The following is a 223533-nucleotide window of genomic DNA, read 5'->3' on the forward strand; positions in this document are numbered from 1 at the left end:
CTCCCTGGTGAAATTAGCGCTGTGGAACCACCCGATCCCATCCCGAACTCGGAAGTGAAACGCAGCTGCGCCGATGGTAGTGTGGCTCAAGCCATGCGAGAGTAGGTCATCGCCAGGGTTTATACCCAAAACCCCGCTGCTCACGCAGCGGGGTTTTTCTTATTAAGTGAAGGCACTGCATTTTCCGGGTCCCTTCCGCCCCAAGGGCAAGATCGCGAAGCTGGCGCTGCAAGCGCTGCTGCAACCGTCTCCCTGGTGAAATTAGCGCTGTGGAACCACCCGATCCCATCCCGAACTCGGAAGTGAAACGCAGCTGCGCCGATGGTAGTGTGGCTCAAGCCATGCGAGAGTAGGTCATCGCCAGGGTTTACACCCAAAACCCCGCTGCTCATGCAGCGGGGTTTTTCTTTGTGCGCAGGAAACCCCGGTAGTGCCGGCCGCTGGCCGGCAATCCGATGGCGTTGCATTGCCCGGTAGATCCACGCCATGCGTAAGTGCTCCGCGAGGAGCATGGCGCCAACCAGGGTTGGCCGCTACCAATCGATTGCCGGCCAGCGGCCGGCACTACCGGCAGATCCACACCAACCGTGGATGAGCCGCCGACGGTACGCAAAAGAAAAGCGGCGCCCCGTGGGGCGCCGCTCTGCTCTCAACAGTGCTCAGTCGAGCATGGCCCGACTTTACTTGGCCGGGACCTTGTCCTTCATCATCGCGTCGCGGGCTGCCTTGAACGGATTGCCTGCATACCAGTTCGGCCAACGATCGCCACCGGCCAGTTCCTTGCCCACGCCGTACATCAGCTGCAGGTCTTCGACGGTGCCGTCCAGCTTCCAGGTGGCGGCGTCGAACTCGTCCTTCGGGCCGTGGTAACGGTTGGCGCCGTAGTCCGCCGCGGCCTTGCGGCCCGCTTCCACGCCACCCTCGCGCAGGTCTTCGCCGCCATCGGCGTACAGGGCCGGCACACCCGCTTTTGCGAAGTTGAAGTGATCGGAGCGGAAGTAGAAGCCGCTCTGTACCGAGGTCTCACCGTGCAGGGTGCGGTCCTGGGCGGCGGCCAGCGGCTTGAGGATGTCCTCCAGCTCCGAGCTGCCGAAGCCGGTGACGGTCACGTCCTTGGCACGGCCGGCCACCGACATCGCATCGATGTTGATCACACCGGCGATCTTGTCCAGCGGGAAGGTCGGGTGGGCGACGTAGTACTTGGAACCCAGCAGGCCGGACTCTTCCAGGGTCACCGCCAGGAACACCACCGAACGCTCCGGCTTCGGCTCCTGGTGGGCCATGGCTTCGGCCACTTCGAGAATGCCAGCCACGCCGGTGGCGTTGTCGACCGCGCCGTTGTAGATGTTGTCGCCGGTCTCACCCTCATGCTTGCCCAGGTGGTCCCAGTGCGCCATGTACAGGACGGCCTCGTCAGCGCGCTTGCTGCCCGGCAGCACGCCGACCACGTTGCGCGACTGCTTCTGTGCGATCTGGCTCTTCAGGTCGACCGCAGCGGTGGCCTTCAGCGGCACTGGCTTGAAACCGCGCTTGCTGGCGTCCTTGTAGGCCTGGGCAAGGTCCAGGCCGGCACCGGCGAACAGTGCCTTGGCCGCGTCGGCGCTCAGCCAGCCCTGTACCGGGATACGCGCTTCCGGGTCATCCTTGGCGGGCAGGTCGTACTGCGGGCCAGCCCAGGAATTCTTCACCACGTCCCAGCCGTAGGACGCGCCGGCGGTGTCGTGCACGATCAGCGCGGCGGCGGCGCCCTTGCGGGCGGCCTCCTCGAACTTGTAGGTCCAGCGGCCGTAGTAGGTCATGCGCTTGCCGTCGAACAGCTTCGCGTCGTCGACGTGGAAGCCCGGGTCGTTGACGAACATCACGACCGTCTTGCCCTTCCAGTCCTGACCGGCGTAGTCGTTCCACTTCTGCTCCGGCGCATCGACGCCATAGCCGACGAACACCAGGTCGCTGGCATCGACCTTCACTTCGGCCTGGCCGGTACGGGTGCCGACCACCATGTCGGTGCCGAACTTCAGTTCGGTGGTCTTGCCGCCCTGGGTGATCTTCAGCACGGTCGATTCGTCGGCCGTGGTCTCGGTCATCGGCACATCCTGGAACCAGCTGTCGCCGTTGCCGGGCTGCAGGCCGATGCGCTGCATCTGGTCGCGGATGTAGTTGACCGTCAGTTCTTCGCCCTTGCTGCCCGGGGCGCGGCCTTCGAACTCATCCGAAGCCAGGGTCTTGACCATCTCGGCGAAGTCGCCGGCGTTGATCTCCTGTGAGAACTGATGGGCGGCCGGCTTCGCGGCAGCGGTATCGGTGGACGGCGTGGCAGCCGGCGTGGATTCGCCTTTGCAGGCACTGAGCGCGGCCGCGGCGGCCAGGCACAGGAGGAGTTTGCGGGGCATCGTCGATTCCTGGAGAACAAAGGGCGGTCGCACCTCACGCGCGACCGGTAAACGCGAGTATCACCGAAGCGGCGGGTGCGACGGGGTTCAGTCGGCCGGCGCGGTTTCGGTATCGAACGGGATCGGCTCGGCCCCGGTGACCGGGCCGATGCGTGCGGTGCGATGCACGTACAGCACCACCTCGCGCTCGAACTGCAGCGGCCCACTGACGACCGCGTTGGGGCCGATGATCACGCGCGGCTTGCGGCTGGCGGTGAGCGAGACACTGAAGTTCGGCTTGCGCACATGCACGCCGCCGTTGACCTGCGAACCGATGCCGACGGTGATGTCACCGTTGACGGTCTCGACGTCTTTGCCGACGCGGCTCTCGACCAGGCCGATGCCGCCGTTCACGGTCTCGACGCCGCCTTCGATCTGGCTGCCGCGATCAGTGAAGATGCTGCCGTTGACGGTGCTGACGCCACCGCTGGCGATCACTTCACGACCCAGGCGGACACCGCCGTTGACGGTCTCGATCTTGCCGGTGCGTGCGCGGTCGGCAACCTTCACCCCGCCGTTGACGGTGTCGATGCTTCCGGTCTCGACGCCTTCGCCGACGCGGATGCCGCCGTTGACGGTGTCCAGCTTGCCGTAGCGTTGGCCGGGTTCGGCGCTGATGCTGCCGTTGACCTTGCTGATGTTCTCCTGGGCGCAGACCGGCCCGGTGACCAGCAGTACGCCCAACAGCAGCGGAATGGATAGAGTTTTCATGGGAACCTCGATGGATGTGCGGCTGGCAGGCCGCGTGCGGAGATGTCACCATTCCCCGGTACCCCCCGCAACTGCCTGAAGTCACTGGAAAGCCCTTGCGCGACAACGCCTTCCCATCACGCCGACATCACATCGCCGCCGTACGCGGCGGGCGCTGGCTGCTGCTGGGGCTGGCTGTGGCGCTGGCCCTGCCCCTGCCGGGTGCTGCGCAGACCACCCGCGAGACCGAGCGCAAGCTGCAGAAGCTGCGTACCGAGCTGAAGGGCGTGGCGCAGGAGCGACGGCAGATCGAAGGGCAGCGTGGCCAGGCATCGCAACAGCTGCGCGAGGCCGACGAGAAGGTGGCACGCACCGGCCGCGCGCTTGCGCAGACCGAAGCGGCGCTGCGTGAGCAGGCCCAGGCCCTGGCCCAGGCCGAGCAGCGCCGCAGCAGCCTGCAAACCAACCTGGCCCAGCAGCACCGCGAACTGGCCGGCCTGCTGCGCGCGGCGTATCAGCTTGGCAATCACGCACCGCTGAAGCTGCTGCTGTCGCAGGACACGGTGGCCGATGCCAATCGCGCCCTGGCCTACCATCGTTACCTGCAGCGCGAACGAGCGCAGCGCATCACCACGCTCACCGCCGACCTGAAGGAACTGGAAGCGCTGCAGGCGCAGATCGCCGAGCGCAAGCAGAAGCTGCAGGGGGCGCAGCAGGACCAGAAGCAGCAGGCAGCGGCGCTGGCGGCCGACCGCCGTGACCGCGCGCAGACCGTGGCCTCGCTCGACGAACGCTTCAAGGACCGGCGCGAGAAGGAACAGGCACTGGGCCAGGATGCCAAGGCGCTGGAAACGCTGCTGGCCAATCTGCGTGCCGCTGCCGCCCGGGCCGAAGCCGAGCGTCGCGCGGCGGCACGTCGAGCTGCTGCCGAAAAGGCCGCTGCCGAGCGGGCCGCACGCCAGGCGGCCGCACAGGGCCGGCCACCGCCGCCGGCAACCAAGGTTCCACCTGCGGTGGCGTCGGCACCGGCACCGAAGGTCGGCGGCCTGGGTTGGCCGTTGTCCGGCAACCTGCTGGCCCGCTATGGCGGCAAGCTGCCCGATGGCCGTACCAGCAGCGGCGTGCTGATCGGCGCGCCGGCCGGCAGCACCGTCACGGCCGTGGCCGACGGCACCGTGGTGTTCTCCGACTGGATGACCGGCTACGGCATGATCCTGATCGTCGACCACGGCAATGGCTACATGAGCCTGTATGCCCACAACGACACCCTGCTGAAGGATGCCGGCGCACGGGTCAGCCGCGGTGATGCGGTGGCCAAGGTCGGCAATTCCGGTGGCCAGGGCGTCACCGCGCTGTACTTTGAGCTGCGCCGTGGCGGGCAGCCGGTCAACCCGGACAGCTGGCTGCAGCGGCGCTGAATCCAGGCCTGCCGGATGCGGGTTGGATTCAACGGGAATTTAGCTGTGCTTCGCGCATAATCGGTGCATGTGCCTTGGGCACGATGCCAACGTCGACAGGAGTGATCCATGCGCGCAGCCCGTACCGCCACCCTCTTGCTGGCCCTGTTGCCAGCGCTGTCCTGGGCGCAGCAGACCGCGCCCGCCCCGAGCCAGGAAACCAGCGGGCAGGCAGCGAACAGCGAGGAGGCGGTGACCTCGAAGGTGCCGCTGGAGGACATCCGCCGTTTCGTGGCCGTGTACAACGCGGTGCGCGCCGCCTATGTCGATCCGGTCGATGACAAGAAGCTGATGCAGTCGGCCGTGCGTGGCCTGCTGCTCGACCTCGATCCGCACAGCACCTACTTCAACAAGGAAGACGCGCAGGCCTTCGACGAGCAGGCCAATGGTGCCTACGAGGGCATCGGCGTGGAGCTGCAGCAGCAGCCGGACAACGCCAGCATGAAGGTGATCGCGCCGATCGACGACACCCCGGCGGCCAAGGCCGGCATCCTCGCTGGTGACCTGATCATCGCCATCGACGGCAAGCCGATCAGTGCGATCGATGCCAGCGAGCCGCTGCGCGGCCCGGCCGGCAGCAAGGTGGTGCTGACCATCGTGCGCGAAGGCAAGCCCAAGCCGTTCGACGTGAGCCTCACCCGCCAGACCATCCGCGTGACCAGCGTGCGCAGCCGCCTGCTGGAACCCGGCTATGGCTACATCCGCCTGAGCACCTTCCAGGCCGATACCGGTTCGGACTTCCAGAAGCACGTGCAGCAGCTGCAGAAGCGGTCCGGTGGCCAGCTCAAGGGCCTGGTGCTGGACCTGCGCAGCAACCCGGGTGGCCTGCTGACCGCTGCCGTGCAGGTGGCCGATGATCTGCTCGACAAGGGCAACATCGTCAGCACCCGTGGCCGCATCAGCATCAGCGATGCACGATTCGACGCGACCCCGGGCGACCTGCTGAAGGGCGCACCGGTGGTCGTGCTGGCCGATGCCGGTTCGGCCAGTGCATCGGAAGTCCTGGCCGGCGCGCTGCGCGACAACAAGCGGGCGCGCGTGGTCGGCAGCCGTACCTTCGGCAAGGGCTCGGTGCAGACCGTGCTGCCGCTGGACAACGGTGATTCGGTGAAGCTGACCACCGCGCGCTATTACACGCCCAGCGGCAAGTCGATCCAGGCCACCGGCATCGTGCCGGACGTCGAACTGAAGCCCGCCGCCACGCCGGCCGAGGATGCACTGCCAGCCAGCCTGAGCGACTACAGCGAAGCGACCCTGCCGGGCCATCTGCGCGGCGATGACGAAGGCACGGAGGGCTACCACGCCGGTGCGGTGCTGCCGGGCGATGGCCCGATCAACGACGCGCTGGCCGAGCTGAAGAACCCAGGCTCGGTGGCCGCACGGTTGAAGGCCGAGGCCGCCAAGGCCGCGAAGGCCGCTGCGGTGAAGCCGGAAGCAAAGACGGATCCGAAGGTCGAATCGAAGGCAGGGGGCAAGCCCGAAGCAAAGCCCGCACCGGCCCCGGCCAAGCCCTGACGGTAGCGCCGGACTGTGCCCGGCGAACAGCCTGCTCATCCGGAAGGCGACGCGGCCGGGGCGTCGCCCGATAGAATCGGCCCATGGACGATTCGAACCTAGCGACTACGATCAGCCAACTGCTTGGTCGTGATCCGCTGCCACCTAACCGGGCCGCCGCCCTGTTGGAATCCCTGGCCTGCCGCCATGGAATCGATCCGCGCTTTGTCTATTGGTGGGCAAGCAAGGCGTCGGCTGATCAGACGATCCAATACGACAGTAGCGATGAAGGCCTTTCCTGCCTGGCTGAACTGCTGGCGGGAGTGAACGGTGAAATGCTTCTGGTAGCGTCAGATGAGTGCGCATTGCCGTGGCCGATCTGGACTCTACAGGCAAGTGAACTGATTCCGTTGCTTGGCGAGTTGCCGTTCTTCGAGTATTTCGTGGTGCTGGATGGCGGCTCTGCGCTGCTGTTCGACACCCACCACAACACCCTGGTGATCAGTCGCGAGTGACCCTTTCGGTGTCATCGCGGACGGAATAGACCCATATCAATGACGGAGTCGGGCACGCTCGACGCAACGAACGAGCGGGTGAGCGTGGAGCCGGCCAGCGGCCGGCACTACCAGGGGTCAGAATCCGTGCCGCTTACGCAGGCGGCGCGCGATCGCGGCGCGCACGTACACGCCATACACCACGCCGAACACGAAGCCGCCGATGTGCGCCCACCAGGCCACCATGCCGAAGCTGGGGCCGATATGGGCGAACACCACCTGCAGCGCGGCCCAGACGCCGATCAGCAGGTAGGCCGGGGCGCGCACGAACTCCAGGAACAGGCCCAGCGGGATCACCACGCCCAGCCGGGCACCGGGGAACAGGGCCAGATAGGCGCCGATCAGCGCCGACACCGCGCCGCTGGCGCCGATGATGATCTGGTCCGGGCTGCCCATGGTGTAGATCGCCACCAGGTTGGACACCGCGCCGCCCACAAGGAACAGCAGCAGCAACCGCCACGGCCCCAGCACCCGCTCGGCGGGGAGGCCGAAGATCAGCAGGAACACCAGGTTGCCCAGCAGGTGCGACCAGTCGGCGTGCAGGAACAGCGCAGTGAACAGGCGCAGCACGCTGCCGTCCTGCAGGGTCGCCCACCAGTCCAGCGGACGGGTCAGGCCGGTGGACAGGGCGCCCCAGTCCAGCCAGAGACTGCCGCGGGCATCGTCCGGGCGCGAGATCGACCACAGGAATGCCAGCCACAATGACGCGAACAGCACGGGCGTGGCCCAACGCAGGGCCGCCTTCTTGCGCGACGGGAGGGAGACGAACATGCCAATAGCCTAGCGTGCGGCCACGTTCGGTGGGGACGGTCCTGTTCAGCTTTTGAGACGAAAAAACCGCCTGCGCTGTTATTGTTTCATTAACAGCTCTGGGTAATACTCGCATACGGCGTCGTATGTCGGGAGGGGAATCCGGCGCGCTCCGATGGGTCCCAGGACCCGGCGGGCGCAGGCGCACTCAGAGCACCATCACCGCTTACCGGAGAGAGAACTACGATGCAAACCGCTTCCACCATTGCCCGACTGACCCTGCTGGCCGTCGGCGTTGCCGGTGCGCTGGCCGCCGCCGATGCCAATGCTGCCGCCTTCCAGCTGAAGGAAAACAGCGCCAAGGGCCTGGGCCGCGCGTTCGCCGGCTCCACCTCGACCGAAGGTGACGCCTCGGTCATCGCTACCAACCCGGCGTCCATGCGCCTGCTCGACGGCACCCTGGTCCAGGGCGACGTCAGCGCCATCAGCTTCGGCGCCAAGTTCCGCGGCCAGGGCAAGTACGCCAACGGCGCGCCGATTTCCGGTGGCAACGGCGGCGACGCCGGCATGATCGCCCCGGTTCCGGCCGCGTACTTCCACGTGCCGTTCGGCGAGAACGACAACATGCACTTCGGTGCTTCGCTGACCGTGCCGTTCGGCTTCAAGACCGAATACGACCGCGACTGGGTCGGCCGCTACAACGGCGTCAAGACCGAGCTGCAGGCCATCGACCTGGGCGTGGCGTTCTCCTATGACGTCAACCCGTACCTGTCGTTCGGTGCGTCGGTGTTCGCCGAGCGCCTGAACGTCGACCTGACCAGTGCTGTCGACACCGGCACCGCGATCAACGCCACTGCCCAGCGCACCGCTGCGGCGCGTGTGTTGGCTGCCGGCGGCACCGCAGCCCAGGCTGCGGCGGCCTCGCAGGCCGCTGCACGCCAGGCCGCCCAGCTCGGCTTCTCGCCGGGCACCGCCGATGGCTACCTGCGCATCAAGGGCGATGAAGTGTCGGTCGGCTACACCCTGGGCATGACGGTCACCCCGGTGGAAGGCACCAACATCGCGTTCAGCTACCGCTCGAAGGTCGAGCACAAGATCACCGACGGCAAGGCCGATTTCACCATCCCGCAGAATGCGGCGGCCTTCCTGGCCACTGCTGCCCCGGGTACCTTCATCGACAGCAACGGTCGCGCGACCATCACCCTGCCGGCCAGCGCCACCGTGGGCTTCACCCACCGTGTGAACGACCAGTGGCAGATCATGGCTGAAGTCACGCGCACCGCGTGGAGCAAGTTCGACCAGGTCGTCGTCGATTACGACTCCAACCAGCCGGACAGCGTGCTGCCGTTCCACTACCGTGACACCACCTTCGCGTCGATCGGTACCGATTTCCGCGTGAACGACAAGCTGACCCTGCGCGGCGGCCTGGCCTATGACCAGACCCCGACCACCGATGCCCACCGCGACGTGCGCGTGCCGGACACCACCCGCAAGTGGCTGTCGCTGGGCATGACCTACGCCGCTTCGGACAAGATGGAATACAGCGTGGGCTACACCCACCTGTTCACCAAGGATCCGAACATCACCTCGACCTCGGCCACCGGCAACACCGTGACCGGCAAGTACAAGGTCAGCGGCGACGTGCTGGCGGCGTCGATGCAGTACAAGTTCTGATTCGGGCGATTGCCTGGAGCAGTACGAAGGAGGCCCCGCGCAAGCGGGGCCTTTCTTTTTGTAGGGACGGGCCGGGGCGTCCACGCAGCGCACGGATCCACGACAATAGCGACATGAACCTGTCCGATCCGAACTTCCAGCTGGAGCTGGCTGCCAACATTGCCGTCGCCGGCTCGATCCTGCTGGCCGGCCGCAACAACGTGCACACCTGGTGGCTGGGCATCGTCGGCTGCGCCTTGTTTGCTGCCGTGTTCGAACGATCGCATCTGTATGCGGACATGGTGCTGCAGTTCTTCTTCATCGCCATCAGCGTGCTGGGCTGGTGGCAGTGGCTGCGTGGTGACCATGGCGCGCCGTTGCCGATCACTTCATTGCGGCCGCGCGCCTGGGCCTGGCTGGCGCCGCTGGCGGTAGTGGCCACGTTCGGCTACGGCTGGATGCTGACCCGCCTGACCAATGCCTATGCGCCGTACATCGATTCGGCGGTGCTGGTGTTGAGTGTGATCGCGCAGATCCTGATGATGCGACGCAAGCTGGAATCGTGGTGGGTATGGCTGCTGGTGAACACCGTTGCGGTGCCGCTCTACTACAGCCGTGGCCTGCACCTGACCTCGATCCTGTATGTGGGCTTCTGGATCAACGCGCTGGTCGCCTTGCGCCATTGGCGGCACCTGATGCGGGACGAGGCCAGGGCGGCCGATGCCGCTGCCTGAGCGCGTTGCACGCGGCCTGGTGGTGGGCAAGTTCTGCCCGCTGCATCGCGGCCATGAACGACTGATCGACTTCGCCGCCACGCGCTGCCAGCAGCTGCTGGTGATCGGCTGGTCGCAGCCGGGCTTTGCCGGCTACAGCGCTGCGCGCCGCGAGCGCTGGCTGCGTGCGCGTTTCCCGCAGGCCACGGTAGCGGTGCTTGACGACGCGCGACTGGCCGCATTGTGCACGCAGCATGGCTTGCCGGTGCGAGCGCTGCCGCAGGACAGTGATGACGAACAGGTGCAACGTGACTTTACCGCCTGGCTGTGCCTGAACCTGTTCGGTGGGCCGGTGCAGGCGGTGTACACCGGTGAGGACTACGGTGACGGCTTCGCGCAGGCGCTGGCCACGCACTTCGGTGCGCCGGTACGCCATGAGCGGCTCGAACGCGCATTGGACGTCGGGCAGGCCTGCGGCACCGAGCTGCGCAGCGATCCGCATGCGCATCGCCATGGGCTCGCACCGCAGGTGTATGCCGACCATGTACAGCGCGTGGCCTTCATCGGTGGCGAGTCCAGCGGCAAGACCACGCTGGCCCGCGTGCTGGCCGAGCGTCTGCAGACTGTCTGGGTGCCGGAGTATGGCCGCACGGTGTGGGAGCAGCGAGGCGGAGAGCTGACGCCGGGCGATCTGCTGCGCATCGCAATGACACAGCCACAGCACGAAGACGAAGCTGTGCGGCGTGCGCATCGCTGGCTGTTCTGCGATACCACGCCGCTGGTGACGCTGGGCTACAGCGGCTGGATGTTTGGCACGGCGCCGCAGCCGCTGCGGCAAGCGGCACGACGACGCTACGACCTGCTGTTCCTGTGCGCGCCGGATATTCCGTTTGACCAGGATGGCACGCGCGTGGGCGAAGCTTTCCGGGCGCAGCAGCATGCGTGGTACCTGGAGCAGCTGCAGGCAGAGGGTGTCGCGCATGTGCTGCTGGAAGGCGATCTGGAGACGCGCATCGCACGCGTGCAGGGCGAGCTGGCGAAGCGGGCGGACAATCGGTTCAGTGTCGCCTTGCCTCTGTAGAGCCGAGCCCACGCTCGGCTGCGCCAGAAAAGCCGAGCATGGGCTCGGCTCTACAGCCAGGAAAGCCGAGCGTGGGCCCGCCTCTACAGGAAGCAAAGCACAAAAAACCCCGCGCTCGCGGGGTTTTTTGTTTACTGCATCAAGCAGGCGATCAGTCGCCCAGGGTCAGCAGCGAGGCGTTGCCGCCGGCGGCGGTGGTGTTCACCGTCACCGTCTTTTCGGTAGCGAAGCGCAGCAGGTAGTGCGGGCCGCCGGCCTTCGGGCCGGTGCCGGACAAGCCCTGGCCGCCGAACGGCTGCACGCCGACCACCGCGCCGATCTGGTTGCGGTTGACGTAGACGTTGCCGACGTGGACGCCGTTGCTGATGCGATCAACGGTCTCGTCGATGCGCGAATGCACGCCCAGGGTCAGGCCGTAGCCGGTGGCATTGATCTGGTCGATCACCGCGTCGAGCTGGTCGCCCTTCCAGCGGATCACGTGCAGGACCGGCCCGAAGATTTCCTTGTGCAGCTGGCCCAGGTCCTTCAGTTCATACGCGCGCGGTGCGAAGAAGGTGCCATTGGCCGCTTCGGCGGACAGCTCGGCGGCCGCGATGAGGCGCGCTTCGCGGTCCATGCGCTCGGCGTGGTCCTGCAGGATCTTCAGCGCGTCGGCGTCGATCACCGGGCCGACGTCGGTGGACAGCAGGCCCGGGTTGCCGACCTTCAGTTCCTTCATCGCGCCGGCCAGCATGGTCATCACCTTGTCGGCGATGTCGTCCTGCACGAACAGCACGCGCGCGGCCGAGCAACGCTGGCCGGCGGAGGTGAAGGCCGAACCGATCGCGTCCTTGACCAGCTGTTCCGGCAGCGCCGAGGAGTCGGCGATGAAGGCATTCTGGCCGCCGGTCTCGGCGATCAGCACACCGATGGCGGCGTCACGCGCGGCCATGGCGCGGTTGATCGCACGTGCGGTGTCGGTGGAGCCGGTGAAGGCCACGCCGGCCACGCGCGGGTCGGCGGTCAGTGCGGCACCGACGGTGGCGCCGTCGCCCGGCAGGTACTGCACCACCTCGGCCGGCACGCCAGCTTCGTGCAGCAGCTTCACCGCGTAGTAGCCGATCAGGTTGGTCTGTTCGGCCGGCTTGGCGATGACGCTGTTGCCGGCGGCCAGTGCAGCGGCGACCTGGCCCAGGAAGATCGCCAGCGGGAAGTTCCACGGGCTGATGCAGACGAACACGCCGCGGCCGTGCAGCTGCAGCTCGTTGGACTCACCGGTCGGGCTGGGCAGCTTCTCGGCGTGGCTGAACTGCTCGCGCGCCTGCTTGGCGTAGTAGCGCAGGAAGTCCACGGCTTCGCGCACTTCGGCGATGCTGTCGGGCAGGCTCTTGCCGGCTTCCTTCACGCACAGCGCCATGAACTCCGGCATGCGCGCTTCCAGCTGGTCGGCGGCGTGCTCGAGGATGGCGGCGCGGCTGGCGGCCGGGGTGCGGTTCCAGGCCGGCTGCGCGGCTACGGCATTCGCCAGCGCCTTCTGCACGGTGGCGGCATCGGCGGCCAGCCACTGGCCGACCACTTCGCGGGTGTCGGCCGGATTGGTCACCGGCAGCGAGGCGCCGGCCGGGTTCGCACCCGGCACCAGCGGGGCGGCCTGCCACGGCTTCACGGCCGCGTTGAGCTGCTCGGCGAGGGCGCGCAGTTCGTTGTCGTTGGCGAGGTTGGCGCCCATGGAGTTCTTCCTGTCGTGGTTCTGGCTGCGCAGCAGGTCTACCGGCAGCGGGATCTTGGGATGCGGAATCGAAGCGAACGAGGCGACCATCTCGACCGGATCGCGGATCAGGTCGGCGATCGGCACGCGCTCATCGGTGATGCGGTTGACGAAGCTGGAGTTGGCGCCGTTTTCCAGCAGGCGGCGCACCAGGTACGGCAGCAGGTCTTCATGCGAACCGACCGGGGCGTACACGCGGCAGGGCAGGCCCAGGCGATCGGCCGGCACCACTTCGGCGTACAGGTCATCGCCCATGCCGTGCAGCTTCTGGTGCTCGTACACGCCACCGTTGGCGATGCTGCGCACCGCAGCGATGGTGTGCGCGTTGTGCGTGGCGAACATCGGGTAGATCGCGTCGGCATGGGTGAACAGGCGCTTGGCGCATGCCAGGTAGGACACGTCGGTGTTCTGCTTGCGGGTGAACACCGGGTAGCCCGGATAGCCTTCGATCTGCGCGCGCTTGATCTCGGCATCCCAATAGGCGCCCTTGACCAGGCGCACCTGCAGGCGGCGACCGGCGCGGCGCGCCATGTCGGCCAGGTGGTCGATCGTGTACGGCGTGCGCTTCTGGTAGGCCTGCACGACCACGCCGAAGCCGTCCCAGCCGGCCAGCGAGGCGTCGGAGAACACCTGCTCGATGATGTCCAGCGACAGTTCCAGGCGGTCGGACTCTTCGGCGTCGACGGTGCAGCCGATGCCGTAGCTCTTGGCCAGCTGCGCCAGCTCCAGCACGCCCGGCACCAGGTCCTTCAGCACGCGCTCGCGCTTGGCGTGCTCGTAGCGCGGGTACAGCGCCGACAGCTTGATCGAGATGCCCGGTGCGTTGTTGACGTCGCCATCCGGGCGGCCGCCGCGGGCCTTGTGATCACCGCCGATGGCGTGGATCGCGCGACGGTAGTCTTCCAGGTAGCGCAGCGCGTCCTTCATGGTCAGCGCGCCTTCGCCCAGCATGTCGAAGGAGTAGCGGTAGTTCGCGTTGTCGCCCTTGTGCGAGCGCGACAGCGCCTCGCTGATGGTGCGGCCCATGACGAACTGGTGGCCCATGATCTTCATCGCCTGGCGCACGGCCAGGCGCACCACCGGCTCACCGACGCGGCCGACCAGGCGCTTGAACGCGCTGGGCGCATCGGCGCGGGTGGCGTCATTCATCTGTACCAGCTTGCCGGTCAGCATCAGGCCCCAGGTGGAGGCGTTGACCAGCACCGAGTCGCTGCCGCCCAGGTGCTTTTCCCAGTCGGCATCGGCCAGCTTGTCGCGGATCAGCTTGTCGGCGGTGTCCTGGTCCGGAATGCGCAGCAGCGCTTCGGCCACGCACATCAGCAGCACGCCTTCTTCGCTGCCCAGGTCGTACTGGCGCATGAAGGCTTCGATCGCGCCCTGGTCCTTGGCACGCACGCGCACGCGGCCGACCAGGTCGGCGGCCAGCGCCTGCACCCTGGCCTGCTCGTCGGCCGGCAGCCGGGCCTGCGCCAGCAGCTCGCGGACGTGGCTGGCCTCGTCCTTCAACCAGGCATCGGTGATGGCCTGGCGGAACGGGTTGGGGGGCGCCGGCAGTTCCGGCGACAGCAGCACGCCGGGACGCTGGGCGTCGCTGGCGGCAGGGGAGGAGGAAGGTGCGTTCATGCCGGTCCGGCCAATGGAAAACTTGGCGATTTTAATCATTTTTGCGGGTTGCGGAAGTGCCCCACAGCCACCTTCGTGAAGGGCTGATAGCCCCTAACGGTGGTGTATTCAGCGTGTTCAGCAAGCCCGGCAATATTTGTGCTGAATTCGGCATTCGCGCCGCCGACCCCATGCTGTGTTGCAGCATGGGAAAAAGTGTGAATGCACCCTTGCTACCGGCGAGAGGGCGGGGCTACCATCGAGACGTTTCCCGCGGCAGGAACGCGGTTGCGACATGATCGAGGTGCTTCCAGCTCCGGATGGGTCAGGTACGCAGCTGCGGCTGCGTCCCCCACGGGCGCTCGATGCCCGGCAGTTCGTCCTGTTGTTCACCGTGTTGTCGGGTGCGATGTGGCTGGTGTCCGCCCTCGGGTGGTTGGCCGGCAATGCATTCGCCCCCCTGTTCGCGCTGCTGTACAGCCTGGTGCTGGCGGCGGCACTGCGTGCCTTGTGGCGCAGCGGTGAACGGCAGGAGGAGATCCGGGTAGTGCCGGCGTACGTGGAGGTCATCCCCGTACCCGGTGGATCGCCGGTGTTCCGGGCCCACCCCCACTGGGTGCGCCTGCTCACCGGCGATGAGAGGGTCCGGCTGGCATCCAGCGGCCGGCAGGTGGAGGTGGGGAGTTTCCTCGCGCCGGCCGAACGTCAGACGCTCGCAGAGACACTTGAAAGCTTGCTCGCCGCCAGCGATGGCGGCAACCGACGACGCTAAGGGTCTAGGCAATGAAGCAAAGCAGCAGGTGGGGCACGAAGTGCGTTGCAGTGGTCACCGCCATGGTGGCCGGGGGACTGATGCCGGCGTTGGCCTGGGCCCAGGCGGCCGATCCCAAGCCGTGGCAGCTGAACATGGGCAAGGGGGTGACCCAGACCTCGCGCCTGGCCTGGGAATCGAACAATCTCTCGTTGATCATCTGCACGGTGATCGGCGTCATCGTGTTCGGCGCGATGGCCTACGCCATCTTCAAGTTCCGCAAATCCAAGGGGGCAGTCGCCGCCACCTTCAGCCACAACACCAAGGCCGAGATCATCTGGACGGTGATCCCGGTGATCATCCTGATCGTGATGGCGTGGCCGGCCACGGCCAACCTGATCAAGATGTACGACACCCGCGATGCCGAGATGACGGTCAAGGTCACCGGCTACCAGTGGATGTGGAAGTACGAATACCTCGGCGAGAACGTCACCTTCACCAGCCGACTGGACCGCGAGTCCGACCGCGTGCGGCAAAGTGGCATCGTGCCGACCCGTGAAAGCCATCCGCACTACCTGCTGGATGTCGACAACCGGCTGGTGCTGCCGGTCGACACCAAGGTGCGCTTCGTCATCACCTCCGACGACGTGATCCACGCCTGGTGGGTGCCGGCGCTGGGCTGGAAGCAGGATGCCATTCCCGGCTTCATCAACGAAGCCTGGACCAGCATCGAGCAGCCTGGCGTGTACCGCGGCCAGTGCGCCGAGCTGTGCGGAAAGGACCACGGCTTCATGCCGATCGTGGTCGAGGCGGTGTCCAAGGAGGAATTCAAACAGTGGCTGGCGCAGCGCAAGCCGGCGCCGGCTGCCGCGCCGGCCACGCCTGCGGCACCTGCCGAACCGGCTGCACCGGCGGGCGAGGCGCCGGCTGCGCCTGCTGCTGCAGAAGCGGCCAGCGCACCTGCCACTGCAGCCAGCGGCGCGTGATGTAAAGCCCGCGGCCGCCCGCGGCCGTGGTGACAACCGATTCTGAGAGGTGTTTTGCAATGGCGCACTCGGCAGTTGGGCACGACGATCACCATCACCAGCAGAGTTTCTTCGAGCGTTGGTTCTTCTCGACCAACCACAAGGACATCGGCACGCTGTACCTGGGTTTCAGCTTCATCATGTTCATCATCGGTGCGGCGATGAGCGTGGTGATCCGCGCCGAGCTGGCACAGCCCGGCCTGCAGTTCGTCAAGCCCGAGTTCTTCAACCAGATGACCACCGTGCATGCGCTGGTGATGATCTTCGGTGGCGTGATGCCGGCCTTCGTCGGCCTCGCCAACTGGATGATCCCGCTGCAGATCGGCGCGCCGGACATGGCGCTGCCGCGCATGAACAACTGGTCGTTCTGGTTGCTGCCGGTGGCCTTCAGCCTGCTGCTGCTGACCCTGTTCCTGCCCGGTGGTGCGCCGGCTGGTGGCTGGACGCTGTATCCGCCGCTGTCGCTGCAGGGCGGCTACAACGTGGCCTTCAGCGTGTTCGCTATCCACGTGGCCGGCATCAGTTCGATCATGGGTGCGATCAACATCATCGCCACCGTGCTGAACATGCGTGCGCCGGGCATCGACCTGCTGAAAATGCCGATCTTCTGCTGGGCCTGGCTGATCACCGCGTTCCTGCTGATCGCGGTGATGCCGGTGCTGGCCGGTGCGGTGACCATGCTGCTGACCGACAAGTTCTTCGGCACCAGCTTCTTCAACGCAGCCGGTGGCGGTGACCCGGTGATGTACCAGCACATCTTCTGGTTCTTCGGGCACCCCGAGGTCTACATCATGATCCTGCCCGCCTTCGGCGTGGTCAGCGAGATCATCCCGACCTTCAGCCGCAAGCCGCTGTTCGGCTACCAGGCGATGGTATACGCCACCGCGGCGATCGCGTTCCTGTCGTTCATCGTCTGGGCCCACCACATGTTCACCGTGGGCATGCCGCTGGGCGGCGAGATCTATTTCATGTTCGCCACCATGCTGATCTCGATCCCGACCGGCGTGAAGGTGTTCAACTGGGTCAGCACCATGTGGCGTGGCTCGCTGACGTTCGAGGCACCGATGCTGTGGTCGGTGGCGTTCGTCATCCTGTTCACCATCGGTGGCTTCTCCGGCCTGATGCTGGCCATCGTGGCGGCCGACTTCCAGTACCACGACACCTACTTCGTGGTCGCGCACTTCCACTACGTGCTGGTGACCGGTGCGGTGTTCGCGCTGATCGCCGCGGTGTACTACTGGTGGCCGAAGTGGACCGGGCGCATGTACAGCGAGAAGTGGGCCAAGGTGCACTTCTGGTGGTCGATCGTGTTCGTCAACCTGCTGTTCTTCCCGCAGCACTTCCTCGGCCTGGCCGGCATGCCGCGCCGCATTCCCGATTACAGCGTGGCGTTTGCCGACTGGAACCTGATCAGCTCGATCGGTGCGTTCGGCATGTTCGTCACCCCGTTCATGATGGCCGCGATCCTGCTGTCCTCGCTGCGCAACGGCGAGAAGGCCGAAGCGCGTTCCTGGGAGGGTGCACGCGGCCTGGAATGGACGCTGCCGTCGCCGGCACCGGCGCACACCTTCACCACCCCGCCGACCATCCGTCCGGGGGATCTGGCGCATGACGACATCACGCATTGAGGTGGGGCATGCATAACGAGAGCCCGCTGCAGACCTGTAGAGCCGAGCCATGCTCGGCGGATGAGAAGCAGCCGACCAGCGGTCGGCTCTACCAGGGCGGAAGCATCGAGCAGCAGCGCCAGCGTGCGAAGCGCACGGCGGTGTGGGTCGGCGCCATCGCTGTGCTGGTCTACGTCGGCTTCATCCTCAGCGGGGTGATCGGCCGATGAGCGAGGCACCGGCCAGCACACCGTCACGCAGTGCCGGGCTGCCGCGCCTGATCGGCGTGGCGGTGGCGGTGTTCCTGCTGACGTTCTCGCTGGTGCCGCTGTACCGCATCGCCTGCGAGAAGGTGTTCGGCGTGCGCCTGGAACGCGGTCCCGGTGGCGAAGCCAGCGCAGGTGCCGCGGCCGGCAAGCGCACCGTGCGGGTGGAGTTCGATGGCGGCGTCAATTCGCGACTGCCGTGGTCGTTCCATCCTGAGCAGCTGACCATGGACGTGGTGCCCGGCGAGCTCAACGAGGCGCTGTACTTCGCCCGCAACGACAGCGCAGCTGCCGTGGTCGGCAGCGCGGTGCCTTCGGTGGCACCGGCGCGTGCGTCGGGCTTCTTCAGCAAGACCGAGTGCTTCTGTTTCACCGCGCAGACGCTGCAGGCCGGCGAGAAGCGCGACATGCCGGTGCGCTTCATCGTCGATCCGGACCTGCCGCCGGAGATCAGGACGATCACCTTGTCCTACACCTTCTACCGCAACGACGCGCTGTCCGATCGGCTGGCCCCGGCCGCCACCTCGGACGGCGCGCACGCCGCACCCTGACCCGGATACCGACATGGCCCAGACACCGACCGACGCCAACGTGTACTTCGTCCCGGCCCAGAGCAAATGGCCGTTCGTGGGTTCCATCGCCATGATGGTGACCATGGTGGGCGTGGCCAGCTGGCTCAACGATGCCAGCTGGGGACGCTGGACGTTCTACATCGGCATCGCGATGCTGGTGCTGACCCTGTTCTGGTGGTTCAGCGACGTGGTGCGCGAATCGCAGGCCGGCAACTACAACCACCAGGTCGACGGATCATTCCGGATGGGGATGATCTGGTTCATCTTCTCCGAGGTGATGTTCTTCGGCGCGTTCTTCGGCGCGCTGTTCTACACCCGCAACCTGGGCCTGTCGTGGCTCAGTGGCGAAGGCCGTGGGGTCATGACCAACGAGCTGCTCTGGCAGGGCTATTCCGCCGGATGGCCGACCAATGGCCCGGCGGCGATCGGTGGCGCGTTCCAGACCATCCCGGCCTGGGGCCTGCCACTGATCAATACGCTGATCCTGTTGACCTCCGGCGTGACCCTGACCATCGCCCACCACGCACTGAAGTCCGGCAACCGCCGCCAGCTGCTGATCTGGCTGGGCCTGACCGTGGTGCTCGGCCTGGGCTTCCTGACCCTGCAGGCAGAGGAGTACATCCATGCCTACAAGGAACTGAACCTGACGCTCGGCTCCGGCATCTACGGGTCGACGTTCTTCATGTTGACCGGCTTCCACGGCGCGCACGTGCTGCTGGGCACGATCATGCTGATCGTGATGTGGCTGCGTTCGGCCAAGGGACACTTCACCCGCGACAACCATTTCGGTTTCGAAGCCGCCGCGTGGTACTGGCACTTCGTCGACGTGGTGTGGCTGATGCTGTTCCTGTTCGTCTACGTGCTTTGATCAGGCGCGCATCGGTGGTCTCAGCCGCCGATGCCGTGTGGTTTGATCCAGCCCATGTAGATGCTCACGATCACCAGCAGGATCAACGCTACCGACACCGCGATGCGGCGCGTCAGTGCATTGACCGTGCGCTTGGTCTGGCCGCGGTCGACCAGCAGGTAGTACAGGCCGGCGCCCAGATTCCAGACGATGACGATCAGAAACGCGATTACCAGCAGGGTCTTCAGCGAATCACTCATGCGCGGCTCGAGGGCAGGGTGGATGTGCCTATCTGACCGCGTTTGCGCGGACTTGTCATGATGCGCCAGCACACGCGCGTGTTCGGATGGTTGCTGGCCGTGCTGGCGATGGCCGGATTCACCGCATTGGGGCTGTGGCAGCTGCAGCGCATGCATGCCAAACAGGCAATGTTGGATGCACAGGGTCCAGCCGTGGCACAGGCGTTGCCGCTGTCGGAGGCCCTGGCGGCGCCCGGCGCGTTGCACGGCGTGGCCGACCACGGTCGCTTCCTGCCCGGCGTGGTACTGCTGGACAACCAGATCCGGCATGGCCGCGCTGGCGTGAAGATCTATCGCCCCTTCCGCAGTGACGACGGCAGCGTGCTGCTGGTCGACCTCGGTTGGCGTGCGCTGCCGCCGGATCGCACGCTTCCGGAGGTGCCGTCGCCGCCTTCGCCGGTGGCCGTGCGCGGGCTGCTCGCGCCGCCACCATCGGCGGGACTGCTACTGGGCCCGGCGTTCTCTGCTACCGGTGAGGCCGGGCGCTGGCTGGCCAGCCGGTTGCCGGACGACGGGCTGGCGCGCGCGCTGGGGCTGCAGGCGCTACCCGACCGCGTGCTGAGGCTGGACCCGGCGCTGCCCTTTGGCGACGAGCGCGATCTGGACCTGCTGCCGAACACGCTGCCGCCTCAGCGCCACCTGGGCTACGCCGTGCAGTGGTTCGGGCTGGCCCTGACCGTGCTGGTGGTGGCCGTGGTGCTGGAGCGGCGGCGGAGGCGCGTGATTACCCGGTAGTGCCGGCCGCTGGCCGGCAACCCCCGCAATCCTGGATGCCGGCCAGCGGCCGGCACTACCGGCATCCCCTACCCAACCATGAGAAAATGCCCCGCATGAACACTGCTACGTCCCCGCAGGCGCGCGGTTCCGGCCGCCGGACCCTGGTGCTGCTGTTTGCCGTGTTCTTCGGGGCGATGGCACTGGCCGCCGTGCTGCGCTTCTCCGGCTGGCAGCCGACCGGGCACCGCAATGCCGGCCAGCTGCTGAAGCCGCCGGTGGACCTGCGCCAGCAGGCGCCGACCCTGGCCAGCGGCCAGTCCTACCCCTGGAACCCCGAGGCCCGTACCTGGCGCCTGCTGGTGGCCCCGGCCGGTGCCTGCGACGCGCAGTGCGTCACTTTGTCGCAGGGACTGGGCAAGGTGTGGCAGCTGTTCGGCCATAACGCCGATAATGTCGAGATCCTGTGGCTGGGTACGCCACCGGCGTCGATCGCCTCGCTGCCCGCGCTGCGGCCGCTGGCTCCGTCGCCAGCCCTGCGCGCGGCGTTGCCGGGCGTCGATGATCCGGCGGGACTGCCGGTCTACGTGATCGATCCGAACGGCTTCGTGATCATGCGCCATGCCCCGGGTTCCGACCTCGGTGGCCTGCGCAAGGACATGGCCACGTTGCTGAAACTGAAGTGAGTCCCGTTTGATGAGCCTTTCCGCGCGTCCGGCGCTGCACCGCAATTTCCACCGCCTGGCGTGGTTCGCCATGATCATGACCGCGAGCACGATCATGTTCGGCGCCTTCGTGCGCCTGTCCGATGCCGGCCTGAGCTGCCCGGACTGGCCGACCTGCTATGGCCAGGCCACCTGGCCGCAGCACGTGGAAGAGACCATCGGCCACCCGGCGGCGGAGATCCGCCCGCTGGAGACCCACAAGGCCTGGCGAGAACAGGTGCATCGCTTCCTGGCCGGCGCGCTGGGCATCGAGATCCTGACCCTGGCGCTGCTGGCCACGCGCAAGCGGCGATTCGGAAGCACGGCGGTGGTGACCGCCTGCGTGCTGGTGGCCGCCGGCATACCGCTGTACATGATGGGCTGGCACGGCACCGCCAGTGCCCTGGCCTTGACCGGCGAGGCGATCCTGCTGATCGCCGCGCTGCGCTGGAGCAACATCGATCTCGCACGTGCGGCGCTGCTGACCTTGGCGGTGGTGATCTTCCAGGCCCTGCTGGGCATGTGGACGGTGACCCTGCTGCTCAAACCCATCGTGGTGATGGGCCATCTGCTGGGCGGCATGCTGATGTTCGGCCTGCTGGTGTGGATGGCCTGGCGCGCGACGCACATGCCGATCACCCTGGCTGAAGCGCCGAAGCTGAAGTGGCTGATGCGCATCGGCGTGGCGGTGCTGGTTACCCAGATCGCGCTGGGTGGTTGGGTCAGCGCCAACTACGCCGCACTCGCCTGCGGCGGTGGCAGCGCCTCGCTGGACAACTTCCCGCGCTGCGCCAACCAGTGGTGGCCGCAGCACAACTTCGTCGAAGGCTTCACCCTGTGGCGCGGCATCGGCGTGGATTACGAAGGCGGTGTGCTGGATGGCGCTTCGCGCATCGCCATCCAGATGGCGCATCGCCTGTTCGCGGTGGTGGTGGCCGTCTACCTGCTGTGGCTTGGCGTGCGCCTGTTCCGGTTGCCGAGCATGCGTGGCTGGGCCAGCGCGCTGATCGCGCTGCTGGTGCTGCAGGTCACGCTCGGCATCCTCAACGTGAAGCTGGCGCTGCCGCTGGAAGTGGCCGTGGCCCACAACGGCGTGGCCGTTGCCCTGTTGTTCGTACTGGTCAGCCTGCTGGCCCGCCTGCGTGCCCCGGACTGATTCCATGTTTTCCAATTACCGCCAGTACTGGGACCTGACCAAGCCCAAGGTCGTCGCCCTGATCGTCTTCACCGCCCTGGTCGGCATGGTCCTGGCCATCCCCGGCGTGCCGAGCTGGGAGCAGGTGCGCGCCGGCCTGCTCGGCTTCCTCGGCATCTGGCTGGCGGCCTCGGCCGCGGCCGCCATCAACCAGCTGCTGGACGCGCACATCGATGCGCAGATGGCGCGCACCTCGTGGCGCCCGCTGGTGGTGGGCAAGGTCAAGCCGTGGCAGGTGCTGGTGTTCGCCGGCGTGCTGATCGTGCTGTCGATGACCCTCCTGGTGCTGTGGGTGAACCTGATCACCGCAGTGCTGACCTTCGCCTCGCTGATCGGCTACGCGGTGATCTACACCGTGTACCTCAAGCGTGCGACCTCGCAGAACATCGTCATCGGTGGCCTGGCCGGCGCGATGCCGCCGATGCTGGGCTGGGCCGCAGTGACCGGCATGCAGGGTTCGTCGGACTGGGCGTACTCGTCGCTGCTGGTGCTGATCATCTTCATCTGGACCCCGCCGCACTTCTGGGCGCTGGCGATCTTCCGCCGCGAGGATTACGCCAAGGCGGAGATCCCGATGCTGCCGGTGACCCACGGCGTGGCGCATACCCGCAAGCAGATCATGGTGTATTCGGTGGTGCTGGCGCTGGTGTGCCTGCTGCCGTACCTGGTGGGCATGAGCGGTGCGTTCTACCTGGGCGGCGCGATCGTGCTCAACGCCGTGTTCCTCTGGTACGCCTGGCGCATGCTGGACCCGCCGGACGAGCTGTTCTCGATGAAGATGTTCTATTACTCCATCGTCTACCTGATGGCGCTGTTTGCCTTCCTGCTGGTGGACCACTGGATCCTGCCCTGGCTGTGACCTCGGGGTCGGATCCCCGAAGGGGCTCTGACCCCACCTGATCGCGCGGACATCCTCGCATGACGTGGATCACCTTGAACCGCCGTCTCGGCGTCGCCATTGCTGTTCCTGACCCCAGGGAAAGGAAGCAGCAGGGATGCATTCGTTCTTCCGTTGGACCACCGCGCTGATGCTGGCGCTGGGCATGGCCGTGACCGCGCATGCCGACGACACTACCGCGCAGATCCGCCAATACGCCGCTGGCCACCGCATGCTGGTGCTGGGCGAATTCCACGGCACACGCGAGACGCCACTGCTCGTGCGGCAGCTGGTGGACGACTACAGCCGCAATGGCGCGCCGGTCCTGCTGGCGCTGGAACTGCCACGCGCCGAGAACCCTGTGCTGCGCGGCTATCTGGAATCCGATGGTGGGGCCGCGGCGCGCCGGCACCTGCGCGGCCGCGCGTTCTGGACCGTGCGCGATGACCAGCATGATGGTCGCCGCAGCCGCGACATGCTGGCGATGATCGAAGGCCTGCGTGTGCTGAAGGCGCAGGGGCGCGTGATCGAAGTGGTTGGCTATGACGTCAATGCCAGCAGTGGCGGCAACCAGGCGCGCGATGACTTCATGGCAGCCGAATTGCGACGGCTCTATCGAGGGTTGCCAGACAATGCACGCATGCTGGTGCTGACTGGCAATGTCCACGCCATGCTGCGGCGGCCGGAAGGTATGCCGCCGGAAATGCAGAGGCGGCCGATGGCCTCCCAGCTGCGGGACCTGGATATCTACAGCGTGCGGTTGGGTGCGCTGCGTGGCCAGGCGTGGGCGTGCGCGGACCGTTGCATGGCGCGGCCACTTCCAGAGCAGGTGGCCCCGCGGCTGCGGGGCGATACCCATGCGGAACGGGCGTACGACCTGTGGGTGTGGATGCCGGAGCTGAGCGTCGGCACGCTCGTGGATCCGTAGCGTCAGGCAACCCATCCACGCATGGCGTGGATCTACTGTGGTTCACGCCATCCGTGGTATGGAGTAGATCCACGCCATGCGTGGATGGTCTACCCGGAACAACCCGCGCGCCCTGTCAGGGCTTGCGCCGCGCATACCGCTGCGCGATCACGCCGCAGACGATCAGCTGGATCTGGTGGTAGATCATCACCGGCAGCACGATGGCGCCCAGGCTGCCGCCGGCGAACAGCACCTTGGCGATCGGCACGCCGGTGGCCAGGCTCTTCTTCGAGCCGCAGAACACGATGGCGATCTCGTCCTCGCGGTTGAAGCGCAGGCGACGGGCGATGAAGGTGATCAGCGGCATGGCGATGCCCAGCAGCACAGCGGCCACGATGGCCACAGCCAGCAGCGACAGCAGCGGGGTCTTGCTCCACAGGCCTTCGGTCACCGCTTCGCCGAACGCCGAGTACACCACCAGCAGGATGGTGGCCTGGTCGGTGTAGCGCAGCAGCGCGCGCTGGCGTTCCACCCAGCCGGCAATCCACGGCCGCAGCAGGTGGCCGGCCACGAACGGCACCAGCAGCTGCAGCATGATGCCGCCGATCGCATGCAGCGGATCATGGATGCCGCCCGAGGTGCCGGCCAGCGCGGTCAGCAGCAGCGGGGTCAGGAACACGCCGAGGATGCTCGACAGCGAAGCGCTGCACACCGCTGCGGGCACGTTGCCATGCGCCATCGAAGTGAACGCGATGGACGACTGCACGGTAGAGGGCAGGGTGCACAGGAACAGCACGCCCAGGTACAGCTCCGGGGTCAGCAGCCAGCCCGACAGCGGCTTGAACATCAGCCCCAGCAGCGGGAACAGGATGAAGGTGCAGGCCAGGATGGTCAGGTGCAGCCGCCAGTGCAGCATGCCGCCGATGATCGACTCGCGCGGCAGGCGCGCGCCATGCAGGAAGAACAGCGCGGCGATGGCGACGGTGGTGACATCGTCGAGGACGATGGCGGCGGCGCCCTTCATCGGCAGCAGCGAGGCCAGGCCGACGGTGCACAGCAGGGCGAGGGTGAAGTTGTCCGGTCGCAGGCGCGACCACCAGCGGGTCATGGTGGGCAGGGTCCTTGGTGCGGAGGGTTCAGGGCGAGGTGACCGGCGTGGCCAGGCGTTGGCGGGTGGCGGCTTCCAGCGACTTCAGGCCAGCACGCTGGCCCAGCTGAAGGGCCTGTTCGGGGCTGGCATGTTCGTACCGTGCATTGACCAGGCCGAGCACGGCGCCGGCGCGGTTGCCGGACGCACAGTGCAGCAGCACCGGCCCCTGGCTCTGCTGCAGGGCCAGGTGCACGGCGCGCACGTTGGCCGTATCCAGGCCATCGGCGCCGGCCACCGGAATGCGCACGTAGCGCAGGCCCAATGATTCGGCGACGCGGGTTTCATCGAAGCCCCGGTCCTCGCCGGGCTGGCGCAGGTCGATCACAGTGCGCACGCCCTGTGCAGCCAAGGCCTGCAGCTGTGCGGCGCTGGGCTGGCCGCCGGCATACAGGCCGGGGCGGACTTCGTTGAGGGGCGCGTCTTCGGCCAGGGCCGTCAGTGACAGGCAGAGCGACAACAACAGCAGGCAGGTCAGGCGCAGCAGCATGGTCTTCTCCGTGAAAACGTTCTGCCGCTACAGGCGCAGTCCGGCGCGCGCCTTCAGCAGCTCGCGCAGTTCGTACTTGTCAGTATCGTCCAGGCCCTGCTGGCGCTGCTTTGCCAACAACTCCTCCAGACGTTGCACCAGCAGCTGTTTCTCCAGCTGTGCCACTGCGTCGTGCAGTTCCTGGGTCCAGCTGGCCTCGGTGCCGGGCAGCGTCTGTGCGGCCAAGGTATGCAGCGAGGCCTGTTCCTCGCGCCCGTCGAAGTGTTCCAGCAGGGCGCCGGTACTGATGTCCGGGCGCTGTTCGACCAGCCCCAGCAGCTCCAGCAGCAGTTCCACGCCGGGCAGGCGCAGGCCCTGGAAGTGGTGCTTGCCGCCCAGCGTCAGCGCCAGCGACGGCTGCTGCAGCAGTACGGCGATCGCGCCGCGCACCAGGCTGCGCTTGGCCACGGGCTGGATCGTCCGCTGCGGCTGGCGTTGCGGCATCGGCGCGCGCGTGGCCTGGGCAGTACCGCCCAGGCCGGTCAGCTGCGCCAGCTGCTGCTTCATCAGGTCGCCAAAGGCGCCGTCGGGAATCTGCGCCAGCATCGGCTTGGCGCGTTCGGCCAGGCGTGCCTTGCCATCGAGCGTGCCCAGGTTGATCTCGCGGGTCAGTTCATCGAAGAAGAACTGCGACAGCGGCGTAGCCTGCTTCAGGCGCTCGTTGAACGCTTCGGCGCCTTCCTTGCGCACGATGGTGTCCGGGTCTTCGCCATCGGGCAGGAACAGGAAGAAGGCCTGGCGGCCATCCTTCATGCGCGGCAGCACCGACTCCAGCGCCTTCCAGCCGGCGCGGCGGCCGGCGGCGTCGCCGTCGAAGCAGAAGAACACGTCCGGTGCGTTGCGGAACAGCAGCTCGGCATGGTCCGGCGTGGTCGCGGTACCCAGCGTTGCCACCGCCTGGGTGACGCCGAACTGGAACAGCGAGACCACGTCCATGTAGCCCTCGACCACGATCAGCCGCTCGATCTTCTGGTTGGCCTGGCGCACCTGCCACAGGCCGTACAGTTCGCGGCCCTTGTGGAACAGCGCGGTCTCGGGCGAGTTGAGGTACTTGGGGCCGTCGTCCTTCTCGAACACGCGGCCGCCGAAGGCGATCACCCGGCCACGGCGGTCGAAGATCGGGAACATCACCCGGTCGCGGAACTTGTCGTAGACGTGGCCGCGGTCGTTCTTGGAGAACAGGCCGGCGCGGTCGAGCAGCTTCATGCGCCGCTCGTCCTTGCCCAGCGCGTCGCGCAGGCCGCTGTAACCATCCGGCGCGTAGCCGATCTGGAAGCGCGCGCGGTTCTCTTCGTCCACGCCACGGCCATCCAGGTAGCTGCGGGCCTTCTCGCTGCCCTCCAGGTTCTTCTGGAAGAACTTGGTCGCCGCGTCCAGCGCCGAGTACAGCTCGCGGCTGTCGTCCTGCTGCTGCGGGCTGCGCGGATTCTCGTTGCGCGGCACTTCCATGCCGGCGCGCTTGGCCAGTTCATCCACCGCGTCGAGGAACTCGAGGCGGTCGTAGTTCATCAGGAAGCTGATCGCGGTGCCGTGCGCGCCACAGCCGAAGCAGTGATAGAACTGCTTGGTGGGCGAGACCGTGAACGACGCCGATCGCTCGTCATGGAACGGGCAGCGCGCGGCGTACTCCTTGCCCTGGCGCTTCAACGGCACGCGGCTGCCCACCACCTCGACGATGTCGGTGCGGGCGAGCAGGTCGTCGATGAAAGCGTCGGGGATACGGGCCATGGGCAACAGGACAGGGCGCGGTGCAGGACCACGCGACGGAACCGGGGGCGGTCGGCCTAGTTTACCCCCTGTCGGGCACCTGGCTGGCGGTTGCCGGATCAATGCCGGCTGCGGCCAGGTGATGACGCGCGCGCAGGCGCTCATCGATCACCGCCGTCATCAGTGCGCCAACGAAGAACACGACGGTGGCGTAGTAGATCCAGACCAGCGAGATCACCAGCGCACCCATCGAGCCGTAGGCACTGCCGGGGGCCACGGTGGCGATGTAGACGCCGATGCCGTAGCGGCCCAGTGCGAACAGTGCCGAGGTGATGACGCCGCCGATGAAGGCCTGCCGCCAGGCCACGCGGCGGTCGGGCAGGTAGTGGTACATGAAGGCGAAGCCGACTGCGTAAAGCAGCAGGCTCGTGACGTACCCCAGCGCGGGCAGGATCGAGGGCAGCTGGGCGAAGGCCACCTGCAGCACCGTGGTGGCCGTCATCGACAGGATCAGCAGGAAGCCCAGGGCCAGCACCACGCCGAACGAGAACACGCGCTTGCGCAGCCAGGCCTTGAGGCCTTCCAGGCGCTCGCCGCTGGTGCGGAAGATCAGGTTCAGTGCGTTCTGCAGCTGGGCGAACACGGCGGTGGCGCCGACGAACAGCAGCAGCGTGCTCCACACACCCGCCAGCGAGCCGACATCCGGCTGGTTGTCGGCGTTCTTCAGAACGGTTTCGGCCACAGTAGCCGCGCTGCTGCCGGCCACCGAGCTGATCTGGTCGATCAGCGCCTGCTGGGCCGGTGGGTACAGCGAGGCGGTCAGCCACAGCAGCAGCACCAGCAACGGTGCCATCGACAGCAGGGCGTAGAAGGAGACGGAAGCTGCCTGGGTCAGCACGTCGACGTCGATGAAGCGCTTGGCCACCGCCATCGGAAAGCTGTCCTGCAGGCGCTTGAGGTACTTGTGCAGGGACACGGGAACGTTGGGCTCGGGTTCAACCATGTGTGCGGTTGTAGCAGGCGACCGACGAAGGCGCGGTGAAGCGGGTGCATCAATGGGGTCAGAGCCCTTCCGCGCTGCGGAAGGGATCCGACCCCAGGTGCTGGATTACGCCAGCAGCTGCTTGACCAGCTTGGAGACCAGGCCCATGTCGGCCTGGCCAGCGAGCTTGGGCTTCAGCGCGCCCATCAGCTTGCCCATGTCGGCCGGGCCGGCGGCACCGGTCTCGGCGATGGCGGCCTGGATGGCGGCCACGATCTCGGCCTCGCCCATCTTGGCCGGCAGGTAGGCTTCGATGACCACGATCTCGGCGCGCTCGATCTCGGCCAGGTCTTCGCGGTTGGCGGCTTCGTACTGGCTGACCGAGTCCTTGCGCTGCTTGACCATCTTGTCGAGCACGGCGATCACGGCGGTGTCGTCCAGCTCGATGCGCTCGTCGACTTCGCGCTGCTTGATGGCAGCGTTGATCAGGCGGATCACGCCCAGCTTGTGCTTCTCGCCCGCCTTCATGGCGGCCTTCATGTCTTCGGTGAGCTGCTGCTTCATGCTCATGAGGAACCTCGTGGTGGTAGGTGGGGCGGGGCGGATGCCCGAACCCGGAAACGCAAAAAGCCGGCGACGCTCGCGCGTGCCGGCTTCGGCTCCATCGCGACAGGCAGGCCCGCCGCAATGAAGATGCGTCCGATCAGTACAGGCGCTGACGCTTGGTGACGTCGCGCGACGAGCGGCGCAGCTGACGCTTCACAGCAGCGGCGGCCTTGCGCTTGCGCTCCTGGGTCGGCTTTTCGTAGAACTCGCGCTTGCGGGTTTCGGCCAGCACACCGGCCTTTTCGCAAGTGCGCTTGAAGCGGCGAAGAGCAAACTCGAAGGGCTCGTTCTCGCGGACTTTGACGCTGGGCATGGAATCTCCGGGACACAGTAGAACCGGGTCACGCCCGGCGAGCCGCACATTATAGCGGCGAAACGACAAACTGCAAGCGGCCAACCCTGAATACGGGCCGGGGGTTCGAAAGCAGTGAGATCTGCACGTCCCCCGAGGGGGCGGCAGGGGCGTCATAATAGCAGGCATGCGAGTCCTTGGCATCGAATCCTCCTGTGATGAGACCGGCGTGGCGGTGTATGACACCGACCTGGCCGGCAGCGCGGCCCTGCGCGCCCATGCGGTCTACAGCCAGATCGCCCTGCACGCCGAATACGGTGGTGTGGTGCCCGAGCTGGCCAGCCGCGACCATGTCCGCAAGCTGCTGCCACTGGTACGCCAGACCCTGGCCGACGCCGGCCTGGGCGTGGGCGATATCGATGGCGTGGCCTACACCGCCGGTCCCGGCCTGGTCGGCGCGCTGCTGGTGGGCGCTGGCGTGGCGCGTTCGCTGGCCTGGGCGCTGGAGGTGCCGGCCGTGGGCGTACACCATATGGAAGGCCATCTGCTGGCCCCGCTGATGGAAGACGACCCGCCGGAAGCGCCGTTCGTGGCGCTGCTGGTGTCCGGTGGCCACACCCAGCTGGTGGCGGTGGATGCGATCGGCCAGTACCGCCTGCTGGGCGAGACCCTGGACGACGCGGCCGGCGAGGCCTTCGACAAGACCGCCAAGCTGATGGGCCTGCCGTACCCGGGCGGCCCGCAGCTGGCCAGGCTGGCCGAGCAGGGCACGCCGGGCGCGTACCGCTTCGCGCGGCCGATGACCGACCGCCCTGGGCTGGATTTCAGCTTCTCCGGCCTGAAGACCCAGGTCCTGATGGCCTGGCGCGACAGTGACCAGAGCGAGCAGACCCGCGCCGACATCGCCCGCGGCTTTGAGGACGCGGTGGTCGAGACCCTGTCGATCAAGTGCGAGCGCGCACTGGAAGCGGCCGGGACCAACGTGATCGTGGTGGCCGGCGGCGTCGGCGCCAACACGCGCCTGCGCGCCCGCCTGCAGCAGATGGCCGAGCGCCTCGGCGGCCGTGCCTGCTTCCCGCGGCCGGCACTGTGCACCGACAACGGCGCGATGATCGCCTTCGCCGGCGCGCTGCGCCTGCAGGCCGGCCAGCACAGCCCGCCGAAGGTGGATGTGACCCCGCGCTGGGACATGGCGACCCTGCCGGCGGTCTGAGCGGTGGCGCCGGGCCATGCCCGGCGGACGCATTACCGATGCACTGCCAACGGCGACGCCGCCAGCACGGTTGTCGCCCGCTCATGGCGCTGCAGCCAGCCCAGCGTGTGTGGGCAGCGGGCATGGATCAGCCGCCCGATCGCGGCCAGGTCGGCGCCGAGGTCACGTTCCAGGACCGGCTCGTGGTGGGCGATGCGGTTGCGCAGGTGGCGGATGCGTCCGATATCCGCATGGATGGCTTTCCTGACGGCACTGGGATGAGCAGAGGGAGCATGCTGCAGAACCCTGCTGAGTGCGGGTATCCAAAGCGTGGAGTCGAAGCGACAGGTAAAGAGCTGCTGCCAGAACACCATCGGCAGGTTGGCGACGATCCCAGGTGTATCGGTTACGCGGCTGGCAAGTTGTTCCAGTACCGTGCGCGGAGAAGTACTGGATGAGGTTGGCAGCCTCCGTCGGAAGGCACCATTCCAGGGCCAACGCGGGCCATGCTGCCTGGCGAGCACAGCTGCAGCGGCGTTGCGGGTGACCACTTCGCACAGATGGACCGGCATCATCAGTGCACTGCACATCCGCATGTTCCACAGGTACAGGGATTCGGCTGTGACGTCGGGGCTGCAGGTCGATGCGATTCTCTCGTAAGTAGACAGACGCTCCGCTGACAACGCGCGCCGCAGTACATCGTATGGAGCCATCGTCATGTGCGGTGGTGAAGGAGGAATCGATGTTCGCGAGAGTGGGCGGCGGCGACCATCAGGGAACGTCCTTGTCCGCGCGGCTGATTTTCTGCGTTTTGCCTCGGACGAATACCTGACCTGTCCTGTCGGATTTGGCCTTGACCGGCGATCTGGTCCTTGCCTAATCTGCGTGCCTGCGCCACCGGGACTCGCGGCTGGATTTCAGCTCCCCCCGGGGACAAACGGTAGTACCAAAGGGCCCCGCTAGCAGGGCCCTTTGTCTTTTCCGGGCCGCCCCACGCCGGTGGCCCACCGCCCGTTCCGGGCAGGCTCACCGCCGTGCCGTTACCATGGCCGCCTGTATTCGTGCCGGTAAGCGCAATGGACAAGGTTTTCATCGAAGGGCTGACGATCGACGCCCTGATCGGTATCTACGATTGGGAACGACGGATCCGCCAGGACCTGGTGTTCGACCTGGAAATGGGTTTCGACAACCGTCGCCCTGCAGCCACCGATGACATCGCCCACACCCTGAACTACAAGGCGGTGAGCAAGCGCCTGGAACAGTTCGTGCGCGAGTCGGAGTTCGGCCTGGTCGAGACCCTGGCCGAGCGCTGCGCGCAGATCGTGCTGGACGAATTCGACGTGAAGTGGCTGCGCCTGAAGTTGAGCAAGCCGGGCGCAGTGCGCGGCGCGCGCGCGGTGGGCGTGATCATCGAACGCACGCGGGACTGACCCGGTCGTGCCGGCCGCTGGCCGACAACTTTGGTAACAACGAAACAGACAGGAGACAACGGATGGTGGACGCGGTGGTGGCGGTACAGTGGCTGGAACGGCTGCAGAACACACTGGAACCCTATCCCGGCGCCTACCTGGCGTTGATGATCTCGGCGCTGCTGATCGCCGCTGGCCTGGCCAACTGGGTGACCAAGCGCATCCTGCTGCGCGGGCTGCGGCGGCTGCTGAGCCGCCTGCCGGGCGCTGATACCGGCCGCGGCAGCCACCTGATGCGGGTGATCTCGCGCCTGTCGAACGTGGTGCCCAGCCAGGTGATCGCCTCGGGCATCCGCATCGTGCCGGACCTGCCGCCGGGCCTGGTCAGCTTCATCATCGGCGCTTGCCAGGCGTGGGCGATCCTGACCGTGGTGCTGGCCATCTCGCATGCGCTGGATGCGGCCAACGATCTGTACGAGCGCCGCCCCGAGGCACGCAACAAGCCGATCAAGGGCTACCTGCAGGTCGCCAAGATCGTCCTCTTCGTGATCGCCGGCCTGTCGATCGTCGCTACCCTGGCGGGCGTCGACCTGCGCTATCTGGTCACCGGCCTGGGCGCGGCCACGGCGGTGCTGATGCTGATCTTCCAGGACACCATCCTGTCGCTGGTGGCCAGCGTGCAGATCAGTGGCGATGGCCGCGTGCGCATCGGCGACTGGATCGAGATGCCCAGCCAGAACGCCGACGGCGACGTCATCGACATCGCACTGCACACCATCACCGTGCAGAACTTCGACAAGACCATCACCACCATCCCGACCAAGAAGCTGGTGACCGAGTCGTTCAAGAACTGGCGCGGCATGCAGGAGGCCGGTGGCCGCCGGATCAAGCGCGCGCTGTACCTGGACCAGCACAGCGTCGGCTTCCTGGACGAGGGCGACCTGGCCTTCCTCGGCGAATTCGCGCTGCTGCGCGACTACCTGCGCGACAAGGAACAGGAACTGGGGCAGTGGAACGGGCGCCTGCGCGAGCAGGGCGTGGCCGAGGTCAACAGCCGCCGCGTGACCAACCTGGGTACGTTCCGGGCCTATGTGGAGCGCTACCTGCGCAGCCACCCGGGCATCCATACCGACATGACCCTGCTGGTACGGCAGCTGCAGCCGACCACCGAGGGCCTGCCGCTGGAGCTCTACTGCTTCACCCGCAGTACTGCCTGGGCCGAGTATGAGGCGGTGCAGTCGGACATCTTCGACCACCTGCTGGCGATCCTGCCGGCCTTCGGCCTGCGGGTATTCCAGGCCTCCAGTGACGCCATGTTGATGGCCGGGCAGCGCCAGTTGGCCGGCTCGGAGTAAGCTGCGGTGCCCCCGGCGGGGCCATACGGACCCCGCTGGTGGCTGAAACTGAATGAAGAAACCTCTCGCCAAACGGCTCGGGATCGCTAGAATGCCGGGCTTGTAAACGTTTTCATCAAGGACTGCCGGTGGCCTCCGATCGCATCGAATCCCTCATTGCCCAGATGACCGTCGAGGAAAAGGTCGGCCAGCTGGGTGTCTTCGCGGACATGGTCCGCCCGTTCGCCCCGGACGTGAACCCGGAAGCCAACGTGCGCAATGCCGACCAGGTGCTGCAGCAGGTGCGCGAGGGCAAGGTCGGCTCGCTGTTCAATGGTGTGGGCGCCGAACTGGGCCGCCGCATCCAGCAGGTCGCCACCGAGGAGAGCCGCCTGGGTATCCCGGTGATCCTGGCGGCCGACGTCATCCACGGCATGCGCACCGTGTTCCCGATTCCGCTGGGCGAGGCCGCCAGCTTCGAGCCGGACCTGGCCGAGCGCACCGCGCGCGCCACTGCGATCGAAGCCACCGCCGCGGGCCTGCACTGGACCTATGCGCCGGCCGTGGACATCGCCCGCGACCAGCGCTGGGGCCGTGGCGCCGAAGGTGCCGGCGAGGATGTGGTGCTGGGCTGTGCGTTCGCCGCCGCCCGCGTGCGTGGCTTCCAGGGCAGCGACCTGCGTGCGGCCGATTCGCTGCTGGCCACGCCCAAGCACTTCGCCGCCTACGGCGCGGTGATGGCCGGCATGGAATACAACATGGTGGACATCTCGCCGCAGACCCTGCGCGACGTGCACCTGCCGCCGTTCAAGGCCGCCTTCGAGGCCGGCGCGATCACCGTGATGTCCTCGTTCAATGACATCAATGGCGTGCCGGCCAGTGCCAATGCCGAACTGCTGACCGACATCCTGCGCGGCGAATGGAAGTTCCCGGGCGTGGTGATCTCCGACTACACCGCCGACATGGAGCTGGTCGCGCACGGCTACGCCGCCGATGACCGCGATGCCACGGCCAAGGCGTTCACCGCCGGCCTGGACCTGAGCATGCAGAGCGGCTTCTATGCCGAGCACCTGCCCGGCCTGGTCGAGAGCGGCGAGGTGCCGATGGCGGTGCTGGATGAAGGCGTGCGCCGCATCCTGTGGCTGAAGGAGACCATCGGCCTGTTCGACGACCCGTACCGTTCGCTGGACCCGGCGCGCGAAGCGGATACCTCGCACATTGCCGCGCATGACGAACTGTCGCGCGATGCCGCGCGGCGTTCGATCGTGCTGCTGAACAACCGTGACAACGTGCTGCCGCTGCAGAAGACCGGGCAGAAGATCGCGCTGATCGGCCCGTTCGTGCAGGACCGCGAGAACATCGAAGGCTGCTGGACGCTGTTCGGCGACAAGCAGCGTTACGTGGACCTGGAAACCGGCGTGCGTGCCGCCATCGGCGACGAAGCGCTGCTGGAAATCGTGCCGGGCTGCGAACTGGAAGCCGCGATTCCGGGCGGCACGGAAGCCGCTGTGGCTGCCGCACTGCGTGCCGACGTGGTGGTGCTGGCGCTGGGCGAACCGCAGCGCTACAGCGGCGAAGCACAGTCGCGCGTGGAGATCACCCTGCCGCCGGCACAGCAGGCGCTGGCCGAGGCCGTGGCGATGACCGGCAAGCCGCTGGTGGTGCTGCTGCGCAATGGCCGCGCGCTGGCATTGCAGGGCGCAGTGCGCAATGCGCAGGCCGTGGCGGTGACCTGGTACCTGGGCACGCAGACCGGCCATGCCGTGGCCGATGTACTGTTCGGCGACTACAGCCCGTCCGGCCGCCTGCCGGTCAGCTTCCCGCAGGTGTCCGGCCAGCAGCCGTACTTCTACAACCACCCGCGCACCGGCCGTCCGGAACTGCCGACCATGTCGGAGTTCAAGGCGCGCTGGCGCGAGATTCCCAATGAACCGCTGTACCCGTTCGGCCATGGCATCGGCTACACCACCTTCGCCTACGGCGTGCCGCAGCTGAGCACGGCACAGCTCGGCTGGGACGACACCCTGACCATCACCACCGTGCTGACCAACACCGGCCGCGTGGCGGGCGAGGAAGTGGTGCAGCTGTACATCCATGATCGCGTGGCCAGCCGCGTGCGTCCGGTGCGTGAACTGAAGGACTTCCGCAAGGTGGCGCTGCAGCCGGGCGAGTCAGCCGAAGTGGTGTTCACCTTGACCCGCGAGCAACTGGCCTTCACCGGCCGCGACGGCGTGCTGCGTGCCGAGCCGGGCCAGTTCGACCTGTGGGTCTGTGCCTCGTCGGCCGCCGGCGAAGCGGTGCAGTTCGAGCTGCTGAAGGCCTGATCGAAAAAAAGGGGACGGAGGGGATTAAGTCGTTTGTGCCAAAACGACTTAATCCCCTCCGTCCCCTTTTTTGTGGTCCTCACTGTGGCGGCGCTACCATCGGGCCTCCTGTTCGATGGAGTGCGCGCATGCGCCGGATGGCCTACCTGATTCCCGCCCTGCTGCTGGCGGCCTGTTCGCAGCCGGCGCCGCCGGCCGAGCCTGCAGCGGATGCGCCGCCGCCGATGGAGGCCAGTGCTGCTTCGACACCTGCGGCTGAACCGGCGGCGCCGGCTGCCGAAGCCGCCGCTGCACCTGCCGCACCGGCAGCCGAGGTGTCCGCCGAGGATGCGCGTGCGCGCATCGAGTCGCTGCTCGGCGATGCCGCGCAGTTCGAAAAGGTCTTCAATGCGTTCAAGGCCGCCGTGGTCGGCGGTGATCGCGCTGCGGTGGTCGAGGAAGTGCGATTCCCCTTGAACATCAGCGGCGGAAAGAAGATCTCCGGCCCCGGAGAGTTCCAGCGCAACTACGAGAAGATCATCACGCCGGAGGTGGTCAAGGCGGTGTCCGAGCAGGACTTCGGCAAGGTGTTCGTCAACCAGCAGGGCGTGATGATCGGCAGCGGCCAGGTGTGGTTGAGCGGCCAGTGCCTGGACCAGGCCTGCACGAAGACCGAGGTGAAGGTCATCACCATCCAATGAATGCAGACGCCCCGCGTGCGGGGCCGTTTGGCAAGGGTAGTGCCGGCCGCTGGCCGGCAACCGCAGGATGCCGGAAGGATCCAGGGTGCCGGCCAGCGGCCGGCACTACCTCAGGTCTTCGGCGTGAGCTTCAGCAGGCGCGCCTTGCTGCCGTCTTCCAGCAGCCACAGCGCGCCGTCCGGGCCCTGTTCCACTTCGCGGATGCGCTCGCCCATGTTGAAGCGCTCGGCTTCGCGCGCGCTGTCGCCATCGAAGGCCACGCGCACCAGCGAGGTGGACGACAGGCCACCGATGAAGCCGCTGCCCTTCCACTGCGGGAACAGGCTGCCGCTGTAGATCACGAAGCCGGCCGGCGAGATCACCGGCGTCCAGGTCACCTTCGGCGCGGCGAATTCCGGGCGCGTATCGTGGTCGGGAATCGGCCGGCCGTCGTAATGGTCACCGTTGGAAACGATCGGGTAGCCGTAGTTGGCGCCACGCACGATCAGGTTCAGTTCGTCGCCGCCGGCCGGGCCCATCTCGTGCGCCCACAGCTTGCCGTTGGCATCGAAGGCCATGCCGAGGATGTTGCGGTGGCCCAGCGACCAGACCTGTGCGGCCACCCCGCCCTGCGACGCGAACGGATTGTCGGCGGGCAGGCTGCCATCGTCGTTGAGGCGGATGATCTTGCCGAGGTTGCTGCCCATGTCCTGGGCCGGATCGAACTTCTGGCGCTCGCTGGAGCTGATCCACAGCTTGCCGTCCGGGCCGAAGGCGAGGCGATGCCCGTAGTGACCCTCACCGCTGACCTTGGGGCTCTGCCGCCAGATCACCTTCAGGTCCTTCAGCTGGCCACCGCCGTTGGCATCCAGTGCCAGCGTGGCCCGGGCTACGGCGGCACCGCGGGTATCCAGCGTGCCTTCCTCGGCATAGCTGACGTAAACGACATGATTCCGGGCGAAATCCGGGTGCAGGATGATGTCGCCGAAACCACCCTGGCCAGCATAGGCGACCTTCGGAACGCCGGTGATCTCGTGCTTCTGGCCGCTGGCCGGGTCCAGGTGCTGGAGCTTGCCGCGCTTTTCGGTGACCAGCAGGCTGCCGCCGGGCAGGAAGGTCATCGCCCAGGGCTGGTCGAAGCGGCTGACTTCGGTGGCGTTGAACGGGCGCTGGTCGGTGGCGGCAGAGGCCGCCGTGGCGGTCTGCGCACCGTTGGCGGCCGGATCGGCGGCATTGCAGGCGGAGGTGGCAAGGATCGGCACAAGGCCGAGGGCGAGCAGCAGGGGCGTGCGGGTCATGGGTATCTCCAGTGCGGGGATGCGGATGGCCGGGCTGTCCCTTGTATACCACCGGCGCCGTGAGCGTCGTGGCCCGAAGGTCCTGCGCCCCCCTGTGCGAGCGCGGCGGGATCGTCTAGGGTGGGCACGCCCGGGCAAAGCGTGCCCGCCTGCCTGCCAAGGACCTGCAATGAACACTGCCATGCCCCACAAGCCGTCCACCGCCTTCATCGCCGCCTCCTGGGTGGCCCTGCTGCTGGGGGCGGCGGCGTACCTGATCGGCCTGTTCAACGCCACGATGGCGCTCAACGAGAAGGGCTACTACCTGACCCTGCTGCTGTTCGGCCTGTTCGCGGCGGTGTCGCTGCAGAAGAGCGTGCGCGACCGCGTCGAAGGCATTCCGGTGAGTGGCCTGTACTACGCGCTGTGCTGGTTCGCGCTGCTGTCGGCGCTGATGCTGCTGCTGGTCGGCCTGTGGAATGCCACGCTGGCGCCGAGTGAGAAGGGCTTCTATGGCATGGCGTATGCGCTGTCGCTGTTCGGCGCGGTGGCGGTGCAGAAGAACACCCGCGACCTGATCGCCGCCGGTGGGGGCGAGAGCAAGCGCAGCGCCATCGTGCCGCCGCTGCCGGAACAGGAGTGATCGATCCGGTGTAGAGCCGGGCCATGCTCGGCTCAGTCGAGCGTGGCTCGACGTTACAGACGAGGTGCGAGAGCCGAGCGTAGGCTCGGCTCTACAGAAGCCTGGCGCTATCGTGCCAGCCGCGGATCCGCCAGCTGTGCCTCCTCCCAGCCACGACGCACCGCATTGCGTGCCTGCGCCCAGTCCAGGCGGCTGCGGCCGCGTTCGTTGGCCCAGCGTGATTCGAGCTCGGCCTCGACCTGTTCATAGGCGCGGATCATGTCCTGTGCACGCGCGCCGTGGCCGATGCGGTAGGCCGGCTCGTAGTCCTCGAAGAACAGCTGGTCGTCGTAGTACGGCTCGGCCGTGTAGCGCTCGCGCCAGTAGTTGCTGACCGCGTCGCGCGGCGTGCTGTCGTCCGGTACGCGGCCGGGGATCTGGTACTCGGTCATGGAAGGCTCCGTTGTGGACGAAGCCCGATCGTGCCTGTGTGGCGGTTAACGGCCCGGTCCGGCAGCGTGATCACCAGATCAATCCGCCGGGCATGGCCCGGCGCTATCGGTCATCCGGCATCGGTATCCTTTCGCGGCAGCGTGTAGATCACCGCGCCGATGGCGAACGCCACCAGCGCAGCAGCGATGTTCTGCCAGCTGGCACTGGCGAACAGCGCCAGGCACAGCAGCAGCGCCAGCACCGGAATCAACGGCCCGCCGGGCAGCTTCAAGGCGCCCGGGCGGTCGGCGTAGCGCTTGGCCAGTACCAGGACTGCTGCGGCAGTGCCGATGTAGGCGAACAGGCGCGTCGTCATCGACAGCAGGGCCAGCTGCACGAACGAACCGGACAGGGCCAGGCCGAGCGCGATCAGGCCCTGGCAGAGGATCGACGCGGCCGGGGTGTGGAAGCGTGGATGCACCTGGGCCAGGATCTTCGGGCCGTAGCCATCGCGGGCCAGTGCGAACAGGAAGCGTGGGCCCATCATCATCGTGTTGCTGTTGGTGCCGAGGATGGAGATGGTGGCACCGACGGTCAGGATCAGCGCCAGTGCTTCGCCACCGAAACCGGCGGCGGCATCGGCCAGCGGGGTGGCCGAACTGGACAGGTCGGCCAGCGTTCCCTGCGCCACCACCTGCACCGCGCCGTAGATGACGGTGACGGTGATGATCATGGTGATCAGGGCGAACGGAATATCGCGGCGCGGATTGCGGTACTCGCCGGCGGCGGCCGGGATGTTCTCGAAGCCCGCGTAGGCGTAAAGCAGCAGCAAGGCGGCTTCGCCCATGCGCTGCAGGTCATGCGGGTCCGGGCGTTGGCCGGAGAAGGCCAGCTGTGGGTCGATGTGGAACGCACCGATGGCCACGAACAGCAGCAGCGGCAGCATCTTGCCGATCACCAGCACCACGCCGGTACGCGCGGCCGAGCGCACGCCGATGATGTTGATGCCGGTGAGGAAGCCCAGCGATACCACGATCACCGCGATGCGGCCCAGGCCGGCATCGGCCCACGGCCAGAAACGCGCAACCGCGTCGGCCAGCGCGTTGCTGAGCGCAGCGGCCGAGCTGATGCGGGTCAGCCAGATCATCCAGCCGATCTCGAAACCGGCGAAGCGCCCGAACGCCTCGCGTGCATACAGGTAGCTGCCGCCGGGTTCATCGAAGTAGCTGGCGGCCTGCGCGTAGCACAGCACCAGCAGCGCGACGACGATGCCAGCGGCGACCACGCCCCACAGGCTGAAGGGGCCGAGCAGGGCGACGGTGGCGGCCGGCAGCAGGTAGATGCCGCTGCCGATCACATCGTTGATCGACAGGCCGACGATCTGCCAGCGGCTGACCGCGCGTTGCAGCTGCGGTTCGTCCTGCGTGCTCAACGGACGTCTCCGGCCAGCGCGGGCAATTGCCACTGCGCCTGCAGGCGCTTGTACTCCGCGCGCGGCAGGAGCACGAAACGCGGCGCGTCCTGCGGCCGCAGCCAGTCCAGCAGTGCCTGCATGCGTTCCTGCGGCATGGCCGTGCAGCCGGCGGTGGCCTCGCCGGGCTGGCGCCACAGATGGGCGAAGATGCAGCTGCCCTTGCCGGGCTGGTTGTCCGGGTTGTGGGCGATGATGAAGCCTTCCCGGTAGCGCACGTCGCCCTTGTTGTGCAGGTCCAGCCGCATCGGCTCGGTGGAGCCCTTGACCGCTGCATTGCCGACCTTCTTTTCATCGACGATGCGGTTGTAGAACGGCGAACCGGGTACGTCCATGCAGTAGCTGCTGTCCAGCATCGGCTGGTAGGGCATGGCAGTGCCGCGGCGGGTGACGGCATAGCCGAACGCACTGCCGAGCGCGAATATGCCGGCCGGGCTGCGGCCATCCCCTTCCTGCTTCTGCGGGCCATCCGCCTGTGCCGGATGCAGGCCCAGGCCCCAGGCGCTGCCGGTTCGGCCGAGCGCGACCGGGAACGCCTGTCCGTGCGTGTGCCAGCCCTGGCCGTCGCGCACATAGGCCTGCAGCTGCCCCTGGGTGCTGTCCCAGCCATCGCTGGTGACCACGATCAGCTGGCGCGCGCCATCCAGCGGCGCCGCGTGAATAGACACCGCCGCAGCAAGCAGCAGTGCGGTGGTGGCAAGGCGGACCAGCGATCTCATCAACGTGCGCTCCGGTCAGGAATCCAGCAGGTGGTCGATCCGCTCCAGGTTCACCGCAAGCTGCTGCTGGCGATCCGGATTGGTGTGGCAGAGCAGCACGAACAGGAAATCGAGCAGGGCGTGCATGGCGCTACGGTACAGCAGCTGCGCGACCTGTGGCGTGCGGTCATGGGCGCAGACCGCCAGTGCCGCATCCGCATGCGCGCGCAGCGGGTTGGCGGTGTGGCGGGTGATGGAAATCACCTTGCCACCCATGTCCTGGAACTGCCGCGACAACTGTGAAAGCTGGGGCAGGTTGCCGAACTCGGAGAACATCAGCAGCGCATCGCCGGGGCGTGCGGCCGAGAGGTTGGCCAGCATCAGGATCGGATCGGTATGCGGCACCACCAGCAGTCCGAGCAGCGACAGCCGCATGGCGAACTCGCGGGCGAACAGGCCGTCGTCACCCAGGCCGTAGACGAACAGCTTTGGTGCGCCGTCGAGCAGCTGCACGATGCGCTCGATCTCCCCGCGTGGATTGGCCTGGCGTGTTTCCTCCTCGGCCTGGGCCTTGCTGCGGCGCAGGGCCTCGCCCAGGCGCTGGTAGTCATCGCCGCTGTCGGGTTCGTCGGGCGCCTGCTGCGGATCGGCACCGGCGCGGGCCACATCTTGGCCGATGGAGTACTTCAGATCCGGGTAGCCCTTGAAGCCAAGCTTCTGGCTGAACTTCACCACGCTGGACTGGCTGATGCCGAGCGCGCTGGCCAGCTGCTGTGAGGAGTAGTCGCGCAGCAGGTGGGCGTTGTCGAGGATGAAGTCGGCGATGCGGCGCTCGATGGCCGACATCTGCCCACGCTCGGTGCGGATCTTCAGCAGGGGCGGCATGCGGGGTGTCCGGGGGTCTGCAAAGGCGTTGCGGTTGGCCGCATAAAGCGAATTATGGGGTGGGTCGGGCGGGTGGGGATTGCGGGGGACGCCGCAAGTACGTCCGTGTAGGCTTGGCCGCCGCATCCATGCGGCGGACACCCCCGCAAGCCCCACCCGCCCGACCCTGGACACATCGCGCGCGTGCCAGCCGCGAAGGGATTACGGGGTAGGGCAAAAACAAGCGCTTCCACGCGTGGCGTGGATCTACTGGGTGCAGCTGTTGCATTGGACGTTGAGTCCGCCTTGTAGCGAGCCGAGCACCGCAGGTCCGGTGAGGGCGAAGAGGCGCGGGTGTCTGAGCGCAGCGAGTTCCCGCGCCGTCCCTCGACGGGCCGAGGAGCGCAGGGAACCGGTGCGTAGCACCGGCTCGCGGCCGGCGGAGCGTTTCTTTTGGTTACTTTTCTTTTCGCGAAAAGAAAAGTAACGCGCGACCCAGCGTCAGTGGCAGGCAACGTCAGCCGCAAGGCAGAGATCAACCCAGCATCTCCAGCCCGCGCACTTCGGTGATGCCCAGCCCCGGCACGTCGCTGATGCTGATCTCCGATTCGTTGAAATGCACGCCGCCGCTGACCGGATCGAACTGGCCCAGCGAGGGGCCGTCCAGATCGACCTTGGTGATCACATCGCTCTTGGCCACGGCCAGGTGCACGGCGGCGGCCACGCTGATGCTCGATTCGATCATGCAGCCGATCATGCACGGCACGCCGTAGATGCCGGCAATGTCGGCGATGCGGATCGCGTTGGACAGGCCGCCGGTCTTCATCAGCTTGATGTTGATGATGTCGGCCGCGCGCTGCTGGATCAGGTCCATCACCTGGCTCGGGCTGAACACGCTTTCGTCGGCCATCACCGGCGTGTTGACGCGGTCGGTGACGTACTTCAGGCCGCTGATGTCGGCCGCTTTCACCGGCTGCTCCAGCAGTTCAAGCACCACGCCGGCGTCTTCCAGGGTACGCATCGCATGCACTGCCTGCTTGGCGGTCCAGCCCTGGTTGGCGTCCAGGCGCAGCAGGGCGCGGCCTTCCACGGCGGCATGGATCGCCTTGACCCGTTCGATGTCCAGGCCGATGTCCTTGCCGACCTTGATCTTCAGCGACTCGAAGCCGCGTTCGATTGCCGACAGCGAGTCGGCCACCATCTTGTCGATGTAGTCCACGCTGATGGTGATGTCGGTGGTGATCACCGGGTCGCCACCACCGAGCATCTGGTACAGCGGGGCGCCGTGCAGCTGCGCCCACAGGTCGTACAGCGCGATCTCCACCGCCGCCTTGGCGCTGGTGTTGCGCTCCATCGCGGTCTGCACCAGCGTGCACAGGTGGTTGAGGTTGACCACGTCCTGGCCGATCAGGCGCGGGGCAATGAAGTGGCGGATCGCTTCGATGATCGAGCCGTGCGTATCGCCGGTGATCACGGCGGTGGCCGGGGCTTCACCATAGCCGGTGTTGCCGGTGTCGGTGCGGATCAGCACCACCACGTCTTCCACGGTTTCCACCGTGCGCAGGGCGGTCTTGAACGGTGTCTTCAACGGCACGCGCAGCATGCCCAGTTCGATGGCGGTGATCTTCATTCAGGAGTCTTGGCCCGCAGGCGCTGGATGTTGGTGATGCGGTCGATGTAGCGGACGGTATCGCTGGCCATCATCGGCTCCAGCGGCGTGACCGAAACACCATTGAGATGGGCCTGCACGCGCGTGCCGTCGGCACCGAACCAGCTGCCGCCCGCCGTATCGTGGATCACCCACGTACGACCGTCGACGTGGCCGATGGCCATCATCACGTGGCCGGGGATGTAGACCAGATCGCCGACCTTCAGGTCGGTGACGGCACGGTCGCGCAGTGCCTTGCCGTCCTTGCCGGTGAACGGCAGGCGATCCAGCGCCGGGCTGACCGCCTGTGCACTGGTATTGCGTGGCAGCAGCACGCCGAAGCTGCGGTAGATCTCGGAGACGAAACCGCTGCAGTCGCGGGTGTCGTAGTCGTGGCCCCAACCGTAGCGCTCGCCGAGGAACTTGAAGGCCTGCTGCAGCAACAGGCGCGGGGTCAGGGCCAGGTAGTCGGCGGCGGTGTCCTGCGAGCGCGGCAGCAGGGCCGGTACCAGTTTCAGGCGACCATCTGCCTCGCGTACCGGCAGCTGCACCACCCACGATGCGTGCGCCTGCTGGCCGTTCACCGGTTCTGACGCGGGCCAGTCGGCCAGCACCGGCAGGCGCACGCCCATGTCCAGCTGCAGGCGCGAGACACGCGGTTCTTCCGGGGTGTAGGCGGTCTGCGCGGTGGCACCGGTGATGATCCGGTAGGGTCCCTTCGCGCCGTAGCCGAGCACCGTGGCCTTGTCGCCGCTGGCGATGGCGTCGGCTTCGATCCACGCGCTGTAGCGCTCGCTGTGCACGAACAGCCAGCGGCCGTCGGCACTGCGGTGGACCACGGCGACCTTGTCGCCGGGGAACAGTGCCGATTCCTGGAAGCGGTCGATGTCGGTGTCACCGACGGTGCTGAAGACGCGCTCGCGGGTGGGGAAGGTGCGCAGTGCGGCACGCTTCACCACCAGCCCGTAGGCCGGTGCCACCTGGGCGGGAATCGCATCAAGGCCGAGGTTGGCTTCGATCGCGCTGCGCAGGGCCGGCGCGATGGGCGTGCCCTTGTCGCTGTAGAGGGTGCGCGTGGGCCAGCTCGACAGCGCGGTGATGCTGGCACGCACCGTCGCCCCATCAAGCTGGGCTGGCAACGCCGCGATGTCCTGGATGTGGCTGTCCTGCGCCCGCATCCGTGCGTTCTGCGCCTCGATCTGCGCGCGATCCAGGATCGGCGCATCGGCGTTGTCCAGACGCGCCGCCCAGTACTGCGGCGTCAGGTAGGCCTCGTGCAGGCCGATCACATAGGGCAGCGGTGCGCCGGGATCGGGCGCCGGGGCGGCCTGTGCAAAGGCCGGTGCGGCCAGCAGGCACAGGGCCAAGGTCAAGCGGCGCGGCCAATGCCGGTGCCGTTCGCGGGAAGCCAGGCTCATGCGGTGCACACCCTCCTCGAATGCCTTGTGGAATATTTATTCCTTTCGGCATCGAAAGCAAGAATAAATTATTGACCGGCATCCCGGTCCGTGTTACACAGCCGTTACCACCCGCGCTGGGGAAGTGTCGCTGTGGATCCTGCCATTCGCAAACCGCGTCTGCCTGCTGCTGCCGGCCTGTGTGCCGCGCTGCTGCTGTGGGTGTCGGTCACGCAGGCGGCAGACGGGCGCAGCAGCCAGCAGCGTGCGCGCCAGGCGCAGGTGATCGACCTGATCGACGGCGGCCGCTTCAGCGACGCCGATGCGTTGCTGGCGACAGGGAGCGATGCTGCCGAAGGCGCGTTCCAGCGTGAGCGCATGCGCCGCATCCGCCTGGATCTTTCCCTCGACGAAACCGCCGCCAAGTCTGCCGTGCGCCGCTGGATTCCCGACCTGACCGACGAGGAATTCGCGCGCTGGGACCAGCTTGGCCTGATCGAGCATCTCGATATCGATGGCGAGCGTTGGTACTTCAAGCGCGCACCGTCGAACCTGTTCCTGCTCAGCGACGAAGCACGCGCACGCCGCCGTGCGGATGCACCGATGCCGCCTCCAGGGCCCAACGAAGTGCTCAACGCGCACCACACGCGCGTGCTTGCCGCGGCCGAACAGAGTGGCCGGGCGTCGGTGCTGCCGCAGCGTATCGAATTCACCCAATCGCTCACGGTGAAGGCCGATGCCGTGCCGGCCGGCGAAACCGTGCGTGCCTGGATTCCGTACCCACGCGAGATCCCCGGCCAGCAGGAGCAGGTGCAGTGGCTGGGCAGCAGCCCAGGCAAGGCGCGGGTGGCACCGGCCAGCACCTTGCAACGCACGGCCTATCTGGAGGCCAAAGCGGTGGCCGGGCAGCCGACCCGCTTCGAGATCCGCTACGCGGTCACGATCTTCGCCCGGCACACCGCGATCGACCCGGCCGTGGTGCAACCGACCCCGGCCGATACGGCGTTGAAGCCGTATCTGGCCGAGCAGCTGCCGCATGTGCGCTTCACCCCTGCGTTGAAGCTGTTCTCCGACCAGGTGCTGCAGGGCGAGACGCGCCCATATGAAGTGGTGCGCAAGCTGTTTGCTGCGGTCGACCGTATTCCTTGGGCCGGTGCGCGCGAATATTCCACGCTCAGCAACATCAGCGATTACGCGCTGCGTTCCGGCCATGCCGATTGCGGGCAGCAGACCCTGCTGCTGATCGCGCTGCTGCGCCTGAATGGCATTCCCGCGCGCTGGCAGTCGGGCATGGTGTTCTCCGACGATGGCAGTGGCTACAACAACCTGCATGACTGGGGACAGGTCTACCTGGCGCCGTATGGCTGGCTGCCGATGGACGTGACCACCGGCGCACTGGCCAGCGATGTGCCGGCCCTGCGCAACTTCTACCTGGGTGGCCTCGATGGCTACCGCATCGCCTTCAACGATGATTTCGGCCAGCCCCTCGTGCCGGCCAAGCAGCACTTCCGCTCGGAAACGGTCGACTCGCAGCGCGGCGAGGCCGAGTGGGCAGGCGGCAACCTGTACTTCGACCAATGGAGCTACGACTTCCAGTGGCGGGTACTGCCAGCCAGGCAACGCTAGCGCGACACATCGCATTCCACACCATTCAATTCTTGCAGGAGAGAGCAGGGGATGAAGGCTTACAGCATCAAGCGGGCGGCGTTGTGCGTCGCTCTCGGGGCGTGTCTGGGCGTGATCGCGCCCAGCGCATTCGCACAGGATGGTTCAGTGGTCGGCCGGCTGGTCAGCGATGCCGGCCAGGTACCGGCCGGTGCCACGGTGACCGTACGCAACCCGGCAACGGGCTTCGTGCGCTCCGTGCAGGCCGAAGCCAACGGCAGCTACCGCATTCCGCTGCTGCCGGTCGGCACCTATGACATGGAGGTGAGCCTGCCGGGTGGAGGCGCCAGCCGTGTCGGCCAGGTGACGGTCAGTCTCGGCAGCGCGACCACGGTGAACGTGCCGCTGGGTGCGGTCAGTACCCTGGGCACGGTCGAAGTGCGGGCGCCGCAGGTGGTGTCGATGGTGGATGTGAAGTCCACCGAGTCGGCCACCAACATCACCCGCGAGGAGCTGTCGCGCCTGCCAGTGGACCGTGACATCACCGCGGTGGCGCTGCTCGCGCCGGGCGCGGTGAAGGGCAAGGGGTCGCTGGGCGGGCAGGGCATTTCCTTCGGCGGTTCGTCGGTGGCCGAGAACACCGTCTACATCAATGGCCTGAACGTCACCGACTTCTACAACCGGGTCGGCTTCTCGTCGGTGCCGTTCTCGTTCTACCAGGAATTCCAGGTCAAGACGGGCGGCTACTCGGTGGAGTTCGGGCGCAGCACCGGCGGCGTCATCAATGCGGTGACCCGCTCGGGCAGCAACGATTTCAAGGCCGGTGCCGAACTGGTGTTCGAGCCGCGCGCGTGGCAGTCGCAGGCACGCGACCGCTACGACGGCAGCGGCAGCCGCTACATCACCGCCAGCCGCGACGACTACAGCCGCAGCGCGCTGAATGTGTTCGCTTCCGGTGCGCTGGTGCAGGACCGCCTGTTCTTCTTCGGCATGTACGAGGCGCGCGACTATCGTCCCACCTCGACCAATGATGCCGGCACGCGCCTGAGCCAGGGCAAGGCCGATGATCCGTTCTGGGGCGGCAAGATCGATTGGCAGATCACCGACAACCAGATGCTGTCGCTGTTCGGCTTCTCGGACAAGAGCAAGACCCTCACCGACGTCTACGCTTACGACTACGCCACGGGGCAGACCGTGGGCGAGCGCAGCAACCAGATCTACAACACGGTGGGTGGCAAGAACTGGTCCGGTACCTACAGCTGGCAGGTCAACAACGACCTGACCATGAAGCTGATGTACGGCGAGAACAAGCGCAACCGTGTGCAGAGCTCGTTGATGGACCAGAACTGCAACCGCGTGTTCGACAACCGCACGGCCGGCCAGGGCGTGCCGCCGTCACTGCAGGGCGACCGCAGCTGCACCAGCAGCTCGCAGCTGGAGTCGGCGCTGGACACGCGCAAGGCCGCGCGCGCGGACTTCGAATGGACGTTGGGCAACCACCTGCTGCGGTTCGGCCTGGATCGGGAAGAGAACACCTCCGATTACAGCCGCGCCTATCCGGGCCCGGGCGGCTTCCGCTACGACATCTACTACCGCACTCCCGGCAGCTCGCTGAACGGTGGCGTGGTGCCGGCCAGCGGCGTGGTCGTGCGCACCCGTCGCTATGAAGTGGACGGGGCCTTCGAGACGATCAACTCGGCCTACTACCTGGAAGACAACTGGCAGGTGACGCCGAATCTGCTGCTGAACATGGGCCTGCGCCTGGAAGCCTTCGACAACAAGGGCGGCGACGGCAGCAGCTACATCAAGATCGACGACATGCTGGCCCCGCGCCTGGGCTTCTCCTGGGACGTGCGCGGCGATGGCACGACCAAGGTGTTCGGCAACCTGGGCCGATACTTCCTGCCGGTGGCCAACGTCATCAACATCAAGCAGGCCGGTGGATTCCTCGACGAGCGCACCTGGTACGAGTTCCTCGGCTACACCGGCGCAGCCAACAACATCCCCAACCTGGGCGCGCAGATCGGCCCAGTGGACAACTCGCAGGGCGACGGCAGCGTGCCGGACCTGCGCGCGGAAGTGAACCGGGACATGGACCCGGTCTACCAGGATGAAGCGATCCTGGGCTTCCAGCAGATGATCAACGAGGCCTGGTCGGTAGGCGCCAGCGTGACCTACCGGCGCCTGCACAATGCCATCGATGACATGAACATCACCGCGACCGGCCAGTGTGGTGCCGTCGACGGCGTGTGGATCATGGGCAACCCGGGGCGCACCAACACCGTGTGGGGTGACACCGACTGCGACGGCCGCAACGATGGCTGGATCAGCATCGACACCTCGAAGGAAGGTTGGGCGCTGTATGACGACAACGGCAATTATGTCGGCCAGCGCGGCTGGGTGAAGCCCAAGCGTGACTACAAGGCGCTGGAACTGCAGGTCGACCGCGCGTGGGACGGCAAGTGGGGCTTCAATGCGTCCTACACGCTGGCCTATGGCCGCGGCAATGCCGAGGGTCCGGTCAACTCCGATACCGACTTCGCCGATGCCGGTCGCACCGAGAACTTCGACAATCCGTGGGTGAACTACGGGGGCTATGGCTACCTGGCCAATGATCGCCGCCACCAGTTCAAGTTCCGTGGCAGCTACGCGCTGACCGAGAACCTCAGTGTGGCGGCTACGCTGGGCGTGCAGTCGGGCAGCCCGATTACCCGCTTCGGTGCCGGCAATCCGTTCGACGACACCGACTTCCACAGCTACTACGTGTGCGTGTCCAACTGCCAGGCGACGGTTCCGTCCCAGCGCGTGTTCGTGCATTCGCCACGCGGTGGCGATGGCCGCACGCCCTGGACCTATGACCTGGACGTGAGCGTCTCGTACAAGGTGCCGATTCCCACCGATCTGCGCCTGAAGCTGGCGGTGTACAACGTGCTCAACCAGCAGCGCGTGGTGACCGTGGACCAGGACTACGAGCCGCAGGACAGCATCGGCACGCCGAACCCGCTGTACCGCTACGGCACCGGCTTCCAGTCACCGCGCTATGCGCAGTTGACCGTGACATGGGCCTACTGAAGCCCGCACGGCAGGCTCGAAACTGTGTCTGCGCGGCGGCGCTGGCGGTGTTCCCGGTTGCGGTGGCACAGACCACCGCGACCGCCTCCCTCGATGCCGATGTCGCTGCCGTCGTCCAGCTCGAGCACCTGCCCGGGCTGGCGATGGCGGTGGTCGACAACGGGCAGGTGGTCTATCGCCACGCCGAGGGCGCGCGTGGCGATGGCGGCCGCATCGACGAGGACACGTTGTTCAAGATCGCCTCCAACAGCAAGGCGATGACTGCTGCACTGCTGGCGCGGCTGGTGCAGCAGGGCAGGCTGCGCTGGGATGATCCGGTACAGCGGCATCTGCCGGGCTTCCGCATGCACGATGCGTGGGTGGGCCAGCAGATGCAGGTGCGCGACCTGCTGATCCACAACAGCGGCCTGGGCCTGGGCGCCGGGGACCTGATGCTGTGGCCGGAGCCGAACGCGTTCACCCGCGCCGACATCATCGCCGGATTGGCGCACCTGAAGCCGGTCAGCAGCTTCCGCAGCCACTATGCCTACGACAACCTGATGTACGTGGTGGCCGGTGAAGTGGCCGCTGCGGCGGGCGGCAAGCCGTATGACCAGCTGATGCGCGAGCAGGTGTTCGAACCACTGGGCATGACGCGCTGCCAGGTGGGGGCGTGGTCGGTGAAACGCGTGGGCAACGTAGCGCAGCCGCATGCCTGGCGTGGCGAACGCAATGAAGTGGTGAACGCCGATGGTGAAACCAGCCCGGACGTGCCGTCGATGGCGGCCGGCGGCATCCGTTGTTCACTGCGCGACATGACGCGCTGGATGCAGGTGCTGCTCGATCCCACCCTGACGTCCGGCTGGCTGGACACGGAGCAGCGCCGCACGCTGTGGACCCTGCACATGCCGATGCCGCTGGGTGAACGCCAGCGGCGCTGGGACAACGCGCACTTCTACGGCTACGGCTATGGCTGGCGCGTGTCCGACATGGACGGCCAGTGGAAAGTGGCGCACACCGGCACGCTGTCAGGCATGTATTCATCGCTGGCGCTGCTGCCTGACCGGAAGGTGGGCGTGGTGATGCTGATCAACGGCGAAGGCGAGGACGCACGCATGGCCCTGATGCAGGCCGCGCTGAAGCGCTTCACCGCAGCGGACGATGCGCGTCCGGCGATGGACTACCTGGCCGAACTGAAGGCTGACCAGGCAACGCGGGCCGCGACCGGCCATTCGCGGCCATCCACCGCGGCGGCGCAGGAGACGAGCCGCACGGACCTGTCCCGCTGGCAGGGCCGCTACCGCGATCCGTGGCTGGGCGCGGCCTCGCTTTGCCCGGGCAAGGACGGCCTGCGTTTCAGCGTGGACAAGTCGCCCCGGCTGCAGGCCACGGTGCTGCAGCTGCAGGGGCGCTGGCTGCTGCGCTGGGATACGCTGGGCGACGAGGCGCAGGCGTGGCTGCAGCCAGGCGAAGGCCCGGCACCGACGCTGGACCTGCGCGCCATCGACCCGGACATCGACTTCAGCTATGACTTCCAGGACCTGCACTTCACTCGTACTGGCGACTGCGCTGGCGGCGACCACCCGCGCCGCTGAGCCACCGCGCGTTTCACCGGCAACCGACGCGGCCAGCGCCGGACTGGTGGAGATCCGCACGTTGTCGCCGCGCATCGACCTGGATATCCGCTACGCCGGTGCCAACAACTTCACCGGGGCGCGCGTGCCCGGCTACGAGGCGCCATCGTGTTATCTGCTGGCGCCGGTGGCGAAGGCGCTGGCACAGGTGGAACAGGACCTGCGCGGCGATGGCTTCGGCCTGCGCCTCTACGACTGCTACCGGCCGGTGCGTTCGGTGCAGGCCTTCATGGCCTGGGTGAACGATCCGCGCGAGCGCTCGCGCAAGGCACAGCAGTACCCGGACCTGGACAAACCACGGTTGCTGGCCGACGGCTACATCGCCGAGCGCTCTGGCCATAGTCGTGGCGCCACGGTTGATCTGGGCCTGCTGGATTGCCGCAGCGGTGCATGCACGCCGCTGGACATGGCCACCGACTTCGATTTCTTCGGTCCACGCGCGCATACGCAGGCAAGCGGATTGAGCGATGCGCAACAGGCCAATCGCCAGCAGCTGGTGCGCGCGATGGCGCGGCGGGGCTTCGTCAACTATCCGCAGGAGTGGTGGCACTACACCCTGCAGCCCGAACCGGATCCTGGCACCGCGTACGACGTCCCGGTACGGTAGGGGCATCGGCAGGGCTGCGCCCCGCCTCTGACAGTTTCCCGCGTGGTCCGTTGTAGAGCCGAGCCCATGCTCGGCTGCTCCTTGTTCAATCGTCGAGATATTCGATTTGGATGGAGATTCATCCACGCATGGCGTGGATCTACTGTGGCTGCCGATTGGGTCCGGCGCAGATCCCTTACACTGGCCGCCTCTTCATCCCTGCCCACCCGATGAACCTTCCCCTGCACTTCGGCCTGCTCGGCACCCTGGAAGCCGGCGCCATCGCCCTGCTGGTCGGGCTGCTGGTGTACTTCGTGTGGTCGCGGCTGTGCCGGCTGCTGCACTGGTCGGTGGGACATGCGATCGGCTGGTCCTGCGTCATCTCGGTGGTGGCCTCCGCTGGCATCGATGCGTGGAAGCTGTTCTACATGGGCATCGTGCGACTGGAGTCGCCGCTGTACGCGCGCCTGTTCCTGGCCACCATCCACGATCCGAACGAGCTCGGCAGCCGTGTCGTGCTGGAAATCGCCGGCGCGCTCGCCGGTGTCGCCTTGGGATGGGTGTTGTTCAGTTCGCGGTCATTGGAAAAAACCGTCGACTGACGCAGGTTTTTCGTTGCCTGCCGGTTAAATGCAGAGGCGCTGAATGCGCATCTTATGAGCTGCTCACTCCTCGCTAACCAGCGCGCTAAAGCATGCGTGGATGCGAGTGGTTAATCGTGCGTGTGGAGGCCGGTCGCGGCCCAAAATCGATTCAGAAACGCGGTGGCAGGGTAGGTGCCGTGCGGAAACAACAGGCCGCGCAACACCACCCAATATGCAGGAGACACCCCTGATGACTATTCGCAACCGCAAGCCCCTGATCGCCCTGATCGTCGCCGCCGGCAGCGTGCTGGCCATTCCGGCGATGGCCCAGTCGGCCAAGCAGCAGGCCGCACATGCGCAGAATGAAGCGGCGCAGGCCCAGCAGGCGGCAGCACAGGCCGGGCAGGCGGCTGACCAGGCGACCGATGCGGCCGCAGCGGCCTCGGCGCAGGCCAACGGTGGTGGCCAGACCTGGGCCAGCATCGATACCGATGGCAACGGCACCATCAGCAAGACCGAGGCGCAGGTGAACGCCGGCCTGGCCCAGGTGTTCGACCAGGCCGATACCAACAAGGACGGCGAGCTGAGCGCCGACGAGTACAAGGCCTACGTGGCCGCGCAGCAGGCCGGTGCGGGTGCCGGCGCGGCGCAGGGCCGCTGATCCAGACCTGATTCGGGAAGACCGGTGCATGGGGACCCGGGCGGCTGCGGCCGCCCGGGTTTTTCTCGTCATCGCCACCCCTGTATCCTTGGCCGATGAACACGTCCACGCCTGCGCCGCCGCGCGCCATCGGCCTGGTCGGTTTTGACGGTGACGACACGCTGTGGAAGAGCGAGGACTACTACCGCAAGGCCGAGCAGGATTACCTTGACCTGCTGTCGCGCTATGTCGACGTGCACGACACCCAGACCGCGCGCCACCTGCTGGAAGTTCAGCAGCGCCACCTGGGCACCTTCGGCTACGGCGTGAAGAGCATGACCCTGTCGATGATCGAAGCGGCCATCGACATCACCGGCCAGCGCATCGAGGCCAAGGACATCCAGCGCATTCTGGATATCGGCCACGATACTCTGCGCCACCCGGTGGAACTGATCGACGGTGTGCGCGAAGCCGTGGCGGCCATCGCCGAGCACTACCCGGTAGTGCTGATCACCAAGGGCGATCTGTTCCACCAAGAGGCGAAGATCAAGGTCGCCAACCTGGCCGAGCTGTTCCCGCGCATCGAGATCGTTTCCGAGAAGGACCCGGAAACCTACGCCCGCGTGCTGGCCGAATTCGAACTGCCGATGCAGCGCTTCGTGATGGTCGGCAACTCGCTGCGCTCGGACATCGAGCCGGTGGTGACCCTGGGTGGCTGGGGCGTGCATACCCCGTACGCGGTGACCTGGGCCCATGAGACCCAGCACGGCGTGGCCGACGACGAACCGCGCATGGTCACCGCCGATACCGCCCACGACTGGCCGGCCGCACTGGCGGCGATCGAGGCCAAGGCCGCTGCGGCGGCCTGACAGGGCCCGGCAGCTGCGGCAGAATCGTGGCATGAACGTTCGACTGCGCGCGCTGTTGTTGTCCCTGCTGCTGGCGCCGGCCACCGTGCTGGCCCAGCAGACCGCCGAGCGTTCGGCTGCGTATGAGGTGGCAACCGGTGACCGCTGGATCGATGCCCAGTTGCAGGACATCAACCATTACGCCGAACGCTACCCCGATGCCTTCCTCGATGAAGTGTCGCGCTACGCCGATGTCCCCCGCGGCTACATCAATGCGCTGTTCACCACCCATGGCTGGCAGGCCGGGGATATCTATTTCGCCTGCTTCTGGGCCAAGGCCAGCGGCCAGACCTGCCGCGACAGCGTGCGCGCCTTCAGCCAGGACCCGGAGGGCGGCTGGGAAGCGGTGGTGAAGCGCATGCCGGCCAAGCCGGACAACCTGCATTACCGCGCTGTGCGGCATGCCATCGTGGCCAGCTACCAGCACTGGGACCGGCCGATCACCCTGGATGCCACCCTGAAGCGGCAGTTGAAGCGGTAGTGCCGGCCGTTGGCCGGCAACTGCACCCTTACAGGCATCAGGAGGTTGCCGGCCAGCGGCCGGCATTACCCGGCCATGTTGCTCTGCGTATCGCCGCCGCCGCGCGCTCCGGCGACAATACGGGTCCGAGCTGTTCCCCGTTCCCGTAATCGAGTGACTGATGAGCGCCTCTTTCGTTTCGCCTGATGTGATCCGCCGCCTGTTCGCGCAGGCCATGTCCCGCATGTACCGCACCGAAGTGCCGCTGTACGGCACGCTGGTGGAACTGGTGGAGCGGATCAACGCGCAGGTGCTTGCCCAGGACCCGGCACTGGCCGCGCAGCTGCAGCGCAACGACGAGCGTGCGCGCCTGGACGAAGAGCGCCATGGCGCGATCCGCGTCGGCACCGCGCAGGAGCTGGCGACGCTGCGCCGCCTGTTCGCGGTGATGGGCATGTACCCGGTCGGCTACTACGACCTGTCGGTAGCCGGCGTGCCGGTACACTCCACCGCGTTCCGCCCGCTGACCGGCGCCGCGCTGGCGCAGAATCCGTTCCGCGTGTTCACCTCGCTGCTGCGCCTGGAGCTGATCGAAGACGAAACCCTGCGTGCCGAGTCGGCGAAGATCCTGGCACGCCGCCGCATCTTCACCGACGGCGCACTGGCGCTGATCGACCAGGCCGAGCGTGACGGTGGCCTGTCGCAGGCCGACGCCGAGCGCTTTGTCGACGAAGCACTGGAAACCTTCCGCTGGCACGGCGATGCCACGGTCGATCTGCCGACCTACCACGCGCTGCACAATGCGCACCGCCTGGTGGCCGACGTAGTCAGTTTCCGTGGCCCGCACATCAACCACCTGACCCCGCGCACGCTGGACATCGACGCGGCGCAGGCGGCAATGATCGAGCACGGCATGGCGGCCAAGGCGGTGATCGAAGGGCCGCCGCGCCGCGCCTGCCCGATCCTGCTGCGCCAGACCAGCTTCAAGGCGCTGGAAGAGGCCGTGCATTTCCCGGATGCGGACGGTGGCGATGCCGGCACCCATACCGCGCGCTTCGGGGAGATCGAACAACGCGGCCTTGCGCTGACCCCGAAGGGCCGCGCGCTGTACGACCAGCTGCTGTCGCAGGCACGCGATGCCGGTGGCGAAGGCAGTACCGGTGGCGACTACGGGCAGCGCCTGCAGGCGGTATTCGCCAGCTTCCCGGATGACCATGACACGCTGCGCCAGGAAGGATTGGGCTACTACCGCTACCAGCTGACCGACGCCGGCCGCGCCGCGCCGGAACGCGTGGCCGATCTGCCTGCCGAAGTGCTGGTGGCCGCCGGCCTGGCCACGGCCGATCCGATCGTCTACGAGGATTTCCTGCCGGTCAGTGCCGCGGGCATCTTCCAGTCGAATCTGGGCGGCGAAGAACAGCGCGCGTATGCCGCGCACGCCAACCGCGAGGCTTTCGAGCAGGCGCTGGGCGTGGCGGTGAATGACGAGTTCGAGATCTACGAGCGGCTGCAGGCCGAATCGCTGGCGGCGCTGCGCACCACGTGAGGTAGAGCCGGGCGCTGGCCGGCTGTAGGGGAAGCCGGCCAGCGGCCGGCTCTACCCGATGTCCGGACCCGGGGTCAGCCCTTCATCGTGCCCGTATCCAGCCAGCGCTGGTGCCACGACAGTGCTTCGGGCAACAGGTGCGGGGTGTGCTTGCCGTAGCTTTCGCGGCTGGCACGGTCGAAGTAATCCTGCAGCTGCGGGCGGAAATCCGGGTGCGCGCAGTTGTCGATCAGCACCTGCGCGCGCTTGCGCGGGGTCAGGCCACGCAGGTCGGCCAGGCCCTGTTCGGTGACGATCACCGACACGTCGTGCTCGGTGTGGTCGACATGGCTGGCCATCGGCACGATCGCCGAGATGGTGCCGTTCTTGGCAGTGGACGGGCTCAGGAACGCCGACAGGAAACCGTTGCGGGCGAAGTCACCCGAACCGCCAATGCCGTTCATGATCCGCGTGCCCATCACGTGCGTCGAGTTGACGTTGCCGTAGATGTCCACCTCGATCATGCCGTTCATGCCGATGCAGCCCAGGCGGCGCACCAGTTCCGGATGGTTGGAGATCTCCTGCGTGCGCATGATGATGCGCTCGCGGTAGAAATCGATGTTCTCCTTGAACGTCTCGTTGGCCTGCGGGCTCAGCGCGAAGCCGGTACACGAGGCGTAGCTCAGCACGCCATCGCGCAGCAGGTCGAGCATGCCGTCCTGGATCACTTCGGTGAACGCGGCCAGGTCGCGGAAACCGCTCCTGGCCAAGCCGGCCAGCACGGCGTTGGGGATGTTGCCCACGCCCGACTGCAGCGGCAGCAGGTTCGGCGGCAGGCGGCCCTTCTTCACCTCGTGCTTGAGGAACTCGATCAGGTGCGAGGCGATCTGTTCGCTGGTCGCATCGATCGGACTGAACGGGCTGTTGCGGTCCGGGCCGTTGGTGCGCACCACGGCCACGATCTTGTCCGGGTCGCAGCGCAGCGCGGTGTCGCCGATGCGGTCGTTGGCGTTCACCAGCGGAATCGGCTTGCGGTGCGGTGGCAGCGCGGTGCCGTAGTAGATGTCGTGCATGCCGTCGACGCCGGCCGGTTGCCATTCGTTGACCTCGACGATCACCTTCTTGGCCAGGTCCAGCCAGGTCTTGTTGTTGCCGACCGAGGTGGAGGGCACCAGCGAGCCATCTTCGCGGATGGCCGAGACTTCGATCACGGCGGTATCGATCTCGCCGTAGAAGCCGAACCACACGTGCTGGGCGACGTGGCTGAGGTGGATGTCGATGTAATCCAGCTTGCCCTCGTTGATGCGGTTGCGCGCATCCGGATCGCTCTGGAATGGCATGCGCATGGCGATGCCATCGGCCTTGGCCAGCGCGCCATCGAGTTCCGGCGCGGTGGAGGCGCCGGTCATCAGCTTGATCTGGAAGGGCTGGCCCTGGGCGTGCACCGCTTCGATGCGGCGGGCCAGTTCCACGGGAACGGCCTTGGGATACCCGGAGCCGGTAAAGCCGCTCATGGCCACGGTTTCACCGGGCTGGATCAGCGCGGCTGCGGCCTCGGCGGAGACCACGCGGTCACGAAGACGCGCGTTGGCGATGCGATCAACAGACATGACGACAGTGTTTCTGGGGGGAAAGCCGATTATCGGCCATCCTCATCCGTACGGGGGGTTCTACCTTCGTGGAATGGCTTTTCCCCACCGGGGTCACCCATACCCACCGGTTTTGTTTTGCAGTGCAGCGTGCAAAGTGCTTTCGCAGCCCGCACGATGGCCCTGCATCCCGACGTGGGGGAGGGAGCAGAGCCCGCTGGCAGTTCGCTGCAAGCGGGCTTTTTTATTGCCTGCCGCCCAGAATGAATGCGTGGCACCCCTTCGGGGTCGGATCCTTTTGCCAAGGGCAAAAGGCTCTGACCCCAGCAGCGGCATCAACCGGCGGCACCTCGGGGTCAGAGCCCTTCGCCGTTGGCAAAGGGATCCGACCCCGCGAGAATCAGCGCATGACCCTCGCCACCGCTGACCTGCCCGCCACCCTGCAGCCCCTTGTCGACCGCGCCCTGGCGCGCCTGGCCCAGGTCCTGCCCGAGCCCGTTCCGGCGGAGCTGCTGCCGCTGCTGACCCGGCTGGCGGTGGCCAGCGACTTCGCGCTGGACACCCTGGTGCGGCAACCGGCGCTGCTGGCGCAGCTGGCCGCGCCCGGCTGCCCGCCGATCCCGGCGCCGGTGCTCGATCCGCTGCAACCCAGCGACTGGCCGGCACAGCTGCGGCGCTGGCGCACCGCGATGTCCACGCGGCTGATCTGGCGTGACCTGGCCGGGCTGGACGACGTGGCGCAGACTCTGGCTGGCGCCACCACCCTGGCCGAGGATTGCCTGCGGCTGGCGCTGGACGCCCTGCAGCAGGAATTCGCACAGCGGCACGGCGTGGTCCGTGATGGCGCAGGCATCCCCCAACAGCTGGTGGTATTCGGCCTGGGCAAGCTCGGCGGTGGCGAGCTCAACTTCAGTTCCGATATCGACCTGGTCTATGCGTACCCGCAGGGCGGCGAATCCGACGGTCCGCGCGCGCTGGCCGCCGAGGAGTATTTCGCCCGCCTCGGCCAGCGCCTGGCCAAGCTGCTGGACGAAACCACGGTCGATGGCTTCAGCCACCGCGTCGACCTGCGCCTGCGCCCGTTCGGCAGCGCCGGTCGCGTCGCGCTGTCGTTCGCGGCGATGGATCAGTACTTCCAGCGCGAAGGCCGCGACTGGGAGCGCTATGCGTGGCTGAAGGCGCGCGCGGTGGCCGGCGACATCGACGCCGGCGAAGCGTGGTTGCAGACCCTGCGCCCGTTCGTATACCGCCGCTACCTGGATTTCACCGCGCTCGACGGCCTGCGTGAGATGAAGGCGGCGATCACCGCCGAAGTCGCGCGCCGCGAGCTGCACGAAGACATCAAGCGCGGCGCCGGTGGCATCCGCGAAATCGAGTTCCTGTGCCAGGCGCTGCAGCTGATCCGCGGTGGCCGTGAGCCGGCGCTGCGCGAGCGCCGCCTGCTGGTGGCACTGGACGCGCTGGTGGCCGCCGGACAGATTGCGCCCGACGATGGCGCTGCGCTGCGCGAGGCCTACCTGTTCCTGCGCCGGTTGGAGAACCGCCTGCAGATGCTGCGCGACGCGCAGACCCACGTGCTGCCCAGCGACGCGCTGGACCGCGCGCGCATTGCCATCGGCCTCGGCTACCCGGATTGGGAGGTGCTGCGCGCGGCACTGGTCGAACAGCAGCAGCGGGTCAGCACCGAATTCGCCGCGCTGCTGGCCCCGCGCAGGGGCCAGGCCGCGCCCGACGCGCTGGCCAACTACTGGCGCAGCCTGCCCGAGGGCAGCAACGCGCCGTTGCTGGCCGAAGCCGGTTTCCTCGATGCCAATGGCGCCGACCAGTCGCTGCGCGATTTCGCCCAGGGCACCGGCGTGAAGTCATTGTCCGATGCGGCGCGTGCGCGGCTGGATCGCGTACTGCCCGCGTTGCTGCATGCGGCCACGCGTTCGCCGCAGCCCGATGCCGCGCTCAAGCGCGTGCTCGGCCTGCTGCAGGCGGTGCTGCGCCGGACCAGCTATCTGGCGCTGTTGGATGAACAACCGAGCGCGTTGGCGCGTCTGGTCGATGTGCTGGCGCGCAGCGCGCTGCTGGCCGAGCGCCTGGTCGCGTATCCGCTGCTGCTGGATGAACTGCTGGATGTGCGCGTGTCCGGACCGATGCCCGATGCGGCCGGCATGCTGGCCGAGTGCCAGCAGGTGCTGGCGGTGGAAGATCCCGAATCGGCACTGCGCTGGCTCAACGAGACGCGGCTGGCGCTCAGTTTCCGCATGGCGATGGCCACGCTGGACGGCCGCCAGGGCGCGGTGGACAGCACGCGGCAACTGGCCGAACTGGCGCAGGCGGTGGTGGTCACCGTGCTGGCGATGGCCGAGGCGGACATGCGCGCCGCGCACGGCGCGATTCCCGGTGGACGTTTCGCGATCATCGGCTACGGCAGCCTCGGCGGGCTTGAACTGGGCTTCGGTTCCGACCTGGACCTGGTATTCCTGCACGACAACCCGGCCGGCGTGGAGGCCAGCGACGGCGCGCGTCCGCTGGAGCCGGGGCGCTGGTATGCGCGGCTGGTGCAGAAGGTGATGGCGCTGCTCGGTGCGGTCACCGCCGCCGGCCGCCTGTACGACATCGACGTGCGCCTGCGCCCGGATGGCGGCAAGGGGTCGCTGGTGTCTTCGCTGGCCAGCTACACCGAATACCAGCGCGAACGTGCGTGGACCTGGGAACACCAGGCGCTGGTGCGCGCGCGTGGCGTGGCCGGCGATGCCAGCCTGCTGGCCGATTTCGAGCAGGTGCGTGCACAGACGCTGGGGCGTGAGCGCGACATGGGTGTGCTGTATGCCGACGTGCTGAAGATGCGCGGCCGCATGCGCACCGAACTGGACCGCAGCGACGCCGCACGGCTGGACCTGAAGCAGGGTGCGGGCGGCGTGGTGGACCTGGAATTCCTGCTGCAGACCGGTGTGCTTGCGCGCAGTGCGCGGCACGTGGCGTTGCTGCAGCCGCGCGATACGCCGTCGTTGATCAATGCGTTGGCGGTTGCGGGCTTCCTGCCCGATGCCACCGCGCAGGCGCTGCATGGCGCGCACGCCACGCTGTTGGACGTGGGCCTGGCCTGCACGCTGGACCGCCGCCCGCGGCTGGCCCCGACCACGCCGGCGATTGAAGAGGCGTGTGCAGCGATTACGGCGGCGTGCAGAGCGGCAGAGCTGCCGTTCGCCTGAGTGCCGGATGGCGGAGGACTGCAGTTGGTAGATGCCAACCTTGGTTGGCATGAATGCCAAGCGCCAACCAAGGTTGGCGACTACCGGCTCAATGGCCCTGCGATGGCCGCTCCTGGTGGGTGCCGACCGTTGGTCGGCACAATCTGTCAGCAGCGATGAGTTCTGCAGGGCGTGTCGACCAACGGTCGGCACCCACCGGATCAATGGCGGTCAGCTGGTGGCGCGCAACGGCGCCATCTTCCACAACAACGCGCGGAACGGGGCCAGCAGGCAGACACCGATCGCCAGCTTCACTGCCAGGTCGCCGGCGGCCCAGCTCACCCACGGCAAGGTGGAACCGGCAAACGCGATCGACCAGAAAAGGGTGGTGTCCACCGTCGCGCTGCAGGTGGTGGCCACCATCGGTGCGCGCCACCAGCTGCCGCGGCGCAGGCGGTCGAACACGGTGATGTCCAGCAGCTGGGCCACGATGAACGCCGAGCACGAGGCAATGGCGATGCGCGGGGTGGCCACCCAGATCGACAGCAGCACCGCCACCGCGAAGCCGATCCACGCCACGCGGCGCGCCGGGCCCGGGCCGAAGCGGCGGTTGATCAGGTTGCTGACCAGGAACGCGACCGGATAGCTGAAGGCGCCCCAGGTCAGCCAGTCGTTGATCGGGTACTGCACCAGCACGTTGGACAGCAGCACCACTGCACCCATGGCCAGTACCGCCAGCACCAGGGCGCGCGGGGTCAGCGGGGCAAACAGAGGGGCAGGACGCACGGACATGGCGAGCCAGGGGGACAAAGGGGATCGCCCATTATCCGCCCGGCCTGCGGCAAAGCCAAAACCGGTCGTTCAGCTTTACAGCGCTTCACTCATCACATCACCGGCGGCATAGGCCGTCGGCACATAGGCCAGGGTCTGGCCCTGCGCGCTCTTCACGTTCCAGCCGGCACCGGCCTCGGTGGGGTCGAAATGCACCCGTTGCCCGACCACGAAGGCTGCAGTCGGGTTCTCGCCCGGCGGCTGCACCGGCCAGCGCAGGGTGGCGGTGTGGTCGGCCTTGTCCGGTACCTGCAACTGCACCTGGCGTTCGCCCGTGGGCGTGGTCTCCACCTTCTTCACTTCCATCGGCGGCAGCGGCACCGCCTTGGTGCGGGTCGCCCTGGCATTGCGTTCGCTGGCCTTGAACGGCGCCTTGGACAGTTCGGACAGGCCCATCGAGGCCGCCATCGGCAGCGACAGCACCACGAACGAGGTCACGATCACGCTGGCCTCGCTGCTGTTCAACTGCGGCGCGGCGCCGGCATGGACGGTGGGCACCAGCAGCGCTGAGAGCAGCAATGCAGTGGTGGGAACGCGCAGGCAACGGAACATGGAGACCTCCTGGTCAGCGTGGGGCGGCGGCTCAGCGCCGGGTATCGAAGATGTCGCGCGGGCCGGTAGCCTCGGGCAGGTATTCCAGCGCACGGCCCTGGTTGTCCTTCAACTGCCAGCCCTGGTCATTGCCCGTCGGCTCGAAGTTCACGGTCTGGCCCACGGTGAACTGCACGGCCGGGTCGCCAACGCCGCGCGGGTACTGCATCGACGCGGTGTTCTGCGGATCGTTGGCATCGCGCAGCAGCACTTCGCGGCGGCCGTCGACGGTAGTGGCAATCGCGCTCACCTCCATCTGCGGCAGCTTGATCTGCTGCGGGCGGGCCAGCGGCTGGCCGGCATCGGCGGCATCCTGGGCTTCCTTCGCCGCGGCGGCGCGGGCCGAGGCCACCATCTGCGTGGACATTTCCAGGCTCGGTCCCTGCGGGCCCGGGTCATGGATGATCACGATGCGGCGTTCGGCATGGGCGGCCGATGACCAGGCCAGCGCGGTGACGATCAGCATCGATACCAGGGAGTTGTGCAGCAGACGCATGTCGTTCTCCTTGCGGGATTCAGGGCGAGGCGGCGGTGGCACCGGCCACCGGCACATGGGGGATCACCAGTTCCTGCTGCAGCTGGCTGCGCTGGTGCAGGAAGTCGAACACCGATTCCACCGTCACCACCGAATAGTTGCCGGAGATGCGTTCGCCGGCCGGATGGTCGGTGGTGGTGGCGTTGGCCACGAACAGGCGCGCACCCACGCGCTTGCCCAGGCCGATATGCAGCACGCTGGGCTGGTACTTCTGCTGGCGCAGCCACTGCTGTGCCTGTTCGCGCTTGACGATGGCCGGCGCGCCTTCGGCCTGCGCCATCGCCGCCGCCAGCACTTCCAGCACCCACTGGTTGGAGTTCTGGTAGTCGGTGGCGAACGGGTAGGCGACCACGTTGTACTTGGTTTCGTGCAGTGCCTTGGGCTGGATCGAGGGCGGCACCAGCATCGCGCGCAGTGCGGCACGCAAGGGGGCCGACGGCACGCCGATGCGCAGGTCGGTATGGCCGCCGCTCTCGCCGACGAAGTTGCCGAGGCCCTCGTGGTACAGCTGCGAGCTGTCGGTCTTGCAGCGGTTGAGCAGGTGCATCGCGCGCCAGCGGCCGTCGTCCTCGCGCAGCAGGAAGGCCAGGTGGCTGTGGCGCAATCCATAGCGGCTCAGGTCCTGGCCACCGCGCGCGGCGACCACCACGTCCACATCGGGCAGCGCGTCCAGGCGTTCGGCGGTGGTCCAGGCCACGTCCAGCATCGCCGCCTGCGATGCCACACTGGGGTAGCGCTCGCGGCAGGCGGTGCTGTTGGCCCAGGCCGGTGCGGTCGCCAGCAGGCTGGCGATCAGCAGCGCGGCGCGGGGCAGGCGGGAAAAACGATCCATGTCGGTACCTTCAACGGCGGGCAGGCCCGCGCGCCGATCATACGCTGCTCAGCGCAGCGGGCGATCCACGCCCTTGCGCTTGAGCTCCTTGTCGCAGGCGTCACTGATGGGAGCCACCGGCAGTGGCGGGCGCTGGCCCTTCGGATCGCGCAGCGCCGGTTGTTCGCGGTACGCGTCCAGCTGCTGCTGGCATTGATACGAGATCGGATCCAGCTCGGTGGGCGCGGTGGAACACGCGGCGAGCAGGGCCAGGGGCAGCAGGAGCAGGGTACGCATGAAGATGTTCAGTCCAACGGGGGGCCTTGGACTGTAACCGTGGTGCCGGATCGAAATGTTCAGAACACGCTGCGCACCCGGCATTACCGCGATGCCAGGCGCCCAGGATTGCCGGCCAGCGGCCGGTACTACCCCAGTGCCAGGCGCTGTTTCACTTCCGCCGCCACCCGCGCGGTTTCGCGCAGCGGCTCGATGCGGTCGTACTGCCAGTCCAGCCAGTGCGCCTGCAACCGCCCGCGTTCGCGCAGCTGCTGCTGGAAGCGCGCCAGGCGGCCCTGCGCTGTGTCGGCCAGCGCCACCATCACCGGCATGCGCGTGGCGCACGCCTCCGAGAGCAGGTTCACCGAATCGGGCGAGACCACCACGCGGTTGGCCCAGCCGAGCAGGCCGCCATAGGGATTGGTACCGTCGCCACCATCGCCCCAGATCACGTGCGGCAGGTCGGCGAACTTCGCGCGCAGGATCTCCGCCAACGCCGGCGGCGTGCGTCGCGAGGTGGTGGCCAGCAGGCTGCCGCCTTCGCTGCGGATCTGGTCGGCCAGCGCCTGGAATACACCGACCATCGCCGTCTCATCCCACGGCGCCAGTGGCGTCGGCCCGCCCACCAGCAGCGCAGTGCGCGGGCCGGGCAGGGTGCTGAAGCCGGCGAACGCGGCGCGGCCCCAGGCCAGCCAGTCATCGTCCACCGGGTTGAGGCTGCCGAGCAGGGTCAGCACGTTGCTGCCGCGCAGGGCGTCGTGTTCGGGCACCACCACCACGTCCCAGTGGCGCGCGCCGATGCGCGGGTCGAGGATCTGCACCACCTGGCTGCCGCGTGCGCGCAGCACGCGCAGGGCGCCAGCGGCCTGGCGGCCACAGCCGATCGCCAACGCCGGGGCGTCGGCAGCCAGCGTCGCGAAGGCCTCGCCGTAGCCGTTCACATCGCCGGGCAGGCGCCGCGGCGCCAGCCAGCGCCAGGGCGCGCGCGGTTGCAGCAGCAGCGGTCGGTGGGTGCCCTGGCGCAATGCCGAGGCCAGCGCGACCGCCTGGCGGACATTGCCCGCGCGGCCGTCAGTGACCGTCCAGGGCGCGCTCGATCGTTTCACCATTGGCATTAATTCGTTTCAGTCCTGCTGGGTGTTGCAACAGTCGCGACACTCTACACTGCGGCTCGTCGATTCGCCCCGCGCCGCCCGCGGGCACTGACTTCCTTTCGCCGCCCTGGAGATCCACCGATGTCCCACGCGCTCGACGCCGCCGCCCTCGATCAGCTGTTCCGCACGGCCCGCACCCAGAACGCCTTCCTCGACAAGCCGGTCCCCGAGAGCCTGCTGAAGGAACTGTACGACCTGGTGAAGTGGGGCCCGACCGCGGCCAACACCACGCCGGCCCGCTTCGTCTTCGTCACCTCGAAGGAAGCCAAGGACAAGCTGGCCCCGGCGCTGTCCGAAGGCAACCTGGCCAAGACCATGGCCGCGCCGGTCACCGTCATCATCGGTTTCGACCTGGACTTCCACGAGAAGCTGCCGTACCTGTTCCCGCACACCGATGCCAAGGCCTGGTTCGACGGCCCGCAGGAAGGCCGCCACGAAGCCGCCATCCGCAACGGCAGCCTGCAGGGCGCCTACCTGATCCTGGCCGCGCGCGCGCTTGGCCTGGATGCCGGCCCGATGTCCGGCTTCGACCCGGCCAAGGTCGACGAAGCCTTCTTCGCCGGCACCTCCATCAAGTCGAATTTCCTGGTCAACCTGGGTTACGGTGACCCGGCGGGCCTGTTCCCGCGCCTGCCGCGCCTGTCGTTCGACGAAGCGGCGCGCATCGCGTAAGTCGCTGTATCGGTTTCGGGCCCGCCGTCGTACGGCAGGCTCTTGCTGCACCGTGTACCCACCCTACGATCCGGAGAGTTCCTCAGATGAGCGCCACCCGTAAACTGCTGCTGCCGCTGGCCCTGACCCTGGCCATCGCCGCCTGCTCCAAGCCGGCCGACACCGCTGCCCCGGCCGCCGATGCCGCCGCCCCGGCCACCACCGAGCAGGCCGCCACCCCGGCCGCCGATGCCGCCGCTGCTGCGCCGGCTGCCGAAGCGATCAAGATCGCCTCGGGCACCTACAAGCTGGACCCGAGCCACACCGACGTGCTGGCGCAGTGGAGCCACTTCGGCTTCTCCAACCCGAGCGCGCACTTCGGCAACGTCGAAGGCACCCTGGTGTACAACGCCGAAGACGTGACCAAGTCCACCGTGGAAGTGAAGCTGCCGCTGAGCGGCCTGAACAGCTTCACCGCCAAGTTCGACGAGCACCTGAAGAGCGCCGACTTCTTCGACGCCGCCAAGTTCGCCGATGCCACCTTCAAGAGCACCAAGGTGGAAGCGGCCGGCACCAACAAGCTGACCGTTACCGGCGACCTGACCATCAAGGGCATCACCAAGCCGGTCACCCTGGACGTCACCGTCAACGGCGGCGGCGAGCACCCGATGGCCAAGGTTCCGGCCGCCGGCTTCGATGCCACCACCACCCTGAAGCGCAGCGATTTCGGCGTCGGCGCGTATGCTCCGAATGTCAGCGATGAAGTGAAGATCCGCATCACCACCGAAGCCACCGGCGAAAAGCCGGCCGCTTGATGCACCCCGCTCACTCGTCGTGAGAAGGTAGAAGGCCCGCTGAAAAGCGGGCCTTCTTTTTGGGTGCGGGGGAACGCGCATTGGTAGATGCCAACCTTGGTTGGCACATGGGCACTCCGCAGGCCAACCAAGGTTGGTCACTACCGGGTATGCGCCCTCAGCGCAACGCGCCCAGCCACGCCCCACATGCTTCGCTCGGGCTCTGCTTGGCCTTCACCGCCAGCCCGCTGGCCCGTGCGAACGTCTGCGCGGCCTGCGCCACCACCTGGCGTGCGATCAGCGCCGCCTGCTTGGTCGCGGCCTGCTGCTTGCGCAGCTGCACGATGTTGATCGAAGGCCGGCCCACCGGCGCGTACTTCTGGTCGCGGCGCAGCACGTCGGCCACCTGGGCCACTTCGAATTCGGCCTGCAGGTAGCGGTGTTGTGCCGCCACCAGCTCGCGCAGCGGCGCGCGCAGCACGGCGGTGTCGGCGAACGCGGCCAGCGCCGCATCGCAGGCGGCGTCATCGGCAAAGCGGGTACGCAGCGCGTCCACGCTGGCCAGGGTCAGTTTGGCCATGTGGGCCTCGTTGCTGCAGGAAAGGAGCGCGATTGTCGCATTGCTTGGCGGCTGATGCGTTGAACCGGGTGTCGGAATCCCTGTAGAGCCGAGCCCACGCTCGGCTCATCGCGCGCAGTGCGAGGGTTTTCCGATGGCGGAACGAAGAGCAGCCGAGCGTGGGCTCGGCTCTACAATGGCCCGCTGTATCACCCACGGAAGGAAGACCCATGCAGGACGCGCAGTACTGGTTGAACGAATTCTGGTCGGGCCTGAGCGTGCTCGATCTGCTGGGCGGCAGCGTGCTCGGTACGCTGCTTGGCCTGGTGCTGGGTATCCTCGGCTGGCGCTGGCCGCACAGCCGGGGTTGGTTGCAGCGGCGCAAGCGCTGGCATCACTGGCTGCTGGCCAGCTACGTGGTGCTGCTGCCGCTGGCCACGGCCTTCTTCGGCCTGCAGCTGGGCTTCACCGCCGGTGCGCACCGCGCGCTGTTCAAGCAGCTCGATCATTTCCAGCCGCACCTGCAGACCCTGGTGGAAGGCTGGAGCGAAGGATTCACCGACTCGCTGGACGACCCGCGCATGCGCGAGGCATTGCGCAGCCAGGGCACGGTGGGCGATGTGGCCGACACCATTGCCTCGGCCTACCTCAGCGAACATCCGTTGCCCGGCCTGGACCGTCTTGGCAATGGCCCGTTGGCACGCGGCACCGGCTGGGTGATCGGCAAAGTGCGCGAAGGCCTGCTGCGCGGCATGGTGGAAGACACGCTGGTGGACAAGGCCGACACGGTCGGGCTGGAACCCAAGGTGGTGCGCGAGGCGCTGACCATGCATGTGGATGAGCTGCTGCACACCCGTGGCGTGCTGCGGCTGGTGAAGGCGCAGATCAACGGCATGATGCCCGGCGTGTACTTCGGGCTGCTGCTGCCGCTGCTGGTCATCGCGCTGCTGGTGGCGCTGGAGATCTGGGCCGCGCAGCGGTTCGGGTGGACGGGGCAGGTGGCCAAGCCGCCGGTCGCGGTCCCTCTAGAGCCGAGCCCATGCTCGGCTCATCGCGCGTAGCGCGATGGGTCCATCGGTGGCCGAGCGGAGAGCAGCCGAGCGTGGGCTCGGCTCTACACAGTCAAAGGCGTGCGGACCAACGGTCCGCACCCACCAGGCAGGTTCTGGTGCATGGGGTCAGATCCCTTTTCCACAGGAAAAGGGATCTGACCCCGAGCCGGTCAATCGCCGTCGGCTTCGTCCGGGTGGGCCTTCCAGTAGCCGGTCGAGCGGATCCAGTCGCGCGGCACGCCCAGGTGGCCTTCGATGAACTTGCGCATCATCCGCGCGCGGCGCGATTCGGTGGCGATCCAGTAGAAGACATCGCCGTCCGGGGCCTCGAAGTCGGTCAGCATGTCTTCCAGCAGCGTGCTGCTGGCCGCCGGGAAGCCGTTGCGCTCCAGCCAGTGGATGCGCACGTTCTCGTACTGCGGCAGGTCCTGGCGTTCGGCCTCGTCGCGCACTTCAATGAAGGCCTGCACCTCGGCAGCGTCCGGCAGCACGTCCAGCCAGCGGGCGATGGCCGGCAGCGCGGTTTCATCGCCGATCAGCACGTAGGCGTCGTAGGTGTCGGCCACCACGAACGAGCCACGTGGGCCGCCGATCACCAGCGTATCGCCCGGCTGCGCGCGCTCGGCCCACGGCCCGGCGACGCCCTGGTCGTGCAGCACGAAGTCGATGGCCAGCTCGCCGGTTTCGTGGTCCCACGCGCGCGGGGTGTAGTCGCGCGACGGCGAGGGCGCCTTGCCGTCCGGGTAGCTGCGGCCTTCGGCGGTCAGCACCGGCAGCACCATCTCGCCGCTGGCATTGGGGAAGAACAGCTTGATGTGGTCGTCGGCGCCGGGCGAATCGAAGCCGGCCAGATCGTCGCCACCCAGCACCACGCGGCGCATGTGCGGGGTGACCTCTTCGGTGCGCAGCACGGTCAGTTCACGGAAGCGCACATCCAGGCGCAGGCGCGTGTTGTTGTGTTCGGTCATGGGGATACCTGTAAAGGTGTCGCGCGGGGGCGCGCGGCATGGGGGAGGACCTGGCTGGATTCAGTCTGGCTGGGTCGTTGAAAACGGTGGGCTCTCGCTACCGGCGGTACCGTTGAGCAGGGCCGAGGCCCTCGTCAGCAGCGCCGCCACTTCTTCCGCCTCGCCCTCGGCCCAGCGGCCGTGGTGATGCACCAGCGCCCGCTTGAACTCGCGCAGGGCGGTGGCCAGCGGCGGCGGCAGCGAGGCCTTGGTGATCTCGCGGGCGCGGTCGAAGGCTCGCCGTTGCGCCAGACGCACCTGGGTGCGCTGCACCTTCAGCTCGAACTCGCCGGCAGCGGTGATGCGGAAGATCCGCTTGCCATCCACTTCCTCGGCCTCGATCCAGCCGGCCTGCTCGAAGCTGGCCAGCAGCGGGTACATGGTGCCGGCGCTGGGCGTATAGGCCTGCATGAACTGGTTGCTGATCAGCTGCATCAGCTCGTAGCCATGGCGCGGCTGCTCGCCGATCAGGGCCAGCACCAGCAGGCGCAGATCGCCGCGGCTCAGCACGCGCGGCTGGCCGTTGCGGCGCGGCACCGCCGAATCGGTGGAACGGGCTCTGGGAGAAGGGGTGCGGCTCATTTCGATATATCGGTAAACGAGTGTGCAAACGATATATCGATATATCGAAGCTGGCAATCACCGATCCGGCCACAAGCAGGTCCGTTTTGGGCCACGGGCGGCCGCGTGCACAGCAAAAGGGGCGCCCCTTGCAGGGCGCCCCGGCGATGCTGTGGAAGGGAGCAGGGCCGCCAGGCCCCTCACTCGCGGCCCACGCTGGACCCGCAGCCGGTACCGATCCAGAGGCAGGTGCGACATGTTGTCGCCGGTTCAGTACCGTTGCCCGAACCGCCCCTACAGCGGTGCCGGAGTTGCCCTACAACCGTCATCGGCAGCGGTAACACTGCGTCCTGCACATGGGCGCAGCGGCCCGCAAGCGACAGCCCGCGCAGCCGCCAAGGCCCGCCGCAGGGCCGTCAGCGGGCGCGGCAAGCCCCTTGCGGACACTGGCCGGTTGCATCCATACGCCTGCGTAGCCAAGTGACGAAAGCCCTTGGTGCGCTACACTTTGCGGTCTAGAAATCTATACAACAGTCGCGCGCGTGCGTGCGGTTATGGGAGCGCTAATGAACTGGTTGAACGAGGTGCTGAACAACGACCCGAATCCTGTGGAAACCCAGGAGTGGATCGAGTCGTTGAAGGCCGTTATTGATGTCGAGGGCTCCGAGCGCGCGCATCAGCTGCTGGAAGGCATGGTGGAACTGACCCGTCGTTCGGGCGCCTACCTGCCGTTCTCTCCCACCACCGAATACGTCAATACCATCGAACCGCAGTTCGAGGCCAAGAGCCCGGGCAACGCCGAGCTGGAATGGCGCATCCGTTCGATCATCCGCTGGAACGCGATGGCCACCGTGGTCCGCGCCAACCGCAAGCCGGGTGACCTGGGCGGCCACATCGCCTCGTTCGCCTCCGGCGCCACCCTGTACGACGTAGGCTTCAACCACTTCTGGCGCGCCCCGAGCGAGAACCACCCGGGCGACCTGCTGTTCATCCAGGGCCACAGCGCCCCGGGCATCTACGCGCGTTCCTTCCTGGAAGGCCGCATCAGCGAAGAGCAGCTGGACAAGTTCCGCATGGAAGTGGACGGCGGTGGCCTGTCCTCGTACCCGCACCCGTGGCTGATGCCGGACTACTGGCAGACCCCGACCGTGTCGATGGGCCTGGGCCCGCTGGCCGCCATCTACCAGGCGCAGTTCATGCGCTACCTGGAAAACCGTGGCCTGATCGAGAAGTCCGACCGCAAGGTGTGGTGCTTCATCGGCGACGGCGAGAGCGACGAGCCGGAAACCCTGGGTGCCATCGCCCTGGCCGGCCGTGAAGGCCTGGACAACCTGATCTTCGTGGTGAACTGCAACCTGCAGCGCCTGGACGGCCCGGTGCGCGGCAACGGCAAGATCATCCAGGAACTGGAAGGCGTGTTCCGTGGCGGCGGCTGGAACGTGATCAAGCTGCTGTGGGGCGGTTACTGGGATGCCCTGCTGGCCAAGGACACCAACGGCGTCCTGAAGAAGCTGATGATGGAAACCGTCGACGGCGAATACCAGAACTGCAAGGCCTTCGGCGGCGCGTATACCCGCGAGCATTTCTTCGGCAAGTACCCGGAAACCGCTGCGATGGTCGCCGGTCTTTCCGACGACGACATCTGGCGCCTGAACCGTGGTGGCCACGACCCGCACAAGGTGTACGCCGCCTACCACCAGGCCGTGAACACCAAGGGCATGCCGACCGTCATCCTGGCCAAGACCGTGAAGGGTTACGGCATGGGCAGCGCCGGTGAGGCACTGAACCCGACCCACCAGACCAAGAAGCTGGACGACGAAGCGGTGCGCCACTTCCGCGACCGCTTCAACATTCCGGTGAGCGACGCGCAGCTGGCCGACGGCCAGGTGCCGTTCTACCACCCGGGCCCGGATTCGCCGGAAGTGCAGTACCTGCAGGAACGCCGTGCCGCGCTGGGCGGTTACCTGCCGCAGCGCCGCCGCAAGGCCGACAAGACCTTCGTGGCACCAAAGCTGGAAGCGTACGAGCGCCTGCTGAAGAGCAGCGGCGAGCGCAGCTACTCCACCACCATGGCCTTCGTGCAGAGCCTGAACATCACCCTGCGCGACAAGGAACTGGGCCCGCACATCGTGCCGATCGTGGCCGACGAAGCCCGTACCTTCGGCATGGAAGGCCTGTTCCGCCAGATCGGCATCTACGCGCCGTTCGGCCAGAAGTACAAGCCGGTCGACGCCGACCAGCTGATGTTCTACCGCGAAGACCAGAGCGGGCAGGTGCTGCAGCAGGGCATCAGCGAGCCGGGTGCGATCAGCTCGTGGATGGCCGCCGGTACCAGCTACTCGGTCAGCAACGTGCCGATGCTGCCGTTCTACATCTACTACTCGATGTTCGGCTTCCAGCGCGTGGGCGACATCGCCTGGCAGGCCGCCGACATGCGTACCCGCGGCTTCCTGCTGGGTGGCACCGCCGGCCGCACCACGCTGAACGGTGAAGGCCTGCAGCACGAAGATGGCTTCAGCCATCTGGTGGCCGGTGGCATTCCGAACGTGCGCAGCTACGACCCGACCTTCGGCTTCGAAGTGACGGTGATCCTGCAGCACGGCACCAAGCGCATGATGGAAGATCAGGTGGACGAGTACTACTACGTCACCCTGATGAACGAGAACTACACCCACCCGGAAATGCCGGAAGGCGCGGCCGAAGGCATCGTCAAGGGCATGTACCTGCTGACCGACGCCGGCAAGCCGAAGAAGGGCGAGCTGCGCGTGCAGCTGCTGGGTTCGGGCACCATCCTGCGCGAAGCCATTGCCGCGGCCGAGCTGCTGGACAAGGACTTCGGCGTGACCGCCGACATCTGGAGCTGCCCGAGCTTCAACGAACTGCGTCGCGATGGTTTCGACGTGGAACGTGCCAACCGCCTGCATCCGGAAGGTGAGCAGCGCAAGGCCTACGTGACCGAGCTGCTGGAAGGCCGCCAGGGCCCGGCGATTGCCGCCACCGACTACGTGCGTGCGTATGCGGACCAGATCCGTGCGTTCGTGCCGATGTCGTACACGGTGCTGGGTACGGATGGCTTTGGTCGTTCGGATACCCGTGCGAACCTGCGTCGGTTCTTTGAGGTTGACCGGTACTACATCGCGCATGCCGCGATTGCGGCGCTGGCGAAGGAAGGGAAGATGACCGCGAAGGACGTGGCCCGGGCGATCAAGCAGTACAAGATTGATCCGGAGAAGGCTAATCCTGTTGGGGTCTAAGGATTTGAGATGATCGTGTGAGAAAAGGGCGGCGCTGCCGCCTTTTTCTTTTCTGGGTATGCGATAAAGGCCATTCTCTTTGTGTAAGCGCTTGAGCCTGGTGAAGATGCGGCTCAAACCGCTATCTTGTCCGCGGTGCGTGAGTAGACAGCGGCGCCATGCGGCTGGCAAGTGTTTGGGTAAATTTGTTCGCGAAGGAGCAGAGTAGATGAAAAGGAAGAATGCATTAACTGAGCAAGAAATGCGTAAGGCTGAAGAATCCTTATCTTCTGTCGCTCGTCAGGTCAAATTTACAGTTGCCGAGTATCCCGTTGCAATGTACGTGCAGCGTTTCAAAAGCGATGCTGACGATCGATACTTCGTGCCCGAATACCAGCGTAATCTTTCATGGAACGATGAGCAAAAATCTCAGTTCATTGAGTCGCTTCTTGTTGGGCTGCCAATTCCATTTATGTTCTTCTATCAGACCGCGGATAGTCGGATGGAAATTGTAGATGGCTCTCAGCGGATGAGGGCGATGCGAGCGTTCCTCAGTAACGAATTGAAGTTGAGAGATCTTGTTCTGATTCCAGAGCTTAATGGATTTAAAGCAAGTGATCTTCTGCCCGAGAGAAAGAGGAGGTTGGAGGATGTGACGATCCGTACCATTATCTTGGATACGGAGACCGATGCATCAACGAGAGCAGAAATGTTTGCTCGAATTAACCGTATGGGAACCACCGCGAACGAGGCCGAGATTAGGCGCGGTTCTCTCCCAGGAGCGGTGACGGCTCTTATAAAAGAACTCGCAGAAGATAATGGTTTCATCAGGCTGACCCCGCTCACTGCGAAGGCGGTCTCGCAGAGAGAGCGCGAAGAGCTCGTGACAAGATTCTTTGCCTATGTGAGCAAGAATGAAACTCCGGATGGGCGATTTCCTGACTACAAAGATCGTCCAAAGAAGTTCCTATACGACTTTCTTAAAGAAGCAAACGAGCAGGCAATTGCGAAGCCGTCGCTCATAGAGGACATGCGCAAAGAGTTCCATGGCATGCTTAAGTTTGTCGAAAAATCCTTTGTGATGGGGTTTAGAAAAACCCCAGAAGCTAACACCGTCCCCAGGGTTAGGTTTGAGGCAATTGCGGTTGGTTCTGCACTAGTTCTCCGAAAAAATGCCGCATTAGAAGTCGATCCTGCGGTTATTTCTAAAAGGATGAGCGATATGGGGTTCGAGCGAATTGTTGTTTCGGATGGGGCAAACGTGAGGTCAAAGCTTGAAGGAAGGATAGATCTTGTCATCAAGGTTCTGGAGGTCTGATGCCTGCCCTATTAGAAGCGCTTGCAGAGCGGAAGGCTGAGTTCGATTCGCATTTGGCTTTTGCAATGGCGGTAGAGGAGCGCCTGGTTGATGGCGATCCTGTTGAGCTAGGGGCATTTAACGTCGGCGTCCGTCATCTGATGACAATAAAGTCCGGTCTTATTATTCATCTATATAACATCGTAGAAGCATTAATGACTAAAGCCATCAGCGGAGTTGCGACCGCAGTTCAGGCATCGCCACCTGGAGAATGGTCGCCCGATACCTTGCGAGAGTGGCTGAGATACAGTGCCTCTATTGATCTTAACGGTAATGAAGATAGTAGGCTGAAGGTGGTTCACGGGGCGGCCCGGAAGCTCTTGCAAGTGGATCCTATTGATAGTCTCAACTTCAAGAAGCCATCAGGAACCTGGTCGGACAAGGTTATAGTTTCATTTTCAAAGAGGCTTAATGTTAATTTTCCTCTTAATAAGGAAATTGCGGCGGTAGTAAAAAAGGAGGAGCGGTACGGCGGCAGAACGCCTCTGGAATTCCTGGCCGACAGAAGAAATGATATTGCGCACGGAGTCAGGACGTTCGAACATGGCGCTCAAGATCTGACGTTGTCTGATATTTCTGAATTGTACGGCTCATCCATTTTATACATGGAGCACGCTATCGCGGCGTTTGAGTTGTTTATTAAAGATAAGAAATACTTGTCGGTGAAAAATTGATGTCTAGCGAGAAGTTGATTTCCGCAGTTGATTTGTTCTGCGGCGTAGGTGGATTGACTTACGGCCTTGAACGTTCAGGAATTGATGTCCGACTGGGCGTTGATATCGATCCGGCATGCGAATTTCCAATTATTAACAACTCAAAAGCCCGTTTTCTTCAGGCGGATGTATCAAGCTTGGATCCTGGTGTTCTGATTAAAGCCCTGGGTACAGGAGTGCGGCTGCTCGCCGGTTGTGCCCCGTGTCAGCCGTTCTCAACTTACTCGCGCTCTGCGAAACAGAAGCATGGTGCGGCCGCGGGCGGGACCAGAAATGAGGATTGGCGGCTTATCGGCCATTTGGGGCGAATGGTTAAGGCGATTTCGCCTGATCTGATCGCGATGGAGAATGTTTCCCCCCTCGCTCAGCAGGGGGTTTTCCAGGATTTTCTTGATGGCCTGGAGGGCTATTGGGTTGACTGGAAAGTTGTTGAATGCAGCCGTATTGGGCTTCCTCAGTCGAGGAAGAGGCTAGTGCTCCTTGCATCTAAGCTAGGCCCGATTAGTGTGCCGGAAGTTGCTGGAAAGCCACAGAATGTGAGGTCGGTTATCGGAAATTTGCCCCGAATACTTGCCGGAGGGCAGGACTCTGTTGACCGACTGCATCGGGCTAGTCGATTGAGTCAACTTAATATGACAAGGATTCAGCACTCCATTCCGGGCGGGAGCTGGCGTGACTGGCCTGAAGAGATCAGAGCTCTTTGCCATATTCGGGACACTGGTGCGACTTATCCGTCAGTGTATGGTCGGATGAGGTGGGACGAGCCTGCTCCGACTATAACTACACAGTGCTTTGGTTATGGGAATGGACGATTTGGCCATCCGGAACAGGATCGCGCTATTAGTTTGAGAGAGGCTGCAATGCTCCAGGGTTTCCCTCAAAAGTATAAATTTATTTCGGACGAAGAGCCTGTTAGTTTCTCCAAGGTGGGGAGGCTCATCGGGAATGCAGTGCCAGTGACGTTGGCAGAGGTTATTGGAGGTGCGCTTATTAGGCACGTGAAAGAGTTTAAGCGGAGATGAAGTTGCTTTGTCTTGGTGTTGCGCGTGGCTGTCTACAGTTCTGAACTGGATTCTGTTTCCTCACATCCACAAGCACTGTGAAGCATGCCACGCGAGCGAGGTCTGATCTGCTTTTTGATCGCCCTTGGTGGGAATTGCAAGAGGTTTGTCGTTGATTTCGCTGTAAGGCGAGTCTTGCAGTGCAGGGCTAAGACAAATTCGTAGAGTTTTCGGGTTAACAGAGATTAGATAAATATCAAAAAGTGTATGTACGTCGGCGCGAAGCAGGAGGCCGTTGCAGGCTACATTGCTCGTTCGGCCACTGTATGGGCGAATATGGGCGGCCTCCAGCGCATCAACTATGTTGCATCCCGTCATAGCACAGCGGCCGCCGTATGCGTCCAGCAGAGCCTTACGGAAGGCGGGCTGCCCGCGCCGCCGAACGATAGCTGCCAGCACACGCTGCCTCTCGTCCGCCTCGTTTGCTGGTGAGAAACTGCCAGATGCCTCCGCCTCTTTGACCTCCTGCTCCAACAGCCCCCTTGTGGGACCAGAGACCGACGTGAGCGTCTCACCAGACAGCCCGAGGAGCTTGGCAAGTTTCGGCTCAACCCTTGCACCCACTTTCGATGCTGGAAGAAGCCCGGGTAGCCAAGGCTTACCCGCCTGATCTAGAACATGGGAGATGTTCTGCATGCGGTATTCCCATGCCTTGGACGTGCGTCCGTGGCGGGCCGCCAGTTCCCGATAGACCCTTGTCTTCTCAAGGGCTGATCCATTGGCAAGACGGGCTTCCATTTGGCGATACGCCTCAACGGCAGCAGCCAATTCGTCTTCAGTCCACTTATTCACAGCCTTCCCCTGTCCGCGACCGCACGTGGCGTCCTGGGGAAGTATGCCGTAAGCGACACAATGAGCTGCTAATGGCTTGGAACGGAAGAGCGTCGCGTGTCAGCGCAAACCGCAGGCTGTTCAGGCCCGTCGGTACGCCTCGTATGCAAAGTCCAGCTGCAAAGCCCTAGTCGGCCGGAAGTAGTCGGCTACTCCAGCGCAGGAGTAGAGGTTGGACGCAAGGCGCCTCAGTGCCTCGGCTTATGAAGCCTAGGATGAGCAACTGTGATGAAGAGTTGTCCACCAGCAGAGCGGGCTCACCTCGGCAAGTGAGCTCGAAGTACCTAGCTTCAAAGCGTCCGGCACCGAGGGCTGCATCTTCAACCGCTAGGCTTAGGGCTTCCTCGCGCATGACAGCAAACTCTGCAGCCGAGACTTTGGGGTAGGTCTTCAGCTCCAAATCGCCTTTTGGCAGGTGGAAGTGGGGGAGCGCTGAACCAATCAGCGCTGCCAAACACAGTGCAGCGGCAGCGTACGTCAGAGACTTCATTGGAAGTCCTGCAGATCAGAGGCGAACGAAGATGAGGCTGCGACGATGGCCCGCAGCCTAGTACTTGAGGCCAAAGCCTTGGGCGTTACTCCCGCACGTGTAGCCGCTCAATAGCCTGCGCAGTCAACGCTACACATGCCATCTTCAGCCCTTCCATCACCCGATCCCCCAGGTACTCCTCGGGCGCGCCGTTCTGCCGAGTCCGCTCCGCGGCCAGCATCAGCTCCGCCACCACGCGTAGCCCCGCCAGCGCGCAATCCGCATCCGCCAGCTGAAGACACCGCCCAGGCAGTTGATGCCGCTCTGGCCAAGGCTGGCCGTCCGCCGCCGCACCAGTACCGATGCGATGCAGCGTGGCGACGAAGGCGTTGGGATCGACGGACGGTTCGCGCTCGGGTTCGGCGTTGTCCGGATCGTACTGCGCGTGCAGGGAACGGAAGTCCGATGTGTTCATGGCAATGCTCCGTACAGGACAGATAGCAGCGCCACCAATAAAGGTGGCGGACGGTGCGGGCTCGAAAACCGGTATATGCCAGACCGGCGGGTCCGAAGACCCCCACGCACCGCCCGCCATGGAACGCGAACGGATTGCCAGCCGACGCCACACAAAGGTGACGTCGGCTGGCAAGCGCATACAGCTGGCATAAACACGGGTTTTCGAGTCCCGCGCCACCCTTTTCCGGTGGCACGCCAAGAGATACCCGCGCAGCTGCCAAATGCCAAGAAACTGCAGAACCGGTGATCGCCAGTCCTGACGCTTTCGGCATTGTCGCACACGGTGTTAAGCCGGCAAGCGATTGCGCTGCAACGGTCTTCAAGGGCTTGGCGCTATTGGCTCCAAGCGCAGTAACGCCCGCAGCCAGGGCAATGGCCTAGGGCCAATCGCGACAGATTGGAGCAGCGGTTCAGCCGGGCGGCGCCTCGGCCGTGGGCACGAAGGTCAGACGGACCCGCACCCGCGCATGCAGCGCGACGCCCTCAACCACGACCGGATCAAAGCGCCACTGGCGCACTGAGGTAAGGCCACACGATCCATCTCCCGCAGTCCGCTGGACCGCGCCACCATCACGTTGTAAACGTGGCCCAGCTCATCCAACTGAGCAACCAGCACCACCTGCATGGGAGCCTGCAGGAAGGTATCGGGCGGCGTGACGAGGGCCGTTGAATACTCAATGGCAGGCGCCTGCTGCAGCTCGAAGGCGGGGTTGTCACCGCGCTCCACGAACACTTCAGTGGAAACCTGCGGGTCTGCCGCCATGGCCATGGCAGGTGTAGCGCCCAGCAGCATCAGAGCGAGGTTCAGTGCCAGGGCGGTGTTGAAGCGGGGCATGCGTGGTTTCCATTCCGGTGCGCTGCAAGCATAGCGGCCATCCTCTGGCATCGCTTGTCTTGAATGCCGGCATGCCGGACGGCTGCAAGGTTCACACAGCCACGCCCGGCCGAGGCCACAGCGCATCGTCGCGCTCCAGGTCGTAGTCGCTGCCGAACGCCAGCGCCGCGTCGTGTGGAGGAAGGTCTGCGTAGCAGCCCAGCAGGTACTCATCCATGCCTGCGTCACCATGATCGATGGCGAACAGGTAGAGAAGCTCCTTGTCGAAAGCTTCCAGCCATGCAGGGTCGATCTTGGTCATTGTCATCCTCCCGAAGCAGGGGAGGATGACCTGGGGAGGTCTCAGGGGCTGCGACCTCCTGCCCCAAGGGAGGCCGCCTCGACCTGGGTGGTCAGCCCATGCGCATGGCGTGGCTCTGCTGTTCCTGCGTACGTGCATCCAGCGCCTGCTGCGCATTCTGGCGGGCGAGCTCGCGCTGATCGCCCACCACAGCCAGTTGCTGCAGCGACTCAGCCACCGGCGTTTGTGCAGCCACGGCAGTGGGCATCCCTGCACGCAGGTGGGCGGGGTCAGATAGGTCGCCTTGTACAACAAAGATGGTGTGACCCGCCGGCTGATTGGCCGTGGCGTTGCTCAGCACCACATGGTCCACCTGTTCCAGACCCTGCTCGCGTGCCTTCACTGTCAGGCTGGCGGCGAGGTTCTCACTGGTCGCGTCGAAGGGGCGGCCGTGCTTCTCGTCCAGTGCAGCGACGCCCTGGCGAATCTGCTGATGGAGCGCGTAGTCCGGGCTGCCCGGCTCTATCGCTGCGATTCGGCGACCTTCCGTAAAGAGAGGCTCGGGTTCCTGCGTAGACACCACGCGTGGGCTCTTGGCGATCTCTCTGTAGGGATCTTCAGGATGAAACTGCTTCGCCTTGACCTCGCGCTCCAGGCGAACCTCGCGGGTCTCGTTCAACGCGGAAATCTCGGCGGGATCGGTCTCTTTGGTTGTTCTATCCAGCGGGGGAACGCCCACTGTGCGGTTCCAGCTGCCGTCCTTGGGGTCGTAGCTGTGATAGTCGAACTTGGTACCAATCACGTTCGGATCGACGGCGTCGCGCTGCAGGAGCGCTGCGCCCTCGAACTTGCTCAGCTCAACGAAGTAGAAATGCCCAGCGGGCTGCGGCATATCCAGGTGCACGCTGACGGCCGTCTTGCCGGCACGGAATGCGCCGGCAGCGCTGTTGTCCAGCATGTTCTGCCAGACCTTTTCGGCTGCCTGCTCGCCGCGTTTGTGCTCCGTGGACACCAGCAGCAAGCGTGGCGTCCAGCAGTTCACATTGAGGTCGTTCTTTTCGAACGAAACATCGTGGGATTTGAGCGTGCTGGTGTAGGGCAGGTTGAGTGCCAGATCGGGCCTGCCGGCCTCCATCCAACTTCTGCGCTCCGCCAGGTCGTTCCTGATCAGATCCTGGCCGAAGGTTTCTTGCTTGCGTTCGGTGAACGCGACGTTCTTCTCGTTGCCGAACAGCTTGGCCTGCTGCTCGGCAACGGCGGTCGCAAAGCTGTTGGCCACCCGGCCGGGGAGGCTGTCGTTGCGCACAACACCCAACGCCAGCAGTCCGTAGCCATCATTTTCGGGAAGCTGCGCGAGATAGTTCCAATACAGCTCGCGATTTCCCTCCTTCGCGTAGGAGGACAGGACACGAATGTCCTTATCGGTAAGTCCGCTCATGATTCATCCTTGAGATGCGGTTTACGGCTGAACGCGATATCGGCTCAGAAGATCACGCATGCTGGTTTCCAGACGCTGCCAGTCGCTCAGCATGACGCGTGCATAGTTCATCTCGATGGCAATGCTGTCGCCCACATCCACGATGGAATGGCGGCACATTGCGATCTGGCCTTCTCCGGCGCGTTCAAGTGTCTTGCCCTGAATCGTGAGCCCGTCAGGAATGCGATCTGCCGGGTCGCAGCTGATGAACGTTGTCAGTTGCCCCTCCGCCGAGCGGGCCACATACCAGTCGGGCTCCATCCCCGGGTTGTGCACGTAAGGCCTGCCCAGCGCAGCCTCCGAGTCCTTTGCATAGGCTGCCATCAACGATGGGTCAATCGCATACGGCGTCAGACCCCAGCGCTCGGGTTGTGCAACGCGCAGCGCTAGGTTCTCTACCGGGTCCCTTCGCTCCAGTGATCCCGGCGCGCTGGTGGCTTCGCTACTGGACCGACGCGCCAGATAGTTCTGGATGGGAACGCGATCAATGTACCTAAGCTCGACCAGCACCTGCCGCCGGCTGTCCTGCGTGCTGCGCACCGGGCGGTCACCGGGGGGCGCTGCATCGAAATCCGGCCAGAACACCGTGAGCATGACGCCCCCATCGGCCAGGGGGCCCGTCTGGTTGTAGTAGAGGTTGGCCGGGAACATGAAGCGGTGCGGGCCAAGCCGAGCTTCCACCGGCTGCGTCGTGTAGGTCTGTCCGCCCACCGTACGTGGGCTGGTTGCGGTTTCGGACATGGGGGTTCCGTTCGGGTCCTTTTCCGTGGATGGGGCCTTCGCGCAGGCGGTGGTGCTGAGCACGGCCACCAGGACGAAGTAGGCAAGCCGGCAAGCCGGTGCTCTGCTCATGGGCGATTCCCTTGCATGATCGAAACGACTATAGAACGGTGGAATGGCAAGCTCCAGTCGTTGCCGGACCTTGCTCACGCCCGGATCCAGTACTGGACGCTGGCTCACATATTCAGCAAGTCGTGATCAACGCTTTCTATCCCTCCACCTGCCCCCCATCCCACCTATGCCATCATCCGCCCAGGACCGCAGTACCCAACAAGGCTGAGCAGGCATGGAGCAGGCAACACGCTACACCGCAACCCTTTATCTGGCCGCCCCCGGCACCCCGCTGAAGAGTGGAGGCGTCTCGCCGCGCGGCCATATGTACCTGCAGGTGGCCGCGGGCGACGAGGCCCACAGTTACGGCTTCGCGCCGCCGCGCCAGGCGCCTGGCGAAACCCGCACCGGCGTGCAGTACGCGCAGGTGCGCCACGACGATGCCGACGAGCATCTGGACCCGTACTACAGCCGCACCTTGGAAATCACCGAGGAGCACTACGGCTGCCTGCGTGATTTCGCCGAGGAGCCGGCCGAGTTCGAATTCGATGTGGATCGCCCGGCCACCATCAACCGTTGCAGCGATTTCGTCTGGGCTGCCCTGCACTACGCCGGCCTGCATCCGCTGCCGGTGCCGCTGGATGGGGGCAGCAACCTGGGCGAGTTCGCGGTGCTGTTCAACCTGCCAGAGATCCAGTGCATTGCCGCGCCGTTCCCGGGCAGTGATCTGAATGCCGAGACCCATCATGCGATGCCCGAGCGCGAGGCCGAGCATCATCGCCAGGGCGACCGCGCCAGCGATGAGCCGCCGCCGACGCCGATTGAAGTGGCCGGCACGCTGCTGGACCCTTCGCACCCAGACCATCGCCTGTTCTCGCAGCTGATCCAGAAAGTGGCCGAACTGGACGCCGCGCACGGCCGCCCGTTCGATGCCGCCAGCCAGCGCATCAGCGCCAGCCTGCTGGTGCTGGCCAAGCAGAACAACCTCTCGCGCGTGGACCACGTGCTGCTCAGCCAACCGACCCAGAACAGCCACGCCGCCGAGAGCATCTTCATCGTGCAGGGCGACCGCAACGACCCAGGGCACCGCCGCGCCAGCATCGCCACCGAAGTGGCGGCCAAGACCGATGTGGCCGATTCGCTGAGGTTAAAGGAGCAATGACGCGGCCGCTGCGGCGGGGGTTGGTGGTACTGGCGGTGCTGGGCGCGCTGGTGGCATGCCGTGCGTCACCAGCGCCTGAGGTTGCGCCGCCCCTGCTGACGCGCGCACAGGCCGAGGCCCGCACAGTTGTGCCGTTCACGCGGGCCGTGCAGTTGCAGAAGGCCGGTCGGATTGCCGAGGTCACGTTTGATTTGCCGGCGGCCCAGAAGCCGGCCATTCCGATCCTGAACATTGGGTTGCGGCTGCAGGATACCGACGCGCGACGGCTGCTGGATGCTTCGGAGAAGATCACTCTCGGACGTTTGCCAGCGCGGCTACGCCTGGAGCGGATTGATGGCAGCGCGGCTCGTCATGTACAGCTCTGGCAGCGTACCCGCGATGGACGCGACTCGCAGAAGATCGGGGATGATGGCGTGGTCACAGACCTGACGACGGGGAGTGTGGACATCAACAGCTTGGCCGAGGCCGGGTTGTACTCTGAAGACGTGCTCTATCGCACGCTGCAGCTGGCGCAGGTCGGAGGCATTGCACCCGGGCGCTACGTTCTGCGGGTCGACCTTGTGGAGGATCGACCCCAGCTGGACGGCCTGAAAGCAGAACTGATCGTTGGCTACCAATCACTAGGAAAGTAGACATGCACAAGGACGATGCCGAACGCTACAGCGTAACCATCCATCTGGCGGCCCCCGGCACGCCGCGCTACGGCCGTGATGCCGAGGGAAACAGGTTTCTGCTGGAGCCTTCGTTCGCGGGGCACATGTTCCTGTCGCTGCGCCGTTCGGGTGAAGCCTTGCCGGAGAGCATTGGTTTCACCCACGCAGGCACCAAGGACGAGCCGAACAGGGGCAAAGTCGATGACATGGACGTGTCGGTCTACGACAAGCCCCGCTTCGAGCGCACGATCGAGATCAGCAAGGCGCAGTATGATCGCATCCTCGAATTCTCGGCCGATCCGAAGAAGCACGGCTTCGACATGAACTACGACTTCTTCTCCAACGCCTGCACCGATTTCGCCTGGGGTGCCCTGAACCACGCAGGCCTGCGCCCGGTTGGGCTGGCCGGGGAGATCACCAACTACGAAGGCGCCACCAGGGTCCTGGACAACATCCGCGCCGTCAACGCCATTCCGCAGCAGGTGAAGGGCAGCGAGCTGGACAGGGTGCAGTGGAACCCGATGCCGAAGCAGACCTTCCGCGAGTGGATGTTCACCGAGAACGGCGAGCAGTGGCGCGGCAACAGCACCCTCGCGGCAAGCGGCACGCCCGCAGACCCGGCGCACGAGGATCATGCCCGCCTCAACCAGATCCACCAGCAGGTGGCCGACCTCGGCGCTTTCGGTGCACGCAACGGCAATGTCAGTGCCAGCCTGCTCGCGCTGTCGAAGGAGCAGCAGTTCTCGCGCGTGGACGAAGTGGTGCTGGGCGAGCAGCGCGGTGATACCGCGCCGAAGCTGTTCATCGTGCAGGGGGACCGCGGTGACCCGGCACACCAGCGCGCCAGCATGCCTGCGGAGCTGGCAGCGCAGGCACCAGTGGAGGCCTCGTTCGAACGGGTGGCGCAGATGCAGCAGAACCCGCCGCAGCGCGATGTGCAGCACCTGCAGGAAGAGCAGCAACTGCAACAGAGCCACGGCCCACGGATGGCATAGCCGGCGGGTAGCGCCAAGGTCGAACGTCTGCCATGCCCGCGCCGGCGCACGCCACGCCCCCCCACCTGCTACCATTCCCCCGCAACCCCAGCCAGCCCACCCGCGCAGACAGATGCAGGTCGGGCCGTCGCAGTACGGCCCAGCGAGCCAGGACACCTTCCCGTGCCCATTCAAGGACGCTCGCATGTTCCGTACTCCTCTCTTCCGCTCGGCCGCCCTGGCCGTTGCCGTTTCGCTCAGCCTCGGCGCGCCTTCTGCATTCGCCGACAATGCGCCCGCCGCCAGCGCCACCGCCGCCGTGCAGCGCCAGGCCGTGGCCAAGGGCCTGTACGAGCTGGCCTACAGCCCGAAACAGAACGCCGTGTTCGTGGCCTCCTCCGGCGGTTTCGGCGATGACGCCGGCCCGGCCCAGGTGCTGCGCCTGAATCCGGCCACGCTGGCCGTGGAAACCCGCATCCCGCTGGAGCGCAAGGCGTTCGGTGTGGTGCTGGATGACGCCCACAACCGCCTGTACGTGGGCAACACCGTGGACCTGTCGGTGACCGTGGTCGACACCGCGCAGAACAAGGCCGTCGGCACCATCCAGTTGATGGAGAAGAAGACCGGCAAGGACGGCAAGGCCGCCTACACCCACGACCTGCGCGAGCTGGTGGTCGACAGCGCCGCCAACCGCCTGTACTTGACCGGCCACAGCAGCCAGCCCGACGTGAGCAGCGTGCTGTTCGTGATCGATACCACCACGCTGAGGGTGATCAACACCATCGATGGCCTGGGCAATGCCAAGGCACCGGGTCTGGCGCTGGATGCGGCCAACAAGCGCGTCTACACCAGCAACCTGTTGGCCGAGCTGGTGGTGGTGGGCACCGATTCGAACAAGGTGGTGGCGCAGCACAGGATCGCTGCCGAGCAGCCGATGAACATCGCGCTGGACCCGGCCGGCAAGCGCCTGTTCGTGACCGACCAGGGCTCGGAATTCCTGCGTGGCTACCAGGCCAAGAGCAGCGGCCTGGTCAGCAAGCATCCGGGCCAGCGCGTGCTGGTGCTGGACCGCAGTACCGGCAGGGAACTGGCCAGCATCCCGACCGATGCCGGCCCGCTGGGCATCCTGCTGGATGCACCGCGCAAGCGCCTGTACGTGACCAACCGCGAAGCCGGTACGGTTACCGCGTACAACAGTGACAGCTACCAGAAGGTGGCGACCTACAAGGTGCCGACCCACCCGAACAGCCTGGCGCTGGATGCGAAGAACAACGTGCTGTTCGTGAGCATCAAGAACGGCGAGAAGGATGACAAGGGCGCTGACGAGAGCGTGGCGCGCATCCAGCTGTAAGGCGCTGACGCAAGGCCCCGCGCCGTCGCGCGTCGCATGAGGAAGGCAGGGCGCAGGCTCTGCCTTCTTCTTTGCCCGGTTGCAGTGCAAGAGGCTGCCCGCTAGGGTTGAAGCCCATGGCAGGGAGCCAAAGGATCTGAATCATGCTGGCTATCCGCCGCTGGCTGCGCGTCGGCCTGGTCTTCACGCTGGTGGGTGCACTCGGCGCCTGCAGCCGCATACCGGATGCACCGGAGCCGCTGGATCTGGTCAAGCCGATCAACGTGACCCAGTCTGGCCAAGCGGTGCGGTTCGAGTTCGAGACGAATGCCCGCAACTTCCACCCGGGTCGCACGTATGCGCTGGAGCTGGAGTTGCAGCGCCAAGAGACGCGAAAGCCCGACGAGCCTGACGTGGGCACAATGCGGATCCCGTTCGAGGTGATCCTGCAGCAATGGCGTGCTGATGCCTGGAAGGATGTTCCCACCTACGACAGCCATCAAGCCGGGGTGCTCAATGCCGGTGAGCAGCTTCCGGAATGGCATGCATCCGGCGAATGGCGGTATACGTCGCCGCACATGGGCAGTGATGACCAGTACACGCTGAGCCTGGTTGCTCTGCCAGTGGAAATTGACTCCCGCTACCGCGTGGACGTGCGCACGGTGCAGAGGACCGAGGCACTGCAGGATTACTCGGCCCGTTTGCGGATCCATGCCGCCCGTCCCGCCGGAAAGTAATCAATCGCCTGGTTGCGGCGCCACTGGTCGCTCGCCAGGATAGGTACTTCATGGCAGGACGCCAAAGGGTCTTCATCATGCTGGGTATCCACCGCTGGCTGCGCGCCGGCCTGATCTTCACGCTGGTGGGTGCACTCGGCGCCTGCAGCCGCATACCGGATGCACCGGAGCCGCTGGATCTGGTCAAGCCGATCAACCTTGCCGAGCCAGGCCAGACGGTGCGGTTCGAGTTCGAGACGAATCCCCGCAGTTTCTATCCGGGTCGACCCTACGTGCTGGATCTTGAGGTGCAGCGACATGGCCCCGGGCCTGACAGTGGGCCTGACATGGACAATGTTCATGTTCCCTTCCAGCTGTCCCTGCAGCGCTGGGTCGCAGGTGCCTGGCAGGACGTTGCAACGTCTGATGTCCATCAGGCAAGGGCGCGCAGTCTGGGTCAGCCGCTACCCGAATGGCATGAGTCGGCAGACTGGCGCTACGCGCATCAGGTATCGATGGACGCCAGCCGATACAGGTTGAGCATCGTCACCCTGCCGATGGAAACCGATGCCCGCTACCGCCTCGATGTGCGCACGGTGCAGCCCACCCTCTTGCTCCAGCATTACCCGGCACAGCTGCGGGTCCACGCGGACCCTCTGTCGGGAAAATGATCAGAGACTTGCGCCGCTCCGCCAACAACGCTGGAGGCGGCTCAGCCCAGACGGTGTGCCGGGTTCTGCTGCTGCTCCTGCTCACGGATCTGCTGTTCGGGCACTAACCCCACAGCCGGCTGCTGCGGGGCCAACCCCAACTTCTGCATCGACTGCTCCACCGGCGTCTGTACCGCCACGGCCGTCGGCATCATCGCGCGCAGGTGCGCCGGATTGGCCGGGTCGCCCTGCACCACGAAGACGTTGTGCCCGGCCGGGTGCTGGGCCGTGGCGTTGCTGACCAGCACGTGGTCGACCTGCTGCAGGCCCTGCTCGCGGGCGAGCACGGTCAGGCTGGCGGTCAGGCGCTCGCTGGTCTGGTCGAACGGACGCCCATGCTGGGCGTCCAGTGCGGCCACGCCCTGACGGATCTGCTGGTTGAGGCCGTAGTCGGGGTGGTTGGGGGTGATCTCTGCCATGGCGATCGAACGGTAGCGGTGGGTCGGGGTCAACCCCGCCAGTATAGATCCGGCCGGTGAAGGGCGCCGGAAAGGTCAGTCCGCCGGCCGGTGGTCATAGCTGATCACCCGTTCGGCCAGCCAGTGCCCGTCCACGCGGCGCCAGACCTGGATGAAACGGGCCTGGCCGACCCAGTGCTCTACGCCGTCCTTGCCGCGCTCGTGGAAGCGGTGGTCGCCGATTTCCAGCGCCCGCTCGTCGTGCAGCGGGAATACCTGCAGCGAGGAGTCCACCAGCTCGCGCCGCAGGCGCCAGCCGTCCTTGCGCGCGTTGTCGCACAGGTTGGCCACGCTGAGGCGGAAATCCTCGCGGTTGCTGGCCGACTTGCCGTCCTTGTCATGGAAGAACTCCATGTCTTCGGTGGTCATCGCGGCGGCCTTGTCGGCGTCGCAGGCCTCGAAGGCGACGGCGAACAACTGGCTGTCGGCCTGGCGGATCTGTTCGCGCAGGTCATCGACGGGCGACGGTGCGGCGGCGAGGCCGGCGGCCAGCAAGGGCAGGGTGAGCAGCAGCATGGCAAGACTCCCGGGGATGGTCTGCGCAGGCTGACATGCCGGTGACCACGGCGGTACGGCGCTGCGACGAAACCGGGAAGGCGGGGTGCGAAGGCCGCGAATGCCGGTGCGGCTTCGCGTTGCGGCATGTGCAGGCGATGTCACGGGCGGGCGTGATTCCCTCACGGCTGCCACAGGACGCGGCCGCTAGCCTGCACTCCTCCCCTTCCACAGGAGCGCCCATGCCTGCTTCCCGCATCCGCCTGCACGTTGAAGATACCGGTGGCGACGGCCGCCCGGTGATCCTGATCCACGGCTGGCCGCTGTCCGCCGATGCCTGGAAACCGCAGGTATCGATCCTGCGCGATGCCCAGCACCGCGTGATCAGCTACGACCGGCGCGGTTTCGGCCGCTCCGACAAACCCGCCGAGGGCTATGACTACGACACCCTCGCGGCGGACCTGGCGGGGGTGATCGAGGAACGTGACCTGCGCGATGTCACCCTGGTCGGTTTCTCGATGGGCGGTGGCGAGGTGGCGCGCTACGTGGCCAACCACGGCCAGGATCGCCTGCACAGTGTGGTGTTCGCTGCGGCGGTGCCGCCGTTCCTGCTGCGCAGTGACGACAACCCGGAGGGGCCGCTGACCCAGGACAAGGCCGATGAAATGCGCAGCGGATTGGAGAAGGACCGCGAAGCCTTCTTCGATGGCTTCACCCGCGACTTCTTCAGCGCCAATGGCCAGCTGATGGTGACCGAAGAGACGCGCCAGGCGGCGATCGCGCTGTGCCATCAATCCGACCAGACGGCGGCACTGGGCTGCATGCACGCGTTTGCCACCACTGATTTCCGGGATGACCTGAAGAAGATCACGGTGCCGACGCTGATCCTGCACGGTGACAGCGATGCCATCGTGCCGTTCGAGGGCTCCGGCCAGCGTACCCACAAGGCCATCAAAGGCAGCGAGGTGGTGATCCTGGAAGGCGCGCCACATGGCTGCAACACCAGCCACGCCGACCGCTTCAATCTGGCCCTGCTGAACTTCCTGAAGCGCTAAGCTGCGGCCATGCGCCAGACCAGAACACCCCCGTGGAAGAAGCCCAACCCCAAGGGGCAGACGTCGCAACCGCTATCGGATGCGCAGAAGGCGGCGGCACGGCAACGTGCCGAGGAGAACGGGCGGCGCTATCCCAACCTGGTCGACAACATGTGGGCGGCGAAGCTGCCGCGTGGGTCGTGATTCAAAGGCTGGCTGTGGGCCTGGTGTAGCGCCGAGCCGATGCTCGGCTGGCGCGCGGGGCGCGTGCCAGCCGGAGAAGGGGCAAAGGGCAGCGGAGCATGGGCTCGGCGCTAAGGGCCGGGCAGTGGCTGCCAGTCCGCCTCCCTCCACGGCGCAACCTCGCGTTGCTGTACGTCAATGGCCTCGATTGGCAACCCGGCCAGCCGTGCCAGTTCCGCACGCAGCACTTCGCTGTCTACCGGCAGCGCGATGGCCACCTGCAGGCGTTCGCCCTGCTGCCGGATCTGCACGGGCACGACCGCATGGGCTTCATGCTCACCGCCGGTGCGACCGATCGGGTAGCGCATCGCCGTGGGCCGCCCCAGCTGTGCGAGCGCGGGTTGCCATGCCAGCAGCACGACGGGCTGTGCGGCCACGGGAACCTGCGCCTCGACGACGGTTCCTGCATAACCGATGAGATTGCCCACCATCACCTGGAAGCGTGCGCCATCGGGGATGACCAGCACGGTGGCGATCAGCGCCATCAGCGAGAGGATGGCCGCAGCGACGTGCCAGCTGCGGGGTGCGGTGGCGGCGCGGGTTGCCGTACGCAGGCCCGGCTTGCGCCGCAGCTTCCGCGCGTAAATGCGTCGATCCTTCCTGCGTGGGCTGCTGCTGCGCTCCGGCAGGTTCAACGGGACGCGTGGCATCCGGGCGACGCGCGCATTGATCAGGCGCGAGAGCAGCCACCATGCGAGCACGAACGCCAGCAGTGGCAGCAGCGTTCGGACCACCAGATACAGCATCACCATCGGGAACATCCTGCTTGGCACACACGGATTCAATCAACCTCGTCATCGTAACGGCGCTGCGCGGTGCGTGTCGCATCCGCCAGCCGACACGTGCGAAGCGCTTGGTTAGGATGGCTCTTTGCTGTCATGGATGAACCGATGAGCGCCGCCACTTCCCGAATCCGCCGCATCTGTGGGCAGGGGCCGATCCTGTTGATGCTCCAGTGGGTCGCGCTGCTGTCTGTGGTGCTGGCTGCCGGCTTCTTCCATTACCGCGTGGAGCTGTTGCTGGAGCCGGTGACGGTGGCCTGTGGGGGGCCGGACGCGCAGGCGCGATTGCAGGTTGCCGAACAGGTGATGGCGCGTGCGGGCGCACTGGATGACTGGCAACCCCTGGGCTGGATTCCATGGGTAGGCCTGGTGCTGGCCTTGCTGGGGGCCATGGCGGTATGCGCAAGCCGTGCGCTGTGGCTGCGCGATCGGCTGCGCACGGCGAACGTGGCGCTTATGGTGCTGCACGGTGGCGCACTGGCTTTGGCCGGATGGGTACTGCACCTGTACGAGGATGCGTGGAGTAATGTGGCGCGGCTGTCACCCACGGCGTGCCTGGTGGAGCTGGTGTCGGAGGGCGATGTACCGCTGGAGCAGGCGCAGCGCGTGGTGTTCCACATCCTGACGCGGGTGAACGCGCCACTGCTGCGTAATCCGGATGATCTGGCGCTGGTGTTGACGGTGCTGTTGTTGGCCGCGATGGCCGGCGGCGTTGCCCTGTGGCATGCGATCGCGCGGGCCCGGGCGGGCTGAGCACGCTCGGCGGCGCGCGGCAATCGCGCTACAGTCGACGCCTCGCCACTCCAGGGAAGACCCGATGCGCTTGTTGCTGCGTGCGTTGCCGTTGTTGCTGCGTGCGTTGCCGTTGTTGCTGTGTTCGCTGGCGGTGCATGCCGCCGAGGTGGACCGCCGTATCGCGGTGACCATCGATGACCTGCCATGGGCACGGCTTGACCAGATCGTGCCGCCGGATCTGCAGGAACGGCATGAGGCGTTAATGGCCCAGCTGCGTCAGGCAGGCGTGCCGGTGGTCGGCTTCGTCAACGAGAACAAGCTTGAGGTGGATGGACAGGTGCAGCCGGCGCGGGTGCAGATGCTGCGCGACTGGCGCGATGCCGGCTATGTGCTGGGCAATCATACCTATTCGCACATGGATCTGAATGCGAGGGGCGTGGCGGCGTTCCAGCAGGATTTCCTGCGCGGCGAGACGGTGCTGCGGCCGCTGCTGGCCGAGAAGGGGCAGGCGCCGCAGTGGATGCGCCACCCTTACCTGCGTGCCGGGCGCACCGCGGATGAGCGGGTGCAGATGGATGCGTTCTTCAAGCAGCATGGCTACCGCGTGGCACCGGTGACGGTGGACAACGGTGAGTGGGTGTGGGCGTTCGCCTATGCCAACGTGATGAACGAGCAGGCGGACTCGCCCGCGCGAGCGGCGACGCTGGCGCAGCTGCGCAAGGGCTACGTGCCGTACATGCTGAACAAGCTGGACTATTACGAGAAACAGTCGCAGGCGCTGCTGGGGTACGCGCTGCCGCAGGTGTGGCTGATGCACGCCAATGAGCTCAACGCGGCCACCTTCGCCGAACTGGTGGCGGCCACGAAGCGCCGCGGCTATCGCTTCATTTCGCTGGACGAGGCGATGCGTGACCCGGCCTATGCGCGGGGTGCCGAGGGCTACAACGGCCGCTATGGCCCGAGCTGGCTGCACCGCTGGGCGATGGCGGAGAACAAGCCGAAGGATTTCTACGCCGGCGAGCCCGAGGTGCCGGCGTGGGTGATGAAGCTGGCCAAGGTCGATTCGGAGTAAGGCTCAGCGCTTGACGGCCAGCACGCCGTCCAGCGCCAGTTCGGCCTTGAAACCAGCCTTTTCCAGGCGCTTGGCCACTTCACGCGGCACGTCGCGGCCGCTGGTCAGCTTGTTCGGCGCACCGGTGTAGTGGAACAGGCGGCCGCCCTTGCGGATCACGCGGGCGAGGTGGTCGTAGAACACCTGTGAGTACAGCTCGCCGGCGATGCCGAAGCGCGGGGGGTCGTGCAGGATTGCGTCGACACTGTTGCTGGCCACCTGTTCGATCTGCTGCGAGACGTCACCGTGGCTGAACTGCAGGCGGCCACCGGCGGCAGCCGAGTCCGGATCCGGCGACCACGGGTTGAGCGTGCGCAGCCACATCACATCGGCGTTCTTCTCGAACGAGCGGATCTGGCCGACACCGGCTTCCAGCGCACAGGCAGCGAAGTAGCCGAGGCCACCGCAGGTATCGAGGATGACCTTGCCGGCCGGGGCGACCAGCTCCACCTTGCGGCGTGCATCCTCGAACGGCGACAGCTTCGAGGTCGGCAGCATCTTGATGCCGTCGATCTCGAAGGTCGGTGCGCCCCATTCGGTCGGCACCAGCTTGATCAGCGAGCCGCTGTAGCGCGAGATCGGCGCGAAGTCCTCGCCATCCCAGTAGTACAGCGTGCGGTCCTTCAGCTTGCCCGGCCAGGGGTAGGGCTGGCCCCGGAAGTGGAAGCCGTCCGCATCCAGCGCCACGCTGTCCTGGCTGCGGCCGAGGTCGAGCGAGCCCTGCCAGTCGGCGGCGCCCTTGTCATGGGCACGGCGCAGGGTGTCGGCGCTGTCGCGGGTCAGCAGGGGGCCGGTGTAATGGGGCACGTCGGGTACCGGGGCGGTTCGGGAGAGGGCATGGTACCGCAGCTGTTGTAGAGCCGAGTCTTCCCATGGCTCCACCATGCCTGCATCCACGCATGGCGTGGATCTACTGCAAACGTAGCCGAGCGTGGGCTCGGCTCTACAGTTCAATCGCACTTCACCGCATACACCGGCCCAGCCCCGATCAGCATCAGCGCCATGTAGTCGCTGTCGCTGGCCTTGCCCTTCAGCGTCGCGCCCTTGTTGAAGTGGAAGATGCCGAAGCCGCCGGACATGCGGATCAGGGCACTGTCGATCTGGTCGGCGTCGTCGCGAAAGTAGCGGCTGATCTCGCTGGACGTGGCCTTGTGCAGGGCGTTCGGTTCGCGCTGCCACTGCTCGCCACGGCTGAAGGAAACGAAGTACTGGCCGCCTTCCTTGTCGATGCGGAAGTCGGCGGGCTTGCGCGCGCCGGTGGCGAAGCAGCCCTGCAATGGGTCGGCGGAGAAGGGAAGCCGCGCATCGTCGCCGCAGGCAGTGAGCAGCAGGAGGGCACCGGGCAGCAGCAGGCGGAGCGTGCGCATGGGATGTCCCTACAGGGCAGGTGCGGCTAGTGTAGGCAGCACGCGGGCGTGGCCCGTACAGAAATTCGGCAAGGACACAGGGGTTTTCGGATGGCGCAGGGCAAGGCACCGTGGTGCGGCGTGGCCAGTTGGCTGGGGATTGCTGTGGGGTGGGGGGCAGGCACCGTGGCGGCGCAGGCGGCAGTCGCTGCCGGTGGCAATGGCATGGCCGCTGGGCTGGGCGTGGGCGTGCTGGGCGCGGCCTTGGTGGGCGGCGGCCTGGCAGTGGCCGCGCGCGTGCGTGGCGAGCGCTGGCCATGGATCGGCATCAGCGGTGCGGTGCTGAGCGCGCTGCCGCTGCTGATGTACCTGCTGCGGATGATGCTGAAGCTCTAGCGGTAGTGCCGGCCGCTGGCCGGCAACTGCAGGTGGCGTGCGGTGTTCATGGGGTTGCCGGCCAGCGGCCGGCACTACCTGGCGTGCATCACTCGCTGCGGTGGATCTCCACCGTTACATGCACCAGTTCTTCGTGGATGGCCAGCGCGTTGCGCACGGTATCGGCATCCAGCGTGGCGTCACTGGTGACCACGCTGGCGCTGACCGCGTACTTGCCGCGACCCACCTGCCAGACGTGCAGGTCGGCCAGGCGTGCCGGCCACGGGCCCTGTTCGATCACCTCGCGTACTTCGGCCACCACCGGCGCGTCCATCTGCGCGTCGAGCAGGATGCGGCCGCTGTCGCGCAGCAGGCCGACCGCCCACACCGTGACCAGTACGGCGCCGACCAGGCCCATCACCGGGTCCAGCCAGGTGAGGCCGAGCAGCTTGCCGCCGAGCAGGGCGACGATGGCCAGCACCGAGGTGGCGGCGTCGGCCAGCACGTGCACGTAGGCCGAGCGCAGGTTGAGGTCGTGACCGTGCGCATGGCCGTGGTCGTGGTGTTCGTGGCCATGCCCGTGGTCATGGCCATGGTGATGATGCGCGTGGCCCGGGCTGTCGTGCAGCCACCAGGCACACAGCAGGTTCACGCCCAGCCCGACCGCCGCGATGGCGATGGCTTCGTTGTAGTGGATCGGTGCTGGTACCCACAGCCGCTCCAGCGACTGCACGGCCATCAGCGCGGCCACGCCGAGCAGGGCGATGGCGCTGGTATAGCCGGCCAGGATCTCGATCTTCCAGGTGCCGAAGGCGAAGCGCGGGTCGTGCGCGTAGCGGCGTGCGCAGCGGTACGCAAACACCGAGAGCCCGAGCGCCAGCGCATGCGAACTCATGTGCCAGCCGTCGGCGAGCACGGCCATGGAGTTGAACCACCAGCCGCCGACGATCTCCACGACCATCATGCTGACGGTGAGCCACAGGGCGCGGCGGGTATTGCGTTCGGCCAGCGGGTTGCCGTCGTCGAAGCGGTGTTCGTGGCGACGGGCGGCGGCAAGGGCGTCCAGGTGCATGGGGGCCAGCGGTGGAGTGGATACCCCCATAGGGTATATGATTCCGGCATGGCTCATGTACACAAGCATCGAAAGCAGTTGCTGACCCGGGTGCGCCGCATCGGCGGACAGGTGGCGGCGTTGGAGCAGGCGCTGGACAGGCCGGAGGGTGAGGCCGGCGACTGTGGGGACGTGCTGGTGCAGGTTGCCGCCGTGCGCGGTGCCGCCCACAGCCTGCTGATGGAGCTGCTGCACGAGCACCTGCAGGAACACGTGGTGGGCGCCGAAGACCCGCAGCAGCGGGCGGCCGAGGCCCAGGTGCTGGTCGAGCTGCTGCGCCGCTACGGCAAATGACCAGGTAGTGCCGGCCGCTGGCCGGCGACTGCAGGTTGTCTTCCCCGTTCATGAGGTTGCCGGCCAGCGGCCGGCACTACCCGTGGCGGTGTCGCGCGTTCCAGATATGCGTGGCGGCCAGCAGCAGGCTGCCGGTGACCGTCATCGGTGTTTCCCAGTCGTGCGAGGGCAGCGCCAACGCGCCGGCCAGCAGCAGGCCGAGCCCGGCGCCGGCGGTGGCCCAGGCCAGCACGGGCAGCGGGTGACGGCGTTCTGCCCGCCACAGCGCGTAGCCGGTCAGCGGCAAGGCGATGGCCACGAACAGCAGATGCACCCATTCCGCTTCGGCCCACGTGCCGAACAGCGGCAGCGCGGCGGCAAGCAGGGGCAGCGCCAGGCAGTGCAGCAGGCACAGGCTGGACAGGGCGACCGCGCCGGCATCAAGCAGGGCGGCAGAAGGCGACTTCATGGGGGGAGGTTCCTTGCGCAGTAATTGTTATACAGTAACATTTCCGTTCCGCAGCCAACCCGCTCCGACATGAACACTGTTTCCCGCGCCGACCGTCGCCTTCCGGTCACCGTGCTGTCCGGCTTCCTCGGGGCCGGCAAGACCACCCTGCTCAACCAGATCCTGCGCAACCGCGAGGGCCTGCGTGTGGCGGTCATCGTCAACGACATGAGCGAGGTCAACATCGATGCGCAGCTGGTACGCGAGGGCGGCGCCGAACTGCGCCGCACCGAAGAGACGCTGGTGGAGTTCAGCAATGGCTGCATCTGCTGCACGCTGCGCGATGACCTGCTGCAGGAAGTGCGGCGCCTGGCCGATGCGGGGCGCTATGACTATCTGCTGATCGAGTCGACGGGCATCGGTGAGCCGATGCCGGTGGCGGCCACCTTCGCGGTACGCGACGAGCAGGGCTTCAGCCTGAGTGACATCGCGCGCCTGGACACGATGGTGACGGTGGTGGATGGCAGCGCGTTCCTCGCCGACTTCGGCTCGACGCTGCGCCTGGCCGAGCGTGGCCAGCAGGCTGGGCCGGATGACGATCGCGGCGTGGTCGACCTGCTGTGCGAACAGGTCGAGTTCGCCGACGTGATCGTGGTCAGCAAGGTCGATCAGACCGATGACGAAGTGCTGCAGGACACGCTGGCCGTGCTGCGTGGCCTGAACCGCGACGCGAAACTGCTGCTGTCCAGCTTCGGTGACGTGCCGCTGGCCGAGCTGCTGGACACCGGTCGCTTCGACTTCGAGCGTGCGCAACGTGCGCCGGGCTGGGTAAAGGAGCTGCGTGGCGAGCACACGCCGGAAACCGAGGAGTACGGCATCGCCAGTTTCGTCTACCGCTCGCGGCGACCGTTCCATCCCGCGCGTTTCGCCCGCGCGTTGCAGTCGGGCATGCCGGGCGTGATCCGCAGCAAGGGCTGGTTCTGGCTGGCCAACCGCATGGACTGGGTGGGCGAGCTGAACACCGTAGGTGCCGCGACGCGGACGCAGGCGGCGGGATTCTGGTACGCCGCACGCGATCGCGTGCGTGCTGGGCTGGAGGACACGCCGCCGTTGCTGCCGCCCACGCCGCTGCCGTACAGCGACCTGGGCTGGGCGCGGCAGCAGGCCGATTGCTGGAGCGCACCGTTGCCGGGGCCGGAAGACTTCCCGGATGCGGCCGCGCACTCGGCGATGCAACGCCTGTGGCACCCGTTGTGGGGGGATCGCCGCCAGGAGCTGGTGGTGATCGGCGTGCACATGGATGAGCGTGCGGTACGTGCGGAACTGGATGCCTGCCTGCTCAACGACCAGGAGCTGCGTGCGGGCCCGCTGCTGTGGCATCAGTTGCCGCAGGCGTTCCCGGTGTGGAAGCGGTGACGGTGCACTGAGGATCGATGGGTTGCCGGCCAGCGGCCGGCACTACCCCTGGTCGATATGCCATGCGTGGATGGATGCATGGCGGAGTCGAGCATGGCTCGACTCTACAATGTGATCCGTCGCGGCCAATCCTGTAGAGCCGAGCCCATGCTCGGCTGCTGCAGTAGATCCAGGCATGGCGTGGATCTACAAGGCGTCACGCCACTGCCAACCCCCGGTGCTCACCTGCAACACCTGCGTCGGTCGCAATGCCTGCAGCAGGTGCCGGTCGTGGCTGACCATCACCAGCGCTCCCGGCCATGCCACCAGCAGTTCTTCAAGTGCCTGCAACGCGCTCAGGTCCAGTGCGTTGCCGGGCTCGTCCAGCAGCAACAGCTGCGGTGCGGGGTCGGCATACAGCACGCTGGCCAGCGCGCCTTTCACCCGTTCGCCATCGCTGAGGTGATGGGCTGCACGCTGGATGCGCTGCGCGTCCAGCCCGAGCAGGGCCAGCCGTGTGCGCAGTTCACCGGTATCGGCCGCCGGGTTGGCAGCCTGCACGGTGTCGAGAATGCTGCGCTCGCCGGAGAGCCCCAGCAGCTGCTGGTCGAGCAGCGCCAGTGGTGCATGCCGTTGTACGTTGCCACTGCGTGCAGGCAACTGGCCGGCCAACACGCGCAACAGCGTGGACTTGCCACTGCCGTTGTCACCAACCACGGCGATGCGCTGGCCGCGGCGGATGTCCAGCTGCAACGGCGCGCGGCAGCCATGCGGGAGCACCAGCGACTCCGCCTGCAGCAGGCGTGCGCTGCCGCGTTCCCCCTCGCCGGCAAACAGTGCGAGCTCCGGTGTGGCGTGAACCGCCGAGGCTGCAGCGCGCAGCTGGTCTGCGCTGGCCTGCAGGCGCCCGGCCTGTACCTGCTGTGCGCGGCCGTGGCTGCCCTCTGCACGTTGTTTCTGTCGGCCGAGCAGGATCGGCGCCTGGTTGGCCTGCTTTGCATCGCGATTGCCACGTGCCTGGCGTTGCTGCTGGCGTTCGTGCTGTTCGCGCGCACTGCGCTGCTGCTGCCGGTGCTGGGCGCGGGCGTGGTCGAGCTGTGCCGCGGCCGCTTCGCGTTCGGCGGCACGCGCGTCGGCGTAGTGCTGCCACGGCCCGCCATAGCGATGCAGCCCGCGCGCGTCGAGCTCGACGATCTGCTGCATGTGCGCCAGCAGTTCGCGATCATGGCTGATCACCAGCAGGCCGCCGCGCCACTGCTGCAACCGTTCGTACAACTGCTGGCGATGGCGGGCATCGAGGTGGTTGCTGGGTTCGTCCAGGATCAGCCAATCAGCGCCGCTGGCCCAGGCGCCGGACAGCGCCACCTGCATGGCCTGGCCACCGCTGAGGCGCGCGGCGGGTTGGGCGGGATCGAGGTCGTCGGGCAGCCGTAGCGCCTGCCATTGCTGCTGCAGGCGCTCGCGCAGGTCCCAACGGTCGCCGACGCAGGCGAAGTCGGCCTCGTCCACGCTGCCGGCTTCGATGCGTTGCAGTGCGGCCAGTTCAGCGCCAACGCCGGCCAGTTCACCGACCGTGCCAGCGGGTGGATAGCCGGGCGTCGGCAACAGGAACACGCGGCCGCTGCCGCGTACCTGCCCGTTCTCTGGCTGCACCCGGCCGGCGAGCAGGCGTGCGAGCACGCTCTTGCCAGCGCCATTGGCACCGACCAGGCCGGTGGCGACCGGATCGAAGGAAAACGTCAGATCGGAAAACAGCGGGCGGCCGTCGGCCAGTCGATACGACACGCGATCGAGCGTGAGGGAATACGGGGTCATGCGACCTCCATGGATGCCGGGTTCTCCCCTGCGCGCAGGGGCGGGAAGAGTCAGGCCGTCTAACGGGAAGACGGCGGCATCAATGGCGCATTGGTCGCGAGCCTCTTGGAGGAATGAGGGGGCAGTATAGCGGCGCTGGCTGAATGGTTGCGTGCAGCGGTAGAGCCGAGCCATGCTCGGCTGACCTTAAGCATCCACGCATGGCGTGGATCTACGGCATGGTACCCAGCCGGGCGCCGACGAAGTCGATGAACACCCGCAGCTTCGGCAGCACGTGGCGGCCCGAGGGCCACAACAAGTGGAAGGTGCCGCAGGAGTGGACATGATCCTCCAGCACGGTGACCAGGCGGCCGTCGGCCAGCGCATCGCGCACCGAGTGCACCGGCACGAAGGCCAGGCCGACATCATGCAGTGCCAGCGCCACCCGTGCTTCGATGGTGTTGGCCACCATGTGCACCGGAAGTTCCTGCGGTGCTTCGTCATCGGGCCAGTGGATCGGCCACGGCTCCAGCTTGCCGGTGCTGGGGAAGCGATAGTGCAGCAGCGTGTGCTGCATCAGTTCCGCCGGCGTGCGCGGAACCCCGCGACGCTGCAGGTAGCCCGGCGAGGCGATTACACGGCGCGGGAACACCCCCAGCCGGCGTGCGTTCATCCGCGAGTCGCTGGGTTCACCGACGCGCAGCACTGCATCGAAGCCTTCCTCGATGACATCGACCAGGCGGTCGCTGAAATCCAGGTCGAGGCGGATGTCCGGATACGCCGCCATGAACTCGGCCATCAACGGCAGGGTGAGATCGCCGACCAGCGGCAGGCTGATGCGCAGCGTGCCGCTGGGCGTGGCGTGCGGTTGTGCCAGCTCGGTGCGCGCGGCATCGCGCTCGTCGAGGATGCGCCGGCAGCGCGCCAGGAACAGCTGGCCCTCGGCGGTGAGCGTGATGCTGCGCGTGCTGCGGTGGAAAAGGCGCACGCCCAGTGCGTGCTCCAGCCGGGCAACGCACTTGCCGGCGGCCGATGCGGAGATGCCCTGCAGGCGCCCGGTCTCGACGAAGCTGCGCGTGTCGGCGGCGTGCACGAAGGTCTGCAGGTTGGCGAGGTTGTCCAGGACTGACATCGGCGTAGGGGCAATGAAAGCGGCAGGGTAGGGGCGTGATCACGGCGGGCGGCGCCGCCACCGCAACACTGTGGTGCGGGACGGGGGCTGGCCCTTGCGCCCTTGCAGTTCCGGGTATGATGCCGATTGCGGACTGCACGGTCCATGATGCCCGGAGCCGCAACCGGCTTTTTGCGCCGCGCCGTGCTGCCTAACGTGGCGGGCCTCTCCCCACGGATCACCGCGATGAATGCCGCTCTTTCCCTCGAACCTGCACCGATGCTGCCTTCGGTGCAGCGGCTGCTGCAGCAGGTCCACCCGACGCGCCTGGTCGGTGCGGTGGTGCTGGTGTGCGAGCACGGCGTGCTGCGCCATGCCAGCGCGACCGGGCAGGCCGATCGCGAGTCGGCCCTGCCGATGCAGCGCGACCAGCTGTTCCGGCTGGCATCGGTCAGCAAGCCGCTGCTGAGCACGGTGATCCTGCGCCTGGTGGCCGAGGGCGTGCTCGACCTCGATGCGCCGGTGCAGCGCTGGCTGCCGGACTTCCGGCCGGCGCTGGCCGATGGCCGCAGGCCGCCGATCAGCCTGCGCCAGCTGCTCAGCCACAGCAGCGGGCTGGGCTACCGTTTCCTGGAAGCCGATGCGCACGGACCGTACGCCCGGGCCGGCGTCAGCGATGGCATGGACGCCAACCCGGAGTCCCTGGCCGAGAACGTGCGCCGTATCGCACAGGCGCCGCTGCTGTTCGAACCGGGCAGCCAATGGCTGTACTCGTTGGGCGTGGACGTGGCCGGTGCAGTGGCCGAAGCGGCGACCGGTGAAACGCTGCAGGTGCTGTTCAAGCGTTTGCTGGCTGCCCCCCTGGGCCTGCGCGATACCGCGTTCGCCACGCGCGCTGCCGCACGGCTGGCCACGCCGTATGTGAGCGACACGCCCCAGCCGCATCGCCTGCAGGAAGGGGAGGTGGTCGCGCCGTTCGAGGGAACGGTGGGCATCGAGTACAGCCTTGCGCGTGCCCTCGATGCCAGCCGTTTCGCTTCGGCCGGCGCCGGCCTGGTGGGTACTGCCGATGACGTGATGTCGGTGCTGGAGGCGCTGCGTGACGTGCAGCGCTCCGGCCTGCTGCCGCCCGCGCTGGCGGCAGAGATGGCCAGCCCGCAGGTGGGCGAGCAGGGGCCGCCGGAACCGGCCGGCTGGGGCTTCGGGCTGGGCTTTGCAGTACTGCGCGAGGCCGCTGCCAGCGGCACGCCGCAGCGCGAAGGCACCTGGCGCTGGGGCGGTGCTTATGGGCACAGCTGGTTTGTTGATCCGGCGCGTGGGCTGAGCGTGGTGGCGCTGACCAACACCCTGTACGAAGGCATGGATGGTGCCTTCGTCGATGACCTGCGCGATGCGGTCTATGCAGACCTGGAGGCTGCGCGATGAGCGGCCACGCCATCGATGCGGCCAGCCCGGCCGGTGAGGGCACACGCTTGCCGTGGGCGGGCCTGCTGGCGCTGGCCGGCGGCGGCTTCATCACCCTGTTGACCGAGACCCTGCCGGCCGGCGTGCTGCGACCGATGGGCGACAGCTTGGGCGTGAGTGATGCGGCGGTGGGCCAGCTGGTGAGCGTGTATGCGCTGGGCTCGGTGATGGCGGCACTGCCGATGACAGCGTTGACCCAGCGCCTGCCGCGGCGTCCGCTGTTGCTGGCGGCCATCGCCGGCTTCGTGGTGGTCAACACGTTGACGGCGCTGAGCAGCAGCTATGCGCTGATCCTTGCTGCGCGTTTCCTGGCCGGCGTGAGCGGTGGCCTGCTGTGGTCACTGGTGGCTGGCTATGCCGCACGCATGGTGGTGCCGTCGCTGCAGGGGCGCGCGATCGCGGTGGCGATGGTGGGGTCGCCGTTGGCGCTGTCACTGGGCGTGCCGGCCGGTACGTTGCTGGGCCAGCAGGTCGGCTGGCGCTGGGCGTTCGCGCTGATGAGCGTGCTGGGCGTGGGCCTGCTGGCGTACGCGCGCTGGGCACTGCCGGCGCTGCCTGCGGCCGGTGCCGGTCAACGTGCGTCGCTGGCCAAGGTCTGGCGCATGCCGGGCGTGCGCAGCGCGCTGCTGGTGATGGTGCTGTACGTGCTGGCGCACAACGTGCTCTACACCTACATCGAACCGTTGGCGGTGGAGGCGGGTGCCGGCCCGTGGCTGGACCGGCTGCTGCTCGCCTTCGGCGTGGCGGCGATTGCCGGCATCGGGATTGCTGGTTGGGGCGTGGATCGCCACCTGCGTGCGCTGGTGTGGGCGGCGGTGATCGGCTTCATCGTACCGGTGCTGGCCTTGCTGGTATGGCCCGGCGTGGCCAGCGCGCTGCTGCTGGCGACGATCCTGTGGGGCGTGGCGTTCGGTGCGGTGCCGACCCTGTTCCAGACCGCCTTGGCACGACGCGCCGGCGCCGCTGCGGACCTGGCGCAGTCGATGCTGGTGACCGGCTGGAACCTGGCCATTGCGGCCGGCGGCGTGGCGGGCGGCGTGCTGCTGCAGGCCAGCGGCCCGAGCCAGCTGGGATGGTTGCCGCTGCTGTTGCTGGCGGTGACCGTCGCGTGGTTGCTGGCACGGCCGAAGGCGTGGGCGTAGGCGGCGCTCAACGATGATGCGGTGCCGGCCAGCGGCCGGCACTACCGTGGGCCGCGCCATCCACGCATGGCGTGGATCTACCGAGTGCAGCGACCCGCGTTTGCTTTCTTCTGTTGATTCCGTGGTAGGGCCGCCGCCAGAACCTGTCAGAGACCGTCCCGGCCAACGCCGGGATAGCTGTACGCGACCCACCACCAGGGGCTCTGCCGTTGGCCGTCCTACTCGATCCCTTCACGCTCGATCGGCACGCTGCGCGGGTTCTGCATGTGCTCGCGTGCAGCGCCGTACTGCTGCTGCCGCTTGTGGTGGAAGGCGACGAACTCATCACGCGGCAGCGGCCGCGAGAACAGCCAGCCCTGGCCGAATTCCACATGCCGGCTGTGCAGGTAGGCCAGCTGCGCTTCGGTTTCCACGCCCTCGGCCACCACCCACAGGCCCAGCTCCTTGGCCATGTCGATGATGTGCGGCGTGACCGGGCTGGTGGCGCTTTCGGTGCCGATCGCATCGATGAACGACTTGTCGATCTTCAGCGCATCCAGTGGCAGCTGCTGCAGGTACTGCAGGCTGGAGAAGCCGACGCCGAAATCGTCGATCGCCACGCTGTGGCCGGCGCGGCGGGCGGCGGCAAGCATGGTGCGCGCGCGGTCCAGGTCGAGGAAGCCACGTTCGGTGGCCTCCATCCAGATCTGCTGCGGCAGGATGCCGCTGCCGGCCATGTGCCGGGAAATCATCTTCAGGGCGCGGCCGCTGCTGATGTCTTCGGCGGCGAGGTTGATCGCGATGTGCGCGCTGCGGTCGGCCACCAGCAGCTCGCGCATGTCGCGCACCACGTTCTCGATCACCAGGTCGGTGACGTCGGCGATCATGCCGGCCTCTTCGGCCAGCGGAATGAACAGGTCCGGCCGCACCTGGGTGCCATCCGGGCGCTGCCAGCGCACCAGCGCCTCGGCGCCGACGCAGATGCCGGTGTCCAGTTCGATGATCGGCTGGTAATGCAGGTACAGCTCGCGGCGGCGGATGGCGGTGGCCAGCTCACCGCGCAGCGACAGGCGGCGCCGCGACAGCCAGATCACCAGGCCGGCCCCGGCGGCGGCCAGCAGCAGGCCGACCGGCACGTACAGCCATGCCTGCTGGCGGAAGGCGGCGGCCAGCGCGGTGCGCGGCGTGGTGGCGATGGCCAGCCATTCCTCGTTGCGCGCGGTGGCGAACAGCGTGGCGTGATCCAGGCCTTCGCCGGGGTCGCGCAGCAGTGCCTGCAGCAGGTCCGGATCCAGGCCGGGCTGTTTGGCCAGCAGGCGTCCATCGGGGCTGGCCAGCGCCAGCCGCACGTTCGGGTCGGCAATGACATCGACGAAGCGGCGCGGGTCCACCAGTGCGTCGTAGGACCCATACAGGACCGCCAGCACCTGGCGGCGGCCGCTGATTTCCGGGCGCACATCCACTGCAATGCCTGCGCCATCGCTGGTGACGTGGTCCGGCGTGGGTTGATCCACATCGGACAGGAACGGACCCCACGAGGTGCAGCGCAGCTTGCCACCTTCGAAGTAGCCCATCTGGTCGATCGATGGGGTGGTCATCACCAGGGTCTGCATGCGCCGGATGTGTTCGGGGCTGCAGGGTACGTAGGCGCCGGCCTCGGCCGATTTCAGTGCCGCCAGCGCTTCCTGGTAGGACAGGTCGGAGCGGCGCAGGGTGCGATCGGCGATGTCGCGCAGGCGCTGCTGTTCGACGCTGATCGCGCGGTCCCAGGTGGCGTAGGCCATGACCGCGATCGGCAGCGCAGCGGCCAGCAGGGCCAGGGCGGTGCCGCCGATGATGACGCGCAGCCGGCTCATGGCCGGGGCTCCAGCGGGGCGGGCGGGGCAGGGCGCATGGTGGGCCGGTCCTTGGGCAGGTGCGGCTATCTGAGCATGGCGCCGGGCCGGGCGGAATGGGATCAATACGGTATTCGGTCACATTGTGGTGAAAGCGGCCCGCTTTGACGCAATGGGTCCGTCTGGCGCTGGCGCTCGGCGCCGCGGAGGACTACCGTCGAATGCTTCGCCCGCCCCTTTTGCCCGCGCCCATGACCGAGCCCGCAACGCCCCCCGAGCACCTGCGCCGCAGCCTGTCCAACCGCCACCTGCAACTGATCGCCATCGGCGGTGCCATCGGCACCGGCCTGTTCATGGGATCGGGCAAGACCATCAGCCTGGCCGGCCCCTCCATCGTCTTCGTCTACCTGATCATCGGCGCGATGCTGTTCTTCGTGATGCGCGCGATGGGCGAACTGCTGCTGTCCAACCTGCAGTACAAATCCTTCATCGATTTCTCCACCGACCTGCTCGGCCCGTGGGCCGGGTTCTTCTGTGGATGGACCTACTGGTTCTGCTGGATCGTCACCGCCATCGCCGATGTGATCGCCATTGCCGCCTACGCGCAGTTCTGGTTCCCCGGGCTTGAAGCCTGGAAACCGGCGCTGGCCTGCGTGATGCTGCTGCTGGCATTGAACCTGGTGACGGTGAAGCTGTTCGGCGAAATGGAATTCTGGTTCGCGCTGATCAAGATCGTGGCGATCTGCGCGCTGATCATCACTGGCGCCGGGCTGGTGGCGTGGGGCTTCACCTCACCCAGCGGCCACACCGCGTCGCTGTCGAACCTGTGGAATGACGGCGGCATGTTCCCGATGGGGCTGGTCGGCTTCTTCGCCGGCTTCCAGATTGCGGTGTTCGCCTTCGTCGGCATCGAGCTGGTCGGCACCACCGCCGCCGAAGCCGCCGACCCCGAGCGCAACCTGCCCAAGGCGATCAACTCGATCCCGGTGCGCATCATCATCTTCTACGTGCTGGCGCTGATCGCGATCATGGCGGTCACCCCGTGGCGCCAGGTGGTGCCGGACAAGAGCCCGTTCGTGCAGCTGTTCGTGCTGGCCGGCATTCCCGCCGCCGCCAGCCTGATCAACTTCGTGGTGCTGACTTCGGCCACGTCCTCGGCCAACAGCGGCATCTTCTCCACCAGCCGCATGCTGTACGGCCTGGCCGAAGAGGGCCACGCCCCGCGCGGGCTGTCGAAACTGTCGCGCGCCGCAGTGCCGGCCCGTGGCCTGCTGTTCTCGTGCCTGTGCCTGCTGGGCGGCACGCTGCTGATCTACCTGATTCCCAACCTGGTGACCGCCTTCACTCTGGTGACGACACTGGCGACGGTGCTGTTCATCTTCGTCTGGTCGCTGATCCTGGTGGCCTACATGGCCTATCGCCGTCGCTATCCGGAGCGCCATGCTGCATCGATCTTCAAGATGCCCGGCGGCGTCGCGATGTGCTGGGCCTGCCTGGTGTTCTTCGCCGCCGTGCTGGTGCTGCTGAGCCTGCAGGGCGACACCCGCCAGGCGCTGATCGCCAGCCCGGCGTGGTTCGTGCTGCTGGGCGTGGGCTATTGGGTGCGTCGGAGGACCGCGAAGTGATCCGAAGTGGGGTCAGATCCCGTTGCTCAGCAACGGGATCTGACCCCGGCAGGTCGCGGGAGGTTGCCGGCCAGCGGCCGGCACTACCACGGGTGCAGGACGCCGCCCTGCCGGCCCCCATTCACCCAACATTAGCGGGCACGGCCGGATCATCCGGCCGCCATGTCCCCTCGCCCCGTCCTGCTCGCGCTGTTGCTGCTGCCCAGCCTGTGGCCCGGGCTGGCCGCCGCGCGCACCGTCTACCGCTGCGTGCAGGGCAACACCGTCAGCCTGGCCACCGCGCCGGAGCCGGGATCGCGGTGCACGCCGAAGGAGATCGACGACAACGCCGTCCAGACCCCGAACCTGTGGGGCAACATGGGCGTGTTCAGCGGCGTGCTGTACGAGCGCGAACAGGACGGGGCGCTGGTCTACTCCACGCGCAACCTGCCCGGCTCGCGGGTGTTCCTGAAGTTCACCGTGGCCACGCCGCCAGGCGAGCCGGCGCACGAAGGCCTGGGCAAGGTCGGCAAGCCGCAGCTGGCGCAGCACGCCCGGCAGTTCAAGGCCGCGTCCAAGGCCACCGGCGTCGATGATGCCTGGCTGCGTGCCATCGCCCACGCCGAAAGCAATTTCGACGCGCTGGCGGTATCCAGCAAGGGCGCACAGGGCGTGATGCAGCTGATGCCCGAAACCGCGCAGGAATACGGGGTGAGCGATCCGTTCTCGCCGCAGCAGTCGATCGAGGGTGGCGCGCGCTACATGCGCGCGCTGCTGCGCCGCTACAACGGCGACCGCCCGTTGGCGGCGGCCGCCTACAACGCGGGCATCGGTGCGGTCACCCGCTACAAGGGCGTGCCGCCCTACGCCGAAACCCTGGCCTACGTGGACAAGGTGATGGCGCTGTACGCACGCTACCGCGAAGCGATGGGCATCCGCACCGAGGTGCCGGCGCGCTAGCGGACGGTGCCGCCTGCACGTGGCGTTGTAGAGCCGAGCCGATGCTCGGCTGCGCCAATTGCAGCCGAGCATCGGCTCGGCTCTACACAAAAGCTGCTCAGCGCGAGGTGGAGCTGCTGACCAGGTCGTAGCGTTCAATGCGGCCGACGCGGGCGACCTCGGCCTGCACGTCGGCACGCTGCTTGAGTGCACGCCACGCGGCATCGATGCGCACATCACCCGGCAATGACGGATACGTGCGCATGTCCTGCAGGCTGGCCAGGGTTTCACCGCGTTCGATGGGCGAGCGCAGCTGTTCGATCAGCACGGCGGCGGCACCGTCCAGGTTGCCTTCCTCCAGCAGCATTTCGCGATGGAACAGGCGGGCATCCTCGCGCTGGGCCAGGATCACCGCGCGTGCCGCTTCGCGCGCTTTGGCATCACCACGCTCGCGGGCGGCGGCGAACTGCAGCAGCGCCTGCGCGGCCTTGCCGTAGCCGGCGAGGCCCGGCATGTCATTCACTGCCTGCGCAGCGTCCTGCATGCGCCCCAGCGAACTGAAGACGAAGCCGACATTCATCTGGTGCTCGACACCATCCGGGCCGAGTGCGCCGATGCGTTGGGCCTGTTGCGCCGTGGCCAGTGCCTCATCGGTGCGGCCCAGCCGGCGCAGTGCGGTGAGCCGGCTGTTGAGCAGCCAGGCCACCCATTCCGCTTCGGCGGCGGCAGGTGATTCGCCGTTGCTCGCGGCACCGGCCATGCCCTCGGTCAACGACAGCACTTCCTCGTTGCGGTCCAGCATGAGCAGGGTGGTGCTGAACTCGGCCATGCGCGCGTCCAGTGCACGGTCGAGCAGGCCGGAGACGCGCAGTTCATCGAGGTGGCGCTGCGCCGCCTGCACCGGATCGAAACGCGCATCGCCGCGATCGACATAACGGTCAAAGCGCTTGTCGCTGCGCAGGCGGATGATCTCGGCCGGGCTGTCGATGCGGGCCAGCGTGGCTGGAATGCCGTCGCCACGGCCATTGTCGGCCTGCAGCGTGGCCAGCGTCAGCCACAGCCCGGTGGGTTCCAGGCCGGCACTTTTCCAGCCGTTGTCAAACAGCGCCTGCAGCAGGTCCATGCGCTTCATCGGCTGGTCACGCAGGCGGTACTGCAGGTAGTTGATGGCGTGGTGATCGACCGGCAGCGGCGCGTCGGCATGCTGCAGTGCCTTCACCAGGAAGGTGGTGGCTGCGGCCGGCTGGTTGTCCGACAGTTCCACCGACACCTGGGTAAGCAGGATCTGTGCATCCTCCGGCAGGGCCTCCTGCGCCCGCTGCAGGTAGCGGCGGGCCAGGGCCGGCTTCTTCTGCATCAGTGCGGTCCAGCCAGCGACCTGCGAGGCGCGGCCACGATGCTCGGCATCGAAGTCGTCCAGCAGGGGATCCTCCATCAGCCGTTCCATGCTGATCAGCGCGCCCAGCGTGTTGCCACTGCGTGACTGCTGGATGGCCTCATCCCAGCGCGTGGCATAGGCCTGGTGCATCGCATCGGCGGTGATTGACGGCTTCTGCGGCGCCACCGTGATCGAAGCAGTGGCGGATGTGCTGGCCAATGCGGCCAGCAGCAGGGCGGTGAGCGGGAGAACGCGGGGCATGGAGAATCTCCATCCGTGGGAACCGCATTGAACCTGCTGCAGCCAGCGAGGACAAGCACGACGAAGCGAATTCTGGCGTTCAGCCGCACAATCGGCCGTGGCGGATCGCACGCGCAGCGTCTATTGTCGGTGCCTCTTCAGACAGCAGGCAGGCAGCGCAGCACGATGGCACGGTGGCAATGGATGGCGGCAGGCGTAGCGTTGGCGACGGTAGTGGCATTGGCTGCGACCTGGTGGGAGACACCGCTGCATACGCTGGCTGAACCGGCGGGTCCGGCTCCGACGCCGTTGGCGTGGACCGCGCAGATTGAACCGCTGGCCGGCGATGGCCACCCGGGTGACCGTGATGGCGCGTCCGCGGAGGCACGCTTCGCCGATCCGTACGCGTTGCTGCGCAGTGCCGATGGCAGCGTCTATTTCACCGATGCCGGCGACAACAACCGGATCCGTCGCCGCCTTCCCGATGGCCGCGTTGAAACGGTGGCCGGGCAGGGCGAGGGACGTGTCGATGGCCCTGCACTGCAGGCCAGTTTCAACACGCCTTCGGGCATTGCCGCCGACGCGCAGGGCAACCTGTATGTGGCCGACACCGGCAACCATGCGATCCGCCGCATCAGCACCGATGGCCAGGTGACCACGCTGGCCGGTGGCGAACAGGGCCACGCCGACGGCCCTGCCGCGCAGGCCCGCTTCGATGCGCCGATGGGCATCGCCGTGGATGCGCAGGGCCAGGTTTACGTGGCCGATACGTTCAACGATCGCATCCGGGTGATCGGTACGGATGGCAGCGTGCGCACCCTGGCCGGTGGTGATCGGCCGGGCCTTGCCGATGGCGTGGGCGCCGCTGCGCGCTTCGATACGCCGGTGGCGCTGGCCTTCGACGCGCAGGGCGCGTTGCTGGTGGCCGACCTGTTCAACAACGCCGTGCGCCGGGTGGGTGCCGATGGTACGGTCAGCACCGCGGTCGCCGCCGGTGGCGTGATCAATGGGCCGCTGTCGTTGGCCACCACCCATGACGGCGTGCTGTACGTGGGTGATCTCGATGGCCGCATCGTGCAGGTGACGCCGCAGGGCCATCAGATCGCGCTGGTCGGCAATGGCCGCCTGCCGCGCCTGGCCCGCCCCAGCGGATTGGCGCTGGATGCCGATGGCAGCGTGCTGGTGGCCGACGCCGCCAGCTACCGCCTGCATCGCCTGCGCCCGCTGCCGGTGGGCGACCTGCCGGCACCGGCACTGGTCGGCCCGGCTGCCGATGCCGCGCTGCCGAAGACCGGGGGCCGTTGGCCGCTGGCACCGCAGGACGGCTGGCACGAAGTGGTCGGCACCTTGGGCGAGGTGCGCGGCAACTTCACCGGTGAGAGCCGCCACCACCTGCATGGCGGCTTCGACGTGCGCGGTGATGTGGGCCAGACCGTGCTGGCGATCGCCGAAGGCAAGATCAGCAGCCCGGTGGCCGCCTGGAACCTGGGTGAGCAGGCCGAGGGCCTGGTCGTGGATCGCCTCAAGTACATCCACATGCGGGTCGGCCGCACCCCGCGCGACGAACCCTACGATGCGCGCTGGCAGGCGCTGTACGACGAGCAGGGCAGGCTGGAGCGGATGCGCGTGCGCCGCGGCATGCGCATCCACGTCGGTGACCGCCTGGGTAGCATCAACAACCAGGCGCACGTGCACCTGGCGGTGGGTACCGGCGGCTTCGAGACCAACGCGGTGGCGCTGGGCTTCCAGGGCTACGCCGACCACTTCGCGCCGCGCATCACCGATGTGGCCCTGCTGGACGACAACGACCAGCCGATGGCCGCCGGCAGCGATGGCGTGGTGATGGTGGCGCGCCAGGGCCGCGGCGTGCAGATCGTGGTCGAGGCCTGGGACCAGGTCGACAACAACCTGCCGCGCCGCCGCCTGGGCATGTACCAGGTGGGCTACCAGATCCTCGACGCCGATGGCCGAGCGCTGCAGGGCTATGAACAGCCACGCTGGAACATTGTGTTCAACCGCATGCCGCCGCAGAAGGAAGCTGTGCGCGTGGCCTACGCACCGGACAGCGGCATCACCGTGCATGGCAGCGCGGTCACCCGTTTCCGCTACCTGGCCACCAACACCGTGCGCGACGGCCTGATGGAAACCGGGCGCTGGCAGCCGGCGGCGCTGCCGCCGGGCGAGTACATCGTGCGCGCCAGCGTGCGCGACTACAGCGGCAACGAAGGCGTCGGCCCGCGCGAGATCAGGGTACGGCTGCTGCCATAGCCGCAGCCGGGGCGCCGCAACGTTCGCGCTCGGCGTCCATGTCTTCCAGCGGCCGCACTTCGATGCTGCCGAAGCGCGCCCACGGGAAGTCGCGGGCGATGCGCATGGCTTCGTCGCGGTCGCGGGCGACGATCAGGTTGAAGCCGGCCAGCAGTTCGCGGGTTTCGGCGAACGGGCCATCGAGAACACGGCTGTTGCCATCACGCACGCGCAGGGTCTGTGCAGTGTCGACCGGCTGCAGTTTCTGCGCGGCCAGCAGCGTGCCTTCGGCCTGCAGCTTGTCGGCGTGGGCCAGGCAGTCGCGCATCAGCGCGTTGAATTCTTCGATGGGCAGGGCCTGCAGCAGGGCAGGCTCGATATAGATCAGAAGCAGGTACTGCTGCATGGCACGGTCCTGGCGGGGGCGGGGTGTCCATGATGGCGCAGGTTTGCCCGCCGGCATGCTGCAGCGCGAAAAGCCGCCTGCGGCGGGCGATCGGCGAACGGCGGAGCCCCTCCGTGGTGGGGTGGGTGGGTCGCTGAAAGCGGGTTTCCTGAGGGTGGGCCGGGCGGGCGGGATTGGCGGGGACGCCGTGAATCCGTCCCTGGAGGCTTAGCCGCGCCATCCACGGCGCGGATACCCCGCCAACCCCACCCGCCCGGCCCCAGACAGATTCCGGCGGCCGATCCACCACGGGAAATCAACAAGCAAGAGCAAAAGCGGGTCGCTTTGCTCGCAAAGCCGAGCCCGCCAGCCAACCGCCTTTGCTTTTGCTGTTGCTTTTGCTTTTGCTGTTGCTTTTGCTGTTGCTTTTGCTGTTGCTGTTGCCTTTTCTCTTGATCTTCCCGTGGTGGGTACCGGAGGCAGGAAACTGTCCAGGGCCGGGTGGGTAGGCGGGGCGGGGGTGTCCGCGGCATGGATGCCGCGGCCAAGCCCCCATGGATGGGTTTACGGCGTCCCCCGACCCGCCTACCCACCCGGCCAAACCCATGAACCCGCGCTTTCAGCGACCAACCCAACCCACCACGGAGGGGCTCCGCCGTTCGCCGACCTCCGCCGAAGGCGCGCTTTCCACGGAAGAAATAATTTTCAGAGGACGTGTCGATTCCCAGCCCCCTGGTTCGTTGTACCCAATGAAGGGCACGCACCACGCGTCCCCACGGGAGACCGCAATGAAAGTGATGGTGATCGTGAAGGCCAACGCCGACTCCGAAGCCGGCCGCATGCCCAGCGAACAGGAACTGTCCGAAATGGGCGCCTTCAACGAACAACTGGTGGCCGCCGGCATCATGCTGGCCGGTGAAGGCCTGCACGCCACCCAGCGCGGCCGTCGCATTCACTTCGGCGGCGGGGCACCCCAGGTCGAGGCCGGTCCGTTCGGTCCTGCCAGTGAACAGATCGCCGGCTTCTGGCTGTGGGAGGTGCGGTCGCTGGACGAAGCGGTTGAATGGGCCAGCCGCGCGCCGTTCGGCAGTGGCGGCACGCTCGAACTGCGTCCCTTGATCTCCGCTGAAGACTTCGGTGAAGCCTTCACCCCCGAATTACAGCAGCAGGAACAGCGTCTGCGTGCACAGCTGGAAGGTTGACCCGATTCATCTCCACGCCGGGCACGACCCGGCGCTACCGCCCTGAACCACATCACGGAGTATTGCCATGAGACTGATTCCCTTCCTCGGCTTCAGCGGCCAGGCCCACGAGGCGATGGCGTTCTACGCCAAGGCACTGGGTGGCCAGGTCACTTCGGAAATGAAATACCGCGACATGCCGCCGTCCGATGGCATGCCCGGCTGCAATGAAATGCCGGCGCAGACGCTGGACCACGTCGCCCACAGCCAGCTGGAGATCGGCAACGCCATCGTGATGGCGGCCGACGGCCCCGGCGGCGGCGAGGGTGGCTCGACCACCATCAATGTTGATGTCGACAGCATCGAAGAAGCCGAACGCGTGTTTGCCGCGCTGGCCGAGGGGGGGCAGGTGCAGATGCCGATCGCCGAAACGTTCTGGGCGCACCGCTGGGGCATGCTGGTCGACCGCTATGGCAAGCCGTGGATGGTCAACTGCATGAAGCAGCCCTGATTCCTCTCTTTCTTTCATCCACAAGGAGCTTCACCGATGGGTGCACCGCAACCGCAGATGATCTTCGTCAACCTGCCCGTGCAGGATCTGAACGCGTCCAAGACCTTTTTCGCAGCGCTGGGCTACAGCTTCAACCCGACCTTCACCAATGACGATGCCGCCTGCATGGTGATCAGCGAGAGCATCTTCGTGATGCTGCTGACCCAGCCGTTCTTCAAGCAGTTCACCACCAAGCCGATCGCCGACGCACGCAGCCAGACCGAGGTGATCACCTGCCTGTCGGCGGACAGCCGCAAGGCGGTGGACGTGATGGTGGACAAGGCTCTGGCGGCCGGCGCCAGTGAACCGCAGCCCGCGCGCGACTACGGTTTCATGTACCAGCGTGGCTTCCAGGACCTGGATGGCCATCTCTGGGAAATCGCACACATGGACGGCGAGCCGGGCTGACGGCCGCCGCAGGGAGAACCCGCATGGCTTACGTGGACGCTTACGTGCTGCCGTGCCCGCAGGACAAGGTGGCGGCCTACCGCCGCCTTGCCCGCAAGGCCGGCGCGGTGTGGAAGGACCATGGCGCGCTGCAGTACATGGAATGCGTGGCCGACGATGTGGAGCCGGGCAAGAGCACCTCGTTCCCGCGCGCGGTCAAGGCGAAACCGGGCGAGACGGTGATCGTCGCCTTCGTGGTGTTCCGCTCGCGCGCGGCACGCGACCGCATCAACGCAAAGGTGATGGCCGACCCGCGGCTGGCGTCGCTGGGCCCGAAGGACATGCCGTTCGATACCCGGCGCATGTTCTGGGGTGGCTTCAAGCCGATTGTTGAAGCGTGAGCTGCGGCGCTTGTGCGGGCCGGGCGTGCGTGCTGTGATCGGCGCATGCTCGAGCCCGCACTGACGCAGCGTCTGGAAACCCTCTGGCGGATGGAGTCGCCAGTGCTGATTGCGCGCCTGGCGCGGCTGCTCGGTGGCGATGTCGGCCGTGCCGAGGAGCTGGCCCAGGACACCTGGCTGGCCGCGCTGGAGCGTTGGCCGGAGCAGGGTATCCCGGACAACCCCGGAGCCTGGCTGATGACCACCGCGCGCAACCGTGCCATCGATGTGCTGCGCCAGCACCAGCGGGTGACGCAGCAGCATGCGCAGTGGGGCGAGGAACTGCATCCGGCGGCACTGCCGGCGCCGGATGACAGCCAGGCACTGGAGGACGACCTGGGCGATGACCTGCTGCGGCTGATGTTCGTGGCCTGCCATCCCGTGCTGCCGGCCGATGCGCGGGTGGCACTGACCCTGCGCCTGCTCGGTGGCCTGAGCACCGTCGAGATTGCACGTGCGTTCCTGCAGCCGGAGCCGACCATCGCCCAGCGCATCGTGCGCGCCAAGCGCACGCTGGCGCAGAAGCAGGTGCCCTATGAAGTGCCACGCGCGGACGCGATGCCGGAGCGCCTGGCCTCGGTGCTGGAAGCGATCTATCTGGTGTTCAACGAAGGCTACGCCGCCAGCGCCGGTGATGACTGGATGCGCCCGGCGCTGTGCGAGGAAGCGCTGCGGCTGGCCCGCATCCTGGCGCATCGGTTGCCGGTGCCGCCGGTACTGGGCCTGCTGGCGCTGATGGAACTGCAGGCTTCGCGCGCAGCGGCACGGGTGGACGCGCAGGGCGCGCCGGTGCTGCTGGACCAGCAGAACCGCGCGCGTTGGGACTGGCTGCAGATCGACCGCGGGCAGCAGGTGCTGGCGCGCGCGTTGGCCATCGGTGGCGACCAGGATCCGTATGTGCTGCAGGCGCGCATCGCGGCCTGCCATGCGGCTGCGCGGCGCGCCGACGCGACCGACTGGCCGCGTATCGCCGCGCTCTATGCACAGCTGCTGCAGGTGCAATCTTCGCCGGTGGTGGCATTGAACCGGGTGGTGGCGATCCTGCGCAGCGAAGGCCCGTTCGCCGCGTGGGCGCAGCTGCAGCCCCTGCTGGTCGACGCGCGCCTGCGCGACTATGCGCCGCTGCAGGTGGTGCGCGGCGAGCTGCTGCAGGCACTGGGGCGTGAGCAGGACGCACGTGACGCTTTTGGCCAGGCCGCTCGGCTCAGCCAGAACCAGGCCGAGCGCGGACTGCTGCGGCAACGGGCGGGCCTGCCCCCCACGGACTGAGCCGACAAAGGCAGCACTTGTCGCCGGCCGCCTGAGCGGCTATGTTTCGCGCCCAGCGGACGCATCAGCGTCCGCGATCCGCGCGTATTGACCGAGGAGCGGTTGGATGTATTCAAGGACGAAGAGCGCATCGCGCGCTTTTGCGCGCCTGCTTGCCTGTGCCCTGTGCCTGGCCGTATGGCCGATGGCCGTGCAGGCTGCGGACAAATCACAGCAGGCCTATTGGGCCGGTTTTGCCTATACCGCTGACGCCGCCGCCGTGCAGGCGACCACCCCGCATGCGCACGCGGTGCTGGAACGGCGTGGGCTGGTCCCGCTGAACCAGACGCTGGCACAGTCGCTCAAGCGCCACGCACCGGCCCACCTGGAGCTGATCGACCAGCCGGTGGCGATGCTCGACGGCACCACCAGTGCCACCGTGCTGGCCGCTGCGCTGGATCGCGAGCTGGTCTCGGTCGAACCGATCGGCGACCAGTACAAGGTGCTGGTGGAAGTGGCGCTGCAGGCGTTGTTCTTCGACTTCCGCGAGCGCCAGGTGATCGCCTCCTATCCGCTCACCCTGCAGCGCATCGACGTGCAGGACTACCGTCCGGACAACGACGATATCGACGCGATCGTCGCCGATCTGCTGTACGGCGGTGCCGATACCAGCCTGTCGCAGGTACTGGCGGCCAGCCTGGCGCAGGCCCGGTTGCCCGATGCCGCCGTGCGTCGCCTGCAGGTGGGCGGGGTGACCCTGTCCGACGCGGCACGCGCCAAGCTGCCCGATCCGAAGTGGGAAGCACCGCTGCGTGCCACGCTTGCGCACGAACTGTCCAAGACGCTGTCGTCCAACACTGGCGTTGGCCTGCTGCCGCCGGCCTCGGGCCAGGCGATCGGCGGTGCGATGGCCGCCCGCTTTGCCGACGGTAAGGTCTACCAGCTGAAGATTCCCGAACCCGACTACGTCATCCAGCTGCAGGTCGATGCACTGAAGAACGGCGTGATCGAGGAAACCCCGGCGATGAAGACGATGCTGTTCGGCGCCTTCTTCACCGCCAAGGTGAGCGAGCCGTTCTCGGGCAAGGTCTATTTCGAACAGCCGCTGCGCAAGGGGGCCACCAAGGTGGTGCCGGTCACGCAGTGGCAGGTCGACCAGTGGTCGGCCAGCTACGAAACCCTGCTGGCCGGCTTCGACGCCTTCGCCGGCGCCGCCGCCAAGCGTGCCGATTCGCGCGCCTGGCTGGACGAACAGAAGCCGGGCGGCCGCCCGTTGCAGCAGCAGACCCAAGCCCTCCAGGAGTTGATCAAGTCATGTCGTTGATGCGTACCATCCTGCTCATCCTCATCGCGCTGGCGGTGGCCTCGCCGGTCGCTGCGCAGACCGCGAGTTCGCGCGGTACCGGCTCGGCCAGCTACGGCCTGCGCCTGAGCGCCGATACCCGTGCCCAGGCCCTGAACAAGGCCAAGGTCAATGCCCTGGAGGCGTACATCGCCGAAACCGGTGCGGCCAAGCTGCGCCTGTTCGAGGCGCGCCGCGCCGAGTTCATCGGCGAGATCGACCGCTACGTGCTCAGCGCCGTACAGCTGTCGGACACCGAAGACAAGAAGGCCAAGACCTACAGCGTCACCGTCCGCGCCGAGATCAACACCACCCTGCTGCAGACCAAGCTGGATGCGGGTTCGGCCGTGGCCGGCGCCACCGCTGCGCAGCGCTCGTTGCTGACCTTCCTGTTCATGGCGCGCTCGCAGGACACCGTGCAGTCGTTCCAGGACAAGGAATACCGCCGCGTCGACGCCAGCAGCAGCTACAGCGAGAACACCCGTGAAGGCGACAGCTTCCGCGGCAACTCGGTCAGCACCAACGGCAGCATCAACCAGAACGGTTCGGTGTCGGTCACCAGCGGCGGCAGCACCGCCGCGCGCGCCGACAACATCACCTGGAAGGTGGCCAACGCCGCCGAAGTCAACACCGCGATGACCGGTGCCTTCAGCGCCGCCGGCTACGAGGTGGTTGAAGCCGAGTACGTGGAAGGCGAGTCGCGCGGCCTGCTCAGCATCGAGCGCATCCGCAAGGACTTCAGCACCGGCAACGACCTGGCCCCGGCCACCCTGCGCGACACCGCCAATGGCATCCGTGCGGCCAACATCCCGTACATCGCCGTCGGCACCCTCGACGTCGGCATGCGTGACCGCGATCCGGCCAGCGGCAACACCCGCGTGTTCGTCACTGTCACCGGCAAGGTGCTGGACGTGACCGGTCGTTTCCCGCGCACCGTGTCGTCGGTCGGCCCGGTGCAGTTCTCCGGTACCGGCCCGAATGAAACCGTGGCCCGTACCAATGCCCTGCAGCTGGCTGCCGAAAAGGCCGCCCAGCAGATGATCAACGAACTGAACGTCAAGGCGGTCCGCTGATCCGCCGCCCCGGTGGGTGCCGAGCTCGCTCGGCATCGCCCCTGGGTTACCGATTCCCCACGTGCCGCACGCGGCCGTTTCTCCCAAAGGACTCTCACATGATCCGCAATACCGCTCTTGCCCTGGCCATCGCGGCCGCCACCCTGTCGATGCCGGCCCATGCCGGCCTGGGCAAGCTGAAGGACCTGGCTGGTGGCTCCACCGGCTCCTCCAGCAGCACCTCCAGCGCCGCTGCCCCGGACGAAGCCGCGCAGGAAGCGCTGGTGCGTCGTTTCGTCAGCTCGCAGTCGCACTCGCTGCAGGCCCAGACCTCGTTCGCCCGTGCCTTCGGCCTGGCCGAGCAGGTGCAGCTGCTGGAAGCCGAGCGCCAGGCGCTGTCGTCGGGTTCGGTCAGCGTCGATGCGATGAAGAAGTCGGTGTCGGTCAGCGAAGCCGCCCAGGCCGCGATCGACGAGCGCCAGGCCGCGCAGCCGGAGCTGAACGCTGAATCCAAGCAGCACTACGCCGAAGGCCTGGTCTCGCTGCTGTCCTCGGCTGCCGAAGCGCAGAAGCTGGGTGGCGAAGCCAGCAACTTCACCGCCGGCATGAAGAACCTGGGCGCCACCCAGATGGCTACCGTCGGCCGCAAGCTGGCCGCTGGTGCATGGGTGGCCAAGGAATCGCCGGGCTTCATCCAGGGCCTGTACGGTTCGACCAAGTCGGCTGTGACCTTCGCCAAGAAGAGCAAGGTCAAGGTGCCGTCCAACGCCGACTCGATGCTGGGCCAGCTGGACAAGATGAACTGATCCGAGGCGAATCCCCATGCGTACGACCTCCCGTTTGATCGGCCTGGGCCTGGCTGCCGCGCTGCTTGCAGCCTGTGGCAAGCAGGACACCCCGGCCGAAGCGCCCGCACCTGCCAAGGACAAGGCAACCAGTGCACTGGCCAGCAATGCGCCAGTGGAAGCAGCGCCCCTGCGTGGCACGCCGGATTTCGGCGGCACCACCCAGGTCGCGCGCGAGGCCGACGGCATCGGCAGCACCCCGGAACTGGCGGTGCTGGCGGCGTTGCAGTCGGCGGTGGCGCAGGTCAACGGCGTACGCGTGGCCAGCCAGATGCAGAGCCTGCGTGCAGGCCTGCATGTGGATGTGGATGACGAACACGTCGGCGATATCCGCGCCGACGCGTTCACCCAGCAGATGATCGCCGGCTCGCAGGGCGCGGTGCTGGGCTATGAAATCCTGTCGCAGGACGAAGTGCGGCAGCTGGATGAAGAAACCATCGCGCGCGTGCGCGCCAGCGACGAAGGCTGGAGCTTCAAGGGTTCGGCCTCTGCCAGCGCGTCCGGCGAGGCCACGGCCAAGGGTGGCGGAGCCTCGGCCAGCGTCAAGGAGAGCTACGACGAGAAGGTCAGCGTCGATGCCAAGCGTGGCGCAAGCTCGTTCGATTCGGATGTGACCCACCGCAGCATGCGCAGCTACTGGAAGGTGCGCGTGCGTGCACAGATTGCCCAGTACCGTGCACCGGACGAGCAGGGCAAGCCGAAGATCGTGGTCGCGCTGCCGCGCACCAAGGCCGGCAGCTATGCCGTGGGCGATGGCCGCGTGAGTGCCGATGAAGTGGCCGACGCGATCCGCGCGCGCCTGTCCGACACGCTGACCCAGACCCAGCGCTTCATCGTGCTGGATCGCGAGTTCGGCGACGAACTGCAGGCCGAGATCGACCATATCAACAGCGGCAACGTACGCCTGCAGGACACCGCACGCGTCGGCCAGCAGCTGGCGACCGACCTGATCCTTATCCCGACCATCGAACGCTTCGAGTACCCGCGCAGCGTGCGCAACCTGCGCATGTCCGACCGCCAGGTGACCTCGTACTCCGGTGGCGGCCGCATCACCCTGCGCCTGATCAACGCCACCACCGGCCAGGTGGTGATGTCCGACAGCTTCGACCACCAGCTGGCCTCGACTGGCCCGAGCACTCTGCCCCGCGTGGTCAACGGCCGCAACATGGCCGCGGCGATGATGGAATCGCTGTCGGGCCAGATCGGTACCACGATCGTCACCACGCTGTTCCCGGTGTCGGTGGTTTCTGTGGACGGTGACCAGGTGGTGTTGAGCCAGGGGGGCGAAACCCTGCAGGCCGGCCAGCGCTGGCAGGCCGTGCGCCTGGGCGAGGAACTGAAGGACCCGCAGACCGGCCGCTCGCTGGGCCGCAGTGAACACCCGTGCTGCACCATCCGCATCGACCGCGTGGCCGCACAGACCTCGTACGGCACCATCGAAGACGGCGTCGACGCGATGCGCGGCGGTTTCCGCCCGGGCCAGATCGAACTGCGCCAGAAGCTGGGCAGCAAGCCGGCTGCCGCCGCAGGTGCGACTGCCTCGGCCGCTCCCGCCGCCGCCGCACGCCCGGCGGCCAAGCCGAAGCCCAAGCCCGCTGCTGCCCCGGCCGAAGACCCGAACTGGTAACAGGCTCAAGCAACACACCGATGGGGTCAGAGCCCTTTTCCGGCGGGAAAAGGATCTGACCCCTTCGTGTTTCCGTGCGTGTCGACCCAGGTCGACACCCACCAACAGCAGTGGGACCCCGCCTACCCTCAGGAAACCAGCTTTTGCTGTTGCTTCGGCTGTTGCCGTTGTTTCGGCAGGTGCAGGGCGCAGCCCTGGCGAATCCCATTACACTCCAGAAGGATTTCCCTGCTGGAGAGAGCAATGAAACGAGTGGTACTGGGCGTGCTGGCCCTGTCGGTGTCGAGCGCACTGATGGCGGCCACCCCGAAATTCGATGGCGCGCGGATCTCCGCCGACGTCAAGGAACTGGCCTCCGACGCCTACGAAGGCCGCTCGCCGGCCACCGCCGGCGAAGAAAAGACCATCGCCTACCTCAGCAAGCAGTTTGCCGACGCCGGCCTGCAGCCGGGCGGCGACCTCAAGGACGGCAAGCGCCTGTGGACCCAGGCCGTGCCGCTGCGCAAGGGCGACATCGTCGGCGCACCGCAGCTGGCGCTGCACCAGGGCGGCAAGACCCTGCCGCTGGAGCAGGGCAAGCAGATCGCCGTGCGCGCCGCCATGAACGGCGCCAGCAGCGTCGACATCAGCAAGGCCCCGCTGGTGTTTCTCGGCTACGGCGTGAAGGCACCGGAGCGCAACTGGGACGACTTCAAGGGCGTGGACCTGAAGGGCAAGATCGCCGTGGTGCTGATCAACGACCCGGACTTCGAAACCGGCCAAGGTGATTTCGACGGCAAGGGCATGACCTATTACGGCCGTTGGACCTACAAGTACGAGGAAGGCGCTCGTCAGGGTGCGCTGGGCGTGCTGATCGTGCACGAGACCGCACCGGCGTCGTATGGCTGGGCCACCGTGGCCGGCTCCAACACCAACACCATGTTCGACGTGGTGCGTGACAACCCGGCAGAAAGCCACCCGCTGCTGGAAGGCTGGATCCAGCGCGACCTTGCCGTGGAGCTGTTCCGCTCGGCCGGGCAGGATTTCGAGGCACTGAAGAAGAAGGCGCAGCAGCGCGACTTCACCCCGGTGCCGCTGACCGGCGCCAGCCTGGACGCGAAGTACGCGGTGAAGTCCGAAGTGATCACCTCTCACAACGTGGCCGCGCGCCTGGAAGGCAGCCGCCATCCGGACGAGACCATCATCTACAGCGCGCACTGGGACCACATCGGCGTGGGCGAGCCGGACGCGCGCGGTGACCGCATCTTCAACGGCGCGCTGGACAACGCCAGCGGCACCGCCTCGCTGGTCGAGCTGGCCCGTGGCTTCGCCAAGGAGAAGCGCCCGCAGCGCTCGCTGCTGTTCCTGGCGGTCACCGCCGAGGAAAAGGGCCTGCTGGGTTCTGAGTACTACGCCACCCATCCGCTGTATCCGCTGGAAAAGACCGTGGCCGTGATCAACATGGACGGCATGGCGCCGTTCGGCCCGTCGCGTGACTTCGGCATCTACGGTGCCGCGCGCTTCGAGCTGCTGGACCAGCTGAAGGACGTGGCCAAGGGCTGGGATATCCGCTACACGCCGGACCCGAAGCCGGAAGCGGGCCTGTTCTTCCGCTCCGACCACTTCCCGTTCGCCAAGCGTGGCGTGCCGGCGCTGTCCTGGTCGGCCGGCCAGGACTGGGTGGACGGTGGCGTGGCCGCAGGCAGGAAGGCCTCCGAGGACTACACCGCCAAGCGCTATCACCAGCAGGGCGACGAGTGGCAGCCGGACTGGGTGTTTGCCGGTGCCGCGCGCGACCTGGAAGTGCTGTACACGCTGGGCAACCAGCTGGCCAATTCCCGCGATTGGCCGAACTGGAGCAAGGACGAGGCGTTCCGCGCCGTGCGTGACGCCAGCGCCGACCAGCGCAAGTAACGGCGTCCGGTAGTGCCGGCCGCTGGCCGGCATTGCCGCCCCCGGAAACGCCGGGCCGTGCCCGGCGTTTCCATAACGGCTTCCATCCCAACTTTCCCGGCCTTCGTCGCAGCCTGCTTGCTTGCCCGGCGGGCCGCCCTATGCTCGGCTCACCCCCTTCCTCAAGGCGCCGCCGTGTTCGCCAGCCTCTCTCTCCTGATCCGCCACCTGCTGGCCTGGGCTGCCGCGCTGGTTGTCGCCGGCATGGTCTGGAGCGGCATCTTCAGCGGCATGAACGATGGCCCGGGCTGGATCTTCGGGCTGCTGGCGATGTTCCTGATCATTTCCGCGCTGGGCAGTGCCATCACCCACATCCGCCGGGTCTGGCTGGTGGCCGGTCGCCTGGATGCCACCACCCTGTCCGGCCGCCAGCGCCGCCAGATCGAACTGCCGATGGACGCCGGCCACGCCTTCTCGGTGGTGGAGGCGGCGATTTCCGAACTACCGCGCGTCGAAGACGTGGAAAGCTCGGCCGGCAGCCTGCAGGTGCGCGCCTATGTGCGCCGGGTCGACCTCTGGAACGGCCGCCAGCCCTCGCGCTGGAACCTGCCGGCGCGGCTGGCCATCAAGCGCAACAGCGTGCTGGCCACGGTCACGCCGGGGCAGGGCACCAGCACCGTCACCCTGCTGTTCGAACCCGATGCCGGCTGGTGGGCCGACCTGCTGGCGCTGGACGAAGGCAGCAACTACGAGAACGCCGAAGCAGTCACCCGTGCGATCAGCCGCCGCGTCGCCGACCAGCGCCGCGACGAACAGGCTGCGGCCGAACAGACCCAGGTGGAAAAGGAACTGTCGGTGGCACGCTTGAACCTGTTGCATGCGCAGGTGGAACCGCACTTCCTCTACAACACGCTGGCCAACGCGCAGGTACTGACCCGCACCGATCCGGCGCGTGCCGAACAGATGCTCGGCCACCTCATTCAATACCTGCGCAGCTCGTTGCCGCAGGTGGACGAATCGGTATCCACGCTGGGCGTGGAGTTGGACCGCACCCGCGCGTACCTGGAAATCCTGCGCATCCGCATGGGCGCACGGCTGGCGGTGGAAATGCAGGTACCGAACGAACTGCACGGCGTGCACCTGCCGGCGATGGCACTGCAGACGCTGGTGGAGAACGCGATCAAGCATGGCCTGGAACCCAAGCCCGGCGGTGGCACGATCTGGATACTGGCGCGCGGCTTCGATGACCACGTGACCGTGACCGTGGCCGACGATGGGCTGGGCTTCGGCCAGGGCACCAGCGGTACCGGCATCGGCCTGAAGAACCTGCGCGAGCGCCTGCGCCTGACCTGCGGCGAGCAGGCCGGCGTGGCGATCGTTGCCAACTTCCCCAGCGGCGTGGCCGCGACCATGACCCTACCGCAGTCGCACAAGGAGCGCAGCCATGCCGCTTGAAGCCCTGATCGCCGAAGACGAAGAACTGCTGCGGCAGTCACTGGTGGAGCAGCTGGGCCGGTTGTGGCCGGAGCTGAAGCTGGTGGCCGAGTGCGAGGACGGTGCCAGTGCACTGGAGCAGCTGGCCGAGACGCAGCCGGATATCGCTTTTCTCGACATCCGCATGCCCGGCATCAGCGGCATCGAGGTCGCGCGCTCGCTGTCCGAGCTGAGCCCGCGCACCCAGGTGGTATTCGTCACCGCCTACGACCAGTACGCCATCGATGCGTTCGAGCAGGGCGCGATGGACTACCTGTTGAAGCCGGTCAGTGATGAGCGCCTGCTGGCCACCCGCGAGCGCATCCTGTCGCGGCTGCCATCGACGCGACAGGACGATGCCGTGCTGGAGCGCCTGCTGCAGCGGCTGGGCCCGTCGCAGGGCGCAGCGGAGCGCCCGCCACTGGCCTGGATCACCGCCAGCAACGGCCGCGAGACGCAGCTGATCATGCTGGAAGATGTGGCCTACTTCCGCGCCGACAACAAGTACACCACCGTGGTCACCGCTGCCGGCGAAAGCCTGCTGCGCACACCGTTACGTGAACTGCTTGAAGTGCTCGACCCGCAGCACTTCCGCCAGATCCACCGCTCCACCATCGTCAACATGAAGGCGGTGGCAGCGGTGAGCCGCGACGACACCGGGCGCGGCGTGCTGCGCCTGCGCGGGCGCACGGAGACGCTGGTGGTCAGCCAACCGTTCATGAGCCTGTTCCGCGGCATGTAGCCGCGCCGCAGCCTCCGTCACCAGGAGCATTGCATGCGTTTTTTCCTGCTTGTCGGCCTCGTCGCATTGGCGCTTGCCGGTTGCCGGAAGTCCACTGAAACCGCGATCACCCGCACCACTGCCAATGGCGTGGACACGCTGTACAGCAAGCGCACGGTAGTGGACGGCGTGGCGCGTTTCGAGTGCATGGCCAGCCGCAGCGGCCAGTGCCATTACCTGGTGCTGGACCCGGCCTGTCGTCCTGATGCCGCCTGTGCGAAAGCGCCGATACGGTCGTTCGCGTTGGCGGCCGGCACGACCCGGGAGTTCAGGGGCCTGCCGAAGGGCTTCGCCCAGTGCGTCAGCGAGGATCGGAAAGAACAATGCCACCGTGAGTGATCACGGTGGCATTGTGGCTCCCCCCGCTTCCCTGAAGGGTCAGTAGGCAGGCTGTAGTGTCAGGTCGTGGTGGTGCTCGTTCTCGCCCACGTGGTTGAGGCGGCCGACCAGTTCGGAGTGCTGCTTCATGCGCCCGATCTCGGTCATGATGCGGATGTCCTCGTGGCGCAGCTCGCGCTTGGCGGTGACCGCCTGCTTGTAATCGAGCACTTCCGGGTAATGCTCGGCCAGGTCCAGTGCCTCGGCCACGTGCTCGACGCTGTCGGCCTTGGAGCTGATGCGTGCGCGGCTGTTGAACGCCTTCATCCAGCGCTCGAAACCGGCCTGCTGATCGAACATGTTGGCCATGAACCAGATCACGAACAGGATCGACACCCACGAGCCGAACACGACTACCACGCGGGTGAACGTGATATGGAAGTCGTCGCGCCAGAGGTAGTTGGCGATCAGGCCAAGAATCAGCAGCGAGGCTGCCTGCCAGCCGACGATCGAGGCGATCAGCCATTGGCACTTGGCCTGGGCCAGCACCGCGACTTCATCGCGGATCTGCTGCTCGCTGAGATTGCGCCAATGCGCGACCTGTTTGTCGAACGGGCTGCTGTAGAGCTCGTTGTCGCGAAGCAGAATTCCCAAACCCTTGAACAAAGCAATCATGGCTGGCTCCTTGTGGAACGTGCGTCGATCAGCATTGGACGGTGTGGCGGTTCCAGTTCTAGCACTTCCAGCGAGCCGTGCAATGGGCGCAATGCCAAGCTGCGCAAGGGCTTTGCCTGAATCGGTGAATGTTGTTGCATCGCAGCATCGAGGGCGCTGCCTGCGACAGGATGTCGCAGGGTGAAATGTGCTGCGGCCGCACATGAAACCGTGGCTGAGTACGAAGACTCGCCGCCGCGGTCGTGATCGCCGAGAATCGGAGCCAACCGCGCAAGATGCGACTGTTCTTCCGTCTTTCTTGGACCTGTGATGCCGGCTCTGCTGCAGCGACTCTCCCGCCCCGTCACCGCGCCGATCCGGCGCTGGGTGCTGGAGGCCTTCCCCCGTGGCCAGAGCGGCATCGATTACGACCAGCCGCTGGGTGACCCGGGTTGGTTTGGACCCGACAGCGTGACCTGGCGCCTGCACGCCGAGTTCCCCTCGATGCTGGCCGGTGGCCTGTGCGCGCTGATGCTGCAGACCCTGCATCCGCGCGCGCTGGCCGGGGTCTACGATCACTCCAATTTCCGCCAGGACCTGGTGGGTCGCCTGCGTCGCACCACCGCGTTCGTTGCCGGTACCAGCTATGCGCCCACCGGCGAGGTGGAGGCGCTGGTGGCCAAGGTGCGCCGCATCCATGCACGGATCCGCGGCCAGACCGCACAGGGCGAACCCTACGCCGCCGATGATCCGCAGCTGCTGACCTGGGTGCATGTGACCGAGGCGTTCGGGTTCCTTCAGGGCTTCCGCCGGTACGGACGGGAGGTGCCGGCACACATCGCCGACCGTTACTACGATGAGTACCGCTGCGTGGCCGAGGCACTGGGTGCGGTGGACGTGCCGCGCAGCGAAGCGGAAGTGGCGGCGTACTTCTGTGCGCGGCAGCCGGAGCTGCGCGTCGACGAGCGCTCGCGCGAGGTGCTGGAGGTGCTGTCCGGCGTGCGCCTGCCGGTACCGGTGCCGGGGCTGTCGCGCGAAGTGTTCCTGGGTGCAGGCGCGGCACTGCTGCCGGACTGGGCCGAAGGCATGCTTGAACGCAGTGGCCGTCAGCGCGCGCAGGCCGCCGCGTCGGCGACACTGGTGCAGGGCATGGCGCCGCTGTTTCGCCGTGCGTTGCCCGATGGCCTGGCCAGCCGCGCCTGTGCGCGCATGGGCGTGCCGGTGTCGGTGCTGCGCGAGTGGCCCAGCGTTCCCCGGTAGGTGCCAACCTTGGTTGGCACGCGTTGCGCGCGGTGCCGCAGGAGCGCCAACCAAGGTTGGCCTCTACCCGAGCGGATGCCGCAGTAGATCCACGCCATGCGTGGATGGGCCTTACCCCGCCGACTTCAACCCGCGCAACAGCATCTCCAGCGCCGCCGTCGCCTGCCGCAGGCGCACGTCGCCATCCTCGCCCTCGGCGATCCAGAACGCGGCCTCGGCCAGGCTGCCATAGATCAGCGACGCCAGCGCCTGCGCATTCACCGGCGCGACCACGCCCTGGGCAACCAGATGTTCGATCAGGTGCTGCATCGAATGCACGCAGTGGCGCTGCGATTCCGGTGAGGCGCCACCGAGCACCGCGCGCGCGTCGCGCAGCACGATGCGCTGGATCTCCGGTTCCAGCGCCATCTCCAGGTACGCGCGGCAACGCTGCACGAAGCCCTCCCAGGCATCGTCGGCGGCATCACTGATCGCCTGCAGGCGCTGGTCGGTCTCGGCATCGAGGTGGGCGACGACAGCCGCCAGCAGACCCTTCTTGTCGCCGAAGTGGTGGTACAGCGCGCCGCGGGTCAGCCCGGCCTGGGCGGTCAGGTCGTCCATCGAGGTGGCGGCATAGCCATGCTCGCTGAACACCCGGCGGGCGGTGGCCAGGAGGGTGGCGCGGGTTTCTTCCATCTCGGCGCGGGTGCGGCGAACCATTCAGAGCTCCTTACATACATAGTGCATGATTATTTACATACGGCTCGTATGAATGTAGCCTCTTATTCATACGCCCTGTATGTATTGTCATGGCGCCCCGTGCGCCAAGCAAGTCGCTGCCTTGGAGAACCTGATGGCCACCCCCTATCGCGACCTGTTCGCGACCCCCGGCACCGCCGGCCTCGCCCTGGCCGGGCTGCTGGCACGCCTGCCGCTGCCGATGACCGGTATCGGCATCATCACCTTGCTGTCCCAGCTGCGCGGCAGCTATGCACTGGCCGGTGCGGTGTCGGCCACCTTCGTGCTGACCTATGCGTTGCTGTCGCCGCAGGTGTCGCGCTGGGTCGACCGGCGCGGGCAGGGCAGGGTACTGCCATGGGCCACTGCGGCCAGTGCGGCCGGTCTGCTGTTGCTGCTCGCGTGCACGCTGCTGGCCGCGCCGGACTGGACGCTGTTCGTTGCGGCGATGCTGGCCGGCTGCATGCCCAGCGTGTCGGCGATGGTGCGAGCGCGCTGGACCGCGACCCATCGCGGACGACCACAGCTGCAGACCGCGTATTCGCTGGAGAGCGTGTTCGACGAGGTGACCTTCATCGCCGGGCCACCGTTGTCCGTCGGATTGTCGGTGGCGGTATGGCCACAGGCTGGCGTACTGGCGGCCGCCCTGCTGCTGGTGGCCGGCGTCGCCGCACTGGTGCTGCAGCGGGGCACCGAGCCGCCGATACAGCACTACGAAGGTGCAACATCCTCGCACTCGCTGCTGCGGCAACCGGAGATCCGCCTGCTGGCGTTGCTGATGCTGGCGATGGGCGTGATCGTCGGCACCGTCGACATCACCAGCGTGGCATTGGCCGAGCTGCGCGGACAGCCACTAGCTGCCAGCTGGGTGCTGTCGGCCTACGCGCTGGGCAGCTGCTCGGCGGGCCTGCTGTTTGGTGCCCTGAAGCTGCCGATGCCGCTGCCGCGCCTGTTGCTGGCCGGAGCAGCGGCCACCGCATTGACCACGTTGCCGCTGCTGTGGGTCGGCACTCTGCCGGCACTGGCCGCTGCGGTACTGCTGGCCGGGGTGTTCTTCGCGCCGACGATGATCGTGGCGATGTCGCTGGTTGAACAACGCGTGCCCGAAGCACGCCTGACCGAAGGCATGACGTGGCTGCTGGCCGGCCTCAACATCGGCGTGGCGCTGGGCGCGGCGCTGTCTGGACAGAGCGTCGATGCGGCGGGCGTGCGCAGCGGTTTTGTGGTTGCGCTGGCGGCAGGCGGTGGCGTGCTGCTGTTCGCCTTGCTCGTGCAACGTGCGCTGCGCCCGTCTGCCGCGTCCACATCTCCTGAAGGAATCATCCCGTGAGCGCTTCATCGCCTGCGCATGCCGCGTCTGTGCCCCGCCATCCGTGGTGGGCGGTCTCCGCCGTCGGCCTCGCCACGTTCTCGGTGGTCACCACCGAAATGCTGCCGGTCGGCCTGCTGACTCCCATCGCCGAAGATCTCGGCGCGTCCACCGGCACCGCCGGCCTGATGATCTCACTGCCCGCCCTGCTGGCGGCAGTGTTCGCCCCGCTTGCGGTGATCGCAGCCGGTGGCATCGATCGTCGCCGCATCCTGTGTGCGCTGTTGGGCCTGCTGCTGGTCGCCAACCTTGCGTCGGCGCTGGCACCTGGCATCGGCTGGCTGTTGGCCGCGCGTGTGCTGGTGGGGTTCTGCATGGGCGGCATCTGGACCATTGCCGGTGGGCTGGCAGCGCGCCTGGTACCTGCGCAGCGCATCGGTCTGGCCACCTCGATCATCTTCGGGGGCGTGGCCGCAGCTTCGGTGCTCGGCGTTCCGTTGGGCGCGCTGATCGGGGATGCATTGGGCTGGCGCAGCGCGTTCGTGGCGATGACGTTGTTCAGTGCGGCGGTGATGCTGCTGCATCTGCGGGTGGTTCCCGCGTTGCCGGTCAGCACATCGGTGCGGCCGCGTCAGTTCGTGCAGCAGCTTGGCCAGCGCAACCTGCGGCGTGGCCTGTGGCTGACCGGGCTGCTGGTGTCCGGGCACTTCATCGCCTTCACGTACGTGCGGCCGCTGCTGACGTCCGTATCGGGCGTGGATGCGTCGTGGATAGGTGCACTGCTGTTTGGGTACGGCCTGGCTGGCATCGCCGGCAACTTCATCGCCGGGCCGCTGGCTGCGCGCCATCCACGGGGCATGCTGCTGGCGATAGCCTCGGGCCTGCTGCTGACGCCTCTGCTGTTCCTGTGGGTGGGAAATACGCCCTCCGCAGGTATTGCGGTGCTGCTGCTGTGGGGTCTGGCCTATGGCGGTGTATCGGTGGGCCTGATGAGCTGGATGATGAAGGCGGTGCCGCAGGCCGTGGAGATCGCCACCGCGTTGTATGTGGCGGTATTCAACATCGGCATCGCAATGGGTGCGTGGGGTGGTGGCCGCCTGCTGGATGGCGTGGGCCTGCATGCGAATCTGTGGGCTGCGGCGGTGTTGGCTGGGAGTGCCCTGCTGATGGCTGCCATCACCCGCAGGTAGATCCACGCCATGCGTGGATTCCTACCCCGTGCCGACCAAGGTCGGCACCCACCAGAGCAAAGTATGTGCCGATCAAGGTCGGCACCCACCAGAGCGGAGTATGTGCCGACGAAGATTGGCCGCTACCCGGAAATGAAACGGGCGCCTTGCGGCGCCCGTTCCGGTTACATCACCACACCTTGACCCGCTTGTCCGGGGCCAGGTACAGCTTCTGGCCTTCCTTCACTTCGAACGCCGGGTACCAGGCGTCGATGTTGCGCACGGTCAATGCGCGGAACTGGCCCGGGGCATGCACATCGGTCAGCAGCGAGTTGCGCAGCGCCTGCTCGCGGCTCTTGCTGCGCCACGCCTGGGCGAAGCCGAGGAAGAAGCGCTGGTCCGGGCTGAAGCCTTCCAGGGTCTGGCCCGGCTTGCCCTGCAGCGACAGCTGGTAGGCATCGTAGGCGGTACCCAGGCCAGCCACGTCGGCGATGTTCTCGCCCAGGGTCAGCTTGCCGTTCACGTGCACGCCGGGGAACGGCTCGTAGCTGCTGAACTGCGCGGCCAGCGCATCACCGGCGGCGTTGAACTGCTTCAGGTCCTCGGCGGTCCACCAGTTGTGCAGCTTGCCGGTCTCATCGAACAGCGCGCCGGCGTTGTCGAAGCCGTGGCTGATCTCGTGGCCGATCACCGCACCGATCGCACCGTAGTTCACCGCGTCATCGGCAGCGCCGTCGAAGAACGGCGGCTGCAGGATCGCGGCCGGGAACACCAGGCGGTTCTCCAGCGGCACGTTCATCGCATTGATGGTCTGCGGCAGCATCGCCCACTCGCTGTGGTCGACCGGCTTGCCCAGCTTGGCGATGTTGCGCTGGTACTCGAACAGCTCGGCGCGCTGTGCATTGCCCAGCGGGTCATCACGGCGGATCTCCAGGCCGGTGTAGTCGCGCCACTTCTCCGGATAGCCCATGCCCACGGTCAGGCCCGTGACCTTGGCCTTGGCATGCGCCTTGGTCTGCGGCGACATCCACGACAGCGCGTCGATGCGCTTGGCAAAAGCGGCGATGATGTTCTTCGCCATCTCGTCCGCACGCTCCTTGGTCCTGGCGTCGAAGTGCTTTTCGACGTAGCGCTTGCCGATCGCTTCGCCGACGGCATGGTTGGCATCGTCCACCGCGCGCTTCCAGCGGTCGCTCTGCTGCGGCGTGCCGCTCAGCGCGGTGCCATGGAAGGCGAAGCGGGCATCGGCGAACTTCTTCGGCAGGTAGGCGGCGGCACGGTCCAGCGCGTGGAACGCCAGGTAGTCCTTCCAGGCGTCCAGCGGCTCGGTGGCGACCAGCCTGGACAGGCCGGCCACGGCCTTGGGCTGCCACACGATGAAGTCCTGCTGGTTGCCCAGCGCGGCCGCATCGAGGAAGGCGTTCCAGTCCAGGCCCGGCGCCTTGGCGTTGAAGTCGGCCTGGGTCCAGGGGTTGGCGCCCTTGGTCACGTCGTTGGTTTCTTCCTGGGTGGCATGCGCCTGCGCGATCTTCGTTTCCAGCGCGAGGATGCGCTGCGCCTTGCCGGCCGGGTCGGCGACGCCGGCCAGCTGCAGCATCTGCGCGATGTAGGCCTGGTACTGCTTGCGCAGTTCGGCCATGCGGCCATCGCCCAGGTAGAAATCGCGGTCGGGCATGCCCAGGCCGCCCTGCACCAGGTACGGCGCGGTGCGATCCGGCTGCAGCATGTCCACCGACACCCACAGGCCGAACAGGCGGTCGGTGTAGAAGTTGGTGGCGTTGAGCAGGTCGACGTCGGCGCGCAGGTCGCCGCCGAGTGCGCGGGCCAGCCCGGCCTTGTCGGCGATCGCATCGATGGCCTTCAGCTGCGGCTGCACCGGCGCCAGACCGTGCTGCTCGATGCCGGCTTCGTCCATGTAGGCGGCGTAGTAGTCGCCGATCAGCTTGTCGTCGCCGCTGGCCTGGGTGTTGCCGGCGGCCCCTTCCAGGATGGCGCGGGTGTCGGCCAGGGTCTTCTCGGCAATGACATTGAAGCTGCCGAAGCGCGAGCGGTCGGCCGGAATCTCGGTGTTCTTCACCCAGGTGCCGTTGGCGAAGCCGAAGAAGTCGTCGCCGGCGGCGATGCTGCGGTCCATGCCGCTGGCATCGAAGCCGAAACTGCCCAGCATCGGCTTGGCCGCAGCGGGGGCGGCATCGGCCGGCGCGGTGGCACCGACGGCCGGGTCGGCCGGGCGGTCACAGGCGGCCAGGGACAGGCTGGCAACAATGGCCAGCGCCAGGGTGGGACGGCGCAGCTTGGACATGGACTTCTCTTGCAGCGGAAAACCCCAAGTCTAATCCGCTCCGGCGCCACTGGCCGCCCCCCTGCGGGGCCCGCCCTGTGCAGGATCTGGCTGAACGTGCGGATGCGATCTTCACGCCGTCACCGGGGTGGTGCATGCTGGACCCTCGAGCCCTGCGCGGACACGGGGAGGTGGCCATGCAGGACGGGGTCAGGCGTCAAGAATGGCGTCCGCCGGCCGTTGAGGTCGGGGACGTGGAGGATTCGTTCGCGCATGAAGCCAGCCGACTGCACAAGGAACATCAACCGATGCCCGCGCTGAAGCGGGCGTTGGCCCGGCCGCTGCGCGCCATCACCTGGGGCGGTGTGCTGCTGGGCGTACTGCTGGTGACCGGTCTGGCCCTGATGCTGGTCAACGACCACCACCGCCGCCTGGAAGCGGCGCAGCGGCAGAGCCGCGCGCTGGCGGTGGGCAGCGAGCGCCTGCTGGCGCTGGAGCTGCGCAACCTGGAGCGGGCCATGACCGGCATCGCCGCCGACGCCGCGGAACTGTTCCGCAGCGTGCCGGCACAGGCGCCGGCCTTGCTGGATGCCTCCATCGGCGGCGTGCTGGGCCGGCACGCCGAACTGCACAGCATCGTGGTGCTCGACAGCTATGGCCGCGCATTGACGGCCGGCAAGGGCGACCTGCAATTGCCGTTGTGGACCGATCCGCAACGGCGCGGCTCGGGCAGCGCGCTGTACATCGGCCCGCCGCAGCGTGCCAGCGACGGGGGCTGGGTGGTCCCGCTGGCGCTGCCGATGGCCGATGGGCGCTGGCTGCTGGCACGGCTGCGCTGTGGCGAACTGCAGCGCATCGTCGGCGGCCTGGATGTCGGTCCCAACGGATTGGTCTCGATCAGCGATGCCCAAGGCTACATGCTGGCCCGCGTACCCGATCCGCATGGCACGGTGGGCCGCCGCTACGACCTGCCGCGCCGGGACCTGCTCGGCACGCAGTCAGTGGTCGAGCTGGGCAGCATGCCCGGCGTCGTCGACGGCGTGCCGCGCATCCTCACCATCAGCACGCTCGAACGCAGCCCGCTGGCGGTGCAGGTCGGCCTGGCCGACGAAGATGTACTCGCACCGTGGTGGCCGTACCTGAAGGCGTCGGTGGCGATCGTACTGGCCTACATCGCGGTGTTGCTGGTACTGCTGTACGCCGTGCGCCGCAGCACCCGCAGCCAGCAGGCGATGGCCGAGGAACTGAAGACGGGCCACGCCGAGCTGCGCCTGGCGCACCAGGTCGGGCGTGTCTGCACCTGGTACGTGGATGAGGACGCCGCGCTGCTGCGCTGGTCGCCGCTGGCCCGCGAGATCTTTGGGGTACAGACCGACGCCTTGCCGGTCGCGGATTTCTTCGCGCGCGTGCATCGCGATGATGCCGCGCGCCTGCAGCAGGCCTTTGACCAGGCCTTCGCCGGCAGCGCTGTGCTCGACCAGGTGTTCCGCCTGGTACTGCCCGGGGGCGAGGTGCGCTGGGTCGGCGCGCGCGGGCAGCGGGTGGAAGTGGCCGACAGCGAGCGGCGCATGATCGGTGCGCTGACCGACCTGAGCGAACGCTATCAGGCGCGCGAGCAGATGAGCGAAGTGGAACGCCGCTTCCGCCTGCTGTTCGACCGCAATCCGGCACCGTTCTGGGTGTTCGACCCGGATACGCTGCGCTTCATCGAGGTCAACGACGCTGCAGTGCGCCAGTATGGCTACAGCCGCGACGAGTTCCTGGCGATGAGCATCCTCGACATCCGCCCGCGCGAAGGCTGGGACGAAGTGCGTGGTGCCATCCAGCGGGCGCAGGTGGGCGATCCCCCCGACGCGACCGTGCGCCTGCACCGGCGCAAGGACGGCAGTGTGTTCGAGGTGCGCGCACACCTGTCCAAGCTCGACTTCGACGGGCAGCCCGCGTGCCTGGTGCTGGCCGAGGATGTCAGCGAGCGGCTGGCCTACGAGCGCGACCTGGCCTACCAGGCACGGCACAACCCGGCCACCGGCCTGCTCAATGTGCGCGCCCTGACCGAACAGCTGGACGAGCAGGAGGAGGGCTACACCATCGCCTTCGTGCAGCTGCGCGGGCTGCAGCTGGTGGCCGATACGCTGGGCCGCGAGATCGGCGATGCGGTGCTGCAGTCGATGGCGACCCGGCTCGGGGGCCTGGGCGCACGCTGTGGCACGCTGGCGTTCCAGCCGGCCGAGGATTTCGTCTTCGCCATCGGTGCCGAGCACGATACCCAGCGCGTGCTGGACGACCTGCTGCAGATCGTGTCGGCGCCGATGCGCGGCAAGGACTCGCTGCACCAGTTCGAGCCGCGCATCGGCGTGGCCGTGCACATCGCTGGTGACGGGCACACGGCCGAGCAGGTGATCGGCATGGCCGCGCAGGCCGCGCATGCGGCGCGCGCCGAGGGCAACGTGGTGGTCTGGTTCGACGCGGCCGTGACCACGCGCCTGGCCGACCGCCTGCGCCTGGCCGGGCGCATCCATGCCGCCATCGACAACGAATTCCAGCTGTATTTCCAGCCGATCCGGCATGCCGGCGATGGCAGCCCGGCAGCGCTGGAGGCACTGCTGCGCTGGCCGCAGGCCGATGGCAGCTTCATCCCGCCCAACGAGTTCATCCAGCTGTGCGAGGACACCGGGTTGATCCTGGCGCTGGGCCGCTGGGTGATCCGCGCGGCGGCGAAGGCGCAGCGCCGTCTGGTCGAGGCCGGGTGGGGTGAGTTGCCGATCGCGGTCAACGTGTCGGCGGTTCAGTTCTTCAACAGCGACCTGGTGGCCGAATTCACCCGTGCCCAGCAGGATTTCGGCCTGGCCCGTGGCGCGCTGCACGTGGAGCTGACCGAGAGCAGCCTGATGCGCAAGCCGGCACAGGCGATGCAGACCATGCAGCGCCTGCACGAGCAGGGCATCCGCGTGTCGCTGGATGATTTCGGCACCGGCTATTCCAGCATGTCCTACCTGCAGCACCTGCCGCTGGACATCCTGAAGATCGACCGCAGCTTCGTCGCCGACGTGGAAACCAATCCACGCAATGCCTCGATCTGCCGCGCGCTGCTGTCGCTGGGCCACAGCATGGGCCTGACCATCATCGCTGAAGGCGTGGAGACGCCGGGGCAGCTGGACTGGCTGGCTGCGCATGGCTGTGACCAGGTGCAGGGCTACCTGTTGGGGCGGCCGGCGCCGCTGGAACAGATCATCGACGCGCTGGATGAGGTCCCCGCCTGATCGGGTTTCGTATGTGCCGGCCGGCGGCCGGCACTACCCGATCGAAGCATGACGGGGTTTCGTATGTGCCGGCCAGCGTCCGACACTACCCGACCGAAGCATGACGGGGGTTCGTATGTGCCGGCCGGCGGCCGGCACACCCGACCGAAGCACGACGGGGCTTCGTATGTGCCGGCCAGCGGCCGGCACTACCCGACCGAAGCATGACGGGGTTTCGTATGTGCCGGCCGGCGGCCGGCACTACCGGCAAGCGCCAGACTCGGCTACACCCCGGCGTCCACCAGATGGTCGATGAAACTGCGCACCTTCGGTGCCAGGTGGCTGCGGCTGGTATAGACCGCGAAGATGCCGATCGGCGAGGCCTCCCATTCCGGCAGTACGCGCACCAGGCGGCCATCGGCCAGCGCGTCTTCCAGCAGGAAGTCGGGCTGCAGGATGACGCCCATGCCGGCGATCGCCGCTTCACGCAGCACGTCGCCGTTGTTGGCGTGCAGCAGGCTGTTCACCGCTACTTTCACTTCGCCGCCCGGCCCCTGCAGCGGCCAGTGGTCACCGGCGGCCCAGTAGCTGTAGCCCAGGCACGCGTGCGCCTGCAGGTCCTGCGGGGTCTGCGGGGCGCCGCGTGCGGCCAGGTAGGCCGGCGCGGCGCACAGGCTCACCCGCGATTCGCCCAGGCGGCGGGCGATCAGGGTGGGGCCCGGCTCGCGGGTGATGCGGATGGCCACGTCGTAGCCTTCCTCGACCATGTCCACCAGGCGGTCGGACAGGGCCAGGTCCAGTTCCACCTGCGGAAAGCGTTCGCGGTAACTGGCCAGCAGTGGACCGAGGCGGGCGATGCCCCAACTGACCGGTGCATTGATGCGCAGCATGCCGGAGGGCTCCAGCGCCTGCGCGCCGATGCTGGCCTCCAGCGCGTCGAACTCGGCCAGCAGGCGCACGCATTGGGCGTAGTAGGCGGCGCCGGTGCTGGTGGGGCTGACCCGCCGCGTGGTGCGATGGAGCAGGCGGGTGGACAGGCGCTTTTCCAGTGCGGCGACCTGGCGGGTAACGCCGGCGGTGGACATGTCCAGGGCCTGGGCGGCGGCGCTGAAGCCGTTGCGCTCGACCACCGCCACGAACACGCGCATCGCCTCAAGGGTGTCCATTGTTGCGCCTTCTGAAATAAATACGGTCAATCGATCGTATTTATCGGCCTGTGAAGGCGCAATAACCTGAGCCCACTCCCTTCAAGGTGCTTTCCGATGCACGCCACGACCGCTCCTGTTTCGCCGCTGGCCCCGTATGGCGCCACCCTGCTGCGCCTGGCACTGGGCGTGCTGTTCCTGGTTCATGCGCTGACCAAGCTGCTGGTATTCACCCCGGCCGGCACGGCAGCATTCTTCGAGTCGCTGGGCCTGCCCGGCGTGCTCGGCTACCTCACCCTCGGCGTCGAGCTGGTGATCACTGTCGCGCTCCTGCTGGGCATCTATGCGCGCTGGGTGGGCCTGGTCGGCGTGCCGCTGCTGCTGGGCACCATCGTCACCGTGCACGGCGCCAACGGCTTCGGTTTCGCCAATGCCGGCGGCGGCTGGGAATACCCGGCGTTCTGGGCGCTGGCGCTGGTGGTGCTGTTCCTGGTCGGCGATGGCAAGTGGACCCTGCGTTCGCGCTGATCGCCGCCTGATCCTGCAACTGGAGAATTCCATGTCCCGCCTGCCTTCGCTGTACATCTCCCATGGTTCGCCGATGACCGCCCTGCATCCGGGCCAGGTCGGTGTGCGCCTGGCCGAGCTGGCGCGCGACCTGCCGCCGCCGCGCGCCATCGTGACGGCCTCGGCGCACTGGCTGGGCCGGCAGCCGCTGGTCGGCGCACATCCGCAGCCGCCGACGATCCACGACTTTGGTGGCTTCCCGCGCGCGCTGTTCGAACTGCAATACCCGGCGCCGGGTGATCCGGCACTGGCCGAAGAAGTGGCCGGCCGCATCGCCGCCGCAGGCCTGACAGTGGCCATCGACCCGCAGCGTGGCCTCGACCACGGCGCGTGGGTACCGCTGCGGCTGTTGTTCCCGCAGGCCGACATCCCGGTGGTGCCGGTGTCGATCCAGCCGCTGCTCGGCCCCGAGCATCAGTTCGCGCTGGGCCGCGCGCTGGCACCACTGCGCGAACAAGGCGTGCTGCTGGTCGGCTCGGGCAGCATCACCCACAACCTGCACGACTGGGGCGACTACCAGGACGGCAAGGAAGCGCCATACGTGCGGCCCTTCATCGAGTGGGTGGAGCAGCGGCTGGCCGCTGATGACCGCCAGGCGCTGTTCGATTACCGCCGGCAGGCCCCGTTCGCCGAGCGTGCGCACCCGACCGACGAGCACCTGCTGCCGCTGTTCTTCGCGATGGGAGCGGCCGGCGAGGGCGGTTTCGGCGCACGCCGCATCGACGCCGGCATCGATGCCGGCTTCCTGGCCATGGATCTGTACCGGTTCGACGGGGCATGAGCCGGGGCTGACGCGCGGCGGCCCCGGCCGTCGCGGTCAGGGCCGCATGTGGTAGTTTTTTCCGGGTTTCCGGCGCTGGCCCTCGTGCCTCCCCACGCGCCGCTTCCTGGAAGAAGCATGCATACCATTGAAGTCGTCCTGGCGATGCTGGTGGCCGTTGTCGCCAGCGGCTACCTGGTTCGCGTCCTCCCGTTCTCGCTGCCGTTGCCGCTGGTGCAGATCGGCCTGGGCGCGGTGATCGCCGGCGTGTTCAACCGCGGCCATGCGCTGGAGCCGGAAGTGTTCTTCCTGCTGTTCCTGCCGCCGCTGCTGTTCCTGGATGGCTGGCGCATTCCCAAGCAGGGCCTGTTCCGCGACAAGGGCGCGATCCTCGAACTGGCGTTCGGCCTGGTGGTGTTCACCGTGATCGGCGCCGGCCTGCTGATCCACTGGATGATTCCGGTGATGCCGCTGGCAGTGTGCTTCGCGCTGGCGGCCATCGTCTCGCCGACCGACCCGGTGGCGGTCGGGGCGATCGCCTCCAAGGCACCGATCCCGAAGCGCCTGATGCACATCCTGGAAGGCGAGTCGCTGCTCAACGATGCGTCCGGCCTGGTCTGCTTCCGTTTCGCGGTGGCCGCGGTGATGACCGGCTCCTTCTCGCTGGCCACGGCCTCGCTGACCTTCCTGTGGGTGGCGGTGGCCGGCCTTGCCGTGGGCGTGGCGGTCACCCTCGGCGTGTCCACCTTCCAGCGCTGGTTGTGGCGCCGCTTCGGCGAAGAGCCGGGTGCGGCGATGCTGGTCAACCTGCTGATTCCGTTCGCGGCCTACCTGCTCGCCGAAGAAATCCATGCCTCGGGCATCCTCGCTGCGGTCGCCGCCGGTATCGCGATGAGCTACGTCGAGCTGACCGGCCGTGTCTCCGGCAGCATGCGCGTGCAGCGCGCGGGCGTCTGGAACATGCTGCAGTTCAGCTTCAACGGCATCATGTTCGTGTTGCTGGGCGAGCAGCTGCCGGGCATCGTCGAGCGCGCCACCACCACCATGAACGAGTCCGGCCACCAGAGTGCATGGTGGCTGCTGGTATACGTGGTGGTGATCAACCTGGCGCTGATCCTGCTGCGCCTGCTGTGGGTATGGCTGTCGCTGCGCTGGAACCTGCTGCGCGCGCGCCGCCGTGGCCTGGAGCGGGGCGAGGCGCCGAACTGGCGCATCGTGGTGGCGACCTCGGTGGCTGGTGTGCGCGGCGCGATCACCCTGGCCGGTGTGTTGACCCTGCCGCTGTTCCTGCCCGATGGCAGTGCGTTCCCGGCGCGCGACCTGGTGATCTTTCTGGCCGCGGCGGTGATCCTGTTCTCGCTGATCGGCGCCAGCGTGGCGCTGCCGCAGCTGCTGAAGGGCCTGCAGCTGCCAGCCGATTCGGGCGAGCGCAAGGAAGAGGACCTGGCACGCAAGCTGTCCTCCAAGGCCGCGCTGGCCGGGGTCGAACGCATGCGCCAGCAGCTGGTGATGAACCAGAACACCGAGAACGTGCAGCTGTACAACGATGCTGCCTCGCGGGTGAGCCTGCTGTACCAGCGGCACTTGGAGAAAGACAACGACGGCCCCGACGTGGACCCGGAGAAGGTGCGGCGCATGGAGCTGGGCTACCGCCAGCTGCGCAGCGCGGGCCTCAATGCCGAGCGCGAGGAACTGTTCCGGTTGACCCGGCGCGGGGTGATCTCCGATGAGATCTCGCGGCGCCTGATCCGCAACCTGGACCTGCTGGAATCGCGCAAGCGCGAATGACGCCTGGGACCGGGCGTTGCTGACGCTGACGCCTATTCCGCCCTGCCATGTAGAGCCGAGCCCGTGCTCGGCTGCGCTTGCTTCAGGCGTCATGAACCCGGAACGAAAAGCAGCCGAGCACGGGCTCGGCTCTACATGCCGGTGCCGGTTATTCCGGCTTCTGGTCCAGGAAATACACCTCGACCTTGCCCTTGACCTTGATGGTCATCGGATTGCCGCGGCGGTCGCGGGCCTTGCCGGCCTGCACGCGGATCCAGCCTTCGCTGACCGAGTATTCCTCGACGTTGTCGCGCTCGACGTCGTTGAAACGCACGCCAACGCCGCGCTCCAGCGCCTGTGCATCATGGAAGGGGCTGGCCGGGTTGATCGCCAGGTGGTCGGGAGGGGTATCGCTCATCGCTTCATTCACAGTGACGGCCACCAAGGCCGGCTTCAGCGGCACAGGATAAACCGTAGAATGCGGGCCTGCCCCAGAGGACGTTCCGCCATGCCCGACAACAGCGACTATTTCGACTTCGAGGAAGACATCCACGACTTCGACGAGGAGGGCTTCGAGGCGCGGGTCTGGAACCTGCTGGTGCTGATCAACCCGGGCGACGAAGAGCTGGCCCTGCAGCAGTTCAACCGCTGGCGCGAGCACCTGTCCGAGGACGGGCAGCCGCTGGAAGCGGACAGCGACTGGCTGCCGGCCCTGTTCACGGCCATCGCCTGGCAGTCCGGTTTCGATGTGGAGCGCGATGACCTGGAATCGCTGCAGTCGGCGGTGAACGAGCTGTCGGCGCGCTTCAACCTGCAACTCGACTGGGGCGGCGACCTGGACGACGAGGACTTCGCCGAGGGCCTGGACGGCGTGCAGCTGATGTCCACCGCCTTCGACCGCCTGCGCGAGCACAACTACACGCTGTGGAGCGTGGATGCCGGCAGCGACGGCTTCACCGGCGTGATGGCGCTGACCCGCGACGACGACGCGATGCTGGCGCTGTGCTCGCTGCTGAACGTGGAAATCCGGCTGGGCAGCGACCCGTTCTGAGCGATGGGCCGATCCGCCGGGCACGACCCGGCGGGGACGATCTGCTGGGCGCGGCCTACGGCCGGTACTGCGCCCTGGCGTTGGCAATCACCGCTTTGACCAGCTCGCGGTCGGTGTGCCGGGAAATCGCCCGCGCACCGAGCGCTATTGCCTGTGCGCGCAGCTCGGCAGTGACGTCGTAGTGAGCACCGCTGGCCTTGTTCTGGAAGGCCCGCGGGGGAATGCCGAGCTGCGCCGCCATCGCGTGCAGCTCGGCCAGGGTGTCGGCCATCAGGTGCGCCCAGCGCTGTCCGCGCCAGGGATGCACCGCGTCATCGACGTAGACCGTCACCGCCGCGGCCGGTTCAGGCCTGCGGCTTGCTGTCGCTGTCAGCGGCCGGGGCGGCCTCGGCAGCGGCTTCTTCGGCCGCGTCGCCTTCGACGGCTTCGCCTTCTTCGCCCTCAGCGGCGTCGACGCCTTCGAATTCGGCAACCAGCTTGTCCAGGTATTCGTCAGCGGTCTGCTCGGATTCGGCAGCCAGGGTGTCCAGCAGCTTCTGCAGCAGTTCGGAGTACTCCAGGTTGACCTTGCGGCCTTCCTTTTCCTGCACGTTGGACAGGTGCTTGAGCATGGCCAGCATCGGCACCGGGTTTTCGGCGTTGCCCATGGTCTGGCCGCCGATGGCCAGCAGCCACTCACGGCCCTGCAGGCCGATGGCCGCTACCACCTGGCCGTCTTCGTTGGTCAGCACGGCATGGTTCTGCACCTGCTGCTGGGCATTCAGGCGGAGGAACGGGCGCTTGGCCTGCTGCTTCTTGCGCTTGTCGCGCTTGGCCTTGGAGTTCTGGGACATGGGGTGGGGTCACCTGGAAACGGAAAGACCGCCATTGTACCGGCCGCACACAGGCGGGGTCAGATCCCTTTCCATGGGAAAGGGATCTGACCCCGGTTCAATGTGCCACGGGCGCGGCCTCACCTTGCGCGGCCTGCACGTCCGGGTCGGCGGTGGGCGCCGACAGTCCCACCTGCGGGCCGGCACCGGCCAGGGCGGCCGCTTCGGCGGCCTGGGTCATCACCACGATGCTGATGCGGCGGTTGATCGGGTTCTGCGGGTCGGCCTTGTCGAACAGCACCGACGAAGACAGGCCGACCACGCGGGTGATCTTGCTGTCCTCCAGGCCACCGTCCACCAGCGCACGCCGTGCGGCGTTGGCACGATCGGCGCTCAGCTCCCAGTTGCCGTAGCCGCGCTCGGCCGAATAGGCGGTGATGTCGGTGTGGCCGGTCAGGCTGATCCGGTTCGGCACGTGGTTCAGGTAGTTGGCCAGCTCGTGCAGGATCTGCTGCGTATACGGCTTCAGCGTAGCGCTGCCGAGGTCGAACATCGGCCGGTTCTGCTTGTCCACGATCTGGATGCGCAGGCCTTCCGGGGTCAGGTCCAGCAGCAGCTGGTCCTTGAACGGCTCCAGTGCCTGGCTCCTGCTGATCGCTTCCTGCAGTTCCTTCATCAACGCTTCCAGCTGCTGCTTGTCGCGCTGCTGCTGGTCCACCGGCTGCGGCACCGCTTCCTTCTGGTTCTGGAAGGGATCGTTGCTGCTGCCGCGCGAGATGTCGGTGGCACCACCCAGCTTGATCATCGAGGTGCTGGCGCCGCCCGGGCCGGCCATGCCGGGCGCCGGCGTGGCGTTCTGCCCGCTCAGCGGGCTGGGGTTGCGGAAGTACTCGGAAATGGCCGCACGGTCGTTCTTGTTGGTGGTGGCCATCAGCCACAGCACCAGGAAGAACGCCATCATCGCGGTCACGAAGTCAGCATAGGCCACCTTCCACGAACCGCCATGATGGGCGGCGTGGCCGGCCTTCTTGACCCGGCGGACGATGACAGTGGGCTTGGTCTCGGCCATGGTTTACTTGACCGTCTTCAGGTGCTGCTCGAAATCGGAGAAGGCCGGGCGCACGTTCGACGGCAGCGTCTTGCGGGCGAATTCCAGCGCGATCTTCGGGTTGTAGCCGCGCAGGCAGGCCAGCAGGGCGGTCTTGACCGATTCATAGATGCGGCTGTCCTGCTCGGCGCGTGCCTCCATTGCTGCCGCCATCGGGCCGACGAAGCCGTAGCCCAGCAGGATGCCGAGGAAGGTACCGACCAGCGCGCCGGCCACGTGGCCACCGACCTCGACGATGTCACCGCCGATCGAGCCCATGGTGATGACGATGCCGAGCACCGCCGCGACGATGCCGAAACCGGGCAGTCCGTCGGCGACCTTGGTCAGCACCTGCGACGGCGCCATGGCCTCGGCGTGGTGCTTTTCCAGTTCCAGCTCCAGCAGCGGCTCCAGCTCGTGCGGCTCGATGTTGCTGCCGATCATCAGGCGCAGGCAGTCGGTGATGAAGTCGATCAGGTGGTGGTCGGCCTGCACCTTGGGGTAGTTGGCGAACAGGGCGCTCTCGGCCGGCCGCTCGACATGGTCTTCCAGGGCCATGAAGCCTTCGCGGCGGGCCTTGTTGAGCAGTTCATAGAGCAGGCTGAGGACATCGATGTAGTCCTGCTGCTTGTAGCGCGGGCCCTTGAACACGCCGACCATGGCCTGCAGGGTCTGCTTGACCGTCTTGGCCGGGGTGCCGACCAGGAACGCACCCAGTGCGGCACCGCCGATGATGACCAGTTCGTAGGGCTGCCAGAGGGCACCCAGGCGGCCGTGGGCACCGAGGTAGCCCCCGATCACGCTGATGATGACGACCAGGAATCCAACGATGATGAGCATGGGGCGACGCAAGGAGAGGGGATATCTCCTTGTCGGCCCGTCACCCGGTTTTCTGAAGAGGGAATTCTGTGAAATCGGTCAGCGGGGTGTTTCAGCCCGCCACACCGCTTTCCGCGCCGCCACGCTGCAACGGGTCGGGCCAGGGCTCGCCATTGCCGGTGAACGAAAGTGAGACGGAGTTCAGGCAGTGGCGCTCGTAGGTGGGCGGCGGACCATCCGGGAATACGTGGCCGAGGTGGCTGCCGCAGCGCGCGCAGGTGATCTCGGTGCGCACCATGCCATGGCTGGTATCGCGGATCTCGCGCACGTGCGCCGGGTCGAACGGGGCGAAGAAGCTGGGCCAGCCGGTGCCGGAATCGAACTTGGTGCTGGAGCGGAACAGCGGCAGCGCGCACAGCCGGCAGCAGTAGACGCCCTCGCGCTTGTTGTCCAGGAACACGCCGCAGAACGGCGCTTCGGTACCGTGCTGCAGCAGCACGCGGCGCTCTTCGCTGCTGAGGCCGGCGATCAGCGCCTCGGTCTGGGTGGCAGTGGGGGGCGTCAGGTCGAAGGCAGTCATGCCGGCTCTCCGTGGGGTCGATGGCCTGGGGATGCCGGAAAACGTGGGGGTGCCGGCGCGCGCTTGCAAGTGTGACGGCCGTTCATGGGCGGCACACAGGTGCAGGCGCAAGGTAAATGCGATCCACGCCGGAGCGTGCCATGAAACCGACCCTTCCCCTGCTGCTGATGGCCCTGTTGCCCACGTTGGCGCTGGCCCAGGTGCCTGCTGCCGACCCGACGGTCACCCGCAGCGCGACCACCGTGGCTCCGGCGCCGGTGGTACCGCCGCCGCAGGCCGCACGCCCCCAGCCGCAGGTGCTGCCGTCGCCGCAGCCGGCGCAGCCGATCAGGTCCACGGGTCCTGCCCGGATTGCGCCCACCCCGGCGCCGAGGCCGGCCGACAAGGTCTATGACCGCAATGGCCGCATCGTGCCTGGCGTGCGCCCGGCTGGCCCGAACCGGGTGTTCGATTCGCGTACCGGCCGCTATTACGACAGCGTGCCGGCCGGCGATGGGCAGCAGATCAAGCGCTGACCTCGGATGCCAGGCAAGGGTGGCAGCTTCCACACACTGCACGGCCTGAACGCACGAAAACAACATCCTGCCGATCACTGCTTTTTCGCCTGCGATTAACCGTGCCGGGACCACCGTGGCCCTGCGCCGGCATTCCGCCGCCGCATGTCCTTTGTCCAATGGATCGCGATCATGAAAAACCAGCAGAACCGTCATCCCGGCAAGGAACCGCAGGGCCGCAACCCGCAGCATCAGCAGCAACAGCAACAGATGGAACCGCAGCAGCCGCACAAGGGTGGCAAGCAGCAGGAACAGCGCTCGCAGAAGCATCCGCAGCAGCGCTGACTGTCGACATGACCGGGGTCAGAGCCCGCTGCGCGGGATCTGACCCCTTGCCTGACCCCGATCGGGGCCGGATCCCGCAACGCGGGCTCTGACCCCAACCTGCGACCGCCTCAATCCGGAATCGGCAGGCTCAGCGTTTCCTTCACTTCTTCCATCACGATGTAGCTTTTGGATTCACGCACATGCGGCAGTGTCAGCAAGGTGCTGCCGAGCAGCTTGCGGTAGGAGGCCATCTCACTGATCCGCGCCTTCAGCAGGTAATCGAAGTCGCCCGAGACCAGATGGCACTCGAGCACATTGGGCAGCTTCAGGGCGGCGCGCCGGAACTCTTCGAAGATGTCACCGGACTTGTAGGCCAGGCTGATCTCCACGAACACCAGCAGGCTGGCCTTCACCGCCGCCGGGTCCAGGTGGGCGTGGTAGCCGGTGATCACCGCTTCGCGCTCGAGCCGGCGCACGCGCTCGGTGCACGGGGTGGTCGACAGGCCGACCCGCTCACCCAGTTCGGTGAAGGAAATACGGCCCTCCGCCTGCAGGATGCGCAGGATCTTGCGGTCGATCTTGTCCAGTTCGCGGGTACGGGTGGCCATGGCCGTCAACCTTGGGGAATGAATTGCAGGAGAACATCCTGCCGGTTGATTTCAAATCAGGCAAATCAACTGGGATTGGCTGTCTATACTTCCCCAATTATGGTCCCGGCACGCTCCAGTGCAGGGAATGATCGGGTTGGAGAAGTCCCATGCGAGTCCTAGTTCTCGGCAGCGGCGTGATCGGCACCACCAGTGCCTGGTACCTGCGACAGGCCGGGTTTGAAGTCACGGTCATCGACCGCCAACCCGGCCCGGCGCTGGAGACCAGCTTCGCCAATGCCGGCCAGCTGTCGTTCGGCTACACCTCGCCGTGGGCCGCCCCGGGCGTGCCGAAGAAGGCCATCGGCTGGCTGTTCGAGAAGCACGCGCCGCTGGCGATCAAGCCGGGCATGGACCTGGCCCAGTACCGCTGGCTGTGGCAGATGCTGCGCAACTGCACCCACGAGCGCTACGCGATCAACAAGGCGCGCATGGTGCGCATGTCCGAGTACAGCCGCGACTGCCTGAACGAGCTGCGCGCGCAGATCGGCATCGAGTTCGAAGGCCGCGACCTGGGCACCACGCAGCTGTTCCGCACCCAGCAGCAGCTGGATGCCTCTGCGCAGGACATCGAGATCCTGGCCCAGTACGGCGTGCCGTACGAGGTGCTGGACCGCGCCGGCATCATCCAGGCCGAACCGGCCCTGGCCCATGTCGACGGCCTGGTCGGCGCGCTGCGCCTGCCGCGTGACCAGACCGGCGACTGCCAGCTGTTCACCCGCCGCCTGGCGCAGATGTGCGTGGACGCCGGCGTCGAGTTCCGCTTCGACCAGGACATCACCGGCCTCGAGTTCGAGGGCGACCGCATCACCGGCGTGCGCATCGACGGCAAGCTGGAAACCGCCGACCGCTTCGTGGTCGCGCTCGGCAGCTATTCGCCGGCGCTGGTCGCACCGCTGGGCATGCGCCTGCCGGTGTACCCGCTGAAGGGCTATTCGCTGACCCTGCCGATCACCGACCCGGCGATGGCGCCGACCTCGACCATCCTCGACGAGAGCTACAAGGTGGCGGTCACCCGCTTCGACGACCGCATCCGCGTCGGTGGCATGGCCGAAGTGGCCGGTTTCGACCTGTCGCTGTCGCAGCGTCGTCGCGAGACCCTGGAGCTGGTGGTCAGCGACCTCTACCCGAAGGGCGGCGACCTGTCGCGCGCACAGTTCTGGACAGGCCTGCGCCCGGCCACGCCGGACGGCACGCCGGTGATCGGCGCCACGCCGTTCCGCAACCTGTACCTCAACACCGGCCACGGCACCCTGGGCTGGACCATGGCCTGCGGCTCGGGCCGTTACCTGGCCGACCTGATGAGCGCGCGCCAGCCGCAGATCAGCACCGAAGGCCTGGATATTTTCCGCTACGGCCAGTACGGTCACGCCCCGCAACATGAGAACCGCACATGCGTCCTGCCCGCGCGCTGATCGATCTGGGCGCCCTGCGCAGCAATTACCGGCTTGCCCGTGAACTGGGCGGTGGCAAGGCCCTGGCGATCATCAAGGCCGATGCCTATGGCCATGGCGCGGTGCGCTGTGCACAGGCGCTGGAAGGCGAGGCTGATGGTTTCGGCGTGGCCACCATCGAAGAGGCGCTGGAACTGCGCCAGGCCGGGATCCGTGCGCCGATCCTGCTGCTGGAAGGCATCTTCGAACCCAGTGACATGGCGCTGGTGGCCGAGCACGATTTCTGGTTCGCGGTGGGCTCGCCGTGGCAGCTGGAAGCGCTGGTCGCATTCGACAGCCCGCGCCCGCTGACCGTGTGGCTGAAGCTGGACAGCGGCATGCATCGCCTCGGCCTGGACGTGGACAGCTTCCGCGCCGCGCATGCACGCCTGTCGGCGCTGCCGCAGGTCGAGCGCATCGTGCTGATGACCCACCTGGCGCGTGCCGACGAGCTGGACAGCGAACGCACCCATGAACAGGCGGCGACCTTCGCGCGCGCCATCGACGGCCTGGACGGCGAGACCAGCGTGTGCAATTCGCCGGCACTGCTGGGCTGGCCGGATGTACGCAGCGACTGGGTGCGCCCGGGCCTGATGCTGTACGGCGCCAATCCGCTGCCGGACAACACCGCGCTGACCGAGCGCCTGCGCCCGGTGATGACGATGCAGTCGAAGGTGATTGCCGAGCGCTGGATCGAGGCCGGTGAGCCGGTGGGCTATGGCGCACGCTTCGTGGCCAAGGCGCGCACCCGCGTGGGCGTGGTCGCGCTTGGCTATGCCGACGGTTATCCGCAGTTCGCCCCCAACGGCACGCCGGTACTGATCGATGGCCAGCCCGGCGTACTGATCGGGCGCGTGTCGATGGACATGCTGACGGTGGACCTGACCGCGCATGCGCAGGCCGGCATCGGCAGTGTGGTGGAACTGTGGGGTTCTGCGCCGACGCTGTCGGAACTGGCGCCGCGCTGCGGCGTGAGTGCCTACCAGCTGCCGTGCGCGGTCAAGCGCGTGGCGAAAGTCTACGTGTAGAGCCGAGCCCGCGCTCGGCTCTGGTAGCAGCCGACCTTGGTCGGTACCGTGCAATGCGTGTCGACCAAGGTCGACACCTGCCGGTGGGTAGAGCTGCCCGGAATCATCGTGCAGCAGTAGCCCGCGTGCTCAGCTCGCGCTTCACCCAGTCGTCGATCAGGCGCTTCTCGTAGCGCAGCGGATCGCTGTCGCTCTTCAGCCCCAGGTTGTGCAGGTAGCCGGTGTCGCTGAGCTTGGCTTCTCCCTCATCGACGATGCGACCACTGGCGTCCTTCAGCGTGTACTGCAGGGTGATCCGCGGCGGATAGATGTCGCGCATGATCCGGATGTCGCTGCCGCGCGGGCCGTGCCAGGGCTCGTAGTCGCCGGCGCGCTTGATGTCGACCAGGGTCACGTCCAGGGTCTGCCCGGGCTGCAGCGGCTTGGCCGCCGTGGTCTGCACGTAGCTGGCCAGCTGCTGCACCCAGTTGCCGCGTTCGGCCTCGAAGCGGTTGGTGCTCTGGCGGATTTCGGTGAATCCGGCTGGATCGTCCCACTTCACGCTGACCGGGCCATTGGCCTGCAGCGCGCGGGGCGCATCCGGATCGGTGACGGCGCGCGGCGCGGCGTTCGCGCTGCCCGCCATGAGGGCGCCTGCCAGCAGCAGGGCAGTGGCCAACGAGCGGTTCATGACGGTCTCCTGCGCCCCATCGACGGGGACGATGCGATTTATAGATCGAGTGTGATCCCGCTTTCCAGCCACCGCAACGGCCGATTGCGACACCGACAAGAGCGGTTGCCGCCAATTCATCGTCGTCAACCATGACTGACGGCGCTTGACGCTGTGAATACGCGCTTTGGAAGATGCTGTGCTTCCAATCCGGCCCGTCCAGACGCCCTTGTCCACACTGCCGCCCCTCGTGGAGCGCCCACCGATGATGGTGCAGGCGCCCGAACCCGACCTGCATCATGGCGTGCTTGAGCGCATCAACGCTGGTTTCTGCGTGATCCAGGTGCTGTTCGAGGGCGATCGTGCGGTCGACTATCGTTTCCTCGAGGTCAACGATGCCTTCGAGCGCCACACCGGGCTGAAGGATGCGCGTGGACAGCGCATGACCGAGCTGGAACCCAACCATGAGCAGGACTGGTTCCGCATCTACGGCGAGGTCGCACGCAGCGGCCGTCCTGCCCAGTTCGAGATGGAAGCGCGTGCGCTGGGTCGTTCGTTCGCGGTCGATGCGGTGCGCGTGGGCCGGCCGGGCGAGGACAAGGTCGGCATCCTGTTCTTCGACATCACTGCACGCAAGCAGATGGAAGTGGAGCTGGGCGAGAGCGAAGCGCGCTTCAGCGCGCTGGCCGACGGCCTGCCGATGCCGGTGTGGGTGCTCGACGAGCGCGGCCATGCCCGTTTCGTCAACAGCGCCTTCAGCGAGTTCTTCGGTGGCGACGAGACGCGTGTGCCGGAAGATGTCTGGCGCGGCCTGGTGCATCCGGACGATGCGTCGGTATTCGAATACGAACTGCAGGAAGCGCTGAAGGCACAGCGTTCGATGCACGCGCTGGTGCGTGCGCGGCGCGCCGATGGCCAGTGGCGTTGGCTGGAGATGAACGCACGCCCGCGTTTCTCGCGGATGGGCCGCTTCATCGGCCTGGCCGGCAGCAGCCCGGACGTGACCGAACGCCGCGAGATCGAACTGGCCCGCGAGGAACTGCTGCAGTCCGAGCGTGCCGCGCGCAGCGCTGCGGAGAACATGGCGCGGCTGAAGGACGAGTTCCTGGCCACGCTGTCGCATGAACTGCGTACGCCGCTGACCACCATCCTCGGGTGGAGTGAGCTGCTGCTGCAGCGCGTGGACAACACCAGCCCTCTGTACAAGGGCCTGAACGTGATCGCCAACAGCGCCGGTGCGCAGAAGCGGCTGATCTCGGACATGCTGGACCTCAGCAGCATGCTGCTGGGCAAGGTGCAGCTGGAGGTGGAAGTGCTGGACCTGCGCACGGTGCTGGGCGAGGCCATCGGCGCGCAGGAACTGGTGGCCGAAGGCAAGGCACTGGACGTGCACCTGCAGCTGCCCGAACAGCCGAGCCTGGTGCTGGGCGATGCCACGCGCCTGCAGCAGGTGTTCTGGAACCTGCTCTCGAACGCGATCAAGTTCACCCCGGCTGAAGGCCGCATCGACCTGCAGCTGCGGGCCGACGGCAACCACTGGGAGATCACCGTGCGCGACACCGGTGATGGCATCGCACCCGAATTCCTCAATCACCTGTTCAGCCGCTTCCGCCAGGCCGATGGCACCACCACCCGGCGCCATGGTGGACTGGGACTGGGCCTGGCGATCGTGCAGCAGCTGGTCGAACTGCATGGCGGCACGGTCGCCGCGGCCAGCGAGGGGCACGGCCATGGCGCTACGTTCACCGTGCGCCTGCCGCAGCACCTTCCCGATGCCGAGCGGCGCCCGCTGCGCGAAGTGATCAGCGGGCCGATCCTGGAACCGGTGATCGTCGAGCCGTATCCGCTGCGCGGCATGCACGTGCTGGCGGTGGAAGACCAGCCGGAAGTGCTGGAGTACCTGCGGCGCATGCTGGAAGAGCAGGGCGCCAGCGTGTCGGCGGCCAGTTCGGCCGGTGAGGCGCTGGCGTTGCTGGCCGACACCGGCCATCTGCAGTACCACGTGATGCTGACCGACATCGGCATGCCGGGCATGGATGGTTATGGCCTGGTGCGCACGCTGCGCGAGGACATGGGCGTGGATGCCACGACCCTGCCCGCGGTCGCCGTCACCGCGCTGGCGCGTGCCGATGACCGCCGCCGTGCGCTGGCGTCGGGTTTCCAGGAACACGTGGCCAAGCCGTACTCGGTGGCGCAGCTGGTGGCTGCGGTACGCAAGGTGCAGGTACCCCGCGCCGACAGCGCGCTGCACTGAGCATTCACGGCCGATCGGCGACCCTGCATGCAGGAGGTCGCCGATGTCCCGCATAGCTCCCCGTATCCATACCGATCCGGCGCAGATCGCGCGCTTGGAAGCCCTGCTGCCGCAGCTGGAAGGCGAAACGCAGGTGGAACTGATTCTGCACGATGGCCGCCGCCTGCTCGGCACGGTGGCCGTGAGGCCAACCGTGCAGCAGTACCGCAACGTCGCTGGTGATGAAGGCAGCAACGGCCAGTTGCGCCTGGATGACTACGACACGCCGGTGCAGCAGCACCATGTGTGGCTGGACGAGATTGCCAGCATCAACCGCCTGCCACCCAAGGCGCCTTGATCCGATGTAGAGCCGAGCCCACGCTCGGCTGCGCCGTCGCCCGAGCGTGGGCTCGGGCGCTACCGGTGTGTCAATGCTCGAACAAGGTCGGCGTCGCTTCGAACCGGCGCGCGTAGGCGCGTTCTTCCGCCACCCGGGCCACCTCGTCATCGGCCAGGTCCGGTGCGCCATATACCGCATAGGCCACGGTGCCATCGGCGCCATGGCCGACCTGGTGCAGCCGGTAGCGCGAGTGCCCGCCGCCGGTGTCCTCGGGGTAGTGCACGGGCGGATGGCTGCCTTCCAGGTCCATTTCACTGTTGTCGACGACGCCACCGACGAACAAGGCTCGCATGCAGGTTCTCCTGGGTTTCCGGGGGAGCCTCTACCCTGAACGTTTCAATGTTTCTGGCAGATCAAGGCCCCGTTCGGGTTTCGCAAAGCGGCCTGCCGGGGCCGGCCCGGCCAAGCCGGTACAATGGACGGCCCTCACGCTTGAAGTACCCGCGCCGATGGCCTCCAGCGACGACGCCCCCCTGCAGACCCTGCTCCTGCCGTTCTCCCAAGGCGCCCTGCGCTGGCCGGAGGGCCCGGTGGCTTTCCTGCGTGCCCGCGATGGCTGGCCGCTGCGCGAAGCGGCCGGCAACCGCGAGCTGCACTGCGAACAGAGCTTTGCCCCGTTCGCGCAGCCGCTGCAGCAGGCCGCCGGCTGGACCGTCAGCGGCCAGCTGGACGATGTGGCCGGCAAGGGCCGTTACCCGCTGGTGCTGGTGCTGCCACCGCGCCAGCGTGAAGAAGCCCGTGCGCTGTTCGCCCGCGCGTTGGCGCTGGTCGCCGAGGGCGGCCGCATCGTTGCCTGCCAGGCCAACAACGAAGGCGCGCGCTCCGGTGAAGGCGACCTCAAGCAGCTGGCCGGTCTCGGCGGCTGCCTGACCAAGAACCACTGCCGCGTGTACTGGACCGCCCCGCTGCAGGGCCAGCACGACGCCGACCTGGCCAAGCGCTGGTCGGCGCTGGATGCGGTGCGCCCGATCATGGGCGGACGCTTCCTCAGCCGCCCGGGCGTGTTCGCCTGGGACCGCATCGATCCGGCATCGGCGCTGCTGGCCGAGCACCTGCCGGCCGACCTGGCCGGCCGCGCCGCCGACCTTGGCGCAGGCTACGGCTATCTCTCGCGCGAGCTGCTGGAACGCTGCCCGAAGATCACCGCGCTGGACCTGTACGAGGCCGAGCAGCGTGCGCTGGCCCTGGCCGAACTGAACCTGGCGCCGCCGCCGCGCGCGCTGCCGCTGCGCTTCCTGTGGCGCGACGTCACCGCCGGCATCGAGCCGGGCTACGACGTCATCATCAGCAACCCGCCGTTCCACACGCCGTCGCGTGCCGACCGCCCGGACATCGGCCAGCGCTTCATCGCCGTGGCCGCGCAGGCGCTGCGCCCGGGCGGGCGCCTGTACGTGGTGGCCAACCGCCATCTGCCGTACGAGCACACCCTCAACGACAGCTTCGGTGCGGTGCGCGTGGTCGCCGAGCGCGACGGTTTCAAGCTGGTTGAAGCAGTGAAGGGGAAGGGCAAGTGAAGCTGGTCAAGCTGATCGCCAACCTGGGCTATGGCAGCCGCAAGCAGGTGCAGTGGATGTTCCGCGAAGGCCGCGTCACCGACGCCGACGGTGAGGTGCTGTACGCCGATGACCAGGTGCCGCACGAGGCGATCCGCGTCGATGGCGAGCCGCTGGACCCGCCGGTGGGGCTGTCGATCGCGCTGCACAAGCCCGCCGGCTACACCTGTTCGACCAAGGACACCGGCCGCCTGATCTACGACCTGCTGCCGCCGCGCTTCCGCGACCGTGATCCGGTGCTGTCCACGGTGGGCCGCCTCGACCGCGAGACCAGTGGCCTGCTGCTGCTGACCGACGATGGCGGCCTGCTGCACCGGATCATCTCGCCGAAGTCGAAGCTGCCGAAGGTCTACGAAGTCGAGTTGAGCGAGGACCTGCGCGGCGACGAAGTGGCGTTGTTCGCCAGCGGCACGCTGATGCTGGAGTCCGAGAAGACGCCCCTGCTGCCGGCTGAACTCGAAGTGCTGGAGGCGCGTCGCGCACGCCTGGTGCTGCATGAAGGCCGCTACCATCAGGTACGCCGCATGTTCGCCGCCACCGGCAACCACGTGCAGGCCCTGCACCGCAGCCGCGTCGGCGGGCTGGACCTGCAGGGGCTGGACGAAGGGCAATGGCGGCAGCTCACTTCCACCGACCTGGATACGTTGTTCGCTCCATGACCCCCTTCGCTGCGCTGCCGTTCCTGCCCGACGCCGTCATCTTCGACATGGACGGTTTGATGATCGACAGCGAGCGGGTCTCGCTGGCCTGCTGGAGCGAGGCCGCCGACGAATTCGGGCTGGGCCTGGAGGAAGCGGTGTTCCTGCGCATGGTCGGCCTCGGCGACCACGATACGCATGCGTTGCTGCGCGCGCAGGGCATCGAGGACAGCCTGATCGACGCGGTGGCGGCACGTTGCCATGAGCTGTACGAAGCACGCACGCAGACCGGGCTGCCGCTGCGGCCGGGCATCCTGGAGCTGCTGGAGCTGCTGAAGGCGCACGCGGTACCGCGTGCGGTGGCGACCACCACGCGGCAGCCGCGCGCCAACCGCAAGTTGGCGGCCGCAGGCCTGCTGCCGTACTTCGATGCCGTGATCACCAGTGGTGATGTGGCGCGGCCGAAGCCGGCGCCGGATATCTACCTGCTGGCCGCGCAGCGGCTGGGCCAGGCGCCCGAACGTTGCCTGGCGCTGGAAGATTCACCGGCCGGCACGCGGGCCGCACTGGCCGCCGGCATGACCGTGATCCAGGTGCCGGACCTGGTGCATCCGGATGAAGAGCTGCGCGCACTGGGCCACCGCATCGTCGGCTCGCTGGTGGACGCGCACGCCCTGCTGCTGCCGCTGCTGCCGAAGTAGCGGTGGCTGCCGACCTTGGTTGGCACTGAGCCGGGCATGGGCTCGGCTTCACATCTTCTGGTGGGTGCCGACCGTTGGTCGGCACACCTGTTCAATCACACCCGCCCGAACACCAGCGCAGCGTTGGTGCCACCGAAGCCGAAGCTGTTGGACATCACCGTGTCCAGCTTCTGCTCGCGGCTTTCGCGCAGGATCGGGAAGCTCTCCACCTTCGGGTCCAGCTCGCCGATGTTGGCCGAACCGGCGACGAAGCCATCGCGCATCATCAGCAGGCAGTAGATCGCCTCGTGCACGCTGGCCGCGCCCAGCGAATGGCCGGACAGCGCCTTGGTCGAGGACAGCGGTGGTACCGCATCGCCGAACACTTCACGGATCGCGTTGAGCTCGGTGACATCGCCCAGCGGGGTCGAGGTGCCGTGGGTGTTGAGGTAGTCCAGCGGGCGATCGACGCCCTGCAGTGCCATCTTCATGCAGCGCACCGCGCCCTCGCCGGACGGCGCGACCATGTCGGCGCCATCGGAGGTCACGCCGTAGCCGATCAGCTCGGCATGGATGTGCGCGCCACGCGCAACGGCGTGGTCGTAGTCCTCCAGCACCAGCATGCCGCCGCCACCGGCGATGACGAAGCCGTCGCGGTCCTTGTCGTACGGACGCGAGGCGCTGGCCGGGGTTTCGTTGAAGCTGGTCGACAGCGCGCCCATCGCATCGAACATCACGCTCATCGACCAGTGCAGGTCTTCACCGCCACCGGCGAACATGATGTCCTGCGCACCGTGGCGGATCATGTCCGCGGCAGCGCCGATGCAGTGCGCCGAGGTCGCGCAGGCGGCCGACAGCGAGTAGCTGACGCCCTTGATCTGGTAGGCCGTGGCCAGGCAGGCCGAGACCGTCGAGCACATTGTGCGCGGCACCATGTACGGGCCGACCTTGCGCACGCCACGTTCGCGCAGCAGGTCGACCGCGCCGATCTGCCATTCGCTGGAGCCGCCGCCGGAACCGGCGATCAGGCCGGTGCGCAGGTTGCTGACCTGCTCGGGGCTGAGCCCGGCATCGGCGATGGCATCGCGCATGGACAGGTAAGCGAAGGCCGCCGCGTCGCTCATGAAGCGCTTCTGCTTGCGGTCGATCAGCGCCTCCAGATCGAGGTCGACGCGACCGCCGACCTGGCTGCGCAGGCCTGCTTCGGCATGGTCGGCCAAGGCGGTGATGCCCGAGCGCCCTTCGCGCAGCGCGGCCGAAACGGTATCCAGATCATTGCCGAGGCAGGACGTGATGCCCATGCCGGTGATGACGACGCGACGCATCAGAAGCTCCCGGTTTCAGTGAACAGGCCGACGCGCAGGTCGCGCGCGCTGTAGATTTCGCGGTCATCCACGTACATGCGGGCGTCCGACTGGGCCATCACCAGCTTGCGGTTGATGACACGGCTGATGTCGATCTCGTAGCGCACGAGCTTGGCGTCCGGCAGTACCTGGCCGGTGAACTTCACCTCGCCGCAGCCGAGTGCGCGGCCCTTGCCGGGGGCACCCAGCCAGGTCAGGAAGAAGCCGGTCAGCTGCCACATGGCGTCCAGGCCCAGGCAGCCGGGCATGACCGGGTCGCCGATGAAGTGGCAGCCGAAGAACCACAGGTCCGGGCGGATATCCAGCTCGGCGCGTACCATGCCCTTGCCGTGCGGTCCGCCGTCCTCGTGGATGTCGGTGATGCGGTCGAACATCAGCATCGGATCGTTGGGCAAACGGCCGGCGGCGGTGCCGAACAGTTCACCGCGTGCGCTGGCCAGCAGCTGTTCGCGGTTGAACGCGTGGAGACGGGTCATGAAGCACAATCCTGGAAGCGGGGAAACAGGGAAACAAGCGTTCGAGGATGCCCGTGGAAACTGCGCCGATCAAACATTTCAACCGTACGCAACCGTAGTGTTTTCAATGGAATACGCGCATCCTGTTGATGTGCAACGACCATACTTCGGCGTGTGGCCCGTTCGACACGCCCCCGCCCTTTCCGCCTGACATGACCCGACTGCGCAAGATCATCCACGTCGACATGGACGCGTTCTACGCGTCGGTGGAGCAGCGCGACGATCCGTCACTGCGCGGCAAGCCGGTGGTTGTGGCATGGCGCGGCGCGCGCTCGGTGGTGTGTGCGGCGTCCTACGAGGCACGCGTGTTCGGCGTGCGTTCGGCGATGCCGGCGCTGCGCGCCGAACGCCTGTGTCCGGACGCGATCTTCGTGCCGCCGGACTTTGCACGTTACAAGGCGGTGTCACGCCAGGTACGCGAGATATTCCTGCGCCACACCGACCTGGTCGAGCCGTTGTCGCTGGACGAGGCCTACCTGGACGTGACCGAGCCGAAGAGCGGCATCGAACTGGCCACCGACATCGCCCGCACCATCCGTGCGCAGATCCGCGAGGAGACGAACCTGACCGCTTCAGCCGGGATCGCGCCGAACAAGTTCCTGGCCAAGATCGCTTCGGACTGGCGCAAGCCCGATGGCCAGTTCGTGATTCCACCGCAGCGGGTGGACGCGTTCCTGCTGCCGCTGCCGGTGAACCGGGTGCCAGGCGTCGGCAAGGTGATGGAAGGCAAACTTGCCGCGCGTGGCATCGTCACCTGCGGCGACCTGCGGCAGTGGTCCCTGGTCGACCTGGAAGAGGCGTTCGGCAGTTTCGGCCGCAGCCTGTACAACCGTGCACGCGGCATCGACGAGCGGCCGGTGGAACCGGACCAGCAGGTACAGTCGATCTCCTCGGAGGACACCTTTGCCGAGGACCTGTTGCTGGAAGACCTGGGCGAGGCGATCGTGCAGCTGGCGGAGAAGACCTGGAATGCCACGCGCAAGACCGAACGCGTCGGCCACACCGTGGTGCTGAAGCTGAAGACCGCGCAGTTCCGCATCCTCACCCGCAGTTTCACCCCGGAGCGCCCGCCGGAATCGATGGAAGAACTGCGCGACATCGCACTGGCCCTGCGCGCCCGCGTCGACCTGCCGGCGGAGACGCGTTACCGCCTGGTCGGCGTCGGGCTGGGTGGGTTCCGCGAAAAGGAGGCCGTGGTGCAGGGGGAATTGTTCGAGCACGGACCGAACGATTCCACATCCCTCTGATCGGCAAAGGCGGGGTCAGAGCCCGTTGCGCAGCAACGGGATCCGACCCCAGCAGATTGCCGAGATCTGTCGAAGGCGAGGTGGGTCCGGTTGCGGGGGCGTGAGCGCCATGGATGGCGCGACCGAGCCTCCATGGACGGATTCACGGCGTCCCCCGCAACCGGACCCACCTCGCCCTCCCACGGATAGCCAGCTGTTGCTTTTGCTGTTGCCTCTGCAGGTGCAGGGCGCAGCCCTGCAAAAGAAAGCGCCCTACCTCATGGCCACTGCATTTCGCCCTTGGCCACCTTCGCGCTCAGCTCCAGCGATGCGACGCCGTCCAGCTTCGGGTAGCGCGCCTGCATCGCTTTTACCAGCGCCGTACTGTCCTTGGCCTTTGCCGTCTCGACATCGAACGCGCGGATGTAGTCCGCAGTGAAGCGCAACGCACTGGCATCCAGCGCCGCACCCGGCGCGTAGTGCCCCGGCACCACCACCTTCGGCTTCAGTGCCTGCAACCGCTGCAGGGTCTGCAGCCAGTCGGTGTGCGACTTCGGCGTCTGCGTGTCGGCCATCCACACGTGCTCGCCGGCGACCACCGGAATGCCACCGACGATCGCGCGCAGCGACGGTACCCACAGCACCGTGCGGTCCGGGGTCGGGCCATCCAGGCCGATCAACGGCAGGCGCTGGCCTTCCAGCTGCAGGGCATCGCCATCCAGCACCTGCGGCAGCACGATGCGCGCGGGCATGTCGGCACCCATCTTCGGTCCCCAGTAGGCCAGCTTGCCGGCCTGGGTCTGCTGGATGTGGGCGACGGTCTGCGCGGTGGCGACGATGCGTGCCTGCGGGAAGGCGTCCTGCAGGGTGGCCAGGCCGAAGTAGTAGTCCGGATCGCCGTGACTGATGTAGATCGTGGTCAGCTGCTTGCCGCTGGCGCGGATCAGCTCGACCAGCTTGCGCGCATCGCTGGCACCAAACTGCGCATTGACCAGGATCGCGTCGTGGCGGCCTTCGATCAGCACCGAGGACACCGAGAACATTGCCTGCGGGCCGGGATGGAAGGTCTGCAGGTGCAGCTGGGATTTCGTCGCCGCCGCCGGCGCCGTGGTGGCCGGTGCGGCCAGCAGCGGCGCACTGGTGAAGCTGGCGGCCAGGGCAAGGGGAAGCAGCAGGGCAGCGGTACGCATGGGAATTCCTTGTGTAGAGCCGGGCCAATGCCCGGCTGCATGTTCGCGTAGAGCCGAGCGCGGGCTTGGCTCTACATGGGACGTGCGTGGATCAATACGCTGCGGTGATGATCTGCTTCGGATACGCGTGCGCTTCCAGTTCGGCGACGAACGCCGCGCCATAGTCGGCGTAGCTGATGCGGCTGTGGCCGCTGGTATCGGCCAGGAACGCCTTGGGCTGCACGCGGTACTGGCCGCGCTCTTCACCCGGGCCGATTTCGGCGGCCGGCGAGAAGAAGGTCCAGTCCAGGTCGTCCACTGCCTGCAGGCGGTTGAACGCCTCGCGGTGGGCCAGCGCGTACGGCTTGTAGGCCTCCGGGAAGGTGGGGGTGTCGACCAGCTGCACGCCGGGTGCGACTTCCAGGCTGCCGGCACCGCCAACCACCACCAGGCGCGGCACGCCGGCCTTGCGCGCGGCAGCCGCCAGCTGCGCGGCGACCTCGCCGACGCGGCCGATGTCATCGCCTGGGCGCGGGCCGTAGGCACTGGCGAGCACGTCGTGGCCGGCGATGGCGGCAACCAGCGCGTCCTGGTCATCCAGCGAGGCGATCACCGGATGGGCACCGGCCAGCTCGGCCGGGAGGTCCTGCGCGCTGCGCACGATGACAGTGAGTTCGTGGCCGCGGGCCAGCGCGTGGCGGGCGATCTGGCGGCCGATGTTGCCGGTGGAACCAACGAGGGCGATCTTCATGGCAGGACTCCGTGGGGCGCTGTGGGGTGGGAATGGCGCCACTCTAGGCCGCTGCAGTCGCTCGAAAAACAGCGTATAACGTGCTTGTTTGTTGCATGGATCGATCATATGGACCGATTGACCGCCATGACCGTGTTCGTCGAGGTGGCCGAGCGCGGCAGCCTGACCGCGGCGGCAGAGGTGCTGGACATGTCGCGGGCGATGGTCAGCCGCTACCTGGCTGAGGTCGAGGGCTGGCTGGGCGCACGCCTGCTGCACCGGACCACGCGCCGGGTCAGTCTGACCGGGCCCGGCGAGGCGGCGCTGGCGCGCTTCCGGCAGATGCTGGCGATCGGCGAGGAACTGCAGGGCGAGCTGGCCAGCGATGATCCCGAGCCGCATGGCACGCTGCGGGTGACTGCCAGCGTGTCGTTCGGGCAGAGCCACCTGGCGCGGGCGGTGGCCGGCTTTGTTGCGCGCCATCCGGCGGCACGCATCGAGCTGCTGCTGGTCGACCGCACGGTCAACCTGGTGGAGGAGCGGGTGGACCTGGCCGTGCGCATCGCGCGCCAGATCGATCCCAGCCTGATCGCGCGGCGGCTGGCCACCTGCCGCTCGGTGCTGTGCGCGACGCCGTCCTACCTGCAGGCACGCGGCACGCCGACTGCTCCCGAGCATCTGGCCGCGCACAACTGCCTGACCCACCACTACGTCGGCAAGAGCCTGTGGCAGCTGCACCGGGACGGCCGTTCGCTGTCGGTGGCGGTGGGCGGCAACATCAGCGCCAACGAGGCCTCGCTGCTGCTGGAGGCGGTGCGGGCCGGTGCCGGTATCGCCATGCTGCCGACCTACCAGGTGGCGCCCCTGCTGCGTACCGGCGAGCTGATCGAACTGCTGCCCGAATTCAGCCTGGACGAACTCGGCATTCATGCCGTGTACGCGTCACGGCGACAGCAGCCCGCTATCATGCGGCGATTCCTGGACTACCTGGCCGAGTGTTTCGCCAGCCCGGCCTTCCAGGACCTGGATTGGCGCCCACCGGGCAAGGAGAACACATGAACCATGGACAGGCCTTGATCGACCACAACCGTGCTGCCTGGGACCGCCAGGCCAGCGAAGTGCGCGAATGGTCGCGCCCGGTGGAAAGTTCAACCATTGCCGCCGCGCGCGAAGGCCGCTGGCAGGTGCATCTGACCCCACGCGCGCTGCCATTGGACTGGCTGGGCGATGTGCGTGGCCGCCGCATCCTGTGCCTGGCCTCGGGCGGGGGCCAGCAGGCACCGGTGCTGGCCGCTGCGGGCGCCGACGTCACCGTGTTCGATCTCTCCGACGGGCAGCTGGAACAGGACCGCAGCGTGGCGGCGCGCGATGGCCTGCAGCTGCGCACGGTGCAGGGCGACATGCGCGACCTGCACGTATTCGCCAACGACAGCTTCGACGTGGTGTTCCATCCGATCTCCAACCTGTACGTACCCGACGTGCGCCCGGTGTGGACCGAATGCCGCCGCGTGCTGGCGCGCGACGGCATGTTGATGGCCAGCTTCTACAACCCGGTGCTGTTCGTCGGCGCGCGCGATCCGCAGCTCGATGCGCAGGGCCTGATCCGGCCGCAGTACGCCATTCCCTATTCGGACCTGGAAGACCTGCCCGCCGCAGAACGTGAGGCGAAACTCGGCCGCGGCGATGCGCTGACCTTTGGCCACAGCCTGACCGAACTGATCGGCGGGCAGCTGGATGCGGGGTTCGTCATCGATCGCTTCATGGAAGACTGGCAGCCGCAGCCGCGCTTCCTGATCGACCGCTACCTGCCCACGTTCCTGGCCACCCGCGCACGCCGGATCGGTTGAGGCGGATCGGCGCAGAAACCAGCGGCGTACAATGGGCGGCCCCACGTCGTGCAGGTGCCGTCCCTTGTCGTATCCCTATCCGCTGGTCGTGTTCGACCTAGATGGCACGCTGGTCGACAGCGCAGCTGATATCGCCGAAGCACTGAACCGCACGCTGGAAGACATCGGCATGGCACGCGTGCCGGAAGCCACGGTTCTGGGCTGGATCGGCGACGGTGTGCGCCGCCTGGTCGAGCAGGCCGTGCATGCCGCGGGTCGCGAGGTCGACCTGGCCGAAGTGATGCCGGTGTTCATGGTGCACTACCGTGAGTGCCTGCTGCGCAGCCCGCGCCTGTTCGATGGCGTGGCCGAAGCGCTGATGCAGCTGCGTGCACGCGCTGTTCCGCTGGCGATCTGCACCAACAAGCCCGAAGCGCTGGTGCCGCCACTGCTGCAGCACCTGGGCATTGGTGATGCGTTCGCGCTGGTACTGGGCGGCGATTCGCTGCCGCAGCGCAAGCCCAGCGGTGAGCCGCTGCGGCACATCGCTGCGCACTTCGGGCTGGCGGTGGATGCCTGCCTGATGGTGGGTGATTCGTTGACCGACTACCGCGCCGCCGAAGAGGCGGGTATGCCGATCGCACTGGTGCGTTACGGTTATCCGCGTGGCCTGGACCTGGCCACCGCACAGGCGGTGGCGGTGATTGACGACCTGCGTGAGTTGCCGGGGTTGGCCGCGGGCGTTCGGGTGTAGAGCCGAGCCCACGCTCGGCTGCTTCATTGCGTGAGCCGAGCATGGGCTCGGCTCTACAGTAGATCGGCGCCGGGCGATGCCCGGCGCGCGCCTTCATTTCGGCTGGTAACGCACGCTCAGCTGGTATTCGCGGCCGGGCTGGTTGAACCACGCCACCGTCTCGTAGCGGCGGTCGAACACGTTGGCGGCACGTGCCAGCAGCGACCACGCCGGCGTCAGCGCGTACTCGGCGCGCAGGTCCAGCGTGCCGTAGCCACCGACCTTCACCGCGTTGGCGGCATCGTCATAGCGCTTGCCCGCACCCTGCACGGTCAGGCCGGCGCGGAAATCGCCGAAGCGGCGGTCGACGTCCAGGCGCGCGGTCTGCTGTGCACGGCGCGGCAGCCAGTTGTCGAACTGGGTGCTGCCATGGGTGCGGTTGCGCGGGTCGGTGTAGCTCAGCTGCGCGTTGAGGTCGAAGCCGGCCAGCAGCACGCCACCGGTCAGTTCGGCGCCACGGATGCGCGCCTTCTCCACCTGCTGCATTTTCATCGTGGACGCATCGTAGGTGATCAGGTCATCGATGCGGGTCTCGTACACGTCCAGGCCCCAATGCCAGCCCTGGCCCTGCTGCGAAACACCGAGGTTGGCGCTCTTGGACTTCTCCGGCTTCAACGTCGGCACGCCGCTCCACGGGTCGTACAGGTCGCTGAAGGTCGGTGCCTTGAAGGCGGTGCCGTAGCTGGCATTGACGCGCAGGCCGTGGTCCAGCTGCATTGCCCAGCCGAGACTGCCGGTGGCGTGGTTGCCGAACTGCTGGTTGTCGTCGTTGCGTGCGCTGGCCTGCAGCTGATGGCGGCCGAAGCGGCCCTGGTACTGCACGAACACGCCGGTGTTGCGACGGCTGTCGACGAGGTAGCCCGCGCTGCTGCCGTCCAGGTTGTCTTCGCTCCAGTCCACGCCGGTGCTCAGCAGCTGGCTTCCGGTCAAGGTGAAGTCACCCTGCAGCGAGGCGCTGTCGCGGTGGGTCTGCGCGCTGCCGCGTGCGCCGAAGTCGCCGAAGTTGTCCGATTCGTTGTCGCTGCGGCCGACGTTGGCGGTGAACGCCAGGCGCCCGGACGGGGTGTAGCGCACCTTGCCGGCCAGCACCTGCTGGCGGGTTTCCGAGTAGTTGTAATAGCCGTCGTAGTGGTTCTTGCCGTCGGCGCGCAGCGCACTGCCTTCCACATTCCACTGGTCGTTGAAGGTGTAGCCGCCACGCAGGCTCTTGGACAGGTTGCGGTAGCCGTCGCGGTCGGGTTCGTCAGCGAAGCAGCCGGTGAACAGCGTCGCCGAGCCACGGCAGGCATCGACGCCATCGGAATGCTGGTAGGCGATGTCGGCGCCGAACCAGCCGCGTTCGGTGCCACCTCCGATGCCGCCGCTGGCTTCGCGCAGGCCGTTGCTGCCACCACCGAGCTGGAAGTGCGGAGCAAAATCGCCCTGGTTGCGGCGGGTGAAGATCTGGATCACGCCACCGATGGCGTCGGCGCCGTACAGGCTGGACTGCGGGCCGCGCACGATTTCCACGCGTTCGATCTGCGCCAGCGGCAGGTCCTGGTACATGGCCAGGCCGAGGTCGGCACTGTTGATGCGCACGCCATCGACCAGCACCACGGTGTGGCCCGAGTTGGTGCCGCGCAGGAACAGCGAGCTCTGCTTGCCGAGCCCGCCGGCATTGGTCAGGTTGATGCCGGCGCGGCCGCGCAGCAGTTCCTGCAACGAGGTGGCCTGGCTGGATTCGATCTGCGCGCGGTCGATCACCTGGGCTGGTGCGATGCTGTCCTGCAGGGCGATCGGGGTGCGGGTGGCGGTGACCAGGATCTGGTCGAGCGCGGTGGTGTCATCGGCGGCCTGGGCCAGCGCGGGCAGGGCGGCCAGCACGGCCAGGGACAGCATTCGGGACTGCAGCTTCATGGGGGACTCCAGGTGCCACGCACGCCCGCGTGGCGAAGGGGAGGAGCCGCGAAGGCAGGCATGCGCCGACGCCGCAGCGCAGGCTGCGGTCATCCAGCGCCATGCCCACCGCACCGCGACCTGAGGCTTCCGGGCCGGTCTCCGGGCTTGCCGCCGGGTGGCGCGAGGCCACCGTCCAGGCGCCTTCCCATGCCTGCGGCACAGTGGCGTTGTTGCCTGGAACTGACGTGCTTACCGTTGCGGGGGCAGCGCCGGCCTGGCGTGGATTCACGCGTCACCGGCTTCCCGTTTCAACCTGCCGGCCGTGGCCGCAGGTCACCTGGAAGTGCGCGCAGTCTACGGCATCGCAGGCGGCCCGTAGCGTCGAGCGTACCCGACTGCCTTTGCTGTGCCCTTAGAATGGTCCCTCGATCCCGTGGTGCCGTTGCCGATGTCCGCCCGTTTTCCGCTGTTCCCGCGTTGCCTGTACAGGACGCACGCATGATCCTCGACCTGGTCCGCCATGCCGGCAACGGTCGCGATGAGTTCCTTGATGGCCGCAGCGATCCACCGCAGCTGGCCCGCCTGCCGCAGGAACTGGTCGACGCCTACGCTGCGCAGCCCTGGGAACGGGTGATCAGTTCGCCGCGGCTGCGCTCGCTGCACACGGCGATGGCCCTGGCCACCCCGCGCGGGCTGGACGTGGAAGCGGAGGAGGAATGGGAAGAGCTGGATTTCGGCGATTGGGACGGGCAGTCGCTGTTCGACCTGCCGGAGGATGCACTGGCGGCCTTCCATGCCGATCCGCATGCAAACCCACCGCCCAACGGTGAGAGCTGGGGCCACTTCGAGCGGCGTATCGCGCGCGCGCTGGATCGACTGCTCGATGATGACGACCCGGTGCCAACGCTGGTGGTCAGCCATGGCGGCCCGCTGCGCATGGTGCTGTCGCAGGTCTGCGGCCTGCCGATGTCGCTGTGCTGGGCACTGCGCATCGACCACGGCACGCGCCTGCGGGTACGGCTGGAACGTGGCGAAGCCGGGCTGGCAGGCGAGCTGCTGGAACTGCAGCAGCCGTAACCCATCGGTAGTGCCGGCCGCTGGCCGGCAGTCTCAGGAATGTTGAAAAGACCACGCAGTTGCCGGCCAGCGGCCGGCACTACCGGTGCGGTCAATCCTCGTCCGCATCCTCGGTCACGCTGTCTTCCGCGTCATCGTCGGCATCGAAGCGCTGCTCATGCACCGGACCCGACGCCGGGCCGGCCGCCTTCAGCGGATGCGCGGCGATGCGTGCTTCGTAATCCTGCACCAGCGCCTCACGCTGCGGCTCGCTCAGTTCCTGCCAGTGGCAGTCCAGCAGCGCGCCTTCCAGCGAGTACAGCAGGTTCAGGCTGGGCTTGAAGCCGGCGCGCTTGACCTTGACGAAGGCGCCGACTGCGCCGGTCGCAACCAGGTCCTCGCGGCTGCGCAGGCCGACCTGGCGCAGCCACGCTGCACTCTTGGGGCCGATGTTGCGCAGCTTCGGTGCGCTCATCCCAGCGCCTCGACGAACACGCGGGCGATGGCTTCCAGGCCGGCCTGGTCATCGGCATCGAAGCGGCCGATCTTCGGGCTGTCGATGTCGAACACGCCGATCAGTTCATCGCCGCGCAGCAGCGGCACCACCAGTTCCGAACGCGAGGCCGAATCGCAGGCGATATGGCCGGGGAAGGCATCGACGTCGTCCACGCGCTGGGTCACGCGCTGGCTGGCGGCGGCACCGCACACGCCCTTGTCCAGCGGGATGCGCACGCAGGCCGGCAGGCCCTGGAACGGGCCGACCACCAGCTCCGTGCCGTCGTACAGGTAGAAACCCACCCAGTTCAGGTCGGGCAGGGCGTGGTAGACCAGTGCGGAGAGGTTGGCCGCGTTGGCGATGCGGTCGGACTCGGCGTAGACCAGGCCACGGGCCTGTTCCAGCAGCTGGGCGTATTGTTCCGGCTTGCTGCCGGTAAGCGAGGCATTGGCGAACATGCCCGCAGTCTAGCAAGCGCGCCGGGCCGGCGATAATGCACGCTCTGTTGCCCTGTTGGAGCCCATTGATGCCGTTGCCCGCTACGCTGCCGCCCGCCCTGTTCATTACCGGCACCGATACGGAGATCGGCAAGACCGCGGCCAGCACCGCGCTGCTGCAGGCGCTGCGCCGGCGCGGCCTGCGCGCGGTGGGCATGAAACCGGTGGCCAGCGGCAGCGAAGACCTGGGGCAGGGCCTGCGCAACGCAGACGCGCTGGCGCTGCAGGCGGCCAGCTGGCCGGTGCCGGACTATGCCGATCTGAACCCGTATGCGCTGCGGCAGCCGCTGGCACCGGAGCTGGCCGCTGCCGAGGACGGCGTGCGGGTGGAACTGGCGCCGATCGTGGCTGCGTTCGCGCGACTGCGCGCACAGGCCGACATCGTGGTGGTGGAAGGCGTCGGTGGGTGGCTGGCGCCGGTCTCGGCCACGCTGGACCAGCTGGACCTGGTGCGAGCACTGCAGTTGCCGGTGCTGCTGGTGGTGGGCATGCGGCTGGGCTGCGTCAACCATGCGCGGCTGACTGCGCAGTCGCTGCAGGCCAGCGGCGTGCAGTGCCTGGGCTGGATCGGCAACCACATCGACCCGGCGATGCAGCGCCAGGATGAGAACATCGCCACGTTGCAGCAGCGCCTGCCGATGCCGTGCTGGGGACGGCTGCCGCATCTGCCGGGTGCGGATGGCGAAGCGCTGAGCGCGCACCTGCTCGAGTGATCCTGGGTAGTGCCGACCGCTGGCCGGCAACCGCATCCACCCGGTGATCCCGATGTTGCCGGCCAGCGGCCGGCACTACCGTGCTGCGGCCGCCAGCTCCCGCGCGATCGTGCCCAGTCGTTCCACCGCGCCAATGAAGCGCGCATCCAGGGTCTGGCAGCACGACAGCCGCAGGCAGTGGCGGTATCGCGCGCCACGTGAATAGACCTGGCCGGGCATGAACACGATGTCCTCCTGCAGCGCTCGCTCGAACAGCTCGCGCGTATCCACGCCCGGCAGTTCCAGCCACAGCAGGAATCCGCCCTGCGGTTCGGTGGCGCGGGTGCCGGCCGGGAAGTGCTCGGCCACCAGCTGGCGCAGCCGTCCCACCTGGTCGCGGTACAGCCGGCGCATGCGATGCAGGTGGTGCTCGTAGCTGCCGGCTTCCAGATACGCCGCGACCGCGTCACCGAGCAGCTGCGGCTCGCCGCCGGTGGACTGGAATTTCAGCAGCGCGATGCGCTCGGCGAAGCGGCCGCCATCCAGCCAGCCGATGCGGTAATCCGGCGCCAGTGTCTTGGAGAAACCTCCGACCACCATCACCCAGCCGTCGCGATCGAAGGCCTTCAGCAGGGGCGCCGGCGGTTCGCAGAACTGCAGCTCGGCGTACACCGCGTCCTCGATCAGCGGCAGCTGCCGTGCGTTGACCAGCTCGGCCAGGCGCTGCTTGGCGGCGGTCGGCATGGTGCAGCCGAGCGGGTTGTGCACGGTCGGCATCACCACCAGTGCGGCCAGCGGTGTGTGCTGCAGCAGCGCGTCCAGCGCATCCACATCCAGTCCGTGCTGCGGATGGGTGGGCAGCTCGATGGCCTGCAGGCCGAGGTTGGCCAGCAACGGATACAGGTTGAAGTAGGACGGTGCCTCGATGCCGACCGCATCACCGGGCTGGGTGACCGCGCGCAGCGCCAGCTGCAGGCCCTCCATCGCACCATGGGTCAGCAGCAGGCGTTCGCTGTGGGTGTGCAGCCCCATGCGCGGGCCACGCCGCACGATCTGCGCCAGCAGCCGTGGCGAGCCGTTGGGGCGCGCGTAGGTCTCCACCGTCTGCTGGCCGTGGCGCAGCACCTGTGCGGTATGCCGGGCCAGCTGCGCGCCCGGATAGAACTGGCGCCCGCGCGGACCGGCAAAGGCCAGGTCGATCACACCGGGGCGGCGCTGTGCTTCCAGCACGCGGGCCATCAGCACCTGCTGCAGTGGTGCGGTGGGTGCGGACGGGGTATCACGCAGCGAACGCTCTGGCACCGACAAGCGCGGCGCCACCTCGAAGCCGGCTTTGGGCCGCGGAATGACCAGGCCGGCGTCCTCCAGCTGGCGATAGGCGGCAATCACCGTGTTCAGGCTGAGCCTGCGCTGCAGGGCCATCTGCCGCAGCGAAGGCAGGCGGCTGCCAACCGGAAGGCGTCCGCCGTGGATGGCCTCGGCCAGCTCGTCGGACAGCCGTTGGTAGCGGGGTGGGATCATCGCGCTCTGGTCATCTGTATCCATCGAATTTCCCACCATCTGGTGCTGTACCCATGATGATGGCGAGCCTAGCATGTCGTTGTCGGCCGGGCCTGATCGGGGCACGGCCGATACTTCCCAAACGCACGGCTGGATGGCCGTGCGTCTTTTTCTGTGTGTAGAGCCGAGCCCATGCTCGGCTGCACTTCCGCCAACAGCAGCCGAGCGTGGGCTCGGCTCTACAGAGAGCACCGCCGAGCGTCGGTCAGCCCAAGGGGGAATGCCGGCTACCGCATCGGCACCAGCACCGCCTCGCGCCGGTACAGCGCCGGGAACTGCTTGCCCAGCGCGGCCAGCTTCGGTGCGTCGTAGTAGCGGATGTAGGCCGCCTGCGGGTAGTTAGTCATGTAGTTCTGGTGGTAGCTCTCGGCCGGGTAGAAGCGCTGGCCGCTGACCAGCTGGGTGACGATCGGCGCGCGGTAGCTGCCGGCCTGGCCGAGCTGGGCGATGTAGGCGCGGCTGGCAGCCTGCTGGCGTGCGTCGTCACTGAAGATCGCCGAGCGGTATTGGCTGCCGTGGTCCGGCCCCTGCCGATTGAGCTGGGTCGGGTCGTGCACCACCGAGAAGAACACCTGCATCAGCTGCCCGTAGCTGACCTGGCGCGGGTCGTAGTCGATCTTCACTGCTTCGGCATGCCCGGTCTGGCCACCGCTGACGCGCTCATAACGCGCATTGGCCGCACTGCCACCGATGTAGCCGGACACGGCATTGCTCACGCCCTTGACGTGCTGGAACACGCCCTGCACGCCCCAGAAGCAACCACCGGCGAACACCACGCTGGCGTGGGGGGCGTCATCGCGGAACGCCGCATCGCCGGTGGGGGCCGGCAGTGCCTGGATCTGCGCGCTGGCTTCGATCGGCGCCGCAATCGCGCTGTGGTCAACCAGCAGCACACCGGCAATCAAGGCCGTGGCCACCAGGCCGGCCACACCGGCGGCGATGCCCTGTTCAAAGGAGATTTTCATCATGTCCTCCCGGTTCAACCGAAGGTGAAGGCATAGGCCTGCACGCCCGCATCGAGGAACTCGATCTCGAAGCGATGCGGACCGACTGCGCCGCGCTGGCGCACCAGCTGGTACAGGCGGTGCTCGTCGACCACGCCACTGCCATCGGCACCAACATCACTGCCGGCATCGGTGGCGGGCAGCGCTTTGCCGTCCAGCCAGACGCGGAAGCGCACCGGCCTGCCGTCCTCGCTCGGTGCCAGCACCAGGTGCAGGTCGCGCGCATGGAACTGGAAGGCGATGCGGCCGCCGGCCTGCTGCAGCTGTGCGGCCTCATCGGTGACGGTCCAGCGCCCGGACAGCCCCCACTGGTTCAACGCCAGGGTGGCCGGCAGCGTGTAGTCGAACGCGGCGTCGCTGCGCTGCCCGCCGGGCGAGGCGAACTGCTCGGCGCGGGCGTGGCCCAGGTAGGTTTCCGGCGAACGCAGGTTGCCCATGTCGGCCTGCACGGCCACGCCCTTCAGGCCGGCGGCAGCGGGATCGGCCGGTGGCGGCAGATTGGTCTGCCCGGCTTCGGTCAGCAGGCGACGGATCATCTGTTCCGAGCGCGCATAGTTGCCCTCGCCGAACTGGTGGCCGCGGATATTGCCCTGCGCGTCGACGAAGTACTGCGCCGGCCAGTAGCGGTTGTTGAAGGCGCGCCAGATCGTGTACTGGTTGTCGAGCGCCACCGGGTACTCGACCTTCAGCTGCTGCACCGCTTTCATCACGTTGCGTGGGTCACGCTCGAAGGCGAATTCCGGCGTGTGCACGCCGACCACCACCAGGCCGTGGTCGCGGTAGCGTCGCTCCCATTCGTGCACGAACGGCATCGCGCGCAGGCAGTTGATGCAGGAATAGGTCCAGAAATCGACCAGAACCACCTTGCCGCGCAGCTGCTGTGCACTCAGCGGCGGGCTGTTGAGCCAGCCAGTGGCACCGTCCAGCGCGGGCAGCGTGCCCTCCACCGGCAGCGCTGCATCGGCACCGGCATTGGCGCCGGCCATCATCATCGGCGGTGCCGCCGGCTGCGCGCCGGGCACTGCATCCAGCAGGCGTTGCTCGATACGCGCGGTGCTGACCGTGGACAAGCGGGTCAGCAGGCCGGTATCCCAGCCGAGGCCGATCGCCACGACGGCCAGCAGCGCGGCCACACCCAGCACCTTGCGAAGTACATCGCCGAGGCCGAGCCGCGCCTGCATCGCGCGGAACACCCGGCCGCCGATCCACACCGCCAGCGCCAATGCGGTGATCGCACCCAGTGCGTAGGCCAGCAGCAGCGCAGTGGTACCGACGCTGGCGCCATGCAGGGCGGCGCCGGTCAGCACCAGACCGAGGATCGGCCCGGCACACGGTGCCCACAGCAGGCCAGTGGCGATGCCGATCAGCAGCGAGGTCCACGCGCCGCCGTGCCCCGCGGCATCCGCCGCATCGGCGCGCGCACTCAGGCGGGCACCCATGCGCTGGAACGGCGCCAGCAGGTGGTCGGCCAGTCGTGGCCAGAGCAGGGCGACCGCGAACAACGCCATCAGCAGCAGGGCGACCCAACGTCCGACCTGGTTGGCCTGCGCCACCCATTGGCTGCCCACCGCGGCCAGGCTGGCGACCACGGTGAAGGTGAGCGCCATGCCCAGCAGCAGCGGCAGCGTGCTGCGCAGGAACGGGCGATCGGCACGCGCGAACACGAACGGCAGCACCGGCAGGATGCAGGGACTGAGCAGGGTCAGCGCGCCCCCCAGATAGGCAAGCAGCAACAGCAGCATCGTCAGGCTCCGGAAGCAGGGGAAGAACCGACCGGCACCCGCCAGCCGTCGGCAGTGCCATCCGTGGCGCCGGGAGCGAACACCATCGCCGCACCGTTCATGCAGTAGCGCAGCCCGGTGGGGCGTGGCCCATCGTTGAACACATGGCCGAGATGGCCGCCGCAGCGGCGGCAATGCACCTCCACCCGCAGCATCCCGAAGGTGACGTCGCGGTCTTCGCCGATGGCGTTGTGCAGCGGCGCCCAGAAGCTGGGCCAGCCGGTACCGCTCTCGAACTTGGTGGACGAGGAGAACAGCGGCAGCGCACAGCCGGCGCAGGCGAAGGTGCCCTGCCGGTGTTCCTTGTTGAGCGGGCTGCTCCAGGGCCGTTCGGTGGCCTGCTGGCGCAGCACCGCGTACTGCGCTGGGGTCAGGCGCTGGCGCCAGTCGGCATCACTGTGCATGACCTCGAACTGTCGCGACGGGCGCGCTTCGGCGGCGGCCGGGGCGGCGCGGCTGCAGGCCCCCAGGCCGAACAGGCCGGCGGCGGTGGCGACACCGCCCAGGCCCAGCAGATGGCGGCGGGAGAGGGACATGGCGGACTCCGGGAAGGGGCGACGGGGCCATGCTGCGCCCGCCCGGGTCAACGAATCCTCACGCAGGATTCAATTTTTCGTGAGGTATCGGCGGCCGTCCCGCGCCACAATGCAGCCAGCCTCCCCACTGGCCCCGAGCTGCCGATGTCGACCAAACGCGTGCTGATCGTTGAAGACGATGCCCACATCGCCGACCTGCTGCGCATGCACCTGGGTGATGAGGGCTACGACGTCGCCCATGCCGCCAGCGGCGATGCCGGCCTGCGCCTGCTCGAGCAGGACGGCCCGTGGGATGCGCTGGTGCTGGACGTGATGCTGCCCGGCGTGGACGGGCTGCAGGTGTGCCAGCGCGCGCGCGCGATGGCGCGGTATGTCCCGATCATCATCATCAGCGCGCGCGGCAGTGAAACGCAGCGCATCGTCGGCCTGGAACTGGGCGCGGACGATTACCTGGCAAAACCCTTTTCGATGCCGGAACTGGTGGCACGGGTACGTGCGCTGCTGCGCCGCGCCGAGGCGATGGCGCAGAGCGCGCGCATCGATGCCGGCGCGATCGAGCTGGGTGGGCTGCAGCTCGATCCGGTCGCGCGCACCGCTTCGGTGGATGGCAACACGCTGGAACTGACCCCGCGCGAGTTCGACCTGCTGCTGTTCTTCGCCCGTCATCCGGACCAGGTGTTCGCACGCATGGAACTGCTCAACCAGGTCTGGGGCTACCAGCACGATGGCTATGAGCACACGGTCAACACCCACATCAACCGCCTGCGCAGCAAGATCGAACCCGACCCGGCCAACCCACGGCGGTTGCTGACGGTGTGGGGCCGCGGCTACAAGCTGGTCGACCCGGCCGGGGCGGCGGCATGATCAAGCCGAACCTGTGGCAGAAGCTGGCGGTGGTGACCGCCGCGCTGATGCTGATGTGCTGCATGGCGCTGCTGGCACTGCAGATGCGTGCCAACACCCGCCACGAGCAGGAAGTCGTGCAGCGGCTGTCGCTGGGCCTGGCCGAACATATCGCCCAGCGCAGCGAGCTGATGGACACCAGCGGCATGCGCGATGCCGCGGTGCGCGCGCTGTTCGGCCAGCTGATGGCGGTCAACCCCAGCGTCGAGGTCTACCTGCTGGACGACCAGGGCCGCATCCTCGGTCACGATGCACCCAGTGGACATCTGGTGCGCAACCGGGTGGATGTGGCGCCGTTGCGTCGCCTGCTGGCCGGTGCACCGTTGCCGATCCTCGGCGATGACCCGCGCAGCGCCGATGGCCGCAAGGTGTTCAGCGCTGCACCATTGATCGTGCAGGGCCGGCCGGCCGGCTATGTGTACGTGGTGCTGGTCGGCGAGCATCGGCAGATGCTCGCCGACGATCTTGCCGCCGGCAGCCAGTGGAACACCACGCTGTGGTCGGTGGTGCTGGTCGGCAGCCTCGGCCTGTTGGCCGGGCTGGTCGCGTTCTACTGGGTGACGCGTCCGTTGCGGCGGCTGACCCGGCGGATCCAGGCCTTTGACATCGATGCGCCGACGCCGCTGCCGCCGCCGGAGCCGCTGCGCGCTGGTGAGCGCGACGAACTGGTGATCCTGGAACATGCGCACGCGCAGATGGCGCAGCGGCTGGGCGAGCAGTGGCAGCAGCTGCGCCAGCAGGATCTGCAGCGCCGTGAACTGGTCGCCAACATCTCGCACGACCTGCGCACGCCGTTGTCGTCGCTGCACGGCTACCTGGAAACGCTGGCGTTGAAGGACGCCACGCTGTCACCGGATGAGCGCCGCCGCTATCTCGGCATTGCGCTGGCACAGAGCGCCAAGGTCGGCCGGCTGGCGCGCGCGCTGTTCGAACTGGCGCGGCTGGAGCACGGCGAAGTGCGGCTGGAGTGGGAAGTGTTTGCGCTGCCGGAGCTGCTGCAGGACGTGCTGCAGAAGTTCGAACTGGCGGCACAGGCGCGTGGCCAGCAGCTGCACGCGGCGTTTCCGCCCGGCCTGCCGCTGGTCCGTGCCGACCTGGGCCTGGTCGAGCGGGTGCTGACCAACCTGCTCGACAACGCGCTGCGCCATGCACCCGAGGGTGGCCAGATCGAGGTGCGCCTGCGCGCGACCGCCGACAGCGTGGAGGTCTGCGTCGCCGATGATGGCCCCGGGGTAGCCCCGGCGCTGCGTACCCAGCTGTTCCAGGCACCGGCCGCGCTCGGCGCGCGGCGTGGCGACAACGGCGGATTGGGCCTGTTGATCGTGCAGCGCATCGTGCAGTTGCATGGCCGCCGCATCGAACTGCGCGACAGCGAACGGGGCGCGCTGTTCGTGTTTGCCTTGCCGCGCGCGGAAACGGCGGTCTAGCAGGCTGCCTCGGCCTCCACGACACCGCCGGTTTCCAGCGGCAGGTGCAGGCGGATGCAGGCGCCGCCCAGCGCCGAGTCGGTCACCTCGACCTGGCCGCCATGCTTGTCGGCCACCACCTGCACCAGCGCCAGCCCGAGGCCGAAGCCGGGGCTGCCCGGGTCCAGCCGCACATAGGGTTGCAGCACCTGGCCGCGCAGTTCCGGTGCGATGCCGGGGCCGTCGTCCTCCACCTGCAGGCACAGCCAGCCGTCATTGACCGTGCTGGCGATGCGGATCTGCCGACGCGCGTAACGCAGCGCATTGCCGAGCAGGTTGCGCAGCGCCAGTTCCAGCATGTGCCGGTTGACGTTGACCAGGCCCACCGGCGACAACGCCTGCTGCACCGGCATCGGCAACGGTGCGAACTGGGCCACCACGCCGCGCACCAGCGCCGCCAGCTGCAGGCGCTGGCGGGTCAGCTGATGGCAGCGGCCCAGTGCGGCGTATTCGACGCCGGCATCGGTGAGGTGCTGCAGCCGATCGACGTCGGTGCGCAGCCCGCCCAGCGCATCGCGCTGCACATCGTCGAGCGCAGTGTCTTCCAGGTCGGCCAGGCCGAAACGCATCCGTGCCAACGGCGTGCGCACCTCGTGCGCGACCGCCTGGGCCAGCACGCGCTGGCTTTCCAGCAGCTGCTGCAGCTGCTCGGCCATGTGGTTGAAGGCGTTGGCCAGCGGCCGCACCAGCGCGGTGCCGGCGCGCGGCGCACGCGTGTCCAGCTGGCCGTCGCGCATGCGGCGGGCCGCCTGGGCCAACTGCGAGACGTCGCGCCACAGCCGGTACACCATCACGTACATCGGCAGTGCCACCGCCACCATCAGGATCAGCAGCAGGATCGCCACACCGGATACTTCGCTGTCCTGCCAGCCTTCGTCCGGCAGCGCCTCGTCCAACGGGCCCAGCATCACGGCGTAGTCGCTGTCGCCGATCCGCTGCAGGCTGCGCATGTGCTCCAGATCGATCTGTACGCGGCCGTTGTTGAACGGCGGGCGCTGGCTGGCCGGCAGCGCCTTCACCGCCTCGGCCAGCGGCACCATGCGCAGCGCGTAGGCGAAATCGGCGTCGAGTTCGCGCGCCAGTGCCGGCCACTGCTCGCGCGGGGTTTCGGCGAAGCGATGCTGCAGCAGCGCGTGCGTGCCGCGCATCTCGGCCTGCAGGCCGGCTTCGGTGCGGTCTTCCAGCAGGGCGTCCCAGGCCCACAGGCCCAGCACGATCAACAACAGGTGGGCGACCAGGAAACCGATGCCGTAGCGCAGGAAATGGAAGGCGTGGCCGCGCATCGCCGACGGTGTGCGTTTCATCCCCATGCCGAGCGGCTGAACAGGTAGCCGCGGCCACGGACGGTCTTGATCCGTTCCGGCTGCTCCGGGTTGTCGCCCAGCTTGCGGCGCAGGCGCGAGATGCGGGCATCGATTGAGCGGTCCAGGCCATCGAAGGCGATGCCACGCAGGCCGCGCAGCAGCGCGTCGCGGTCCAGGATCTGGCCGGCATTGCTGGCCAGCAGGAACAGCAGGTCGAACTCGGCGGTGGTCAGCTCCAGCAGGCTGCCCTGCAGGTGCACGTTGCGGGTGGACGGGTCGATGCTCAGCTCGCCGAAGCGCAGGCTGCCGTCACGCGGTTCGACCCGGCGGTGGCGGCGCAGGTGGGCGCGCAGGCGGGCCAGCAGCACCCGCGGTTCGATGGGTTTGCCGATGTAATCGTCGGCCCCCAGTTCCAGGCCCAGCACCTGGTCGATGTTGTCGGTACGGGCGGTCAGCACGCAGATGATGCCGTCATAGTGGGGCCGGATCTGCCGACACACTTCGAAACCATCCTGGTCGGGCAGGCCCACATCGAGCAGCACCAGGGCCGGCTTCTCCGCCAGGATCCGGGCCACGGCGCGCTCGCCGCTGCGCTCGTGGGCCACCTGGTAGCCATGCCGTTGCAGGTAGTCGCTGACCATCGTTCCCAGGCGGGCATCGTCTTCGACCAGTACGATATCCAGCATTTCCAAGGCCTCCGTGGGCGCAAACGTACCGCCACGGCACGAGCGCGGCGATGCTATCCCAGCCTTCGGGCCGCCCGGGTCCCGGGGGCGGGCGCCATTCAGCCGGGGTTGCTGGCGCGCGGGCCGGGTCTCAGTCCCGGCAACAACTTGGCGGCCAGCATAGCCTGTTGCTGTTACAAAACGTTACCTTCGTGATACGGCTGGTGACGATCGCTGACAGCAAAGCGACTGACGCCGCGCGCCCCCGCGCCGAGCATGGAGTCTCCTCCGCTCCGCGTGCCGTCCCCATGTCGCCCGCCGCCCCCTGCCTGCCGAACCTGTCCCGCCGCTGCCAGTGCGGAGGCTTCCGATGAGCGGCGTGGTCGGGGCCTGGCTGCCGCCCGCCGAGGATGAGCAGCTGCTGCAGCAGCTGGCCCCGATGCTGCGCGCGCTGCAGCAGCGTGGGCGTGGCCGCATCGGCTACTGGACCGACGCCGAGGCCGGCCTCGCGCTGGGCCATTGCCGGGCGCCGACCGATACGCCGTTGCAGCCGCTGAGCTCGGACTGCGGTCGCTACGTGCTGTGCCTGGACGGCCGCCTGTACAACCGCGGCGACCTGCAGGCGCAGCTGCGCGATCTGCCCCGCAGTTGCAGCGATGCGCGGCTGCTGCTGCAGGCGATCGTCGAATGGGGCGTGCAGCGGGCGCTGTCGCGCATCGAAGGCGCCTTCGGTTTCAGCGTCTGGGACCGGGAGTCGCGCGTGCTGTGGCTGGCCCGTGATCCGGTGGGCGAGCGGCCGCTGTATTACGGCTGGTACCAGGGCCAGTTCCTGTTCGCCTCGGAGTTGAAGGCGCTGCAGGCCTTCGCCGGCTTCGCGCCGAGCATCGACCAGGATGCCCTGAGCCTGCTGCTGCGCCACGACTATGTGCCGGCGCCGCACACCATCTACCGTGGCATCCACAAACTGGTGGCGGGCGCGATGCTGCGTATCGATGTCAGCGACCATGCCGCGGGTTGCTCCAGCCAGGCCGCGCAGGGCGGCGCGCGTTACTGGTGCGCACGCGACGCGATGCAGAGTGCACTGCAGGAGCCGCTGCAGCCGGCGCCGAGCCTGGAACAGGCCACCGACCAGCTTGAAGCGGTACTGCAGAAGGCCATCGCCTCACGCATGCACTCGCCCCTGGCGTGCGGCGCGTTCCTGTCCGGCGGTACCGACTCCTCGCTGGTGACGGCGATGATGCAGGCACAATCGACCCTGCCGATCGAAGCGTGGACGGTCGGCTTCGACGATCCGGGGCATGACGAGAGCGACTGGGCGTCGCAGGTCGCGCGCCATCTGGGCGTGCAGCACCACCTGCATCGCATGGACGCGCGCCAGGGCCTGGACCTGCTGCAGCGCCTGCCGCAGGTCTGGTGCGAACCCTTTGCCGACGCTTCACAGCTGCCGACGTTGCTGGCCAGTGAACTGCTGGGGGCGCGCAAGCCGGTGGCACTGACCGGTGACGGTGGCGATGAACTGTTCTTCGGGCATCCCAGCTATGGCCGCGCGCTGCGCAATGCGCGCCTGTGTGGTGGCCTGCCGGACTGGGTACGCGACCTGGCGCGGCGCAGCGGCAACCGCATGAACGTCGAGCGCGGCCGCCTCGGTGGTTGGCGCGCCCTGGTGGCCGAGGTGGCTGCCAATGATGTGGAAGGCCACTACCTGCAGCGCGTGACCCGCTGGCGGCAGCCGGCGCAGGTGGTGCTGGGTGCGCGCGAACCGGTGACGATCTTCCAGCAGCAGGACACGGCGCTGCCGGCCGAGGCGCGCATCCAGCTGCTGGATTTCCGCATGGACCTGGCCGAGGGCATCCTGGCCAAGGTTGATCGCGCGGGCATGGCGGCGGGTGTTGAAACCCGTGCACCGCTGCTGGACATGGAGGTGGTGCGCCTGGCCTGGCGGCTGCCGCAGCACCTGAAGTACCACGATGGCGAGCACAAGCGGATCCTCAAGCACCTGCTGGCGCGCTACCTGCCGGAACCGCTGGTGTATCGCCCCAAGCGCGGCTTCGGCCCGCCGATGGCGCGCTGGCTGGCCGGTCCGTTGCGCGACTGGGCGGAGGCGCTGCTGGATCCGGAGCTGCTGCGCAACCAGGGCTGCTTCGATGTGGCGCGCGTGCGTGGTGTCTGGGAGGCGTTCCTGCGAGGCGAGCGCAAGTGGCACACACACCTGTGGAACGTGCTGATGTTCCAGGCGTGGCACCAGCACTGGCACGGTGGTCGCGGGCGCTGAGCCGTTCCTGCATCGCGTGCGGCGGGTTCAATCTGCGCGGCGCAGGGCGGATGCCCTTGCGTACGAATGTCCTCCGGCGCCGGCCGTTGGCCGTCACCTCCCCCTTTACTTCGTACGCAAGGGCCTCCGCCCGGCGTTCGGAGTTCGCCGGCGCCTCCTTGAAAGGCGGCCGCGAGCGCTGTGATCTCCTCGCCGGAAGCCGAGCCTCGTCGGGGCGGGCAGGGCCCATCGGTTCGCGGCGGATCAGGACGAAGACATGCGTGTGGCGGATGCATTCTGCGCGGCGCAGGGCGGAGACCCTTGCGTACGAATGTCCCCCGGCGCCGGCCGTTGGTCGTCACCTCCTCCTTTACTTCGTACGCAAGGGCCTCCGCCCTGCGTTCGGAGTTTGTCGGCGCTTCCTTGAAAGGCGGCCGCGCGTGCTGCGCTCTCCTCACCGCACGCCGAGCCTCGTCGGGGCCCTTCAGCCTGCAGAGACGTCGCACGAAGACGCGCTTCGGTATCGAAACGACAAGCAAAAAAAGACCCGGCAGAGGGAGGGATCTGCCGGGTCCGGATTGCGTGGGGGGAGGGACCCACGCAATGAGTGTTGCGTCGCGTCAGTGGTTGTTCGCGTCCGCCGTTGATTCGTTGTAGCCCTGCACCAGCTCGGACCAAGCCTTGCTGGCCTGCAGGCCGAGACCGACCACGTCCTGCTGGGCCTGGCCCAGCCGCTGCAGGTTGTCCTGCCACAGCTGCGCGCCCTTGGAGAGCGTCCCGGCCGCATCCTCGCCGCGGGCCAGTTCACCCAGCCAGCCGCCGGTCGCAGTCAGGTTGCGCTCCATCACCTTCAGCTGCACGCCGAACATGCTTTCCGCGTTCTCCAACGCCAACCGGTTCGCGCGCGTTGCCGCGGCGGCGAGCTGGCGGGTGGCATCACTGAAGCGATCGCTGAAGGCGGCGGCCATGGGGGCGTCAGGGAGTGGCTTGATGCATTGCAGCATACGCCCTTGATGCGGCAATGCAACAAAAATAACAAAGGCGCCCAAGGCGCCTTTGAAACACCTTTCAGATCAATGGGTTGATCAGGCAGTGGGGCCGCGGTAACGGCACCCCGACGTGCAGGTTTCGTGCACGGTGATCTCGCTCAGCGCCGGCAGGCCGGGCTTGAGCTCGTTCCAGATCCACACCGCCAAGTTCTCGCTGGTCGGGTTCTCCAGGCCGGGGATGTCGTTGAGGTAGTGATGGTCCAGGCGATCGTAGATCGGCTGGAAGGCCGCCTTCACGTCACCGAAATCCATGATCCAGCCGGTCTGCGCACCCGGCTCGCCCTCGACCTTCAGTTCCACCCGGAACGAGTGGCCGTGCAGGCGCGCGCACTTGTGCCCCGGCGGTACGTTGGGGAGGCGGTGCGCCGCCTCAAGCATGAAGACTTTGAAGATTTCCATGGCGCAATTGTACGCCGCAGGTGGCCGGCCATCCTGAGCGGATGCCGGGCTCTCGTGAAGTAACTCTTTCCATCCGGATGAAGAGATGATAGTTTCTCTTATATCCGTATGAAGAGATGTTATTGGCCGGACCCGGGCCAGGCATGGACTACTGCGGAACTTCATCGCCCTTACCACCTCCCCCACATCGTCATGCCCAAGCACACCCTGCTCGTGGCGGCCCTGGCCGTCGCTCTGGCCGCGCCTTTGTCTGCCGCCGCCGAAACCTCCGCCGACGCCAGTGGCGAAGCCAGCACCCTGGCCGCCGTGCGTGTCACCGGTTCCAACATCAAGCGCACCGATACCGAGGCCTCCAACCCGGTGCAGGTGATCGGCCGCCAGCAGCTGGAACAGACCGGCAAGGCCACCGTGGCAGATGTGCTGCGTTCGATCTCGGCCAACACCGGCAACGCCAGCAACGAAACCACCAACAACGGCTGGGCCTCCGGCTCGGCCGGCATCGGCCTGCGCGGCCTGTCGCAGAAGAACACGCTGGTGCTGCTCAACGGCCGCCGCCTGGCCAACTACGGCTTCCCGGCCGGTGGCCTGTCCGATACGTTCGTTGATCTCAACGCGCTGCCGCTGGTCGCGGTCGAGCGCATCGAAGTGCTCAAGGACGGCGCCTCGGCGGTGTACGGTTCCGACGCCGTGGCCGGCGTGGTCAACATCATCACCCGGCAGAACTTCGAAGGCGCCGAGATCGGCGGCAGCTTCGGCGGTGCCGACCAGGGCGGCCTGCACGAGCAGAACCTGAAGTTCGTCGGCGGCCTTGGTGATCTCGACACCGATGGCTACAACATCCTCTTCAGCCTGCAGGGTTACAACCGCGAACGTCTGGACCAGGACGAACGCAACCTGACCAGGAGCGGCATCTACACCGACAAGCCCGGTGGCCGCTGGAACGGCTGGTCGGCCAAGGGCGCGCGCTACCTGGTCAACGGCGTGTCGGTGCCGATGCTCGACGCCAACGGCAACTGCCCGGTCGGTACCACCCGCGTCGCCAGCGCGCCGATCGACGGCCTGGCCGGCGACACCTGCGGCTTCAACCAGGCCCCGTTCACCACGCTGATCCCCTCGACCAAGCGCTACCAGGCCTATGCCAACGGTACCTTCCGCCTGAACGACAACGTCGAAGCCTTCGGCGAAGTGCTGTACAGCCAGATCAAGAGTGCCGCGTGGTTCGGCAGCAGCCCGTTCTTCACCCTGGAGAGCGGCCGCTTCGCATTGAACGCCAACAGTGGCCTGGCCGAACCGGTGTCGTCGGTGCTGCCGGCCAACAATCCGTACAACCCGTACGGCCGTGCGATCCCGATCGAATACACCTTCTTCGACCTCGGCGGCACGATCAAGACCAACCGTTCCACCGCCTATCGCGGCGTGTTCGGCCTGCGTGGCACCACTGCGAACTGGGACTGGGAAGTGGCTGCATTCGGCGCACGCAGCAGCGAGCGTGAGAGCGTGTCCGGCGGCTTCGCCAATCGCTGGGCGCTGGCCGATGCGCTGGCCACCGGCAGCTACAACCTGCTGAATCCGGCGGCCACGCCGCAGTCGGTACGTGATTCGATCAACATCGCCACGCTGCGCCCGGCCGAGTCCAAGCTGCAGGGCGTCGACGCGAAGATTTCCGGCAGCCTGGGCCACACCTGGGCCGGCGAGATCGGCTTCGCCGCCGGTGCCGAGTGGCGCCGCGAGAAGCTCGATTCCAACAACCCGTGGCAGATCGATGCCGGCCTGCAGGTGCGCCCGGCCATCGCCGAAGTACATGGCCAGCGCCAGGTCAGTGCCGCCTACGCCGAAGTGAACGTGCCGCTGGCCTCGACCCTGGAACTGTCCGCCGCCGCGCGTGCCGATCACTACGATGATTTCGGCGATGCGTTCTCGCCGAAGATCGGCCTGCGCTGGCAGCCGCTCGATTTCCTGCTGGTGCGTGCCTCGGCGTCGAAGGGCTTCCGTGCACCGTCGCTGTCGGAGAACTCCAACAGCACCAGCATCGCCTACGGCAGCGTGGCCGACCCGCGTGATCCGGACGTGCCGGGCTCGCGCCAGAATCCGACCTTCTTCACCGTTGGCAACAACGCACTGAAGCCCGAGCGCACCAAGAGCGTGAACTTCGGCGTGGTGCTGTCGCCATGGGCCAACACCAACCTGAGCGTGGACTACTACCGCATCCAGCTGGACAACCTGGTCGGCACCAACAACACCCAGACCCTGGTCAACGACAACGTGGCCGGCGCCGTGCAGCGCGACGAGCGCGGCAAGCTGCAGGCCGTCTACAACCGCTACCAGAACCTGAGCGAGCTGAAGACCTCGGGCATCGACGTCGAGCTGCGCCAGCGCATCCCGACCGCTGCGCTCGGCGACTTCACCGTGTCCTCCGCCTACACCCACGTGCGCGACTACCGTCGCCCGACCGTGGTCGGCGGCCCGCTGGTCGACTACGCCGGCAGCAACCTCGGCGCGACCCTGCCCAAGGACAAGGCCACCACCACCCTGGACTGGAAATACGGCGACTTCAACGCCGCGGTGACCTGGTACTACACCAGCAGCTACCGCCAGGAGGCCAGCACCGCCGCCAAGGCCGTGCAGCAGCGCGTCGGCAGCTACAGCCAGTACGACCTGTACCTGGCCTACACCGGCATCGACAAGCTGACGGTGTACGCCAAGGTGCAGAACCTGGCCGACAAGACGCCGCCGTACGATGCCTCGTTTCCGGGCATCCGCGCGCCGTACGACTTCAGCCAGTACGACCTGCGCGGCCGCTACTTCACGCTGGGCTTCGACTACCGCTTCTGATCCACCCGCTGCGACCGGTCTCCCCAGGGGACCGGTCGCGCGACCGCCTGCCGTTGTGTTCCAGGGGAGTCACTGTGTCCTTGCATCGTCGTGCCGTTCTTCCGTTGCTGCTTGCCGCCGCCACCGCACTGTTCCAGCCGCAGCCGGTACAGGCACAGAGCACCTACTTCTTTCCGCAGGCTGCCGATGCAGCGGCGTTCGATACCGCCGTGCCCACGCCGGAGCAGTTCCTCGGCTATCCGATCGGCAGCCGTTACACCCGGCACGACCAGCTGGTGGCGTACTTCCAGGAACTGGCCCGGCGCTCGGACAGGATCAGCGTGCGCGAGATCGGCCGCAGCTATGAGGGCCGCCCGCTGTTGATCGCCACTGTCACTGCCGCAGGCAACCACGCGCGGTTGGAACAGATCCGCCAGCAGCACGCGACGCTGGCCGATCCGGCGCAGCCGCGCAGTGCGGCGGGCGACAGCCCGGTGGTGGTGTGGCTGGGATACAGCGTGCATGGCAACGAGACCTCCAGTGCCGAGGCGGCGATGCTGACGGCTTACTACCTGGTGGCCAACCGCAGCGCCGAAACCCAGCAGTGGCTGCAGCAGGCGGTGGTGCTGTTCGACCCGGCGCAGAATCCGGACGGTCGCGATCGTGCCGCCAACTGGCACAACGCGTGGGCCTCCGATCCGGCCTCGGCCGACCCGGCCGACAAGGAGCACGTCGAACCGTTCCCGCAAGGGCGCACCAACCACTACTTCACCGATCTCAACCGCGACTGGCTGGCCCTGACCCAGCAGGACTCGCGGCCGAAGGTGGAGGTGTTCCACCAGTGGTACCCGAACGTGCAGATCGACTTCCACGAAATGGGCAAGGACAGCACCTACTACTTCGAGCCCTCGCCGAAGAGCATGCACAGTCCGCTGATTCCCGCGGCGTCGTACGAATTCAACAAGACCCTGGCCAGGTACCACGCGCAGGCGCTGGATGCGCTGGGCTCGCTGTACTACACCGGCGAGAACTTCGACAACTTCTCGCCGGTATACGGCTCGACCTACCCGGACTTCCATGGTGCCGTCGGCGTGACCGTCGAACAGGCCAGCTCACGCGGCCGCATGCAGGAATCGGTGAATGGCCTGCTGACGTTCCCGTTCACCATCCGCAACCAGGTCGCCACCGGGCTGGGCACCGTGCGCGGCGCAGTGACCGAGCGCAGCGGCCTGTTCGACCTGCAGAAGCAGTTCTTCCAGAGCGCGCTGAAGCAGGCCGCACAGCAGCCGGTGAAGAGCTTCGTGTTCGGTGATGCGCATGATCCGGCACTGACCCGCCGCCTGCTGGAACTGTTGCTGCTGCATCGCATCGACGTGCGCGCGCTGGATCGTGCCGTCACTGTCGATGGCCAGCGCTTCGATGCCGGCAGCGCCTACGTTGTGCCGGTCCAACAGGCGCAGTTCCGCCTGGTGCATTCGATCTTTGCCGAGACGCCGCCGATCAAGGGTGATGTGTTCTACGGCAGCACCAGCTATGCAATCGCACCGGCCTACGGCGTGGCCTTCGCCGGTAGCCGCAGCCGTATCGAAGGCGGTGCACGCGTGACCGCGCTGCCGGCGGCGCAGGGCGCGGTGCTGGGCAGCCAGGCCGGATTCGCCTACGTGATCGACTGGCGCGACTACAACGCCGGGCGCGCGCTGGCCGCACTGCAGGGCAAGGGCGTGAGCGCACGTGCAGCGTTCCAGCCGTTCACCACCGCGACCGCGCAGGGCGAGGTCAGCTTCGCCGCCGGCAGCCTGGTGATTCCGGTGGCCGGGCAATCGCTGCAGGGCGCAGCGCTGCTTGAGGCAGTGACGTCGGCCGCGCGCGAGGCGGGTGTGCAGGTGCACGCATTGCCCAGCGGCCGCAGCCGCGAAGGCATCGACCTCGGCAGTGACGGCGTCAAGGCGCTGCGCAAACCCACGGTCGCGCTGGTGATGGGCGAAGGCGTGGCCGCCACCGAGATCGGTTCGGCGTGGTTCCTGCTCGACCAGCAGCTGCACCTGCCTGCCAGCAAGCTGGACCCGCAGCAGCTGGGCAAGGTGCCGCTGGACCGCTACACCACGATCGTGCTGTCCGGCGGCACCTACACCGGCATCGATGCCACGGCGGTGGCCGCACTGAAGCGCTGGGTGCAGGCCGGAGGTTCACTGGTGACCTACGGCAGCGCCTCGAAGTGGGCGATCGAACAGAAGCTGGCCGACGGCGAGAAGCTCGGCAAGGAAGAAGAGACTGCCGACGAGAGCCGCCGTGCGTTCGGCGACCAGCGCGACATCGCTGCGATCGAGCGGGTCAGCGGCAACATCCTCAGTGCCGACGTGGATACCAGCCATCCGTTGGCGTTCGGCGTGCCGCGCCGGCAACTGGCGATCAACAAGGAAAACACGGTGACGCTGCAGCCGAGTGCGAACCCGTTCTCGACGGTGGTACGCATCGACGCGCCGCCGCGGGTGAACGGTTACTTGTCCGAGCGCAACCGCACGCGGGTGGCGGGCAGCGCGTGGCTGCTGGTGTCGGCGCAGGGGCAGGGTAACGTGGTGCTGTTCGCCGATGATCCGGCGCATCGCAAGTACTGGCATGGCACGGACCGGCTGCTGATCAACGCGATCTTCTTCGGGAATCTGGTGAATCCGGCGAAAGCGCGGGGTTGAGGTGTTTGGCGCCGAGTTTCTGTTGTGCTTGGGAGGCAGGGGGCCTCAGCCAGGACACGCCGTAAACCCATCCATGGGGGCTCGATGGCGCCATCCTTGGCGCCAACGGTCCTGGCTGAGGCCCCCTGCCTCCCATGACAGTTTCCTGCGGGCGCGGACGCATCAGACCCCAAGGCGGGAGCAAGGGCAAATACAAAAGCAAAAGCAAAAGCAAAAGCAAAGCCAGGAATTGCGACTTCGGCTTTTGCCTTTGAATTTGAATTTGAACTTGAATTTGATCTTTCTTCTCCCGGCTACCCGGCGGGAGAAGAAGGCGCAGGCAATGCTTGAAGCGGATGGGCATGGGGGCAGCGCAGAACCGTTGGCGCCATGGATGGCGCCATCGAGCTTACATGGACGTATTTACAGCGTGTTCTGCGCTGCCCCCATGTCCATCCGCCCTCGGTACTGCCACCGCGTGCTTTATCACCCGGTAGCCAGCAACAAAAAAAGGACGGCGCGTCAGCGCCGTCCCTCGATAGCCCCCCGCGCAGCGGGAAGCGCCATCCATGTCAGCTGGGATCAGCCGGCGCGACCGCCGCCGTTGCCACCCTGGCCGCGACCACGGCCGCCACCATTGCCGCCACCGCCACGGCGCTGGCCCTGACCCGCGCCCGCACGCTGCTGGCCGTTGCCGCCGCCCTCGCGACGGCCACCACCGGCCTTCTTCGGGCCGGCATGCGCATGGCGCGGCGCATCGCCGTGCGGACGGCGTGCGTGGCTCTTGCGCGGTGCGCGCTCACCGGTATCGTGCTCGGCCTTGCCCGGCGCGCTGTTGCCCCAGCGGATCGGCGTCTGCAGCTCGAAGCCCGGCACATCGCGGATGTCCATGTCGCGGCCCAGCAGGCGCACGATCGCGCGCAGCAGCTTCACTTCATCCTGCGCCACCAGCGAAATCGCCTGGCCGGTCGCGCCGTTGCGGCCGGTGCGGCCGATGCGGTGCACGTAGTCCTCGGCCACCATCGGCAGGTCGAAGTTGATCACCTTCGGCAGCTCGTTGATGTCGATGCCGCGCGCGGCGATGTCGGTGGCCACCAGCACGGTCACGCGGCCGGCCTTGAAGTCACCCAGCGCACGCAGGCGCTGGCCCTGGCTCTTGTTGCCGTGGATCGCCGCGGTCTTGATGCCCGACTTTTCCAGGAAGGTGGCCAGCTTGTCGCTGCCATGCTTGGTGCGGGCGAACACCAGGGTCTGCTCGCGGCTGTCCTGCGCCAGCAGGTGCAGCAGCAGGTCGCGCTTGCGGCCGGCGTCGACCGGATGCACGCGGTGGGTGATGGTTTCGGCCACGGTGTTCTTCGGCGTTACCTGGATCTGTTCCGGGTTGCGCATGAACTCCAGCGCCAGCTGGCGGATGTTGTCCTCGAAGGTGGCCGAGAACAGCAGGGTCTGGCGGTTCTGCTTCGGCAGCTTGGCCAGGATGCGCTTGATCGACGGCAGGAAGCCCATGTCGAGCATGCGGTCGGCTTCGTCCAGGATCAGCACTTCAATGCCGGACAGGTCGACGCTGCGACGCTCAAGGTGGTCGATCAGGCGGCCCGGGCAGGCCACCAGCAGGTCCACGCCACGGCGCAGGATGTCCAGCTGGTTGCCCATGCCGACGCCGCCGTAGATGCAGGCGCTGGGGATGCGCAGGTACTTGCTGTAGCCACGCAGGCTGTCATGCACCTGGGTGGCCAGCTCGCGGGTCGGGGCCAGGATCAGCGCGCGCGGCTTGCGCGGGCCGGCACGTACCTCCTGCGAGGCGGTGCCCAGGTGCTGCAGCAGCGGCAGGCCGAACGCGGCGGTCTTGCCGGTGCCGGTCTGTGCGCCGGCCAGCAGGTCGCGACCGGCCAGCGCCAGCGGGATCGCCTGCTGCTGGATCGGGGTCGGGTTTTCGTAGCCCTGCTCGGCGAGCGCGCGCAGCAGGAAGGGCGCCAGGCCCAGCGATTCAAAAGACATTGAGTTTGCTCCAAGTACAAGAAACGCCTGTCCGAGCGAACAGACGGGGGCAGATCAAACTGATCGGCTGACTCGGAGCGTTCCCGTGAACCGCGCTGCGAGAATTGGGTGCAGCCGGCACGAAGCGCAGGCTGGAATGCGTGACGAACGGCGTCGGAGTGGGGGCGGGCGAAGAGGGCGGACCCTGGTCGCCGGCGATCCCGGAGGGAAACGGACGGCCGCTGCAGACCCTGCAAGTCTAAACGATGTTCGAGACTTCGCGCAAAAAGGCCTGTTCAGGTAGGGGCGTCTCTGCAGGGCTGCGCCCTGCACCCGCAGAGGCTGAAGCAACGTCAAAGGCCGGTTCCTGTGGGTAGGCGGGGTGGGTCCGGTGGCAGGGGGCGCTGCAAGTACCCCTCCCGGGGCCCGGCCCAGCCGCTGGCGGCTGGGCGTTCGGGCGCTTGCGAAGCGGTGCTTCGCAAGCAAAGCGCCCTCACCCATGCAAGCTCGGTCGCCGCATCTATGCGGCTCACGCCCCTGCCACCGGACCCACCCCGCCTTCGACAGTTTCCTGCGATCTGTCGGAATGGCATGGGGTCAGATCCGTTTTCCGCAGGAAAACGGATCTGACCCCGGAATTTCATTCGATATCTGACAGATTTCATCCACGCATGGCGTGGATCTACTGGCCACCGGCCTACTGTCGAAGGCGAGGTACTGTGGGTTTGCGGGGTGTGAGCGGCATGGATGCCGCGACCAAGCCCCCATGGATGGGTTTACGGCGTCCCCGCAAACCCACAGTGCCTCGCCATCCCACGGAATGTCCGCTGTTGCTGTTGCGTCGGCTGTTGCCTTGGCTTGAAGCAGGTGCAGGGCTGCAAGCCCTGCCGAACCCCCCACTACGGTAGGGTGGGCCGATGCCGCGCTGCAGCTTGGCGTCGCCGCAGATTTGATTACACTTGAAACTTGTTTGCCCACGACTCCGGACACCCACCCATGAAGCTTGGTTCTTTGAAGGAAGGCGGCCGCGACGGCACCCTGATCGTCGTCTCGCGTGACCTGCGCCACGGCGTGCGCGCCACCGGCATTGCCGCCACCCTGCAGCAGGCCCTGGAGGACTGGAGCCACATGGCACCGCGCCTGAACGCCCTGTACGAATCGCTCAATGCCGGCGATGCCGATGGCGTGTTCGACCTCGACCCGCAGGCACTGGCCGCGCCGATGCCGCGCGCCTATGAGTTCGTCGATGGCAGCGCCTACCTGCCGCACGTCGAGCGCGTGCGCCGTGCCCGTGGCGCCGAGGTGCCGGAGAGCTTCTACACCGATCCACTGATGTACCAGGCCACCAGCGCCGGCTTCTACGGCCCGCGCGATGCGGTCAAGGTGGTCAGCGAGGACTACGGCATCGACCTGGAAGCGGAGATCGTGGTGATCACCGACGACGTGCCGATGGCGGTGACCCCGGAACAGGCAGCCGGTCATATCCAGTTGGTCGGCCTGGTCAACGATGTCTCGCTGCGCAACCTGATCCCGGGCGAGCTGGCCAAGGGTTTCGGCTTCCTGCAGTCCAAGCCGCGCTCGGCGCTGTCGCCGGTATTCGTCACCCCTGACGAGCTGGGTGCCGCGTGGCAGGACAGCAAGGTGCACCTGCCGCTGCTGACCCACATCAACGGCCAGTGGTTCGGTGCGCCGGAAGCGGGCGTGGACATGCAGTTCAATTTCGCCCAGCTGGTTTCGCATGCGGCCAAGACCCGTCCGCTGGTCGCCGGCACCATCGTCGGCTCGGGCACCATCGCCAATGAAGACACCAGCAAGGGTGCGTCGTGCTTCGCCGAGCAGCGCGTGGTCGAGACCCTGCGCGATGGCAAGCCGAGCACGCCGTTCATGTCGTTCGGCGACGTGGTCCGCATCGAGATGCTCGATGCCGCCGGTAACAGCATCTTCGGTGCGATCGAGCAGCGCATCGAACAGGCGGCCAGGCCCTGAGCATGGAGGCGGCCATGGAGATCCCGGTCGACGACGGCATCGTGCTGTACACCTACTGGCGATCCAGCGCCGCCTACCGCGTGCGCATCGGTCTGGAGCTGAAGGGCCTGGCCTGGGAGGCCCGGCCGGTGCATCTGGTGCGCGACGGTGGCGAGCAGCACCGGGATGCCTATCGGGCGCTCAACCCGCAGCAGCAGGTGCCGACCCTGCTGCATGAGGGGCATGTGCTGACCCAGTCGCTGGCGATCCTCGAATACCTGGACGAGCGCTTTCCGCAGGTACCGCTGCTGCCGGCCGACGCCGCCGGCCGCGCGCGGGTGCGGGCGCTGGCCCAGCTGGTGGCCTGCGACATCCACCCGATCAACAACCTGCGGGTGATGCAGTACCTGGAGCGCGATCTGCAGGTGCCGGCCGATGCGCGCACGCAGTGGACCCTGCACTGGATCGCCGAGGGCTTCGCGGCGATGGAAGCCCTGCTGGTCAACAGTCGTGACACCGGCGCCTTCTGCCATGGTGACCGTCCCGGCCTGGCCGATATCTGCCTGCTGCCGCAGCTGTACAACGCCCACCGCTTCGGCCTGGACCTGGCACCGTACCCGACCCTGCGCCGCATCGAAGCGGCCTGCCAGGCAGTGGATGCCTTCGACCGCGCACGCCCGGAAAACCAGCCCGACGCCGCCTGAAAAAAAGGGGACGGAGGGGATTAAGTCGTATATGCACTTACGACTTAATCCCCTCCGTCCCCTTTCTGCCGCAAACGGGCCAGGTCATCGCGGAACACCCGGTAGGCTTCCTCGCGGCGCGCATCGTCGGTCTGCCGCAACACCCATGCCGGGTGCACCGTGGCGTAGCCGCGCGTGCCGTCCTCGAGGGTGTGCCAGCGTCCGCGGTCGCGTGCGAGGTCGAAACCACGACCGAATACCGAGGCTGCGGCTGTCGCGCCGAGGCATACGATCACCTGGGGCCGCACGCGTGCGATCTCACCCATCAGCCAGGGGCGGCAGGCCTGGATGTGGCGGCTTTCCGGCCGCTTGTGCAGCCGCACCTTGCCGCGCCGCTCATGGTGGAAGTGCTTCACCGCGTTGGTGAGGTACAGCTGGGCGCGATCGATTCCCAGTTCCGCCAGTGCGCGGTCCAGCACCTGGCCGGCAGGTCCTGCGAACGGCTGCCCGCGCAGATCCTCGGTATCACCGGGCTGCTCGCCGATCACCATCACCCGCGCATCGGCAGGCCCCTGCCCGAACACGGTCTGCGTGGCCTGCTCCCATAGCGGGCACTGGCGGCAGGCAATGGCCTGTCCGCGCAGATTGTCCAGGCTGCTGGCATCGGCTGCCGGCGCCGCAGCGTTCGCACGCGGGGGAATCCTGCGTTGCGGTGCCTGTGCCGGCCGGTCATGCATTTCCTGCACGCGGTCGGCCGCGTCGCGCACCAGGCGTGGCAGCAACTGTGCTTCAGGCAGGTGGCGCCAGTACTTGGCCGGCATCTCCTGCATCATCATCCGTGTGTTGAGTCGCGCCGGATTGAAGATGCTGGCGTAGTAGGTCTGCCACAGCGACTCCCGTGCATCCTCGGCCGGGGCATCTTCGCGCCGTGCACCGGGGCCGAAGGCAAGCGCCTGCCCATCCCAGGCGACGCTGCGCGAAGGGGTCAGGATCGCCCAGCGCATGCCGGTGAAGCGGCGCGCGAAGAACGGCGCGACCCGGTCGACGATGTGGTGTTGCGGCTCGAACCAGGCGATGAACGCATCGGGCTGGCCAGGTACCTCGCGGAAGCGCACGAATGCCTTCATCTTGTGCGTGTCACGGCGGACGGCCTGGGCGAGGGCTGTCGCGCGCAGGACATCGGCGTCGGCGGGGTTGCCCAGCACTGATCGCTCGCCATGGGCGATGCGCCACAGCAGGCGATACAGCAAGGCCAGGCGCTGGGGATCGCGATGGCACAGGCAGGTGGCCGCCAGCTCCAGGAAGTCACGTGGAACGTTGGGTGCACCGGCATCGGCAAGCATCGGCGCCTGCTGCACGGCCGGCGCATCCAGCAGCGAGGTGTCGCTCCCTTCCAGCCAGTCCAGTTGAGGTGGCGCCACGCCGCGCAGCAACGCTTCGCGCGCAGCATCGCGCCAGGCCTGCAGCGACCACGGCGGATCCACCCGCAGCGACCAGCGCTGCGCGTCAGGATGCAGACGTTGCATCGAACAGCGAACCCTGGCGCGGAGGCGGGGCCAGCTGCGCGCGCAGCGCCGCCGGATCATCCAGTGCTTTGCGCGGGTGATGGTCGGCCAGCAGCACGAACGGCAGCAGCTTGCTCATCGGTGCCTTCAGGCGCGCGATGTCGGCCACGCGCAGCCGCCCGTGGCGGCGTGCCATCAGCACGCGCTTGACGTTGCGCACGCCAAGGCCGGGCACGCGCAGCAGCATTTCCTTCGGTGCCCGGTTCAGATCGACCGGAAAGCGCTCGGGATGGCGGATCGCCCAGGCCATCTTGGGGTCGATATCCAGGTCGAGCATGCCGTCCTGGGTGGTATCGGTAATCTCATCCACGCCGTAGCCGTAGAAGCGCAGCAGCCAGTCAGCCTGGTAGAGGCGATGTTCGCGCTGCAGCGGTGGCGGCTGCAGTGGCAGCTGCCGGCTGGCGTCCGGAATCGGGCTGAATGCGGAGTAGTAGACCCGGCGCATGCGGTAGTTGCCGTACAGGCTGTCGGCGCTGGCCAGGATCTGCTGGTCGTTTGCCCCGTCCGCGCCGACGATCATCTGGGTGCTCTGCCCGGCCGGTGCGAAACGGGGAGGGCGCGGGCGAACACTGCGACTGGCCGTCGGCGCCACCACTGCGGGGGCCTTGCGAGCTTCCTTGGCTTCCTCGATGCGCCAGCGCAGTTCGCCCATCGCGCCACGGATCGAATGCACCGTCTTCTCCGGTGCCAAGGCGCTCAGGCCGGCTTCGGTCGGCAGTTCCACGTTGATGGACAGGCGGTCCGCATAGCGCCCGGCACTGGCCAGCAGTTCCGGCGAGGCCTCGGGAATGGTCTTGAGGTGGATGTAGCCGGCGTAGCGGTGTTCTTCGCGCAGCTGCCGGGCCACTTCCACCATCTGCTCCATGGTGTAGTCCGCATTGCGGATGATGCCGCTGGACAGGAACAGGCCCTCGATGTAGTTGCGCTTGTAGAAGTCCAGGGTGAGCGTGACCACCTCGTCCACGCTGAAACGCGCGCGGGCCACGTTGCTGGAGACCCGGTTCACGCAATAGGCGCAGTCGTAAATGCAGAAGTTGGTCAGCAGGATCTTCAGCAATGAAACGCAGCGGCCGTCGGGCGTGTAGCTGTGGCAGATGCCCATGCCCTCGGTACTGCCGATACCGCCACTGGCGCGCGAATCGCGTTTGCCCGAGCCGCTGGAGGCGCAGGACGCGTCGTATTTGGCGGCGTCGGCCAGAATGGCCAGCTTGCGGATGGTTTCCATTGGGGAAACCTACGGATGAGGGGTCTCATTGGATGAGACCGCCCATGAACGCTTCAGAAAAAAGGGGACGGAGGGGATTAAGTCGCAAATGCACTTACGACTTAATCCCCTCCGTCCCCTTTTTCGTGGGGTCAGAAGCCGTGGGTGATGCTGGGTGCGCCGGCCGAGAAATCGGCGTACGGGTCGTGCTCGCCGCTGCTGCCTTCGGACAAACGGAACTTCAGGGCCAGGCCATCGCGCGAGTCGGCCGCGCGCAGCGCTTCCTCCTGCTCGATGATGCCCGCCTTGGCCAGCCGGAACAGGCACTGGTCGAAGCTCTCCATGCCTTCTTCCAGCGAGCCTTCCATCGCCGCCTTGATCTCGTGCACCTGGCCGCGACGCAGCAGGTCGCGGATCATCGGCGTGTTGATCAGCACCTCGGTGGCCGGCAGGCGACGGCCCTCCTTGTTCTTCACCAGGCGCTGGCTGATCACCGCACGCAGGTTCAGCGCCAGGTTCATCAGCACGTTCTTGTGCGCGCTTTCCGGGAAGAAGTTGAGGATGCGCTCGATGGTCTGGTCGGCGTTGTTGGAGTGCAGGGTGGCCAGGCACAGGTGCCCGGTCTCGGCGAAGGCGATCGCCGCCTCCATCGTTTCCGCATCCAGGATTTCGCCGATCAGGATCACGTCCGGCGCTTCACGCATCGCGTTCTTCAGCGCGTTGTGGAAGGCGTGGGTGTCCAGGCCGACCTCGCGCTGGTTGACGATCGACATCTTGTGCTTGTGCAGGTACTCGATCGGATCCTCGATGGTGAGGATGTGACCGGTGGTGGTGCTGTTGCGGTGGTCGATCATCGACGCCAGCGAGGTGGACTTGCCGGAACCGGTGGACCCCACCACCAGCACCAGCCCGCGCGGGGTCATGATGACGTCCTTCAGCACCTGCGGCAGGTTCAGCTCCTCGATGCTCGGGATACGGCTGCGGATGGCGCGGATGACCATGCCGACCTCGCCCCGCTGCTTGAACACGTTGACGCGGAAGCGCCCGGCATCGGGCAGGGCGATGGCCATGTTGAGCTCCAGCTCGCGCTCGAACTGCGGCACCTGGCCTTCGTCCATCAGCGAGTAGGCGATTTTCTTGACCATGCCCGGCGGCAGGCCGGTGTTGCCCAGCGGATAGAGCTTCCCCTCGATCTTGATGTAGACCGGTGCCCCGGTGGTCAGAAACATGTCCGAAGCGTTCTTTTCGGTCATCAGCTTCAGGAAGTAGCCGATATCCATTGCGAATTTTCCCCAACGAAACGGCCGACGCCCGTTGCCAGCACGGTGTCGGCTTGACGACAATGGCCGTGAACCGACAACCGGTACGGCCTCCCCAATGAAACGACTTAGCTTCGCACGAATGCGCCATGGCCTGTATGTGATGGCGTTTGCATTCGCACTGTCTGCCCCCGCCTGGGCGCAGGACGCCGCCCTGGAACTGGCGCAGGCCCGGCAGGCGGTCGACAAGGCCACCCAGGCCGACGCCGACCAGTACGCCCCGGACCTGATCGGTCTGGCCCGGCAGGGGCTGGAGCAGGCCCAGCGCGCCGCCGGCGACCGCCGCGAACGGAAGAACGCCCCGGCGATGGCCCTGCGCGCCGCCGCCGATGCCGACCTGGCACGCGTCCGCAGCGAGGAAGCCACCGTCACCGCGCAGCTGCAGCTGCGCCGCAACGAGGTCAACCAGCTGCAACGCCAGCTGTCGACCGGGGAGGACCGCCGGTGAAGCCGATGACCGCCGCAACCCTGGCCGCGCTGCTGGCGCTGCCGACCCTGGCCGTGGCCGCCGACAACCCGATGGTGGCGCAGCTGAGCCAGCGCCTGATGGCCATCCAGGCCAACCCGGATACCGCTGAGCTGGGCGCCTTCGAGCGCATGCAGGCCCAGCAGGCCATCGCGACCCTGGACAAGGCCAAGCGCCGTGACCAGGAGCTGGCCACCTACCTGGCCGAGCGCCGGGTGGAGATTGCCGAGACGGCCGTGCGCACGGCGATGGCCGCGCGCGAGGTCGACCGCCTGGAGCGCACCCGCAGCGACCTGCTGATCGAGGCCAGCCGCCGCGACGCTGCCCGCGCCCGTCAGGAAGCCGAGCAGCTGCGCATGCAGGCGCAGATGCAGGCCGAGGAAGCCGAACGCCTGCGCCAGGCCGCCGAGGCCGAAACCCTGGCCCGCCAGGACGCCGAAAACGCCCTGACCAGCGTGGCCGGCAAGCAGCAGCAGCGCCTCAGCGCCGCCCAGCAGAACGCCGCCAAGCTGGCCCGCGAGGAGGCCGAGCTGGTGTCGGGCCAGAAGCTGCCGGGTTCGAAGTTCGATGCGCGCGGTGAGGTCTTCACCTTCGGGGGCGACGCGTTCGCTGCAGGTGCGTCCAGCCTGTCTGGCGGCGCCCGCAACCAGGCCAAGGCGCTCGCCGAGTACCTGAACATCGGCAAGAAGGGCCGCCTGCGCATCGAGGCCTACGACAGTGCCAACGGCGTGGGCCAGAAGCGGGCCGAAGCGCTGCGCGACGCCCTGGTCGCGGGTGGTGTCGCCAGCAACCGCATCCAGGTCAGCGGCAAGAAGGCAGCCTCCACCCGGGCCCGTTCGGCCGAGGTCATCATCGCCCCGTAATGCATTGATATTGTTTGTTTTTCGTTGCAATGAGCATTCAGCCTGAACCCCGCCCCGGCGGGGTTCGGTCTTTTTGACGCAGGGGTCTTGTACCCCGCCTTGAGCAGGCGTAGGGTCAATCGTCCGGGACGCAATGCCGCGGACCGGACGATGGGAGGGCCGGGCCGATGCAAGCAGGGCGCGAACCGCAGCAGATCGACGTGCGCAGGCCAGTGCCGCAGGTCGTTGCAGGCGTCCAGGTGGCCATCGGCCGGCGCTCCTCCATGAACAACGCCCCGTGCCTTGTGGCCGGGGCGTTCGTGTATCTGTCGAAGGAGGTCCATCATGTTTGAAGATCAGCCCCAGAGCGAGATCGACGCCCGTCGCGCGCGTGATCCGGAGTTCAGGGCACTCCATGACCAGCACCGCAAATTGAACAAGAAGTGCATGGACGCGGAGTTGGGTGTACTCCCGATCGATGATGTCACCCTGGGTCGCATGAAGCGTGAGAAGCTGCTGGCCAAGCAACGCCTTCTGCGAATGTACGAAACACCGCTCCCAACGACGTCCCCCACGCTTTGACGCACCCCGTCGCGCCCGGAACGGCGTGACCCGGCCATCGATGGCCCCGCCGGGCGACCCCGCCCCGGCATCGCGGCACCGCCGATGAGGCGGCCGCGCCAAGGCACCACAGGCGGTGGTGCCTTGGCCAGCAGGCACAACTCACCGATGCGGGCGGTACCGGTCTCCTCGTCGATCCGGGGCCGCCCGCATCCCTTCATGGGGCAGGCGGGCGGCATGCCTGCACCGACCTGACATTCAGCGCCATCCGTCGGATAATCATCGGTCCGGCCCTGCGTGGCGCGAATCGAAAGTCCTCCGAATGCCCATCCATTCTTCCGTCCTCGAACTCATCGGCCAGACCCCGATCGTCAAGGCCCAGCGCCTGGACACCGGCGTCTGCGAGCTCTACCTGAAGCTGGAGAGCGCCAACCCGGGCGGATCGATCAAGGATCGCATCGGCCTGTCGATGATCGAGGCGGCGGAGCAGCGTGGTGACCTGAAGCCGGGCGCGACCCTGGTTGAAGGTACCGCCGGCAACACCGGCCTGGGCCTGGCGCTGGTGGCACAGCAGAAGGGCTACAAGCTGATCCTCGTCGTTCCCGACAAGATGAGCCGCGAGAAAATCTTCAACCTGAAGGCGATGGGCGCTGAAGTGCGCCTGACCCGTTCAGACGTCGCCAAGGGCCATCCGGAGTACTACCAGGACCTGGCCAAGACCATCGCCGAGCAGACCCCGGGCGCCTACTTCATCAACCAGTTCGGCAACCCGGACAACCCGGCCGCGCATGAGTTCGGCACCGGCCCGGAAATCCTCGAGCAGATGGGCGGTGACCTCGACGCCATCGTGTTCGGCTGCGGCAGCTCCGGCACCATGACCGGCCTGTCGCGCGCGTTCGCCAAGCTGTCGCCGAAGACCGAGCTGGTGCTGGCCGATCCGGTCGGCTCGATCCTGGCCGAATACATCAACGACGGCGTGCTCAACGACAAGTCGGGCAGCTGGCTGGTGGAAGGCATCGGCGAGGACTTCCTGCCCTCGATCTCCGACTTCAGCCGCGTCAAGAAGGCTTATGCGATCAGCGATGCCGAGAGCTTCCACACCGCGCGCGAGCTGCTGGGCAAGGAAGGCATCCTGGGCGGTTCGTCCACCGGCACCCTGCTGGCGGCGGCGCTGAAGTACTGCAAGGAGCAGACCACGCCGAAGAGGGTGCTGGTGCTGGTCTGCGATACCGGCAACAAGTACCTGTCGAAGATGTACAACGACTACTGGATGCTGGACAACGGCTTCCTGCAGCGCCCGCAGCACGGCGACCTGCGCGACCTGATCCTGCGCCCGTACGGCCAGCGCGACACCGTGGTGATCGGCCCGAACGACCTGCTGACCACCGCCTACCAGCGCATGAAGCTGTACGACGTCTCGCAGCTGCCGGTGATGGACGGCGAGAAGCTGGTCGGCATCGTCGACGAAAGCGACGTGCTGCTGCATGTCTATGGCGACGAGGCGCGCTTCCGCGACACCGTGGCCACCGCGATGGTCAGCAAGCTGGACCGGCTGGACGTGAAGTCGCCGATCGAGGCCCTGCTGCCGGTGTTCGACCGCGGCCAGGTGGCGATCGTGATGGACGGCGACGCCTTCCTCGGCCTGATCACCCGCATCGACCTGCTGAATTATCTGCGTCGGCGCGTTCAGTAAGGCGTTTATCGCCGCAGATCGCTGCTGAATCCCGGTTTATCCGCGTCAAAGCTCGTTAAGGCCGCGCTGATAGACTCCCGCTCCTTCGACGGCGCCGGTCATCGGCGCCAATCAGGAAACGACATGTCCAACGCTTCTTCCCCGGACCGCGCGCTGGCCCTGGCCACGCTGGCCATCCACGGCGGCCAGTCGCCCGACCCCAGCACCGGCGCGGTGATGCCACCGATCTACGCCACTTCGACCTATGCCCAGTCCAGCCCGGGCGAGCATCAGGGCTTCGAGTACTCGCGTACCCACAACCCGACCCGCTTCGCCTATGAGCGTTGCGTGGCCTCGCTGGAAGGCGGTACCCGCGGCTTTGCCTTCGCTTCGGGCATGGCGGCCAGCTCGACCGTGATCGAGCTGCTCGACGCTGGCAGCCACGTGGTGGCGATGGACGACATCTACGGCGGCAGCTTCCGCCTGTTCGAGCGCGTGCGTCGCCGCACCGCCGGGCTGGACTTCAGCTTCGTCGACCTCACCGATCTGGCGGCATTCGAAGCCTCCATCACGTCGAAGACGAAGATGGTCTGGATCGAGACCCCGACCAACCCGATGCTGAAGATCGTCGACATCGCCGCGGTCGCCGCCATCGCCAAGCGCCATGGCCTGATCGTAGTGGTCGACAACACCTTCGCCTCGCCGATGCTGCAGCGTCCGCTGGAACTGGGTGCGGACCTGGTCCTGCATTCGGCCACCAAGTATCTCAATGGCCACTCGGACATGGTCGGTGGCATGGTCGTGGTCGGCGACAACGCCGAACTGGCCGAGCAGATGGCCTTCCTGCAGAACTCGGTGGGGGGCGTGCAGGGCCCCTTCGACAGCTTCCTGGCCCTGCGCGGCCTGAAGACCCTGCCGCTGCGCATGAAGGCACACTGCGCCAACGCGCTGGCGCTGGCCCAATGGCTGGAAAAGCACCCGGCGGTGGAGAAGGTGATCTACCCGGGCCTGGCCTCGCACCCGCAGCATGAACTGGCCGGCAAGCAGATGGCCGGCTACGGCGGCATCGTCTCGATCGTGCTCAAGGGCGGGTTCGAGGCGGCCAAGCGCTTCTGCGAGAAGACCGAACTGTTCACCCTGGCCGAGTCGCTGGGCGGTGTTGAAAGCCTGGTCAACCATCCGGCGGTGATGACCCATGCCTCGATTCCGGTCGCGCGCCGCCAACAGCTGGGCATCAGCGATGCGCTGGTGCGGCTGAGCGTGGGCGTGGAGGAGCTGGGGGATCTGCAGGTGGATCTGGAGAGGGCACTTCAGTGACCGTCGGATTGTCCATGGTGTCTGACGCATGAGTGCCTCGAATCTGGCTGGTCTCATCTTCCAGCTCACCCGGCGTGAAGTCAGTGGCCGCTACAAGGGCTCAGTGCTCGGCTTGTTCTGGTCCTTCGTCAATCCGCTTTTGATGCTCAGCGTATACACGTTGTTCTTCTCGGTGATCCTGAAAGTTCGCTGGGGCGATCAGCCACAGCGTCAGGCGGATTTTGCGATCCTGTTGTTCGTCGGCCTGATCCTCCATGGATTCATCGCCGAATGCATCAACCGCGCGCCGGGATTGATCACGGGAAACGTCAACTACGTCAAGAAGGTCGTGTTCCCGATCGGCATTCTGCCGATCGTTTCCTGTTCATCGGCGCTGTTCCATTGGTTCATCAGTCTGAGCGTTCTGGCGCTTGCACTGGTGTTCGTCGGGAACGGTGTTCCGGTCACTTTTCCGTTGATTCTGGTAGTGATGGTCCCCCTGGTGCTGTATGCGCTGGGCATCAGCTGGATACTGGCGTCTGTGGGCGTTTACCTGAGGGACGTCAACCAGGTGGTGGGTGTTTTCTCGCAGATCCTGCTGTTCATTTCGCCAGTGTTCTTCCCGGTCACCAAGATTCCCGAGTACATCCGCCCGCTCTTCCTGGCCAATCCGCTTACGACGATCATCGAGCAGGCCCGTGCCGTCGCGGTGTTCGGTCAGCTGCCGGACTGGTGGCAGCTGGCGGGGCAGTTTGCTGCCGCGTCTGTGGTCTGCCTGCTGGGAATGGTCTGGTTCCGTCGCACCAAGTGTGGATTCGCTGATGTCCTTTAAGAAGGAGCTTGCACGATGAGTCGCCTGAAGCAATGGCTTCTTCGCCAGCGTTTCTTCTATGTGCTTATGGGGCTGAAGTACTACCTCGGCAACAATGTCGTTGCCCGCTTTCCGATCGAATGTGTTCGCCGGTTCTATCTGACCCGCGTGCTCAAGGTGGCGATCGGCAAGGACACGCACGTCAGCATGCGCTGGTTCGTCACCGGTTATCCGGTGCGCGCGCACGTCAGCATCGGTGACAACTGCGTGATCAACCGGGAGGTGTATCTGGATGGCCGGGTAGGCGTGGTTGTTGGAAACAACGTCAATGTTTCCTTCCAGACCTGCATCCTCAGCCTGCACCATGACCACAACGCACCGACCTTTCCCGCGATTGGCGGCGTGGTCACCATCCAGGACCATGCCTGGATCGGTGCCCGCGCCACCTTGTTGCCGGGCGTGACCATCGGCGAAGGTGCCGTGGTTGCGGCGGGTGCGGTCGTGGCACGCGACGTGGCACCGTATGAGGTGGTGGGTGGCGTACCCGCCCGAAAGATCGGTGAACGCAACCGGGATATCCAGTACCTCACCAGGTTCTCACCGTATTTTGATTCGGATATCTTCGATGAAACCGCAGGTTAAGAAACAAGTCCTCGTGTTCATGCTGGCGCCTTCGCTGCCGGCGGTGACGGGGGGCGACATCTATGCGGTGAACGCAGTTCTGCCGTTCGCCGAGGAGATCGACTACCATCTGTTCTGCTACGTCGGCGGCGACGCCGACCGACGCAAAGTCGAGCAGCATCGCGCGCTCTACGACAAAGTGTTCCGGTCGGTCCATCTCGAGCCTCGTCCGAAGATGCCGTTCGAGCTGCCCAAGGTGCAGCGTGCCCTGTCGATGGCGCGGCAGGCACTGCAGGGTCTGCCTTTCATCGATGCCAGCTACTACAGCCGCAGCGCCGTTGCGGCTGCACGTCGCATCGTCCGGGAACAGGGCATCGATGCGATCGAGGTCAACTCGACCCATCTGGCGTTCTTCCGTCGATTCTTGCCACAGGTGCCGGGCATCCTGCTGAGCCACAACATCGAAGCTGACATTTTTCCGTTCTGGATGCCGGCAGGCCTGACCGGATGGAAGCTGCGTTTCATGGAATGGGTTGCCAGCCGAAGCCGGCGAGCCGCGAAGGCTGTCGAGATCGACAATGCCTTCGGGTTCTCGGCGATGACCTTCATCTCTCGCCATGACATGTCGCGGGTTACCGACAAGGTCCCGCGCTACCTCATGCCGCTGCACTTTCCGTTGGGTACCACGCGTTTTGAAGACAAGCCGGATGATGTCTTCCACGTACTGTGGATGGGAGGCTTTGGCTGGTACCCGAATGCGGAGGCGGTGACCTGGTTTGCCGAGAAGATCCATCCGCTGCTGGCAGGCCAGTTGCAGGAGCGGAAGATTGTTCTGCACTTCTGCGGCGGCAATCCTCCGGAGGCGCTGCAGGCATTGCATGACGGCCGCAACGTTCTCGTGCATGGCTTCGTCGACGACCTGCAATCGCTGCTGGACAAAGCGCATCTGCTGATGGTGCCACTGCTGTCCGGCGGCGGCATCCGCGTCAAGATCGTCGAGGCGATGTCTGCCGGCATCCCGGTACTCAGCACCAGCAAGGGGTGCGAGGGCATCGGCGCGACCGACGGCGTGGACATCCTGGTGCGTGATGACGCAGAAGGGTTTGCCCGTACATTGCTGGAATGCGCGCAGGACCGAGCGCGACTGGCAGCTCTGTCGGCGGCAGGGCAGGATCTCATGGCGCGCGAGTATTCACAGCAGGCAAGCCTGGACGCCAAGCGAGCCGCCTATCGGCATGCGGGGGTGATGTGATGCAGGCAGCAGATACGCCGTTGACGGCTGCGCCGGTGGTTTCGGTACGTGGTGTCGGCAAGGTCTTCCGCATTTTCGACCGTCCGGCGCAGCGCCTGTTGCAGCCGGCAGCAAACCGGCTCCGGCGCCTGGTGGGCATGCAGCCGCAGCCGGCGCGCGTGTTCCATGCGTTGGACGACATCAACTTCGACATCGCGCCGGGCGAAACTGTTGGAATCATCGGCCGCAATGGCAGCGGCAAGTCGACGCTGCTGCAGATCCTGGTCGGTACGTTGCAGGCCAATACCGGCAGCGTGACCGTCAACGGGCGGGTATCGGCGCTGCTGGAACTGGGCGCTGGTTTCAACCCGGAATTCAGCGGGCGCGACAACGTCTACCTGGCAGGTGCCATCATCGGCCTGGGTTCGGCGGACATGACCCGCCTCATGCCTGAAATTGAAAAATTCGCCGATATCGGTGAATTCATCGACCAGCCTGTCAAGACCTACTCTTCGGGCATGTTCGTACGGCTCGCGTTCGCCGTGGCGATCCACGTGTCACCCGATATCCTGGTTGTGGATGAAGCGTTGGCAGTGGGCGACACCGCCTTCCAGACCAAGTGCCTTACCCGCATTCGCAAGATGCAGTCTGAAGGCGTCAGCATCATCCTGGTTACCCACTCCACCAATACCCTGCTGGAATACTGCGACCGGGGCATCTACCTGCGTCGCGGACGGGTCGTGCTGGACGGACCGTGCCGCGAGGTTGTCAAGAAGTATGCCGACGACCTGGTGGACGAAGAAGGCGGAGCCGTGATCTATGCGGACGAGGCCCTTGCCAGCTTGCAGGACGATGGCCTGCCTGCAGACGCTGCGGCATTGCCGGCAAGCGAAATCACCGGCGTGGAGATTCTCGACCTGCAGGGGCAGCCAAGGACGACGTTCGGCCATGGCGAACAAGTACTGGTGAAGGTCGCCATCCATGTACGCCGGCGTATCGAGCAGCCCTGCTATGGAATTCAGTTGAAGAGCGTGGATGACATCGCCCTGTGGGCTGGCACCACCCAGAACATGAGCCTTTCGCCGCTGCCGACGGAACCGGGCGATTATGTTTTCGACTGGCAGTTGACGTTGAATGTCACCGGCAACCGCTATGTGCTGGCACTGGGCATCGGTGACCTCGACACGGGCGAGTACCACCGTCACTCACGCGTGCCCTACGCGGGCCATGTGGATGTATTGCCTCAGCCCCATTCCGGTCATGGCTGGCTTGCTCCCGCCCCTCGCTTCACCGCACCAGTGAGAACTGCATGATGACGCACTCCAAGCCAGTATTCAGGGCCCTGGTCGTGGGTTTCTATGGAGCACCCAACGTGGGCGACGAGGTGCTGCTGGACCTGCTGGTCCGTCGCATCCGCGAACTGGGCGGCGAGCCGGTGGTTGCCAGCATCGATCCCTCGTTGACCCGTCGCATGCATGGTGTGGATGCCGTGCAGTTTGCCAATGTCGGGGACATCGCTCGTGCATTGATGCATTGCGACGTACTGGTGATGGGGGGCGGCGGCATCTTCCAGGACCATCATCCCTTCAACCTCGATGCGGTGTACCTCCCTTATGCGAACGACATTTCCGGCTATGCACGGCCGATGCTGCTCGCGCGGCAACTGGGAGTGCCGACAATCGTATGGGGGCAGGGGGTTGGGCCGCTGAGTTCAGAGGGCGCACGCACCCTGGTGCGCGAGTTGTTCCAGCATGCGGCCGCCGTATCCGTGCGGGATGAATCATCCAAGGCACTGCTGCGCCAGATCGGCGTGGATCGGGATATCCTCGTTGCCGCCGATCCGGGATGGTTGTTCCGCCGCTATCACCCATTGCCGGCGCAACAGGCCGCGCACGATGCAGGCCAGCCGCAGAACAAGGTACTGGCGGTGGTGGTGCGTGAATGGGACAAGGGGCAGTGGAAAACGTCCCTGGTGGAGGCGTTGCGCACTGCAGTTCCTGCAGGATGGCGGATCCAATGGGTGGCGTTCCAGGCCCATACCGAAGGCAGTGGTGCGACGTCCGACCTGCCCTTGATCGAATCGCTGCGCCAGCAGCTACCCGGGCGCAGCAATGATGAACTGATCGCACCGGCAACAACGGATGCGACCTGGCAGACAATCGCCAGCGCTGACGCGGTGCTGTCCATGCGCCTGCATGCCAGTATCCTTGCCCTGCTGGCGGGGAAGCCCACCGCAGGCCTTGAGTACGACGACAAGCTGTCGCATGCCCATGCGATGGCTGGAATGCCGTCGATTCTGAGGCTGTCGACCGACGATGGCCCGGAGCGCTTCGTGCAGGCGATCGAATCGCTGGTCACCGAAGCCTGGCGGCCGGATCCGCAGGTGGTGGACAGCCTGGAAGTGTCCGCCAGCGCGCACCTGCAGCTGCTCGACGGCTGCTCCTCCCTGCCGCCGGTGCCCCTTCGCTTCGACGCAACCTCCACAGACTGGTTGTCACTGTGGTTGCAACAGGCACTGGTCGAGCTTGAACAGACCCGGCAGCAGAGCCAACGCGCCCACGATCTACTGCTGTTCCGGGACCATCAGCTTGCCGAGCAGACGACGCAGAACACAAACCTGACGCAGCAACTTGTCGAGAAGCAAAAGAAGATGAATGAAGACATGGTCCGCCTGGATGCGGCTCAAGGCCAGCTGCAGGAGAATGCGCAGGCATTGCAGCAGATCAGGCAGGAAAGTGCGCAGGCACTGGAGCAGATCAAGGAGGAAAGTGCGCAGGCACTGCAGCAGGTCAAGGAGGAAAGTGCGCAGATGCTGCAGCAGATCCAGCAGCAGTTGGCAGGCAAGCAGGCCTATATTGATGACAAGGAGGTCTACATTGCGATCCTGCTGCAGCAAATCGAACAGGTGCAGGCCGAGCTGGCGCGCAGCCGTCAGGAGACCGCAGATGCGCTGAATCTCTGGCGTCGCCTGCGTAGGTTCCTGCAGTTGCTTCGCCGCGATCTGGTGCGCCTGCTGGCCGCCCCCTTCAAGTTGGCTTCGGTCTGGAGGCGGCACGGGTTGAAGGTCGCACTGCAACAGATCCCGCGACGCATGAAGACGCTGGGTGTTCCTCAGACCGCTGCCACGCAACAGATGGCGGAACCGCCACCGCCGATGGTGCGACCGGTTCGCCGCGAACGCCTGCTGGTGATCGCCAACACGTTGACCACCGACGGCTGGCCCAACCGGGCGATGCACTTCGCGAAGGCGGGCGATCGTGCCGGCTTCTTCGTGCGCATCACCGCGGTGGATGGAAGTGCCTGGCCGGACGATGGCAGCGGCCTGCCGGCGCGTCTCGCTGTCGATGCGCACGCCTGGCTGCAGGAAGTGCGTGCCGAGGGTACTCGCGTTCTGCTTGCCGATGCATCGCCGGAGGCGCTGGGCCTGGCCCGGTCGGCACGTGAACGCGGTGCCGAAGTGATCGTCGACCTCGCTGCACTCGGTGCGGATTCTCTCTCCGCGGAACTGCGCGTCCTTACTGATCGCGTTGTCACCGGAACCCCGGAGCAGAAGGTCGATGGCCTGCCGTCGCGCTTCCTGGGCGCGGCTGGAGACAATGAAATCTTCGACTCCTACCGCAGTCATGGGCTGCCGCAGGCATATGAGGACGGGCGACAACATGTCCTGTTCGTTGTCCTCGGCGGAGACGGCGACGCCTGGCTTGATGCCGCGCTGAAGGCGTCCCCCGATCTCGTTTTCCATGTCACGGGAATGAACGTGGATGGCCGCGACAGCCGCCAGGTACGTGCCCTCGATTGGTCGTGGCAGCCGCAGCAGATGGCTCCGCTGATCGCCGGCGCGCATGCGGTTGTCATCGTCGGCGGGGCCGGGGACCGCACGCGCCTTGCCGACCTGTCAATGGCGGCGCTGCTGCTGGAGAAGCCGGTGTTTGTCGATGCGCTGCCGTCATTCGCACCGTCGCCCAACCTGCATCGGGTGGATGCCGTGCAGCTTTCCGCACAGCTGGCCGGCGCCACTGCATCGGAAGACTACGCATTCATCGCCCGCCACGCCTGGCTGGGCCATGTCGAGCAGTTGATGCAACCGGAGTATCCGGTGTCGGTAAGCGTGGTTGTGCTGATCCACAACAACCGCCGCATCATTGAGCGCTGCGTGAGCACGTTGCTGGAGCACGCCGGGGAATGGCTGCAGGAAATCGTGGTTGTCGATAACCAGTCCAGCGATGGCGGCGCCGAACTGGTTGAATCGCTGTACGCAGGGCATGCCAAGGTGAAGCTTGTGCGCAACAGTGAGAATGGATGCTCCTCGGGTCGCAACCTGGGCGTCAAGCATTCCACCGGCCGTTATATTGCGTTCTTCGACTCCGACCAGTGGTTGACCTCTCCGTCCTGCTTCAGTGAAGCCGTGAACATCCTGGCGGCCAACCCCGGTGTCGGCACCATCGGCTGGAATGCAGGATGGTTCGACGCCACGCGTGATGACCTGGGTGGACCCATCTCCGACTACCTTCCCAATCGCGGCATGAACAACGAGGCCCGCATCAAGGGATACCGCGATGACGTGGGTTTCCTGGGGACCAGCTGCATGTTCATTGCCCGTGACCTGTTCGAGCGTCTGGAAGGCTTCGATGTGTTCTACGACCCTACGTGCTTCGAAGACACGGATATCTGCTTCCAGGTGAAGAAGGCTGGTTATTCGGTGGCGTTCCGTGACCTGGCCGGTGTCCGTCACCAGCCGCACCAGACTACCGGCGCCAGCGAGGGCAGCGAGCGCTACAAGCAGCTGTTCAACCGCAACGCAGCCTACTTCCGCGACAAGTGGAAGGGGTATCCGGAGTTCTTCGTGGACCTCAAGTCCTGGCATTGAGCGAGGCAGAGACGGCAATGGGGTGGGGCAAGGTCAAGCGACGGCTGCTGGAAGCCATGCTGATGTTCGGCCCTGGGTTGTACGGTCGCTGGTCGATGTCACGGCCCACAGGAACACCCGTGGAGGTTCCGTCGACGGAACGCCCGCGGGTGCTCCTCGTGGACCATGATTTTCCCGAGATTGACCGTGATGCGGGATCGCGTGCGATCTCATGCTTCGCTGACCTGTTGGTCGATGCCGGCATGGAGGTCGTCTTCTGGTCGGCAACGATTGAGCCCTCCGCAGCTGGGAGAGCTGCCCTTGAAGGGAGAGGCATCACCCCATTGAGTCGACGGGAAACGGGGGCACTGGACGGATGGTTGGCGACGTTCGGAGGGAGTTTCATCGGGTCGGTGTCAAGCCGCCCACTGATCGCGGCTATGTATCTACCGGTCCTGCGCGCGGCGATTGCCGGTACTCATCTCTATTACGGGCACGACATCCACTATCTGCGGTTGCAGTTGATGCGTGCTACGTCCAAGGCCACCCTTGCCGATCATTGGCAGTGTCTGTTGATGAGAGTGGTGGAACAGCGGGCGTGGAGAAATGCCGACGTAGTTCTGTATCCCTCTAAAGATGAGGCTGAAACAGTGAACCGTTACCTTGCTGATCGCGGCTTGGCTGGGAACGGCGAGATGTTCCCGCTGTGGACCGTGGATGCAGGATCCATGCAGCACACGCCCGGCCCGGGCAAAAGATCGGGATTGCTGTTCGTTGGCAGCATGGCGCATGCACCAAACGCAGATGGTCTGGACTGGTTTCTGCACAAGGTGCTGCCCTTGCTTCAGCGGGGGGGACAGGCGCCGGTCCTCACCGTGGTGGGCTCCGGTATGGAGAACTACCGTGTGCCCCAGCATGCCTCTGACACGGTGCGTATTCTCGGTCGCATCGATGATGCTGCATTGGAGCGCTGTTACTCGTCTACGCGCCTGGTCATCGCGCCGTTGCGTTTCGGCGGCGGGGTCAAGGGGAAGGTGATCGAGGCAATAGGGCAGGGTGTTCCAATCATCTTGACCGGTGCGGCCGCGCAGGGCCTGGCTGGAGTCGAGGATATACTGCCGACTACCGATGACCCGTCGAAGTTTGCTGCTGCCATCCAGGCGCTGGATCAAGACGACCAGGCTTGGTCAGCCGCGTCTACCAAGGCGCGCCTGTTCCTGGCGGAACACTATGACCATCGTCAATTCGTGCAAAGGCTCAGGCACCTGCTGCTGCATTCCTGATCGGGAGTGAAGTCCTGTGATGCACGAGACTGTCCATGGGGCAATGTGTCCTATCGCTCGCTGGATCGGCTGCAGGTAGCCGCGCGGGCCTGCCCAACCATGCCGTTGGCTCACAAAGGATTGGCTTGGCCATCATCCAGTCGAGTAGCATTCCGCACGGGATACGACGTCTTCAGGGCAGTCAAAGAGCCGATTGGGCCCGTTCACGGCCATCGGTACCTCGGCCTGGATGATGCTAGGCCGGTCAAATTCAGTTGGGCGAATCTGGAGTTAGGGGAAGATATGGATTGGAGTAACTTGGCTGGGCGGGCGCGGTCGCAGCTGCACTCGATGTGCACTGATGCCCCGAGCCATGGCGGATTCAAGATGGTGGCTGCGCTTCTGTCCATGCTGCTCGTGGCATCCGCTTATAGCCAACTATCGAATCTGCATGTGTTCGGTCACGATGAAGTTCACTACAACCACTATTTCCAGCTGAAGCTGTTGCAGGATGGCCGGTGGCTGAACTACATCTTCAAGGATGTGCTTGTCAGTATTGACGCGTCGGCTTGGTTCGCCGCGTATATCGCCGCACATCTTTTGCTGGTCTATCGCATTGCGCGCCGCGCAGGCCTGTCGGTTGCACTGGCACTGATCATTTCGGCCGTCGTTTCGATCTCTCCGCCAGTCGTGGAACAAAGCATGTGGCCGGCCACTGCGTTCTCGGCAGTTGCAGTCCTGATCCTGGCCGAGGTGGTCACGCGGCGAGTGGCGATAGCACCGGTTGCGGTCTATGCGGCGCTCGGGATCCTTCTGTTCGGGACGATGCAGAGCTACTACTTCCTGGTCCCGCTCCTGTTCATCGGCGAATTTGCGTCCGAACAGCGGAGTGCTCGAGATCGATGGAGGTTGTGGTTGCAACACACGCTCAGCTGGGTGGGAGGGGCGGTACTCGGCGCTTTGGTCATGTCGATGATGCTGCTGCTGCTGGCAGGGCATTTCGGTCCGCAGGTGGATGACTGGCGATCGCCACATCCGGCCAAGGATCTTCCCTCTTTATGGCAGAACGTAAGCTACGTCATTGGATCATTCGGGAAGTGTGTAGCTTCCATTGGCAAGGCCTCGAACCTGGATGGTTGGTTGCTGTTGGCAACCGTGCTGCTGCTCGTTCCATTCGCCGTTCGCCGGAAGGGTTCAGTCCAGATCCTGTTGACGCTCGCAATGGTCGCTGCGGCGTTCCACGCATTCTCGATTCCGTTGGCACCAGTAATTACCACGCGCAGCCTGATCGCGCTGGTACTTGGACTGGCGCTGTTTTTCGGCCTTCTTGGAGGTGGGAATCGTATCTCACGGGCGGTCGTATTCCTCCTCCTGCTGGCGGGCGGTATTGGATTCCAGGCACAGGCCCGTACGTTCCTCCAGACCCAGGTGGAAACGACCTCCTTCCTGTTTGAGAAGATCCACACGCTATTGCCATTGCCGGCAGACCGGTATTCAGTACTGGCGGTTTCCGGCCGCATGCCGGGTGGCAAAGAGCCAGCTGCCACTTTCAACAACGAATACTTGATGAATTCGGTGGTGGTGGCTACCGGGGCCAGGAGTTTTGTTGATTGCCGGACGCACGAGCCAGAAGTGTGCGCGATGGCGGTGGAAGGTGACGCCGTGAATGAAACCGGGCTGGGTGAAGGGCGACTGAGGCTCTTCCAGGATGCAAAGGGTGGCGCGGTCATCGTCTATAGCGATGACTGATCAGGCGCCGCCAGTGCGTCCGGCCCGACGTAGATCGCAGCGGCTCCCGTGCAAGGAGGTCATCGCCATTTCCTTGCTGGGGCAGCATCGTGGTGGTTTGCCGCGCTGATCTCTATCCCGCCTCGCCGGACTTTTCTCCGGCGAGGCCAGTGATACGGAGGCGACCCCATCCAGGTCCCTCCATGCAGATCATTCAGATCTGCTTCCGGTAATGTGCGTACGCTGCAACGAGCATGTCCTCGTCATTGCGTGTGGGATGCCAATCCAGAACTTCCTGCGTAGGTGCAATGTCGACCACGTAGTTGATGTCGGCGATCTGATACTGCTCCCGATGCAGCAGCGGTTTGCCCAGCTTTTCCAGAAGCGACAGGGTCATCTTCAACGGCTTGGCGGGTACCGGCACTACAATCGAGCGCGAGCCGATACGCTTGATCGTATTGCGCAGCAACTGGCGAACTGGTGGTGCATCGCCCGATCCCAAGCTCAGTGCGACGGCGGGGAATCCCTTCTCGACCGCAGCAAGGATTGCGCTGACGACATCCTCCACGGCGATCATCTGGTAGCGGTTCCGACCGCTGCCGATGGTTGGCACGGGAAGGCCAAGGTCCATCAGCCGGAACAGCTTGATCAGGATGCCAAAGCGTCCGGGGCCCACAATCATGCGTGGACGCAGGACGGTAATCAGGTAGCCCTCGGTTCGTGCTTGTTCGCACAGCTGTTCCGACGCCGCTTTGCTGCGTCCATACGGCCCCAACGGGTTGCGTCGGTGCGTTGGAGGTACAGGCAGCGATTCCGGCAGCCCGTACACCATGTCCGTGCTGGTATAGATCAAGCGTGGCTGGCGCAGTTTACGCATCCACTTCAGTACATTGGCTGTACCGGTAACGTTGACCTCGGCGAACCAGGCGTCCTGTTCTTTTGCCGGCACGGCGTTATGGAATTGCCTTGCCGCAAGATGGTGGACGACATCACCTTCATCCAATGGCACGCGCGACAGCGCCGCAGTATCCAGAATATCCAGCTGGTGATGGACGACCCTGCCGGAGAATTCTGCAGGCAGAGGCAGCAGGTCAACGGTCTGAACCTGCTGGCCCTGTGCAAGGAGGGTCCGGACGAGATGCGATCCGGTGAAGCCTGAGCCACCAATGACAATATGCTTGGTCACGGCTCAGCCCCCACGCGCGACGAGAACGACGCCAGCACAGATCAGCGCGATTCCAGCCAGCTTCATTACGCTGACCGGTTCACGGAAGAACAGATATGCAGCACCAACGACAATCACGTATCCCACGCTCAGGAAGGGATAAGCGAAACTCACCTGGACCTTGGAGAGGACGTACATCCAAAGCACGATGCTGATCGCATAGCACGACAGTCCGCTGAAGACCCACGGATTGAGGACAACGCGGATGGCGCCCTGTGCGAGCTCAAGCACGCCCTGGTTGGTCACCAGCGAAACATTCGGCATGCCTTTGCGAAGGAAAAGCTGCGCACTCGCATTGAGGGCTACGGAGAACAGAATGAGTGGGATGAATTTGAGATACATGCGATCAACTTTGGAATGATGAGGAGGCATTACCAGTGGCGTGTCGCCGCCATTACGATGATCAGCCCGGCGAGGCCGACGCCCTGGCTGACGCGGTCGCGCGCTGCGAACACGATGGGGTCATCATGCATGTCGCCCCGGTGGGCGACAAACCAGGCACGGCTGATCCAGTACAGCAGCACAGGACAGAGCAGCCAGAGCACTTGGGGCGTGGCGTACAGTCTGAGGCTGTCAGGGCTGTTGATGTAGAGGGCGAAGACCAGAACGCCGATGTAGCCCGCAGCTGTCCCGAATGACTGCACCAGCGGCAGATCGGCCACGGAGTATCCGCGACCGGAGGCTTTCTGCTTTCCCTGCGTTGCAGCCGCGGTTAGTTCGGTATAGCGCTTGAGAAGGGCAAGGCTGAGGAAAATGAACATCGAGAACGCGAGCAGCCAGAATGACCGTGGCGAATCGATTGCAAAAGCGCCGCCGATGATCCGCACGGTGTAAAGCGCCGCCAACACCACGACATCGATCATCACGATGCGCTTGAGCGTGAACGAATAGGCCAGGGTCGTGATGAAGTAGATCAGCAGGACCAGTGCAAACGCAGGACTTGTCCACAGCGCCAGTGCGAAACCGGCCAGTGTCAACAAGGGGGTGGCGACCAGGCCATGAAACAGGGGCAAGGTCCCGGCCGCGAATGGTCGCTTCCGCTTCCGTGGATGCTGCCGGTCTGGCGCCAGATCCAGCAGGTCGTTCAGCAGGTAAACGCCGGATGCGCACAGGCCGAAGGCAAGGAAGGCGAGCGCCGCGTTTACTACGGCTTCTGGTTCGAACAGACGGTGCGCGGTAAGCAGTGGAACCAGTACCAGAAGGTTCTTCAGCCACTGGTACAGCCGCAGGGCCTTGATCCAGGTGCGGAGCCCTCCGGGCTGTCCAGGCAGGTGGTCGATCAACCGGGTTTGCGCGCGGGCCTGGTTTGCCAGCGATCCGGTGGCGTTGACGACGACAGCACCTGCGGCGTGCTTCCAGACCGGCAGGTCAACGCGGTGGTTGCCGAGATAGTCGAACCCCCGTTCCCCATAGCGCTCGACAAGGGCTTCAGCCTTGGCGTGCCCGGCCAGATTGCGGGCCCCATCGCTGGCGATGACCTCGTCAAAAACGCCGAGATGATCGGCGATCGGCTGGACCAACAGCCGGTCCGAGGCGGTGCACAGGACACGCGGACGCTGCGGTGTCGCGCGCAGCATGGCCACGACACGCTCATCGTATGGCAGGGTTTCAACCTGCAAGGCCACCCGGGAAGCGAGCTGGCGCTTAACATAGGCCTTGCCGCGCAGCAGCCAGAACGGTACCAGCAAAGCAAACAGCGGGTTGCGCGCCAGCAGGGCCAGCAGTGATTCGTACAGCAGGTCGCTACGCAGCAGCGTCCCGTCCAGATCGACGCACAGGGCTGCTCCCGGCGTCAACTCACCGGATCCAGCCGGTACATCATTGTGATGCGACATATGCCGCAGTTCCCCTCATCCAATAGTGCGGGGAGTATACGAGGGGGAGTTACATTGCGACAGATTCAGGTACCAGCGCGGGGGCGTGAAGGCAGCGCATCCCGGGACAGGCTGGAGCAGCCGGTTGAGCCGTCGCAGCCGGGGCCAAGTGCAGACGGTGCAGGGTAATCAGCTCGCAGTCCTCCGTAGCGCAGGTCGTTTGTCCAGGCACCAGCGTCAAGGTGAGCTGCCCGCCGGCGGCGCTGGACAGGCCTGCCAGGTCGATGGGGTATTCACGCGTCCCTGCTTCGATCTGAAGCAAGCCGAGCGGGGCGTCGTTGGCCAGCACCGTGAGCTCGCGAGGTGACTGCGCCGACAGTGAAAGGACTGCCTGCAGCCGGGCGGGCTCGGATGGCAGGCGCAGTCGTAGCGAGGCGGCCGCGCCACGAACGCTGCGCCCTTGGGGAGAGGGACCGTGCCAGCCACAGGAAATGAAACGATTGCTGGCATCGGCGCTGAAATCCACCGACGATCCCACAGGCAGTGCCTCGTAGGCAGGCAGCAGGGTATAGCCATCCAGTCGCACCGCAGCGTCTGGCGATACGCCGACACGGACTTCAGCCAGGGGCAGGTCTTCAGGGAATACATACCTGGCTTCCAGCATCGTCCCGTCACGTCCATCGGCCGTGTCCAGCAGCGCATGGCGGTCGTAGGTCTGTGCCCCGTAACTGGCAACGACATCGGCCCAGGCACCGTTGGCGGGGTGGGCCACGCCCTGCAGGCTGAGGGTGTAGTTGCCTGCGCACAGATCCTGGTAGGCGCCATAGGCCAAGGTCCCTTCCGCACCCTGCGAGAACAGCTTTCCATCCATCGCTTCACCGACGATCGTATGGCTCGCATCGAAGTGGGTGCGGATGATGAAATCGTTGCGCAGCTGGGACGCCGGGGGCGCTTCGCGTGCAGCCTGCAGCAGTTCCGGCACCAACGCGCCGGCCTTGAGCGATTGTTGTGACACCACGCGAGCCGTTCCGTCAGCGCTCCCCCACAGGCACCACTCATCGGCGGGCTGCCGTTCGTCGAACGCAAAGCAACGATCAATGTAGAGGACCTGCTGGGAATCACCGCCGGCCAGAAGGTGGCCAGAGCGGATGCCGTTCGTGCCAAGCTGGGCAATTCGGCCGCGGTCATCGGCAGCGATGGCCAAGGGCGGAGTCAGCGTCTGCTTACCCAACTGGATGACGCCATCCACCAACTGCAGGTGATCGTCGATCCGGCCCAGCTCCCATAGCGTGCTGGAATAGGCCATGAAACCTGGCAGGTGGTCCTCGCTGGCATCTGGTTCCCGACCGGGTCGGACACTCAATGAAGTACCTGCGCCCTTCACGGAAAGCTGTGAGCGGCCAAAGCCGAGTGCCACTCCCCCTTGCAGGGCATCAAGCAGTGAGGCGCCCGTATCGAGGGTGGTCGCGGGTCGATCAACCTGCCTCGCGCGCAGGTCGCTGCCGAACATGAGAAGAAGGTTGCTGCGATCAGCATCTCGCAGCAGGTCGGCAATGTCGTTGGGCAGGGCCAGATGGTCCGATGCAACAACAATGATTGTATTGCGAGCGTAGGGACTGGCGCGGATGCGGCGTACGAAATCAGCAACCAGTCGGTCCGAGCAATGGATTGCGTCGAGCATCGGCCTGCGCTGGCCAAGCCCCTCATAGGCGACATCGAGGCAGGCATGGGGGATGTGTCCGCTTGGATGATGTGTATCCAGAGTCAGGCCGACGAGGGCGAAAGGCGTGGTCTGCTGCGAGAGCGCAGCGAAGCGGTCCCAGAGCGCATCCAACAGGACATCATCGTGGACGCCCCATGGCGAGAAACGGTTGTCGCCCAGCTTCAGGCTCTTGAAATAGGAGCGATCGCGTACCGTGCCGAAGCCGTGGCTGGCGAGGAACTGTCCCTTTCCAGCGAAATCAGAAGCGGCGCCTCCGATGAACTCGACGTCGTATCCGCGCTCGCGCAGGTGATCGGTCAGGCAGTACGCGCCAGGCAGGAAGCGGCCGATGCTTGCATAGCCATTGGCGTCCTGGCTGAGGGAAAGGGGGACGCCGCACAGGGAACTGACCATGCCGGCGATCGTCCACGTGCCGCCTTCGCGCGAGTCCACGTGCCGGAAATCCACGGCCTCGCTGCGCAGCTTGTTCAACTCTGGCGCAAGGCCAGGGAATCGCGACTCATCGAGATAGGTGCGCTCGAAGCTTTCGGCGTAGAGAATCACCACGTTGCGGTGATTCCCGAGCGGGGCGTCGGGACGTACGTACTGGTCCCCTTGTGCCGGTGCAAGACGTGCCTGCCGATCCTGGCGTACCAGTGTCGCGACGTCGTAGACGATCGGATTGAAAACCAGCGTCGCCAGCAGAGAAGCCGCGAACAGGGGACCGGCGGGTGCCCACCTCCGTGCCGAATGCAGGCGGGGCATGAAAGCGAGGGCCAGGCATGCCACCAGTGCTGCCGAAAGCAGGCCGATGGGCAAGCTGAAATCAGCGGCGCCTGCGCCGCGCATGCCTGCGCGCAGATGATAGATCACGGCGTAATCGATGCCGTTGCCACTGAGTGCATCAATGAAAAGCCAGATCGCCAGCAGTGCTCCGCAGAGCGCAGTGACCAGCAGCTTCCATCGCTGTCCATGTGTGCAATGTCGCGCAAGCAACGCGAGCATTCCGATCCATGCCGCAAAAAACAGGCATTTCATCGCCATCTGCATTCTCTCCCTCCGGTTGGAGCGATGGGAGGGGAAATGCTACAGAATCAAGACAGCGCAAAAGGCGTGTTGCAATATGCCGACATGTTTTGACGAGTGGCAGGGTGGGCAATGTCTGCCCACCCTGCGAGTTGCTACGCAGGTTTCGACTACAGCGCCTTTTCCAGCTCCGGCAGGATTGCAAACAGATCGCCCACCAGGCCGATATCGGCAATCTCGAAGATCGGCGAATCCGGATCCTTGTTGATCGCGACGATCGTGCCGGCATCCTTGATACCGGTCAGGTGCTGGATGGCGCCACTGATGCCGACGGCCACGTAAAGTTCCGGGGCGATGATCTTGCCGGTCTGGCCGACCTGCAGGTCGCTGGGCACGTAGCCGGCATCAACCGCAGCACGCGAGGCACCGACGGCGGCACCGAGCTTGTCGGCCAGCTGGAAGATGACCTTGAAGTTCTCTTCCGAACCGACACCACGGCCACCGGAGACCACGCGCTTGGCGCTCTGCAGGTCCGGGCGGTCGCTGGCACCAGCGGCGAGGCCGACGAAGCGGGTGTGGGTCGGCAGGGCAGCATCGACGCTGGCCGCCTCGATGGTCGCGCTGCCGCCCTGGGCGGCTTCCGGCCACGAGGCGGCACGCACGGTGGCGACCACGATCTGGTCGGCCGGGGCTTCCACGGTGATGATCGCGTTGCCGGCGTAGATCGGGCGCTTGAAGGTGTGGCTGCCTTCAACGCTCATCAGGTCGGAAACCTGGTTGACGCCCAGCAGGGCGGCCACGCACGGCATCAGGTCCTTGCCGAAGGTGGTCGACGGGCCGAACACGTGGGTGTAACCCTTGGCCAGCTGCGCGATCTGCGGTGCCAGCACCTGGGCGATGGCCTGCGCGTTGGCAGCGTTGGCCACGGTCAGGACCTTGGCGACGCCAGCGATCTTCGCGGCCTCGGCAGCCACGGCAGCCGGATCGGCGGCCAGCACCAGCACGTCGATGCTGGCGCCGCTGATGGCGGCAGCAGCGCTGACGGTCTTGGCGGTGGCGGCGTTGAGCTTGCCGTCGTGGTGCTCGGCGATGACGAGAATCCTGCTCATTACAGCAACCCCTTCTGCTTGAGTGCGGCAACCAGTTCGGCCGCGTCCTTGACCATCACACCCTTGCTGCGCTTGGACGGCGCGGCGTACTGGGTGGTCTTGAAGGTGTCGGCGGCTTCAACGCCGAGGTCGGCCAGCTGCAGGGTCTCCAGCGGCTTGGCCTTGGCCTTCATGATGTCCGGCAGCTTGATGAAGCGCGGCTCGTTCAGGCGCAGGTCGGTGGTGACCACGGCCGGCAGATCGACTTCCAGCGTTTCCAGGCCGGCGTCGACTTCGCGGGTCACCGTGGCCTTGCCGTCGGCAATGTCCAGCTTGCTGGCGAAGGTCGCCTGCGGGCGCCCCCACAGCGTGGCCAGCATCTGGCCGGTCTGGTTGGCGTCGTCGTCGATCGCCTGCTTGCCCAGGATCACCAGGTCCGGCTGTTCCTTCTCGATCAGCTTGAGCAGGGTGCGCGCGGCGGTCAGCGGCTGGATGGCCTGGTCGGTGACCACATGGACGGCGCGGTTGGCGCCCATGGCCAGGCCGTTGCGCAGGTGCGCCTGGGCATCGGCCGGGGCGATGGTGGCGACCACGACTTCGCTGGCGATGCCCTTGTCGCGCAGGCGCAGGGCCTCTTCCAGGGCGATTTCATCGAAGGGGTTGGGGGACAGCTTGACGCCGTCGGTGACCACGCCGGAACCGTCCGGCTTGACCTGAATGCGGACGTTGTAGTCCACCACGCGCTTGTACGCGACGAGGATTTTCATCTGGTACGGGGTCCTTCAATAACGGAGAGAACGTCCGGTCCTCGCACAGCAACCGGTTCGGGGGTGGGACCCCGATTCTAACTGGCCTTTGTCGACCATGCGAATGCGTATGGTGAAACGGCGTCCTGTATCCACGTCGCCTGAATGGCTACTCTAGCGGCCGGTTCCGCTGCCCCGCCACATGCCTTCATTGACCTCGCCCCCTCCATACCGCCTGCTGCTGGCGATTGCCGTTGCTGGTGTGGCCATGCGCCTGCTGTTCGTGCAATGGATCCCCTTGCAGCCCGTTGCCGATTTCGGCCGCTATCTGGAGGTTGCCAGCAGCGTTGCCAGCGGTGGCGGCTTCCGGATTTCAGGCATTCCCTATGTGTCCCAGCCTCCGTTGTACCCCGGAGTGCTCGGCGCCTGGTTCATGCTCACCGGCGTGAACGTGGGCGCGGGCAAGATTCTCAATGTCCTGCTCTGGGCCGGCACGCTGGTTTCGTGGGTCGGTCTGGGGGTGCGCCTCCAGGTGCGCCCGGCCTGGCAGGTTGCCTCTCTGGCAGTGCTGGCATTCCATCCGGCGCTGGTCGCCTACAGCAATGTACTGGGTACCGAATCGCTGTCACTGTTCCTTGCCGTGTTCGGCATGCTTGTGGCGGTCGTGCGTTTTCCGGGCCGATGGCTGCTGCTGGGAGCCGTGCTGGCACTTACCGCGTTGAACCGGCCACAGATGCTGCCGTTGCCGGGAGCCGTGGCACTGGCGTTGCTCCTGCGTGATGGGATGCGCATCGCCACCTGGCGGCGGATCAGCATGGTGGTGCTGGGTTTTCTGCTGGTACTGGGGCCGTGGACCCTGCGCAACGCAGTTCTTTTCGGCCAGTTTGTGCCCGTCAGTGCAAACAGCGGGTATGTGCTGATGGTCAACAACAACGATGCCAATGCGCATGGCGGGTGGATGCCCTTGAAGGATGTCCCCCTCCAGGCTGACGACAAGGCCCGGTTCGCCGATGCTGGATTTCCCCAAGGGTTCTTCAGCGGAGAAAGCGAGGACTGGAAGCTCCGCCACTGGACGCCTGCGGCCGACGTGATTGGCTCAGCAATTGGCCGCCGTTGGATTTCCGAACACCCCGGCCGCTTCCTGGAGTTGGCGCTGCTGCGCGTGCGCGGATCGTTCGATGTCGGCAGCCTCCTGCATTGGCCGTTCCTGGAGAGAGGCGGTGCTCCGGTGTGGCTGGGTAGGTTGACGCTGGCACTCAACATTGCGTTGACGGCCTGGACGATGGTTGCGCTGCTGCGCATCTGCCTCCACCTGCGCCGCTGGCAGCCCGTTCATTGGCTTGCCGTGGCCACACTTGGCCTGGGAATGGTGTCGATCCTGCTGTTCGAGGGGCAGGGACGCTACCTCCTGCCACTGGTCCCAGGGGCGCTGTTCATCATTGCCGCCGCGGGCAGGCTACGCTTGCCCAGCCGGATCAACGCTTGATATCCCGTGGTCCTCCGAACCCTTCGCTGCAGACACGTCCCAACCCGTACCAATCAGGAGAACAGGTAGTGCCCACATGGCTCGTCACCGGCGGTGCCGGATTCATTGGCGGTAACTTCGTTCTCGAGGCCGTCGCACGCGGCGTCAAGGTCATCAACCTCGATGCACTGACTTACGCCGGCAACCTGAAGACCCTGGCCAGCCTGGACGGCAACCCGCAGCATGTGTTCGTGCAGGGCGATATCGGCGACAGCGCGCTGGTCGCCCGCCTGCTGACCGAGCACCAGCCCGATGCAGTGCTGAACTTCGCCGCCGAAAGCCACGTGGACCGTTCCATCGACGGCCCAGGCGCCTTCATCCAGACCAATGTGGTGGGCACCCTGGGTTTGCTTGAAGCGGTACGCGACTACTGGAAGGCGCTGCCGGCCGAACAAGGGGCGGCCTTCCGCTTCCTGCATGTGTCCACCGATGAGGTGTATGGCACCCTGGGCGAGACCGGCAGGTTCAGCGAAACCACCCCGTACGCCCCGAATTCGCCGTACTCGGCGTCGAAGGCCGCTTCGGACCACCTGGTGCGTGCGTTCCACCACACCTACGGGCTGCCGGTGCTGACCACCAACTGCTCCAACAACTACGGCCCGTATCACTTCCCCGAGAAGCTGATCCCGCTGGTGATCGCCAAGGCGCTGGCTGGCGAACCGCTGCCGGTGTACGGCGATGGCAAGCAGGTGCGCGACTGGCTGTTCGTGTCCGACCACTGCGAAGCGATCCGCACCGTGCTGGCCAAGGGCCAGGTCGGCGAGACCTACAACGTCGGCGGCAACTCGGAAAGGCAGAACATCGAAGTGGTGCAGGCGATCTGCGCACTGCTGGACCAGCGCCGTCCGCGCGAGGACGGCAAGCCGCGCAGCAGCCAGATCACCTATGTCACCGACCGTCCTGGCCATGACCGCCGCTATGCGATCGATGCTTCCAAGCTGAAGAACGAGCTGGGCTGGGAACCGGCCTACACCTTCGAGCAGGGCATCACCTTCACCGTCGACTGGTACCTGGACAACCAGGACTGGGTCAACGGCGTGCTCGACGGCAGCTACCGCCTGCAGCGCATCGGCACCACGGACTGAACCCAGGAGACACCATGACCCAGCGCAAGGGCATCATCCTCGCCGGTGGCTCCGGCACCCGCCTATATCCAATCACCAAGGGTGTCAGCAAGCAGCTGCTGCCGGTGTACGACAAGCCGATGATCTACTACCCGCTCAGCGTACTGATGCTGGCGGGCATCCGCGAAGTGCTGATCATCAACACCCCGCACGAGCAGGCGCTGTTCCAGCAGTTGCTGGGCGACGGTTCGCAGTGGGGAATGGACATCCAGTACGCGGTGCAGCCGAGTCCGGATGGCCTGGCCCAGGCCTACCTGATCGGCCGCGACTTCGTGGCTGGCAAGCCGAGCTGCCTGGTGCTGGGCGACAACATCTTCCACGGCCACGGCCTGCGCGAGGTGCTCAAGCGTGCTGACGAGCGCGTGCACGGCTCGACCGTGTTCGGGTATTGGGTCAATGACCCGGAACGGTATGGCGTGGCCGAGTTCGACCAGGGCGGCAAGGTGATCGATCTGGTGGAGAAGCCGGAAAAGCCGCGCTCCAACTATGCGGTGACCGGCCTGTACTTCTATGACGGCAAGGCCTGCGATTACGCGGCCGAATTGAAGCCGTCACCGCGTGGCGAACTGGAGATCACCGATCTCAACAAGCGTTACCTGGCCGAAGGCGACCTGCACCTGGAGGCGCTCGGCCGTGGCTATGCGTGGCTGGATACCGGTACCCACCAGTCGCTGCTGGAAGCATCCAACTTCATCGAGACGATCCAGACCCGTCAGGGCCTGCAGGTCTGCTGTCCCGAGGAAATCGCGTTCGGCAAGGGCTGGATCAACGCTGGACAATTGGAAGCGCTGGCCGCGCCGTTGATCAAGAACAGCTACGGTGAATACCTGCATAAGCTCGCCGTGCGTGGAGTCGTTCCATGAAAGTGATTGAAACCCGGTTGCCCGGCTGCGTGGTGATCGAGCCGGCGGTGTTCGGCGATGCCCGCGGTTATTTCTTCGAAACCTGGAACGCCGAGCGCTTCGCCGCGCTGGGCCTGCCGGACCGTTTCGTGCAGAGCAACGTGTCGACCTCTGCGCAGGGCGTGCTGCGCGGCCTGCATTACCAATGGCCGCGGCCGCAGGGCAAGCTGGTCAGCGTGCTGGAAGGCGAGGTCTACGACGTGGCCGTGGATATCCGCCGCGGTTCGCCGACCTTCGGCCAGTGGGAAGCGGTGGTGCTGAGCGCGGAGAACAAGAAGCAGTTCTGGATTCCAGAGGGCTTCGCGCACGGTTTCGCCGTGCTGTCCGAGCGTGCGGTGTTCAGCTACCTGTGCACCGAGGTCTACCTCAAGGACTTCGATGCCGGCGTGCGCTGGAATGACGCCGGCATTGCCGTGGACTGGCCGGTCAGCGCACCGACCCTGTCAGCCAAGGACGAGAACGCACCGTTCCTGAAGGACATTGCTGAAGATCGCCTGCCGGTCTACGTGCCATGACCGTGCTGGTGTTCGGTGGCAACGGGCAGGTGGGCCAGGAGTTGCTGCGCGCGCTGGCGCCGCTGGGGAAGGTGATTGCAACCACGCGCAGCGGCCAACTGCCCGACGGAAGTACCTGTGAAACGGCCGATTTCGGCCAGCCCGACAGCCTGCCGGCATTGCTGGACCGCGTGCAGCCGTCGCTGGTGGTCAATGCGGCCGCCTATACCGCAGTTGATCGTGCGGAGCAGGAGGTCGATGCGGCCTTCGCTGCCAATGCGCAGGCGCCGGGCGTGATCGCGCGCTGGTGTGCGGCGCATGGCGTGCCGTTCGTGCATTACTCCACCGACTACGTGTTCGACGGCCAGGGCAGCGCGCCCTACCGCGAGGACCAGCCGACAGCACCGCTGGGCATGTATGGCACCAGCAAGCGCGATGGCGAGGACGCGGTGCGTGCGGCCGGTGGCCGCCATCTGATTTTCCGCACGGCGTGGGTGTATGCATCGCACGGCGCCAACTTCCTGCGCACGATGTTGCGTGTGGGTGCAGAGCGTGACGTATTGCGTGTGGTGGCTGACCAGATCGGTACGCCGACGCCGGCGGCGCTGATCGCCGATGTCACCGCGCAGGCACTGCAGCATCCTGGGCAGTTGTCGGGTACCTGGCACCTGACCGCCAGCGGCCAGACCAGCTGGCATGGCTTTGCCGAGGCCATATTTGCCGAGGCGTTGGCCAGCGGCGTGTTGGCCAAGGTGCCGACGGTCGAGGCGATTCCCAGTTCCGAGTATCCGACCCCGGCCAGGCGCCCGGCCTGGTCGGTGCTGGACAACCGCAAGCTGCAGCAGGATTTCGGCGTCGTGCTGCCGAGCTGGCAGGATGGCCTGAAGCGGGTGATGGCGGAGCTGGCCTGACGGCCGTAGCGCCGGGCCAAGCCCGGCGACGCAGCGCTGCCGGGCCGATCAGGAACGGGTCAGAGCCCGTTGCGCAGCAACGGGATCAGACCCGGGCAAACCTCAGCTGCGCCCGTAGGTATCCTCGAAGCGCACGATGTCATCCTCGCCCAGATAGCTGCCGGACTGCACTTCGATCAGTTCCAGCGGCAGCTTGCCCGGGTTGCGCAGGCGGTGGGTCACGCCCAGCGGAATATAGGTGCTCTGGTTCTCGCTGAGCAGGATCACCTCGTCACCACGGGTCACTTCAGCGGTGCCGCTGACCACGATCCAGTGTTCGGCGCGATGGTGATGCATCTGCAGGCTCAGCGTGCCGCCGGGCTTGACCGTGATCCGCTTGACCTGGAAGCGCTCGCCGTTGTCGATCGAATCGTAGGCACCCCACGGGCGATAGACCTTGCGGTGCCAGGTGGCCTCGCTGCGGCCTTCGGCCTTCAGCTGCGCCACTACGGTCTTGACCTCCTGCATGCGATCGGCCTTGCCGACCAGCACCGCGTCGTCGGTTTCCACCACCACCACGTCATCCAGCCCGACCAGCGCCACCAGGCGCTGTGCGTAGGCATAGGTATTGCGGCAGTCGATGGCGATCACGTCGCCCTGGTGGGCGTTGCCATCGCCGTCCTGCTGCGAGACATCGCGCAGCGCGGTCCACGAGCCGACATCGTTCCAGCCGGCATCCAGTGGAATCACCACGGCATCAGCGGTCTTCTCCATCACCGCATAGTCGATCGAATCGGACGGAACGGCAGTGAAGGCCTCCTTGTCCAGGCGGGTGAAATCGGCATCGCGACGCGCCTGCTGCCAGGCCTGGCGGCTGCCGGCGAGCATGGCGGGCTGGAAGCGTTCCAGCTCCTGCAGGTAGCGCGAGGCCTTGAACAGGAACATGCCGCTGTTCCAGTAGTACTGGCCGCTGCTGACGTAGCGGGTGGCGGTACCCAGGTCGGGCTTCTCGACGAAGCGCTCGACCGCGCGCAGGCCCTGGCCATCGGCGGCCTTGATATAGCCGTAGCCGGTTTCCGGGCCGGTCGGCACGATGCCGAAGGTCACCAGCTTTCCGGCTTCGGCGGCAGCGGCGGCAGCCTGGACGGCGCTGCGGAATGCAGTCTCGTTGTTGATCACATGATCGGAGGGCAGCACCAGCAGCAGCGCGTCGCCGCCGTCGCGGGTGGCTTCCAGCGCGGCCACCGCGATCGCCGGTGCCGTGTTGCGGCCGACCGGCTCAAGGATGATCGCGGCTGGCTCGGCGCCAACCTGCTGCAGCTGCTCGGCGGCAACAAAGCGGTGTTCCTCGTTGGCAATCACCAACGGGCCGCGCGCGGCAATCGGCGCCACCCGCTGCCAGGTGGCCTGCAGCATCGTCTGTTCGCTGGCCAGCGGAAGGAACTGCTTGGGATAGGCTTCGCGCGAAAGCGGCCACAGACGGGTACCGGAGCCACCGGACAGGATGACAGGCTGGATAGTGCTCATGGCCTTCCTTTGATTATTTCTGCAGCAGGGAGGAAATCTCGTCGGTACGCGCCTGCATCAATGCAGCGTCTCCCCGCGATTCCACATTCAGGCGCAGCAGCGGTTCAGTGTTGGAGCTGCGCAGGTTGAAGCGCCAGTCGCCGAAATCGGCGCTGACGCCATCGGTGTAGTCCAGCGCGGGCGACTGCGCGGCGAAGTGTTCCATCACGCGTGTGACCGCAGCCTTGGCATCGGCAACCTTGAAGTTGATCTCACCGCTGCAAGGGTAGGCGGCCATGCGGTCTTCAACCCAGTCGGCCAGCGAGCGGCCGCTTTCGGAGACCAGCTGGGCGATCAGCAGCCACGGAATCATGCCCGAGTCGGCATACGCGAACTCGCGGAAGTAGTGGTGGGCGCTCATCTCGCCGCCGTACACGGCATCCTCCGCGCGCATCTTTTCCTTGATGAAGGCGTGGCCACTCTTGCACAGCACTGGCACGCCACCGGCCTGTTCGACCATCTCCACGGTGTTCCAGACCAGGCGGGGGTCATGCACGACCTTGCCACCCGGATGGTGGGCGAGGATTGCCTTGGCCAGCAGGCCGACCAGGTAGTAGCCCTCGATGAAGCGGCCGTTGTGGTCGAAGAAGAAACAGCGGTCGAAATCGCCATCCCACGCAATGCCGAAGTCCGCGCCATGTTCGCGCACGGCGTCGGCGGTGGCGGCGCGGTTTTCCGGCAACAGTGGATTGGGAATGCCGTTGGGGAAGCTGCCGTCCGGTTCGTGGCAGATGCGGATGAACTCGAACGGCAGGTGCGGTGCCAGCAGGTCGACGATGGCACCGGCGCCGCCGTTGCCGGCGTTGACAACGATCTGCAGTGGCTTGAGCTTGCTGGTGTCAACGTAGCTCAGCAGGTGCTGGATGTAGGCGCTCTTGTCATGCTGGGCGATCTGGCCGGCGCAAGGCGGCTGTGCCGCGGATGAATCGGCGGCGACCGCATCGGAGATCGCGAACAGGCCGGTATCGGAGCTGATCGGCCGGGCGTTCTCCTTGACCAGCTTCATGCCGTTGTAATCCATTGGATTGTGGCTGGCAGTGACCATCACCCCGCCGGCAGCCCCCAGGTGATCGGTCTGGAAATAGACCTCCTCGGTGCCACACAGGCCGATGTCGATGACTTCGCGGCCGGCACCGCGCAGGCCGGCCGCCAGCGCGTCCTGCAGCGCGGGGCTGGTCAGGCGGACGTCGTGGCCCAGCACCACCGGGCCCGGAGCGAGCTGTGCATTCAGGGCCGTGCCGATCCGGCGTGCCAGGTCTTCGTTCAGTTCTTCCGGCACGCGGCCGCGGATGTCATAGGCCTTGAAGGCGGGCAGGGGCATCGGTCAGATCCAATGTGAGCTTAGCCACTGATTGTAGCCTTTGTCCTGTATGGGAATCGTTTCCATTCCGCAACTCCCGGTGATTGGCTGAGGGTATCGGGTACGCGGGGGCGCCCGTACCGCTTGGCAAGCGGGTAAACGGCCGCTGGCTGGGCGATCACGGCCAGGCCAGCCTGCGTCAAGTGGCCGGGAGCCAGCAGCAGCCCCAGGAGTTCCTGCCACTGGCAGCCAAACGCGATCACGCCGTTGCTGGCGTACTTGACGTGGCGGAGCAGGACCGGCGGGCGATGGCCGGACGCGGACAGCTGCAGGGATGACGCAGGCTTGTGGCGCGGTTGCTTCCCCCCGCCAGGAATTTCTGGCCGAGCATTTCACCCTGGCGACGCGCCTGTCGCCGCATGGCTGCGTGCCGCGACATCTGACAGGCAGCGTTCACCCTTTTCCAGCGGCCACGCGTCCGTCCCGCGAAGCAGGCCCTCTTCGTTGCAGGTCCGGGCCATCAGTGCGGGCGAGCCGAGCGCCGCGCCCACCACCGGCAGGAGAAACCCCCATGCAACGCAGCCCTTGGCGATGCCTCGGCAATGCTGCGGCGCATCCAGCTCTTTCGTTGCCTCCGGCTAGAATGCGGTCATCCTCAACGTGCAGGGCAGTAGAGCAATGCAGCAATCGACTTCCGGCGGAAAGCGCGGCAAGCGCTTCGCCAGTGCGACGGAGGCCCTGCAGGGGGTGGTCGCCGATGGACAGACCCTGGCCGTGGGCGGCTTTGGCCTGTGTGGCATTCCCGAGGCGCTGATCGCTGCGCTGCGCGACAGTGGCGTCAAGGG

General features: G+C 66.6%; 206 protein-coding genes, 2 rRNA genes and 1 riboswitch (1 of these 209 only partly in view). Of the genes, 121 read left to right on the forward strand and 87 right to left on the reverse strand.

The window, feature by feature from the left end:
• Nucleotides 1-3: 3 nt before the first annotated feature.
• Together rrf (AC5P8F_RS07900) and rrf (AC5P8F_RS07905) are read left to right on the forward strand one after the other, a co-directional pair.
• A 5S ribosomal RNA gene (rrf, locus tag AC5P8F_RS07900) occupies nucleotides 4-118 on the forward strand.
• Between the two features lie 133 nt (nucleotides 119-251).
• Nucleotides 252-366: ribosomal RNA gene (gene rrf / locus AC5P8F_RS07905) — 5S ribosomal RNA — on the forward strand.
• A 314-nt stretch (nucleotides 367-680) separates the two neighbouring features.
• Here the strand turns inward: rrf (AC5P8F_RS07905) and AC5P8F_RS07910 are convergent.
• Complete coding sequence (locus tag AC5P8F_RS07910) at nucleotides 681-2390, reverse strand: M28 family metallopeptidase (RefSeq protein ID WP_329768403.1); 1710 nt, start codon at nucleotides 2388-2390, stop codon at nucleotides 681-683.
• Nucleotides 2391-2477: 87 nt separating this feature from the next.
• Complete coding sequence (locus AC5P8F_RS07915; protein WP_014645682.1) at nucleotides 2478-3140, reverse strand: DUF4097 family beta strand repeat-containing protein; 663 nt, start codon at nucleotides 3138-3140, stop codon at nucleotides 2478-2480.
• A 95-nt stretch (nucleotides 3141-3235) separates the two neighbouring features.
• On the opposite strand from AC5P8F_RS07915, the gene AC5P8F_RS07920 reads away from it, so the two are divergent.
• From AC5P8F_RS07920 to AC5P8F_RS07930, 3 genes are all read left to right on the forward strand, one after another.
• Complete coding sequence (locus tag AC5P8F_RS07920) at nucleotides 3236-4537, forward strand: murein hydrolase activator EnvC family protein (RefSeq protein ID WP_014645683.1); 1302 nt, start codon at nucleotides 3236-3238, stop codon at nucleotides 4535-4537.
• 108 nt (nucleotides 4538-4645) lie between these two features.
• Complete coding sequence (locus tag AC5P8F_RS07925; RefSeq protein WP_329768404.1) at nucleotides 4646-6091, forward strand: S41 family peptidase; 1446 nt, start codon at nucleotides 4646-4648, stop codon at nucleotides 6089-6091.
• Between the two features lie 83 nt (nucleotides 6092-6174).
• On the forward strand, nucleotides 6175-6585 hold the full coding sequence (locus AC5P8F_RS07930) for a hypothetical protein (protein ID WP_164077706.1): 411 nt from the start codon (nucleotides 6175-6177) through the stop codon (nucleotides 6583-6585).
• Between the two features lie 117 nt (nucleotides 6586-6702).
• Here AC5P8F_RS07930 and AC5P8F_RS07935 read toward each other — a convergent pair whose 3' ends face one another.
• The gene (locus AC5P8F_RS07935; RefSeq protein WP_005414994.1) at nucleotides 6703-7395 is read right to left on the reverse strand and encodes a rhomboid family intramembrane serine protease; all 693 of its coding nucleotides are present in this window, start codon (nucleotides 7393-7395) and stop codon (nucleotides 6703-6705) included.
• A 225-nt stretch (nucleotides 7396-7620) separates the two neighbouring features.
• Between AC5P8F_RS07935 and AC5P8F_RS07940 the strand changes: the two genes are divergently transcribed.
• From AC5P8F_RS07940 to AC5P8F_RS07950, 3 genes are all read left to right on the forward strand, one after another.
• The gene (locus AC5P8F_RS07940; protein ID WP_049419231.1) at nucleotides 7621-9048 is read left to right on the forward strand and encodes an outer membrane protein transport protein; all 1428 of its coding nucleotides are present in this window, start codon (nucleotides 7621-7623) and stop codon (nucleotides 9046-9048) included.
• Nucleotides 9049-9161: 113 nt separating this feature from the next.
• A complete protein-coding gene (gene pnuC, locus AC5P8F_RS07945; RefSeq protein WP_014645686.1) occupies nucleotides 9162-9761 on the forward strand; it encodes a nicotinamide riboside transporter PnuC in 600 nt (199 codons plus the stop codon).
• Nucleotides 9748-10821 (forward strand): AAA family ATPase, encoded by a 1074-nt coding sequence (locus AC5P8F_RS07950; protein ID WP_197575136.1) that lies wholly within the window; start codon nucleotides 9748-9750, stop codon nucleotides 10819-10821. The genes pnuC and AC5P8F_RS07950 overlap by 14 nt, the downstream gene beginning before the upstream one ends.
• 151 nt (nucleotides 10822-10972) lie before the next feature.
• Here the strand turns inward: AC5P8F_RS07950 and putA are convergent, their stop codons facing one another.
• A complete protein-coding gene (gene putA / locus AC5P8F_RS07955; RefSeq protein WP_014645688.1) occupies nucleotides 10973-14191 on the reverse strand; it encodes a bifunctional proline dehydrogenase/L-glutamate gamma-semialdehyde dehydrogenase PutA in 3219 nt (1072 codons plus the stop codon).
• Nucleotides 14192-14465: 274 nt separating this feature from the next.
• Between putA and AC5P8F_RS07960 the strand changes: the two genes are divergently transcribed.
• The 6 genes from AC5P8F_RS07960 to AC5P8F_RS07985 are packed head-to-tail and all read left to right on the forward strand — an operon-like array spanning nucleotide 14466 to nucleotide 19259.
• Nucleotides 14466-14942, forward strand: a complete 477-nt coding sequence (locus tag AC5P8F_RS07960) for a DUF2244 domain-containing protein (protein WP_014645689.1) — start codon at nucleotides 14466-14468, stop codon at nucleotides 14940-14942.
• 11 nt (nucleotides 14943-14953) lie between these two features.
• Nucleotides 14954-15907: a cytochrome c oxidase subunit II gene (gene coxB, locus AC5P8F_RS07965; RefSeq protein WP_046428202.1), complete on the forward strand. Its 954-nt coding sequence runs from the start codon at nucleotides 14954-14956 to the stop codon at nucleotides 15905-15907.
• Nucleotides 15908-15966: 59 nt separating this feature from the next.
• The gene (gene ctaD, locus AC5P8F_RS07970) at nucleotides 15967-17574 is read left to right on the forward strand and encodes a cytochrome c oxidase subunit I (protein ID WP_004153896.1); all 1608 of its coding nucleotides are present in this window, start codon (nucleotides 15967-15969) and stop codon (nucleotides 17572-17574) included.
• Nucleotides 17575-17582: 8 nt separating this feature from the next.
• Nucleotides 17583-17783, forward strand: coding sequence for a hypothetical protein (locus tag AC5P8F_RS07975; protein WP_032957755.1), 201 nt, complete (start codon nucleotides 17583-17585; stop codon nucleotides 17781-17783).
• The gene (locus AC5P8F_RS07980) at nucleotides 17780-18370 is read left to right on the forward strand and encodes a cytochrome c oxidase assembly protein (protein WP_014645692.1); all 591 of its coding nucleotides are present in this window, start codon (nucleotides 17780-17782) and stop codon (nucleotides 18368-18370) included. The genes AC5P8F_RS07975 and AC5P8F_RS07980 overlap by 4 nt, the downstream gene beginning before the upstream one ends.
• A gap of 13 nt (nucleotides 18371-18383) precedes the next feature.
• Nucleotides 18384-19259 carry a cytochrome c oxidase subunit 3 gene (locus AC5P8F_RS07985; RefSeq protein ID WP_014645693.1) on the forward strand — a complete coding sequence of 292 codons (876 nt, stop codon included), beginning with the start codon at nucleotides 18384-18386 and terminating at the stop codon, nucleotides 19257-19259.
• Nucleotides 19260-19279: 20 nt separating this feature from the next.
• Here the strand turns inward: AC5P8F_RS07985 and AC5P8F_RS07990 are convergent, their stop codons facing one another.
• Entirely contained in the window at nucleotides 19280-19498 is a 219-nt protein-coding gene (locus tag AC5P8F_RS07990; RefSeq protein WP_005412025.1) for a twin transmembrane helix small protein, read from the reverse strand.
• Nucleotides 19499-19555: 57 nt separating this feature from the next.
• Between AC5P8F_RS07990 and AC5P8F_RS07995 the strand changes: the two genes are divergently transcribed.
• The 5 genes from AC5P8F_RS07995 (at nucleotide 19556) to AC5P8F_RS08015 (ending at nucleotide 23955) form a co-directional block, all read left to right on the forward strand.
• On the forward strand, nucleotides 19556-20272 hold the full coding sequence (locus AC5P8F_RS07995) for an SURF1 family protein (protein WP_014645694.1): 717 nt from the start codon (nucleotides 19556-19558) through the stop codon (nucleotides 20270-20272).
• Between the two features lie 95 nt (nucleotides 20273-20367).
• On the forward strand, nucleotides 20368-20937 hold the full coding sequence (locus AC5P8F_RS08000; RefSeq protein WP_046428212.1) for a redox-active disulfide-containing membrane protein: 570 nt from the start codon (nucleotides 20368-20370) through the stop codon (nucleotides 20935-20937).
• Nucleotides 20938-20947: 10 nt separating this feature from the next.
• Nucleotides 20948-22111, forward strand: a complete 1164-nt coding sequence (locus AC5P8F_RS08005) for a COX15/CtaA family protein (RefSeq protein ID WP_041863006.1) — start codon at nucleotides 20948-20950, stop codon at nucleotides 22109-22111.
• A 4-nt stretch (nucleotides 22112-22115) separates the two neighbouring features.
• Nucleotides 22116-23009 (forward strand): heme o synthase, encoded by an 894-nt coding sequence (gene cyoE / locus AC5P8F_RS08010; protein ID WP_046428214.1) that lies wholly within the window; start codon nucleotides 22116-22118, stop codon nucleotides 23007-23009.
• A gap of 136 nt (nucleotides 23010-23145) precedes the next feature.
• A complete protein-coding gene (locus AC5P8F_RS08015; RefSeq protein ID WP_495227860.1) occupies nucleotides 23146-23955 on the forward strand; it encodes a calcium-binding protein in 810 nt (269 codons plus the stop codon).
• A 115-nt stretch (nucleotides 23956-24070) separates the two neighbouring features.
• Here AC5P8F_RS08015 and AC5P8F_RS08020 read toward each other — a convergent pair whose 3' ends face one another.
• The 6 genes from AC5P8F_RS08020 to rpsU form a co-directional block, all read right to left on the reverse strand.
• Nucleotides 24071-25042, reverse strand: a complete 972-nt coding sequence (locus tag AC5P8F_RS08020; protein WP_032957769.1) for a bile acid:sodium symporter family protein — start codon at nucleotides 25040-25042, stop codon at nucleotides 24071-24073.
• Nucleotides 25043-25070: 28 nt separating this feature from the next.
• Entirely contained in the window at nucleotides 25071-25571 is a 501-nt protein-coding gene (locus AC5P8F_RS08025) for a protein tyrosine phosphatase family protein (RefSeq protein ID WP_032957770.1), read from the reverse strand.
• A gap of 27 nt (nucleotides 25572-25598) precedes the next feature.
• Nucleotides 25599-27338 (reverse strand): DNA primase, encoded by a 1740-nt coding sequence (gene dnaG, locus AC5P8F_RS08030; RefSeq protein ID WP_032957772.1) that lies wholly within the window; start codon nucleotides 27336-27338, stop codon nucleotides 25599-25601.
• A 61-nt stretch (nucleotides 27339-27399) separates the two neighbouring features.
• Nucleotides 27400-28320, reverse strand: a complete 921-nt coding sequence (locus tag AC5P8F_RS08035; protein ID WP_032957774.1) for a YihY/virulence factor BrkB family protein — start codon at nucleotides 28318-28320, stop codon at nucleotides 27400-27402.
• A 105-nt stretch (nucleotides 28321-28425) separates the two neighbouring features.
• Nucleotides 28426-28869 (reverse strand): GatB/YqeY domain-containing protein, encoded by a 444-nt coding sequence (locus AC5P8F_RS08040; RefSeq protein WP_014645703.1) that lies wholly within the window; start codon nucleotides 28867-28869, stop codon nucleotides 28426-28428.
• Nucleotides 28870-29002: 133 nt separating this feature from the next.
• On the reverse strand, nucleotides 29003-29218 hold the full coding sequence (rpsU, locus tag AC5P8F_RS08045) for a 30S ribosomal protein S21 (RefSeq protein WP_002808376.1): 216 nt from the start codon (nucleotides 29216-29218) through the stop codon (nucleotides 29003-29005).
• Between the two features lie 166 nt (nucleotides 29219-29384).
• On the opposite strand from rpsU, the gene tsaD reads away from it, so the two are divergent.
• Nucleotides 29385-30410, forward strand: a complete 1026-nt coding sequence (gene tsaD / locus AC5P8F_RS08050; protein ID WP_032957776.1) for a tRNA (adenosine(37)-N6)-threonylcarbamoyltransferase complex transferase subunit TsaD — start codon at nucleotides 29385-29387, stop codon at nucleotides 30408-30410.
• Nucleotides 30411-30442: 32 nt separating this feature from the next.
• Here the strand turns inward: tsaD and AC5P8F_RS08055 are convergent, their stop codons facing one another.
• Nucleotides 30443-31108 carry a hypothetical protein gene (locus tag AC5P8F_RS08055; protein WP_495227861.1) on the reverse strand — a complete coding sequence of 222 codons (666 nt, stop codon included), beginning with the start codon at nucleotides 31106-31108 and terminating at the stop codon, nucleotides 30443-30445.
• 357 nt (nucleotides 31109-31465) lie between these two features.
• On the opposite strand from AC5P8F_RS08055, the gene folB reads away from it, so the two are divergent.
• The 4 genes from folB (at nucleotide 31466) to AC5P8F_RS08075 (ending at nucleotide 36136) form a co-directional block, all read left to right on the forward strand.
• On the forward strand, nucleotides 31466-31819 hold the full coding sequence (gene folB, locus AC5P8F_RS08060; protein WP_005407807.1) for a dihydroneopterin aldolase: 354 nt from the start codon (nucleotides 31466-31468) through the stop codon (nucleotides 31817-31819).
• Nucleotides 31820-31881: 62 nt separating this feature from the next.
• Nucleotides 31882-33153: a mechanosensitive ion channel family protein gene (locus AC5P8F_RS08065; RefSeq protein ID WP_046428231.1), complete on the forward strand. Its 1272-nt coding sequence runs from the start codon at nucleotides 31882-31884 to the stop codon at nucleotides 33151-33153.
• 128 nt (nucleotides 33154-33281) lie between these two features.
• Nucleotides 33282-35456, forward strand: coding sequence for a glycoside hydrolase family 3 N-terminal domain-containing protein (locus tag AC5P8F_RS08070; protein ID WP_014645707.1), 2175 nt, complete (start codon nucleotides 33282-33284; stop codon nucleotides 35454-35456).
• Nucleotides 35457-35584: 128 nt separating this feature from the next.
• Nucleotides 35585-36136, forward strand: coding sequence for a hypothetical protein (locus tag AC5P8F_RS08075; RefSeq protein ID WP_049441418.1), 552 nt, complete (start codon nucleotides 35585-35587; stop codon nucleotides 36134-36136).
• Between the two features lie 110 nt (nucleotides 36137-36246).
• Here AC5P8F_RS08075 and AC5P8F_RS08080 read toward each other — a convergent pair whose 3' ends face one another.
• On the reverse strand, nucleotides 36247-37413 hold the full coding sequence (locus tag AC5P8F_RS08080) for a PQQ-dependent sugar dehydrogenase (RefSeq protein WP_495219954.1): 1167 nt from the start codon (nucleotides 37411-37413) through the stop codon (nucleotides 36247-36249).
• 169 nt (nucleotides 37414-37582) lie between these two features.
• On the opposite strand from AC5P8F_RS08080, the gene yiaA reads away from it, so the two are divergent.
• Nucleotides 37583-38035: an inner membrane protein YiaA gene (gene yiaA / locus AC5P8F_RS08085; RefSeq protein ID WP_014645710.1), complete on the forward strand. Its 453-nt coding sequence runs from the start codon at nucleotides 37583-37585 to the stop codon at nucleotides 38033-38035.
• A gap of 107 nt (nucleotides 38036-38142) precedes the next feature.
• On the opposite strand, the gene AC5P8F_RS08090 is transcribed toward yiaA, so the two are convergent.
• The 6 genes from AC5P8F_RS08090 to AC5P8F_RS08115 all read right to left on the reverse strand — a co-directional run bounded on the left by AC5P8F_RS08090 (nucleotide 38143) and on the right by AC5P8F_RS08115 (nucleotide 44545).
• Nucleotides 38143-38466 carry a hypothetical protein gene (locus AC5P8F_RS08090; RefSeq protein ID WP_053495439.1) on the reverse strand — a complete coding sequence of 108 codons (324 nt, stop codon included), beginning with the start codon at nucleotides 38464-38466 and terminating at the stop codon, nucleotides 38143-38145.
• A 110-nt stretch (nucleotides 38467-38576) separates the two neighbouring features.
• The gene (locus AC5P8F_RS08095) at nucleotides 38577-39878 is read right to left on the reverse strand and encodes an APC family permease (protein ID WP_329768407.1); all 1302 of its coding nucleotides are present in this window, start codon (nucleotides 39876-39878) and stop codon (nucleotides 38577-38579) included.
• On the reverse strand, nucleotides 39875-40636 hold the full coding sequence (locus AC5P8F_RS08100; protein ID WP_329768408.1) for a L,D-transpeptidase family protein: 762 nt from the start codon (nucleotides 40634-40636) through the stop codon (nucleotides 39875-39877). Before AC5P8F_RS08100 ends, AC5P8F_RS08095 begins: the two co-directional genes overlap by 4 nt.
• A gap of 15 nt (nucleotides 40637-40651) precedes the next feature.
• Nucleotides 40652-41500, reverse strand: coding sequence for a MurR/RpiR family transcriptional regulator (locus tag AC5P8F_RS08105; protein WP_014645714.1), 849 nt, complete (start codon nucleotides 41498-41500; stop codon nucleotides 40652-40654).
• A gap of 514 nt (nucleotides 41501-42014) precedes the next feature.
• Nucleotides 42015-43109 (reverse strand): dipeptide epimerase, encoded by a 1095-nt coding sequence (locus AC5P8F_RS08110; RefSeq protein ID WP_014645715.1) that lies wholly within the window; start codon nucleotides 43107-43109, stop codon nucleotides 42015-42017.
• On the reverse strand, nucleotides 43106-44545 hold the full coding sequence (locus tag AC5P8F_RS08115) for a C40 family peptidase (RefSeq protein ID WP_126411641.1): 1440 nt from the start codon (nucleotides 44543-44545) through the stop codon (nucleotides 43106-43108). Before AC5P8F_RS08115 ends, AC5P8F_RS08110 begins: the two co-directional genes overlap by 4 nt.
• Nucleotides 44546-44677: 132 nt before the next feature.
• Between AC5P8F_RS08115 and AC5P8F_RS08120 the strand changes: the two genes are divergently transcribed.
• The 9 genes from AC5P8F_RS08120 (at nucleotide 44678) to hglS (ending at nucleotide 55538) form a co-directional block, all read left to right on the forward strand.
• A complete protein-coding gene (locus AC5P8F_RS08120; protein WP_495219955.1) occupies nucleotides 44678-46150 on the forward strand; it encodes a transglutaminase-like domain-containing protein in 1473 nt (490 codons plus the stop codon).
• 51 nt (nucleotides 46151-46201) lie between these two features.
• Nucleotides 46202-49201, forward strand: a complete 3000-nt coding sequence (locus AC5P8F_RS08125; protein ID WP_329768410.1) for a TonB-dependent receptor — start codon at nucleotides 46202-46204, stop codon at nucleotides 49199-49201.
• The gene (locus AC5P8F_RS08130; RefSeq protein ID WP_495227863.1) at nucleotides 49189-50775 is read left to right on the forward strand and encodes a serine hydrolase; all 1587 of its coding nucleotides are present in this window, start codon (nucleotides 49189-49191) and stop codon (nucleotides 50773-50775) included. The genes AC5P8F_RS08125 and AC5P8F_RS08130 overlap by 13 nt, the downstream gene beginning before the upstream one ends.
• On the forward strand, nucleotides 50708-51421 hold the full coding sequence (locus tag AC5P8F_RS08135; RefSeq protein ID WP_289213850.1) for a M15 family metallopeptidase: 714 nt from the start codon (nucleotides 50708-50710) through the stop codon (nucleotides 51419-51421). The genes AC5P8F_RS08130 and AC5P8F_RS08135 overlap by 68 nt, the downstream gene beginning before the upstream one ends.
• A 209-nt stretch (nucleotides 51422-51630) precedes the next feature.
• Entirely contained in the window at nucleotides 51631-52002 is a 372-nt protein-coding gene (locus AC5P8F_RS08140) for a hypothetical protein (RefSeq protein ID WP_046428249.1), read from the forward strand.
• Between the two features lie 232 nt (nucleotides 52003-52234).
• Nucleotides 52235-52645, forward strand: a complete 411-nt coding sequence (locus AC5P8F_RS08145; protein ID WP_014035758.1) for an EF-hand domain-containing protein — start codon at nucleotides 52235-52237, stop codon at nucleotides 52643-52645.
• Between the two features lie 95 nt (nucleotides 52646-52740).
• Nucleotides 52741-53493, forward strand: coding sequence for an HAD family hydrolase (locus AC5P8F_RS08150; protein ID WP_134808453.1), 753 nt, complete (start codon nucleotides 52741-52743; stop codon nucleotides 53491-53493).
• Nucleotides 53494-53524: 31 nt separating this feature from the next.
• Nucleotides 53525-54013, forward strand: coding sequence for a hypothetical protein (locus AC5P8F_RS08155; RefSeq protein WP_049405514.1), 489 nt, complete (start codon nucleotides 53525-53527; stop codon nucleotides 54011-54013).
• A 160-nt stretch (nucleotides 54014-54173) separates the two neighbouring features.
• Entirely contained in the window at nucleotides 54174-55538 is a 1365-nt protein-coding gene (gene hglS, locus AC5P8F_RS08160) for a 2-oxoadipate dioxygenase/decarboxylase HglS (protein WP_495227867.1), read from the forward strand.
• A 74-nt stretch (nucleotides 55539-55612) separates the two neighbouring features.
• Here the strand turns inward: hglS and scpC are convergent, their stop codons facing one another.
• Nucleotides 55613-57127 (reverse strand): succinyl-CoA:acetate CoA-transferase ScpC, encoded by a 1515-nt coding sequence (gene scpC / locus AC5P8F_RS08165; RefSeq protein WP_032960979.1) that lies wholly within the window; start codon nucleotides 57125-57127, stop codon nucleotides 55613-55615.
• Nucleotides 57128-57513: 386 nt separating this feature from the next.
• On the opposite strand from scpC, the gene glnE reads away from it, so the two are divergent.
• Nucleotides 57514-60309, forward strand: coding sequence for a bifunctional [glutamate--ammonia ligase]-adenylyl-L-tyrosine phosphorylase/[glutamate--ammonia-ligase] adenylyltransferase (glnE, locus tag AC5P8F_RS08170; protein WP_495227869.1), 2796 nt, complete (start codon nucleotides 57514-57516; stop codon nucleotides 60307-60309).
• 210 nt (nucleotides 60310-60519) lie between these two features.
• On the opposite strand, the gene AC5P8F_RS08175 is transcribed toward glnE, so the two are convergent.
• The 6 genes from AC5P8F_RS08175 to AC5P8F_RS08200 all read right to left on the reverse strand — a co-directional run bounded on the left by AC5P8F_RS08175 (nucleotide 60520) and on the right by AC5P8F_RS08200 (nucleotide 64441).
• Nucleotides 60520-61080 carry a queuosine precursor transporter gene (locus AC5P8F_RS08175; RefSeq protein WP_014645727.1) on the reverse strand — a complete coding sequence of 187 codons (561 nt, stop codon included), beginning with the start codon at nucleotides 61078-61080 and terminating at the stop codon, nucleotides 60520-60522.
• Between the two features lie 75 nt (nucleotides 61081-61155).
• Nucleotides 61156-61671: a hypothetical protein gene (locus tag AC5P8F_RS08180; protein WP_014645728.1), complete on the reverse strand. Its 516-nt coding sequence runs from the start codon at nucleotides 61669-61671 to the stop codon at nucleotides 61156-61158.
• A 31-nt stretch (nucleotides 61672-61702) separates the two neighbouring features.
• Nucleotides 61703-62206 carry a hypothetical protein gene (locus AC5P8F_RS08185; protein ID WP_014645729.1) on the reverse strand — a complete coding sequence of 168 codons (504 nt, stop codon included), beginning with the start codon at nucleotides 62204-62206 and terminating at the stop codon, nucleotides 61703-61705.
• Between the two features lie 19 nt (nucleotides 62207-62225).
• Nucleotides 62226-63077: a DUF2145 domain-containing protein gene (locus AC5P8F_RS08190; protein ID WP_197602877.1), complete on the reverse strand. Its 852-nt coding sequence runs from the start codon at nucleotides 63075-63077 to the stop codon at nucleotides 62226-62228.
• A 48-nt stretch (nucleotides 63078-63125) separates the two neighbouring features.
• Nucleotides 63126-63353 (reverse strand): hypothetical protein, encoded by a 228-nt coding sequence (locus AC5P8F_RS08195; protein WP_014645731.1) that lies wholly within the window; start codon nucleotides 63351-63353, stop codon nucleotides 63126-63128.
• Between the two features lie 128 nt (nucleotides 63354-63481).
• Complete coding sequence (locus tag AC5P8F_RS08200) at nucleotides 63482-64441, reverse strand: mitochondrial fission ELM1 family protein (protein ID WP_495227872.1); 960 nt, start codon at nucleotides 64439-64441, stop codon at nucleotides 63482-63484.
• Nucleotides 64442-64567: 126 nt separating this feature from the next.
• Here AC5P8F_RS08200 and AC5P8F_RS08205 point away from each other — a divergent pair, with 126 nt between their 5' ends.
• Together AC5P8F_RS08205 and AC5P8F_RS08210 are read left to right on the forward strand one after the other, a co-directional pair.
• On the forward strand, nucleotides 64568-65158 hold the full coding sequence (locus tag AC5P8F_RS08205) for a malonic semialdehyde reductase (RefSeq protein WP_005415046.1): 591 nt from the start codon (nucleotides 64568-64570) through the stop codon (nucleotides 65156-65158).
• An 86-nt stretch (nucleotides 65159-65244) separates the two neighbouring features.
• Nucleotides 65245-65952: a YceI family protein gene (locus tag AC5P8F_RS08210; protein WP_005415047.1), complete on the forward strand. Its 708-nt coding sequence runs from the start codon at nucleotides 65245-65247 to the stop codon at nucleotides 65950-65952.
• 157 nt (nucleotides 65953-66109) lie between these two features.
• Here the strand turns inward: AC5P8F_RS08210 and AC5P8F_RS08215 are convergent, their stop codons facing one another.
• A complete protein-coding gene (locus tag AC5P8F_RS08215) occupies nucleotides 66110-66511 on the reverse strand; it encodes a hypothetical protein (RefSeq protein WP_401747800.1) in 402 nt (133 codons plus the stop codon).
• Between the two features lie 209 nt (nucleotides 66512-66720).
• On the opposite strand from AC5P8F_RS08215, the gene AC5P8F_RS08220 reads away from it, so the two are divergent.
• Complete coding sequence (locus tag AC5P8F_RS08220) at nucleotides 66721-67551, forward strand: hypothetical protein (protein WP_495227875.1); 831 nt, start codon at nucleotides 66721-66723, stop codon at nucleotides 67549-67551.
• A gap of 161 nt (nucleotides 67552-67712) precedes the next feature.
• On the opposite strand, the gene AC5P8F_RS08225 is transcribed toward AC5P8F_RS08220, so the two are convergent.
• Together AC5P8F_RS08225 and AC5P8F_RS08230 are read right to left on the reverse strand one after the other, a co-directional pair.
• The gene (locus tag AC5P8F_RS08225) at nucleotides 67713-68510 is read right to left on the reverse strand and encodes a siderophore-interacting protein (RefSeq protein WP_495227876.1); all 798 of its coding nucleotides are present in this window, start codon (nucleotides 68508-68510) and stop codon (nucleotides 67713-67715) included.
• Between the two features lie 60 nt (nucleotides 68511-68570).
• Nucleotides 68571-69131 (reverse strand): PadR family transcriptional regulator, encoded by a 561-nt coding sequence (locus tag AC5P8F_RS08230; protein ID WP_169411549.1) that lies wholly within the window; start codon nucleotides 69129-69131, stop codon nucleotides 68571-68573.
• Nucleotides 69132-69676: 545 nt separating this feature from the next.
• Here AC5P8F_RS08230 and aceE point away from each other — a divergent pair.
• The 4 genes from aceE (at nucleotide 69677) to AC5P8F_RS08250 (ending at nucleotide 75435) form a co-directional block, all read left to right on the forward strand.
• Nucleotides 69677-72364, forward strand: a complete 2688-nt coding sequence (aceE, locus tag AC5P8F_RS08235) for a pyruvate dehydrogenase (acetyl-transferring), homodimeric type (RefSeq protein ID WP_164232748.1) — start codon at nucleotides 69677-69679, stop codon at nucleotides 72362-72364.
• A gap of 208 nt (nucleotides 72365-72572) precedes the next feature.
• Nucleotides 72573-73661, forward strand: coding sequence for a DUF262 domain-containing protein (locus tag AC5P8F_RS08240; protein WP_495227879.1), 1089 nt, complete (start codon nucleotides 72573-72575; stop codon nucleotides 73659-73661).
• Nucleotides 73661-74374: an MAE_28990/MAE_18760 family HEPN-like nuclease gene (locus AC5P8F_RS08245; protein ID WP_495227881.1), complete on the forward strand. Its 714-nt coding sequence runs from the start codon at nucleotides 73661-73663 to the stop codon at nucleotides 74372-74374. The genes AC5P8F_RS08240 and AC5P8F_RS08245 overlap by 1 nt, the downstream gene beginning before the upstream one ends.
• Complete coding sequence (locus AC5P8F_RS08250; RefSeq protein WP_495227883.1) at nucleotides 74374-75435, forward strand: DNA cytosine methyltransferase; 1062 nt, start codon at nucleotides 74374-74376, stop codon at nucleotides 75433-75435. The genes AC5P8F_RS08245 and AC5P8F_RS08250 overlap by 1 nt, the downstream gene beginning before the upstream one ends.
• A gap of 60 nt (nucleotides 75436-75495) precedes the next feature.
• On the opposite strand, the gene AC5P8F_RS08255 is transcribed toward AC5P8F_RS08250, so the two are convergent.
• The 6 genes from AC5P8F_RS08255 to AC5P8F_RS08280 form a co-directional block, all read right to left on the reverse strand.
• Nucleotides 75496-76266 (reverse strand): HNH endonuclease, encoded by a 771-nt coding sequence (locus tag AC5P8F_RS08255; protein ID WP_495227885.1) that lies wholly within the window; start codon nucleotides 76264-76266, stop codon nucleotides 75496-75498.
• 614 nt (nucleotides 76267-76880) lie between these two features.
• Complete coding sequence (locus AC5P8F_RS08260; RefSeq protein ID WP_495227888.1) at nucleotides 76881-77249, reverse strand: hypothetical protein; 369 nt, start codon at nucleotides 77247-77249, stop codon at nucleotides 76881-76883.
• Between the two features lie 486 nt (nucleotides 77250-77735).
• Nucleotides 77736-78125 carry an energy transducer TonB gene (locus AC5P8F_RS08265; protein WP_262094021.1) on the reverse strand — a complete coding sequence of 130 codons (390 nt, stop codon included), beginning with the start codon at nucleotides 78123-78125 and terminating at the stop codon, nucleotides 77736-77738.
• A gap of 91 nt (nucleotides 78126-78216) precedes the next feature.
• Nucleotides 78217-78426, reverse strand: coding sequence for a hypothetical protein (locus tag AC5P8F_RS08270; RefSeq protein ID WP_262094020.1), 210 nt, complete (start codon nucleotides 78424-78426; stop codon nucleotides 78217-78219).
• A gap of 91 nt (nucleotides 78427-78517) precedes the next feature.
• Nucleotides 78518-79843 carry an XVIPCD domain-containing protein gene (locus AC5P8F_RS08275; RefSeq protein ID WP_495227891.1) on the reverse strand — a complete coding sequence of 442 codons (1326 nt, stop codon included), beginning with the start codon at nucleotides 79841-79843 and terminating at the stop codon, nucleotides 78518-78520.
• A 21-nt stretch (nucleotides 79844-79864) separates the two neighbouring features.
• On the reverse strand, nucleotides 79865-80812 hold the full coding sequence (locus AC5P8F_RS08280) for a hypothetical protein (protein WP_262094018.1): 948 nt from the start codon (nucleotides 80810-80812) through the stop codon (nucleotides 79865-79867).
• 136 nt (nucleotides 80813-80948) lie between these two features.
• Between AC5P8F_RS08280 and AC5P8F_RS08285 the strand changes: the two genes are divergently transcribed.
• The 6 genes from AC5P8F_RS08285 to AC5P8F_RS08310 all read left to right on the forward strand — a co-directional run bounded on the left by AC5P8F_RS08285 (nucleotide 80949) and on the right by AC5P8F_RS08310 (nucleotide 86219).
• On the forward strand, nucleotides 80949-81875 hold the full coding sequence (locus AC5P8F_RS08285) for an XVIPCD domain-containing protein (protein WP_262094017.1): 927 nt from the start codon (nucleotides 80949-80951) through the stop codon (nucleotides 81873-81875).
• Nucleotides 81872-82507 carry a hypothetical protein gene (locus AC5P8F_RS08290; protein WP_495227894.1) on the forward strand — a complete coding sequence of 212 codons (636 nt, stop codon included), beginning with the start codon at nucleotides 81872-81874 and terminating at the stop codon, nucleotides 82505-82507. The genes AC5P8F_RS08285 and AC5P8F_RS08290 overlap by 4 nt, the downstream gene beginning before the upstream one ends.
• 2 nt (nucleotides 82508-82509) lie before the next feature.
• Nucleotides 82510-83523: an XVIPCD domain-containing protein gene (locus AC5P8F_RS08295; RefSeq protein ID WP_495227896.1), complete on the forward strand. Its 1014-nt coding sequence runs from the start codon at nucleotides 82510-82512 to the stop codon at nucleotides 83521-83523.
• 184 nt (nucleotides 83524-83707) lie between these two features.
• Nucleotides 83708-84853: a YncE family protein gene (locus tag AC5P8F_RS08300; protein ID WP_329768425.1), complete on the forward strand. Its 1146-nt coding sequence runs from the start codon at nucleotides 83708-83710 to the stop codon at nucleotides 84851-84853.
• 143 nt (nucleotides 84854-84996) lie between these two features.
• Nucleotides 84997-85569: a hypothetical protein gene (locus AC5P8F_RS08305; protein ID WP_049441449.1), complete on the forward strand. Its 573-nt coding sequence runs from the start codon at nucleotides 84997-84999 to the stop codon at nucleotides 85567-85569.
• 77 nt (nucleotides 85570-85646) lie between these two features.
• A complete protein-coding gene (locus AC5P8F_RS08310; RefSeq protein WP_049441469.1) occupies nucleotides 85647-86219 on the forward strand; it encodes a hypothetical protein in 573 nt (190 codons plus the stop codon).
• Nucleotides 86220-86260: 41 nt separating this feature from the next.
• On the opposite strand, the gene AC5P8F_RS08315 is transcribed toward AC5P8F_RS08310, so the two are convergent.
• The gene (locus AC5P8F_RS08315; protein WP_197602856.1) at nucleotides 86261-86677 is read right to left on the reverse strand and encodes an XVIPCD domain-containing protein; all 417 of its coding nucleotides are present in this window, start codon (nucleotides 86675-86677) and stop codon (nucleotides 86261-86263) included.
• A gap of 75 nt (nucleotides 86678-86752) precedes the next feature.
• The gene (locus AC5P8F_RS08320; protein ID WP_495227900.1) at nucleotides 86753-87232 is read right to left on the reverse strand and encodes a nuclear transport factor 2 family protein; all 480 of its coding nucleotides are present in this window, start codon (nucleotides 87230-87232) and stop codon (nucleotides 86753-86755) included.
• 221 nt (nucleotides 87233-87453) lie between these two features.
• Here AC5P8F_RS08320 and AC5P8F_RS08325 point away from each other — a divergent pair, with 221 nt between their 5' ends.
• Together AC5P8F_RS08325 and AC5P8F_RS08330 are read left to right on the forward strand one after the other, a co-directional pair.
• On the forward strand, nucleotides 87454-88266 hold the full coding sequence (locus AC5P8F_RS08325) for an alpha/beta fold hydrolase (RefSeq protein ID WP_329768426.1): 813 nt from the start codon (nucleotides 87454-87456) through the stop codon (nucleotides 88264-88266).
• Nucleotides 88267-88275: 9 nt separating this feature from the next.
• The gene (locus AC5P8F_RS08330; RefSeq protein ID WP_005415066.1) at nucleotides 88276-88449 is read left to right on the forward strand and encodes a hypothetical protein; all 174 of its coding nucleotides are present in this window, start codon (nucleotides 88276-88278) and stop codon (nucleotides 88447-88449) included.
• A gap of 110 nt (nucleotides 88450-88559) precedes the next feature.
• On the opposite strand, the gene AC5P8F_RS08335 is transcribed toward AC5P8F_RS08330, so the two are convergent.
• Entirely contained in the window at nucleotides 88560-89240 is a 681-nt protein-coding gene (locus AC5P8F_RS08335) for a hypothetical protein (RefSeq protein WP_329768427.1), read from the reverse strand.
• Between the two features lie 138 nt (nucleotides 89241-89378).
• Between AC5P8F_RS08335 and AC5P8F_RS08340 the strand changes: the two genes are divergently transcribed.
• Both AC5P8F_RS08340 and AC5P8F_RS08345 read left to right on the forward strand, forming a co-directional pair.
• On the forward strand, nucleotides 89379-90023 hold the full coding sequence (locus AC5P8F_RS08340; RefSeq protein WP_080342709.1) for a hypothetical protein: 645 nt from the start codon (nucleotides 89379-89381) through the stop codon (nucleotides 90021-90023).
• A gap of 85 nt (nucleotides 90024-90108) precedes the next feature.
• The gene (locus AC5P8F_RS08345; RefSeq protein ID WP_329768443.1) at nucleotides 90109-91077 is read left to right on the forward strand and encodes a polysaccharide deacetylase family protein; all 969 of its coding nucleotides are present in this window, start codon (nucleotides 90109-90111) and stop codon (nucleotides 91075-91077) included.
• Nucleotides 91078-91080: 3 nt separating this feature from the next.
• Here the strand turns inward: AC5P8F_RS08345 and AC5P8F_RS08350 are convergent, their stop codons facing one another.
• Together AC5P8F_RS08350 and AC5P8F_RS08355 are read right to left on the reverse strand one after the other, a co-directional pair.
• Nucleotides 91081-91923, reverse strand: coding sequence for a class I SAM-dependent methyltransferase (locus tag AC5P8F_RS08350; RefSeq protein ID WP_126411667.1), 843 nt, complete (start codon nucleotides 91921-91923; stop codon nucleotides 91081-91083).
• A gap of 143 nt (nucleotides 91924-92066) precedes the next feature.
• Nucleotides 92067-92483 carry a hypothetical protein gene (locus AC5P8F_RS08355; protein ID WP_014645757.1) on the reverse strand — a complete coding sequence of 139 codons (417 nt, stop codon included), beginning with the start codon at nucleotides 92481-92483 and terminating at the stop codon, nucleotides 92067-92069.
• Nucleotides 92484-92573: 90 nt separating this feature from the next.
• Here AC5P8F_RS08355 and AC5P8F_RS08360 point away from each other — a divergent pair, with 90 nt between their 5' ends.
• On the forward strand, nucleotides 92574-92858 hold the full coding sequence (locus tag AC5P8F_RS08360; protein WP_032961769.1) for a hypothetical protein: 285 nt from the start codon (nucleotides 92574-92576) through the stop codon (nucleotides 92856-92858).
• A gap of 88 nt (nucleotides 92859-92946) precedes the next feature.
• Here the strand turns inward: AC5P8F_RS08360 and dmeF are convergent, their stop codons facing one another.
• On the reverse strand, nucleotides 92947-93909 hold the full coding sequence (dmeF, locus tag AC5P8F_RS08365) for a CDF family Co(II)/Ni(II) efflux transporter DmeF (protein WP_046428557.1): 963 nt from the start codon (nucleotides 93907-93909) through the stop codon (nucleotides 92947-92949).
• A 48-nt stretch (nucleotides 93910-93957) separates the two neighbouring features.
• Between dmeF and AC5P8F_RS08370 the strand changes: the two genes are divergently transcribed.
• Nucleotides 93958-94242, forward strand: a complete 285-nt coding sequence (locus AC5P8F_RS08370; RefSeq protein WP_495227903.1) for a metal-sensing transcriptional repressor — start codon at nucleotides 93958-93960, stop codon at nucleotides 94240-94242.
• Between the two features lie 76 nt (nucleotides 94243-94318).
• Here the strand turns inward: AC5P8F_RS08370 and AC5P8F_RS08375 are convergent, their stop codons facing one another.
• Nucleotides 94319-94690 (reverse strand): MerC domain-containing protein, encoded by a 372-nt coding sequence (locus tag AC5P8F_RS08375; protein ID WP_014645760.1) that lies wholly within the window; start codon nucleotides 94688-94690, stop codon nucleotides 94319-94321.
• Between the two features lie 69 nt (nucleotides 94691-94759).
• Here AC5P8F_RS08375 and AC5P8F_RS08380 point away from each other — a divergent pair, with 69 nt between their 5' ends.
• Complete coding sequence (locus tag AC5P8F_RS08380) at nucleotides 94760-96085, forward strand: GTP-binding protein (protein ID WP_014645761.1); 1326 nt, start codon at nucleotides 94760-94762, stop codon at nucleotides 96083-96085.
• Between the two features lie 186 nt (nucleotides 96086-96271).
• Here AC5P8F_RS08380 and AC5P8F_RS08385 read toward each other — a convergent pair whose 3' ends face one another.
• A complete protein-coding gene (locus tag AC5P8F_RS08385) occupies nucleotides 96272-97879 on the reverse strand; it encodes an ATP-binding cassette domain-containing protein (protein ID WP_329768430.1) in 1608 nt (535 codons plus the stop codon).
• Between the two features lie 211 nt (nucleotides 97880-98090).
• Nucleotides 98091-98990: a LysR family transcriptional regulator gene (locus AC5P8F_RS08390; RefSeq protein WP_495227905.1), complete on the reverse strand. Its 900-nt coding sequence runs from the start codon at nucleotides 98988-98990 to the stop codon at nucleotides 98091-98093.
• A 225-nt stretch (nucleotides 98991-99215) separates the two neighbouring features.
• Here AC5P8F_RS08390 and AC5P8F_RS08395 point away from each other — a divergent pair, with 225 nt between their 5' ends.
• On the forward strand, nucleotides 99216-100394 hold the full coding sequence (locus AC5P8F_RS08395) for a serine hydrolase domain-containing protein (RefSeq protein WP_495227908.1): 1179 nt from the start codon (nucleotides 99216-99218) through the stop codon (nucleotides 100392-100394).
• Nucleotides 100391-101575, forward strand: a complete 1185-nt coding sequence (locus AC5P8F_RS08400) for an MFS transporter (protein WP_495227909.1) — start codon at nucleotides 100391-100393, stop codon at nucleotides 101573-101575. The genes AC5P8F_RS08395 and AC5P8F_RS08400 overlap by 4 nt, the downstream gene beginning before the upstream one ends.
• Nucleotides 101576-101793: 218 nt before the next feature.
• Here AC5P8F_RS08400 and AC5P8F_RS08405 read toward each other — a convergent pair whose 3' ends face one another.
• Complete coding sequence (locus AC5P8F_RS08405) at nucleotides 101794-103410, reverse strand: EAL domain-containing protein (RefSeq protein WP_075076829.1); 1617 nt, start codon at nucleotides 103408-103410, stop codon at nucleotides 101794-101796.
• A gap of 230 nt (nucleotides 103411-103640) precedes the next feature.
• Between AC5P8F_RS08405 and cycA the strand changes: the two genes are divergently transcribed.
• Entirely contained in the window at nucleotides 103641-105014 is a 1374-nt protein-coding gene (cycA, locus tag AC5P8F_RS08410; protein ID WP_142235382.1) for a D-serine/D-alanine/glycine transporter, read from the forward strand.
• Nucleotides 105015-105176: 162 nt separating this feature from the next.
• Complete coding sequence (locus AC5P8F_RS08415) at nucleotides 105177-105953, forward strand: lytic transglycosylase domain-containing protein (RefSeq protein ID WP_329768433.1); 777 nt, start codon at nucleotides 105177-105179, stop codon at nucleotides 105951-105953.
• A 97-nt stretch (nucleotides 105954-106050) separates the two neighbouring features.
• Here the strand turns inward: AC5P8F_RS08415 and AC5P8F_RS08420 are convergent, their stop codons facing one another.
• Entirely contained in the window at nucleotides 106051-107571 is a 1521-nt protein-coding gene (locus AC5P8F_RS08420) for a hypothetical protein (protein ID WP_197621859.1), read from the reverse strand.
• Nucleotides 107572-107736: 165 nt separating this feature from the next.
• Here AC5P8F_RS08420 and AC5P8F_RS08425 point away from each other — a divergent pair, with 165 nt between their 5' ends.
• A complete protein-coding gene (locus AC5P8F_RS08425; RefSeq protein WP_329768434.1) occupies nucleotides 107737-109818 on the forward strand; it encodes a gluconolaconase in 2082 nt (693 codons plus the stop codon).
• Here the strand turns inward: AC5P8F_RS08425 and AC5P8F_RS08430 are convergent.
• Nucleotides 109796-110203 carry a YciI family protein gene (locus AC5P8F_RS08430; protein ID WP_012479004.1) on the reverse strand — a complete coding sequence of 136 codons (408 nt, stop codon included), beginning with the start codon at nucleotides 110201-110203 and terminating at the stop codon, nucleotides 109796-109798. The genes AC5P8F_RS08425 and AC5P8F_RS08430 overlap by 23 nt on opposite strands.
• A gap of 767 nt (nucleotides 110204-110970) precedes the next feature.
• On the opposite strand from AC5P8F_RS08430, the gene AC5P8F_RS08435 reads away from it, so the two are divergent.
• The 13 genes from AC5P8F_RS08435 to AC5P8F_RS08495 all read left to right on the forward strand — a co-directional run bounded on the left by AC5P8F_RS08435 (nucleotide 110971) and on the right by AC5P8F_RS08495 (nucleotide 123319).
• Entirely contained in the window at nucleotides 110971-111384 is a 414-nt protein-coding gene (locus tag AC5P8F_RS08435; RefSeq protein ID WP_014645771.1) for a YciI family protein, read from the forward strand.
• Nucleotides 111385-111451: 67 nt separating this feature from the next.
• A complete protein-coding gene (locus AC5P8F_RS08440) occupies nucleotides 111452-111874 on the forward strand; it encodes a VOC family protein (protein ID WP_111205909.1) in 423 nt (140 codons plus the stop codon).
• A gap of 36 nt (nucleotides 111875-111910) precedes the next feature.
• Nucleotides 111911-112321: a VOC family protein gene (locus AC5P8F_RS08445; RefSeq protein WP_142235385.1), complete on the forward strand. Its 411-nt coding sequence runs from the start codon at nucleotides 111911-111913 to the stop codon at nucleotides 112319-112321.
• A gap of 23 nt (nucleotides 112322-112344) precedes the next feature.
• The gene (locus AC5P8F_RS08450) at nucleotides 112345-112701 is read left to right on the forward strand and encodes a DUF1428 domain-containing protein (protein WP_014645774.1); all 357 of its coding nucleotides are present in this window, start codon (nucleotides 112345-112347) and stop codon (nucleotides 112699-112701) included.
• A gap of 45 nt (nucleotides 112702-112746) precedes the next feature.
• On the forward strand, nucleotides 112747-114009 hold the full coding sequence (locus tag AC5P8F_RS08455) for an RNA polymerase sigma factor (protein ID WP_329768435.1): 1263 nt from the start codon (nucleotides 112747-112749) through the stop codon (nucleotides 114007-114009).
• 106 nt (nucleotides 114010-114115) lie between these two features.
• Nucleotides 114116-115312 (forward strand): hypothetical protein, encoded by a 1197-nt coding sequence (locus AC5P8F_RS08460; RefSeq protein WP_053495494.1) that lies wholly within the window; start codon nucleotides 114116-114118, stop codon nucleotides 115310-115312.
• On the forward strand, nucleotides 115303-116403 hold the full coding sequence (locus tag AC5P8F_RS08465; protein ID WP_495227915.1) for a hypothetical protein: 1101 nt from the start codon (nucleotides 115303-115305) through the stop codon (nucleotides 116401-116403). The genes AC5P8F_RS08460 and AC5P8F_RS08465 overlap by 10 nt, the downstream gene beginning before the upstream one ends.
• 98 nt (nucleotides 116404-116501) lie before the next feature.
• Nucleotides 116502-117188: a hypothetical protein gene (locus AC5P8F_RS08470; RefSeq protein WP_049408541.1), complete on the forward strand. Its 687-nt coding sequence runs from the start codon at nucleotides 116502-116504 to the stop codon at nucleotides 117186-117188.
• A 16-nt stretch (nucleotides 117189-117204) separates the two neighbouring features.
• Nucleotides 117205-118854 carry a CsgG/HfaB family protein gene (locus tag AC5P8F_RS08475; RefSeq protein WP_041863036.1) on the forward strand — a complete coding sequence of 550 codons (1650 nt, stop codon included), beginning with the start codon at nucleotides 117205-117207 and terminating at the stop codon, nucleotides 118852-118854.
• A gap of 243 nt (nucleotides 118855-119097) precedes the next feature.
• Nucleotides 119098-120747, forward strand: coding sequence for a M28 family metallopeptidase (locus tag AC5P8F_RS08480; RefSeq protein WP_495227917.1), 1650 nt, complete (start codon nucleotides 119098-119100; stop codon nucleotides 120745-120747).
• Nucleotides 120748-120921: 174 nt separating this feature from the next.
• On the forward strand, nucleotides 120922-122181 hold the full coding sequence (locus AC5P8F_RS08485) for a sensor histidine kinase (RefSeq protein ID WP_049441365.1): 1260 nt from the start codon (nucleotides 120922-120924) through the stop codon (nucleotides 122179-122181).
• Entirely contained in the window at nucleotides 122171-122941 is a 771-nt protein-coding gene (locus AC5P8F_RS08490) for a LytR/AlgR family response regulator transcription factor (RefSeq protein ID WP_014645782.1), read from the forward strand. Before AC5P8F_RS08485 ends, AC5P8F_RS08490 begins: the two co-directional genes overlap by 11 nt.
• A gap of 33 nt (nucleotides 122942-122974) precedes the next feature.
• Nucleotides 122975-123319, forward strand: a complete 345-nt coding sequence (locus AC5P8F_RS08495) for a hypothetical protein (protein ID WP_495227919.1) — start codon at nucleotides 122975-122977, stop codon at nucleotides 123317-123319.
• Between the two features lie 39 nt (nucleotides 123320-123358).
• Here the strand turns inward: AC5P8F_RS08495 and AC5P8F_RS08500 are convergent, their stop codons facing one another.
• Nucleotides 123359-123973 (reverse strand): hypothetical protein, encoded by a 615-nt coding sequence (locus AC5P8F_RS08500; RefSeq protein WP_014645784.1) that lies wholly within the window; start codon nucleotides 123971-123973, stop codon nucleotides 123359-123361.
• A gap of 309 nt (nucleotides 123974-124282) precedes the next feature.
• Here AC5P8F_RS08500 and AC5P8F_RS08505 point away from each other — a divergent pair, with 309 nt between their 5' ends.
• Nucleotides 124283-125212 (forward strand): oxygenase MpaB family protein, encoded by a 930-nt coding sequence (locus AC5P8F_RS08505; RefSeq protein ID WP_495227921.1) that lies wholly within the window; start codon nucleotides 124283-124285, stop codon nucleotides 125210-125212.
• A 111-nt stretch (nucleotides 125213-125323) separates the two neighbouring features.
• Here the strand turns inward: AC5P8F_RS08505 and AC5P8F_RS08510 are convergent, their stop codons facing one another.
• Entirely contained in the window at nucleotides 125324-125911 is a 588-nt protein-coding gene (locus AC5P8F_RS08510) for a TetR/AcrR family transcriptional regulator (RefSeq protein WP_414611650.1), read from the reverse strand.
• Between the two features lie 133 nt (nucleotides 125912-126044).
• On the opposite strand from AC5P8F_RS08510, the gene AC5P8F_RS08515 reads away from it, so the two are divergent.
• Nucleotides 126045-127259 carry an MFS transporter gene (locus AC5P8F_RS08515; RefSeq protein WP_197621160.1) on the forward strand — a complete coding sequence of 405 codons (1215 nt, stop codon included), beginning with the start codon at nucleotides 126045-126047 and terminating at the stop codon, nucleotides 127257-127259.
• Nucleotides 127256-128428, forward strand: a complete 1173-nt coding sequence (locus tag AC5P8F_RS08520) for an MFS transporter (protein WP_014645788.1) — start codon at nucleotides 127256-127258, stop codon at nucleotides 128426-128428. Before AC5P8F_RS08515 ends, AC5P8F_RS08520 begins: the two co-directional genes overlap by 4 nt.
• 169 nt (nucleotides 128429-128597) lie before the next feature.
• Here AC5P8F_RS08520 and AC5P8F_RS08525 read toward each other — a convergent pair whose 3' ends face one another.
• Entirely contained in the window at nucleotides 128598-130709 is a 2112-nt protein-coding gene (locus AC5P8F_RS08525; RefSeq protein WP_032959257.1) for a M13 family metallopeptidase, read from the reverse strand.
• A 176-nt stretch (nucleotides 130710-130885) separates the two neighbouring features.
• Between AC5P8F_RS08525 and AC5P8F_RS08530 the strand changes: the two genes are divergently transcribed.
• Complete coding sequence (locus AC5P8F_RS08530) at nucleotides 130886-133948, forward strand: bifunctional diguanylate cyclase/phosphodiesterase (protein ID WP_495227923.1); 3063 nt, start codon at nucleotides 130886-130888, stop codon at nucleotides 133946-133948.
• Nucleotides 133949-134211: 263 nt separating this feature from the next.
• On the opposite strand, the gene AC5P8F_RS08535 is transcribed toward AC5P8F_RS08530, so the two are convergent.
• Nucleotides 134212-135093: a LysR family transcriptional regulator gene (locus tag AC5P8F_RS08535; protein WP_049441354.1), complete on the reverse strand. Its 882-nt coding sequence runs from the start codon at nucleotides 135091-135093 to the stop codon at nucleotides 134212-134214.
• A gap of 96 nt (nucleotides 135094-135189) precedes the next feature.
• Here AC5P8F_RS08535 and AC5P8F_RS08540 point away from each other — a divergent pair, with 96 nt between their 5' ends.
• From AC5P8F_RS08540 to AC5P8F_RS08550, 3 genes are all read left to right on the forward strand, one after another.
• Nucleotides 135190-135600: a DoxX family protein gene (locus tag AC5P8F_RS08540; RefSeq protein ID WP_046428617.1), complete on the forward strand. Its 411-nt coding sequence runs from the start codon at nucleotides 135190-135192 to the stop codon at nucleotides 135598-135600.
• 31 nt (nucleotides 135601-135631) lie between these two features.
• Nucleotides 135632-136420 (forward strand): DODA-type extradiol aromatic ring-opening family dioxygenase, encoded by a 789-nt coding sequence (locus AC5P8F_RS08545; protein ID WP_197603019.1) that lies wholly within the window; start codon nucleotides 135632-135634, stop codon nucleotides 136418-136420.
• 117 nt (nucleotides 136421-136537) lie between these two features.
• Nucleotides 136538-138187, forward strand: coding sequence for a Na+/H+ antiporter (locus tag AC5P8F_RS08550; RefSeq protein ID WP_014645794.1), 1650 nt, complete (start codon nucleotides 136538-136540; stop codon nucleotides 138185-138187).
• A 148-nt stretch (nucleotides 138188-138335) separates the two neighbouring features.
• Here the strand turns inward: AC5P8F_RS08550 and AC5P8F_RS08555 are convergent, their stop codons facing one another.
• Nucleotides 138336-138584, reverse strand: a complete 249-nt coding sequence (locus AC5P8F_RS08555) for a DUF3297 family protein (RefSeq protein ID WP_005415112.1) — start codon at nucleotides 138582-138584, stop codon at nucleotides 138336-138338.
• 90 nt (nucleotides 138585-138674) lie between these two features.
• Here AC5P8F_RS08555 and AC5P8F_RS08560 point away from each other — a divergent pair, with 90 nt between their 5' ends.
• Complete coding sequence (locus AC5P8F_RS08560; protein WP_032959249.1) at nucleotides 138675-139217, forward strand: DUF6630 family protein; 543 nt, start codon at nucleotides 138675-138677, stop codon at nucleotides 139215-139217.
• Nucleotides 139218-139272: 55 nt separating this feature from the next.
• Here the strand turns inward: AC5P8F_RS08560 and AC5P8F_RS08565 are convergent, their stop codons facing one another.
• The 5 genes from AC5P8F_RS08565 to msrB (AC5P8F_RS08585) all read right to left on the reverse strand — a co-directional run bounded on the left by AC5P8F_RS08565 (nucleotide 139273) and on the right by msrB (AC5P8F_RS08585) (nucleotide 142515).
• Nucleotides 139273-139548: a DUF4031 domain-containing protein gene (locus tag AC5P8F_RS08565; protein ID WP_046428626.1), complete on the reverse strand. Its 276-nt coding sequence runs from the start codon at nucleotides 139546-139548 to the stop codon at nucleotides 139273-139275.
• A 13-nt stretch (nucleotides 139549-139561) separates the two neighbouring features.
• Nucleotides 139562-140050: a hypothetical protein gene (locus AC5P8F_RS08570; protein WP_046428629.1), complete on the reverse strand. Its 489-nt coding sequence runs from the start codon at nucleotides 140048-140050 to the stop codon at nucleotides 139562-139564.
• Nucleotides 140051-140147: 97 nt separating this feature from the next.
• Nucleotides 140148-141098, reverse strand: coding sequence for a flagellar motor protein MotB (gene motB / locus AC5P8F_RS08575; protein WP_046428632.1), 951 nt, complete (start codon nucleotides 141096-141098; stop codon nucleotides 140148-140150).
• A 3-nt stretch (nucleotides 141099-141101) separates the two neighbouring features.
• The gene (gene motA / locus AC5P8F_RS08580; RefSeq protein ID WP_014645799.1) at nucleotides 141102-141956 is read right to left on the reverse strand and encodes a flagellar motor stator protein MotA; all 855 of its coding nucleotides are present in this window, start codon (nucleotides 141954-141956) and stop codon (nucleotides 141102-141104) included.
• Nucleotides 141957-142047: 91 nt separating this feature from the next.
• Nucleotides 142048-142515, reverse strand: coding sequence for a peptide-methionine (R)-S-oxide reductase MsrB (msrB, locus tag AC5P8F_RS08585; RefSeq protein WP_005415117.1), 468 nt, complete (start codon nucleotides 142513-142515; stop codon nucleotides 142048-142050).
• Between the two features lie 140 nt (nucleotides 142516-142655).
• Here msrB (AC5P8F_RS08585) and AC5P8F_RS08590 point away from each other — a divergent pair, with 140 nt between their 5' ends.
• A complete protein-coding gene (locus tag AC5P8F_RS08590; protein WP_014645801.1) occupies nucleotides 142656-143030 on the forward strand; it encodes a hypothetical protein in 375 nt (124 codons plus the stop codon).
• A 144-nt stretch (nucleotides 143031-143174) separates the two neighbouring features.
• Nucleotides 143175-143354 (forward strand): lana protein, encoded by a 180-nt coding sequence (locus AC5P8F_RS08595; RefSeq protein WP_481442916.1) that lies wholly within the window; start codon nucleotides 143175-143177, stop codon nucleotides 143352-143354.
• A gap of 110 nt (nucleotides 143355-143464) precedes the next feature.
• Here the strand turns inward: AC5P8F_RS08595 and AC5P8F_RS08600 are convergent, their stop codons facing one another.
• Nucleotides 143465-143944 carry an Lrp/AsnC ligand binding domain-containing protein gene (locus AC5P8F_RS08600; RefSeq protein ID WP_004140558.1) on the reverse strand — a complete coding sequence of 160 codons (480 nt, stop codon included), beginning with the start codon at nucleotides 143942-143944 and terminating at the stop codon, nucleotides 143465-143467.
• Nucleotides 143945-144093: 149 nt separating this feature from the next.
• Here AC5P8F_RS08600 and AC5P8F_RS08605 point away from each other — a divergent pair, with 149 nt between their 5' ends.
• Entirely contained in the window at nucleotides 144094-145398 is a 1305-nt protein-coding gene (locus tag AC5P8F_RS08605; RefSeq protein ID WP_111173619.1) for a D-amino acid dehydrogenase, read from the forward strand.
• The gene (gene alr / locus AC5P8F_RS08610; protein ID WP_014645804.1) at nucleotides 145377-146444 is read left to right on the forward strand and encodes an alanine racemase; all 1068 of its coding nucleotides are present in this window, start codon (nucleotides 145377-145379) and stop codon (nucleotides 146442-146444) included. Before AC5P8F_RS08605 ends, alr begins: the two co-directional genes overlap by 22 nt.
• A 103-nt stretch (nucleotides 146445-146547) precedes the next feature.
• Here the strand turns inward: alr and AC5P8F_RS08615 are convergent, their stop codons facing one another.
• Nucleotides 146548-147114, reverse strand: a complete 567-nt coding sequence (locus AC5P8F_RS08615) for a DUF3016 domain-containing protein (RefSeq protein ID WP_014645805.1) — start codon at nucleotides 147112-147114, stop codon at nucleotides 146548-146550.
• A gap of 244 nt (nucleotides 147115-147358) precedes the next feature.
• Here AC5P8F_RS08615 and AC5P8F_RS08620 point away from each other — a divergent pair, with 244 nt between their 5' ends.
• Together AC5P8F_RS08620 and AC5P8F_RS08625 are read left to right on the forward strand one after the other, a co-directional pair.
• Nucleotides 147359-149347, forward strand: a complete 1989-nt coding sequence (locus AC5P8F_RS08620; protein WP_014645806.1) for a hybrid sensor histidine kinase/response regulator — start codon at nucleotides 147359-147361, stop codon at nucleotides 149345-149347.
• Between the two features lie 43 nt (nucleotides 149348-149390).
• Nucleotides 149391-149684, forward strand: coding sequence for a DUF3247 family protein (locus AC5P8F_RS08625; RefSeq protein ID WP_032959238.1), 294 nt, complete (start codon nucleotides 149391-149393; stop codon nucleotides 149682-149684).
• A gap of 70 nt (nucleotides 149685-149754) precedes the next feature.
• On the opposite strand, the gene AC5P8F_RS08630 is transcribed toward AC5P8F_RS08625, so the two are convergent.
• On the reverse strand, nucleotides 149755-150018 hold the full coding sequence (locus tag AC5P8F_RS08630; RefSeq protein WP_495227928.1) for a hypothetical protein: 264 nt from the start codon (nucleotides 150016-150018) through the stop codon (nucleotides 149755-149757).
• Nucleotides 150019-150175: 157 nt separating this feature from the next.
• On the opposite strand from AC5P8F_RS08630, the gene AC5P8F_RS08635 reads away from it, so the two are divergent.
• The 3 genes from AC5P8F_RS08635 to AC5P8F_RS08645 are packed head-to-tail and all read left to right on the forward strand — an operon-like array spanning nucleotide 150176 to nucleotide 152618.
• Nucleotides 150176-151240, forward strand: a complete 1065-nt coding sequence (locus AC5P8F_RS08635) for a class I SAM-dependent methyltransferase (RefSeq protein WP_049441343.1) — start codon at nucleotides 150176-150178, stop codon at nucleotides 151238-151240.
• Nucleotides 151237-151938 carry a pseudouridine synthase gene (locus AC5P8F_RS08640; RefSeq protein ID WP_014645809.1) on the forward strand — a complete coding sequence of 234 codons (702 nt, stop codon included), beginning with the start codon at nucleotides 151237-151239 and terminating at the stop codon, nucleotides 151936-151938. The genes AC5P8F_RS08635 and AC5P8F_RS08640 overlap by 4 nt, the downstream gene beginning before the upstream one ends.
• The gene (locus AC5P8F_RS08645; protein WP_046428651.1) at nucleotides 151935-152618 is read left to right on the forward strand and encodes an HAD family hydrolase; all 684 of its coding nucleotides are present in this window, start codon (nucleotides 151935-151937) and stop codon (nucleotides 152616-152618) included. Before AC5P8F_RS08640 ends, AC5P8F_RS08645 begins: the two co-directional genes overlap by 4 nt.
• A gap of 95 nt (nucleotides 152619-152713) precedes the next feature.
• Here AC5P8F_RS08645 and fabB read toward each other — a convergent pair whose 3' ends face one another.
• Together fabB and fabA are read right to left on the reverse strand one after the other, a co-directional pair.
• The gene (gene fabB / locus AC5P8F_RS08650) at nucleotides 152714-153922 is read right to left on the reverse strand and encodes a beta-ketoacyl-ACP synthase I (protein ID WP_014645811.1); all 1209 of its coding nucleotides are present in this window, start codon (nucleotides 153920-153922) and stop codon (nucleotides 152714-152716) included.
• Entirely contained in the window at nucleotides 153922-154437 is a 516-nt protein-coding gene (gene fabA / locus AC5P8F_RS08655) for a 3-hydroxyacyl-[acyl-carrier-protein] dehydratase FabA (RefSeq protein ID WP_014035851.1), read from the reverse strand. Before fabA ends, fabB begins: the two co-directional genes overlap by 1 nt.
• A 191-nt stretch (nucleotides 154438-154628) precedes the next feature.
• Here fabA and dinB point away from each other — a divergent pair, with 191 nt between their 5' ends.
• Nucleotides 154629-155723 carry a DNA polymerase IV gene (gene dinB, locus AC5P8F_RS08660; RefSeq protein ID WP_049441381.1) on the forward strand — a complete coding sequence of 365 codons (1095 nt, stop codon included), beginning with the start codon at nucleotides 154629-154631 and terminating at the stop codon, nucleotides 155721-155723.
• A gap of 257 nt (nucleotides 155724-155980) precedes the next feature.
• Here the strand turns inward: dinB and AC5P8F_RS08665 are convergent, their stop codons facing one another.
• Nucleotides 155981-156892, reverse strand: coding sequence for an MBL fold metallo-hydrolase (locus tag AC5P8F_RS08665; RefSeq protein ID WP_049441341.1), 912 nt, complete (start codon nucleotides 156890-156892; stop codon nucleotides 155981-155983).
• Nucleotides 156893-156983: 91 nt separating this feature from the next.
• Nucleotides 156984-157622 (reverse strand): NAD(P)-dependent oxidoreductase, encoded by a 639-nt coding sequence (locus AC5P8F_RS08670; RefSeq protein ID WP_032959230.1) that lies wholly within the window; start codon nucleotides 157620-157622, stop codon nucleotides 156984-156986.
• A 108-nt stretch (nucleotides 157623-157730) separates the two neighbouring features.
• On the opposite strand from AC5P8F_RS08670, the gene AC5P8F_RS08675 reads away from it, so the two are divergent.
• The 3 genes from AC5P8F_RS08675 to gph all read left to right on the forward strand — a co-directional run bounded on the left by AC5P8F_RS08675 (nucleotide 157731) and on the right by gph (nucleotide 160181).
• The gene (locus AC5P8F_RS08675) at nucleotides 157731-158660 is read left to right on the forward strand and encodes a LysR family transcriptional regulator (protein ID WP_014645815.1); all 930 of its coding nucleotides are present in this window, start codon (nucleotides 157731-157733) and stop codon (nucleotides 158658-158660) included.
• Nucleotides 158657-159448 (forward strand): class I SAM-dependent methyltransferase, encoded by a 792-nt coding sequence (locus AC5P8F_RS08680; protein ID WP_014645816.1) that lies wholly within the window; start codon nucleotides 158657-158659, stop codon nucleotides 159446-159448. The genes AC5P8F_RS08675 and AC5P8F_RS08680 overlap by 4 nt, the downstream gene beginning before the upstream one ends.
• 64 nt (nucleotides 159449-159512) lie before the next feature.
• Nucleotides 159513-160181 carry a phosphoglycolate phosphatase gene (gene gph / locus AC5P8F_RS08685; RefSeq protein WP_126411685.1) on the forward strand — a complete coding sequence of 223 codons (669 nt, stop codon included), beginning with the start codon at nucleotides 159513-159515 and terminating at the stop codon, nucleotides 160179-160181.
• Nucleotides 160182-160274: 93 nt separating this feature from the next.
• On the opposite strand, the gene btuB is transcribed toward gph, so the two are convergent.
• On the reverse strand, nucleotides 160275-162116 hold the full coding sequence (btuB, locus tag AC5P8F_RS08690; protein ID WP_046428665.1) for a TonB-dependent vitamin B12 receptor: 1842 nt from the start codon (nucleotides 162114-162116) through the stop codon (nucleotides 160275-160277).
• Between the two features lie 115 nt (nucleotides 162117-162231).
• A riboswitch (cobalamin riboswitch) is annotated at nucleotides 162232-162454 on the reverse strand.
• Nucleotides 162455-162596: 142 nt separating this feature from the next.
• Between btuB and AC5P8F_RS08695 the strand changes: the two genes are divergently transcribed.
• A complete protein-coding gene (locus AC5P8F_RS08695; protein WP_495227932.1) occupies nucleotides 162597-163175 on the forward strand; it encodes a histidine phosphatase family protein in 579 nt (192 codons plus the stop codon).
• 91 nt (nucleotides 163176-163266) lie between these two features.
• Here the strand turns inward: AC5P8F_RS08695 and AC5P8F_RS08700 are convergent, their stop codons facing one another.
• Nucleotides 163267-163629 carry a TfoX/Sxy family protein gene (locus tag AC5P8F_RS08700; protein WP_014645820.1) on the reverse strand — a complete coding sequence of 121 codons (363 nt, stop codon included), beginning with the start codon at nucleotides 163627-163629 and terminating at the stop codon, nucleotides 163267-163269.
• The gene (locus AC5P8F_RS08705) at nucleotides 163626-164108 is read right to left on the reverse strand and encodes a GAF domain-containing protein (RefSeq protein WP_014645821.1); all 483 of its coding nucleotides are present in this window, start codon (nucleotides 164106-164108) and stop codon (nucleotides 163626-163628) included. Before AC5P8F_RS08705 ends, AC5P8F_RS08700 begins: the two co-directional genes overlap by 4 nt.
• 68 nt (nucleotides 164109-164176) lie before the next feature.
• Between AC5P8F_RS08705 and bioD the strand changes: the two genes are divergently transcribed.
• A complete protein-coding gene (gene bioD, locus AC5P8F_RS08710) occupies nucleotides 164177-164860 on the forward strand; it encodes a dethiobiotin synthase (RefSeq protein ID WP_262224560.1) in 684 nt (227 codons plus the stop codon).
• Nucleotides 164861-164935: 75 nt separating this feature from the next.
• Here the strand turns inward: bioD and AC5P8F_RS08715 are convergent, their stop codons facing one another.
• The 4 genes from AC5P8F_RS08715 to msrB (AC5P8F_RS08730) form a co-directional block, all read right to left on the reverse strand.
• Nucleotides 164936-166384 (reverse strand): aminotransferase-like domain-containing protein, encoded by a 1449-nt coding sequence (locus tag AC5P8F_RS08715; RefSeq protein WP_329768439.1) that lies wholly within the window; start codon nucleotides 166382-166384, stop codon nucleotides 164936-164938.
• A 242-nt stretch (nucleotides 166385-166626) separates the two neighbouring features.
• Nucleotides 166627-167364, reverse strand: coding sequence for a peptide-methionine (S)-S-oxide reductase MsrA (msrA, locus tag AC5P8F_RS08720; protein WP_329768440.1), 738 nt, complete (start codon nucleotides 167362-167364; stop codon nucleotides 166627-166629).
• Nucleotides 167365-167378: 14 nt separating this feature from the next.
• Complete coding sequence (locus tag AC5P8F_RS08725) at nucleotides 167379-169145, reverse strand: cytochrome c biogenesis protein DipZ (RefSeq protein ID WP_329768441.1); 1767 nt, start codon at nucleotides 169143-169145, stop codon at nucleotides 167379-167381.
• A 2-nt stretch (nucleotides 169146-169147) separates the two neighbouring features.
• Nucleotides 169148-169720, reverse strand: a complete 573-nt coding sequence (msrB, locus tag AC5P8F_RS08730) for a peptide-methionine (R)-S-oxide reductase MsrB (RefSeq protein ID WP_169412559.1) — start codon at nucleotides 169718-169720, stop codon at nucleotides 169148-169150.
• 144 nt (nucleotides 169721-169864) lie between these two features.
• On the opposite strand from msrB (AC5P8F_RS08730), the gene AC5P8F_RS08735 reads away from it, so the two are divergent.
• Both AC5P8F_RS08735 and AC5P8F_RS08740 read left to right on the forward strand, forming a co-directional pair.
• Nucleotides 169865-170584, forward strand: a complete 720-nt coding sequence (locus tag AC5P8F_RS08735) for a response regulator transcription factor (protein ID WP_014645826.1) — start codon at nucleotides 169865-169867, stop codon at nucleotides 170582-170584.
• Nucleotides 170581-172050: a sensor histidine kinase gene (locus tag AC5P8F_RS08740; RefSeq protein ID WP_032959213.1), complete on the forward strand. Its 1470-nt coding sequence runs from the start codon at nucleotides 170581-170583 to the stop codon at nucleotides 172048-172050. The genes AC5P8F_RS08735 and AC5P8F_RS08740 overlap by 4 nt, the downstream gene beginning before the upstream one ends.
• Here AC5P8F_RS08740 and AC5P8F_RS08745 read toward each other — a convergent pair.
• Nucleotides 172047-173393 (reverse strand): ATP-binding protein, encoded by a 1347-nt coding sequence (locus tag AC5P8F_RS08745; RefSeq protein ID WP_032959211.1) that lies wholly within the window; start codon nucleotides 173391-173393, stop codon nucleotides 172047-172049. The genes AC5P8F_RS08740 and AC5P8F_RS08745 overlap by 4 nt on opposite strands.
• Nucleotides 173390-174079 carry a winged helix-turn-helix domain-containing protein gene (locus AC5P8F_RS08750; protein WP_014645829.1) on the reverse strand — a complete coding sequence of 230 codons (690 nt, stop codon included), beginning with the start codon at nucleotides 174077-174079 and terminating at the stop codon, nucleotides 173390-173392. The genes AC5P8F_RS08745 and AC5P8F_RS08750 overlap by 4 nt, the downstream gene beginning before the upstream one ends.
• Nucleotides 174080-174428: 349 nt before the next feature.
• Between AC5P8F_RS08750 and asnB the strand changes: the two genes are divergently transcribed.
• Nucleotides 174429-176330 (forward strand): asparagine synthase (glutamine-hydrolyzing), encoded by a 1902-nt coding sequence (gene asnB, locus AC5P8F_RS08755; protein WP_329768442.1) that lies wholly within the window; start codon nucleotides 174429-174431, stop codon nucleotides 176328-176330.
• 599 nt (nucleotides 176331-176929) lie between these two features.
• On the opposite strand, the gene AC5P8F_RS08760 is transcribed toward asnB, so the two are convergent.
• Together AC5P8F_RS08760 and queD are read right to left on the reverse strand one after the other, a co-directional pair.
• On the reverse strand, nucleotides 176930-177277 hold the full coding sequence (locus AC5P8F_RS08760) for a phasin family protein (protein WP_014035870.1): 348 nt from the start codon (nucleotides 177275-177277) through the stop codon (nucleotides 176930-176932).
• 117 nt (nucleotides 177278-177394) lie between these two features.
• Complete coding sequence (gene queD, locus AC5P8F_RS08765; protein ID WP_014645831.1) at nucleotides 177395-177757, reverse strand: 6-carboxytetrahydropterin synthase QueD; 363 nt, start codon at nucleotides 177755-177757, stop codon at nucleotides 177395-177397.
• A gap of 192 nt (nucleotides 177758-177949) precedes the next feature.
• On the opposite strand from queD, the gene AC5P8F_RS08770 reads away from it, so the two are divergent.
• Together AC5P8F_RS08770 and AC5P8F_RS08775 are read left to right on the forward strand one after the other, a co-directional pair.
• Nucleotides 177950-180589 (forward strand): TonB-dependent receptor, encoded by a 2640-nt coding sequence (locus AC5P8F_RS08770; RefSeq protein WP_049442132.1) that lies wholly within the window; start codon nucleotides 177950-177952, stop codon nucleotides 180587-180589.
• Nucleotides 180590-180663: 74 nt separating this feature from the next.
• The gene (locus AC5P8F_RS08775) at nucleotides 180664-183258 is read left to right on the forward strand and encodes a M14 family zinc carboxypeptidase (protein WP_346601826.1); all 2595 of its coding nucleotides are present in this window, start codon (nucleotides 180664-180666) and stop codon (nucleotides 183256-183258) included.
• A gap of 561 nt (nucleotides 183259-183819) precedes the next feature.
• Here the strand turns inward: AC5P8F_RS08775 and AC5P8F_RS08780 are convergent.
• Complete coding sequence (locus AC5P8F_RS08780) at nucleotides 183820-185235, reverse strand: DEAD/DEAH box helicase (protein WP_046428694.1); 1416 nt, start codon at nucleotides 185233-185235, stop codon at nucleotides 183820-183822.
• A 975-nt stretch (nucleotides 185236-186210) separates the two neighbouring features.
• On the opposite strand from AC5P8F_RS08780, the gene AC5P8F_RS08785 reads away from it, so the two are divergent.
• Nucleotides 186211-187200 carry a fumarylacetoacetate hydrolase family protein gene (locus tag AC5P8F_RS08785; RefSeq protein ID WP_046428698.1) on the forward strand — a complete coding sequence of 330 codons (990 nt, stop codon included), beginning with the start codon at nucleotides 186211-186213 and terminating at the stop codon, nucleotides 187198-187200.
• Between the two features lie 14 nt (nucleotides 187201-187214).
• Complete coding sequence (maiA, locus tag AC5P8F_RS08790; RefSeq protein WP_032957926.1) at nucleotides 187215-187883, forward strand: maleylacetoacetate isomerase; 669 nt, start codon at nucleotides 187215-187217, stop codon at nucleotides 187881-187883.
• A 44-nt stretch (nucleotides 187884-187927) separates the two neighbouring features.
• Here maiA and AC5P8F_RS08795 read toward each other — a convergent pair whose 3' ends face one another.
• The 3 genes from AC5P8F_RS08795 to AC5P8F_RS08805 all read right to left on the reverse strand — a co-directional run bounded on the left by AC5P8F_RS08795 (nucleotide 187928) and on the right by AC5P8F_RS08805 (nucleotide 191911).
• The gene (locus tag AC5P8F_RS08795) at nucleotides 187928-189388 is read right to left on the reverse strand and encodes a UdgX family uracil-DNA binding protein (RefSeq protein ID WP_495227938.1); all 1461 of its coding nucleotides are present in this window, start codon (nucleotides 189386-189388) and stop codon (nucleotides 187928-187930) included.
• On the reverse strand, nucleotides 189369-190652 hold the full coding sequence (locus AC5P8F_RS08800) for a putative DNA modification/repair radical SAM protein (protein WP_495219983.1): 1284 nt from the start codon (nucleotides 190650-190652) through the stop codon (nucleotides 189369-189371). Before AC5P8F_RS08800 ends, AC5P8F_RS08795 begins: the two co-directional genes overlap by 20 nt.
• A 131-nt stretch (nucleotides 190653-190783) precedes the next feature.
• Complete coding sequence (locus AC5P8F_RS08805; protein WP_014645840.1) at nucleotides 190784-191911, reverse strand: PilT/PilU family type 4a pilus ATPase; 1128 nt, start codon at nucleotides 191909-191911, stop codon at nucleotides 190784-190786.
• 121 nt (nucleotides 191912-192032) lie between these two features.
• Here AC5P8F_RS08805 and AC5P8F_RS08810 point away from each other — a divergent pair, with 121 nt between their 5' ends.
• From AC5P8F_RS08810 to AC5P8F_RS08865, 12 genes are all read left to right on the forward strand, one after another.
• On the forward strand, nucleotides 192033-192398 hold the full coding sequence (locus tag AC5P8F_RS08810) for a DUF4398 domain-containing protein (RefSeq protein WP_005415160.1): 366 nt from the start codon (nucleotides 192033-192035) through the stop codon (nucleotides 192396-192398).
• Nucleotides 192395-193279, forward strand: coding sequence for a hypothetical protein (locus AC5P8F_RS08815; protein ID WP_288496498.1), 885 nt, complete (start codon nucleotides 192395-192397; stop codon nucleotides 193277-193279). The genes AC5P8F_RS08810 and AC5P8F_RS08815 overlap by 4 nt, the downstream gene beginning before the upstream one ends.
• Nucleotides 193280-193603: 324 nt before the next feature.
• Complete coding sequence (locus AC5P8F_RS08820) at nucleotides 193604-193840, forward strand: HP1242/YdcH family protein (protein WP_005407964.1); 237 nt, start codon at nucleotides 193604-193606, stop codon at nucleotides 193838-193840.
• Between the two features lie 301 nt (nucleotides 193841-194141).
• The gene (locus tag AC5P8F_RS08825) at nucleotides 194142-195512 is read left to right on the forward strand and encodes a pyridoxal-phosphate dependent enzyme (RefSeq protein ID WP_014645842.1); all 1371 of its coding nucleotides are present in this window, start codon (nucleotides 194142-194144) and stop codon (nucleotides 195510-195512) included.
• 123 nt (nucleotides 195513-195635) lie between these two features.
• Entirely contained in the window at nucleotides 195636-196808 is a 1173-nt protein-coding gene (locus AC5P8F_RS08830) for a cystathionine gamma-synthase (RefSeq protein ID WP_495227941.1), read from the forward strand.
• A 28-nt stretch (nucleotides 196809-196836) separates the two neighbouring features.
• Nucleotides 196837-197619, forward strand: a complete 783-nt coding sequence (locus AC5P8F_RS08835) for an ABC transporter permease (protein WP_053494789.1) — start codon at nucleotides 196837-196839, stop codon at nucleotides 197617-197619.
• A 15-nt stretch (nucleotides 197620-197634) separates the two neighbouring features.
• Entirely contained in the window at nucleotides 197635-198240 is a 606-nt protein-coding gene (locus tag AC5P8F_RS08840; protein WP_069118025.1) for an acyltransferase, read from the forward strand.
• A complete protein-coding gene (locus tag AC5P8F_RS08845; protein ID WP_053494791.1) occupies nucleotides 198224-199471 on the forward strand; it encodes a glycosyltransferase in 1248 nt (415 codons plus the stop codon). The genes AC5P8F_RS08840 and AC5P8F_RS08845 overlap by 17 nt, the downstream gene beginning before the upstream one ends.
• Complete coding sequence (locus AC5P8F_RS08850) at nucleotides 199471-200763, forward strand: ABC transporter ATP-binding protein (protein ID WP_053494792.1); 1293 nt, start codon at nucleotides 199471-199473, stop codon at nucleotides 200761-200763. Before AC5P8F_RS08845 ends, AC5P8F_RS08850 begins: the two co-directional genes overlap by 1 nt.
• Entirely contained in the window at nucleotides 200763-204317 is a 3555-nt protein-coding gene (locus AC5P8F_RS08855) for a polysaccharide pyruvyl transferase family protein (RefSeq protein WP_495228017.1), read from the forward strand. Before AC5P8F_RS08850 ends, AC5P8F_RS08855 begins: the two co-directional genes overlap by 1 nt.
• Nucleotides 204314-205579, forward strand: coding sequence for a glycosyltransferase (locus AC5P8F_RS08860; protein ID WP_495227942.1), 1266 nt, complete (start codon nucleotides 204314-204316; stop codon nucleotides 205577-205579). The genes AC5P8F_RS08855 and AC5P8F_RS08860 overlap by 4 nt, the downstream gene beginning before the upstream one ends.
• Nucleotides 205580-205945: 366 nt before the next feature.
• The gene (locus AC5P8F_RS08865; RefSeq protein WP_495227944.1) at nucleotides 205946-207307 is read left to right on the forward strand and encodes a hypothetical protein; all 1362 of its coding nucleotides are present in this window, start codon (nucleotides 205946-205948) and stop codon (nucleotides 207305-207307) included.
• Between the two features lie 193 nt (nucleotides 207308-207500).
• Here AC5P8F_RS08865 and AC5P8F_RS08870 read toward each other — a convergent pair whose 3' ends face one another.
• The 6 genes from AC5P8F_RS08870 to AC5P8F_RS08895 form a co-directional block, all read right to left on the reverse strand.
• On the reverse strand, nucleotides 207501-208472 hold the full coding sequence (locus tag AC5P8F_RS08870; RefSeq protein WP_069118022.1) for an NAD-dependent epimerase/dehydratase family protein: 972 nt from the start codon (nucleotides 208470-208472) through the stop codon (nucleotides 207501-207503).
• Between the two features lie 3 nt (nucleotides 208473-208475).
• The gene (locus tag AC5P8F_RS08875; RefSeq protein ID WP_053494798.1) at nucleotides 208476-208853 is read right to left on the reverse strand and encodes an SMR family transporter; all 378 of its coding nucleotides are present in this window, start codon (nucleotides 208851-208853) and stop codon (nucleotides 208476-208478) included.
• Nucleotides 208854-208882: 29 nt separating this feature from the next.
• Nucleotides 208883-210289, reverse strand: a complete 1407-nt coding sequence (locus tag AC5P8F_RS08880; RefSeq protein ID WP_053494813.1) for a UbiA family prenyltransferase — start codon at nucleotides 210287-210289, stop codon at nucleotides 208883-208885.
• Between the two features lie 106 nt (nucleotides 210290-210395).
• A complete protein-coding gene (locus AC5P8F_RS08885) occupies nucleotides 210396-213077 on the reverse strand; it encodes a sulfatase-like hydrolase/transferase (protein WP_053494799.1) in 2682 nt (893 codons plus the stop codon).
• Nucleotides 213078-213223: 146 nt separating this feature from the next.
• On the reverse strand, nucleotides 213224-214162 hold the full coding sequence (locus AC5P8F_RS08890) for an electron transfer flavoprotein subunit alpha/FixB family protein (protein WP_014645853.1): 939 nt from the start codon (nucleotides 214160-214162) through the stop codon (nucleotides 213224-213226).
• The gene (locus AC5P8F_RS08895) at nucleotides 214162-214908 is read right to left on the reverse strand and encodes an electron transfer flavoprotein subunit beta/FixA family protein (protein WP_014035896.1); all 747 of its coding nucleotides are present in this window, start codon (nucleotides 214906-214908) and stop codon (nucleotides 214162-214164) included. Before AC5P8F_RS08895 ends, AC5P8F_RS08890 begins: the two co-directional genes overlap by 1 nt.
• Nucleotides 214909-215155: 247 nt before the next feature.
• On the opposite strand from AC5P8F_RS08895, the gene AC5P8F_RS08900 reads away from it, so the two are divergent.
• The 5 genes from AC5P8F_RS08900 to rfbD all read left to right on the forward strand — a co-directional run bounded on the left by AC5P8F_RS08900 (nucleotide 215156) and on the right by rfbD (nucleotide 219843).
• Nucleotides 215156-216373 carry an ArnT family glycosyltransferase gene (locus AC5P8F_RS08900; RefSeq protein WP_188239222.1) on the forward strand — a complete coding sequence of 406 codons (1218 nt, stop codon included), beginning with the start codon at nucleotides 215156-215158 and terminating at the stop codon, nucleotides 216371-216373.
• A 68-nt stretch (nucleotides 216374-216441) separates the two neighbouring features.
• Nucleotides 216442-217497 carry a dTDP-glucose 4,6-dehydratase gene (gene rfbB / locus AC5P8F_RS08905; protein ID WP_111205543.1) on the forward strand — a complete coding sequence of 352 codons (1056 nt, stop codon included), beginning with the start codon at nucleotides 216442-216444 and terminating at the stop codon, nucleotides 217495-217497.
• 14 nt (nucleotides 217498-217511) lie between these two features.
• Complete coding sequence (rfbA, locus tag AC5P8F_RS08910; RefSeq protein ID WP_053494803.1) at nucleotides 217512-218399, forward strand: glucose-1-phosphate thymidylyltransferase RfbA; 888 nt, start codon at nucleotides 217512-217514, stop codon at nucleotides 218397-218399.
• Nucleotides 218396-218953 (forward strand): dTDP-4-dehydrorhamnose 3,5-epimerase, encoded by a 558-nt coding sequence (gene rfbC / locus AC5P8F_RS08915; protein WP_053494804.1) that lies wholly within the window; start codon nucleotides 218396-218398, stop codon nucleotides 218951-218953. The genes rfbA and rfbC overlap by 4 nt, the downstream gene beginning before the upstream one ends.
• Complete coding sequence (gene rfbD, locus AC5P8F_RS08920) at nucleotides 218950-219843, forward strand: dTDP-4-dehydrorhamnose reductase (protein WP_188239223.1); 894 nt, start codon at nucleotides 218950-218952, stop codon at nucleotides 219841-219843. Before rfbC ends, rfbD begins: the two co-directional genes overlap by 4 nt.
• 102 nt (nucleotides 219844-219945) lie before the next feature.
• Here the strand turns inward: rfbD and AC5P8F_RS08925 are convergent, their stop codons facing one another.
• Together AC5P8F_RS08925 and AC5P8F_RS08930 are read right to left on the reverse strand one after the other, a co-directional pair.
• Nucleotides 219946-221349: a mannose-1-phosphate guanylyltransferase/mannose-6-phosphate isomerase gene (locus AC5P8F_RS08925; RefSeq protein ID WP_053494806.1), complete on the reverse strand. Its 1404-nt coding sequence runs from the start codon at nucleotides 221347-221349 to the stop codon at nucleotides 219946-219948.
• Nucleotides 221350-221362: 13 nt separating this feature from the next.
• A complete protein-coding gene (locus AC5P8F_RS08930) occupies nucleotides 221363-222709 on the reverse strand; it encodes a phosphohexomutase domain-containing protein (RefSeq protein ID WP_053494807.1) in 1347 nt (448 codons plus the stop codon).
• A 657-nt stretch (nucleotides 222710-223366) separates the two neighbouring features.
• On the opposite strand from AC5P8F_RS08930, the gene AC5P8F_RS08935 reads away from it, so the two are divergent.
• Nucleotides 223367-223533 carry the beginning of a CoA transferase subunit A gene (locus AC5P8F_RS08935; protein WP_053494809.1) on the forward strand. It continues 565 nt past the right edge of the window, so only the first 167 of its 732 coding nucleotides appear in the window; it begins with the start codon at nucleotides 223367-223369; its stop codon lies beyond the right edge, outside the window.

It is taken from the genome of Stenotrophomonas sp. YJH_SMC_69, assembly GCF_059370495.1.

Coding starts and splice junctions, on each gene's coding strand:
- AC5P8F_RS08210 (WP_005415047.1), top strand. CDS start 65,245: ATGAGCGCCACCCGTAAACTGCTGCTGCCGCTGGCCCTGACCCTGGCC.
- AC5P8F_RS08600 (WP_004140558.1), bottom strand. CDS start 143,944: ATGGCCACCCGTACCCGCGAACTGGACAAGATCGACCGCAAGATCCTG.
- AC5P8F_RS08550 (WP_014645794.1), top strand. CDS start 136,538: ATGCATACCATTGAAGTCGTCCTGGCGATGCTGGTGGCCGTTGTCGCC.
- AC5P8F_RS08875 (WP_053494798.1), bottom strand. CDS start 208,853: ATGTATCTCAAATTCATCCCACTCATTCTGTTCTCCGTAGCCCTCAAT.
- AC5P8F_RS08835 (WP_053494789.1), top strand. CDS start 196,837: ATGAGTGCCTCGAATCTGGCTGGTCTCATCTTCCAGCTCACCCGGCGT.
- AC5P8F_RS08455 (WP_329768435.1), top strand. CDS start 112,747: ATGCTCGAGCCCGCACTGACGCAGCGTCTGGAAACCCTCTGGCGGATG.
- AC5P8F_RS07930 (WP_164077706.1), top strand. CDS start 6,175: ATGGACGATTCGAACCTAGCGACTACGATCAGCCAACTGCTTGGTCGT.
- AC5P8F_RS08885 (WP_053494799.1), bottom strand. CDS start 213,077: ATGCAGATGGCGATGAAATGCCTGTTTTTTGCGGCATGGATCGGAATG.
- AC5P8F_RS08305 (WP_049441449.1), top strand. CDS start 84,997: ATGCTGGCTATCCGCCGCTGGCTGCGCGTCGGCCTGGTCTTCACGCTG.
- AC5P8F_RS08800 (WP_495219983.1), bottom strand. CDS start 190,652: ATGGAAACCATCCGCAAGCTGGCCATTCTGGCCGACGCCGCCAAATAC.
- pnuC (WP_014645686.1), top strand. CDS start 9,162: ATGAACCTGTCCGATCCGAACTTCCAGCTGGAGCTGGCTGCCAACATT.
- AC5P8F_RS08220 (WP_495227875.1), top strand. CDS start 66,721: ATGCAGGACGCGCAGTACTGGTTGAACGAATTCTGGTCGGGCCTGAGC.
- AC5P8F_RS07980 (WP_014645692.1), top strand. CDS start 17,780: ATGAGCGAGGCACCGGCCAGCACACCGTCACGCAGTGCCGGGCTGCCG.
- AC5P8F_RS08895 (WP_014035896.1), bottom strand. CDS start 214,908: ATGAAAATCCTCGTCGCGTACAAGCGCGTGGTGGACTACAACGTCCGC.
- AC5P8F_RS08290 (WP_495227894.1), top strand. CDS start 81,872: ATGACGCGGCCGCTGCGGCGGGGGTTGGTGGTACTGGCGGTGCTGGGC.
- AC5P8F_RS07910 (WP_329768403.1), bottom strand. CDS start 2,390: ATGCCCCGCAAACTCCTCCTGTGCCTGGCCGCCGCGGCCGCGCTCAGT.
- AC5P8F_RS08245 (WP_495227881.1), top strand. CDS start 73,661: ATGCCTGCCCTATTAGAAGCGCTTGCAGAGCGGAAGGCTGAGTTCGAT.
- AC5P8F_RS08425 (WP_329768434.1), top strand. CDS start 107,737: ATGGCACGGTGGCAATGGATGGCGGCAGGCGTAGCGTTGGCGACGGTA.
- scpC (WP_032960979.1), bottom strand. CDS start 57,127: ATGTCTGTTGATCGCATCGCCAACGCGCGTCTTCGTGACCGCGTGGTC.
- motB (WP_046428632.1), bottom strand. CDS start 141,098: ATGGCCGAGACCAAGCCCACTGTCATCGTCCGCCGGGTCAAGAAGGCC.
- AC5P8F_RS08355 (WP_014645757.1), bottom strand. CDS start 92,483: ATGCGCACGCTCCGCCTGCTGCTGCCCGGTGCCCTCCTGCTGCTCACT.
- AC5P8F_RS08560 (WP_032959249.1), top strand. CDS start 138,675: ATGCCCGACAACAGCGACTATTTCGACTTCGAGGAAGACATCCACGAC.
- AC5P8F_RS08295 (WP_495227896.1), top strand. CDS start 82,510: ATGCACAAGGACGATGCCGAACGCTACAGCGTAACCATCCATCTGGCG.
- AC5P8F_RS08840 (WP_069118025.1), top strand. CDS start 197,635: ATGAGTCGCCTGAAGCAATGGCTTCTTCGCCAGCGTTTCTTCTATGTG.
- AC5P8F_RS08515 (WP_197621160.1), top strand. CDS start 126,045: ATGGCCACCCCCTATCGCGACCTGTTCGCGACCCCCGGCACCGCCGGC.
- AC5P8F_RS08370 (WP_495227903.1), top strand. CDS start 93,958: ATGGCTCATGTACACAAGCATCGAAAGCAGTTGCTGACCCGGGTGCGC.
- AC5P8F_RS08635 (WP_049441343.1), top strand. CDS start 150,176: ATGGCCTCCAGCGACGACGCCCCCCTGCAGACCCTGCTCCTGCCGTTC.
- AC5P8F_RS08360 (WP_032961769.1), top strand. CDS start 92,574: ATGGCGCAGGGCAAGGCACCGTGGTGCGGCGTGGCCAGTTGGCTGGGG.
- AC5P8F_RS08405 (WP_075076829.1), bottom strand. CDS start 103,410: ATGAGCCGGCTGCGCGTCATCATCGGCGGCACCGCCCTGGCCCTGCTG.
- AC5P8F_RS08725 (WP_329768441.1), bottom strand. CDS start 169,145: ATGCTGCTGTTGCTGCTTGCCTATCTGGGGGGCGCGCTGACCCTGCTC.
- AC5P8F_RS08505 (WP_495227921.1), top strand. CDS start 124,283: ATGCCGGCTCTGCTGCAGCGACTCTCCCGCCCCGTCACCGCGCCGATC.
- AC5P8F_RS07990 (WP_005412025.1), bottom strand. CDS start 19,498: ATGAGTGATTCGCTGAAGACCCTGCTGGTAATCGCGTTTCTGATCGTC.
- AC5P8F_RS08665 (WP_049441341.1), bottom strand. CDS start 156,892: ATGCGTACCGCTGCCCTGCTGCTTCCCCTTGCCCTGGCCGCCAGCTTC.
- AC5P8F_RS08200 (WP_495227872.1), bottom strand. CDS start 64,441: ATGGTGAAACGATCGAGCGCGCCCTGGACGGTCACTGACGGCCGCGCG.
- AC5P8F_RS08845 (WP_053494791.1), top strand. CDS start 198,224: ATGAAACCGCAGGTTAAGAAACAAGTCCTCGTGTTCATGCTGGCGCCT.
- AC5P8F_RS08620 (WP_014645806.1), top strand. CDS start 147,359: ATGATGGTGCAGGCGCCCGAACCCGACCTGCATCATGGCGTGCTTGAG.
- AC5P8F_RS08115 (WP_126411641.1), bottom strand. CDS start 44,545: ATGAGCCTGGCTTCCCGCGAACGGCACCGGCATTGGCCGCGCCGCTTG.
- btuB (WP_046428665.1), bottom strand. CDS start 162,116: ATGAAGCTGCAGTCCCGAATGCTGTCCCTGGCCGTGCTGGCCGCCCTG.
- AC5P8F_RS08275 (WP_495227891.1), bottom strand. CDS start 79,843: ATGAGCGGACTTACCGATAAGGACATTCGTGTCCTGTCCTCCTACGCG.
- AC5P8F_RS08435 (WP_014645771.1), top strand. CDS start 110,971: ATGAAAGTGATGGTGATCGTGAAGGCCAACGCCGACTCCGAAGCCGGC.
- AC5P8F_RS08330 (WP_005415066.1), top strand. CDS start 88,276: ATGCGCCAGACCAGAACACCCCCGTGGAAGAAGCCCAACCCCAAGGGG.
- AC5P8F_RS08645 (WP_046428651.1), top strand. CDS start 151,935: ATGACCCCCTTCGCTGCGCTGCCGTTCCTGCCCGACGCCGTCATCTTC.
- AC5P8F_RS08180 (WP_014645728.1), bottom strand. CDS start 61,671: ATGTTCCGTTGCCTGCGCGTTCCCACCACTGCATTGCTGCTCTCAGCG.
- AC5P8F_RS08250 (WP_495227883.1), top strand. CDS start 74,374: ATGTCTAGCGAGAAGTTGATTTCCGCAGTTGATTTGTTCTGCGGCGTA.
- AC5P8F_RS08890 (WP_014645853.1), bottom strand. CDS start 214,162: ATGAGCAGGATTCTCGTCATCGCCGAGCACCACGACGGCAAGCTCAAC.
- AC5P8F_RS08395 (WP_495227908.1), top strand. CDS start 99,216: ATGAATGCCGCTCTTTCCCTCGAACCTGCACCGATGCTGCCTTCGGTG.
- AC5P8F_RS08385 (WP_329768430.1), bottom strand. CDS start 97,879: ATGACCCCGTATTCCCTCACGCTCGATCGCGTGTCGTATCGACTGGCC.
- AC5P8F_RS08555 (WP_005415112.1), bottom strand. CDS start 138,584: ATGAGCGATACCCCTCCCGACCACCTGGCGATCAACCCGGCCAGCCCC.
- AC5P8F_RS08205 (WP_005415046.1), top strand. CDS start 64,568: ATGTCCCACGCGCTCGACGCCGCCGCCCTCGATCAGCTGTTCCGCACG.
- AC5P8F_RS08325 (WP_329768426.1), top strand. CDS start 87,454: ATGCCTGCTTCCCGCATCCGCCTGCACGTTGAAGATACCGGTGGCGAC.
- AC5P8F_RS08445 (WP_142235385.1), top strand. CDS start 111,911: ATGGGTGCACCGCAACCGCAGATGATCTTCGTCAACCTGCCCGTGCAG.
- AC5P8F_RS08785 (WP_046428698.1), top strand. CDS start 186,211: ATGAAGCTTGGTTCTTTGAAGGAAGGCGGCCGCGACGGCACCCTGATC.
- msrB (WP_005415117.1), bottom strand. CDS start 142,515: ATGACTGCCTTCGACCTGACGCCCCCCACTGCCACCCAGACCGAGGCG.
- asnB (WP_329768442.1), top strand. CDS start 174,429: ATGAGCGGCGTGGTCGGGGCCTGGCTGCCGCCCGCCGAGGATGAGCAG.
- fabA (WP_014035851.1), bottom strand. CDS start 154,437: ATGACCCGTCTCCACGCGTTCAACCGCGAACAGCTGCTGGCCAGCGCA.
- AC5P8F_RS08820 (WP_005407964.1), top strand. CDS start 193,604: ATGTTTGAAGATCAGCCCCAGAGCGAGATCGACGCCCGTCGCGCGCGT.
- AC5P8F_RS08700 (WP_014645820.1), bottom strand. CDS start 163,629: ATGAGCGCACCGAAGCTGCGCAACATCGGCCCCAAGAGTGCAGCGTGG.
- glnE (WP_495227869.1), top strand. CDS start 57,514: ATGACCCTCGCCACCGCTGACCTGCCCGCCACCCTGCAGCCCCTTGTC.
- AC5P8F_RS08005 (WP_041863006.1), top strand. CDS start 20,948: ATGAGCCTTTCCGCGCGTCCGGCGCTGCACCGCAATTTCCACCGCCTG.
- AC5P8F_RS08400 (WP_495227909.1), top strand. CDS start 100,391: ATGAGCGGCCACGCCATCGATGCGGCCAGCCCGGCCGGTGAGGGCACA.
- AC5P8F_RS08605 (WP_111173619.1), top strand. CDS start 144,094: ATGCGAGTCCTAGTTCTCGGCAGCGGCGTGATCGGCACCACCAGTGCC.
- AC5P8F_RS08025 (WP_032957770.1), bottom strand. CDS start 25,571: ATGCTGCTGCGCCTGACCTGCCTGCTGTTGTTGTCGCTCTGCCTGTCA.
- AC5P8F_RS08535 (WP_049441354.1), bottom strand. CDS start 135,093: ATGGACACCCTTGAGGCGATGCGCGTGTTCGTGGCGGTGGTCGAGCGC.
- AC5P8F_RS08705 (WP_014645821.1), bottom strand. CDS start 164,108: ATGTTCGCCAATGCCTCGCTTACCGGCAGCAAGCCGGAACAATACGCC.
- AC5P8F_RS08090 (WP_053495439.1), bottom strand. CDS start 38,466: ATGACCGAGTACCAGATCCCCGGCCGCGTACCGGACGACAGCACGCCG.
- AC5P8F_RS07985 (WP_014645693.1), top strand. CDS start 18,384: ATGGCCCAGACACCGACCGACGCCAACGTGTACTTCGTCCCGGCCCAG.
- AC5P8F_RS08675 (WP_014645815.1), top strand. CDS start 157,731: ATGGACCGATTGACCGCCATGACCGTGTTCGTCGAGGTGGCCGAGCGC.
- AC5P8F_RS08105 (WP_014645714.1), bottom strand. CDS start 41,500: ATGCCGCCCCTGCTGAAGATCCGCACCGAGCGTGGGCAGATGTCGGCC.
- AC5P8F_RS08625 (WP_032959238.1), top strand. CDS start 149,391: ATGTCCCGCATAGCTCCCCGTATCCATACCGATCCGGCGCAGATCGCG.
- cycA (WP_142235382.1), top strand. CDS start 103,641: ATGACCGAGCCCGCAACGCCCCCCGAGCACCTGCGCCGCAGCCTGTCC.
- AC5P8F_RS08340 (WP_080342709.1), top strand. CDS start 89,379: ATGAGCGCCGCCACTTCCCGAATCCGCCGCATCTGTGGGCAGGGGCCG.
- msrA (WP_329768440.1), bottom strand. CDS start 167,364: ATGAAAATCTCCTTTGAACAGGGCATCGCCGCCGGTGTGGCCGGCCTG.
- AC5P8F_RS08740 (WP_032959213.1), top strand. CDS start 170,581: ATGATCAAGCCGAACCTGTGGCAGAAGCTGGCGGTGGTGACCGCCGCG.
- AC5P8F_RS07935 (WP_005414994.1), bottom strand. CDS start 7,395: ATGTTCGTCTCCCTCCCGTCGCGCAAGAAGGCGGCCCTGCGTTGGGCC.
- AC5P8F_RS08015 (WP_495227860.1), top strand. CDS start 23,146: ATGCATTCGTTCTTCCGTTGGACCACCGCGCTGATGCTGGCGCTGGGC.
- AC5P8F_RS08040 (WP_014645703.1), bottom strand. CDS start 28,869: ATGAGCATGAAGCAGCAGCTCACCGAAGACATGAAGGCCGCCATGAAG.
- AC5P8F_RS08150 (WP_134808453.1), top strand. CDS start 52,741: ATGAACACGTCCACGCCTGCGCCGCCGCGCGCCATCGGCCTGGTCGGT.
- AC5P8F_RS08615 (WP_014645805.1), bottom strand. CDS start 147,114: ATGAACCGCTCGTTGGCCACTGCCCTGCTGCTGGCAGGCGCCCTCATG.
- AC5P8F_RS08430 (WP_012479004.1), bottom strand. CDS start 110,203: ATGCAGCAGTACCTGCTTCTGATCTATATCGAGCCTGCCCTGCTGCAG.
- AC5P8F_RS08110 (WP_014645715.1), bottom strand. CDS start 43,109: ATGAAGATCACCGCCATCGAACTGGGCATGCTGCGCGTGCCGTTGAAG.
- AC5P8F_RS08300 (WP_329768425.1), top strand. CDS start 83,708: ATGTTCCGTACTCCTCTCTTCCGCTCGGCCGCCCTGGCCGTTGCCGTT.
- putA (WP_014645688.1), bottom strand. CDS start 14,191: ATGAACGCACCTTCCTCCTCCCCTGCCGCCAGCGACGCCCAGCGTCCC.
- AC5P8F_RS08000 (WP_046428212.1), top strand. CDS start 20,368: ATGAACACTGCTACGTCCCCGCAGGCGCGCGGTTCCGGCCGCCGGACC.
- AC5P8F_RS08320 (WP_495227900.1), bottom strand. CDS start 87,232: ATGCTGCTGCTCACCCTGCCCTTGCTGGCCGCCGGCCTCGCCGCCGCA.
- motA (WP_014645799.1), bottom strand. CDS start 141,956: ATGCTCATCATCGTTGGATTCCTGGTCGTCATCATCAGCGTGATCGGG.
- AC5P8F_RS08475 (WP_041863036.1), top strand. CDS start 117,205: ATGCGTACGACCTCCCGTTTGATCGGCCTGGGCCTGGCTGCCGCGCTG.
- AC5P8F_RS08630 (WP_495227928.1), bottom strand. CDS start 150,018: ATGCGAGCCTTGTTCGTCGGTGGCGTCGTCGACAACAGTGAAATGGAC.
- AC5P8F_RS08510 (WP_414611650.1), bottom strand. CDS start 125,911: ATGGTTCGCCGCACCCGCGCCGAGATGGAAGAAACCCGCGCCACCCTC.
- hglS (WP_495227867.1), top strand. CDS start 54,174: ATGAGCGCCTCTTTCGTTTCGCCTGATGTGATCCGCCGCCTGTTCGCG.
- AC5P8F_RS08795 (WP_495227938.1), bottom strand. CDS start 189,388: ATGCAACGTCTGCATCCTGACGCGCAGCGCTGGTCGCTGCGGGTGGAT.
- AC5P8F_RS08470 (WP_049408541.1), top strand. CDS start 116,502: ATGATCCGCAATACCGCTCTTGCCCTGGCCATCGCGGCCGCCACCCTG.
- folB (WP_005407807.1), top strand. CDS start 31,466: ATGGACAAGGTTTTCATCGAAGGGCTGACGATCGACGCCCTGATCGGT.
- AC5P8F_RS08495 (WP_495227919.1), top strand. CDS start 122,975: ATGCGTTTTTTCCTGCTTGTCGGCCTCGTCGCATTGGCGCTTGCCGGT.
- AC5P8F_RS07940 (WP_049419231.1), top strand. CDS start 7,621: ATGCAAACCGCTTCCACCATTGCCCGACTGACCCTGCTGGCCGTCGGC.
- AC5P8F_RS08855 (WP_495228017.1), top strand. CDS start 200,763: ATGACGCACTCCAAGCCAGTATTCAGGGCCCTGGTCGTGGGTTTCTAT.
- AC5P8F_RS08215 (WP_401747800.1), bottom strand. CDS start 66,511: ATGGCCAAACTGACCCTGGCCAGCGTGGACGCGCTGCGTACCCGCTTT.
- AC5P8F_RS08715 (WP_329768439.1), bottom strand. CDS start 166,384: ATGGATACAGATGACCAGAGCGCGATGATCCCACCCCGCTACCAACGG.
- aceE (WP_164232748.1), top strand. CDS start 69,677: ATGAACTGGTTGAACGAGGTGCTGAACAACGACCCGAATCCTGTGGAA.
- AC5P8F_RS08670 (WP_032959230.1), bottom strand. CDS start 157,622: ATGAAGATCGCCCTCGTTGGTTCCACCGGCAACATCGGCCGCCAGATC.
- tsaD (WP_032957776.1), top strand. CDS start 29,385: ATGCGAGTCCTTGGCATCGAATCCTCCTGTGATGAGACCGGCGTGGCG.
- AC5P8F_RS07960 (WP_014645689.1), top strand. CDS start 14,466: ATGATCGAGGTGCTTCCAGCTCCGGATGGGTCAGGTACGCAGCTGCGG.
- AC5P8F_RS08195 (WP_014645731.1), bottom strand. CDS start 63,353: ATGCGTACCCTGCTCCTGCTGCCCCTGGCCCTGCTCGCCGCGTGTTCC.
- AC5P8F_RS08185 (WP_014645729.1), bottom strand. CDS start 62,206: ATGCGTCTGCTGCACAACTCCCTGGTATCGATGCTGATCGTCACCGCG.
- AC5P8F_RS08865 (WP_495227944.1), top strand. CDS start 205,946: ATGGTGGCTGCGCTTCTGTCCATGCTGCTCGTGGCATCCGCTTATAGC.
- AC5P8F_RS08590 (WP_014645801.1), top strand. CDS start 142,656: ATGAAACCGACCCTTCCCCTGCTGCTGATGGCCCTGTTGCCCACGTTG.
- AC5P8F_RS08780 (WP_046428694.1), bottom strand. CDS start 185,235: ATGTCTTTTGAATCGCTGGGCCTGGCGCCCTTCCTGCTGCGCGCGCTC.
- AC5P8F_RS08825 (WP_014645842.1), top strand. CDS start 194,142: ATGCCCATCCATTCTTCCGTCCTCGAACTCATCGGCCAGACCCCGATC.
- AC5P8F_RS08545 (WP_197603019.1), top strand. CDS start 135,632: ATGTCCCGCCTGCCTTCGCTGTACATCTCCCATGGTTCGCCGATGACC.
- rfbD (WP_188239223.1), top strand. CDS start 218,950: ATGACCGTGCTGGTGTTCGGTGGCAACGGGCAGGTGGGCCAGGAGTTG.
- AC5P8F_RS08265 (WP_262094021.1), bottom strand. CDS start 78,125: ATGCCCCGCTTCAACACCGCCCTGGCACTGAACCTCGCTCTGATGCTG.
- rfbA (WP_053494803.1), top strand. CDS start 217,512: ATGACCCAGCGCAAGGGCATCATCCTCGCCGGTGGCTCCGGCACCCGC.
- AC5P8F_RS08065 (WP_046428231.1), top strand. CDS start 31,882: ATGGTGGACGCGGTGGTGGCGGTACAGTGGCTGGAACGGCTGCAGAAC.
- AC5P8F_RS08680 (WP_014645816.1), top strand. CDS start 158,657: ATGAACCATGGACAGGCCTTGATCGACCACAACCGTGCTGCCTGGGAC.
- AC5P8F_RS08020 (WP_032957769.1), bottom strand. CDS start 25,042: ATGACCCGCTGGTGGTCGCGCCTGCGACCGGACAACTTCACCCTCGCC.
- AC5P8F_RS08125 (WP_329768410.1), top strand. CDS start 46,202: ATGAAGGCTTACAGCATCAAGCGGGCGGCGTTGTGCGTCGCTCTCGGG.
- maiA (WP_032957926.1), top strand. CDS start 187,215: ATGGAGATCCCGGTCGACGACGGCATCGTGCTGTACACCTACTGGCGA.
- rfbC (WP_053494804.1), top strand. CDS start 218,396: ATGAAAGTGATTGAAACCCGGTTGCCCGGCTGCGTGGTGATCGAGCCG.
- AC5P8F_RS08440 (WP_111205909.1), top strand. CDS start 111,452: ATGAGACTGATTCCCTTCCTCGGCTTCAGCGGCCAGGCCCACGAGGCG.
- queD (WP_014645831.1), bottom strand. CDS start 177,757: ATGGAAATCTTCAAAGTCTTCATGCTTGAGGCGGCGCACCGCCTCCCC.
- AC5P8F_RS08390 (WP_495227905.1), bottom strand. CDS start 98,990: ATGTCAGTCCTGGACAACCTCGCCAACCTGCAGACCTTCGTGCACGCC.
- AC5P8F_RS08270 (WP_262094020.1), bottom strand. CDS start 78,426: ATGACCAAGATCGACCCTGCATGGCTGGAAGCTTTCGACAAGGAGCTT.
- AC5P8F_RS08760 (WP_014035870.1), bottom strand. CDS start 177,277: ATGGCCGCCGCCTTCAGCGATCGCTTCAGTGATGCCACCCGCCAGCTC.
- AC5P8F_RS08750 (WP_014645829.1), bottom strand. CDS start 174,079: ATGCTGGATATCGTACTGGTCGAAGACGATGCCCGCCTGGGAACGATG.
- AC5P8F_RS08735 (WP_014645826.1), top strand. CDS start 169,865: ATGTCGACCAAACGCGTGCTGATCGTTGAAGACGATGCCCACATCGCC.
- yiaA (WP_014645710.1), top strand. CDS start 37,583: ATGAACACTGCCATGCCCCACAAGCCGTCCACCGCCTTCATCGCCGCC.
- AC5P8F_RS08805 (WP_014645840.1), bottom strand. CDS start 191,911: ATGGATATCGGCTACTTCCTGAAGCTGATGACCGAAAAGAACGCTTCG.
- AC5P8F_RS08315 (WP_197602856.1), bottom strand. CDS start 86,677: ATGGCAGAGATCACCCCCAACCACCCCGACTACGGCCTCAACCAGCAG.
- AC5P8F_RS08375 (WP_014645760.1), bottom strand. CDS start 94,690: ATGAAGTCGCCTTCTGCCGCCCTGCTTGATGCCGGCGCGGTCGCCCTG.
- fabB (WP_014645811.1), bottom strand. CDS start 153,922: ATGCGTCGCGTCGTCATCACCGGCATGGGCATCACGTCCTGCCTCGGC.
- AC5P8F_RS08130 (WP_495227863.1), top strand. CDS start 49,189: ATGGGCCTACTGAAGCCCGCACGGCAGGCTCGAAACTGTGTCTGCGCG.
- AC5P8F_RS08055 (WP_495227861.1), bottom strand. CDS start 31,108: ATGACGATGGCTCCATACGATGTACTGCGGCGCGCGTTGTCAGCGGAG.
- AC5P8F_RS08460 (WP_053495494.1), top strand. CDS start 114,116: ATGTATTCAAGGACGAAGAGCGCATCGCGCGCTTTTGCGCGCCTGCTT.
- AC5P8F_RS08850 (WP_053494792.1), top strand. CDS start 199,471: ATGCAGGCAGCAGATACGCCGTTGACGGCTGCGCCGGTGGTTTCGGTA.
- alr (WP_014645804.1), top strand. CDS start 145,377: ATGCGTCCTGCCCGCGCGCTGATCGATCTGGGCGCCCTGCGCAGCAAT.
- dinB (WP_049441381.1), top strand. CDS start 154,629: ATGACCCGACTGCGCAAGATCATCCACGTCGACATGGACGCGTTCTAC.
- AC5P8F_RS08380 (WP_014645761.1), top strand. CDS start 94,760: ATGAACACTGTTTCCCGCGCCGACCGTCGCCTTCCGGTCACCGTGCTG.
- AC5P8F_RS07995 (WP_014645694.1), top strand. CDS start 19,556: ATGATGCGCCAGCACACGCGCGTGTTCGGATGGTTGCTGGCCGTGCTG.
- AC5P8F_RS08145 (WP_014035758.1), top strand. CDS start 52,235: ATGACTATTCGCAACCGCAAGCCCCTGATCGCCCTGATCGTCGCCGCC.
- AC5P8F_RS08525 (WP_032959257.1), bottom strand. CDS start 130,709: ATGTCCAAGCTGCGCCGTCCCACCCTGGCGCTGGCCATTGTTGCCAGC.
- AC5P8F_RS08480 (WP_495227917.1), top strand. CDS start 119,098: ATGAAACGAGTGGTACTGGGCGTGCTGGCCCTGTCGGTGTCGAGCGCA.
- AC5P8F_RS07925 (WP_329768404.1), top strand. CDS start 4,646: ATGCGCGCAGCCCGTACCGCCACCCTCTTGCTGGCCCTGTTGCCAGCG.
- AC5P8F_RS08500 (WP_014645784.1), bottom strand. CDS start 123,973: ATGATTGCTTTGTTCAAGGGTTTGGGAATTCTGCTTCGCGACAACGAG.
- AC5P8F_RS07950 (WP_197575136.1), top strand. CDS start 9,748: ATGCCGCTGCCTGAGCGCGTTGCACGCGGCCTGGTGGTGGGCAAGTTC.
- AC5P8F_RS08035 (WP_032957774.1), bottom strand. CDS start 28,320: ATGGTTGAACCCGAGCCCAACGTTCCCGTGTCCCTGCACAAGTACCTC.
- rpsU (WP_002808376.1), bottom strand. CDS start 29,218: ATGCCCAGCGTCAAAGTCCGCGAGAACGAGCCCTTCGAGTTTGCTCTT.
- AC5P8F_RS08450 (WP_014645774.1), top strand. CDS start 112,345: ATGGCTTACGTGGACGCTTACGTGCTGCCGTGCCCGCAGGACAAGGTG.
- AC5P8F_RS08595 (WP_481442916.1), top strand. CDS start 143,175: ATGTCCTTTGTCCAATGGATCGCGATCATGAAAAACCAGCAGAACCGT.
- cyoE (WP_046428214.1), top strand. CDS start 22,116: ATGTTTTCCAATTACCGCCAGTACTGGGACCTGACCAAGCCCAAGGTC.
- AC5P8F_RS07915 (WP_014645682.1), bottom strand. CDS start 3,140: ATGAAAACTCTATCCATTCCGCTGCTGTTGGGCGTACTGCTGGTCACC.
- AC5P8F_RS08075 (WP_049441418.1), top strand. CDS start 35,585: ATGCGCCGGATGGCCTACCTGATTCCCGCCCTGCTGCTGGCGGCCTGT.
- AC5P8F_RS07975 (WP_032957755.1), top strand. CDS start 17,583: ATGCATAACGAGAGCCCGCTGCAGACCTGTAGAGCCGAGCCATGCTCG.
- AC5P8F_RS08420 (WP_197621859.1), bottom strand. CDS start 107,571: ATGCCCCGCGTTCTCCCGCTCACCGCCCTGCTGCTGGCCGCATTGGCC.
- AC5P8F_RS08155 (WP_049405514.1), top strand. CDS start 53,525: ATGAACGTTCGACTGCGCGCGCTGTTGTTGTCCCTGCTGCTGGCGCCG.
- AC5P8F_RS08135 (WP_289213850.1), top strand. CDS start 50,708: ATGACTTCCAGGACCTGCACTTCACTCGTACTGGCGACTGCGCTGGCG.
- AC5P8F_RS08100 (WP_329768408.1), bottom strand. CDS start 40,636: ATGAGATCGCTGGTCCGCCTTGCCACCACCGCACTGCTGCTTGCTGCG.
- AC5P8F_RS08900 (WP_188239222.1), top strand. CDS start 215,156: ATGCGCCTGCTGTTCGTGCAATGGATCCCCTTGCAGCCCGTTGCCGAT.
- AC5P8F_RS08465 (WP_495227915.1), top strand. CDS start 115,303: ATGTCGTTGATGCGTACCATCCTGCTCATCCTCATCGCGCTGGCGGTG.
- AC5P8F_RS08080 (WP_495219954.1), bottom strand. CDS start 37,413: ATGACCCGCACGCCCCTGCTGCTCGCCCTCGGCCTTGTGCCGATCCTT.
- AC5P8F_RS08415 (WP_329768433.1), top strand. CDS start 105,177: ATGTCCCCTCGCCCCGTCCTGCTCGCGCTGTTGCTGCTGCCCAGCCTG.
- AC5P8F_RS08260 (WP_495227888.1), bottom strand. CDS start 77,249: ATGAACACATCGGACTTCCGTTCCCTGCACGCGCAGTACGATCCGGAC.
- AC5P8F_RS08230 (WP_169411549.1), bottom strand. CDS start 69,131: ATGAGCCGCACCCCTTCTCCCAGAGCCCGTTCCACCGATTCGGCGGTG.
- AC5P8F_RS08490 (WP_014645782.1), top strand. CDS start 122,171: ATGCCGCTTGAAGCCCTGATCGCCGAAGACGAAGAACTGCTGCGGCAG.
- AC5P8F_RS08540 (WP_046428617.1), top strand. CDS start 135,190: ATGCACGCCACGACCGCTCCTGTTTCGCCGCTGGCCCCGTATGGCGCC.
- msrB (WP_169412559.1), bottom strand. CDS start 169,720: ATGTCCCTCTCCCGCCGCCATCTGCTGGGCCTGGGCGGTGTCGCCACC.
- AC5P8F_RS08695 (WP_495227932.1), top strand. CDS start 162,597: ATGATCCTCGACCTGGTCCGCCATGCCGGCAACGGTCGCGATGAGTTC.
- AC5P8F_RS08335 (WP_329768427.1), bottom strand. CDS start 89,240: ATGGTGATGCTGTATCTGGTGGTCCGAACGCTGCTGCCACTGCTGGCG.
- bioD (WP_262224560.1), top strand. CDS start 164,177: ATGCCGTTGCCCGCTACGCTGCCGCCCGCCCTGTTCATTACCGGCACC.
- AC5P8F_RS08240 (WP_495227879.1), top strand. CDS start 72,573: ATGAAAAGGAAGAATGCATTAACTGAGCAAGAAATGCGTAAGGCTGAA.
- AC5P8F_RS08175 (WP_014645727.1), bottom strand. CDS start 61,080: ATGTCCGTGCGTCCTGCCCCTCTGTTTGCCCCGCTGACCCCGCGCGCC.
- AC5P8F_RS08930 (WP_053494807.1), bottom strand. CDS start 222,709: ATGCCCCTGCCCGCCTTCAAGGCCTATGACATCCGCGGCCGCGTGCCG.
- AC5P8F_RS08285 (WP_262094017.1), top strand. CDS start 80,949: ATGGAGCAGGCAACACGCTACACCGCAACCCTTTATCTGGCCGCCCCC.
- AC5P8F_RS08810 (WP_005415160.1), top strand. CDS start 192,033: ATGCGCCATGGCCTGTATGTGATGGCGTTTGCATTCGCACTGTCTGCC.
- AC5P8F_RS08310 (WP_049441469.1), top strand. CDS start 85,647: ATGCTGGGTATCCACCGCTGGCTGCGCGCCGGCCTGATCTTCACGCTG.
- AC5P8F_RS08225 (WP_495227876.1), bottom strand. CDS start 68,510: ATGACCGAACACAACAACACGCGCCTGCGCCTGGATGTGCGCTTCCGT.
- AC5P8F_RS08925 (WP_053494806.1), bottom strand. CDS start 221,349: ATGAGCACTATCCAGCCTGTCATCCTGTCCGGTGGCTCCGGTACCCGT.
- AC5P8F_RS08770 (WP_049442132.1), top strand. CDS start 177,950: ATGCCCAAGCACACCCTGCTCGTGGCGGCCCTGGCCGTCGCTCTGGCC.
- AC5P8F_RS08140 (WP_046428249.1), top strand. CDS start 51,631: ATGAACCTTCCCCTGCACTTCGGCCTGCTCGGCACCCTGGAAGCCGGC.
- coxB (WP_046428202.1), top strand. CDS start 14,954: ATGAAGCAAAGCAGCAGGTGGGGCACGAAGTGCGTTGCAGTGGTCACC.
- ctaD (WP_004153896.1), top strand. CDS start 15,967: ATGGCGCACTCGGCAGTTGGGCACGACGATCACCATCACCAGCAGAGT.
- dnaG (WP_032957772.1), bottom strand. CDS start 27,338: ATGGCCCGTATCCCCGACGCTTTCATCGACGACCTGCTCGCCCGCACC.
- AC5P8F_RS08830 (WP_495227941.1), top strand. CDS start 195,636: ATGTCCAACGCTTCTTCCCCGGACCGCGCGCTGGCCCTGGCCACGCTG.
- AC5P8F_RS08570 (WP_046428629.1), bottom strand. CDS start 140,050: ATGTCCCAGAACTCCAAGGCCAAGCGCGACAAGCGCAAGAAGCAGCAG.
- dmeF (WP_046428557.1), bottom strand. CDS start 93,909: ATGCACCTGGACGCCCTTGCCGCCGCCCGTCGCCACGAACACCGCTTC.
- AC5P8F_RS08190 (WP_197602877.1), bottom strand. CDS start 63,077: ATGGATCGTTTTTCCCGCCTGCCCCGCGCCGCGCTGCTGATCGCCAGC.
- AC5P8F_RS08530 (WP_495227923.1), top strand. CDS start 130,886: ATGCAGGACGGGGTCAGGCGTCAAGAATGGCGTCCGCCGGCCGTTGAG.
- AC5P8F_RS08745 (WP_032959211.1), bottom strand. CDS start 173,393: ATGAAACGCACACCGTCGGCGATGCGCGGCCACGCCTTCCATTTCCTG.